Below are 229,745 nucleotides of genomic sequence, written 5' to 3' on the forward strand. Positions count from 1 at the left end.
GCGCCGACGGACTGGCCTCGGGCGAATTGCGCGAAGGTGAGGCATTCGGTCCGATTCTGGAATTCTTTGGCCAGAACCGCACGCGGCTTGGCCTGACTGGCATGGAGCCGGAGCCTTATCCTTCGGCCGAGGAATTGGCTGCCGACCGCGATCTGATGCATCGCGGTCTCGAATGGTGCGCCAGGCATGGCATTACGTCGATCCAGAACATGGATGGCAACCTCTACCAGCTTGAACTGCTTGCCGGCCTGGAGGCGGAAGGGCGGCTCATTTGCCGTACCAAAATCCCGTTCCATTTCAAGAACTTCATGGCACTGGCCATGCTTGAAAAAGCGTCGGGTATGGCCGCGACCTATAACTCCGAATGGCTGTCCTCGGGCATGGTCAAGGTGTTTTATGACGGCGTGCTCGATTCTTGGACTGCCGTGATGGTCGACGACTACGCCGACCGTCCCGGCTGGCGCGGCGAGCCATTGTTCACGCCCGAGCACTTCGTCGAGGTGGCAGTGGAGGCCGATCGCCGAGGCCTGCAGATCGCCGTCCATTCTATCGGCGACGGCGCAGTCCGCGCGGTGCTCGACGGCTATCAGGCGGCGCAGGAGAACAACGGCAAGCGGGACAGCCGTCACCGCGTCGAGCATATCGAGGTCATCACCCCGACGGATGTACCGCGGTTCGCCGAACTTGGCGTCATCGCTTCGATGCAACCGCCGCATCCGCCCGGCGCCTTGAATTTTCCGCTGGAGCCGACGATTTCGCGCATCGGTCGCGAAAGGTGGCCGCTTAGCTATGCCTGGCGCACACTGAAGGATGCTGGCGCCCGCGTCGTGTTCGCTTCCGACTGGCCGGTCTCGCCGGTTGACCCGATCCTGGGCATCCAAGCGGCGGTGATGCGCAAACCTTGGGCAGAGGGCCTGGCGGACCAGAGTTTCTCGCTGCATGAAGCGCTTGCCGGCTATACGGTCGAGGGCGCCTACAGCGAATTCATGGAACACCGCAAAGGCGTGCTGAAGCCGGGTTATCTGGCGGATCTGGTCGTTTTGTCGGCCGATATCGAGAGGACTGCCCCGGAAGCGTTACATACGGTGCGGCCGGTGACGACCATCTGTGGCGGCAAAATCACCTACCAAGCCTGACTGTGGCATGGGGCTTGCTAGCCCAAGATTGCTAACTGAACTGTGATTCAATGCCGGGCTTGCCAACCTGCCGGCCGTGTGGTCACATCCAACAGGGGACAAACTCCGCCAGCAAGAGCGGGGTCAACAGTGAGGCGTAATCGTGCCGGACAAACCGGATCGGAATGCGATTGAAGTAGTTAACGTCAGCAAAATTTTCGGATCGGGTGAGGGGCAGGTCGCTGCCCTCGACAAGGTCTCGGTATCGATCCGCGAGAATGAGTTCTTCACACTGCTGGGACCATCCGGCTGCGGAAAAACGACGTTGTTGCGGCTAATAGCCGGCTTTGATTTTCCGAGTGCCGGCGAAATCCTGCTCTACGGACAGGACATCGCGCCGCTGCCGCCGTTCAAGCGGCCAGTCAACACTGTCTTCCAGTCTTATGCGCTGTTTCCCCACATGACGGTGGCCGACAATATCGGCTTCGGCCTGGAAATGCTGGGCAAGCCGAAGGCGGAGATTGCGGCGCGCGTCGCCCAGATGCTGAAACTGGTCAAGATGGAAGCGCTGAGCAATCGCCGCACCAGTCAGATCTCCGGCGGGCAGCAACAGCGCGTGGCGCTGGCGCGGGCGCTCGCACCACAGCCGAAGGTGCTCTTGCTCGACGAGCCGCTCTCCGCGCTCGATTACAAGTTGCGCAAGGAAATGCAGATCGAGCTGAAGAGGCTGCAGCACGAGACCGGGATCACCTTCATCTTCGTCACCCACGACCAGGAAGAAGCGCTGACCATGTCGGACCGTATCGCCGTGATGTCGTCGGGCAAGATCCTGCAGGTCGGCGCGCCGCGCGACATCTACGACCGACCGGCTGAACGCTTTGTCGCCGACTTCATCGGCGAGACCAATTTCCTCGAGGGTACCGTGGTGTCGAAGAAATCGGGCGTCGCCACCGTGAAGCTCGCCTCCGGCGCAACCGTGGCGGCAGGGTTCCCGGAGAACTTCGATCCCTCTGACGCAGTCACGGTCGTGGTGCGGCCCGAGCATGCGGATCTGATCGCCGATGTGTCCAAGAGCACGGTCTCAGGAACCTTGGCGAATGTCGTCTATTTCGGAACCGACACGCACTACCACGTCAAGCTCGATGGCGGTGACAACTTCATCGTGCGTTACCAGAACAGCCGGTCCGGCGCAGTGACATTCGAGACGGGCGCCAAGGTAGGCATCGTGTTCGAGGACGACGGCGCGCGGATACTAAGGGATTGATGACGATGGCGCTTTCCCAAGCCGCGTTGTTCGAGGCCAAGGCCGAGAAGGCAAGCGCCAGGCGCAACCGCCTGCTTTCCTTGCCGGCGCTGATCGTAATCGGGATTTTCGGCGTGCTGCCGCTGCTGATCATCCTTGTCTATTCGTTTCTCCAGGCCGCGCCCTATGGCGGCGTGCAATGGAAGTTTTCGACGGACGCCTATCTTAACTTCCTGTTTCAGCAGGATATTTTCGACGACACGCTGCAGTTCACGCCGGATTTCCTGATCATCTATCTGCGCTCGTTTCTGTTCGCCGTGGTGACGACGGTCATCTGCCTGCTGCTGGGTTTTCCGACCGCCTACTTCATGGCCACGCGCACGCCGGCGCAGCGCAACTGGTGGGTGCTGCTGATCACCATCCCGTTCTGGTCGAACCTTCTGGTGCGCACGCTGGCCATCATGTTCATCATCCGCGACGAAGGTCTCATCAACAACCTGCTGATCGGGCTTGGCGTGATCGATAAGCCGATCACCATGCTTTACACCAACTTCGCTATCCAGCTCGGCCTGCTCTACTCGTTCCTGCCGTTCATGATCCTGCCGCTCTATGCCAGCTTGGAAAAACTGGATTTCCGGCTGGTCGAGGCGGCCAATGACCTCTACGCGACGCGCCGGCAAGTTCTTTGGCGGGTGATTATTCCGCTGTCGCTGCCCGGCATCATTGCCGGCTGTCTGCTCGTCTTCATCCCCGCGCTCGGGGCCTATGTGACGCCGCTTATCCTTGGCGGCGGCATCCATCTGATGATCGGCGATCTCATCGCGCAGCAATTCGGTTCCGGGCGCAACTGGCCGCTCGGCTGCGCCCAAGCGCTGATCCTGATGGCCGCGGTGCTGGTCGCCCTCTACTTCTATGTTCGCACCACGTCGGGGAAGATCCAGCATGGCTGATCCCCGCAACGTCGATATCAAGGACCAGCCCGGGTTCCGCACGATCGCCATCATCTGCGTTGCCGTGCTTTACGTCCCGATCCTGATCCTGATGATTTTTTCGTTCAACACGGGTTCGCTCGTCACCCATTGGGAGGGCGTCGGCCTGAGCTGGTACGGCACCGCACTGCTCAATGAGGAATTCCACAACGCCGCCGAGAACACGCTGATCATCTCGGTGAGCGCAACGATCGTTTCGACGATCTGCGCCACGCTGGCGGCGATCGGCATGACCCGGGTGAAGCCGTGGCGTGGCCTGCCGGCCGCCTTCATGGTCATCAACCTGCCGCTGATGGTTCCCGAGATCATCACGGCAGTGGCGACCTTGTCCTTCTTCGCCTTGATCGCCGGGGCCTTCGGTCTGAATTTCGGCATCGGCAATCTGATCCTCGCCCATAGTGTGTTCTGCATTCCCTTCGCCTACATGCCGATCCGGGCGCGTCTCGAGGACATGGATCTGACGCTCGAATACGCCGCCGCCGATCTCTACGCCACGCCGTGGCACGCGTTCCGGCGCATAACGCTGCCGTTGCTTGTTCCCGGCATCATGTCGGGTGCGGCACTCGCGTTCATCGTCTCCTTCGACGATTTCACCATCACGCAGCTCGTCGCCGGCCCCGGCCAGACGACCCTGCCTCTCTACATCTGGAACCAGATCAGGCGGCCGATGACGCCGGAGATCAATGCCATCTCCACCATCCTGCTGCTGGTCTCGATCCTGTTCGTCTCGGTATCGTTCCTGATCGCGCGCCGACGCGCCAAGTGAATCAATGGGAAGGCAAAGGAGAACAAAAAATGTCTAGGAAACTGATGGCTGCCGTTTCGACGGCCGTGCTGTTGTGGGCGGTGCCCGCGCTCGCCGACGGCGAGCTGCATATCTACAACTGGGGTGACTACACCAATCCCAAGCTGATCGAAAAGTTCGAGAAGCAGTACAACATCAAGGTTACGCTGGACGACTATGATTCCAACGAAACCATGCTGTCGAAGGTGCGCGCCGGCAATTCCGGTTACGACATCGTGGTGCCGTCTGATTACACGGTGAAGATCATGGTCGACGAAGGCCTGCTCGAAAAGACAGAGCCCAACGCGATGCCGAACGGCAAGAACATCGATCCGCGTTTTCTCGACATCTATTGGGACAGCGGCCGCCACTACACCGCGCCTTGGCAGTTTGGCACCACGGCGTTCGCGGTCAACACAGACAAGTTCAAGGGCAACATCGACACGCTGGCCATCCTCTTCGACCCGCCGGCGGAACTGAAGGGCCAGATCAATATGCTCGACGATGTCAACACCGTCATGCATGCGGCCGAGCGTTATGCCGGCGTGCCGCGCTGCGGTGCCGACAAGGCTAATCTGAAGAAGGTCAACGACATCCTGACGGCCGCCAAGCCGTCATGGAAGACCTTCAGCTACGACACCATCACAAAGATCACCTCCGGCGACGTGATCGTGACGGAGCAGTGGAATGGCGCGACCTATCGCTCGCGGCAGAAAATCCCGGCCATCAAATACGCCTATCCCAAGGAAGGCATCGAGGGCTGGATGGACAATGTCGCGGTGCTGAAGGGCGCCAAGAACCTCGACAATGCCAAGCTGTTCCAGGACTTTATCATGGCTCCGGAAAACGCCGCGCTGATCTCGGAATTCGCCGGTTACGACAACGGCATTGCCGGCAGCCACAAGTTCCTGCAGCCGGATTTCGCCAATTCGCCGGAACTAAATCCGCCGGCAGGCGCGCCGGCAGCGGAATTCGTTCCGCCCTGTCCGCCAGATGTGGTGGAAATTTACAACAAGATCTGGACCAATTTGCGCAAATAGGTTCGGTCTAAACTCCAGCGGAAGGGAGGCTTCGGCCTCCCTTCTTTGCGCCTACGGGGAGGGTTCCATGACGTCCTATCGCAACAGCGATCCGCGGCCGCCGATCATGCAAGGCTCGCCGCCCGCCATGCTGCCGCCGAGGCTCGACTGGGACAGGCCGCCTTGGAACCGCTGGGCTTTCCAGCACATACGGGAAATTCTGCCGACCGCCGAAGTCTGGCGCGGCGCTGGCCATCGCCACCGTCTCGAACGCGCCGAGGTCGATCTCGACGGGCTGGCGGTCGAGGACAGCGAGGGCAGGCCTTCGACACTCGCCGGTCTGCTCGACGAGACCTATACGGACGGCTTCCTGGTGCTCAAGGACGGCAGGATAGTCTATGAGCGCTATTTCAACGGCATGGACGAGCGCACGCTGCATCTGTCGCAGTCGATGGCCAAGTCGGTCACCGGCTCGGTGTTCGGCATATGGGCCGGGCGCGGCCTGATTGATCCGGTGAAGCCGGTGACAGACTACCTGCCGGAACTGAGCGCGACCGGCTGGGCCGGCGCCAGCGTCCAGCATGTGCTTGATATGACCACCGGCGTGCGGTTCTCGGAGGAATACACCGACCGCTATTCCGACATCGGCCAGGTCGATGTCGCCACCGGCTGGAAGCCGGTGCCACCGGGCAGCGATCCGGATTTCCGCTGGCCATCGCACATGTTCGAACTGATCCTGGGCTTGAAGGACACGGTTCGCCCCCATGGAGCCGCGTTCGAATATCGATCGATCGAGACGGACGTGCTCGCCTTCATCATGGAACGGGTGACGGGCAAGCGGCTGGCGCAGCTGGTTTCGGAGGAACTCTGGCAAAAGCTCGGGGCCGACGAAAGCGCCTGCTTCACCGTCGACAGCGCCGGCTATGCGCTAGCCGATGGCGGCTTCAACGCGACGCTGCGCGACTACGCCCGCTTTGGCCAGCTGATCCTCGACAATGGCGGCGGCATCGTGCCGGCGGACTGGATCGAGGCGACGCGTACCGGCAAGCATGGTCCGGATTTCTCCGCCAGCCTGCCCGAGGGCAGCTATCGCAACCAGTTCTGGATCGAGAATCCCAGCTCGCGGGCACTGATGTGCCGTGGCGTGTTCGGACAGTTGATCCACATCGACTGGAACACAGGAATGGTCGTGGTGAAGCTGTCGACCTGGCCGGATTTCAGCAACATGGCCTATTCCAGGGCAACGCTGAAGGCCGTGCACGCCATCGCCGCGGCGCTTGCCTGAGCTTCAAGACCAATGGACTGGGAGGAAACGCCATGACCGGCAAGACCGCGTTCGAGACCCGATACGGATTCCGCCGCAACGAGGTGCTGCTTAGCAATTGGCGTGTGAGCCCGTTCAATCGGTGGTCGTTCCAGAATCTCGGCGAACTGGTGCCGACCGCCCGTGTGGCGGCAGCGCCCGGCGCCGTGGAAGCCCGTCAGCGGGACATGGACGGCTTGCTCGGGGAAAAGGTCACGGTCGCGACCGCACCGGAGACGGTGGCTGAATTCCTCCTGCGTTCCAGTACCGACGCAGTGACGGTGATGAAGGGCGGCAAGATCACTGGCGACTGGTTCGCGCCGCATATGGAGTTTGGCGCGCGCCACATCATCTTCTCGATCAGCAAATCGGTGACCGCGATCATCGCCGGCATACTGGAAGGCGAGGGGGTGTTCGATCCGGAAGCGCCGGTGACGGACTATATCCCTGAAGCAGCCGGCTCGGCCTATGGCGATGCAAGCGTTCGGCATGTGCTCGACATGAGCGTCAGCCTCGACTTCGAGGAGGCCTATCTCGATCCGGAAAGCGCCTTCGCCCGATATCGCCGCGCGACGCTGTGGAATCCCGGCGGCGGCACCGAAAGCCTGCGTGAATTCATCCTGACCCTGCAGCGGCTTGCCGAGCCGCATGGCCAGACCTTCCGCTACCGTTCGCCCAATTCCGACCTGCTCGGGCTGCTGCTCGAGCGCGCCTCGGGCCAGCGCTTCACCGACCTCATGCGCGAGAAGCTATGGTTGCCGCTTGGCGCCGTCAGCGAGGCCTCTGTCGGCGTCGACATGGAAGGCACGGCACGCACCGCCGGCGGTATTTCGGTGACGCCGCGTGACCTGGCGCGCATCGGCGAGATGCTGCGGCAGGCCGGCACGGCCAATGGCCGCCGCATCGTGCCCGAGACCTGGGTGCGCGACACCACCAGCAGCGGCGGCAGTAATGAGGCCTGGCGGCGGGGCACGATGGCGCCGCTGTTTCCCAACGGGCGCTACCGCAACAAATGGTACCAGACAGGACACGAGAACGGCGCCTATTGCGGCATCGGCATCCATGGCCAGTGGCTTTATGTCGATCCTAGCACCGAAGTGGTGATCGCCAAGATGTCGTCGCAGCCGGAACCGGTCGACGATCCGCTGGATATCGAGATCGTTGCGTTCCTCGAGGCGCTGAGCCGGATGGTCTAAGGCGTGCTGATATTCAGGTGATGCCGGCCTGCGAACTGCGACTTTCCGCGCTTCCGGCGCTCAAGGACGGCATGTCCGCTGCGCTCGTCGCAAGAGAGCGACCCCGAAAGCCATCGTTCTCAGCTTGGCCTGACCTGAATCTCAACACACCTTGCGCCGTGCCTGAGCGCCCAAATCGAGGCGCTTTCCTGTGGACCTCCGCCGCCGTTGAAAACGCGGCGGTTGGCGGACCTGATGTCTGCGCTTATGGTCGCCGCTCTTTTCGACGAGAGTGGGAACGACATGGCATCCGACATCAAGCGCATCGCAACCATTATCGCGGCCGAAATCAAGGCGCGGCCGGAACAGGCGGCCGCGGCGATCGGACTGCTCGATGAGGGTGCGACGGTGCCGTTCGTGGCACGCTACCGCAAGGAAGTGACCGGCGGGCTGGATGATACGCAATTGCGCGACCTTGCCGAGCGTCTTGTGTATCTGCGCGAACTCGACGCGCGCCGCGACACCATCCTGGGCTCGATCCGCGAGCAGGGCAAGCTGACCGAAGAGCTTGAAACCAAGATCGCGGGCGCCGCGACCAAGGCGGAACTCGAGGACATATACCTGCCCTACAAGCCGAAGCGCCGTACCAAGGCCGAGATCGCCCGCGAGCGTGGATTGGGGCCGCTGGCCGAAGCCATTCTCAACAACCGTTCGCTGGTGCCCGCGGACGTCGCGCTCGCCTATGTTACCGCAGAGGTAGGCGATGCGAAGGCGGCGCTCGAGGGCGCGCGCGACATCCTGTCGGAGCAATTCGCCGAGAACGCCGACCTGTTCGGCAAGCTGCGCAGCTACATGAAGGAGCGCGCCTTCCTGCGCGCCAGGGTGGTCGAGGGCAAGCAGGAAGCCGGCGCGAAATTCTCCGACTATTTCGACCATGTCGAACGTTGGGCGACCGTGCCGAGCCACCGGGCGCTCGCCATGCTGCGCGGCCGCAACGAGGAGGTGCTGTCGCTCGACATCGAGGTGGATGCCGACGACACATCGTCGGTGAAGCCGGTCGAGCGGATGATCGCCAACGCCTACGCCATCGCTGCCAGCCTGCCCGGTGACCGCTGGCTGATGGAAGTGGCAGGCTGGACCTGGCGCATCAAACTGTCGCTGCACCTGACGCTCGACCTGATGCGCGACCTGCGCGAGCGGGCCGAGGAAGAAGCGATCCATGTCTTTGCCCGTAACCTCAAGGATTTGCTGCTGGCGGCTCCCGCCGGCTCGCGGCCGACGATGGGGCTCGATCCCGGCATCCGCACCGGCGTCAAGGTGGCGGTGGTCGATGGCACCGGCAAGCTGCTGGCGACGACGACGGTCTATCCGTTTCCGCCGAGGAACGATGTGCGTGGCACGCAGGCCGAACTTGCGGCGCTTATTCGCCAGCACAAGGTCGAGCTGATCTCGATCGGCAACGGCACCGGGAGCCGCGAGACGGAGAAGCTGGTCGCCGACATGCTGTCCGACATGCCTTCGGACGGCGGCCCGAAGCCGCTCAAGGTGATCGTCAGCGAGGCGGGAGCGTCGGTCTATTCGGCCTCGGCAACGGCTGCCGCCGAGTTTCCCGGCCTCGACGTGTCGCTGCGCGGCGCGGTGTCCATCGCGCGACGGCTGCAGGATCCGCTGGCCGAACTGGTCAAGATCGAACCGAAATCCATTGGCGTCGGACAGTATCAGCACGATGTCGATCAGTATCGGCTTGGTCGCTCACTGGAGGCTGTCGTGGAGGACGCCGTCAACGCGGTCGGCGTCGACCTCAACACCGCCTCGGCGCCGCTGCTGGCGCGGGTTTCGGGCCTCGGCGCGTCGCTCGCCGACGCCATCGTCGCCCATCGCGATTCGACCGGCCCGTTCGCCAGCCGCAAGGACCTGCTGAAGGTGGCACGGCTTGGACCGCGCGCGTTCGAGCAGTCCGCCGGTTTCCTGCGCATCGCCAATGGCAGCGAGCCGCTCGATGCCTCGTCGGTGCATCCGGAGGCCTATGGCGTGGCCAAGAAGATCGTCGCCGCCTGCGGCCGCGACGTGCGTTCGCTTTTGGGCGACAGTGCCGCGCTCAAGGCGCTCGACCCGCGCGTCTTCGTCGACGAACGTTTCGGCTTGCCGACGGTGCGCGACATTCTGGCGGAGCTGGAGAAGCCCGGCCGCGATCCGCGTCCCGGCTTCAAGACGGCGACCTTCGCCGATGGCATCGACGAGATCAAGGATTTGAAGCCAGGCATGCTGCTGGAAGGCACCGTCACCAATGTCGCCGCTTTCGGCGCCTTCGTCGATATAGGGGTGCACCAGGACGGGCTGGTGCATGTCTCACAGCTCGCCGACCGCTTCATCAAGGACGCGCATGAGGTGGTCAAGGCCGGCGACGTGGTCAAGGTGCGCGTCGTCAATGTCGACATCAAGCGCAAGCGCATCGCGCTCTCCATGCGCAGGGACGGTGGCGAAGGCGGCGCATCGAAGGGCGGGCCGCGCGACAATGGTGGCGGTAGGCCGGCGCCACGCGGGCCTACGCCGCAACGCCAGCCGGAGCGGCCGGCACAGCAAGGTGCGTTCGGCGCAGCGCTCGCGGACGCGCTGAAGCGAAAGTAGCTACCAAGCCAGAACAGCTGGCTCCTTCTCACGCTGGCCTAGCAGCCAGTCCCGGAAACTGGCAACCGGCGGATAGCCGCGCTTGTCGTGGGGAATGACGAGGTAATAGGCGCTGCGGCTCTGCATCGGCTGGCCGGGCGCGAGCACAAGCTGGCCGCGCTGCAGTTCGCCCTCGATGAGGATCTGCGGCAAGAGCGCCACGCCGAGCCCGGTCATGCAAGCCTGGGCGGCGGTGCCGAAATGCTCGAACTGCATGCCAGGCCCGGTCGGCGCGCTCAGGCCTTGATGCTCGAACCATTCGCTCCAGGCGCCTGGGCGCGTCGTCATGTGCAGCAGCGGCAAACGGCCGATATCGGCCGGCGTGGCGATGGCGCGGCCAGCGAGGAAGTCGGGTGACACCACCGGCGCCACCGTCTCGTGCACCAGAAGTGTCGAGTCGGCGTCCGGCCAGTCCGGCAGGCCGTAGTGGATGGCGGCATCCAACCGTTCGCGGGCGAAGTCGAAGCGCCCGACGCGGGTGACGAAATTGATGGTGATGTCGGGATTGTTCTCGACGAAATCGGGGATCATCGGCATCAGCCAACGTGTGCCGAAAGTCGGCAGAATGGCAAGATTCAGGATGCCACTATGCCGGTTGCTCATCAATCCAAGAGCTGCGTCACGCAACTGGCCAAGCGCCGAGCGTACCGCTTCGGCGTAGATTTCACCTGCCGTGGAGAGTCTTACATTGCGACTGTCGCGTTCGAACAGCGGCCGGCCGAACTGATCTTCCAAAAGCCTGATCTGGCGGCTGACCGCACCTTGGGTCAGGTCCAATTCCCGGGCGGCGGCGGTGAAGGAGCCAAGTCGCGCCACGGCCTCGAAGGCGGCAAGGGCGCTGATGTTGGGCAAAAGGCGGCGCTGGACACTCATGATCCATTCCTAACGCTCATTGATGGGTGAAGCAATTTCGTTTGATTTTTTCAGGCCACGAGCCGATAAGCCGGCTTCACCTGTCTCAAGGATCGAGAAGCCATGGCCGACAAGAATGCATTCGTGTGGGAAGACCCGTTCCTGATCGAGGACCAGCTTTCGGAGGACGAGCGCATGGTGCGCGATGGCGCTGCCGCCTTTGCCGCCGACAAGCTCGCGCCGCGTATCGAGGAAGCCTATCTCAACGAGACCTTCGACACGGCGATCTTCCGCGAGATGGGCGAGGCCGGCCTGCTCGGGATCAACATTCCGGAGGAGTTCGGTGGCCTCGCCGCCAGCTATGTCACCTACGGGCTGGTGGCGCGGGAAGTCGAACGCGTCGATTCCGGCTATCGCTCGATGATGTCGGTGCAGTCGTCGCTGGTGATGTACCCGATCTACGCCTATGGCTCGGACGAACAGCGCAGGAAGTATCTGCCCAAGCTCGCCAGCGGCGAGTGGATCGGCTGCTTCGGGCTGACCGAGCCGGATGCCGGCTCTGACCCCGGCGGCATGAAGACCCGCGCCGAAAAGACCGCCAGCGGCTACAAGCTCTCCGGCTCCAAGATGTGGATTTCCAATGCGCCGGTCGCCGACGTGTTCGTCGTATGGGCGAAGTTGAAGGGCGAGAACGGCAAGGACGAGATCCGCGGTTTCGTGCTGGAGAAAGGCATGAGAGGGCTGTCGGCGCCGAAGATCGGCGGCAAGCTGTCGCTGCGGGCGTCGATCACCGGCGAGGTGGTGATGGAAGGCGTCGAGGTCGGCGAGGACGCGCTGTTGCCCAACGCCAAGGGCCTTGGCGGACCGTTCGGTTGCCTCAACCGAGCCCGCTACGGCATCTCCTGGGGTTCCATGGGAGCGGCGGAAGACTGCTGGCATCGCGCTCGCCAGTATGGCCTTGACCGCAAGCAGTTCGGCAAGCCGCTGGCCGGCACCCAGCTCTACCAGAAGAAGCTCGCCGACATGCAGACCGAGATCGCTCTGGGGTTACAGGCTTCGTTGCGCGTCGGGCGCCTGCTCGATGAAGGCAAGATGGCGCCGGAAATGATCTCGATCGTCAAGCGCAACAATTGCGGCAAGGCGCTCGACATCGCCCGCCAGGCCCGCGACATGCATGGCGGCAACGGCATCCAGATTGGCTATCACGTCATGCGCCACGCGCAGAATCTGGAGACCGTCAACACCTACGAAGGCACGCATGACGTACACGCGCTGATCCTGGGGCGGGCGCAGACCGGAATACAGGCGTTCTTTTGAGTGACTTTAAGGCGGCAAAGGGTTCTTTAATTTAGGTGCACCGCAACATCCGCTTGGAGAATGGCGGCCAGATGTGTCAGGGTTCGGCTGATGAAACGCCGATCTCCGGGGCCCCATGGCAATTCTGGCAGCCGTCTACCACCTGACCCACTATAAATACGACCGGCCGGTGGTTCTCGGCCCCCAAATCATCAGGCTGCAGCCTGCACCGCATTCCCGCACCAAGGTGTTGAGCCATTCGCTGAAGGTGGAGCCGGCGAACCACTTCGTCAATCTGCAGCAGGATCCTTACGGCAACTTCCTCGCCCGTTTCGTCTTTCCCGAGCCGGTGACGGAGCTGAAGATCGAGGTCGACCTCGTCGCCGACATGACCGTCTACAATCCGTTCGACTTCTTTGTCGAACCGTCGGCCGAGGCGTTCCCGTTCGACTATCCCGAGGAGATCCGCGACGATCTCACTATCTACCGGACGCCGGAGCCGGCCGGGCCGCTGCTCCAGGCGTTTCTGAAAACCGTCGACCGCAGCGCGCCCAACACGGTCAATTTCCTCGTCGATCTCAATGCGCGCCTGCAGCGCGAGATCGCCTATATCGTGCGCATGGAGACCGGCGTGTTCTCGCCGGAGGAAACGCTGGCGGCCGCCAAGGGCTCGTGCCGCGATTCGAGCTGGCTCTTGGTGCAGATCCTGCGCCATCTCGGCATCGCCGCGCGCTTCGTCTCGGGCTATCTGATCCAGCTCAGGCCCGACCTTGTCGCGCTGGATGGGCCGGCCGGCACAGCGGTCGATTTCACCGACCTGCATGCCTGGTGCGAGGTCTATCTTCCTGGTGCCGGCTGGATCGGCTTCGACCCGACTTCGGGCCTGCTCACCGGCGAAAGCCATGTGCCGCTGGCCGCCACACCGCATTTCCGCAATGCCGCACCTATTTCCGGCATGGGGAGCTTCGCCAATGTCGAGTTCGGCTTCGAGATGCGGGTCGACCGCATCGCCGAGCATCCGCGCATCACCAAGCCTTTCTCCGACGAGAGCTGGCAGGCGCTCGACGCGCTCGGCAACAAGGTCGATGCCGCGCTCGCGGCCGGGGATGTGCGGCTGACCATGGGGGGCGAGCCGACCTTCGTCTCGATAGACGATTTCGAGGCCGCCGAATGGAACACCGCCGCCGTTGGGCCAACCAAGCGCGAAAAGGCCGACGCGCTGATCAGAAAACTGCGCGAACGTTTCGCGCCAGGTGGTTTCCTCCACTACGGCCAAGGCAAATGGTATCCCGGTGAAAGCCTGCCGCGCTGGACGTTTTCGCTCTTTTGGCGCGCCGACGGAGAGCCGGTGTGGAGCGACCCGTCGCTGATCGCGCGGGAAGATAGTTCGGCTGATATCGGGCCGAAACAAGCCGAAAGCCTGCTGACGGCGATCGCCGGCGAACTCGGCATCGACACGTCCATGGTCAGCGAAGCCTATGAGGATCCAGCCGAATGGCTGCTCAAGGAAGGCAAGCTGCCCGAGAATGTCGACCCGGCCAATTCGAAGCTCGAAGATCCGGAGGAACGCAGCCGCATGGCGAGAGTGTTCGAGCGCGGGCTGACCAAGCCGTCCGGCTATGTGCTGCCGGTGCAGCGCTGGAACAGCCAGGCGTCGGATCCGCGCTGGCGTTCGGAAAAATGGACGACGCGGCGCGGCCGTCTGTTCCTGGTGCCCGGCGATTCACCGGTCGGCTATCGCCTGCCGCTGGGCACGCTGCCTTATGTGCCGCCGGCGCAGTTCCCCTACATCGTGCCCGTCGATCCGTCACTGCCGCGTGACCCGCTGCCCGTGCGCGAAGCGATCTTGCCAGCGGCCGCTCCGGCGGAACTCGAAGGCGCCGACGAAATGGCCCGCCGCCAGCACGCAGCTTCGTTCACGGCGACGAGCGGCCAGCAGGATCGCGTCGAGCAGGAGATCACCGAGATTGGTGGCGCGGTGCGCACGGCACTTTCGGTCGAACCGCGCGACGGGCGGCTGTGCGTGTTCATGCCGCCGGTCGAGGCGCTCGAGGATTATCTCGAACTCGTCGCCGCCGCCGAGAACGCGGCAAAGGCGATTGGCGTTCCCGTGCACATCGAGGGCTACGGTCCGCCGCATGACCCGCGCCTCAACGTCATCCGCGTGGCACCCGATCCCGGCGTCATCGAGGTCAACATCCACCCAGCTTCCAACTGGCGAGATTGCGTGGCCACCACAACGGCAATCTACGAGGAAGCGCGGCAGACGCGGCTTGGCGCCGACAAGTTCATGATCGACGGCCGCCACACCGGTACCGGAGGCGGCAACCATGTCGTCGTCGGCGGCGCGACGCCCAATGACAGCCCGTTCCTGCGCCGGCCCGACCTGCTGAAGAGCCTGGTGCTGCAATGGCAGCGGCATCCCTCGCTGTCCTATCTGTTCTCCGGCCTGTTCATCGGCCCGACCAGCCAGGCGCCGCGCTTCGACGAGGCGCGGCACGATTCGCTCTACGAGCTCGAAATCGCGATGGCGCAGGTGCCGCATCCCGAACAAGGTGCCGCACCCTTGCCGTGGCTGGTCGACCGGTTGTTCCGCAACCTGTTGACCGATGTCACCGGCAATACGCATCGCTCGGAAATCTGCATCGACAAGCTGTTTTCCCCGGATGGTCCAACCGGCCGGCTTGGCCTTGTCGAATTCCGCGGATTCGAGATGCCGCCCAATGCGCGCATGTCCCTGGCGCAGCAATTGCTGGTGCGGGCCATCATTGCCCGCGCGTGGAAAACTCCGCTCGACGGGCGCTTCGCGCGTTGGGGCACCTCGCTCCATGACCGCTTCATGCTGCCGCATTATGTCTGGGCGGACTTTCTCGACGTGCTCGACGACCTCAAGCTCAATGGGTTCGAATTCCGGCCCGAATGGTTCGATGCCCAGCTCGAGTTCCGCTTTCCCTTCTGCGGGGAGGTGCAGCATGCCGGCATCAAGCTGGAACTGCGGCAGGCACTGGAACCGTGGCACGTGATGGGCGAGCAGGGCGCGATCGGCGGCACCGTGCGCTTCGTCGATTCCTCGGTCGAACGGCTGCAGGTCAGGACCGAAGGCCTCAATCCGGAGCGCCATGCGATCGTCTGCAACGGTCGTATCGTGCCGATGAGGGTTACCGACAACAGAGAGGTCGCGGTGGCTGGCGTGCGCTTCAAGGCCTGGCAGCCGGCCTCGGGCCTGCATCCGGCCCTTCCGGTCAACACGCCGCTGGTGTTCGATATCTATGACCGCTGGTCCGGCCGCGCGGTCGGCGGCTGCGTCTACCATGTCGCGCATCCCGGCGGGCGCAGCTACGACACTTTCCCGGTCAACGGCAACGAGGCGGAGGCACGGCGGCTCGCCCGCTTCGAACCGCGCGGCCACACACCCTCCGGCTATGTGTTGCGCGAGGAACAGCCGGCGGAAGATTTCCCGATGACCCTTGACCTCAGGCGTCCACCAAGACTGTGATCTGACATGGCAAAGGGGAATCACAAAAGGGTGCGCGGCAAGCCGCAGGCCCGTAGCCTGCTGGAGCACTACCAGCCGATCGACGGCGTCGTCGACGAGATGGTCGACGCGTCAGGTAATCCCCGTCCGGTCTGGAAGCATTTTGTCGAAGCGCTGGACGAACTCGGGGCCGAAAAGCTCGGCCAGCGCTTCGCCCGCGCCGACCAGTATCTGCGCGATGCGGGTGTCTACTACCGCGTCTACGACAAGGCGGGCGCCAACGAGCGGGAATGGCCGCTGGCGCATATCCCCGTGCTCATCGAGGACAGCGAGTGGCAGGCGGTCAGCGCCGGCTTGGTGCAGCGCGCCGAACTGTTCGAGGAAATTGTTGCCGATATCCACGGGCCGAACCGGCTGGTCGAAAAAGGCATCCTGCCAGCAGGACTGATCGCGGCGAGCCCTGAATATTTGCGGCCCCTGGTCGGCACCAGGCCGGCCGGAGGGCATTTCCTGCACTTCTGCGCCTTCGAACTCGGCCGCGGTCCGGACGGCCGCTGGTGGGTGCTGGGCGACCGCACCCAGGCGCCTTCGGGCGCCGGCTTCGCGCTGGAAAACCGGGTCGCCACCACGCGCGCTTTGTCCGACATCTATGGCGAGATGCATGTGCACCGGCTCGCCGGCTTCTTCCGACGCTTTCGCGATGCGCTGATCGGCATGGCAAAGGAGAGCGACGGCCGCGTCGCCATCCTGACGCCGGGGCCACTCAACGAGACCTATTACGAACACGCCTATATCGCCCGCTACCTCGGCATCATGCTGCTCGAAGGCGAGGACCTGACCGTTTCCGGCGGCAAGCTGATGGTGCGGACGGTGTCCGGTCTGATGCCGATCAGCGTGCTGTGGCGGCGGCTCGATGCCGCCTTCGCCGATCCGCTCGAGCTGCGCCCGGATTCGCAGATCGGTACGCCGGGCCTGGTCGAGGCGATCCGCCAAGGCACGGTGTCCACCGTCAATGCGCTGGGCTCGGGCCTGATGGAGACGCGCGCGCTGCTCGCCTTTCTGCCCAAGATCGCGCGCGAATTGTGGGGCGAGGAGCTGCTTTTGCCCAGTGTGGCGACATGGTGGTGCGGACAGGAGACGGAGCGCGCCCACGTGCTCGCCAATATCGACCGCATGGTGGTCGGCCCGGCGCTGTCGACAAGACTTGCCTTCGAAGATGACGGACAGACGAAGCTCGGCTCGGCTCTCTCGGTCGGTGAGCGGGCGGAACTGGTGGCGCGCATCGAACGCGACGGCAAGGCCTTCGTCGGCCAGGAGGCGGTGACGCTTTCGACGACGCCGGTCTATGTCGGCGGCTGGCTGGAACCGCGGCCGGCGAGCCTACGCGTCTACCTGGCGCGTACGCCCGAGGGCTGGACGGTGATGCCGGGCGGGTTTGCGCGCGTTGGCCTGTCGCTCGACCCAACGGCGATCGCCATGCAGCGCGGCGGCCAGGCGGCTGATGTCTGGGTGGTCAGCGACAGACCCGTGGAGCGCGAGACGCTGCTGCCGCAGGAGAGCGACAGCTTCAACCGTACCATGCCCGGCAGCCTGCCCAGCCGCGCGGCGGAAAACCTGACCTGGCTCGGCCGCTACATCGAACGCTCGGAAGACACGGTGCGTATCCTGCGCGCCTATCACGTGCGGCTCGCCGAAACGTCCGATCCGGACATGCCGCTGCTGGCCGATATCAGGGATTATCTCGAACCGTTCGGCATCGATGTCGAAACGGCAATCCCGCCAGGGCTCATCGGCACGCTCGACAGCGCGGTCTACAGCGCCGGCCAGATCCGCGATCGTTTCTCGCCGGATGGCTGGCTGGCGCTCAAGGATTTGTCAAAAACGATCCATCAGTTCGCCACCACCGTGGCGCCCGGCGACGATGCGACGCGGGCGATGACCGTGATCCTGCGCAAGCTGGCCGGATTCTCAGGCCTTTTGCATGAGAACATGTACCGCTTCGCTGGCTGGCGGTTCCTCGAGATCGGCCGGCGGCTGGAGCGCGGCATCCAGATCGCCAGCACGCTGGCCCGACTGACCAGCAGCAAGGCGCCGGACGGGGCGCTGGACATGATGCTGGAGATCGGCGACAGCGTGATGACCCATCGACGGCAATATCCGGTGCAGGCCGGCCGGCGCACGGTGATCGACCTCCTGGCGCTCGATCCACTCAATCCACGCTCCATCCTGTTCCAATTGGAACGGCTGAAAGCCGAGATAGGGCTATTGCCGGCGACCGGCGGCGAGGGGCACATGTCGGCGGCAGCCAAGGAAATCCTGCAGCTCAACACGTCCATCGCCATCAAGGAGCCGGCAGACATGACGGTGAAGGCGTTGAACGATCTCGCGGGCGAAATAGGCGGGCTCTACAGCAGCCTCGCCAAAGCCTATTTCGGCTAGAAAGAGATGGCCATGCTGTACGACATCAGGCTTCTGCTCCACTACGACTATGCTGCCGCGGCTGGTGGCGGACGCCATCAGGTGCGCGTGCTGCCGTCGACCATTGACGGTGTGCAGCGTGTCATCGCCGCTTCGCTTTCTTTTTCACCCGCACCCAACGAAAGGTCGGATTTTTCCGATTTCTTCGGCAACAATGTCACTTCGATCGCTTTTCGCGACGCCCATGACACGCTCGACATCAGGATGAGCGCGCGTGTGTCGGTGGCGCGGCCCGAGCCGGGGCTCGACGTGTCGCCGGATCTCGGCCGCCTTCGACAGGATCTGGCCGCCGTGCGGTCGCTTGCGCCTGCCTCGCCGCACCATTTCCTGGCCGCCAGCAGCCATGCGGGCATCGATGCGGCGATCACCGCATTCGCGCAAGACAGCATCGGAATCTCGGCCGCGGGGACGGCGATGAACCTGTGCAATCGCATCCATCGCGATTTCACATACGACGACGAGGCGACCACGGTGCGGACCCGGGCCAGCGACGCCTTCCAGCTGAAGCGGGGCGTCTGTCAGGATTTCTCGCACATCATGATCGCCGGCTTACGCGGGCTCGGCATTCCGGCCGGCTATGTCAGCGGCTTCCTGCGCACCATTCCGCCCAAAGGCAAGCCCCGGCTCGAAGGCGCGGATGCCATGCATGCCTGGGTCAAGGTCTGGTGCGGGCGTGATGCCGGCTGGCAGGAGTTCGATCCGACCAATGGCATGCGGGCCTCCAACGACCATATCACCGTTGGTTGCGGGCGCGACTATTCGGATGTGGCGCCCATCGTCGGCGTGCTGAAGACGACTGGCGGACAGGTCGGCGACCAGGCTGTCGACGTCATCCCGGTCGTGCTCGAAAAAGCGTGAAACGGGGCGCATTAACTTGCCCGGCGCTGCGAGTTCCCACAAGGATGGGGCAGACTTCTCAAAGATCGATACGGCCAGTAGAGCAGTTCACCGGTTCACGGAAAAGGCGAGCCGATCCAAGTCTTTGATTGCGCGCAATTCCGGCGGGAAAAGCCGTTTCACACTTTTCCTGTAAGTCCTTAGTCTGTATTCGTCTTAACGGAGAATAGTCTAGGCTGCCGCACAGGCATGAGGTTTGTCATTGAAAACCGTCAGCGTCGTCATACCCGCCTACAATGCGGCGGCAACGATCGCTAAAACGCTGGCGTCGCTTGGCGGAGAGGCCGGGTTTATCGGCGAGGTCCTGCTGGTCGACGACCAATCGACCGATGGCACGGCCGATGCGGCGCGGCAGGCCGCGGCGCAATCATCCCTGCCTTTGCGCGTGCTGCCCGCCAGTTGCCGCGACGCCGGCGGCGCCCGCAACCTGGCGCTCGACGAGGCAGCCCATCCGTGGGTCTACCTGATCGACGCCGACGACCTGCACCTGCAGGGCGGCTTAAGCTCCTTGCTGTCGCAGGCGGAAACCCAGCCCAAGGCCGACATGATCGTCGGCGCCTTCCGGCGCAGGGTGAACGGCCAGGACCGGCAGATCAAGGTGCCAAACGGCTATACCGCGGCCTGCCTCACCAACGCCTCGGCCTACGTGAAAGGGGATATACGCTCGGTGGCGGTGGGCAGCGTGCTGGCTTCCCGGCGTCTCATCGGCGAGACCCGGTTCCCCGTCGGGCTCGCCTTCGATGAGGACACGCTGTTCTGGGCGCGGCTGATGAGCAAGGCGTCGCTGGTCATGGTTCACCGCCCCGTCATGATCTACGAAGTTTCAGCGGAGCGCTCGGACGATCGCTTCACGGTCGACCCGGTGCGGCGCTTCCTGGACTGGCGCCGGGAGCTGCGTACGCTCACCGATTGCGGCATCCCGATTTCGGCACTGAAAGCCAGGGAGGGCCTCGTCGCGCTCAAGATCGCCCGTGTCCATTATGCGCGGGGCGACCTGGACATGGCCGCGCGCTTTCTCGCAATAGCCTCGGCGGCGCCGAAGCGGCGCTCGGAAGCTTGGCGATGCCTGCGCTACAAATTCAAGCTCGCGGCCCGCCGCCGGCTATCCCTTCCGCCGACACAGATGCAGCGCGCATTGTAGGCCTGACCGCCGCCACGGGGATTGCCTTCTTTCCAGACGGGTGTGGAACCGGCGGTCAACCCGCAGCTTATCTACGCATATTTCGTGTGGAGCTTACATGCTGCAGAGAACCGGATCGTCGCGCAGCCGATTGGCCGATGCTGATAGCGTAGCCAAGAATGGAGCACAGATTTCCGCCAGGGGTGCCGCGCTGACTTATGTCAGCGATGCCGAGCCCGGCATCCGTCGGCTGAAGGCAGGCAAGGGATTTGCTTACAAGGCAGCGGACGGGAAGGCGGTCTCCGGTGCCGACAGAGCGCGCATCGCGGCGATCGTCATTCCGCCGGCCTGGACCGATGTCTGGATTTCGCCCGATCCGAACGGGCATATCCAGGCGACCGGGAGGGATCAGCGGGGGCGCAAGCAGTATCGCTATCATCCGCAATGGGCCGAGGAGCGCGACGGCGCCAAATATTCGAGCTTGGTGGCTTTCGCCGAAAGCCTGCCAGACCTTCGGCGCAGGATCGACAGCGACCTGCGCCGTCACGGCCTGCCGCTCGAACGCGTCGCCGCCGCGGTGGTCTGGCTGCTCGACAACACGATGATCCGCGTCGGCAATGCAGCCTATGCTCGCGACAACAAGAGCTTCGGCCTGACGACATTGCGGGACCGGCATGTCGATATCAAGGGATCGAGCCTGCGCTTCGCCTTCAAGGGCAAGTCCGGCAAGGAATGGAGATTGAAGCTGGTTGACCGCCGGATCGCGGGGATTGTTCGGAGCGCGCAGGACCTGCCGGGCCAGAAACTGTTCCAGTATCTCGACGAGGACGGCAACAGACGCCCTGTCCGCTCCGATGACGTGAACCACTATATCCGCCAAGCGGTCGGCGACGCGTTCAGTTCGAAGCACTTCCGCACATGGGGCGGCACCATCCACGCCGCGTCCCTGTTTGCGCAGACGGAACTGCCTGAGAGCCAGGCACAGCAAAAACGGGTGATGAACAACCTCATCGACAAGGTGGCCGAACGGCTGGGCAATACGCGCGCGGTCTGCCGCAAATGCTATATCCATCCGCGGGTCTTCGAGGCATGGAGCGAAGGACGACTGCTTGCCGAAATGGCGGAAGCCAACAAGCGCAAGCGGTCCATCGAAGGCCTTGATGAGGAGGAAGCGCTCGTGTTGAGGTGGTTGAAAACGCAGGAGGACCGATCGGCGGCAATCAGCGGCCGCTGAATCCGAGACGTCTCGATTTTTTTATCGACGCCATGTCGGGATCGGCCCTACTGTTTCGTCCTTTGCTACAGAAAGGACCGCCCATGCTCTATGCCATCCTCTGCTACGCCTGCGAAGATGTCGTCTGTTCCTGGAGCAAGGAACAGGACGACAAGGTCATGGCCGACCTGCTCGGCGTTCAGGAGAAGTATGCCAACGCCGGCCGGCTTGGGCCCGTGGCGCGGCTTTTGCCGACAACGGCGGCAACGACGCTGCGGAAAGTGAAAGGTGAATCGCTGGTCATCGACGGGCCGTTCGCCGAGACCAAGGAACAGTTCCTCGGTTTCTACACGCTGGATTGCGCCGACCTCGACGAGGCCGTCGAATTCGCCCGCGAGCTCTCCGAGGTCAACCCAAGCGGCGGTTCCTACGAAATCCGCCCGGTATCGGTGTTCAATCCGACCAGGGTTCCGGCATGACCGAACTCACCTGGATAAGCTCCGCGATCAGCGCTGCCCGCCCACAGGCGATGGGCGCGCTGCTGCGCTATTTCCGCGATCTCGACACGGCGGAGGAAGCTTTCCAGGATGCCTGCCTCAAGGCGCTGAAGAACTGGCCGCAGAACGGGCCGCCTCGCGATCCGGCGGCCTGGTTGATATTCGTCGGCCGCAACAGCGGCATCGACGCGGTGCGCAAGCGTGCCAAGCAGGCGCCGATGCCGGAAGAGGACCAGGTTTCCGATCTGGAGGACGCCGAAAGCGACATCGCCGAGCGGCTGGACGGAGCGCATTATCGCGACGACATATTGCGGCTGCTGTTCATCTGCTGTCACCCTGATTTGCCCGCGACGCAGCAGATCGCGGTGGCGCTGCGCGTCGTCTCCGGCCTCACCGTCAAGCAGATCGCGCGCGCCTTCCTGGTCGGCGAGAGCGCGATGGAGCAGCGCATCACGCGCGCCAAGGCGCGCATCGCGGACGCCGGCGTCCCGTTCGAGACGCCGGGCGCGATCGAGCGCTCCGAGCGGCTCGCGGCGGTCGCGTCCATGGTCTACCTTATCTTCAACGAGGGCTATTCGACCAACAGCGGCGAGGCGCCGGCTCGCGCGCCATTGTGCGAGGAAGCGATCCGGCTTGCCCGGCTGCTGCTGCGGCTGTTCCAGACCGAGCCGGAGATCATGGGGCTGACGGCGCTGCTTCTGCTGCAGCACGCACGCGCACCGGCACGTTTTGACAGTGACGGCGAGATCGTGCTGCTCGAGGACCAGGATCGAAGCCTGTGGAGCCGCAAGATGATCGACGAAGGGCTGGCGCTCGTCGACAAGGCGCTGCGCCATCGCAAACCAGGTCCCTATCAAGTCCAGGCGGCGATCGCCGCGCTCCACGCGCGGGCCGAGAAAGCCGAGGACACCGACTGGGTGGAGATCGACCTGCTCTACGGCCTGCTCGAGCAGATGCAGCCGTCGCCGGTCATCACGCTCAACCGTGCGGTCGCGGTCGCCAAGGTGCGCGGACCGGAAGCGGCCCTGGCGATGATCGAGCCGCTCGAGCAGAGGCTTTCGGGCTATTTCCATTTCTTCGGCCTCAAGGGCGGGCTGTTGATGCAACTCGACCGGGGCGAGGAGGCACGCATTGCCTTCGACCGCGCCATCGCGCTCGCCAACACGGCGGCGGAAGCAGCCCATATCCGTATGCATATCGACCGTCTGATCAAGGACGGCGCCGTACGCACGCCGGCGAAAAAGGCAAACTGAGCCCCTACGCCCGTTCTGCTCAAGCGTCGCCTGGCTCAATCGTGCAGCCCGGGCTTGGACCATGGCGGGGTGGCGATTTCCCCCTGAAACAGGTAATGGCACGCCATGACAGCCCCTTCCAGCCGTGACGGCGCCGGAAGGCATGGCAAGGCGTTGAGCCGCGCCCTACGAGCGGCGGGATTCTGAAAGGGACAGAAATGACGATAGCGAAGGAAACGGCCGAGCTTCTGGCGAAACTGGGCGTGGCCAAGGAGGCGCTTGACGGCGGCGACCTGGTCGTGCGCAGCCCGGTGACGGGTGAGCGGATCGCGACGCTGAAGACGATCTCGCCGGCCGACGCGGCAAAGACCATCGATGCAGCCCACAAGGCGTTCCAGTCCTGGCGACTGGTGCCGGGTCCCAAGCGCGGCGAACTGGTGCGGCTGCTGGGCGAAGAACTGCGCACGCACAAGACCGAGCTTGGCCGGCTGGTGTCGATCGAGGTCGGCAAGATCCCGTCCGAAGGGCTCGGCGAAGTTCAGGAGATGATCGACATCTGCGATTTCGCCGTTGGTCTGTCCCGGCAATTGTACGGCCTGACCATCGCCACCGAGCGCCCGGGCCACCGCATGATGGAAACCTGGCATCCGCTTGGCGTCGTCGGTGTCATCTCCGCATTCAACTTCCCGGTCGCGGTGTGGTCGTGGAACGCAGCACTTGCGCTGGTTTGCGGCGATGCAGTGGTATGGAAGCCGTCGGAGAAGACGCCGCTGACCGCGCTTGCCTGCGAGGCGATCTTCAAGCGTGCGGTCAAGCGCTTCGGTACCGACGCACCGCAAGGCCTGGCACCGGTTCTGATCGGCGACCGTGCGGTCGGCGAAATCCTGGTCGACCATCCCAGGGTGCCGCTGGTTTCGGCCACCGGTTCGACGCGCATGGGCCGGGATGTCGGTCCGCGCCTGGCCAAGCGTTTCGCCCGCGCCGTGTTGGAACTGGGCGGCAACAATGCCGGCATCGTCTGCCCGACGGCCGATCTCGACATGGCGCTGCGCGCCATCGCTTTCGGCGCCATGGGCACCGCGGGCCAGCGCTGCACGACGCTGCGCCGCCTGTTCGTCCATGACAGCGTCTATGATGCCTTGGTGCCGCGGCTGAAGAAGGCTTATCAGAGTGTCTCGGTCGGCAATCCGCTGGAGACCTCGTCACTGGTCGGTCCGCTGATCGACAAGGCCGCCTTCGATGCCATGCAGAAGGCGCTGACGGAAGCGGCCGCGCATGGGGGCAAGGTGACTGGCGGCAGCCGAGTCGAGAACGGTCATCCCGATGCCTATTATGTGCACCCGGCACTAGTCGAAATGCCGAAGCAGGTTGCACCGGTGACGGAAGAGACCTTCGCGCCGATCCTCTATGTGATGAAGTATTCCGATTTCGACGCTGTGCTCGACGAGCACAATGCGGTCGGCGCCGGCCTGTCGTCGTCGATCTTCACCCGCGACCTGCAGGAATCCGAGCGCTTCCTCGGTGTCGACGGTTCGGATTGCGGCATTGCCAACGTCAATATCGGTACTTCCGGCGCCGAGATCGGGGGCGCTTTCGGTGGGGAAAAGGAAACCGGTGGCGGCCGCGAGAGCGGCTCCGATGCGTGGAAAGCCTATATGCGGCGCGCCACCAACACCGTGAATTATTCCAAGGCGCTGCCGCTTGCACAGGGCGTCTCGTTCGACATCGATTGAGAACGCCGGCCCGGTTCGGGTGTCTTTGCGCACCCGAACATCTTTCACATGGTGCCGAGATGCGCCGAAGAGGCGCAACCAGTCTGACCAGCGCCGCGCCCGCGCGATTCGACGCTTTAAATAAGCCTGTATCACCTTCACAAGTTGGGAGGTGGCGGGACTCGGCGGTCGGTGGAAAAACACGCTGCGAAGGCGCTGTCGACGACGGCCAGCTTGGCGGCCTGGACGATCATGTATTCGTCATAGAATCCGTGCGACACCCACATCACCGAATTGCCGCGCTGACCAAGCCAGCCAATGCTGCCGAGTTCCTCCGCCGTGCGCAGTTTACGGCCGAGATGGGTCCGCGACAGCTTGAGCCATTTGGCGAAGTCGCCGATCGAAACCACGCCGGTCGGAATTCGCTCCAGCCCGGCATGGTCAGGGTTGATGCCTGACATCAGCCAGTCCATGACGATGCCGCCATTGTTGAGCCAGATGAACAGGGAAAAGGTCTGGTTGGGTTCACGCACCGGCTTTGAGGCAAGCAAGCCGTCAGCCACCAGGGGCTGCAGCGTGGCAAGCATGTCGGGCCGCTCAAGAAACCTGGCCAGCCGGTTGCCGCCATCGATATGGTCGAGCGTGCGCAGATGGGCTGTAACCCAGCCGGTGAATCGCTCAATCGTCGCCGCCGTCGGTTGCAGGGGATGCGTGCGGCCGTCCCCACCAGCCACATACTCGGCGATGTTGTAGTGCAGCATCTCCTTGATGAAGGCGTCCGCCGTGTTGCGGCTGGCCACCGCGTTCTTGTGCACGACCTCGATGAAACGCGATACCGTCAGGTCCTTGCGGCGGTCGTTGGGGTCGCGCCTGAAGTGCATGGCAAGGCCGACATGGCCCAACAGCCAGCGTTGCTGCGTGGCAAAGATGGAAGCCAGTCGCGGGCTTTCCTCATAGATGCGGATCAGGGACTGCGACTGTTCCTGAACGTAGCGGTGCAAGGCTGGATGGCCGGCTATGTCTTGCAGATTCAGCACTGATCTCCCGATGCCTTGGATCAACTCGCATGGCGAGATTGCGTTCCCCATTTTCCAGTCTTCAACATCTATGTCCAGACGGATCAACTACGAAGAACAGGGCCAGCAGAGACACAGATCCACGGCAACGGTTATGCGTCTCGTTTGCTATGGCTTGAGAAGCCCTTCCCGAATTGTTAGCCGAACGGCGAGATCCAGCCGCAGCGTGGCGCAACGGTCGTCAAGGGCGTCTCCAGTTCTGGTCCATGGCGCCATCTTTCACTCGCATGAACCAATATGAGGGAACCCCGGCCAGGTCGAATTAGCTGTTGGACAGGTTGGAGCCCTTGCGGGTTTCGCCGATTTCGTAGGCCGTGCCACTTTGCCAGGTGGGACGGACGCCTTCACTCAGCCGCCTGCACCCGACCGGTTTTTATGATCGCGCGTATTTCCGACCGGCAGGAACCGCAATTGGTGCCTGCCTTCAGCTCGGCGCCGATGGCTTCGACGCTGGCGCAGCCGGCCGCCACTGCGGCCACGATCTGGTTGGCCCCGACGCTGAAGCACGAGCAAACGGTCGCGCCGGCATCGGGTCTATCGGCACCGGCGCGGCCAGCGACGATTCTGAAGCGTTCGCGCTGGCTGGCGTGAACCTCGCCGAGCTGCTCGGCGGCCCAGCCGCGCGACACCGCGACTGGACCGGGGGCGACGAACAAGGCGCCCGCCAGCTGCTCGCCTTGGAAAGCGGCGATGCGGTGCTGGCCGGCGTCGCGGTCGTGGTAGGCGAGCATTTCGGCATCCGCGGCATCGAAGAGCGAGCCGGCGAAGGCTGGCCAGTCGGCATCGTCATTGGCAAAGGCCAACTCGACCCGCCAGCCGCCCCGGCACCTGGCGATCGCCCAGTAGTCGGCGGCCATCGTCACGGGCCTTTTGCGTGTCACGGCAAAGCCAAAGGCCCCAGCGGTGAATTTCTCGATGCGGGCAGCGACATGCTTTAGCGCCGGCTGCCCCGACACGGCATCGGTAAGCGATGCCGTCAACGTGTCGAGGCGGCCCCTGGCGGCGAACTGGTCGGTCCAGTGCATCGGCGCGAACAGGCTGCCCGGGCGCTGGCGCGTGGTCACCAGCACGCGGACCAGCACCTCGCCGCGTGGAGTCCAAACGCGCGCGATGTCGGCGTCGCCAATGCCGTAACGCTGTGCATCCTCGGGATGGATTTCGACGAAGGGCTCGGCGATGTGCTGGGACAGGCGCGGGCTTTTGCCGGTACGCGTCATGGTGTGCCAGTGGTCGCGGATACGGCCGGTGTTGAGGACGAGCGGGAAGGCGGCGGTGATGCGGGTTTCGACGGTTGGGCGCAGAGCGATGAAGCGGGCCTTGCGGTCGGGCGTGTAGAAGTTGCCGTCGGCGAAGAAGCGGGTGGTGATTGGGGCGTGCCCAGATTGAGTATTCTTCCGCGGTTGAGGGTCAGCTTGAACGTCATTCTCTGACTGACGTCGAGCGTGACCACCCCTCTCGGCAGGCCGGAGGGGGGTGCCCGGGCTCGGCGCTGGCCAATGGAACGGAGCCAATCCTTCGTAATCCTCAACATCGATCGCAGCATAAGCGCCAATGTCGAAATCCCGCTCGCCGTCGTTCTCGAACCCCGACAGCGCGGCGTGCTCGGCAAAGATCCCCGCCGCGCTCTCACGCGCAAACGCCTCGCCAAAGCCCATCCGCCTTGCCACTTCCGCAATGATCCACCAGTCGGGCCGCGCCTCGCCGGGGGCCGGCAAGAACGCGCGCTGGCGCGAGATGCGGCGCTCGGAATTGGTGACCGTGCCGTCCTTCTCGCCCCAGGCAGTGGCCGGCAGCCGGACATGGGCGTGGCGGATTGTGTCGGTCTTGGCAAGAACGTCCGACACCACGACGAAGGGGCAGGCCTTGATCGCCGCCTCGACTGCACCTGCATCCGGCATGGAATCGACCGGGTTGGTGGCCATGATCCACATCGCCTTGATGCGCCCATCGGCCACCGCCTTGAACATCTCGACCGCCTTGAGGCCGGGCTTTCCGGCAATCGCCGGTGCCTTCCAGAAGCGCTGCACGCGTTCACGGTGCCCGGGGTTTTCGATCTCCATGTGGGCGGCGAGCATGTTGGCCATGCCGCCGACCTCGCGGCCGCCCATGGCGTTGGGCTGGCCGGTGACCGAGAACGGGCCGGCGCCCGGTTTTCCTATGCGACCGGTGGCGAGATGGCAGTTGATGATGGCATTGACCTTGTCGGTACCCTGGGACGACTGGTTGACGCCCTGGCTGTAGACGGTGACGGTCTTTTCGGTCCTGGCGAACAGGCTGTAGAAACGGCTAAGTTCGTCTTCGCTGAGGCCCGTGGCGGCAGCGACGCCGGCAAGATCGAGCGTCGAAGCGGCGAACAGGGCTTGTCCGAATCCGGCCGTATGCGCCGTGATATAGGCACGATCGAGCGCATTGTACTGGCCGAGCCAGGCGAGCAGGCCGGTGAACAGGGCGACGTCGCCATCCGGCGCGATCGCCAGATGCATGTCTGCGATGTCAGATGTCATGGTGCGGCGCGGATCAACGAGCACGATCTTCATCTCGGGTCGCTTTTCCCGGGCAGCCGCGATGCGCTGATAGAGCACGGGATGGCACCAGGCGAGATTGGACCCGACCAGCACGATCAGGTCGGCTAGTTCCAGATCCTCGTAGGTTCCCGGCACGGTGTCCGAACCAAACGCGCGGCGATGGCCGGCAACCGACGAAGCCATGCAGAGCCGCGAATTGGTGTCGATGTTGGCCGAGCCGATGAATCCCTTCATCAGCTTGTTGGCGAGATAGTAATCCTCGGTCAGCAACTGGCCGGAGACGTAGAAGGCGACCGCGTCGGGGCCATGTTCGGCGATGGTGTGCTGGAAGGTCGAGGCGACGAGGTCGAGCGCCTCGTTCCAGCCGGCGGGCCGGTCGTGGATTTGTGGATGGAGCAGCCGGCCGTCCAGGTCGATGGTCTCGGCCAGTGCGGAGCCCTTGGAACAGAGCCGGCCGAAATTCGCGGGATGATCGGGATCCCCACGGACAGATACCTGCCCGTCCGCGGCGATCTTCGCCAGCACGCCGCAGCCGACCCCACAATAGGGGCAAGTGGTCCTCACCTCGCGCGCTGCGTCAATCTCCATGGGTCAGGCCGCGCGGCTGGCCAGCGCTTCCAGCGCGATGAACAGGCGCTCGCCCTCCCGCTTCACGGGAATCGTGCGCACGGCGCCTTCGTCGGCGCCAAGCGCCTTGCCCGTCTCAAGCGAGATGACCCAATTGTGCAAGGGGCATGTCACGGCCGCGCCATGAACGATGCCCTGGCTCAGCGGTCCGCCTCTGTGCGGGCAGTGGTCCTCAATGGCGAAGATATCGTCGTCCGCTGTGCGGAAGACGGCGATCTTGCCTTGCGGAGTGACCACACAGCGCGCGCCGCGCCGGGGAATATCGGAGACGGTGCCGATAGATATCCAGTTCATAGCGCTGCCTTTGCTTGATAGGAACGCGCCCAGGGGGTGCCTCGCACCGACATCTCCATCACTCCGCCGCCTGCGCAAACCCGACCGAGGCCATCGGCCGAAACTCGTGCTTGTCCTTGCCGGACACGCGCTCGGACCATGGATCGACCTGGGCGAACTTCTGCGAAAAGATGAAGCGGTCGTAATAGGCCTTGCGCTTCTCACCATCGTCCATGATCTGACGCTTTATTTCGGCGATGCCGATGCGCTTGGCCCATTTGTAGATGCGTTCGAGATAGCGGCCCTGCTCGCGGTACATCTGCGTCAGCGCTACGATATGCTCCAACGCCTCGTCCTCGGTCCTGACCAGGCCGAGCACTTCCGTGCCCTTGATGTCGAGACCGGCGGCACCGGCGAAGTGGATCTCGTAGCCGCTATCGACGCAGATGACGCCGACATCCTTGCAGGTTGCCTCGGCGCAATTCCTCGGGCAGCCCGACACCGCCATCTTGACCTTGGCAGGCGTCCACGAGCCCCACATGAACTTCTCGATGCGGATGCCGAGGCCCGTCGAATCCTGCGTGCCGAAGCGGCACCAGTCCGAACCGACGCAGGTTTTCACCGTGCGCAGCCCCTTGGCATAGGCATGGCCGGAAACGAAGCCGGCCTGGCCGAGGTCGGCCCACACCGCCGGCAGGTCCTCCTTGCGGATGCCCAGCATGTCGATACGCTGACCGCCGGTGACCTTGACCATCGGAATCTCGAATTTGTCGACGACGTCGGCGATGGCTCGCAGTTCGGCCGCATTGGTGACGCCGCCCCACATGCGCGGCACCACCGAATAGGTGCCGTCCTTCTGGATGTTGGCGTGAACGCGCTCGTTGATGAAGCGCGACTGGTAATCGTCGGCATACTCGTCCGGCCAATCGCAGACGAGGTAGTAGTTAAGTGCCGGCCGGCATTTGGCGCAGCCGCAGGAAGTCTTCCACTCCAGCTCCTGCATGACCGCCGGAATGGTCTTCAGCCCCTTGGCCTTGATCAGCCTGCGCACGTCGTCATGGCCGAAAATGGTGCAGGAGCACATGGGCTGCACGGCGGCCGGGTTGTAGGTGTCGCCGAGGGTCAGCACCATCAGCTTTTCGACCAGCCCGGTGCAGGAGCCGCAAGACGCCGACGCCTTGGTGTGGGCGCGCACGTCGTCCAGCGAAGTCAGGCCCTTGGCCGTGATCGCGCCGGTGATCTTCCCCTTGCAGACGCCGTTGCAGCCGCAGATTTCCGCATCATCCGGCAAGGCTGCAACGGCCGCCATAGGGTCCAGCGGGGCACCCCCCTGGTAGGACTGGCCGAAGATCAACGTATCGCGCATCCGCGATATGTCGGTCTGTTTCTTCTTCAGGTCGTTGAACCAGGCGCCGTCCGATGTCTCGCCATAGAGCACGGTGCCGATGATGCGGTCATCCCTGAGCACCAGCCGCTTGTAGACGCCGGCCGAGGCGTCGCGCAGCACGATCTCCTGGCGGTCGTCGCCATCGGCGAAGTCGCCGAGCGAGAAGAGGTCGATGCCGGTGACTTTCAGCTTGGTCGGCGTGTCCATGTGGACGAAGGCGGCGGTCTCGTCGCCGGCAAGCTGATGAGCGGCGACACGCGCCATCTCATAGAGCGGTGCCACCAGCCCGTAGACCATGCCGCCCACCTCGGCGCATTCGCCGAGTGCGTAGATATCCGGGTCGTTGCTGCGCATGCCGGCATCGACGACGATGCCTCTGTTGACGGCAACGCCTGCATCCTTGGCAAGAGCGGCGTTCGGCCTGATGCCCACCGCCATGACGACCAGCGTCGCCGGGATGATTGTGCCGTCGGCGAGTTCCACCTGCTCGACCTTGCCATTGCCGGCGATTGCCTGCGTGTTGGCCTTGGTGATGACCTTGATGCCGCGTTGCTCCACCGCGCGCTGCAGGAGGTAGCCGGCGGCCGGATCGAGCTGGCGCTCCATCAGCGTCGGCATGACGTGCAGCACGGTGACATCCATGCCTTGCGCGTTAAGGCCGGCCGCCGCCTCCAATCCGAGCAGGCCGCCGCCGATGACGACGGCCTTGGCGCGCGACTGAGCGGCGAGTATCATCGCCTGAACGTCGTCCAGATCGCGATAGGTCAGCACGCCCGGCAGATTGTGGCCGGGCACCGGGATGATGAACGGCACCGAGCCGGTGGCGATGACAAGCTTGTCGTAAGGCTCGGTGACGCCGTGGTCGGAGGTGACGGTCTTCGCCTGCCGGTCGATGGCAATGATCTTGTGGCCCTTGTAGAGGGTGATGTCATTGGCGATGTACCAGCCGTCGCCGTGGATGATGATCTCCTCATAGGCCTTCTCGCCGGAGAGCACTGGCGACAGCATGATGCGGTCGTAATTGACCCTGGGCTCGGCGTTGAAGATGGTGACGGCGTAGCGGCCCGGCGCCTGTTCCAGCAGATGCTCCAGCATGCGCCCGGGCGCCATGCCATTGCCGATGATGACGAGTTTTTCGGTCATGGGGTTACTCCGCGGCTTCGACGAAGCGGTGGCGTTCGTAGAGGAACTTCAGCACCGCCTCGCGGCAACGCAGGAAGGTCCGGTCGGAGGCAAGTTCGATGCGTCGGCGCGGCCGCGCCAGAGGCACCGGCAGCACCTCGCCGATGGTCGCCGCCGGGCCGTTGGTCATCATGACGATGCGGTCGGACAGCAGCACCGCCTCGTCGACGTCATGGGTGATCATGATCGTCGTCGAACCCAGCCTGGAATGGATGTCCATCACCGCATCCTGCAGATGGGCGCGGGTCAAGGCGTCGAGCGCGCCGAACGGCTCATCGAGCAGCAGGATCTTGGGTTCCATGGCGAGCGCGCGAGCAATACCGACGCGCTGTTTCATGCCGCCGGAGATTTCCGCCGGCCGCTTGTCGCTCGCATGCGCCATCTGCACGAGGTCGAGATTGCGCATGATCCAGTCATGCCGCTCGGCCTTGCTCTTCGAGCGGCCGAAGACTTTCGACACCGCCAGATTGATGTTCTCGTAGACGGTCAGCCATGGCAGCAGCGAGTGGTTCTGGAACACCACGGCGCGCTCGGGGCCGGGGCTGTCGACCTCCTTGTCCTCCAGCAACACCGCGCCGGCGGAAACCTTGGTCAGGCCGGCGATCAGGTTGAGCAAGGTCGACTTGCCGCAACCGGAATGGCCGATGATGGAGACGAATTCGCCCTTGTCGATGGTCAGTCGGATGTCCCTCAGCACATCGCTGACCTGGCTGCCACGAGCGAAGTATTTGTCGATATGGTCGAGCTTGAGATAGGCGGTCATGGCGCTCTCCTCACTTTGCCGTCGTGCCGCGGGTGACAAAGGCGCCGACAGCCGCGACCAGGCGGTCGAGGCAGAAACCGGTGACGCCGATATAGGCGAGCGCGACGATGATGTCGGGCAGCCGTGACGAATTCCACGCGTCCCAGATGAAGAAGCCGATGCCGACGCCGCCGGTCAGCATCTCGGCCGCGACGATGGCGAGCCAGGACAGGCCGATGCCGATGCGCAGGCCGGTGAAGATGTAAGGCGCAGCGGCTGGAACCATGATCTTGATGAAGAATTCGAGCTGGTTCAGCCGCAGGATGCGGGCGACATTGCGATAGTCCTGCGGGATGTTGCGCACACCGACGGCGGTGTTGATGATGACCGGCCAGATCGAAGTGATGAAGATCACGAACAGAGCCGACGGGTTGGAGTCGCGGAAGGCGGCGAGCGACAGCGGCAGCCAGGCGAGCGGCGGCACGGTTCGCAGGATCTGGAAGACTGGATCGAGGCCGCGCATCGCCCAGATCGACTGGCCGACCAGCGCGCCGAGCGCCACACCGACGACCGCCGCCATGCCGAAGCCGATGGCGACGCGCTGCAGCGAGATCAGCACGCGCCAGGCAAGACCGATATCCTGCGGGCCGTTGTCGAAGAATGGATGCGCGATCAGGTCATAGGCCTCGTTCCACACCTGGCTCGGCGGCGGCAGGCTTGCCGTCGGCGACGAGCAGGCGACCTGCCAGACGACAAGCAGAAGGGCGATGACGATGGCGGGCGGGACGAGAGCGCTGGCCACCTTGGTGGCGACCCCCACCGGATCGATACGGCGCCGCGCTTTGGCGGTGAAGGCGACCACCTCGGCTGGCTTGGCCGGGAATGCTTTCACCTTGGTGTCCTCGACGGCTTGGATGGACATGTCCTTGGGATACTCCGTGGCGTGCTGGTGCGGTACTGAGCGACGAACGGCGCTGGCGCCGTTTGCGTTGGGTACAAACGGCCTGACTAAGCCGATGCCTTGATGGTCAGGCTGTCGAGATAGGCCGAGGGGTTGGCCGGATCGAAAGTCTTGCCATCGAAGAAGGTCTCGACGCCGCGCGAGGACGAGGCTGGGATGTCGCTCGCGGCGACACCGAGCTCCTTGGCCGCCTCGCGCCAGATATCCTCGCGGTTGACCCGGTCGACCAACGCCTTGATGTCGGTAGTCGGCGCGAACTTGCCCCAGCGGATGTTTTCGGCGAGGAACCAGCTGTCGTGGCTCTTGAACGGGTAGGAGACGCCGCCCTTCCAGAATTTCATGTAGAGGTCGGTGGCGGTGGCGACCCGGCCATTGCCGTAGTTGATGTCACCCTTGAGACGGCCGATGATGTCGGCGACGGGCACATTCATCCATTGACGCTTGCCGATGATGGTGGCCATCTCGTCCTTGTTTTCCTTGGTGTCGCACCATTGCTGTGCCGCCATCACCGCCATGACGATCGCCTTGGTGGCATTGGGGTATTTTTCGATGAAGGCGGCGCGCAGGCCGAGCGCCTTTTCCGGATGGCCCTTCCAGAGTTCGCCGGTCGTGGCGGCGGTGAAGCCGACGCCCTGATGGACAAGCTGTTCGTTCCACGGCTCGCCGACGCAGAACACGTCCATATTGCCCACCTTCATGTTGGCCACCATCTGCGGCGGCGGCACGACGATGGTCGAGACGTCCTTGTCCGGGTTGATGCCGCCGGCCGCCAGCCAGTAGCGCAGCCACAGATCATGGGTGCCGCCCGGGAAGGTCATGGCGGCCTTGACCTCCTTGCCTTCGGCCTTCTTGGCGGCAAAGGCGTCCTTCAGCTTGGCGGCATCGAGGCCGACGCCGGTGGCGGCATATTCCTGGGCGACCGAAATGCCCTGGCAGTCGTAGTTGAGACGGGCGACGATCGCCATCGGCAGCGGCTGGTTGTTCTGCGTCACCTTGCCGGTGTGCATGAGGTAAGGCATCGGAGTCAGGATGTGGGCGCCGTCGATGCCGTTGGCTTCGCCGCCGAGCATCAGATTGTCCCGCGTCGCGCCCCACGAGGCCTGTTTGAGGACCTCGACATCAGGCATGCCGAATTTCGCGAACAGGCCTTTCTCCTTGGCGATGATCAGGGGCGCGGCATCGGTCAGCGCAATGAAGCCGAGCTTGGCGCCGGTTACTTCGGGGCCCTTCCCTTCGGCATGAGCGCCAGCGGGAAACAATGTCTTCGCGGCGAGGAACAGTCCCGCCGTCAGCGCGCTGCTGGCCAGAAAATCGCGGCGGGTGAAATCCTTGAGGGACGTGCCAGTTCCGATCCGTTTCGTCATCGTCGTCTCCGGTTGGGCGCCTTGGAAGCGCCGTCGATTGCGTGTTCGGCCAAAAACAAAAAAGCCGCCGTCCAGGCCTTCGCGCATCCCTGGATTGCGCAGTGACCTGAGCGGCAGCTTTGCCTGTAGCGCCCGCCATTGGACGCCTGTTCAGTTGCCCGTGAAGGGCTTGTTTATTTCAAAGCAGGAACCGTGCCAGTTTACCTCTGGAAGAAAATTCCAAATGGATTCAAGATGATCGGAGCATTATGCGGCGACCCCATCCGTCGCGATTGAGGTCAAACATTGGTCAGCTCACCTTCCGGGCGCATAATTTTTGTGCAATGCACAAGCATGGCGCTGAAATGATCAGGCTTCCCCGAGAGCTGATTTTTGCCCCTCGATATAGGCGTCGATCTCGTCTGGATCGAAGATCTGGCCATCGAAGAAGCCGTCCGGTCCGAGCATGAGGCCGGCTCCTGTCGCGCCTACCGCGGTCGCGGCCTTGAGTGCGCCCTCGACCTTGGCATTGGCGCCGGGCAGCGCCACCCCGAGTGGCTTCAGTGCCGAGCGGTAGAGATCCGGCCGGTAGCAGTCGCGTGCAATGGCGAGATTGTCGGGCGTGTGCGCGACGTGGCCCCAGCGGACCATCTGCGTGTAGAACCATAGCGAATGGCTTTTCCAGGGAAAGTTGGCGGCCTTATCGAACGGCACGAAGAAATCGTCGATGTCCAGCTCCGCCCCGCCGCCCAGCCGAAGATGGCCGGTCAGGATCGGCATCTGCACGGCCGGTGGCAGCCCAAGGAAGCCACGCTGCGCCATCATCGCGGCCAATTCGTCGCGGTTCGCCGGATCCTGGCACCAGCGCGCCGAGTGATGCAATGCGCGCAAGAGGGCCGCCAGCGCCTCGGGGACCTGCTCGGCCCAAGCCTTGCGCACGCCAATCACCTTCTCCGGACTATTGCGCCATATCTGCGCCTTGACGGTGACGATATGGCCGGTGCCGGCCGCCACCGCGGCGCTGTTCCAGGGCTCGCCGACGCAATAGCCGTCGATGCGGCCGGCGGCCAGCGCGTCGGCCATGAACGGCGGCGGCACGATGACGATGTCGATCTCGCGCGATGGATCGACGCCGCAGGCAGCAAGCCAGTAGCGGAGTTCGTAATTGTGCCCGGAATGCGGATGCACGACGGCAAAACGCAGTGGGTCGCGGCCGGCATCGGCCCGCTCGCGGATGAAGGCGCCAAGTGCCGCGCCGGCACGGGCCGGATCGAGATCGGGTACGGCACCGTGCGCCGCCATACCGGTCCAGACGGCGTTGGAGACGGTCACGCAGTTGCCGCCGAGCCCCAGCGAAAAGGGCACGATGGTCTCGGAGGCGAGGGGGGTGAGGCCCAGATTACAGGCGAGCGGCATCGGTCCGAGCATGTGAGCGAGGTCGAAATGGCCGATGGCGATGCGGTCGCGGATGTTGGCCCAGGAGGTCTCGCGGTGCAGGGTGAGATCGATGCCTTCGCGCGCGGCAAAGCCCAGTTCGCCGGCCGCGACCAGCACGGCGCTATCGAAAAGCGGCATGAAGCCGGCGGTGATCTGGTGCTCGGCGCCCATGCTCATTCGTCCTCCGCCGGTCCGAGAAGCCCGGCGGCAGTCACCAGGCTTTGGGCAATGTCGCCGATCTTGCGGTTCTGGTTCATCGCGGTCTTGCGCAGCAGCGTGTAGGCGGCCTCTTCGGTCAGGCCGCGCGACTTCATCAAGATGCCCTTGGCGCGGTCGATCACCTTGCGGCTCTCGAGTTCGCTGCGCGCCTCTTCCAGTTCACGTGCCATTCGCGAGAAAGCGTTGAAGCGGCTCACCGCCATGTCGAGGATCGGCTTGACGCGCTCCTGCCTCAACCCGTCGACGACATAGGCCGAAACGCCGGCATCGACCGCGGCCTCGATCGAGGCCTGGTCCGAGCGGTCGACGAACATGGCGATCGGGCGCTTTACGGCCCGCGACAGCTGGAACATGTTTTCCAGCATGTCGCGGTTGGGATTTCCAAGGTCGATGACGATGACGTCGGGTTCGATCTCGGCAATGCGGCGCGCAATGCCCGAGACGTCATGGATGACGGTGACCCGCTCATGGCCGGCCTCGCGCAATCCGGCTTCGATTATCGAAGCGCGGATGCGGTTTTCGTCGATCACCAGGACGGCGAGGGAAGTTCGGACCATGCCCGCATTATGAGCAAGGCCGCAAATTTGTGCAATGCAGCATAGCCACCGACCTTAGAAGGTCGGGGGCTATGCCAGAATGCCTAGCGGCGAAAAGTATAGCCTGGCAGGAGACGCCGATCAGCCGCAGACGCGAACGTCTTCCACCACCCTGTGGTGGTGGCGCCAATGCACGACCGTCTCGATGTGGCAGCGGTGATAGCGGTGATAGCGGTGGTGACGCCGGTATTCACCGTCATACTGAACGCTCTGGTCGCCATCATACTCGTTGTCATAGCGGCGCTCGTGATGACGGCGCACGACAATTCCCGAATCGTCGTCCGAGGAATATTGGTTGCCGTCGTCGGACTGGATAGTCACACTGGCGGCCTGCGTGGGCGCAATCGCCGCGGCGGTCGCGGCAAACGCCAGCACCGAAGCCAAAATCAACTTTTTCATTCCATCCTCCTGGTTGTTCAACACACATAAACTCGCGGAAGAACCGGGTGTTCCGCTCACATCCACACGCTTTGCGACGCTGGCGACATCAAGCCGTTATCGGTCACATACTACAAGTGGACGAAGGCGGTCAGCGGCAGATGGTCGGAGGCCACGCGCGACAGCGGTGTGTCATGCGCTTCGACGGTCGCGATCATGCCGTGCCGGTTGGCCATGATCCGGTCGAGCGCCAGCAGCGGCAAATTGGAGGGAAAGGTAGGGACCGCAGGTGGCTGCGGGCCGAAGCTCGCGTGCAGCGTATTCAGCGCGGAGCGGTTGCCGAGCCGCCATTCGTTCAGGTCGCCGAGCAGGAGCGTCGGCTTCTCGTCGGGACTGTTCATGATATCCAGCACGACCTGGGCCTGCTGCGAGCGGGAGCGGCGCAGCAGGCCCAGATGGGCCGCGATGATGCGCAAGGACTGATTTCCGTCGAGATCGATTTCCGCGACCACCGCGCCGCGCGGTTCGAGACCCGGGAGCCTGATCTGATGCACGTCGCGAACGACGCCCCTTTTGAACAGCAGGACATTGCCGTGCCAGCCATGGCCTTTGCCCGTTGCGGAAATGGGCACCGGCACGAGGCCGGTTTCGAGTTCGAGACGGTGCAGGTCGAGAAGCCCGTCACGGTCGCCGAAACGATTGTCGGCCTCCTGCAGGGCGATGACGTCGGGGGCGATCTCGCGGATGACGCGGCTGGTACGGTCGGGATCGAACTTGCGGTCGACGCCGATGCATTTGTGGACGTTGTAGGAGGCGACTAGCGTCCCGGTGACGCCGTCCTTCTTCGCCGAGAAGGCGTTGGCCCTGCGCATCCGCCGGTCGCGAATGGACAGGAGCATGTTGGCCGGCAGGCTGCGCCCGTTCATTCGCATCGCGCGCCGATCGTCCTTGCTGTTCTCACCATGCACCTAGAAATAGAGTCTTTCGGCCGATGTTCCATGGTTGGCGACACGCTATCCGGTAAACACGTCGTTTTCTTAAAGACAGATTTTTTCCCAGAAATGGTTTTCCTAGAGATAGGGCGATCCCAGCCAGAGCATGCGATCGAAAAGCCGGATGATGAAGGGACGCGCCCGCAAGGAGGCCAGCGTGACTGGGACCGCCGTTTCGATCGCCGATCCGATCCGGGTCTCGATCTCGGTGGCAAAACCCGCGTCAAGGACCTCAAGATCGATCTCGAAGTTGAGCCGCAGCGACCGGGCGTCGAGGTTGGAGGACCCCACAAAGGCCCACACGCCGTCGATCGCAAGCAGCTTGGAATGGTCGAAGGGCCCTTCCGTGCGCCATATCCGGCAATAATTCTTCAGGATCTGGTCGAATTGCGCGGTCATGGCGCGGTCGACAAGGAAGAGGTTGTTCACCGCCGGCACCACGACATCGATCTCGACGCCGCGCCTGGCCGCGGTCATCAAGGCACTGATCAGTTCCCGGTCCGGCAGGAAATAGGGCGACATCAGCCGTATCGACTTGCGCGCGACCGAGAAGGCGCCGATCAGCAGTTTGTGGTTGGTTTCGTTGCTTGCATCCGGTCCGGACGCGACCGCGCGCACCAGCATCGGCTGGCCGGCGGGTGGCGAAACCGGTGTGATCCGCCAGGTATCGCCCTTCAGCGCCTCTTTGGTGGCAAAGCGCCAGTCTTCAGCGGCTACCGAGAAGAGATCGGCGACAACGGGGCCGGTGACCTGGAAATGCGTATCCCTGGCGCTTTTCGACCCGGCGAACTCCGCCGAAAAACCCTTGCGGATGTTCATGCCGCCGGTAAAGGCAACGGTGCCGTCGACCACCAGGATCTTGCGGTGGGTCCGCAGGTTGGCATAGGGCAAGCGCAGGCCCATGACGATGTTGCCGTTGAAGACGTCCGCCGTGATGTTGGCGCGGCGCAGGTGGCCCAGGATGCTGGGGACGGAGTAGCGGGCGCCAACGGCGTCGATCAGCACACGGACTGTGACGCCGCGCTGGACAGCGCCGGCCAGCGCTTCGACGAAAAGCAGGCCGACGGCGTCGTTGTCGAAAATATAGGTCTCGAGCAGAACGCTGCGCTCGGCCCCATCGATCGCCGCGCACATCGCCGGATAGGCCTCGCCGCCGCTTTCCAGCACCTCGATTGCATTTCCCGGGTTGAGCGTCCGCCGCGCCACCCTGTCGCCCAGCGTCCTAAGGCCGGTGAACCGCTGTCCATAGCGCTCGATGATCAACGCCTCTTCAAGGGCGACGTCGCGCTCATGCTTGGCCGACACCAGCCCATCGGCGAGCGGGCGCTGGGCGCTGATCGTGGCGCGGCGGATGCGATTGATGCCGGCCACGGCATAGATCAGCACGCCGACGATCGGCGACAGCACCATGATGCCGACCCAGCCGGTGGCGGCGCGGACGTCCTCCTTGGTCATGACAGCATGGGCAATGCCGATGGTCGCCATCACCACCGAGATGATCGCCAGTATTTGGGGCCAGTGAATCGCCAGGGTCTCGAACATTGCCGGGACTATCCAGCGAGCGCCCTCGGAAGGCAATGCAGCCGGCCAAATCCACGTCTCTGCAAGCGCGAGAACGGCCGGCGCACGGCTATTTGAGATGTTCTCGGAGCCCGCCGCCCGATAGATGGAGAAATGAAAGGCGTAGTTGGCGCGAGGGTGGGATTTGACGTCTCCCGCCGCGTTGGCCTGTTCGAGTGGCCGCCAGGTGCCGGCCAAGCTGCGCGATGCCGCGCTTTCCGGGCGACGGCGTCCTGCGCGGCAGCCTGTTCGCGATCACCGGTCTTGACATCAAGGGCATCGCCGAACCGCGGTTTGGCGGTTGATCGAAAAGCATCGGCGACGGCACCGGACCGTAACCAACCGTCACGAGGCGGCGCAGGGCAGGCCGCCGCTGATCGCGAGAGCCGCCAAGCGTGGCTCTTCCGCTGGTGGGAACGTTCGTTTCAGGATTGAGCCGTTGGCTCGATCAATCCGCGATAAATCCCACCTGAGAGAGCCCAGCCCGACCGCGCGGGAAAGCAGAGAGCCGGTGCGATCCGGCGTCGTCCCGTGCTGCTTTGGTCCTCGAGGGCTTCCTGTACTTTGGTGCCGCATCCATTGTATATCAGAGGGAATGAAATTAGCGATGTAACACTTCGATTGCTGGCGAGGGGGGCGCCGAATGATGACGTTCAACTTCGAGGGTCCACCAGTGGGCGACGGCGATGCGCCGGCCGATTGCCAGGACCAGTTGCTGCCTCTCGTCAATGAGATTGTCCAGGCTGCGGTGGCGGCCGGCTGGAACCGGGACGATGTTCTTCTGGCTTTCGTGGAACTCGCCTGGGATCTGTACGAGAACCCGCGCGGTGATCTGTAGCCATGGCTGCCATCACCGGCTCCGAGCGGCGGCTCCCATGCTCGACTTCGCCGGCAAGCTATGGATCATCGCAGGCTGCGCCAGGCACTTGCCATCACTGGTTGACGAGAATACAGAATCGCGCTCGACCGGGCGTGTCAGCACCCGATTGGCGAACTCCTGGATGGCGAAAACCTTGCGCCGAGCGAAAATGAAACGCTCGTCAACTCCCATTCATCGCCATTCTTTCTTTCTTGTCTCGAATAAAGGTTTTTCTTTGCGCGTGGAACTTCTTCCCAAGCGAAGGTGGCTGCGTTACGCTGTCTCCGGGCCGGGAAAGAGGATGAGGCGTCGTCGAGACGGCTGAGGCAGTGCGAATGAAAAATGCGGACGAGGCACGGGAAAGCGGCGTTTTCCGAGGCATCGATCGAGAGCGGACAACTCGATACGTCCTAAACATCATTCCTGAAAGTGCAGGTCCGCTCAGGGCCACAGCGCAAGAAAACGTGATTTGTTCCGTTCGCGGGCTCGGCTCCCAGACATTCCTTGCCAAGGAATACTCGGTAGGAATCGTGCTTGCGCCCATGCAGCCTGCGCATCGTTCGCCGTCCGGACGGACCGATCACAGGAACGGGCCCAACGAAGACGCAGGCCCGCATCGGGCAATCACGAATTGTTTTTGGGGGGAACGGGCAGGGAGGCCTCGGGTTGAACTTTGTCTGGGACTTATCAGGAGGCCGAAGAATGCCGGGCGATGATGGTTTCCCCGGGTCGGTTACCCGAATCAATGCGGCACGGCAGCCGGCGCTCACTGCAAAAGGCGGGCTTTCTCCCCGGGCCGCACGCAAGGTGCAGGATTTCCTGCACGAGAACTTCACCCGCAAGCTTGCGCTTGCCGAGATGGCTTCGGTGTGCGGGCTTTCGCCCTCTCATTTTGTGCGGGCGTTTGCCAGGACCTTCGGTGTGCCGCCGCATCAATACATTCTCGACCTGCGGCTGGACCTCGCCGAAAGGCTGCTTGCCGACAGCCGTATGACGATCGCCGACATCGCTCACTCCAGCGGATTTTCAAGCCAGAGCCATTTTACCACCGTGATGAAGAAATACCGGCAGGTGACCCCATTGCAGGCGCGGGTGCGGAAGCTTAACGCCAACAATAGATGAGGCGTCGCTCACATCTCTTCTTGATTACTTTGTTTTAAAGCATCAGCTAAAGTAACTAGCCGTTAACCTCCCCCGGGTTGCTCGGCTCTTTGCTGACAAGGCAGCAATTTCGTGAAATACGGCTGAGAGGAATCATGTCTTTCTGATGGCATTGGAATTGATTTTCGTGCCGGCCAGCGGAGGGACCCATGACCGACAATCGCATTTCGAGCGGCTCGCTTCCTGTTCGGCATCGCGCGGCGCACTTCGCCAGTCAGTGGATCGCGAACGCCGATCCCCGCTCTCGCTCGGCTCGCCGCCGCCTGATGGCGGTGCTGCGGATGGCCCATTGCGTGCTCGGCATGCGGCGCAAGCGCCTGGGGCTGGGAACGCTGGGCGTCGGCGGGATGCTCGGGGTGCAGCTTGCCGTGGTGGGGATCATGATCCCGCAATCAGCTTTCGCGCAGGTCGCCATTGGCAACGGTGTTGTGACCAACGTCGCGAACTGCACGACTCCCTCCGCAGGGGGGCAAAGCATTGCTATCGGTTGCGCTAGCACCGCTCCCGGCGCCGCCTCAACCGCCATAGGTTCTAACGCCCACGTGAATGGCAACAACGGCGTGGCGTTGGGCACCGCTATCACCGCTACCGGCGATGCTTCGATCGCGATCGGCTATTCGATGGGTGTCAATGGCCTCAACGCCATAGGCATCGGTGTCTTCGCGAACGCGACCGGTGTCAACGCGCTCGCGGTGGGCGGGAACGCCCGCGCGCTGGTGGACGGAGCGTCAGCCTTTGGTGTCAACAGCACCGCAAACGGCGCGAACGCCGTCGCTCTCGGTTCAACGGCCAGCGCTTCGGGTGGGGCCTCGGTGGCGATTGGGTTGTCGTCCAACGCTTCATCTTCAAATGGTGCGGCCATAGCCATGGGGGTCGGCGCCAAGGCAAACGCCGGAACTGGCGGCGGTTCTCCCGTTGCCATTGGCACGAATGCAAATGCGAGCGGCACCGCTCCTGTCGGCTTCACGTTCGAGGCCGTTGCGCTCGGCACAGCCGCGGCCTCGACGGGGGCATGGTCCGCCGCCGTAGGTTCGAGCGCGTCTGCAACGGCGACCGGAGCCAGCGCCTTCGGCACATCTGCCACGGCGTCGGCCAATCAGTCCACAGCGATTGGCAACGGAGCGGCCGCCTCGGCGACGGGGGCCGTATCCATGGGGTACCTCGCCAAAGCCAGCGCCGTTAATGCAATCGCCTTGGGCCAGGGCGCGGTCGCGAACCAGGTAAACGGTCTGGCTTTGGGTGAGGCCTCCACTGCCAAAGGTGTGAACAGCACAGCAATTGGCGGTGGGTCGGTCTCCAGCGGGCTTCAAGCGGTCTCTCTGGGCATCAACGCGAACGGGGGAGCCGACAACGCAGTTGCGATCGGAACAGCGGCCCAAGCCACCGGTACCTATGGCTTTGCAGGAGGTTGGTCCTCCGTCGCCAGTGCGGACAGTGCCACTGCCCTCGGCAAGTCAGCCGCTGCATCGGCGATTAACTCTGTCGCCGTCGGCTCCAGCACCGTTGCGTCGGGAGCCTTCGGCGTCGCCTTGGGCAACCAGGCACAGGCGCTCGCTGCCGGTGGTGGTGTTGCGGTAGGCTCGGGCGCAATCGTTGCCAGCACCGCGACCTCGGGCGTCGCCGTTGGCAACAACGCAAATTCCAGCGGCGTCAGTTCGGTTGCTACCGGCGCCGGTGCCAACTCCAGCGGCGATTATTCGGTCGCCACGGGTTCCGCAGCCAAGGCCACCGGTGCCCGTGCCTTCGCGGGCGGCCGTTCGGTCACGGCCGCAGGCGACGATTCCATCGCCATCGGCACGACTTCCGTCTCTTCAGGGGCAGCCTCGACGGCAGTTGGAGCGGGCGCGGTGGCACAAGACGTAAACGCGGTCGCCATGGGCACCGCCGCCAGCGCGATCACCGCCGATTCCGTCGCCATCGGCACGGGCGCGGTGGCCGACGGCGGCAAGGCGGTCGCCATCGGTGCCGGCAACGAAGCCTATGGTGACGGTGCGGTCGCCATCGGTGATCCCAGCTACGCCAGCGGCACGGGCGCCTTCACCGGCGGCGCGAACAACATCGCCAACAGCGACGGCACGGCGAGCGCCACCGCCGCCAACATGGCCGCTGGCGCGGTTGCCGTCGGCAACAACAACAAGGCCATTGGGCAAGGTTCGGTGGCGCTTGGCAACGGCTCGACGGCGGGCGCCGCCGGTCTCGCCGGCAATGTCGCGCTAGGCAATGGCGCGACGGCGGCGGCAAGCTCCGGCGACGTGGCGCTTGGCTCCGGCTCGGTGACCGCGGTGGCGGTCGGCACGCCTAATGCGGTCATCAACGGCACGACCTACGTCTTCCAGGGCACCACCCCAACTTCGACGGTCAGCGTCGGCGCACCCGGCGCCGAACGCACGCTCACCAACGTCGCCGCGGGGCGGATCAGCGCGCTCTCGACCGATGCGATCAACGGCTCGCAGCTCGCCGCAACCAACCAGGCCGTCGACGCCATCGGTGCCGCCATCACCAACATCAATGTCGGCGGCGGCATCAAATATTTCCATGCCAACTCGACCCTGGCGGACTCCCAGGCGCTGGGCACCGATTCCGTCGCGGTTGGCCCCAATGCGGTGGCCAACAATGCCGGCGATGTGGCGATCGGCCTGAATTCGACGTCTGGCGCTACCACCGCGACCGGCGGCGCGACCATCGGCGGCGTCAACTATGCCTTCGCCGGCGGCTCGCCGGCCGGCGCCTTCTCGGTCGGCTCGACCGGCGCCGAACGCCAGATCCAGAATGTCGCGGCTGGGCAGTTGAACGGCGGTTCGACCGATGCCGTCAACGGCTCGCAGCTCTTCGCCACCAACCAGCAGGTGACGCAGAACACCACCGACATCGCCAATATCGGCAGTGGCGTGACCAATCTCGGCAACATCATCGACAACATCGCCGGCGACACTTCGACCGCCTACACCGATGCCAATGGCATCGGCATCCGCTACGCCCGCACCAACGAGGCCGGGCTGGCGCAGACGGACTCCTTCGCACAAGGCGTCGGCTCCACCGCCGTCGGCTACGCGGCGACCGCAACCGGGGACAGCGCGCTGTCGCTTGGCCGCGGCACCCTGGCCAGCATCGACGACAGCGTGGCGCTCGGTTCCGGTTCGGTCTCGGATCGCGCGATCGCTCCCGCTTCCGGGCAGATCGCGGCCGGCCCATCGAACTTCATCCAGTACAACACCACCGACAAGACGCTGCTCGGCGCCGTGTCGGTCGGCACCAGCACTTCGTACCGCCAGATCACCAATGTCGCCGACGGCACGCAGGATCAGGATGCGGTGACGGTGCGCCAGCTCGCCGGCGCCATCGCTGCCGTGTCGGCCACCTCGACCAAATACTTCCATGCAAATTCGACGGCGGGCGATTCGCTTGCGGTGGGCGCGGAGTCGGTCGCGGTCGGCCCGACCACCGTCGTCAACGGCGACAATGGCGTTGGGATCGGCAATGGCGCTATCGTCGATCAGACGGCGCCCGGCGGAACGGCCATCGGCCAGAACGCCCATGTCATGCTGGCCGACGGTATCGCGCTCGGCACCGATTCTCTCGCGGCGGGCGTCCAATCGGTGGCACTCGGCGCTGGCGCGCAAAGCACCTTCGCCAACAGCGTGGCGCTGGGCGCCTCGTCCATCACGACGGTTGGCGCGCAGGCCGGCTATACGGCCTTTGCCCTGACCGCCGCGCAGACCTCGGCCGGCGAGGTGTCGTTCGGCGCCGCCGGGGCCGAACGCAAGCTCACCAATGTCGCGGCCGGCTCGGCCGATACCGACGGCGTCAACGTCTCGCAGCTGCGCGGCGTGTCGCAGAACGTGACCAATCTGTTCGGCGGCGGCACCACGGTCAATCCCGACGGCTCGATCACCGGCCCGACCTACAATATCCAGGGCAACAACTACTCGACCGTCTATGACGGCTTCACCGCCGTCGACAATGCGCTGACCACCATCAACAATGGCGGCGGCATCAAATACTTCCACGCCAATTCGACGCTGGCCGACAGCATCGCCGGCGGCACCGACGCGGTGGCGATCGGGCCGGAGAGCGTGGCGAGCGGCACCGACAGCCTGGCCGCTGGGCATGGCTCGACGGCTACCGGGCAGGGCGCGGTCGCGCTAGGCCAGGGCGCCAAGGCCAACAACACCAACGATGTGGCGCTCGGCTCTGGCTCGGTTTCGCAGACCGCCGTCGGCACCCCCAGCACCACAATCAACGGCAAGACCTACGCCTTTGCCGGCACGGCCCCGGTCGGCACCGTCAGCGTCGGCGATGCCGGCGCGGAGAGGACGATCACCAATGTCGCCGCCGGAAGCATTTCCTCCGGCAGTACCGACGCCATCAACGGTTCGCAGCTCTACGCCACCAACACGGCGATCGAAGACCTGACCAAAACGATCGGCGGCATCGGCGGCACCGTCCAAAACACCGTGCAATACGACACCGTCACCAATCCGGACGGATCGACGACCAAGACCAACAAGATCACGCTGCAGGGCGGCGATCCGAATGCGCCTGTCGTCATCTCTAATGTCGGCCCCGGTGTTGCCGGCACCGACGCGGTTAATGTCAACCAGCTGAACCTGAACCTGGCTCAGAGCAAGACCTATACCGACCAGGTGGCTGTCACGACGTTGCAACAGGCCAACACTTATACCGACCAGAAATTCAGCCAGCTCAATTCCGACATAAGCGGCATCAGGGACGAAGCACGGCAGGCGGCGGCAATCGGACTGGCGGCGGCCTCGCTGCGCTATGACGACCGCCCGGGCAAGCTGAGCGTGGCGGCCGGCGGTGGCTTCTGGCGGGACTCGAGCGCCTTTGCCTTCGGCGCCGGCTACACCAGCGAGGACGGCCGCATCCGTGGCAATGTGTCCGGCACGGCGGCGGGTGGAAATGTCGGTGTCGGCGCCGGGCTGAGCTTTACCTTGAACTGATGCGGGACCCGGGGCGGGAATGAACAGGCGAACCGGCCATGACAGGCCAGGCGCGAATCCGGGAAACCCGTTTGGTTTTCCCGGACTAGCCATGGCATTCCTGACCTGCTTGGCGCTTGCCGGCGGGCTGGCGCCGGCTGCCGCGCAGGCGGCTTCGCCCTATAGGGTCAAGCCGTCCGACGTGGTGGTGCCGCCGGGCGTGAAGCTCGGACAATACCAGCGCACCATCCGTCCCTTCGAGAACTGGACGCTGATCTGCGACGAGAACCTCAAGGCGCGCAAGAAGGTCTGCAACGTCTCGCAGGTGATCGAGGACGGGGCGGGCAAGATGGCGTTCAGCTGGTCGCTCGCCGCCACTCAGGACGGCAAACCCTACATGATCCTGCGCACCGCCCCAAACGCCAGGAGCGATGGGCTGGTATCGCTGAAGTTCGAGGGGCGCGCCGAATCCATCGACGTGCATTTGAACGGCTGCAACGAAATGGTCTGTGTCGGCATGCTGCCGGTGGGACCCCTGATGCGCCAGGAGATAGCGCAGAAGGCGACGCCGGCGATTTCCTATCCGACCGTCGATGGCCAGACCATTACCGTAACCGCAACGCTCAAGGGGCTGTCCGAGGCCCTTGCGCCAGTCAAATAACCGAGGCAGCACCGTGAGCCAGCAAGACCCGTTCATCTCCGCTACGCGCAGCAACCCGACCGTCGAACCGGACCGCAAGAGGACCGTCGAGCCGCCGCGGCGTTGGCCGCGCATCGTCGGATTGTCGCTGTTGGGGCTGATCATGATCGGCATCGGTTTTGCCGGCGCGAACTATGCCGCGATCGCCGGTCTGGTCGGCAGTCCGACGGCCGCACAGGCCGAGGTTGCCGCCGCTCCCGCGCTGCCGGACTCGCCCTTCCTCCAGCACGTGAAGCAGGCTGGCGTGCAGGCCTGCTCGACCGTCTTTCCGGTGCTCGGGCAGCTTTTGACGACCGGCACGAAGTATAGCGTCAAATCCCTGTGGAACGACCAGGCCGCCGACAAGCACGCTGTCCAGGCTTTTGTCGGCATGGACTATGCCACGGACCGTTACAGCGGGCCGGCCGCCGGCGTGGTCTTCGCTTCGCCAACCGCTTCGGGCTGCGAGGGGGCNGAGGGGGCGATGGTGCGGGTGGCGCCATTCGCCAGCCCGTGCGCGGACATTCCGTCGGTTCTTCCGCAGGGCAGCAAGATCACGGATCATCTCGGACAGGTCGAAGTGTACGAGCTTGGTGGCAACACGGGCGAAGCCCTTCTGCTGCCGACGGGCAACACATGCGTGGTGATTTCCATCGCATCGGCGGCCAAGTGAGAATGTCAGGCGAATGGGCGAGGCGCCCTGGAAAGGATTGCGGACCATGAAATCGCGACGGTTGACAGTCTTGTGCATGGCCTTGCTGTGGAGCGGACAGGTCGTCTCGGCCGATCTGGCGGAGCCGTCCGAGCCACCGCAGGAGGAGAAAGGCATCTGGGCGGCAATCGCCTACTCCCAAACCGATACCAAATACGGCTTCTTCTGGGGCGCCGACAAACGGCAGGAAGCGAAGGACATAGCGCAGAAATATTGCGAGAATGCTGGTGGAAAGGCCTGCAACGTCGTTACGGTGTTCCGCAATCACCGCCACTGGAAGGACGATGACAGGACCGGATTCCCCTACAAGCATTGCGGCGCGCTCGCCGTGGCCGAAAAGGTGGAGAATCGGTTCACCCCCTGGGGCGTCAACTCAGCCGAAACCCGCCGGGAAGCGGAGGATCTCGCCCTGCAAGCCTGCGAGGCAGGGGGGACCCAATGCAAGATCCGCGAATGGGTCTGTACGTGACGGTAAACACGGCCCTGGAAGCCGCAACTTCGGGGCACTTGCCCGGCACCCAAGAGAAGGCAGCATTCATTGGTTCGTAGACAGCTTTTCCTGAAGGCAGCCGTGATCTGCGCGTCTGCCTTCTCAGCTCCGGTGCCGGCCGTTTTTGCGCAACAGCAGCAGGCGTCGCTTCCAAATGGCGCATCGTCGCTCCAGGAAACCTATCAGGACTGGCAGCTGGCCTGCGGCATGCAGGACAATGCCCGGGTCTGCACGGTCACGCAGGACCAGACGCAGAAAAACGGCCAGAGGCTTCTGGCCGTGGAACTGCGCGTGGGGCAGAAGGGCGGGCTGATCGGAACCCTGCTGCTGCCCTTCGGCATCCTGTTCGAGCCCGGCGTGATGCCTCAGATCGACGACCAGCCGCCCGTCGGGCCGTTGAAGTTCAGGACCTGCCTGCCGAACGGCTGCGTGGCGCTGTTTCCGATCGACCGGGCGCTGATGCAGAAGCTCAAGGCGGGCAGCGAGCTGAAACTCGACGTCACCACCGCGGCCGACACCAAGCTGAGTTTTCCGGTGTCGCTGAAAGGCCTTGGCGCCGCCCTCGATCGCATGGTCGCGCTGAGCGCACGTTGACGAGAAGATGCTCAGCGGCCCGTCACCGACGATGGTGCCGGTACGCGACTGCCGGCCGATACCCAAGGTCCTGGTTCCCCGCAGGCGCTCAGCATCATACCGGAGCCTGATCCGATCGCGTCATTTCAAAAGATCCATTGCAGCGCGAGGCCGATAACGGACAGTCCCATTGCTGTTGTCGCGAGCCAGCCGAGCAAGCGCAGCCAGCCCTCAACGGGGAATTCGCCCATGATGTCGGAACGCCCGGTCATCAGCATCATGACGACCATTACGGGGACCGCGCATATGCCGTTGATGACGGCGCTCCAGTATAGCGCCTTGATGGGATCGATCGGCGTCAGCATGATCCCCATTCCCAGCGCTACCGCGGCGGCCAAGGTGGCATAGAATGCCATCGCTTGCTTCGGCTTGCGCTCCAGTCCCACTGGCCAGCGGCGCGCCTCGCCGACGGCGAAGGCGGCCGAGCCGGCGAGAACCGGCACGGCAAGAAGGCCAGTGCCGATAATCCCCATCGCAAAAATCACAAAGGCGAATTTGCCCGCGACCGGCTCCAGGGCCTTGGCTGCGTCGGTGGAGGAAGCGATATCGGTCACCCCCGCCTTATGCAGGGTGGCGGCCGTCGTGACGATGATCGCAAGGGCGATCAGGTTCGAAAAGGCCATGCCCACCAGGGTGTCGGCGCGAATGCGCTGGAACGCGCGCGGCGCCTGCCACGGCGCCCATTTCAGCGGCTTGGCCTTTGGGTCGATCTTCTCCTCTTCGACCTCTTGCGATGCTTGCCAGAAGAACAGGTAGGGAGAAATCGTGGTGCCGAGTATGGCCAGAAGCGTCGTGAAGAACGCCCGGCTCCATTCCACGTGAGGAACAAAGATTCCCTTGAACGCCTCGGCCCATGGAATATCAGCCAGAAACGCGGCCACCACGTAGGCAAAGAGGCTCAGCGTTGTCCATTTCAGGACCGTCACGTAGCGGCTGTAGTCGAGAAAGACGATGGCCAAAACGCATGCCACGCCAAACGCAACGACATAGAGCGAGCTTGGGCCGCCCACCAGCAATCGCAGTGCGTCAGCCATCGCGCTCAGGTCCGCCCCGATGTTGATCACGTTGGCGGCGAACAAAAGCAAGGCTACAAAATACATCAGCGGAGACGGGTAGTGCCGGGCGAGGTTGCCGGAAATACCTCGACCTGTCGTCCGGCCTATTCGCGCTGCTATCTCCTGGATCGCGACCATTAGCGGAAATGTGAAGACCATGGTCCAGCCGACATTGAAGCCCAGCTGGGCGCCCGCCTGACTGTAGGTGCCGATGCCCGAAGGATCGTCGTCCGAAGCGCCAGTGATGAAACCGGGCCCGATTGTGCGCAACAATCGCTGGAACGGCCCCTTTGCCCGAAGGTTACTCTGTTTCCCAGAGAATTCGGCGCTTATGTTGCTCATGCAGGTGCTCCAGAAACGGGGTCCCTTCCGTAATCCGCATGAAGCAAAATTCAACGATCGCCATTCGGTTCCGTTAGCAATCGCTGAAATGCCGTTGTGCCGTGTCGCCAGGTGGTTCTTGCTTTGCCGGCCATATGATATTTCTCAGGCGCGGGATCGCGCGAAGGTCTCGGCGATCGCGAGAACCGCAGCGTGTATAGGTCCGGCGGTGAGACTGGGCATGATCGAAGCGTCGACGACAAAAAGATTGTCGAGCGCCTTGAGCCGCAGATCCGCATCGACGACGGCGTCCGGGTCCTTGCCCGTCCTGCAAGTGCCACAGGGATGATGGTGCGTGATGGCCGACTGCGCGATGAAGTCGTCCATGTCAGCCGCACTGTTCAGGCTGCCTGGCAGGAGTTCGCGCTCGCGCCAGCCGGCGAGTTCATCCCGATGTCCGATCGTCCGGGCTGCCTCGAGCGCCTGGCGAAACAAGACGCGGTCCCGGCCGCTTTGCAAATATGCGGGGTTGATGATCAACCGATCATCGAGCTCCGGTCCGCTTATGCGCACGCTGCCGCGGCTCGCTGGATGGGTGATCCCGAACAGCAGCGTATATGCCGTACCGGCGGCAGGCGCCTGAAAGCTTTCGGAGACGATCGGCGCGACGCCGCAACCAACGACAATTTCGGGCTGACCGGTACCGGTGAACCCGTCGGCGCGCATATAGGCCATCGATTCCGAGTGCTGGAGCCGCGATGGAGGAACGGGCCTGCGGGCCGCATAAAGGTTGCCGGCGCCAAGCAGGTGATCCTGAAGGTTTCGACCGACTTGCGGCATATCGATCAGGCAGCCAACGCCGGCGGCATCGAGCATGTCGTGCGGACCGATGCCCGAGCGCATCAGCAAAGCGGGACTTTCCAGCGCGCCGGCGCAAAGCACAATTTGATCCGCGAGGATTTCGACGGGACCCTGTCGCCCCACGACTTCGAGACCGCGGACCCGATTGCTCGCCAGCTTAAGCCGCCGCACTCGCGTTGCCGTGAGGATGGTGAGGTTCTTGCGGCCTCTAACAGCCGGCGTGAGCCAGGCGTCCGCCACCGTAACCCGCCGCCCATCGCGAATGTTCAGGGAGTTCGGGGTGACGCCGATCATCTCTCCGCTGTTGTGACCTTCAAGACGCGGCAGGCCGAGCGAAGCGCCGGCTTCGACGAACGCGCGCGCGACCGGACTCACCTCGTCGGTCGGCAAATGGACGGGCATTGGTCCGCCCTTGCCGTAAAGGCCGTTACCGCCGAGCGGGTGATCCTCGATAGCCCGAAACACAGGCAGCAATTCATCCCAGCTCCATCTGTTATCGCCAGTCGCGTCGACCCATGCCTGGAAGTCCCGGGGATGACCGCGCATGTAGCCCATCGCGTGCAGGCAACTCGAACCGCCGATCACCCGCCCGCGCGCCCAGCGATGCACCCGGCCCGCGGTCCCAGCCTGCGGCTCCGTGCGATAGTCCCAATCGTAGCCGCGACCCTGAAGTGCCGGCCATGCGGCGGGGTTCCAGATATCGGGATCCGCCGCTTCTTCGCCTGCCTCGATCAGCAGAACGCGGCTGTCCGGCTTTTCGCTCAGTCGCGCTGCAAGCAATGCGCCCGCCGACCCGCCGCCGACGATGACGATATCGGCATCCCGTTCGCGCTCAAAACTCGCCCAGGTCATCATCACTCCAACTGACGCTTGCGTATTTGGATGGTCGGCAAGGGTGGCGCCTGACACGAGGTGGGCCCCCGTATCGAGCTGTTCGCGGACAGTCGTTCCGCGACCTCGTCAAAGGCTTCGGGTCTCAGGCGGAGCAACTGTCTTTCGCAAAACTCAAGTCGCGCTGTCCATGGACATCTTCGCTGCCGCTTTGGCCTTCAACAGGTGATTTTTGGAGGCTTTGCGGGCGGCCTTCTCGTCGCCGGCAGCGATGGATTCGTATATCTCCTTCATCTCCGCCAGGCTGCTCTGTGCCCTGCCATCCAATGACATCGATCGTCCGCGAAAGAAGCTGATCCTGGCCACCAGGCCCCGATGGACCTCCTCCAGGATCGGGTTGCCGCAATTGGCCAGTATGATCGAATAGAAGTCCGCGGCGGTCATGACCTGCGCCAGGCTGTCATTGCTGGACGCGGCCGCTTCGAATGCGGAAAGAGATTTCTCGAGTTCGCGCAACTGCTCCGGGGAAATTCTCGACGCGCATCGTCCCGCGGCCTCGACTTCCAGCAGCTCTCGAACCTCGTAGATGGCGGTTGCCACCTCCCACGTAAGCGACGGTATCGACGGCCCGCGGTTGGGGACGATTTCGATTAGGCGCTCGGCCTCGAGACTGCGCAAGGCCTCACGCAACGAAGGGCGACTGATTCCGAGTTGCGTGCACAGCTGACTTTCGATGAGGCGGCTTCCCGGCTGGAACAATCCGGAGAAGATGGCGAGCCGTAACTTGTCGACGGTCTCTCGTTGAACTGTTCGTGGGGAAATTCGCAAATTCAAATCTGGAGGCATCTCTAACGTCTCATCGGTTTGAGTCGCAATCTCCCAAGCAGCATACGTCACGCCGTGGGAAATAGCCAGATTGTCAAATCTGAAGATTGCAAGAATGTCAGACAATCGGCTTGACGTCCTTCTGGCTGTATGATCCTTTTGACCGAGACGGGCAGTGACGGTGAGGATCATGAACATTGCGGCGGAGATAGCTTGCGACGAATTTGGTTCGCGACGCATCGACACCGGCCGTATTGCCCTGAATGTGCGCGAGGCGGGCAGCGGCCCGTTGATGCTGTTGTTCCATGGTATTACCTCCAATTCCGCGGTCTTCACGCCGTTGATGGCTCGGCTTTTGGATCGCTTCACGACCGTGGCCGTCGACCAGAGGGGGCACGGCCTCAGCGACAAGCCGGAAGGCGGTTACGAGGCGAATGACTACGCCGACGACATTGCCGGCTTGATCCGTACCCTCGACCGGGGTCCTGCAATCCTCGTCGGACATTCGCTTGGCGCGAGAAACTCCGTCACGGCCGCCGTGCGACATCCAGATCTGGTGCGGTCGGTCATCGCAATCGACTTCACGCCCTACATCGAGACCGAAGCGTTGGATGCATTGGAAGCCCGGGTCAACGCGGGAAGCCAGCTTTTCGAGGATACCGAGGCCGTAGAAGCATATCTTGCCGGCCGTTATCCGAACATTCCCGGCGACGCCATCAGGATCCGAGCCGAGAGCGGCTATCATCGGGTCGACGGCGGGCTGCGGCCATTGGCGTCACCCGCGGCCATGGCCCAGACGGCCAAGGGCCTGCGATCAGACCTAGTGCCCGCCTATCGGGATGTGGCGAAGCCCGTCCTCATCGTTCGAGGCGAGGCGAGCAAATTGGTTTCGGCGGCGGCGCTGGCGAAAACAAGCCGGCTGCGGCCCGATCTGCCCGTGGTCGTCGTTCCGGGCGCCGACCATTACGTCAATGAGGTATCTCCCGAGATCACGCTGAAAGCGATCACGAATTTCATCGACGCCTGACGGCGCAGCATGCCGTCTTCTTGTACGCAGCATCAGGATAGAAAATGGCCAATGTAAATAAAACCCAGGGTAAGGCGCGCCGTGCCGAGGTCGCTGGCGGCGGCTTTGCCGGCCTGACGGCCGCCATCGCTCTGAGGCAGAAGGGTTGGGATGTCAGGCTGCACGAAAAGAGCTCGGAGCTGCGGGCATTCGGGGCGGGCATCTATCTCTGGCACAATGGTCTTCGCGTGCTCGAAGGACTGGGCGCCCTGGATGATGTTCTCCAAGGTTCGCACACGCCCCCGACCTACGAGACCTGGATGCATAACAAGTCGGTTTCCAAGGAGACGTTCAACGGTCTCCCTTGGCGCATCATGACCCGGAGCCACCTGCATGATGCCCTGGTCAACCGCGCCCGCGCGCTGGGCGTCGACATATCGGTCAACTCGGAAGCGGTCGCCGCCGATCCGGAAGGCCGCATGACGCTTCAGAGCGGAGAGGTCCTCGAAGCCGACCTGATCGTCGGTGCCGACGGCGTTGGCTCCAAGGTCAGGGACTCCATAGGTTTCAAGCAGGACCGATGGGTTTCCAAGGACGGCCTCATCCGGCTGATCGTGCCTCGCAAGAAGAAGGAACTCGGTCACGGCGAGTGGGACAACACAATAGACATGTGGAACTTCTGGCCGCGCGTTCAGCGGATACTCTACTCGCCCTGCAACGAGAATGAACTTTATCTCGGCCTCATGGCGCCAGCCGCCGATCCGCGGGGATCGCAGGTGCCGATCGACCTTGAGGTCTGGGTCGAGATGTTCCCTTTCCTGGAGCCGTGCCTGATCGAGGCGGCGAAGCTGAAAACCGCCAGGTACGACAAGTACGAAACGACCAAGCTTGACAGCTGGACAAGAGGCAAGGTCGCCCTGGTGGGAGATGCCGCCCATGCGATGTGTCCGGCTCTTGCCCAGGGCGCCGGTTGCGCGATGGTCAATGCCTTCAGCCTGTCGCAAGATTTGGAGACTGGCTCTTCGGTCGAGGACGCGCTCGTCGCGTGGGAAAAGCGCATTCGCCCGATCACCGATCGCTGCCAGGCCCTGTCCGGCGACTATGCGGCGAACCGCTCGCTCTCGAAGGGAAACATGTTCACGCCGGCGGCATTGGAAGCAGCCCGCTACGACCCGCTGCGCGGCGTCTTCTCATGGCCGCAGTAGCATCGGACGAGCCGCTCAACGAATTAATCGGCGCGCGCGCAAGCTGCGCTCCCTTCAGGAGACCAAGATGAACTATTCCAGTGAAGTCGAACGGGATTACGATGTCAGGGGTTGGTACGCCTCGGTCCAGGAAAGCCGGCATGATGGCGGCGAGCCTGGCGAGACTCTCGTCAAAGTCGCGACTGGCGTGGTCATCCGCAATCCGTTCGCCGGAAAGTTCGTCGCCGAACTGTCCGACCTTACCAATCCCAGTTCAGCCATCGGTCATGCGCTCGGCGAGCGGGCCGTGGCGCTGCTCGGCAACAGGCCGGTCGAAAGCTATGGCAAGGGTGGTATTGCTGGCACATCCGGCGAGCAGGAACATGTCGTGGCCTGCATCACCACGGTGTTCGGAGATCCGCTTCGCCAGCAAGTGGGCGGCGGCAAGGCCTGGATCTCGTCGGTCAGCAAGGTCGCCGCAGCCGGCACATCCATCGATATCCCGCTTGCCCATAAGGACGAGCTCTACATCCGTTCCCACTATGATGCTGTCACATTTTCCGTGCCGGATGGCCCGCGCCCCGATGAGCTTTTGATCTGCGTGGCCGTCGCATCGGGTCCGCGCGTTCATCAGCGCGTAGGGGGCAAATCCGTCGCCGACCTCAAGGCCGGTGTCTAGTTCGATCGAAATTGGCGAAGGACGAATTCCATGCCCCTGAACATCAAGGACCTCAAGATTACGTCGGCGGATTTCAAGCCGCTCGGGAAGTTGCGCGACGAGCATGCCGGCGACAAAGGTAATGTGTTGCCCAGGCTTACGGTCAGCGGCGTCCCCGCAGGCACGAAGGAACTCGCGGTCATCTGCCATGATCCCGACGCTCCCTTGCCCAACGGCTTCACGCATTGGGTCGTCTACGGCATCGATCCGTCGACGACCGATCTTTCGGACGCGCAGGAGAAATTTCGCGTCGGGCCAAACGGCGCCGGCGGCAAGCAGTATTACGGGCCCCAGCCGCCTGCAGGCCATGGAGAACATCACTATTACTTCTGGGTCTATGCCCTAGACACCAAGGTCGAAGGGACGCCTACCAGGGAGGAGTTCCTGCAGAAATATGCCGGAAACATCATCGAGCAAAATCGGATCGTCGGCCTCTACGAAAACAAGTGAAGTCCGCGGCACCGGCGACCGATAACAAGAATAAAAATGGTCGCCAGCGCCGCGCAATGGGAGAATTTGGAAATGAAAGACAACAGCCCAGCGCACCAGACGGTCTTCGAAGAGCTGGTCACGGCGACGAAGATCCTTCTGAACGAAGGCATCATGGATACGTTCGGGCATATCAGTGCCCGTGACCCCCAGGATCCCCAAAGCTTCTTCCTGGCGCAGAAGCTTGCACCGAGCCTGATAACCGTCGACGACATCCAGTGTTTCAATCTCGACGGCGAGACGTCGGACAATCGCCCGTCCTATCTTGAGCGCTACATTCACAGCGAGATCTACAAGGCGCGGCCCGACGTTCAGTGTGTGCTCCACACCCATTCTCCGGCTGTCCTGCCGTACTGCTTCGTCGATACGCCGCTTCGGCCGGTCACCCACATGGGAGCTTTCATCGGCGAGAAAGTCCCGGTCTACGAGATTCGCGACAAGAATGGCGACGAGACGGATCTCTTCGGCGGCAGCCCTGGGATTTGCGCTGATATCGCCGAAAGTCTCGGCAACCAGACAGTGGTGCTCATGGCGCGGCATGGCGTCGTCAATGTCGGCAACTCCGTGCGTGAGGTCGTCTTCCGGGCGTTTTATCTCGAGCAGGAAGCGGCAGCGCTCACGGCCGGCCTGCGGATCGGCAATGTCAAATATCTATCGCCGGGCGAGATAAAGACGGCAGGAAAACTCGTCGGCGCCCAGATCGATCGAGGATGGAATCACTGGTCGCAGCGTCTGAGAGAGGCCGGCCTGGCCTAGTGCCGGCCGCCTTGAGGAATACCTAGTCCATCCGGCCGTGGCCGGGATGGTCCAGGCTCGGCTTCAATAGTTCCCTGGCGCAGGAGCGCCGGACCAAGGCAATGAAACGCACCATGCCGCACACGGAAAGTTACGACTACATCATCGTTGGCGCCGGATCGGCCGGTTGCGTGCTCGCCAACCGGCTGAGCGCCGACCCCGGATGTTCGGTGCTGCTGCTCGAGGCCGGCGGCTGGGATCGCGACCCCATGATCCACATACCGCTTGGCTGGGGCAAGATCCTGACCGAGCGCCGCCACGACTGGATGTATTTCTGTGAACCGGAAGACAATGTCGGTGGACGCAGGGTCGAGTGCGCCCGCGGCAAGGTGATCGGCGGGTCTTCATCGACCAACGCCATGGCCTATGTGCGGGGAAATCGCGGCGACTACGACCGTTGGGCGGCCAGCGGGCTCCGTGATTGGTCATACGACATGGTCCTGCCCTATTTTCGCAAGCAGGAAAGCTGGGAAGGAGGCGCGAACCACTTTCGCGGCGGCACTGGCCCGGTCAGCACCCAGTTCTGCCGTTACAAGGACCCGCTGATCGACGCCTTTGCGCAAGCGAGCGTGCAGGCAGGATATCCACAGACGGACGACTACAATGGTGAGCGACAGGAAGGTTTCGGCCGCCTCCAGATGACGATCTCGAACGGTCGGCGCAGCTCGACCGCGTCCGCTTATCTGCGGCCGGCGCTGAAGCGGCCCAATTTGACTGTCCTGACCGGAGCGATGGCGACAAAGATCACGCTGGAGGGCACGCGCGCCGCCGGGGTGGTTGTGAAGCATGGCGGCGGCCAACGGTCGGTCGTCGCCCGCAAGGAAGTCCTGCTCTCGGGCGGCGTCGTCAACACGCCGCAACTTCTGATGCTGTCCGGCATAGGGGCGCCAGAGGAACTCGCGGCGCACGGTATCCAGACGCGGGTTAACCTGCCGGCTGTCGGCAAGAACCTGCAGGATCACGTCTCGGTCATCCTCATGTACCGGCGCCGCGGGCCGGTCGGCCCTTTCCTTCGCAACATGCGTGCCGATCGGATCGGGTTCGATTTCGCCAAGACCTACTTCACGGGACGAGGGTTCTCGGGAGATGTGCCAGGCGGGGTGGTCGCGTTCCTGAAAAGCGGCCCGGAGCGTCCGTTGCCGGATGTGCAACTGCTGTTCACGGCCGCCCCGCTCGCCGCGTGGCCGTATTTCGAGCCGTTCAAGGCGCCATTTCCGGACGGGTTCGCCACACGGATCGTGGCGACACAGCCTGAAAGCCGGGGCGCGGTGAAATTGGCCTCGGCCGATCCTCTCGCGGCGCCGTTGATCCACCAGAATTTCCTCGCCTCGCCGAAGGATTGGGAGTCGCTTCGGGCCGGCTTCCGAGTGGCGAGGGACCTCGCGTCGCAGCCCTCCATGCAGCCCTTCATCGAGGCGGAGTTTTTCCCTGGCCCGAAGTGCCAGAGCGACGACGAGATCGATGAGCATATCCGCAAGACCTCCATCACCGTGCATCACCCGGCGGGAACCTGCCGGATGGGCGCCGACGCGGCCTCGGTCGTCGATCCGCAATTGCGGCTTCGCGGCGTCGAGGGCCTGAGGGTGGTGGACGCTTCCGTCATGCCCGACCTGGTCTGCGGAAACATCAATGCGGCGGTGATCATGATCGCCGAGAAAGCGGCCGATCTCATCGCGGCATCAAAAGCAGCAACGCAAAGCAGGGCAGCATAATGATCCAGCGTATCGCCATCATCGGTCTGGGTACGATGGGGCCTGGCATGGCCGCTCGGCTCGCCAGGGGCGGCCTGCAGGTCGTCGCCTACGATGTTGCCCCGGGCGCGATCGAGCGCGCGGGGTCCATGCTGGGCGTGGCCGAGGGCGTTCTCGACGCCCTGGGTATCGCGGTGCCTCCGGCCGGCGCCGGAACGGTCCGCTTCACGGATGACATTGCAGACGCGGTATCGGGCGCCGACCTCGTCATCGAGAACGTTCCTGAAAACATTTCGATCAAGGCCGATGTCTATCGCACGATCGACAGCCTGATCGCATCGGACACGATCGTGGCGTCCGACACGTCGGGCATCCCGATCACCAAGCTGCAGGCGCACATCTCCCATCCCGAGCGGATGGTGGGCATGCACTGGTCGAACCCGCCGCATATCATCCCGATGATCGAGGTGATCGCCGGTGAAAAGACCGCGCCGCATATCGTGACGACGATTCGCGACCTGATCCGCTCGATCGGCCTCTTGCCGGTGGTGGTGAAGAAGGATGTTCCGGGCTTCGTCGAAAACCGCGTGCTCTATGCGCTGCTGCGCGAGGCGGTCGACCTTGTCGAGCGCGGTGTCATCGAGCCGGAAGATCTCGACACCTGCGTGTCCTGGGGCATCGGCTACAAGATCGCCGTGATCGGGCCGATGGCGCTGCTCGATATGGCGGGCCTCGATATCTACAAGTCCGTCTCGTCCTTCCTCAACGCCGATCTCTCCAATCGCGACGATGTCGCGCCGATGGTGTTGGAAAAGACGAACGCGTCGAAGCTCGGCATCAAGTCGGGGGAGGGCATGTTCTCCTACACGCCCGAGCAGACAAAGGCGCTGCAAGGCGAACGGGCGCGCAAGCTCGTCGCGGTGCGGCGCATCCTGGAGGGCCGGGAGTAGCCATGGCACATCGTGCTCACAAGGCCGGTCGGGCTGGGGCGCCGCATGGAGGGCCAAGCCATGCGTGTTGAAACCATTCGGGCAGCCGGCGGCCGGCCGGCCCATATACGTCACGACGACCTGATCTCCGCCAAAGGCGTTTCGGTTGTCATGGCCAGGCAATTGGTGCTTGAGAACATCGATCTTTCGGTACCGAAGGGCTCGTTTGTTTCTCTCATTGGGCCTTCCGGTTGTGGCAAGAGCACCTTGCTCAAGGTGCTGGCCGGACTTGTAACTCCGACAAGCGGCAGCGTTTCGATCGCCGGGCTTGCGCCGGTCGAGGCGGCGCGCAAGCGCATGATCGGCCTCGTCTTCCAGGACGCCAACCTTTTGCCGTGGAAGAACGCCGTCGACAACGCTTCCATGCTGCTCGGAATCGCCGACAAGTCGCTTTCGCGCGCGCAACTACGGGCGCGCGGCCAGGAGATGCTTGAGCTGGTGGGCCTGGGAGACAGCGCCCACAAGCGACCAAACGAATTGTCGGGCGGCATGCGCCAGCGCGTCGCGATCGCGCGGGCGCTGGCGCTCGATCCGGCGGTGCTGCTGATGGACGAACCGTTCGGCGCGCTCGACGCCATCACCCGCGACCAGATGGGTCAGTCGCTGCTGGAGATCTGGCAGCGCACCGGCAAGACCATCGTTCTTGTCACCCACTCCATCGACGAGGCCATTCACCTGTCTCGCCATGTTCATGTGCTGGGGATCAAGCCAGGCCGGATCACCGAAAGCCTCGACATTGGACTGCCCTATCCGCGCGATCTGTCGGTGACGGAAGATCCGGAGTTCGTCAGGCTGGTGGTTCAACTGCGCACGATGCTGCGCGCCAGCCACCAACCTGGAGGCGCGTCATGAGCGATCAACCCCTCACCCATCCCTCCGACTCGCGGCTTGCCTCCGGCTGGGTGGCCGCGACCGGGAGCTGGCTGCCGGCGGTCATACTTTTGCTGGCGACGATCGTCGTATGGGAGGCCGTGGTGCGGATTTTCGCTATCTCCGCCTTCATCATTCCCGCCCCGTCAGAGATCGCGCAATCGCTGGTCGCGCAATGGGCTACGCTGATGCAGGCGACACTGGTGACGGCAGGCGAGATCCTGTTCGGGTTCCTTGTCTCCGTCGTGGTCGGCGTCGCCATCGCGCTGGTCATCGTGCGCTTCGACTGGCTGGGGCGAGCGCTTTATCCGCTGGTGGTGCTGTTCCAGAACGTGCCGAAGGTGGCGCTCGCGCCGATCTTCATTCTCTGGTTCGGCTATGGGCTCGCGCCCAAGATCGGGCTGATCCTGGTCATCGCCTTCTTCCCGGTGACATTGTCGATGCTGGCGGGCATGCAGTCGGTCGACCGTTCGATGCTGTCGCTGATGAATTCGGTCGGCGCCAGCCCGACGCAGATCCTGTTCAGGATCCGCGTCCCGCATTCGCTGCCCAACCTGATGGCGGGAACCAAGATCGCGGCCACGCTGAGCGTGATCGGCGCCATTGTCGGCGAATTCGCCGGCGCCTCGGACGGCTTGGGCTACGTCATCCAGTTCGCCTCGACCCAACTCGACACCGCGCTGGTCTTCGCGGCGCTGCTGCTCGTCTCCGTGCTTGGCATCGCCTTCTACTACGCCGCCGAAATCCTCGAACGCATCGTGGTGCCATGGGCACCGAAATTCAGCCAGGCCTAGGCCTCTCGATCAACCATCGTCAATAAAAGGGAACAAAAATGCTGAGACGCTCACTTATCAAGGTAGCCACGCTCGCGGCCTTTGCCGGCGCGCTTGGCTTCTCGAACGCGGCGCTGGCGGCTGACAAGGTCACCGTCCAGCTCGATTGGGTGGTGCGCGGCAACCACGCCATGTTCTTCGTCGGCAAGGAAAAAGGCTTCTTCGCCAAGAACGACATCGACGTCGCCGAAATCCGCAAGGGTTCGGGCTCGCCGGATGCCATGCGGCTGGTGGGCAACGGGAACGCGGATTTCGGTTTCGGCGATCTTCCCACGCTCGCCGTGGCCCGCTCGCAGAGCGTTCCGGTGGTGGCGTTGGCCGCCGTCAACCAGCACTCGCCGCTGGCAATCATGTCGCTCGCCAAGACGGTTAAACTCACCAAGCCGGCCGATCTCAAGGGCCTGACCATCGGCATTCATCCAGCTGGCTCGACCTACATCTTCTTCAAGGGTTTCCTGGCGGCCAACGGCCTGACCGAAAAGGACATGACGCTGAACAGTGTCTCGCCGCCCTATGAAAGCTATCTGCTTCTCGGCCGGGTCCAGACGGTGGTCGGCTATGTCGACGCCGAGGTTCCCGAACTGGAGGCCAAGGCGGGTGGTCCCGGTTCGCTCAGCATCATGATGGGCGCCGACCATGGCTGGAAGGCTTATGGCTCCGGCCTGTTCACCTCGGAGACAATGATCAAGGACAAGCCGGACGTCGTTGCGCGTTTCGTCAAGGCTTATAGGGAAGCCTTCGACTATGTCGTCGCCCATCCGGAAGAAGCCGCCGAGATCACGGCAAAGGCTGCTCCAGGCTATGCCGACAAGAAAGATGTGCTGCTGGCGCAGATCAACGCCGATATCGCCTCCACCTTCACCAGCCCCGACACCAAGGACCATGGCCTCGGCTGGATGACGAAGACGCAGTGGGAGGAAACGCTGAAGACGCTCACCGACCAGGGCGTGCTCAAAGCGGCGCTGTCGGCCGACGGTGTCTTCACCGACAAGTTCCTGGCGAAGGAATAGGGCACGATGGCGCGGACCGACCGATCGATGAGCCCCTACCGGCATGCCAGGCTGTCCTGCTCCATGCCGCAGGACACCTCGCGCTCGCCTTTGGCGGCGTCTGTTCGGTCGAGCGCGATCTGCACGCGCGTGGCATATGCGCGACCCGCCAGGCCACACCACAGGCGCTCGACCGGCAGGTTTTCGCGCTTGTCGTTGAGAAGGGTGAAGGTGCCGCTCTTGGGATCGAACCAGAGTTCGAGGCGAGCGCTCATGCCCGGCTCTATCGTGGCGATCCCTTCTGAATACCAGTGGGCAAAATCGGCGTTGCAGGACACGCCTTCCTTGCCGGCATTCGAAATCGTCAACGGCACCATGTCGAGCCCATCGGTGCCCTTGCGGACGATCACCTGGTGCAACTCAACCGCGTTGGCAAGCGATGTGAAGGCCAACATCACGGGGAGAACGTAACGGATTTTCACTTTGCCTGAGCTCCATGGGTAGTTTTCTCAGGCAGTCTATCTCGCTCGTGCGCAATAACAATAAAAATATTGATTGGAAAGGCAAACAGAGAGGGTAACATGTTAAAGATCCTGAAGAGCAGCGTAAGTGCATTAATACTGTCTGGTATCTTGATGGGCGCCGCGCTTGCCGGTGAAGTCAAGTCGATCGCCATCCTCACGCCCGAAGAAGGCACCGACTATGGCTGGAACCAGCAAGGCATCGATGCTGCAAAAGCAGCCGGCAAGGCAGCCGGCGTCGAGGTGGTCGTGGCCCAGGGCCTCGGCTATGGCGATGTCCGTCCGACGCTGCGCGAACTCGCATCCGACGGCGCCAGCCTGCTGATCGCGCATGCCAGCGGCTACAACACCTCGGCGCCCGAGATCGCCAAGGAACTGAAGGTTCCGGTAGCGATCGTCGACACGCCGAACGGGTTGGAGAAAGGCCTCGTCGCCGACTACACGCTGAGCGGTCACCAGGGTGCCTATCTGGCCGGCCGTCTCGCCGCCAAGATGTCGCGCTCGAAGTCGGTCGGCATCGTCGTCTCTGGCGAACCGCCATCGTGGAACTCGCAGTCAGCGGCTTTCGCGCAAGGGGTGAAGGCGGAGAACCCGGACGTCAAGATCACCTATGCGGTGATCGGGCCGGCCGCCTACAGCGACGCGGCCGGCGGCAAGCGCGTCACCGAAAGCGTTATCGCCTCGGGCGCCGACATCATTTTCGGCCAGGGCAACGGCTCCAGCTTCGGCATGCTGCAGGCGGTGGAGACGACCAAGGCAGCGGATGGCGGCAAGGTCTATTTCATCGACGTCATCGGCGACAAGTCGCCAATCGACAAGGGCTTCCTGCTGTCGTCGGTGGTGTGGAACATCGAACCGGTCTACGCGGCGATGATCGCCGACCTGAAGGCCGACACGTTCGGTACCAAGCATTATTCGATCGGCCTCAAGGACGATTCCGTGCAGCTCCTGAAGACCGCCGCCATCCCCGACAAGGTCTGGAGCGAAATCCAGGCGCTGCGCGAGGACGTCATCTCCGGCAAGATCAAGGTCGAGCCAGTCTTTGACGCTGCCGCCGTCAGGGCGCTGATGACAAGCGTCGCCCAGTAGGGCGATCAGAAGTCGACTGCCGGAGGGGCGATCGGTCCGCCCCTCCGGACCATTCCCGTTTCCAGTGCTGGGCTTTCATGAGCAGTCGTTCTTCATCGTCCCTCGACAGCCGCGACATCGTCGCGCTTGAAGGCGTGACCAAACGCTTTCCCGGCATTATCGCCAACGACAGCATCGACCTGTCGATCCGCCCTGGCGAGGTGCATGTGCTGCTTGGTGAGAACGGCGCGGGAAAATCCACCTTGATCGGCATGCTGTCTGGCCTGCAGCAGCCGGACGAGGGGCGCATCCTTGTCGACGGCAAACCGACGCCGATCACGTCGCCGCGCCATGCGCTGGCGCTTGGCATCGGAACGGTGTTCCAGCACATGATGCTGGTGCCCACCCTGACGGTCGCCGAGAACCTGCTTCTTGGCGGGCCCTGGTGGCAGCGCCCCAGGACCGAAGAGCTTGCGGCCCGCGTCGCCGAGATCACCAGCAGCCTCGGCATCACGGTAAAACTGCATGCCAAGGTTTCGGAACTTTCGCTGGGTGAGCAGCAGCAGGTCGAAATCCTGCGCGCCATGGTGCGCAACAGCCGACTGCTGATCCTCGACGAATCCACCTCGATGCTGACGCCGAAGGGGATCGAGGAACTTGGCGCGCTGATGCGCCGCCTCGTCGAACAGGGTTTGGCTATCGTCTTCATCACCCATAAGCTCAAGGAGGCGGCCGCTTTCGGCGACCGCATCTCGGTTCTCAAGCTCGGCCGCAAGGTGGGCGAGATCCCGCCCGAGCGGTTTCGCGCACACGACGAGCAGGAGATCATTTCCGAGATCGTGGAGTTGATGTTCGGCAAGCAGGAGGACGATCCCGAAGCGGTCGAACGTCCGCCCCGCGCGGTCGATGCCAGTGCCGCGCCTCTGCTTCAGGTCGCGGATCTTACGGTCGCGCCGACCGACAATGCACCCGGCCTGTCGTCGATCTCCTTCGACATTCGCCCGGGCGAGATACTCGGCATCGCGGGAATTGATGGCAACGGCCAGAAACAACTGGCGGAAGCCTTGGCCGGTCAACGGGCGGCGACCAGCGGCTCGGTCCGGCTGGAGGGCATCGCCATCGAAGCGCTGAGTGTCGGCGAACGCCGCCAGCGCGGCCTTCGCTACCTGACCGACGACCGGCTGGGCGAGGGCACCGTCGGCACGTTCCCGGTCTCCATCAACTTCTTCCTCAAGCAGGTCGGGGCGGCGCCCTTCTGGCGCAGCGGCGTCGAGCAGCGCGCCGAGATCGACAGGCGTGCCGCCGAGCTCGTGCGCGAATACGATGTGCGCACGCCAAGCTTGAAGACGCCCGTTGCGCGGCTCTCCGGCGGCAATATCCAGAAGGTGCTGCTGGCGCGGGAACTGGCTGAAGGCGCGAAGGTGGTGATCTTCAACAAGCCGACCTATGGGCTCGATCTTGCCAACACACTGGCTTCGCGCCAGCGCATCCGCGACACGGCGGCGCGGGGCCTCGCCGTACTCTTGATCTCCACCGACCTCGAGGAACTGCTCAGCATGTGCGACCGTATCGCCGTCATTGCCAATGGCGCGCTGGTCGGCGCCGTGGCGAATGCCGACGACGTCCGTACCAGGGTCGGCCGCCTGATGATCGGACTTGCCGCATGAGCATCGACACAGCACCCACCGGCGGCGCTACCGCACTCGATGCCACAAGCGCCGCCGCCACGCGGCGAGACATAGTGCGCCGGCTGCTGATGACGCTTGGGCCGATCCTTGCCGCTCTCGTCATCGCCGGCTGCATCCTGCTTGCCGTCGGCGTCGACCCGCTCGCTTACTATGGCTACGTGCTGGAAAAAGGCCTGTTCTCGCCGCTCGGCATCCAGCAGACGCTGACGCGCATGGCGCCACTGCTGTTTCTCGCCGCCGGCCTGATCGTGGCCTTCCGTGCGGGCATGTGGAATCTCGGCGGGGACGGCCAGTTCCTGCTCGGCGCGGTCACGGCGGCGGCCAGTGCTCCGGTGCTGGTGCAGGTCATGCCAGCCTGGCTGGCGTTGTTCTGCGCGTTCCTGATCGCAATGGTGGTCGCCATGATCTGGTCGCTGGTGCCGGCGCTGCTGCGCGCCTATCAGGGTGTCAACGAGATCATCACCACGCTGATGATGACGTTCCTCGGCACGTCGCTCGCCAACGTGCTGGTCAAGCTGGTGTTTCGCGATCCCGGCACGACCGTGCCGCAGACCCGCACGCTGCCGGTGGAAGACCGGCTTCCGCGCCTGTTCGAAACCACCATTACCAGTGGCCTGCTGCTCGGCCTGGCGGCAATCATCATCGTGCACCTGGTGATGACGCGAACGGCATTTGGGCTGAAATTGCGGATCGTTGGCGCCAATCCGCGCGCCGCGGTTCATGCGGGGCTGGGCGTGCCCGGCCTGACGATTGCCGTCTTTGCCATTTCCGCCGGGCTCGCCGGCCTTGCCGGCGCCGTCGACATCATCGGCGTGCAAGGCAATGTTCGCGCCGACTGGAATCCGGCCTATGGGCTGGCGGTCATTCCGGCCGTGTTTCTCGCCCGCATGAACGGCTTTGCCGCGATTGGCTTCGTGTTTCTGCTTTCCGTGCTGTCGATCGGCGGCGAGAGCGCGGCGCGGCGGCTTGGCGTGCCCAATCACTTCACGCTGGTGCTGGTCTCCATCGTGCTGATCGTGCTCGCCTTGGCCGAATATGTCGATCACCGCTATCATCAGTCGAGAAAGGCTTAGGGCATGACCGGGCTCTTCAGCGAAGTCTTTCTCAGCGCATTGCTGTTTGGCGCCGTCACGGCCGCTATCCCGCTGCTGCTTGCCGGGCTTGGCGAGCAGATGTCGGAAAAGGCCGGCGTGCTCAACATCGGCATCGAGGGCATGATGCTGGCCGGCGCCTATCTCGGCTTCGTCGGCGCGTTCTATTCGGGATCGCTGTGGCTGGGCTTCCTCACTGGCGCTGCGGGTGGCATCGCGGTAGCGCTGATCATGGCGCTGCTTTGCGTGCGCATCGGGCTGAACCAGATCGTCATCGGCATCGCGCTGACGCTTGGTCTCGAAGGCCTGACGGCGCTGCTCCATCATTTCCAGTTCTCGCGCAGCTATCCCCGCCTGCCGGCGGCGGACGCAACCGTCATTCCGCTGCTGTCCGACATTCCGGTGATCGGCCCGGCCTTGTTCAGGCATCACCTGATCGTCTACCTGGCGGTCGCCCTGGTGTTCGCCATGAGCTACCTTTACCGCCGCACGCAGCTCGGTCTCAATCTGCAGGCAGCGGGCGACAAGCCGGCCGCCCTCGATGTCGCCGGCATCGACGTCATCAGGACACGCACCACCGCCGTGCTGACGACCGGCGCGCTGGCTGGGCTTGGCGGCGCCTATCTCGCCAATGTCGGAGCTGGCCTGTTCATTCCGTTCATCACCAACGGCGCCGGCTTCCTCGGCATCGTGCTGGCCATGCTGGCGCGGGGACGGCCGATCTGGGTGCTGTTCGGCGCTCTTCTGTTCGGCGTGTGCCTGTCGCTGACGACGGCCATGCAGGTGGCCGGCATCAACATACCGACCGATGTCATCCAGATGCTGCCCTTCCTGGCGGTGATGATCATGCTGGTGCTGTTCGGGCGGCGAGCCAGCCTGCCTGCGGCACTGGGCATTCCATACGAGCGCGGCGCGCGCTGAGAAAAACCAGACGCGCGGATGAACCCGCGCCGGAAAAAGGAGGCAACAATGTCGGATACCAAGGTCTACCTGCTCGACGGCGGCTCGCTTGTCCTCGACGGCTATCATGTGTTCTGGAACCGCGGCCCAGGCGGCGAAGTGCGCTTCCCTGTCTATTCGATCCTGATCGAGCATGCCGAGGGCCGCTTCCTCATCGATACCGGCTATGACTACGACCACGTCATGAAGGTGCTGCCCTTCGAGAAGCCGATCCAGGAAAAGCACCAGACCATTCCCGGCGCGCTGGCGCTGCTCGGGCTGGAGCCGAAGGACATTGACGTCGTCGTCAACTCGCACTTCCATTTCGACCATTGCGGCGGCAACAAGTATTTTCCGCATGCCAAGAAGATCTGCCACCGTTCGGAGGTGCCGCAGGCCTGCAATCCGCAGCCCTTCGAACATCTCGGCTATTCGGACCTCAGCTTCTCGGCCGAGGCCGCCGAAGCGCGCGGCGCGACCGCCCAGCTGCTGGAAGGCACGACACGCGCCAACTCAACTTTCGAGGGGATAGACGGCGACGTCGAGCTTGCCAAAGGGGTCAGGCTGATCTCGACCCCCGGCCACTCGATCGGTCATTACAGCCTTCTGGTCGAGTTTCCCAAGCGCAAGCCGATCATGTTCACGATCGACGCCGCCTACACGCAGAAGAGCCTGGAAACGCTTTGCCAGGCGGCCTTCCATATCGACCCGGTCGCGGGCGTCAATTCGATGCGCAGGGTGAAGAAACTTGCCGAGGATCACGGCGCCGAGCTGATGTACTCGCACGACATGGACAACTTCAAGACCTACAAAACCGGCACACAGTTCTACGGCTGATCGCCGCCAATCCCGGAGACCAAGACCATGCGCTATCCCGATCACGCGGATCCGGTCCTCACGCTGACGGCGGGGCCAGTCAATGCCTATGCCGAGGTGCTGCGGGGCCTCGGCCGCACGGTGCTCTACGACTATGACCCGGCCTTCCAGCTCTTCTACGAGAGGGTCGTCGACAAGGCTCAAAAAGCGATGCGGCTTTCCAACAAGCCGGTCATCCTGCACGGAGAGCCGGTGCTGGGTCTCGAGGCGGCGGCGGCGTCGCTGATCACATCGGACGACGTCGTGCTCAACCTTGCCTCGGGCGTCTACGGCAAGGGGTTCGGCTATTGGGCGAAGCGCTATTCACCGCATCTCCTCGAAATCGAAGTGCCCTACAATGAGGCGATCGACCCACAGGCGGTTGCCGCCATGCTGAAGGCGCATCCGGAAATCACTGTCGTCTCCGTCTGCCATCATGACACCCCGTCGGGCACGATCAACCCGATCGATGCCATCGGCGCGCTGGTGTCGGCGCATGGCGGCTACCTGATCGTCGATGCCGTCTCGTCTTTCGGTGGCATGAAGACGCATCCGGAGGACTGCAAGGCGGATATCTATGTGACCGGCCCGGGCAAATGTCTTGGCGCGCCGCCGGCGCTTACGATCATGGGCGTCAGCGACCGCGCCTGGGCCAAGATGAAGGCCAACAAGGCGGCGCCCCGGGCCTCGATGCTGAGCATCGTCGACTGGGAGAACGCCTGGTCGCGTGACAAGCCATTCCCCTTCACGCCCTCGGTGGCCGAAGTGAACGGCCTCGATGTGGCGCTCGATCTTTATCTCAACGAGGGGCCGGAAGCGGTTTGGGCGCGCCATGCACTGACGGCCAAGGCCATGCGGGCCGGCGTCGTCGCCATGGGCCTGTCGATCTGGGCCGCCAGCGATGCAATCGCCTCGCCGAGCACCACGGCCGTTCGCACACCCGATGGCGTCGACGAGAAAGCACTTCGCCAGGCAGCGCGCGCCCGCTACGGCGTGGTGTTTTCGTCGGGTCGCGGCGAAACTTTGGGGAAGCTTACACGCATCGGCCATATGGGCCCGACGGCACAGCCGATCTATGCGATCGCGGCGCTGACGGCGCTTGGCGGCGCCATGAACGCGGCTGGCCAGAAGCTTGCGGTCGGCAAGGGCATAGACGCGGCGCTGGCGGTGATCGACGCCGACGCCTGAACAGACATCAACAGACTACGCATCGAGGGAGAAATTTCATGACTGAACGGCTTGCGGGAAAGACGGCGCTGGTGACGGGGGCGGCACAGGGCATCGGCAAGGCGATCGCGGCGCGGCTGGCGGCCGACGGCGCGACTGTCATCGTCAGCGACATCAATGCCAAGGGCGCCAAGGCCGCGGCCGCCGAAATCGGCGGCAAGGCGAAGGCGATTGCAGCCGATATCGCCGATCCGGCCTCGGTGAAAGCGCTGTTTGGCGAGATACAGTCGCTCACCGGCGGCGTCGACATCGTGGTCAACAATGCCAGCATCGTGCCGTTCGTCGCCTGGGACGATGTCGACCTCGACCATTGGCGCAAGATCATCGACGTCAACCTGACGGGAACCTTCATCGTCACCCGCGCGGCGACCGACCAGATGCGGGCGGCGGGAAAGGCCGGACGCGTGATCAGCATCGCCTCCAACACCTTCTTCGCCGGCACGCCGAACATGGCGGCCTATGTCGCGGCCAAGGGAGGCGTCATCGGCTTCACCCGGGCGCTGGCCACCGAGCTTGGCAAGTACAACATCACGGCCAATGCGGTGACACCCGGCCTGATCGAGAGCGATGGCGTCAAGGCGAGCCCGCACAACGAGGCGTTCGGCTTCGTCGAGATGCTGCAGGCGATGAAGGGCAAGGGCCAGCCCGAACATATCGCCGATGTCGTGTCGTTCCTGGCCAGCGAGGACGCCCGCTGGATCACCGGCCAGACGTTGAATGTCGACGCCGGGATGATCAGGCACTAAGGGCAATCGTCAGATTTAGCGATGTTTCGGTAGCGAGATCGCGCTACCGCCCTTCCCACCCTCTTCGAACCGTCCGTTCCGGCTTCGCTGCTACCGCCTGAGCGCCCACAACCACGCCTGCGGCTGCACCAAAATGCTGGAAGCCGAAGGTGCTGTATCCTCGGTGACGGCGGTCGCGGGCACCGGCGATGTCACCGACACCGAGAGAGGCGACAAGCTCACGCGGCAGGCTGAGGACGATCGGGCTGGAGCCTTATGACTGCCTCAATCCGGGCCTGATGGACTACATCGCCACCTGGACGGCCAAGAAGTCGGCGCCCTGCCGGCCTAGAATGGCCGGCCATCGAAACGTCTGGCTTTTCGTTGGCCCCCAGCCTCCCGGCTAGGTCAGCGTGTCCCAAAGCCTTGCGTCTACCGGCGGCGTTATCAGGGTGCACCTCGATAACGCCGCCGGGACTGATTAGCGGCGCGCGGTTGCGAGCGATGCATCCGGCCGCTATGCCGGGCCGGGATCTCTTGACGAGAAGGCAGAGCTGATGAAAGTTGTTTCCACGTCCAAGTCGCATGGCGGCGTGCAAGGTGTTTATTCGCACGCTTCCGAAGCCTGCGCCTGCGACATGACCTTTGCCGTCTTCGTGCCGCCGCAGGCCAAGGATGGGCCGCTGCCGGTGCTTTGGTATCTGTCGGGCCTCACCTGCACTCATGCCAATGTCATGGACAAGGGCGAATACCGGGGCATGGCGGCCGAGCTCGGGCTGATCGTGGTCTGCCCGGACACAAGCCCACGCGGCGAGGGCGTGGCCGACGAAAAGGATAATTGGCAGTTCGGCTCGGGCGCCGGCTTCTATGTCGACGCGACGCAGCAGCCATTCGCCGGGAACTACCGGATGTACTCTTATATCGTCGACGAGCTGCCGGCCCTGATCGCCAGCCAGTTCCCCGCCGACATGGAGCGCCAGTCGATTTTTGGCCACTCCATGGGCGGGCATGGCGCGCTGACCATCGCGCTGAAGAACTCCGAGCACTTCAGAAGTTGCTCGGCGTTCGCGCCGATCGTTCAGCCGATGACGGCAGACTGGTCGCGACCGGCTCTGGAAAAATATCTCGGCAAGGACGAGAAATCCTGGCGCGCCTACGACGCAACAGCGCTGATCGAAGACGGGCACCGCTTCGGCGAATTCCTGGTCGATCAGGGCACCGCCGATGGCTTCCTCAAGGACGGCCTGCGGCCATGGCTTCTCGAAGACGTCTGCAAGAAGTCCGGCATCGCGCTCACCTTGCGCATGCAGGAAGGCTACGATCACTCCTATAATTTCATCTCGACCTTCATGGACGACCATTTGAAATGGCACGCCGCGCGCCTTGCCAAGTAGGAGCACGCCAGGGGCCATCACTCCGTCAGGATCGAGTTCGAGTCCGGCAAACCATACGCGGTGTCGGCCCTCCATCGGCTACGTCGCTGGACAGCCTGTAGCCTTTGTTAGCGCGCACGCCGCGCGGCGACATGCCGAACTGTTCGGATATCTGCCGCTGGGTGGCGAGGTGATGCGGTCGCTGGCGCGGGATCCGCAGGGCAAGAGCCTGAGCACGCCGATGCTGACACGGCGGCGCGGAAATTCGCCGCGAACTCGATCGTTAGGCGCTCAAACGGGTATGGCTGCGTGGATAACAAACCAAGCCACCTTCCGCCCAAGCTCATTAGATATCTGAGAACATTGTAGAAATTGGTGGCGGGAGAGGCGGCAGGTGCTTCAGCGGCCGGCTGCTGGCCAACGTTCGGCATAACCTTGGTCGGCCCGCGCTTTTCTGCCGAGGGGCGCGGGCTTCCGGGGTCGCAGGGCGCGCGCTCAAACCGAGCGCGGCAACTGGCGATCCTGGGCATGGATGGCCAGCACGTCTAGGCGCTTGAGCGCCTCACTCGGCTGATCTGACCAACCATGTCCTGATCTCTCGCGGCTTTGACAAAGGCTGCAAACGCGACGGATTGCCGGCAGGTTCCTGCCTGAGCCTCCTCCAGCAAACGCAGTGCCTGTCGATAAGAATGCAAGTGCTTGTTCTTCCATTCGCCATTCATTGCCGCTCTGGCTTCGGCCACCGACGAGATGGCCGTCGTCGTTTGGAGGTNCAAGTTCTTGTTCTTCCATTCGCCATTCATTGCCGCTCTGGCTTCGGCCACCGACGAGATGGCCGTCGTCGTTTGGAGGTTCATAAATGCAATCCGCACAGGCAGGAAAGCGCTCAATGTCAATCCTCCTTGACGGCGATAGGCCCTGCAAACTTTTCAGGCCGAGATTGGTTGCAGTAGCCGCTCTTTTTTGTTGCAGACCGGCTGTCGCTCGCCTCCGAGATGGTGATTGCCCACAGTTGACAGGCTGGCTCTCGCAAGGCGATTTGCCGCCGCCTTCGCTGTGAATCTCATTAAGAGTTTAGCGGTCGCCTTCACTGCTGATAAGCTGTGTTCCCAGTAAACACGGCTGTGTTGCACCCGAATTGCTCTCTGCATCGTTGCTAATGCACAGTCAACATTCCGACTGTCGAGGCAACGCAACAGGAGAGTATCATGAAGCCTTTCATGAAGACCTTCGCCAGAACTCTGGCTAGCAGTGCTTTCATTATTTCCTTGTCGCTTCCAGTGACCGCCGGCGGCCTAAGCGTCGGTGCAGGTGCTTCCGTGGGTGGTAGCGGCGGTGTGAATGCGGGTGTCGGAGCATCGGTTGGTGGCTCGGGCGGCGTCAACGCTGGTTTGGGTGCTTCAGTCGGCGGGGCGAGTGGCGTCAACGCTGGCGTTGGAGCATCGGTGGGCGGCAGCAATGGCATTGCTGCTGGCGCTGGCGCGACGGTGGGCGGCCCAAAGGTCTTAAAGGCCCGACTTGGCGCAACAGTGGGAGGTCCCACCACCCTGAGGGCTGGTGCAGGTGCGTCGGTTGGCGGCGCGAGTGGCGTCAGAGCCGGTCTTGGAGCATCGGTCGGTGGCAATAGTGGTGTCAGTGCCGGCGCGGGTGCCAACGTTGGCGGTGCTGGTGGCGTGACTGCCGGGCTCGGCGCAGATGTCGGCGGAACCAGCGGCATCGGCACCGGCATAGGCCTGGGGGTCGGTGGGGTCACCACTCCAAGCAATCCGTCCAATCCGTCGAACCCGAGCAACCCTTCCACTCCAACCACGCACCTGACAGCCGTCGTGGCTCAAATGTCGGATAGCAAGGTTGCTCGTATGAAAAAGCGCTGCGCTGACGTACTCAGCAGCGAAAGCACCTATGACCGCGACCTGCGCCAGCTCTGTCTGTTGATCGCTCGCCGATAGGCACACCACACGCAGGGCCTTATCAGCACTCTCCAAAGCCTTGCGAAGAGCCCGCTGCCGAAAGGTGGCGGGCTTTTTGTTTCGGGCGTGCTAACTAGGAACGCATGTCATGCGGATCGTTCTGTTCGCAATCGCGGTGCTGCTCTTCATGGCAAGCGGCTTTTGGTGGCGGTCGAACTCCTGATCGCTGGCGGTTGACAGACAGCGCAGACGCAAGGCATTTTCTCTCCCAGGAAAACGCGGGCAGCACCATTTGAAAAAGCAATACGAAAAGCCAGAACTGAAGAAGCCGGAGCGCTTGGGCAGCATCGCAGCAGCCCTGGTCATCCTATCCGGCCCGAGCGCGGTCTGACCCGATCGATAATGCAATCAATTAGGCCCGCTGGCTCCGGTCAGCGGGCTTTTTCACGTGCGGGAACATTGTCCCGTAGGAAGGTTAAACCATACGGTGGTCGATTCCCTCCGGGATGTAGCCACTCCATAAGGAGGCCCGTCGCCGGAGCGCGCGCGGCGGGCTTTCTTAATGCTGTTTCATCGCGGCGCACGCAACCCGGATTCATGGATAGCTAATTTAGCTGCGGAACATATATCAGAGACCAAGGTTCGGGAGCGGGCCGTCCCTCTCCAGCGGCCTTCCCAAGTCACCTGCCCGCTGGCCGAGCCAGCGGGCTTTTTCGGACGGGTCTCGTAGGCCAACCATTCTATTCGAAATCGTGGTGCTGCTGTTCTAGGCGAGCGGTTTTTGCCGCCTATCAGGCAACTGGAATATGGATGGACCAAGCCCTTGACGCTAGGCGCACGCCGCTGGCAGCGGTGCTGGAACAGGGCATAGGCGCTTCCCGAACGGGCGCGACAAACGAGAGACCGGGCTGGAGGGTCAACCCGCGCGATTGCTGTAAGTCTTCCTTACGGAGCGGCCCGCGGCCTCGACTACAGTTCGCATCCTGTTGCGCAGGGCGATATTGTCGGCCAGCATTTTTTCAGAGCGTTCGATTGCGAGCTCAGTCCGGCTAATGCGCTGTTCCAACGCCAATGTGTCGACTTTGTCGGGTTTCGTGCTGTTCATCATTAGGTGTTAACTCACTGCATACCGGTTCGTTCCGAGTTTCAGGCTGCGGCGACTCGCTTGCCGCCGAACTGGTGACGCAGTTTCATCGCGGCACAGTTTCGAGTGCACCGAATTGCATCCTATCCTCGGCCCGGGTCACCAACGCCCGGGCAGTCCCTTGATTCATCCCTAGGGACGCCCGCCGCTGCCGTGAATGGGGCGGCGGGCAATTTGCCGCAAAGGTCACGTCGTCAATCTCATTGCTCGGCGTCCAACCTCGCATTGACACGGAGAAGAACTTGAGATTTTCAGGTTGGGTGCCGGTCCGCGCGACACTGGGGACTAACCTCCCGTACTTTGTTATTTCCGCTTTGGGAATTCGATCACCTTCGCCTCAGGCTGCGGCTCCAGCGGCTCGTGCCCCGGCTCTTCATGCCAGATAACTTGCCGCAGATCGCGCATGTCGACCTTTTGACCGCAACTCGGGCAAGCATAGAAATGGTCTCGCTCATCCCGCACCGGGGCGCCGTGCAGTTTGCCGGGGAGTGGCGGGCCAAGGTCGGTGAGCTCATTCCGTTCCAAGAGGTCTAGGCGCTGATCGGGTCCGGCCAAGCTGTACTCGTATACGGCGGTTTGCTCTTCATGATCACCCAGAACCAATGGTCCTGCAGTGCCCTCGGCGAGACCCTTTGGCTCTGGCGTCGCTTCGGCGGCCTTCATGGGATCGTTCTCCACCACGATGCCCAATGACACGACCGTGTCGCCGTAGATCTCTTCCACCTGATACTTCGTCATTTGGGTGCTCAGCGACCCCTGAGGTTCTTCGCCTCACGTTCCAGCGTGTCGCGGTCGTTGCCGTACTTCGCGATCCATCCGAGAACGGCTGTGGAAGCGTGTGCAGGAGCGTGCCGGGCCGCCTCCGAAAGGGTTGAAGCGGCCCGGACGCAATGGGTGAAGTCGGGCCTTATCGGCCGTGTGAAGCACTTGCGCGGCGAGGAGGACCTACGCCATGCGTCAATGCAGGATTTTCGAGGATGGCGGTCGGTAAGGAGTATCGCGCCTGCGCACAGGCGAGCAAGCATGCGCCATATCGCGACGAACACTCACGCAAGGGATCACAAAAAGAAAAAGCCCCGGCGGTGTGCCGGGGCCATCTATCGTGCTTGCCGACGTACTAGAACTTGTAGTTCAGACCGACGCGAACGGTGTGGAAGGGGACTTTGACGTCAACACCACCCAAACCGCCGGGGTTGAACGTCTCTTTACCCAGGTCCGTGTAAAGATACTCAGACTTGAACGACCAATTGTTGGTGATGGCGTATTCAGCGCCCGCGCCAACGGTCCAGCCGACCCTGGTCTTGGACAAGTCGAGCCCAGGGGCAGAAATCTTTTCGTGACCGTAGGCCAAGCCGCCAGTGCCATAGACCATGAAACGATCGACGGGCGTGTAGCCAAGGCGAGCACGCACCGTGCCGAACCAGTCAACCTTTGTTTCGAGACCACCGGGGCCGCCGAAAGATAGGTCGGCCTTAATGTCGGAACCCTGGAAGTCGGCTTCGACGCCGTAGACGAATTGGCCAACCTGCCAGTTGTAACCGGCCTGAACGCCGCCCAGGAAGCCGCTCGCATCAATGTCGATCGAGCCAGGGGCGCCGCCAGAAGGAGCAAGATTAAACGTGCCAAAACCGCCGCCTGCGTTCACGCCGATGTAAGCGCCACTCCAGTCAAAAGAGGCAGCAACCGGTACAGGCTCCGAGACTATGGCATCGGCCGCATAAGCGCTGCCGGACACTACGGCCAGAATGGTGGTCGCAAGCAGAATGGTTTTCATGGAAAAGCCCCTTCGATCGAATGCAGTTAGCAGCCTAGTACCTTCCTTCAGAGGCGTAGCCAACCCGGATTCTGGTAGCGTTCGGCAAACAGTCCGGCGCGTTGCAGCTGCGCAACACTCTACAACTTGCAACTGCGCCAATCGCAACCCCCGCTAGGTCTGCCGCTATCCTCCTCACAGGTACCGCTCAACGTCTGCCTTGTGCTCGAAACAGAACCAGTGCTGTTCTTGACGCGGCCGGGCAAAGCCAAAGCCGGCATGCCTGCCGCATCCATCATGCTCGCAGCCATGACCGAGTACCCTGGCGCTCGCGCGGTGCCGCCGTTGTGCCTTCGGCAAGCTTTATCGGTTCGTCACTCATCCGCGGATAGACTCCACAGGACGGCTTGACGAACAAGGAATTTGTTCCTTTTCTGTTCTCATGGCGCACGATCCGATCGACACGCTGGGTAAGGCGGCCCGGCACAATATGCTTGTGAAAGTGGAATGCAACTGCGGCAATGTCCGCTACTGCGGATCAGCCGATCTCATGATGGTCTATGGCGGCGGCATCGATCCCATGAAGCTGAAATTCGACTGCAACCGGTGCAAGCCATCGATCAAGATCACGCTCCTCGAGGTCCATCCCGAGCACCTTCCCAAGAGGCTGATGATCCACAAGCCGATGAAGGTAGATGGCAAGATCACCTGGTACACCGAAAGGTTCCGGGGATGAGCGAGCGCCTGAAGGTTCGTCTCGCATATCAACGCGGCTGGNGATCACCTGGTACACCGAAAGGTTCCGGGGATGAGCGAGCGCCTGAAGGTTCGTCTCGCATATCAACGCGGCTGGCAGGTGGTCGACGGCAGCACCATCGTGGATACCTTCGAGACCAAGGAAGACGCGTTCCGCTACATGGTCGACCGCGGCGCTTGCGTGTGTCTGACTTGGCGGGGCACCGGGCCTTTTTATCGGAAACCGTCAGGGGAGAACATGTCAAAACACCTTGCTACGCTTTTAGCAAGGCAACGCTACGGTATGCTTAAATCAAGGCGGGACAGAACGGCAGCAAACCGGCCCAAACGCCGGAAAGGCCGGGCTTGTAGGGCAGGCGATGGTACAAAGCGGGACGGCCACAAGCGAATTTCAAGACCGGTGCCTTAACCGTTCGGCCCAACCGGGTCTGCTGCCGGCCTTTGCGCCTTCAAGGCCTCATCGGCTGCGAGTGTAGCTGACGTTGAAGCGGATCCAGCGCAGATGTCTGGATGATCCTGATGCACTGGTGCGAGCGACGGAGGGACCGGCCTTTCGGCCGATCAGGCCATTCGCGCAATCAACTCCTCGACGCCGGTCGATTGCGTTTCACATTGTTCCTCGCCACGCGTCGCGTTTCATGTCGCGTCGACTTGCCGAGAGTCGTAGGAAACCCTTGGAAATCAACGGTAACCGATTGCAACATGACGCCACATGAAAGCGGCCAGCTAAGAAGACCAGCGCTCTGTCAAATCGTTGGGTTCGTTGCAGAAAGTAATGGTAGCGGGAGAGGGACTTGAACCCCCGACCCCAGGATTATGATTCCCGTGCTCTAACCAACTGAGCTACCCCGCCAGGGCGGCGACAGACCCGAAAATCCGCCTTAAATCGAAAGGCATTTCGAGGCGTTCGCCAAGGTCGCGCGGATATAAGGTTGGGAGGGCGAGCCTGTCAAGCTTCGATGCATTCGACATCGGGGCTATTCTCGACGGGGAAAAGCTTTGCCGCACGAACAGCTGGTTGGCGCCGCCGGGGTTGAGTTCGACGGGGCACGTCGCTATGTCTCGGCCACGAGTTTTTAGAGTTTGAAACAGATGAAGCCGCGCATTGCAGTCCTCGGTTGCGGATACTGGGGCTCCAACCACATCCGCACCCTCAAGGCGCTCGGCGCATTGCACGCGGTTTCCGACACCAATCGAGCTCGCGCCGAAGGCTTCGCCAGCGAACAGGACTGCCTGGCGATCGAGCCGGACCAACTGTTCGTCCGCGATGACATCGACGCCATCATCATGGCCTTGCCGCCGCAGTTCCATGCCGATCTCGCCGTGCGCGCCGTCGAGAACGGCAAGGACGTGCTGGTGGAAAAGCCGATCGCGCTGACGGTGGCCGATGCCGAGCGTTCGGTTCAGGCGGCCAAGGACAATGGGCGCGTGTTCATGGTCGGCCATGTCCTGCGTTTCCATCCTGCCTTCGAGACGTTGAAAGGGCTGATCGACAAGGGCGAGCTCGGCGAGGTCCGCTACATCCATTCGCACCGGCTGGGGCTCGGCAAGTTCCATACCGAGAACGATGCGCTATGGGACCTGGCGCCGCACGATCTGTCGATGATCCTGGCCATCACTGGCACCGAGCCGATCGAGGTGCGCGGGGAGGGAGCGGCACTCCTCGACAATCTCAGCGATTTCGCGCATCTGCACATGCGCTTTCCCAACGGACTGCGCAGCCATCTTTTCACGTCGCGGCTCAACCCCTATCGCGAGCGGCGGCTGACCGTGGTCGGCACCAAGGCGATGGCGGTGTTCGACGATGTCGAGCCATGGGAGCGCAAGCTTGCGGTCTACCGCCACGCCGTGTGGCAGGACAGCGGCCAGTGGGCATTCACCACCAATGAGCCGTCCTATGTCGCGGTTGCCCAGGGCATGCCGCTGACGCGCGAGCTGGAGCACTTCATCCACTGTATCGAAACGCGTGCCGAACCGCGCACCAGCGGCGAGGAAGCGATCAGGGTGCTGCGCATCCTGACGGCTGGCACCGTCACCCACACCAAATCCACGGCCTGAGGGGGAAGGCTAGGTCGTACTCCTGGTACGTCGCACTCCTGGCACGGCGGGCCGGGGAGAGCTACTCGGCGGGAACTTGCGCCGGCTTCGCGGCCAGCCGGCTCAGCATCGCTTCGGCTTCGGCGCCGCGCTCGGAGCGCACGATGAAGCCGCCGCCGAAGACACGGGCCTCGTTGCCGTCGTCCGAATAGAGCACGCAGGCCTGTCCAGGCGCGATGCCGGATTCACCGTCGGCCAATTCGACCGAGGCCACACCTGCCTCGTGACGCAGCACGGCCGGCCGTGGCGGCCTGGTCGAGCGCACCTTGGCGAACAGCTCGATACCGCTGGCGGGCACATCGGCGAGGCCTCCGTCTCCCAGCCAGTTCATGTTGCGCAGATAGATCTTGTGCGTCTCCAGCGCCTCGCGCGGGCCGACCACGACACGGGCGCGCTCGGCGTCGAGATGGACGACATAGAGCGGTTCGCCGGACGCGATGCCGATGCCACGGCGCTGGCCGATCGTGTAGCGCAAAATGCCCTCGTGGCGACCGAGCACGCGGCCGTCGATATGAACGATGTCGCCCGGGTTAGCCGCGGTCGGCTTCAACTTGGCGATGATGTCGGAATATTTGCCCTGCGGCACGAAGCAGATGTCCTGGCTGTCCTGCTTGGCGGCGACCGTCAGCCCCATCTCCTCGGCGATGGCTCGAACCTGGGGCTTCGACAGGCCGCCGAGCGGAAAGCGCAGATAGTCGATCTGCGCCTGCGTGGTGGCGAACAGGAAGTAGCTTTGGTCGCGGTCGGCATCGACCGGCCGGTAAAGCGCCCGGTGGGCGCCATTGGCGCCGGAGCGGATGTAGTGGCCAGTGGCCAGCGCGTCGGCGCCGAGATCCTTGGCCGTGGCCAGGAGATCGGCGAACTTGACCGTCTGGTTGCAGGAAACGCAAGGAATGGGGGTTTCGCCGGCGACATAGCTCTCGGCGAAGGGATCGATGACCGCCTTGCGGAACCGCTCCTCGTAATCGAGCACATAATGGGGAATACCCAGCGTCTCGGAAACGCGGCGGGCATCGTCGATGTCCTGGCCGGCGCAGCATGAGCCGGCCCGATGCGTTGCCGCACCATGGTCGTAGAGCTGCAAGGTGACGCCGACGACATCGTAGCCCTCGCGCTTCAACAAGCCGGCGACCACCGATGAATCGACGCCGCCCGACATGGCGACGACGACGCGGGTCTCTTCGGGACGTCTGGGAAGGTCGAGACTGTTCATGGTGCTTTCATTTCGCGGCAGCTCAAATGCCAATGTCGAGAATATAGGTCAAGCTTTCATGCGGCGCCAGCTTGCAGGACGACACCGGCGTGGCGGACGCTGTGAGGGACACATTTCTCCCGGCTAAAACAGGGCTTCCGGCCGTATATTTCAAATGCCCGCTAAAAGACTAACGCGGCGTTCACGATCCTTACCTAGTCATTAGGGTCTGCTTAGGCAATTTTTAAAGCTGTGGCGGTAACGTGGCGGGGATTGGGTCTTTGAGTTTTTTGTAGAGAGTACGATGACCGATCTGGTTAGACCTAGAGTCAAATATGTTATCGGGCCTGACGGCAGCCCTCTCACGATTGCCGATCTGCCGCCGACGAACACGCGTCGCTGGGTTATCCGGCGCAAGGCGGAGGTGGTTGCAGCGGTGCGCGGCGGGCTTTTGAGCCTTGAAGAGGCATGCCAGCGCTACAAGCTGACCACGGAGGAATTCCTGTCCTGGCAGGCGTCGATCGACGAATATGGCCTTGCCGGGCTGCGCACGACGCGTATCCAGCAATACCGGCACTAGCCCGGTCTCACCACAAGCAAAGGGCGCGGCATGCCGCGCCCTTTGCTGTCAGTGTCGCCGCTCAGACCGTCAGCGCTACCTTGCCGATCGGCTTGGTGGCGAAAAAGGCGTGGGCGGCTCCCGCCTGGTCGAGCGGAAAGGTCCTGGCCACATGGACGACAAGCTTTTGCGCCTCGATCAAACGGGCGAGCGCCAGCAGGCCCTCGCGGTCGGGCACCGCCCACATGCGTTCGACCCTGATATTACGCGAGCTGGCGTCGGCGCGCGTGGCGGCGCGAAATCTATCCGGTCATTCCGCCACGCGTCCAATATGAACTGACCGAACTCGGCCATAACCTGGCCGGACTGCTTACCCAGATCAGATCATGGGCGGAGCAGCATGCGCCTGGTATCAGGGATGCCCGGGCAAGGGCGAGCGCCAGAAATGAGGAGGATTGGGCGGTCTAGGTCTTGCGTGCCAGCAACGCTTTCGCGGCGGCTTGCTGTTGCCGGTTCAGGCTGTCGCCCGACAGGGCTCGCTTGTGCGCCAGATAGCGCCGATGTCGGCCGACTCAGCCGATCATGGCGCTGCGGCCGCCTGTTTCGGCCTCGCGGACCTTGGTATCGCGTGATTCCAGCATCTCAGCCTTGGAAAGCTCCGCTTCAGCTTCGCCGAGTAATGATTCGGCGGCGCTTCGCTGCTGGGCGAGGTCGCCTTGCGAGTTCCTGAGATTGTCGCGGCGCAGGCGCGCCGCCTTGGCGAAGGTCGGATAGGCGAAATGATTGATATCCGTGATGCCGGCTTTCTTTTCCTCGGCGGTGATCTGAAGCTCCAATTCGACGGCCATGCGCTCGAACTCGGCGATCATCATGTCGAGCTGCAACAGCTGGCGCCGCTTCTCATTCACCTGAAATTGCTTCAGCCGAACGAGGTTTTCACGTGACTTCATGATTCGGTACTCCCGGAAACGCACATCCGCACATATCGTCCAAACCACCTGGAAAGGTCCAAGCGCTGCCCGTATCCACCGGCTTTCCCCGCACTATGGGAAACAAAACCCTAAAGTTTTTTGCCGACGGTAACCATTCGTTTACGGGCATTGTTAATCATACGGGTCAGGGCTTAAGGCCGGGTAAAAATTCCGGCCGCCGAAGCGAAGCCGCGTCGATGAGTCCCTGGAGTCACTTAGTCCAGGTAATTAATGTGCTGCATTAGGAATTTGGTCTGTGATTCGTTATTGGATTCAAGAGGGTGTAGAAAGGGGTTAAAAAATCTGATACCGTATTGGACGGGAAATTAGGTTTTGTTAACCATTCGATGGCAGCCTCTGCACAAGGCAACCACTGCTCCGGGACAGGACGGGTCGTGAAATGGTCCGGCGGCAGAAAAGGGGAATTAAATGCGTGTTCTGCTGATAGAAGATGACAGTGCAACCGCACAAAGCATCGAGCTGATGCTGAAATCGGAAAGTTTCAACGTCTATACGACAGACCTCGGCGAAGAGGGTGTCGATCTAGGCAAGCTGTACGACTACGACATCATCCTTCTCGATCTCAACCTGCCCGACATGTCCGGCTACGAGGTCCTGAGAACGCTTCGCCTCTCCAAGGTAAAGACGCCCATCCTCATCCTCTCCGGCATGGCCGGCATCGAGGACAAGGTACGCGGCCTAGGCTTCGGCGCTGACGACTACATGACCAAGCCGTTCCACAAGGACGAGCTGGTCGCGCGCATCCACGCCATCGTGCGCCGCTCGAAGGGACACGCCCAGTCGGTGATCACCACGGGCGACCTGGTGGTCAACCTCGATGCCAAGACCGTCGAAGTCGGCGGCCAGCGCGTGCACCTCACCGGCAAGGAATACCAGATGCTGGAGCTGCTCTCGCTGCGCAAGGGCACCACGCTCACCAAGGAGATGTTCCTGAACCATCTCTATGGCGGCATGGATGAGCCGGAATTGAAGATCATCGACGTTTTCATCTGCAAGCTGCGCAAGAAGCTCGACGCCGCGTCCGGGGGCCAGAACTACATCGAGACTGTCTGGGGTCGCGGCTATGTGCTGCGCGAACCGGAAGATATCCGCGTCAGCGCCTGAGCGCAGTCGGCAGCGCACTTCTAAAAAACCCGGCTTGGCCGGGTTTTTGTATTGTGGACCATCATTTGTTTTTGCGTGCCGACGACAGACCTCCGCGCGGTTTGCCTGGAACGGCTTCCGTTCAGGCAGCGATTTTCAAGGCGCGAAAACGTTCGAGCAGTTGCGGGCGATTGAAGGGCTTCAACAGATAGCCCTGGGCGCCGGCGCGCTTGGCTCGCATGATCGACGCGATATCGAGTTCGACCAGCGAGATCAGGATCTGTGGCCTGATCGGGCTCTCCATGGCGCGCACGCGCCGGATGAGGTCGACCGCCTGCACGTCCGGCAAGGCGCCGTCGATGACGATGATGTCGGGCATGTCGGCGGCGCACATCTCCAGTGCGTCAAGCCCGCTGGCCGCCTCGATGACAGTCATGTCGGAACCGCCCAGGATGCGTTTTGCAACCTTCCTGATGACGCTTGAATCGTCGACAAACATGCAGCGCTTCATTTCCGCGTCCTCTTTGCCGTTGGGCGATCCGGTCGTGCGGGGCATCTACGGCGCAGCCTAGACCGATCTGGTAAAGAAGCCGAAAAGCCGTTAGGTAAAATTTTTGCAAAGATGCCGTTCGGCGGGTTTTTCCTTGCGGATGTTTCGGTGTTGACGAGCGGGCAAAGGTCACCGCGCCGCGATTGCGTCGTCAATGAGTATTTCAGACTGAAATACTTTATTCGGTCGCGCTGCCGGCTCCGATTTTCAGGCCACTGAGAGGACGATTTCTTCAGGCGTAGCGTGGATCGAAATCGTCATGTTGGCCTCGCGGGCCAACAGCAGCGTGTAATAAGGTTGCACCGAATGCGCGTCGATCGGCTCTTCCGGCTTGTGGCCGGAATGCAGTTCGAGGAATTTCGGCGGAACACGCAGCATCGGACCGCTTGCGGAAAGCGAAAAACGCGGCTCGGTTTCGAGATTCTCAAGCGTCACGACCAGTTTGCCGCCGCGCGGAATGGCGGCATTGGCGACCAGCAGCAGGTTGAGCAGCAGCTTGACCTTGTTCTTGGGCAGCAGCGCGCGGGTTCCCTTCCAGACCAATTCCGGCTTTTCGTTCTTGAGGAAGGCAATGGCGACGGCCTCGGCATCTCCGGTGTCGATCATCATGCCCGCAGAGCCGGCCGCACCGAAGGCGATTCGGGCAAATTGCAAACGGGCCGAAGCGTTTTTTGCACTCTGACGGATGAGCCGCATGGCGTCTTCGTCGGCACCGCCCTCGTCGAGCAGTTCAAGCCCGTTGTTGATCGCGCCGACCGGCGAGATGATGTCGTGGCAGACCCGACTGCACAAAAGCGCCGCCAGGTCGGGAGCGGTAAGGGTGAACAGATCGGCCATCGGCGAAATCCCTGCAAAATCTTCAAGTTGACGGCCGAGCGGTCGATCTTCGCGCCTGCCCACACGAATCACGCTTCAACCCAAGGCTTTCTGAATACACAGCGCCCGCGCGTGCAGCAACAAATCCAAAATTGTCGTCGTGGCATATGGCGCGTTCACGCAGGCTGCGTGTCCCTCGAGCGGCCAGGAGCCTTCGAACCGCCATCTTCATGTGGGAATTTAATGGTTGAAAAAGGATTACGGCATAGTTTGCCCCTAACAGTCATCCTTAACGGCCGCCTAAAAAGAGCCGCACGGATGCGAGGCGTCGGCGAAAGTGCTTCATGACGGAGATTGGAAGCATGTTTTCCCGAATCTATGACCGGAGTTTTTTCCGTGTCCTCTCAATGGCGATCGCGCTCATGGGCGTTCTCGTCTTCTCGACATCGCCCCTGCGGGCGCAGGAGTACACCGCTCAGGAGATTGTCGATTCCGGCCACAAGTTCTTCGGCGCGACGTCGGGCGGGTTGGCCACCGTCGTGGAGAAGATTTTCGCCTCCTACGGTCTGCCCAATGGCTACCTGCTTGGGGAGGAGGGATCCGGTGCGCTGATCGGCGGCCTGACCTATGGGGAAGGTACGCTCTACACCAAGAATGCCGGCGATCACAAAGTGTTCTGGCAAGGCCCGTCGCTGGGCTGGGATTTCGGCGGCGAGGGGTCACGCGTGATGATGCTGGTCTACAATCTCGACGATGTCGGTAACCTTTATAATCGCTATGGCGGCGTCGCCGGATCGGCCTATGTGGTGGCGGGCGTCGGCTTCAACGTGCTGAAGAACAACAATGTGCTGCTGGTGCCGATCCGTACCGGCGTCGGCGCCCGGCTCGGCGTCAATCTGGGCTACCTGAAACTGACCGAGCGGGCGACCTGGAACCCGTTCTGATCCGGCCGACATGAGCGAGCCACGGACGGTTCGATCGGATTCCTCAACCTACGACCCGAATCGGCCGCGGCAAGCCCTTGCCGCGGTGCCGGATTTCCGCCATGCCAAGATGGCACGGTCCAGCCTTCCAAGTTGTCGTCGATAACGGGTAGTCCTTTGGTTCAGTCGGTCCTGTTCTTTGCCCTCGGCTTTCTCTGTGCCGGCTTTCTGGCGCTGATGGTGGCTCCCGCCGTCTGGCGGCGTGCCGTCGCCCTGACCCGCAGGCGCATCGAAGCCTCCATTCCGCTGACGCAAGCCGAGATTCAGGCCGACAAGGACCGGATCCGGGCCGAATACGCCATGACGACCCGGCGCCTCGAAATCAACGTCAAGACGTTGCGCGAGAAGGCGGCCGAACAACTCGTCGAGATCAATCGCGGCCGCGAGGCGCTGAAGGCGCTGGCGGTGGAGCGCACGGACAAGAACCACGCGCTCGCCGAACTCGGCGCCAAGAACGAAGCTCTTCGACAGCGCGAAGAGGAACTGCATGAGCTTTCGGAGCGGCTCAAGGAAACCGAACGAAAGCTGGAAAGGCGGGCGCTCGATCTCGAGAAGCTGGAGCACATGTATGACGACGCCAGTTTTGCCTCTAGCAGCCGCCAGATCGAACTCGTGGCCCGCGAATCCGAATTGCAGAAGCTTGCCAGCGACATCTCGCTGCTGCGCGGCCAGCGCAAGGAAGCGGATCGGCGCAGCCAGGAGATCGCGGCCGAAAGCAAGGCCGCGCGCGATGCCTTGAAGGCCGAGAAGAAAAGGGTCGCCGAGCTCGACAAGAAGGTCGAGCGGCTGCTGGCAGCGCTCGCTGACCGTGAGGACAAGCTTGATCGGCGAGAAAAGGAATTGGCGCGGTTGCGGGAAAAATCGAAAACCGAGGACGGCGCACCGGCCCTGCGGCTGGTCGGCAAGCCCGATGACCCGGGCCGGCACGAGGAGGCCGGCAGGCGCGACGACGTGGACCGGGCGATTGCCAAGCTTGACGGCGACCGCGAACGGCTGGAGGCCAGGCTGACGGCACTGGCGCGCGAGAACAAGCGCCTCAAGGCGGATCTCGGCGCCGCGGCATCGTCGGGTTTGACGAACGGCAATGGTGCCGCGCTCCGTGAGCAGATGAATGAGCTGGCGGCGGAGGTGGTCCACCTGACGGCCAAGCTCGAGGGGCCCGATTCACCAATCGCCAAGGTGCTCGCCGCACCCCAGGACAACCGCTCCACCGGCCACGACCGCAGCCTCGCCGATCGCGTGCGCGCCTTGCAGAAAGCAGAAGCCAACTGACGCGGTGCAGGCTGACGCGTTCGCCATGTCCTGGCTCACATGATCGTCAGCGCGAGAAATGATGCAGGGCAATGGCTGAGGCGGCAGCGACGTTCAAGCTGTCGAAGCCTTTCGACATGGTGATCCGCACCGTTTGCAAGCGGGCAAGCAGGCTTTCGGGCAGGCCTTCGCCTTCGGTGCCGAGATAGAGTGCCAGCCGCTCGCCGCGCCGTGCATCGCGTATGTCGATCCGGCCGCGCGGTGACAATGCGAACTGGTGATAACCCCGGCGGTCGAGCTCCGCGGTGAAGTCCGCGGTGTCCGTGAAGGACGCAAAAGGGATCTTGAGCGCGGCGCCGACCGAAACTCGGATCGCCTTGCGGTACAGCGGATCGCAGCATGTCCCGTCCATCAGCACCGCATCGGCCCCGAAAGCGGCGGCGTTGCGGAAGATCGAACCCATATTGTCGTGGTTGGCGATGCCGACAGGCACGACGATCAGGGCTTGAGCGGGCAAGGCATCCAGCAATGACCCGGGCGGATGCGGCGTCTCCTTGCGGCCGATGGCCAGGACGCCGCGATGCATGTGGAATCCGGCAATCGCGTCCATCACCCCACTGGCGACGACGTAGACCGGTAGGTCCGCTTGTGCCTTGCGCAGAACCTCTTCCACGCCGCCAAGCCTGTTTTCCAAGATCAGGACGGATTCCGCGCTGAAGCGGCTCGACGACAAAAGCAGGTCGAGCACCACTTTGCCTTCGGCGACGAAGCGGCCTTGCCGGCCCGCCAGATCGCGCTCGCGGATATCGAGATAGGCTGCGACACGCGGATCGCGTGGATCGTCGATGCGAATTGGGTCCATGTCCCGCTCAACAATCGAAAGCGTGGTTGGTGCGCCGGGAAAGACACACCAACCACGCTCCGGAAATCGTCAGCGAGGTAAATGGCTGCGGCAGCCCCCGGTCAAGTCCCGGCGCGGCGCAACCTCTGCGCCATTTGGGACAGATCCTCCTTACCGCCACCGAAAATGCCTTCCAGCATGGCAAGCAGTTCGCGTACAGCATCGGATTTGCAGGAATAGTAGATCATCTGGCGATCGCGGCGGGTATCCACGAGGTCGAGCGCCCGCAACTTGGCCAAGTGCTGCGAGAGGGCGGATTGGCTGAGCATCACCTTTTCGGCGATGGCGCCGACCGACATTTCGCCGTCGATCAGATAGCTCATGATCAACAACCGTTTTTCGTTGCCCATCAGCATCAGAAATTCGGCAGCTGATTCGGCGTTGGCGATTAGCTTTGTCGAGACCATTGATGCCCCATGCTTTTTGCTCATCGAGGCGCCATGGGGGCGATGGTGCCTGAATCCATAAATTCACTGTGAAGATGCTAACGAGTCAGCACCACACCTAAAGCCTAGAACATTTCTTTCAAATCTCAAGCGTTGCTTTTGATCAAATGCAATTTAAATCTCCCTTTGCGCCTAGGATGCCGCCCTGGCGGCCCTCGCCATTTCAACCAGAGCGGGACGCAATTCATTCGCGTCCACCAGTGGTTGCGGGAAGAACACTCGGCAAACATCGTTCCCAGACACCAGGTCCATGCCATCGGCATCCAACCCGGCGATGGTCCAGCCATCACCTGGCGCCTTGGCAAAGTGATGGGCGTAGTTGGCGATCGCGTCGAGATGGTCCGCATTCATGTGCTCGACAGCCGACTGTTCGCTCGCCGCGAGCTCTTCGACAATCGGCCCGGCGGTGACCAGATCGGACCGGTCGAGCAGATAAGCCCTGCCGAAGCCGCCATTGAGGCTGGCGCGCTGCGGGTCGAGGCGGAAGATCGAAAAGTCGCCGAGCCCGGCATAGAGACTCGCCTCGGGATTGCGGTTGAGATAGCGGCGCTCGGCGCGGGCATGCGCCTGCGAGCCGCGCTCCAGCCGCGATGCCTGGCAGACCAGCGTCAGCCGCGGATGTGCCAGCGGATCGCCTTTGCCGGGCTCCCCGAGCAGAAGGGAACAGCGCGGATCGGCAAGCAGGGCTGGCGTGTGCGCCGCGAGCATCGACACCAGGATGAGCGGTGCGCCGCCAATGTCGGTGGCGACGCCGACCCGGCTGGCCAGCGGCGCCCCGGTCCCCGGTTCCAGCACCGCCAGGGCGCCGAAACGGGCACTGCGCAGAAGCGTTTTCGCCAAGCGGATCGCCTCGGCGTCGGTCTCGCGGATGACATCCTTCTTTCGATCGTCCAAGTTCTCGCCCTGCCAAGTTGATTTCCTATTCCGCTTGTCAGCCGATGATGCCGGACTTGGCAAGGGGAGCCACCCGCGCAAACCGCTTCGCAGCTTGGGGCGACACGCCTTACCTCGGCGCCATGCGGATGGCGCCGTCGAGGCGGATGGTCTCGCCGTTCAGCATCTGGTTCTCGATGATGTGCAGGGCAAGCGCGGCATATTCGGATGGTTCGCCGAGCCGTGACGGGAAAGGCACGGCGGCGCCCAGCGAATCCTGCACGTCCTGCGGCATGCCGGCCATCATCGGCGTCTTGAAGATGCCGGGCGCGATGGTGCAGACCCGAATGCCGGAACGGGCGAGATCGCGCGCCACCGGCAGCGTCATGCCGACGACGCCGCCCTTCGAAGCCGAATAGGCCGCCTGGCCGATCTGGCCGTCATAGGCGGCGACCGAAGCGGTGTTGACGATGACGCCGCGCTCGCCGCCCCGTAGCGGCTCGAGTTTCGCGGCGCGGTCGGCGACCAGGCGGATCATGTTGAACGTGCCGATCAGATTGACCTCGATCACCCTGCGGTACTGGTCGAGCGGATGCGGTCCATCCTTGCCGATCGTCTTCACGCCGATGGCGATGCCGGCGCAATTGACCAGGATGCGCGGCTCGCCCAGCTTGGCGGCAACCTCGGCCAGGGCGGCGACGCCACTGTCGGCACTCGCGACATCGCACTGGACGGCGATGCCGCCGCTCTCGGCCGCGACCTTGGCCGCGCGCTCGATGCCAATGTCGAAGATGGCGACGCGGGCTCCCTTGGCGGCGAGCGCGCGTGCCGTTGCCTCGCCAAGGCCGGAGCCGCCGCCGGTCACGATTGCTATCTGGCCGCTGGGGTTCATGGCGTCATCCTTCCCGCGAGAATGGGCTTGCTATCAAATAGGACGGATCAGGCCCGGATCGACGGGCCAGGTCAAGCCATCGCCTAGACGTGCTCGGCGGCCCTGGCCTGGCTGGCGTGACCAACCTCGCCGGAAAGCCTGGCAACCGCGCCCGGCGTGATCTCGTGCGACAAAAGGCGGTCGAGGTCGACAGGCCTTGGCATCGAAATCTGACCACGGGGGATGCGCTTGAAGCCGAGCGGCCCGTAGTAAGGTTCGTCGCCAACCAGGATGACGGCCGGCGCGCCAGCCTTGCCGGCCGCCTCCAGCGCGATCGCTACCAGCCGGCGGCCGATGCCGAGGTTCTTGAAGGCGGGCCGTACCGCGAGTGGCCCAAGCATCAGCGCCCGGCCGGCCCCGGCCGCTATGCGCGTCATGCGCACAGAGGCGACGACGAGGTCGCCGTCGACCGCGACAAAGGACAGGGCGCGCTCATGGCCGCCGGCCTCGCGGATCTTGTAGGCGGCCAGCACGAAACGGCCGGGGCCGAAGGCCTCGTCGTTAATGGCTTCGATTTGAGGGTCATGCGCCGGGGTTTCCGGCAGGTATTTCACGTCGGCAAGGCTCATGGTCTTTGCGTTCCGGTAGAGGAGGAAAGATTGCTGCAAACGGCAGCATTCGCCAGTCAGCGCTTCATCAAGCGCGGGCGCCCTTTCGTCGTCGGTCAAACCGGATCAAGGCAAAGTCGAACATGCGGAGTGTCCGCTAGCATCAATTTTGCGCCGCCGCAATCGACCCGTTCGCCGGCACTACCGATTGACGATCTGTTCAGCCCTGGATGATTTCCGCCTTACCGTAGCGCGCCCTACATGACGGGAAACGCGAAAGGACAATTCATGGGATTGCTCGTCGATGGCAAATGGCAGGACCGCTGGTACGACACGAAGAACAGTGGCGGCAAGTTCGTGCGGGCGCAGTCGCAATGGCGCGACTGGATCACGCACGACGGCAAACCCGCCGAAGGCCGCAGCCGCGGCTTCAAGGCGGAGCCCGGCCGCTATCACCTTTACGTCTCACTCGCCTGTCCCTGGGCGCACCGGACGCTAATTTTTCGCGCACTGAAGAGGCTGGAAGGCATCATTTCCGTCTCGGTGGTTCACCATTTCATGGGTGCGAACGGTTGGACGTTTCTCGCCGAGGACGGCGCCACCGGCGACACGCTCTATGGTCTCGACTTTCTGCACCAGATTTACACCGAGGCCGATCCTGCCTATTCAGGCCGGGTGACGGTGCCGGTGCTGTGGGACAAGAAGGAACAGACGATCGTCTCCAACGAATCCTCCGAGATCATCCGGATGCTCAATTCGGCCTTCGACGAATGGGGCAACGCCAGCTTCGACTTCTACCCCGAGGCCCTGCGCGGCGAGATCGACGCGATCAACGCGCTGGTCTATCCCGCCGTCAACAATGGCGTCTATCGTGCCGGTTTTGCCACCACGCAAGCGGCCTATGAGGAGGCGTTCGGCGCGCTGTTTTCGGCGCTCGACACTCTGGAACATCGCCTTTCCAGGCAACGCTACCTGGTGGGTGATCGCATCACCGAGGCCGACTGGCGGCTGTTCACCACCCTGGTGCGCTTCGATCCGGTCTATGTCGGTCACTTCAAGTGCAACCTGCGCCGCATCGCCGATTATCCGAACCTCTCGAACTATCTGCGCGACCTCTATAGCGTGCCTGGCGTCGCCGGGACCGTGAACCTGCGCCACATCAAGGCGCATTATTACGGCAGCCACGAGACCATCAACCCGACCCGGATCGTGCCGGTCGGGCCGGCGCTCGACTATGGCGCGCCGCATGATCGGGCGCGTTTTGGAAGGGCTGCCGCCTGACTACCAATAGGGCGATGCCGGCACGTTTGCGAAAATTTCGGCGATCCGCCGCAGCGTTGCCGGCGTCGTGCCCTCCGGCAGGCGATCGAGCGGGAAAAAGCCGGCCTCGGCGATTTCATGGTCGGGCAGTTTCGGTGCGGTCTGGCTGAACTGTTCGACGAGATAGAAGCCGACATGGTCGCGCCGGCTGGCACGGCGGTTGAAATGCATCGATTTGAGAACGGGCGCGTCCGTGATCTGGATGTTGCCTTCCTCGTAAAGTTCGCGCGCCAGCGCCTCGGCCATCGTCTCGCCAACCTCGACGCCGCCGCCGGGAAGCTGCCAACCGGGCACATAGGTATGGCGGATGAGGAAGACGGAATTGGTGCCGGCATCGTGGATGAGGCCGCGCACACCGAGCGTCATCGGCCGCCGCAGCACGAAATAGAGGTGGAACAGCCAGGCCCTCAAACCCGCCCAGCCGGTCTGGCGGAAAGGAGCCTCCTCGTCGCTCGCCATCAGTAGCGAAACCTTGGGTGGAAAGGGGCGCGCACGTCGCCTATGAAGGAGGGATGTTCAGGCTCGCGCATATTTCCGATGTCCATCTGGGGCCGCTGCCCGATGTATCCTATCGCGATCTCGCCTCCAAGCGCGTGCTCGGCTACGTCAACTGGCAGCGCAACCGCCGCCGCCACATGCACGATGCCGTCATCGACGCCATCGTCGCCGATATCAAGGCGCAAAACCCCGACCATCTCGCCATCACCGGCGACCTCGTCAACCTCGCCCTCGACGGTGAGATCGAGATGGCCAAACACTGGCTCGAGACGCTGGGGCCACCGCATGACGTTTCGGTCGTGCCGGGAAACCATGATGCCTATGTGCCCGGCGCCTTCGACAAGGTCTGCCGGTCGTGGGCGGCGTGGATGAGCGGCGACGGTGTCAACACGCCGGTCGACCGCAATGCCTTCCCATATCTGCGCGTGCGCGGCAACATCGCGCTGATCGGGGTCTCGACGGCGCGCGCCACGGCGCCCTTCATGGCCAATGGTTTCTTCATGGAGGGGCAGGCGGCTCGGCTCGGCAAGATCCTCGAGAGCACGGCGAAGCAAGGGCTTTTCCGCGCGATCATGATCCATCATCCGCCATTACGGGGCGCCGTCTCCCAGCACAAGCGGCTGTTCGGCATCGCCCGCTTCCACAAAATCGTCCGTCGCCATGGCGCGGAGCTTGTGCTGCACGGCCATTCGCATCTGCCGTCGTTGTTCCAGATTGGGCTTCGCGGTGCAAAGATCCCGGTCGTCGGGGTCGCGGCCGCCGGCCAGGCGCCGGGCGGCAATCACCCGGCAGCACAGTACAATCTGTTCGACATCGACGGCGAAAAGGGTAACTGGCGTATCCACCTGACGCGACGCGGTCTGACCGGACCGTCGATACCGCCTTCCGATCTGCAGAGCCTGGAACTCGGGGTCGAGCCCGGCGAGGCTATGGCCGCCAGTTGAGAACCATGGCCGAGATGCGGTCCCACAGCAGCGCGGCCGACAACGCCAGACCAACCAGCGCGCCGGCGGCGACCAGCCCAAGCCCGGACAGGAAGGCCCACCAGCCCTTGCCTTGCGTCGATGCTCGCAGCGGTGGCTCGGCTTCCGCGACCTCGGCGCGTTTCAAACCGGCGACCGCCGGCTCGACGCCACCTTCCATCATCCTCTGGCGCTCGACGATGCGCTCGGCCACATAACGCGTCACGGAATCGGCGACCGGCTTCATCTCGGTCGACTCGGCAAGCACGACCCGGCCAATGCGTGTATCCTTGAGGAAACGGTAGGTGCGACGGTCGCGTCCCATCGCGACATGGCTGACGGCATCGATCCACAGGCGCGGCTGCAGCCCCGAGGAGACGACAAAGTCGAAATTGTCCATGTCGGCTGGAACGTCGGCAAAGATGGGCGCGAGGTCCGCGGCCAGCAGGTCCAGGCGCATGCGGTGCGCCTCGCGCATGTCGACAACGACATCGTCGCGGTCAGCGAAGGCATTCTTCACATCACGGATGGCATCGGACAGTTTCTTTGACGGATCGATCTTTTCGCCTGCGTCCTTCATCGGCGTGGCCTCGCGGGGTTTTGGTTAACAGGCAGTTAACACAGCCGAAGCCAAAATGCACTGGCGAGATCAAAATGGCAGGGCTCCCGCTCGGTGCCGCGCGGGACCTCTCAGCCGGTGGCGGCGAGTTTCGGGCGCAAGGGCCTGGCGCGGCGGTTCATGTTGCGCTGTATGATCATGGCGACCAGATCGGGCGCCTCCTCGATCAGCATATGGCCAGCCTCCAGCACGTGGTGCACGTGAAATCGCGCGGGCAGACCATCCATTTGGGTAACGGGTAGCATCGGGTCATCGCTCCCCCATACCACCGTCACCGGCATGGTCAGTGTGTCCAACCGGTCGCGCGGGATGACGCCCTGCCGGTCGTCGCTGGTCATGGCGGCAGCAATCTCGATCAGTTTCTCCACCTGGCCGGGTCGCCCGCGCATGTCGCGGAGGGCGTCCACGGTGTCATCGACAGGGCGCGTCAGCGGTCCCGACATCGCGCTTAGGCACGCCCGGATGTCGGAGGAATCCCTTGCGGCGGCAAAGCGGCGCAACAGCGGGCCGTTGATCTCGGGGCCGAAGCCGCCCGGCGCCAGAAGTGTTAGCGAGGCCACCCTCTCGGGTTCCGCCAGTGCCATCAGCGTCGCCACCGCGCCGCCCATCGAGTGGCCCACCAGATGAACGCGCTTCACCGATCGCGCGGTGAGATCGGCCAGGACGGCCCTTGCCGCCCCCTTGGCCGGGCCGGCGCCGGGCAGATCGAGCGACAGCCCGTGCCCCGGCAAATCATAAGCCAGTGTGCGCACCGCAGGCGACAGCGACGGGATCACTTCGTGCCAGACACCATGGCAGCCGCCAAAACCATGCAGCAAGGCGATGGCCTTCGAGCCAGTACCCTGTTCGGTGGCGTGAAGCGATGCGATCATGAAATGTGAAAGCTTATGACGGGACGGCAAGATGGGAATGCGGCTGGATTGCTCCTTGTCCACGATGGCCAGTAAAATTTTCGCGACGGCTGGCGGTTGCGAGCTCTCGACCTCGCGAAGTCGTCTGACAAAGGCGGCAAATCAGTCGAATCGGGGGTTTGCCACCTGCTTTCGGCGGGCAACAATTCGGTTGGTCCAAACAACCCGTTGGTGGGACGTCAGCTCGCGTTGCCGAGGCCCGCCGCGCGCAGGGCCCCAACCAGCCGCTCGGTCAGATCGGGCGGATATTTTCGTTCGACGAAGGTCGCGCGCGGATCGGCGGCGAATTTCGGAAATTTGGCGGTCAGCTCGTCGAGCAGCTTGCGCGCCAGATTGTCCCGGCCGGCGATCTTGGCGCCGATCAGCCGGGCGGCAAGATAGTGCGACTTGGTTGCGGTTGTTCTCAAAGAGGAACTGGCGATGGCGGCCTTGTTCGTGTCGCCAAGCATGAGTTCGCCGGCGAAAAGTCCGAAATCCCACCATGTCGGATGACCGCTGGAGGCGTCCACCGCCTGGGCCAGGATCGGCGTCCCCTCGGCATACCGGCCGGCGAAAATCAGCCCATAGCCGTAAGCGGCGGCCATGGCGAGATCGTAGGGATTGAGGTCATAGGCCTTGCGCATCCAGCGCAGCGCCTCGTCAGCGTTGCCAAGACGCGAGTTGATGTAGCCGTAGGAGCGATGCGCATAAGGACTGGTCGGTCCCATCTGCACGGCGCGATGGGCAAATGTCATCGCCTTCTCGATCGTGGCATCCGGCGGATAGGCGTAGTGGTCGTTCACGGCCTCCAGGTGCAGCGAGGCGAGTTCCGAATAGACCAGTGGTGACTTGGCGCCGCGTTCGGCGAGGGTTTCGAGGCAGCGATAGGCGGCTTCGTGGGTCCTGGCGTTCTGGTCGAGATAATATTTGTCGTTGAGCGTCAGGCATTGCGTGAGGACGGTCTGAATGCCGCTCTGTTCGAGATAGCTGTAGATTGTGCCGGAAGCGGGAAGAGTGGACGTCAAGATGCCGGCTATACGGTTCTCGACGGCGGCCGGTGCGCTGTCGGCGGCGGTCAGGTTGCGCGACAAAAGCACCCGTCCGGTCGCCACGCTCTGCAGTTCAATCGTGATTTCGCCCGTATCCGGCCCAGGCAGAATATCGAAGATGAAGCTCGTGGCATTGGTGGCCGGATCGGTTGTGGCGACCGCGTCGCGACCGATGAAATCGATCGTATCGAAACCGCTCAGGCCGGCGCGCAGCGATGCGGCGACACGGCTGGCATCCGTGCCACTGGCCTTGTCGGCGATGTAGACGAGCGGCAAGGCCTCGCTGGCGGGAGACGGCGCGACGCCGCCGGCCAGGCCCGCGGTCTCGAGCGTGGCCGCAAAGTCGCCGCCTGCCAGCAGCGCACCGCCGCCCTGACGCAGGATCAAAACACCAAGCATGGCGATGACGACAGCGATCGCCATCCAGAAGAATCGGAGGTGACGTGCCACCGACGGCGCCGGCGCGACAATCGGCGCCAATAAGGCAGGGGCCGGAGTGGCGCTCTCGGCAGTGCCGCGTTGCGCCGATGGAGCCGCCGCCGCTCCCGTCTGCGTGGCGAGTTCGGCCGTCTCCGGCAAGCGGATCGCGTTGAGCTCGTAGGCCGGGACGTAGCCGCCGCGCGGAATGGCTATGCGGACAGGCTCCGCAACACCTTCATTGGCGAAATATTGCTGCAGCAAGTCACGCAGCCGGCCGGCCTGAACCCGCACCACCGCATCAGTCGAAGGATCGAAATCGCCGTCCTTGCCGAAGACATCCATGGCGATGGAAAAGCCCTTGAGCCTGTCGGCTTCGCCTGCCTGTTCGCGCTCGACAAGATAGCGCAACAGCTTGCGTGCCCGCTCGGATCTTCCGAACGTTTCGCTGGCAAGCAGTCGCTCCAATGTTTCGCGCACTGCGGGGGCGGCAGGCGTGGCATGCTGCAAGTGTCGATCCTCTCGAAGTCGGCACAGGTTAAGGCGCTGATCATATAATGCCCGCACCGCCATACAAGTATACACCCATTATGCGATCGCCTACCCCACCGGATATTTTGCCGGTGGTTAATGAGCAGCGCGCGACAGGATGGCCAGGGACGCCGGAGCAATCCTTATCGAATCCCATGGATGCCAAGACCTTGTTCAGGCCCGAAAAATAGCGGCGCGAGAGCAATCCCGGCTCTCGCGCCGACGGCGAACTATCGCGCGTTGCGGCCGACGATACGATTGGCCGCTGACGTTACCGCTTCCAGAGAGGCAGCGACGATGTTGGTGTTGATGCCGGCGCCGAACAGCTTGCCGCCGGGATATTCCATCTCGACATAGGAGATGGCCGACGCATTCGAGCCGCGCTGCATCGAATGCTCGGAATAATCGAGCACCGACATCTCGACGCCGACATGGCGTGACAGCGCATCGACGAAGCCGTCGATCGGGCCGGTGCCGGTGCCCGATATCGTCACTTCCTTGCCGTGGTCGAGGATGACCGCCTCGACTACGCGCCGGCCCTTCACCTCGGTGGCCGGATAAGTGTGATGATCGAGGAATTTCAGGCGGGCGCCAGGCTGGTCGACATAGGTTTCGAGGAAGCGGTCATGAATACGCTTTGCCGGCACTTCCTTGCCTTCGGCGTCGGTGATCGCCTGGATAGCCTGGCTGAATTCGATCTGCAGGTTGCGCGGCAAATTGAGGCCGTAATCGGCCTGCAACACATAGGCAATACCGCCCTTGCCCGACTGCGAGTTGATGCGGATGATGGCCTCATAGCTGCGGCCGACATCGGCCGGATCGATTGGCAGGTATGGCACTTCCCAGTGCGGCGTGTTGGCCTTCTTCAAGGCCTTCATGCCCTTGTTGATGGCGTCCTGGTGCGAGCCGGAAAAAGCAGTGTAGACGAGTTCGCCGACGTAGGGGTGACGCTCGGGAATCTTCAGCTGGTTCGAATACTCGTAGACATCCTTCATCCGGTTGATGTCGGAGCAGTCGATGCCCGGATCGACGCCTTGCGTGTACATGTTGAGCGCCAAGGTGACGATGTCGACGTTGCCGGTGCGCTCGCCATTGCCGAACAGAGTGCCCTCGACCCGGTCGGCACCAGCCATCAGGCCGAGTTCGGTGGTGGCGATGCCGGTGCCACGATCATTGTGCGGATGCAGCGAGATGATCAGGTTTTCGCGGTTGTCGAGATTGCGGCACATCCACTCGATGCGGTCGGCATAGATATTGGGCGTCGACATCTCGACCGTCGACGGCAGGTTGATGATCAGCTTGTTGTCGGGCGTCGGCCTGACGATTTCGGTGACGGCGTTGCAGATCTCCAGAGCGACCTCGAGTTCGGTGCCGGTGAAGCTCTCCGGCGAATATTCGAAGCGATAGCCGCCGCCAGCCCTGGCAGCCATGTCGGTGATCATCTTGGCCGCGTCGGTCGCGATGCGCTTGATGCCGCCGACATCTTTCTCGAAGACGACGCGACGCTGCAACTCGCTGGTCGAGTTGTAGAAATGCACGATCGGGTTGGTGGCGCCCTTCAGCGCCTCGAAGGTGCGGCTGATCAGTTCGGGCCGGCACTGCACCAGCACCTGCAACGACACATCGGCCGGCACATTGCCTTGCTCGATGCACCAGCGCGCGAAGTCGAAATCGGTCTGCGAGGCGGACGGGAAGCCGATCTCGATTTCCTTGAAGCCCATGTCGAGCAGCAGGCCGAACATGCGCGCCTTGCGCTCGTGGCCCATAGGATCGATCAGCGCCTGGTTGCCGTCGCGCAAATCCACCGAGCACCACATCGGCGCCTTGTCGATCACCTTCGAGGGCCAGGTCCGGTCGGTGAGGCCGACGGTCGGGTAGGGCTGATATTTTCGGGCTGCGTCCGGCATGCCCCGGCCAATTTGCTTGCCGGTCGCGGCCTCGCTGGCGCGGATGTCTTCTCGTGCGTTCATCGTCGTTTCTCCCGGCGGCTGGCGGGTCCACCTTTCAGGCGGATGTGGAGCCAAGCGGCGCCTTTACCAGAATTTCGTTCGCTTGATATGATCTGCCAAGGAGCATGCGCTTGCGCGGCGGTTCGACCGCCGGGCGCTCCTTCAGCGAACCCGGCGATCGCCGATAAGGCCGAGAAGAAGCAGGGTCGAGGCAAGCGCGCGCACGGTCTCGCCGGCAAAGCCGGTCTGACGGGAAGCGGTGGTGGCGCGCATGTTCATGGCCGCTCTCATACAGGAGCGGCCCTTGGGAGGCAAGCGGTGCCGACCCTGTCGAACATCATCCCTGGCGCGGATGCTCTTCCCCGCGCGCCGCAAATGGGCCAGACTTGCGAACCGGCGGGTGTCGTCGGCAGGGGGCGTTCATGAATTTCGTGTTCTTCTCGCCGCATTTTCCCGCCAATGGCGCCGATTTCTGCGACCGGCTGAAGAAGGCCGGCGCGACCGTGCTCGGCATTGGCGATGCGCCCTATGATGCGCTCGACGGCAAGCTGAAGCAGGCGCTTTCGGAATACTACCGCGTTGCCGACATGGAGGATTACGAGCCGGTGTTCCGGGCGATAGGCCATTTCATCCAAAAATGGGGCCGCATCGATCGGTTCGAATCGCTCAACGAGCACTGGCTGGAACTGGAAGCCAACATCCGCACCGACTTCAACATCTACGGCACCAAGCTCGATTTCGTGAAGAATCTGAAGCGCAAGAGCCGCATGCGCGCCTTCTTCCGCAAGAGCGGGGTCGAGACGATCGCGCAGCGCAAATGCTCCGACCGGGCCGGCGCCATGACCTTCATCCGCCGCGTCGGCTACCCCGTGGTGGTGAAGCCGGATTCGGGCTCCGGCGCGTCGAACACGTTCAAGATCTCCAATGCGAAAGAGCTCGACCAGTTCTTCCGGGACAAGCCGGAGGACGTGACCTTCGTCATGGAGCAGTTCATCGAAGGGCTGGTGGTGACCTATGACGGATTGATCAACCGCGACGGCGAAGTGGTACTGGCGGCCAGCCATCGCTACGACCAGAGTGTCATGGACGTGGTCAACAAGGACCGCCACATGAGCTACACCTGCTTTCCCCGGATCAGGCCCGTCGTCGAGGAGGCGGGCCGCAAGATTCTGAAGGCGTTCGACGTGCGCGAACGCTTTTTCCATATCGAACTGTTCGAGACCAGGGACGACCGCATCATCGCGCTGGAGGTCAACATGCGGCCGCCCGGCGCCTGGATGACCGACGCGATCAACTACACCTTCGACATCGATGTCTACGCGGCATGGGCAGACATGGTGGTCAAGGATGCTGCCGGCGGCCCTTATGAGGGCAAGTATTTCACCGCCTATGCCAGCCGCAAGCGCCACATCGACTATTTGCACAGCCATGGGGACGTGCTAGCCGCCCACCGCGACAAGATCGTCCATCATCAGCCGATAGAAGAGGTTTTCAGCCGGGCCATGGGAAATTACGCCTACCAGATGCGCTCGAAGGATCAGGCTGATCTGCGCGAAGCGGTGGCCTATATCCACGCCGAAAAGGCTTGAGGCATGGACATTTCCTATCACAAGGTTTTCGCCCGTAATCTCGGCCGCGACATGGAGTACAAGCGCTACGGGCATGCCGGCCGGCCGGTCGTGGTGTTCCCGACCTCTCAGGGCCGGTTCTACCAGTTCGAGGATTCCGGCGGAGTGGGGGCGCTCGCCGAGTTCGTCGATACCGGCCGCATCCAGCTGTTCACCGTCGACGGCATCGATACAGAATCCTTCTTCGCCAGGGATGTCGATGCCGTGCATCGCATCGACCGGCACGAGGCCTATTTCCGCTATCTGCGCGAGGAGGCGCTGCCGGAATTTCTGGAAACCGCCGCGCAAGCCAATGGCGGACGGCGGCTGAAACCGCTCTTCTCGGGCTGTTCGATGGGCGGCTACCATTCCTCGAACTTCGTCTTCCGTTTTCCCGAGCTCGCCAGCGGCGTCATCTCGCTGTCGGGGGTCTATTCGGCCCGCGATTTTTTCGGCAAGGCGCTCGACGGGGACATCTTCTACAACTCGCCGCTGGATTATCTGCCAGGGATCGTCGACCCGAAACTGCTGGCGCGGCTGAAGGCGCTCAGGCTGATCTTCTGCTGCGGGCAGGGCGCATGGGAGGAGCGCATGCTGGTCGAGACGCGCCAGCTGGAACAGATCCTGCGCGACAAATCCATTCCGGCCTGGGTCGACTATTGGGGCGGCGACGTCAGCCATGACTGGCCGTGGTGGCACAAGCAGCTGGCTTATTTCTTCGGCCGCTGGCTGGATGACGATCTGATGCACAGGCTGGACTAAGGTGCATTGATATTCAGCTGGCCTGAGAATGGCTGACGCCTACCCTTCCTGGCAGGCCGGCAGCGGTTCGGTGTCGTGCTCCGCCGCCGATCCGCGGCGCAGGCCGAGAAAGACGACGAGGGCGGTGACGATGGTGATTGCCGCCAGCACGACCAGCAGCCTGTCGAACGCGGTTTCGTAGGCCTCGACCAGCACGACGGCGCCGGCCGCCGGCAAATGGTGCGCGGCTCCACCGACATTGCCGGTCACCAGCAATTGCGCCGCGCCGCCCGCGTCGCTGGAAGACGCAGCGCCTCGACCGGTGAGTTGCGCGGCGGTGAAGCCTGACAGCGTCGCCATGACGATGGCCAGCGCCACACCTTCGCAAGCGACACGGGTGGTGTTGAAGATGCCGACCGCCATCCCGGCCCGCTCCGTCGGCACGACGCTGACGGCGAGCCCGTCCATCAACCCCCAAGGCAAGGCGATGCCGACGCCGATCAGGGTCAGCGGCGCGACCAGCGCAACGTCAACCGGTGGCGTCAGGCTCAGCCAGACAAGGCCGGCCGCCGCGACGAGCAAGCCGACGCCGCAGATCGTGGCCGGAGCGATCCAGCGCGCCAGCTGGCCGGCGAGCAAGGGCAGGAACAGCAACGGCCCGGAGAGGCAGATCATCAATTGCCCGGCCTTGATCTCGCTCATCCCCTCGATGCCGATGAAGCGGATTGGTAAAAGTACGAGCAGGACGACGAAGCCATAGGCGGGCGCCGCCGCAAGAAACTGGACGCCGACAAAGCGAGGAAAGCGAAACAGGGTGAGATCGAGCATCGGCCGGCGCGCGCGCCTCTCGGCGACGACAAACAGCACAAAGCAAAGGACGGCGACGACGAGAAGCGTTGCCACCAGCGGATCGGCCCAGCGGCTCTGGGGCGCCTGGAGCACGCCATAGGTCAGCGAGGCCAGCGCGAAGGTGAACGTGGCGGCGCCCGCCCAGTCGAGGCCGGTCGCATCCGGATCACGCGATTCCCTGATGGTGCGCAGGCCGAGGGTTGCCGAGGCAGCCGCAAGTGCCATGACCAGAACAAAGATCGACCGCCAGCCGAAGGCGGAGATGAGCAGGCCGGAGGCGATCGGGCCGAAGGCCAGCCCGATGCCGAAACTGGTGCCGAGAAAGGAGAAGGCGCGCAGCCGCGATGGTCCCTCGAATTCCTGGGCAAGCGCGGAGGCGCCGCCGGCGAAGGCCAAGGCACTGCCGAGCCCTTGCGCGGCCCTGAAGATGTCGAACCAGGCGATGTCGGACGCCAGCATCGCGCCGAGCGAGGCGAGAATGTAGAGGGCGAGACCGACGAGGAAGATTCGCTTGCGGCCATGATTATCGGCGAGCGCTCCGGCTGCCATCAGGCTGGCGGCGAAGGTCAGCATAAAGGCGTTGGTCACCCAGTTGAGCGCGATCGGGCTGCCGCCGAGATCGGCCGCGATCCGGGAGAGCGCGACGGCCGGGCCGGTGAAGGTCAGAGGCATCGTCATAGCGGCAAGGCATACCGACAAGAGCACGAGCCATCTATCGGCCGGGCCGGTTATGGTCTTCAAGGTCATGGGTTTTCCCATCTGAGCGGTCCGCGCCGGCATGCGCGAAACCGCGGCGCCGATCATGCGGACCAAGATAGGTCAGAGACAGATCAGGAATAATACTATTAAATATCCTGATATAACGGACTGAAACGCTCGAATGGAGCAGCATGGTGGATCGCCTCAGCGGCCTTCTGGCTTTCGCCCGCACCGCCGAGTTCGGCAGCTTCGTCGCCGCCGGCCGGGCGCTCGGCATCTCTGCTTCGGCCGTCGGCAAAAGCGTCGCGCGGCTCGAACAGGAACTCGGCGTTCGGCTGCTGCAGCGCTCCACGCGGCGGATCGGACTGACGGAGGAGGGCAAGCTGTTCAACGAGCGCGTGCGGCGCATCCTCGACGACATCGACGATGCCGAGGCGATGCTGTCGCGGACAAGGGAGACGCCGCGTGGACGGTTGCGCGTCTCGACCCCGATCGTCACCTACCATCTTTTGCTGCCGGTGCTGTCGGAGTTCATGGCCCGCTATCCCGAGATCGAGCTCGATATCGATTTCAACGACCGGATCGTCGACGTCATCGAGGAAGGCATCGATGTCGCCATCCGCAGCGGCGAGCTGCCCGATTCACGATTGGTGTCAAGACCTATTGCGCCCTTCCGCATGCTGCTGTGCGCGGCACCCTCCTATCTCGAGCGCCATGGCACTCCCAGCGTGCCGGCGGATCTCATCAGGCATTTCGGCATAAACTTCCGCTATCTCAACAGCGGCAGGCTGCTGGGCTGGCCGTTCATTACCGGGAGCGCCCAACCGCTGATCCGTTCGATGCTGACCTGCAACAACATGGAAGCTTTGAAAGGCGCCACGATCGCCGGACTCGGCATCGCCTGCATGCCCGATTTCCTGGTGCGGGATGCGCTGCGCGAGGACCGGTTGCGCACCGTGCTTGACGATCATGTCGACGGCCGCGGCCAGTTCCGGATGCTATGGCCCTCCAATCGCCATCTGTCGCCAAAGGTGCGCGTCTTCGTCGACTTTCTTCCCGAACGCCTTGCAGCCGAGCGATAGCGGTGCCCTGGTGGCAGCCCTCATCCTTCCCTGATGCTTCTGGCTACCAGCCGGGCAATGCTCGGGCCGACAAGCAGCACGATCAGGAAGCGCGCCGACTGCAGTGCCATGACAAAGGAGATGTCTACGTTCCGCGCGGCGGCGGAGATGATGGCGACGCTGTCCATGCCGCCAGGGCTGGTCGCCAAATAGGCGGTCAGCGGGTCGACGCCGGCGAGCCGGCTGATGAGGAAGGCAAGGCCGCCGCAAAACGCGATCAGCGCGACGATCGAAGCGATGATCTGCGGCAAAGCGCGTGCCGCGTGGCGCAAGATCGGCCTGGTGAAGTTCAGGCCGATCGCCCAGCCGACCATCGCGTAACTGGCCGCCAGCAGCCATTGCGGCAATTGCATCGGCACCCCGAGGCCGAGATGGATGACTGTGCCGAAGATGAAGCTGCCGAGGAAGAAGGGCGAAGGCAGCCGGCAAAGCCTGCCCGCGAGGCCGCCGACGAGCGCCATGCCGATGGTGGCGGCGAAGGGTTGCGGATCGATCTCTGGGAACCAGACGACGGGCGGGACCTCGATGCCCGAGGTGTCGACCCACATCTTGGCGACGAGGGCTGCCGTCATCGAGACGAGGATGACGCGCAGATACTGCATGAAGGCGACAAGGCGCTGATCGGCGCCGAAGGCGCCGGCCATCAGCACCATGGCGGTGGCGGCCCCCGGCGAAGAGCCCCAGACGGCGGTGGTGCCCGGCAGGATGCGCCAGCGGCTGATCAGCCAGCCAAGCAGGCTTGAGGCCGCGACGGTGGCGATCACCACGCCGAGGAACAGCGGCCATTCCTTGTAGAAGACCGGAAAGATATCGGCCGAGATCGAAGCCGCGACGAGGCAGCCGACGACAGCCTGGGCGGCGCCGAACAGAAGCCGCGGCACACGCACCGTGGCGCCGTTGGTGCCCGCGACGATGGCCGCTAGCATCGGTCCGATCAGCAGCGCCGCCGGCAAAGCGGCGAGTTCCAGCGCGCCGGCGAAGAGCGCGGAGATGACCAGCAGGAAGAGCCACTGCCAAGGCTTGCTCAGCCGCTTCATGCGCTCGATGGCGGGGTGGTCGGAAGATGGCTGCTCGGCCTCGGAATCCATGTTCTGGTCTTAACCCCAGACGCGAAAAATGCGAACGCAAGTGCGCCTGAAAAGCATGTTTCCGCCTCGGGCGCCCGCCTTAGCCCGTTTTGGCTTCAGCCAAGCCGAAGCCGCCCACCGGATGCGTTTCCACCTGGAATTCGAAGCCGCCGATGAAGGGGCGTGCCTTGGCGATCGCCGCCTGGACTTCGGGAAGCTGCAGCGAGGCCTTGTGGCTTGCCTGATCGGTCCACACCTCGGTCACCCAGATCGCGTCGGCGTCGGCCGGGTCGGTGGCGATGATATAGCTCAGGCAGCCGGGCAGGGCGCCAGTGCTCTCACGCAGCACGGTCATGACAGCGTCGCGTTGGCCACGCGCCGCCCGCATCTTGCCGATCAGTCCATACATGTCCTCGTCTCCCCCTTGGTTGGCGCGAAAGGAGTGTGTCCAGTATGCCGGTCGCCGGTCAAGGCATCAACTGGCCGCCATTGACCTCGATCACCTGGCCGGTGACGTAGCCGCTCAACAGATCCGATGAGAGGAACAGATAGGCACCGACGCAATCTTGCGCCGTGCCGGCGCGGCCCTGCGGAATGGTGGCGACCATGCCCTTCATCTGCTCGTCGGTCGAATAGCGTTCGTGGAAGGGGGTGAGGATGGTGCCCGGCGCCACGGCGTTGACGCGGATGCCGAAGCCGATCAGTTCCTTGGCCATGCCGCGCGTCACGTTGGAGACGAAGGCCTTGGCCGAGCCGTAAAGGCCGGCGCCGCCGCCCGCCCCGTTGCGCGCGGCGATCGACGAGGTGTTGACGATGAAGCCGCCCTGTTTCTTCAGCCACGGGATCGCCTTGCGCGAGGCGGTCAGCACCGAGCGTGCGTTGAGGTCCATCACCGCGTCGTAGTGCGCCTCGGTCTGCTCGGCATAGGGCACGCGGCCAAGCATGCCGCCGGCATTGTTGACCAGCCCGTCGAGCCGGCCGAACTGCCGCGCGCTGTCCTCGACGACGCGTTCGACATCGGCGGGGAGAGAAAAGTCGCCTTGGACGAGGAAGACCTCGCCGCCGCCGCCGCGAATGGTCTGGCCGAGTTTCTCGGCGGCGTCGCGGCTGGAATTATAGTGCAGCGCCACCTTGCATTTCTGCTCGGCATAAGCGAGCGCGAGCGCCGCGCCGATGCCGGTCGAGGCGCCGGTGACCAGCACCGCCTTGCCGGCGAGATCGGGAATGACAAGACCAAGGGCTGTCTCTGACACTTCTGTTCCTCCGGGGGATTTCCGAGATTCTTGGCGGGTGTTGCCACCCTTGCATTCAAGTCAGTGCCGCTTCAAGGCCTGAGATAGACATGGCCCTGGCTTTGCAGTTCGGCGAGCTTGACGACTCCGCCCCTGTCGGCGGCATGGAAGCCGTCGAGCAAATCGGCGAGCGTGATATCCATGCCGTGCATGGTGTTGCCGCAGGCGTGCGGGTCGAGCCCTTGCTGGACAAGACCGGCAAAGCGCCCCGAAATCGCCGCCGATATGCCCTTCGACTTGAAGCCGGCAAGCGCCGGACCATGCACGACCAGCGCGATATCGACGTTGCCGCCGGTGCCCTCATAGTGGTTCTTGATGTTGCCGAGCACGAAATTGACCTTGTCGAGGTCGCTGAGGTGATAGGCGACCTTCAGCCTGGCAGGCTCGGTGGTTGCCGCCTGCACCGCCCGCAGGCCGAGAAGCGTCCCGGCTCCGGCGAGAGCCGCGTGGAACATGTCACGTCGGCGCATGGCGTGCCTCCTTGGCTTGCCGGCTCAGCGCGATTTGCGTGGCCGCGACCGCAATACTAGCATAAATTGACGTTACGTCTTGTCGATGCGGAGGGGGGCACATGGCGTCCAGGGAATGGAAGACGTTTGCCAGCGCCGGATTCGGCGCCGCACTGATTGTCGGACTTATGGGTTCTGCTTTTGCCGACAATATGCTCAAACTCACCGAACTCAGCCCCAACGGGGCCGACGCCTGTTTCGGCCGGGTCTATGACGCGGCGCACCTCAAGGCACATCCGAAGCAGAAGGTGACGCGGATTTTCTTCTACTACGGCCATGATCCGGTCAGCCGCCCGAATGAGGAACCGAACGCGAATTCCGATACTTCCTACAATGGATTCCTCACCACCACGGTGCGTGGCGCCAAGGCGCCGGAATGGGCCGGAGGCTGGTGCAATCACGAGTCCGAGGATGGCAAATCGGGCCCGATCCGTTGCGGCATGGACTGCGACCGTACCCTGGCGTCGCTGAAGGTCGACGGCAAGGGCCGGTTGATCCTGTCGGACCTGTCGTCCGATATCTACCTCGACGCCGGTTCGGAAGAAGAACTCGGCGCGGCTGAATACGACAGGCAGGCGCTTGGCAAGGAAGACGACAATTTCCGCCTCGATCCGATGCTGGCGGCGACCTGCAAGGCGGAATTCGCGCGCATCGATCCGATCGACCCGGCGCTCGGGCCGCCGCTGCGCGAGCGGCTGAAGCCCGACCAGGCCTTCTGCTACGGGCGCGACTATGACGCAGCGCATATGGGTTCGCATCCCGACCAACTGACGCAGTCGATCCGGGTGTTTCGAGGACCGGTGGAACTGGCGTCCTTCGCCTCGGCAGGCGACGACGCGAACTGGCCCGACGGCGCCGACATCGTGGTCTCGGTCACGACGCGGCAGAAGGGGGCCAAGGTCACGCAGACTTATTCGTGCCAGGGCGAGGCCGACCAGTGGCGTTGTGCCGCGAGTTCAAAGACGAGCAATTATTCCTGCGACATCGCGCAAAAGGAGATCTTCCTCAAGCGTGGTGCCAACGGCGCCATCACGCTTGCGAACCCCAACAGCAGCCTGGCGATCGTCGACCTGTGCTCGAAGGCCGCGGACGGCAAGACGACGTCCGACGACAAGGTCTATCGGCTGGAGCCAATGCCACAATCCGCCTGCGCGCCGTGAGCAGCGTTTCGTCTCCTCCCATGGCGGAGGAAGGAGCGAAGCGACGCAGCGCGGACCATGGGATCCATGCCGTGACTTCGAGGCGCTGCGACGGTGCAAAGTTCTGCTCCGCCAACTTCATGGCGATCCTTGGGTCTCCGCTACGGAGCTGCGCTCCTGCTTCGCCCAAGGATGACGAAGTCGTGAAACTCCGGTTAGCTCTTTGTTTTACGCACTTCCGGACGGAAAAACGCTCACGCTTTTCCTGGAGTTGCTCTCCAAGGTCGCGACAGTGACCCGCCTCAGGCGAACGGCACCGCGGTCGTGCCCTTGGGCAGCTTAGCTTCGTCGTCGGGCTCGACATGGATGGTCACCCGCACCGAGGGGAGTTCGGCCTTCAGCGCGTCTTCGATGCGATCGCAGATGACATGGCTGGCACCGACCGACATGTCGGCGTCGACGACCAGATGGAACTCGATGAAGGTGGCGCGGCCGGCGATGCGGGTCTTGAGATCGTGCACCTCCATGGCGCCCTTGCAATTGGCCGAGATGATGTCGCGGATGCGCATGTGCTCCGCCGTGTCGACGGCCCGGTCCATCAGGCCGTTCATCGACGAGCCGATCACATGCCAGCCCTGCCACAGGATGTTGAGCGCGACGATGACAGCCAATGCCGGGTCGAGGATCTGCCAGCCGGTCAGGATTGCTCCGACCAAGCCGCCGAAGACGCCGATCGAGGTCACCACATCGGTCATGATGTGATTGCCGTCGGCGACCAGCGCCGGCGATTTCTCGGCCCGGCCCGTGCGGATCAGCATCCAGGCCCAGAAGGCGTTGATGGCGGTGGCGACGCCGTTGACGGCAAGGCCTTTCCAAGGCTGTTCGAGCGGCGCCGGGGCCTGCCAGGAGCGCCAGACTTCGTTCAGAATCAAAAGCGCGGCGAGCACGATCAGCACGCCTTCCAGCACGGCGGAGAAATACTCGGCCTTGTGATGGCCGAAGGGGTGATCCTGGTCGGCCGGCTTGTGGCTGACCTGGATCGCCCAGAAAGCGGCAACCGACGCGATGACGTTGACGATCGATTCCAGCGCGTCCGAATAGAGCGCGACGGAACCGGTCACGTACCAGGCGGCGGCTTTCAGCGCGAGCACGACAAAAGCGACCACGATCGACCAGAAGGCAAGGTTGGCGACCTTGCGCTTCGCGGCCGCCCTGGCTGCGATCGCCATCGTGTTCTCGGCTTCGGCCATTGGCGTCAGGCTGCCTTTTCCTTGGCCTTTCGCGGCAAATGCGCGACGATGTTCTCGATGATGCGCATGCCGGCATTGTGGCCGAGCGTCATGATCGATTCCGGGTGGAACTGCACCGCGGCGATCGGCTCCTTGCGGTGCTCGAAGGCCATGATGACGCCGTCTTCCGTCTCGGCCGTAACCATGAAATCGTCGGGCAGGCGTACCGGATCGGCGAAGATCGAGTGGTAGCGGCCGACGGTGACTTCCTTGGGCAGGCCGGAGAAGATGATGCCCGGCTTCGAGACGCGGATACGCGATGGCTTGCCGTGCATGGGAATGTGCAACTGCCTGAGTTCTCCGCCATAGGCTTCCGCCAGTGCCTGCAGGCCGAGGCACACGCCGAAGATCGGCAGGTCGCGCGCGCGAGCCTTTTTGATGGTCGCCGCGCAGTCGAAGTCCTTCGGCGTGCCGGGTCCGGGTGACAGCACGACGAGGTCGGGCTTCAGCCGGTCGAAGACTTCCTCCGGCACCGGCGAGCGCACGGTCGAGACATTGGCGCCGGTCTGGCGGAAGTAGTTGGCCAGCGTGTGGACGAAGGAATCCTCGTGGTCGACCAAAAGAATGTTGACGCCGTCGCCGACGCGCGCCGTGGTGCGCTCGGTGCTGGTCGAATTGCCCGTCTTGGCGTCGCGGATCGCGGAGAGCATGGCGGATGCCTTCAGTTCGGTTTCAGCTTCTTCTTCCTCTGGAATGCTGTCGAAGAGCAATGTAGCGCCGGCACGTACCTCGGCGATGCCGTCCTTGATGCGGATGGTGCGCAAGGTAAGGCCGGTATTCATGTCGCCGTTGAAGTTGACCATGCCGATCGCGCCGCCATACCAGGCGCGCGGACTTTTCTCGTTCTGCTCGATGAAGCGCATGGCCCACAGTTTCGGCGCGCCGGTGACGGTGACCGCCCAGGCGTGCGAGAGAAACGCGTCGAAAGCGTCCATGCCTTCACGCAAGCGGCCCTCGATGTGGTCGACGGTGTGGATCAGGCGCGAATACATCTCGATCTGGCGGCGGCCGATGACGCGTACGGAGCCCGGCTCGCAGACCCTGGACTTGTCGTTGCGATCGACGTCCGAGCACATTGTGAGCTCGGATTCGTCCTTCTTCGAATTGAGCAGCTTCAGGATCTGCTCGCTATCGGAGATGGCGTCGTCGCCGCGTTTGATGGTGCCGGAGATCGGACAGGTCTCGACGCGGCGGCCGTTGACGCGCACGAACATCTCCGGCGACGCACCGATCAGGTATTCGTTCTCGCCCAGGTTGATGAAGAAGGAATAGGGCGACGGGTTGATGGACTTCAGCTTGCGCGAAATCTCGGAGGGCTGGGTCTCGCAACGCTCGTAGAACATCTGGCCGGGGACAACCTCGAAGAGGTCGCCACGCTTGAACGAGTCCATCGCGCGGCGCACCAGATTGGCATATTCGCCGGGCTCATGGTCACCGCGTGGCGGGATGCGGTCGGCGGTCTTGAACGGTTCGGCGATTTGGTCGCGTGGCAGGCCTTCGGTCGAAAAACCTTCGCCCGCATAGTCGTAGCGGTCGGTCCAGGCCTTGGCCGAGTAGTGGTCGACGACCAGGATCTCGTCGGGCAGGAACAACACCAGGTCGCGCTGGCTTTGCTTGCGCACGAGCGTGTGGTCGACCGGGTCGAACTGGAAGGCAAGGTCGTAGCCGAAGGCGCCGTAGAGGCCGAGATTGGCGTCTTCGGCCGTCTTGAACAGGGCGGTGATAGCGCGCAGCACGGTGAAGACGGAGGGAACGCGGCTGCGTTCCTCCTCGGTGAAGACCCTTCCAGGCTGGGCGACGTCGAGACGGATCAGCTTTTTCGAGGTCTCGGCGATCGTGACCTCGGTGAGGCCGCCCAATGTCCTGCCGATGACCGGCAACAGCGCCTCGCCACGGCTGTTCAGCGCCTCGATACGCATGGCGCGGCCGCGTGCCGAGATGACCAGCGGCGGATCGATGATGGCCGTATCCCAGCGCGTGTAGCGGCCAGGATATTCGTAGTTCGAGGAAAATACCGCGCCCCGGCGCGAGTTCAGCCCCTCGACATAAGCGTCGATCGCGCCTTCATAGGGGCGGTCGTGGCGCTCGCGGGTGATGGTGATGCCACCCGCCGTCACGAAGCTTTCAGCGCCGTTTTCCAGAACCTTCAACGTCATTGCCGTCTCCATCAGCTACTTGGGCAACGGACCCGGGAATGGCTTTAAAAAACAAATGGCCGCCCGGACATTCCGTTGCGGCCACCCACTATTTTCACGCGCACGCGTTCGAACAGGCCGCTGTCAGCAGGCCCACCACCAAATGGTCTTGATCGAACGCATGTTCATGGCGATTCCCTTAGCGGCGATTGGGCGGCCGCGCAACTGGATTCGACGCAGGCTCAATTCTCCAGCGTACCCGACCTTGCATCGGCGCTCTTGCTGTCGCCGACCAGTTTCAACAGGTCTTCGCCGGAGCGGATGATGCGGCGCGAGCGACGGGTCAGGATGATGCCGTCCTGCGGCGCGAACACTTCCGTGCGGCCATCAACTTCGCCTGGCGCGTGGACGATGGTGGCGAGCCGCGCGCCCCTGGTGACGCGGTCGCCGGGCTTGACGTAGTAGAGGACCGCACCGCCACGGGGCGCCGGCATCATGTCGATATTTTCCAGAGGTGCCGCGACGCCCTTGAAGGGGCCGGGCGCGGGCAGGTCGGTGTCGGATATCACGCCGCGCGCCGCCAGCAGCCGGTAAAGGCCTTCGGCGTCGGACTTGGCCAGCGCGCCGTCGACATCGAGAATGCCGCGATATTCGACAGTGGTGGCGACGCGCCTGTCGAACTTCGCCACATCGGCCGATGCGTTCTGGTAAGGCATGATCGAAGCGCCCTCGAAGGTGCCGTCGGTGTCCTCGCTCCACAGCACCACGGCCTCGACGCCCATGGCGGCGGCGCAATCAGCCATCTCAGGCCACAGGCTGGTGTGGACGTAGAGATAGGCAAGGCCCTCATCGTCGCAGTGCAGGTCGAGCACGATGTCATGGCCGAGCGAAAGCTGCACCAGGCGCGACTTCAGCTGCTGGTCGGCGCCACCAAAGGTGGCGTCCGGCAAGAGCTTGGCGTCGGGCGCGGCCAGCAGCGGAAAGCCGCGGTTGAAGTTGGTGCGGGTGCCCAGATGAAAGCGACCCTGGTGCTCGCCGAAATGGTATTGCGCGCGGCCGATCGGGTTGGCCCAGGGCACGATGGTGATGTTGCCCCTGATGCGACCCTCGGCCTCGGCCTTGTTCAGCATCGGCATCAATGCATCGATGGCGACGACGCCAGGCAATTCGCCGGCATGGAGCGCCGCCTGCAGGTAGGCCGAAGGCGCTGTCTTGTCGGCACCGGCCAAGCGGAGCACCGGGAATTCGTAGGAAACGCCGTCGCTGTCGCCGGCGATGCGTTCGATCGATTTCTGCATGACATTCTCCATGAATGCGAGAAGACATGCCCATTGGAAGGTGCCGATGTCGATTGGTCCAGCCCGCCGCGCTATGGGCGCAAGGGCCTATTCCGCGGCAGCGTGAAGCGGGACAGGCGCGCGCCTGTCCAGCGCCGCCGACACTACCGCAACGGCGACCGCCACCAGGGCTAGCACGGCGCCGACGAGCGGCAAATCGGCATAGGAAACGCCTGATGACAGCGCCACGCCGCCGATCCATGCGCCGCCGGCATTGCCGACATTGAAGGCGCCCTGATTGAGCGTGGCTGCAAGGTTCGGTCCCTCGGAAGCCGCCTCGACGACCCGGATCTGCAGAGGTGGCACGACGACGAAGATGAGCAGGCCCCAGAGAAAGACGATGCCGATGGCAATGCTGGCGATCGCCCCGAACTGCATGAAGCCGACGAACAGCAGGGCCATCAGCAGCAAGGTGGCGATCACTGTCGGCATCAGTTTCCAGTCGGCAAGCCTGCCGCCGATGATGTTGCCGATGGTCATGCCGGCGCCGAACAGCAAAAGCACCCAGGTGACGGCCGCGCTCGACAGACCCGACACGTCGGTGAGGTATGGCTTTATGTATGTGAAAACGGCGAACAGGCTGGCCGAGGTCAGCGCCGCGATCAGCATCGCCAGCCATACCTGCAGCTTGCCGAGCACGCGGACTTCGGCGCGCAGACCGCCGCCGCTCGGTTCCGTGACGTCGGACGGCACCAGCCACGCGATGGCCGCGACCGAGATCAGGCCGATGCCGACCACGGCCAGAAAGGTGGCGCGCCAGCCGAAGGCTTCGCCGAGTGCGGTGCCTGCGGGAACCCCGAGGATGTTGGCGAGCGTCAGGCCCGCGAACATCAGCGCGATGGCGCTGGCGCGCTTGTTGCGCGGCACAAGGCTTGCCGCGACGACCGAGCCGATGCCGAAGAAGGCGCCATGGCCGAAAGCGGTGAAGACGCGCGCGGCCATCAGCAGCCAGTAATTGGGCGCGATGGCACAGAAGAGGTTGCCGACGACGAACAGGGCCGCAAGTCCCACCAGCACGGGCTTGCGCGGCAGATGCGCGGTGGCCATGGCCACGACAGGCGCGCCGAAGACGACCCCCAGCGCATAGCCGGTGACCAGCAGGCCGGCGGCGGGGATCGTCACGCCGAGATCGGCGGCGACCTCGGGCAGCAGGCCCATGATGACGAATTCGGTGGTGCCGATGCAGAAGGACGNGAGTTCAGACGTGTGCTCTTCCGATCTAAGGCATGGGAGGTCCAGACTGAATCGGTTCAATTCCAGACTGCGCGAGGACCCCTGCCGGGGGCAACAGACATTGCCGCAATGCAGCAATGCAGAAAGCGTGGAGCGGACGCCAAGAGGCGGAGCAATGACGGCCGCCGCGGATGGGGCCGCCGGTCGAACCAGCCATCAGACGGGTTTTGGCGCGGTACCCATGCGGCGGTAGAGGAAGGCGTTTCCTCCACCGGGAGAGGCGGCAGCGTGGCGAGCCTCATCGATGAGTGCCGCCATACGATCATGAACCGGCGACTTCGCGCATGCGGGGTCCGCGGCGGCGGCATCTCCCGCGATCGCCATGGCCTGGCAGCGGCAACCGCCCCAGTCGATCTCGCGCCGGTCGCAGCCGCGGCAAGGTTCCTGCATCCAGTCCGTGCCGCGGAACGCATTGAATGACGGCGAATCTGTCCAGATTTCCGAAAGCGAGCGCTCGCCGAACCGCTCGAAACGGAGAGAGGAAATTGTCTGCGCGGCGTGGCACGGCAGGACCGTGCCATCGGGCGCCACCATGAAGGCGTCACGCGCCCACCCGCCCATGCACGGCTTCGGATAGTGGGCGAAATAGTCTGGCGTGACGAAATCGATGTTCATGATTCCCTTCAGCCGTTGGCTTGCCGCCTCGACGATGTCGGCCTGCCGGTCGACCGCCGACCGGTCGGGCATCAGCATGTCCCGGTTGGCCAACGCCCAGCCGCCATATTGTACGTTGGCAATTTCCAGCCGCTCCGCGCCCAGCGAAAGTGCCAGCTCGATGAGTTCCGGAACCTCCGCGATGTTGTGGCGATGGATCGGCGCGTTGATGGTCAGCGGTAGCCCTGCCGCCCGGGCGCGTCTTGCCGTTTCCAGTTTCTGTTCATGGCTGCCGCGGTGATGGCCGATGAGTTCCGTGGTCGCCGCTCGCGCGCCCTGAAAGCTCAGCTGCAGATGGTCGAGCCCTGCTTCGGCGAAAGCCTCGATGCGGCCGTCCGCGATGCCGACGCCGGCCGTGATCAGGTTAGTGTAGACATTGCGATCCGCCAGTCCGGCAATCAGCTGTTCGAGATCGCGGCGCAATGTCGGCTCGCCGCCGGACAAATGCACCTGCAACACGCCAAGATCCGCGGCTTGACCAAACAGGTCGAGCCAAGCCCGGGTGTCGAGCTCACGATTGGCTTTCAGCAATGCGAGCGGGTTGGAGCAATAGGGGCATTGCAGCGGGCAGCGATGGGTGAGTTCCGCCAGCATGCCGATCGGTGGAAGATGCGGCACGGTCATGACCTCACCAGCAGCCTGTCGGACCATTCCTGCAGGAAGGAGACGACGTCGCCGGCAATAGCCTCGGGACCAGCATCATATTCGGCGGAGAGGCCGGCGATGATCTGGGCGACCGTCGAGTTTCCGTCGCAGTGCCGCAAGATGTCGAGACTGATTTCGTTTGGCCAGAAGATCTTTTCGGGAGAAAGCACCGCAAAGGCCTGGCGTACGGGATCGTACTGGATGCGAACGTGCTTCGGCAGCGAAGGCACCGAATGCGGCGAGACGATCGTCCTTTCGCGCAACGCCGTCATTGCACGTGCTCCGGCCGGAAAGCGCCGGGCGGTATGTTGCCATCCTCGCCATAGGCATGCTGAAGCACGTCGAGCATCGTCCACAGGATGTCGCACTTGAACACCAGCGCGTCGATGGCAGCCTGCTGTCGCTCAGCCGTGTCGGCGTGGTCGAGCACATAGGCGAGGGCGAAATCGGCATCGCGCGACGCTTGTTTCGGGCGATGCTTGAAGTAGGCCAGCGTGTCTTCGGTGACGTAAACGTATCTGGCCAGCATCGCGGACATGCGCTCGCCGATGATGACGGGCGAGAACATTTCGGTCAGAGAGGACGCGACCGCTTCCAGCAAGGTCTTGTCGGTACAGAAGGTGAGATACGCACCGACGGCAAAACGCGTGGCTGGCAGCGCCAGCCTTTCGCTCTTCACACTGTCCGTATCGAGGCCGAGCGACGTTGCCAGGTGCAGCCAGCGCGCAATGCCGCCGCTCCAGCCATCGTCGCCGTCATGGTCCTCGATGCGCATTCGCCACGCGGCGCGAAACGCCGGGTCGGTTGCACGCGCCAGGATCATGGCGTCCTTGCGCGGCACCATCGCCTGGTAGCAATAGCGGTTGAGCGCCCACGCCTGCATTTCCGTCTTCGACAATGCCCCTTCGACCATCCTGTGGTGATAGGGATGCAGGTGATGGTAGCGCTCCACGCCGACCTGTCGCAAAACCGCTTCGAGATCGCCTTTGGAGAGGCCGTCCTTGGCCGCATCGCGGAAGGTGCTCAAAGTTCCAACTCCATGCCGTCATGGGCAACTTCCCAACCGGCTGCCCTGACCTCAGCGTGTTCAGCCGAGTTCTCGTCAAGAACCGGGTTGGTGTTGTTGATGTGAACGAAGACGCGGCGGGCAATGTTCGCGTTCGCCAGGCCGGCGATCGAGCCCGCATCCCCGGTGATCGCCAGATGACCCATGCGCGCCCCGGTCTTTTCACCGACGCCGGCGGCGATCATCTCGTCATCGGTGTAGACGGTGCCGTCGAACAAGAGGCAGTCGGCGCCCTCGACACGAGCGCGCAGCAGCGCATCGATCCGTGCGCAACCGGGGATGTAGAAAACCGACTTGCCTGTCGCCCCACTGATGCGAACGCCGATCGTGTCTCCTCTGTCGGAGCCGAAATTGGCCTCCGGACGGCTTTTGTCCTCGAGGTACAGTGCCACTTTGCCGGGGACTGGGAAATTCTCCACTGTCACGCCGGCCTCTCGCCCCTGCGCGTCGCAAATCTCCGTTTCGCCTGCTAGAGGCAGTGTCCGTCGCGGCACGATCTCGGGATCCAGAACGTTGAAAATCGAATTCGCCTCCAGCGTCGCCAATGCCTCCTTGGTCGCATAGAGGGCAAAGGGCTGTCGCTCGCGCAGGCTGAGCAAGCCCGCAATGTGGTCGACATCGGCGTTCGTCAGCACCACGGCGCGGATAGGGGTGCAGCGCACGGGTCCATCCGGCGGTGGCTGTAGCTCCGGTGTCTGCGCGATCTGCTGGCGAATGTCGGGCGAAGCGTTGAAAAGGATCCAACCCACCCCATCCGACGAGACCGCGAGGCTCGACTGGGTCCGAGGTCGCAGACCGCTTGATCGTGTCCGCGCGGCGCTGCTCAGTCGATAATTGCAGTTCCACTGCGGAAAACCGCCGCCCGCCGCCGATCCGATGATCTTCAAGCGCATGGCGCTTTCTGCTCCAAAGGCGCTTCACAACGAGCCACGCGGCATACGCTTGGCCCTGGCTTTCACCTGATCGACAAAGGTGCATGCCGGTGTCGCCAAGGGCATGCACCTTCGGGAACTACTTCTTGCGCGTAATTTCAGCCGGCAGATAGCGCGAAATCTCGAAGCTCGCGGCGACCTGGCACATTGTTGGCTTCGTCCAGTTCTTCTTCATCATGCTCTTCTCCTCTTACACCAGCCCGACGCAGGCCGATCCTTCAAGGGCTGAAACGATGTCGCTTCGTCTCAGTTCCGTTTGCTGCCGACACGATATCTTGAAGCCGGCCGAGGCCCCAGCGATAATCGCGTGATGACGACTGTGAAATCACGGTGCCTTCGGCAGGCATAGGCGAGGACTGAAGAGGCAGGAAGTCGGCTGACAGTCTCACGCCAGCGGCTTCAACTCCTGGGCGATGGTGGGCAGAAGCTCCGAGACGGTGGGATGGATGTGCACGGCGCGCGCCAGTGTGTCGACCGGCGCCTTGGCGTACATCAGGTCGAGCACGCAATGCACCGCCTCGTCACCGCCGGGACCGAGCACCGAGCAGCCGAGGATCTCCCTGGTGTCGGCATCGACGAGGATCTTCATGAATCCCTGCGTCTCGCCCTTCTCGATGGCGCGGCCGACACGGGTCATCGGCCGCTGGCCGACCAGGGCGCGACGTCCGGATTTCCTCACCGCCGTCTCGGTCATGCCGCAGCGGCCGAGCGGCGGATCGATGTAGAGCGCGTACGCCTCGATGCGGTCGCTGATCCTGCGCGTATCCTTGTCGAGCAGATTGGCGGCGACGATCTCATAGTCGTTGTAGGAGGTGTGGGTGAAGGCGCCCTTGCCGTTGCAGTCGCCCATCGCCCAGATGCCTGGCACGCTGGTGCGCAGCTGGTCATCGACGACAACCGCGCCGCGCCCGTCGACCTCGACGCCCGCCTTGTCGAGACCGAGATCGTCGGTATTGAGCGTTCGGCCCAGCGCCAACAGCACATGCGAGCCGACCGCGGGCGGCTGGCCCGCGGAGAAACTCACGGCAATGTCCCCACCCTGCTTGGCGAAGCCGATATCATCGGCGCCGACATGAACGGCGATCCCTTCGTTTTCAAGGATCGACATGATGGCTGTCGAGACGTCCTCGTCCTCGCGGCCGGTCAGGCGCGGGCTCTTTTCGATAACGGTGACTTCCGAGCCGAAGCGGCGGAACATCTGCGCGAATTCGAGCGAGATGTAGCTGCCGCCGACGACGATCAGGTGGCGCGGTAAAACGTCAAGATCCATCATCGACGAATTGGTCAGATAGTCGATGTCGTGGATGCCGGGCAGGTCCGGCACCGAAGCGCGGCCGCCGGTGTTGAGGAAGATCTTTTCGGCGGTCAACAGGTCGCCGCCGACACGCACCGTGTTGGCGGATTCGAAGCGCGCATGTCCTCGATAGAGCGTGCAGCGCTCCATTCCGGCGATCCAGGTTTCCAGATTGCCACGGGCGTCGTCGGTGACCTTGTCCTTGCGCGCCTTGATCCTGCTATAATCGACCCCGACGGGGCCCGGGAACGTCACGCCATAGTCGGCGGCGCGCCGCGCCAGATGCGCGGCATAAGCGCTGGCGACCATGGTCTTGGTCGGCATGCAGCCGGTGTTGACGCAGGTGCCGCCGACCAGCTTGCGCTCGATCAGCGCCACGCTCATGCCGGCGGCGGTCAGGCGGCCCGCCAGGGGCGATCCCGCCTGGCCAGCGCCGATGATGATGGCGTCGAAGGTCTTTGCGTTTATGGTCTTTGCGTTTAAGGTCTGGGCCGTCATACGACCGCCGCCACGATCAGCAAGCCGCCGATGATCGCCACCGCATCCTCGATGAAGGCCGCGGGCGGATCCTTACCGAAAACGGCCGCCAGCCGGCCTCGCGCTTCGGCACCACCCAGCGTGCCGATGACGGCGCCGATCGCTCCGGCGATCAGGCACACGATGGTGGCGCCGCTGGTCGCGCCGATCACCGCGCCGCTGAAGGCGCCGAGCAGGATCCGGGCGCCGAACTGCTGCGGCACTTTGCGGCTTGGCGTCGACGGCAGCTGGTCGGTGACCAGTTCGACGATGGCCAGGATGGTGAAGATGCCGACAGCCGCCCAATGGCTCATGAAGCTCGCCCAGGTGCCGGCAACCGGCAGCCAGCCGAGATAGGCGCCCCAGGCAACGGCGGCAGGTGCCGTCATGGCGCGCAGTCCGGCAATGACGCCGATCAGAAGTGCAAGAACGTAGAGCATGGTCGATCCCCCTCGAAGTCCGGTACAGCCTTGAAACGGCAAGCTACCATAGGCCGGATATTTGGCTAGGCCGCAGACTCACAAGCGCACAGCCACAGCGGATCGAGGCGAGTCAGTTGGCTGATGGAGCGTTGATCGCGAATTGCGCGGCGAAAGCCCTGATATAAGCGGGCCGAGCTTCTCCGCGCGCCACGTAGGCGGCCAGGTTTTTGTATTCGTCCAGAATGCCTGACATTCTCAGTCGCAGCAGCACTGACACCATCAACAGATCGCCGGCGCTGAACGCATCATCGAGCCAATCCGCGACGCCCAAATGAGCCGAGAGGCGGTCGAGCCGGGCGCGAACACGATCCTTTACCAACGGCAAGCGCGCCTCGCTCCAGGGCTTGTCGGCTTCGAAAATTCTTGCCGTGGTCAGTTCGAGGATCGGCGGCTCGATGGTGTTCAGCGCGGCAAACATCCACGTGATCGCTCGCGCGCGGGCGTCGCGCTCCTTCGGCAGCAGGCCCGCATGCTGCTCGGCAAGGTGAAAGACGATCGAGCCGGTCTCGAACAGCGAGAGAGAACCGTCCTCATAGGTGGGGATCTGGCCGAAAGGATGGATGGCCAGATGGTCAGGCGCCTTCATGCCGGCGAAGGAAACAAAACGGACCGCGTAAGGCTGCCCCACTTCTTCCAGCGCCCAGCGAACACGCGTATCGCGGGCCAGTCCCTTGCCGCCATCGGGCGATCGTTCAAATGCCGTGATGGTGATTGTCATCGCATTTGTTCCTTGCGTGGGCGAATTTCTTTCAGCTTCCTACCGAGGACGAATGAGCTTCCCGGAAATCGACATCGGTCTTGAACTATTTTCATTGCTGGAGCAGATCGCGAATGGCCGCCAATCAGCAAGGCCGCGTATCCTGGTTTATGGATTTGACGTTAGTCCTCGCCTTGGCGCTGTTCGCAATGATGTAAAAAACGAAGGCACTGCCATGGTTCAAAGCGAACGCGCTAAAATGGCTGATGGTGAATGGTATGCGTGCCTGGACGACGATCTTGGCGCGTTGCGCGGCGTGGCAGCGGATGCGGTGTTCGAGCACAATACGCTGCCGCTTCGTCAACGCGGGAACCTCGGGCCGGCCCTGCGGGCGCTGCTGGGCGGCGTGGGCGAGGGTGCCCGCATCGAGGCGCCGTTCCATTGCGCCTACGGCTTCAACATCTTTCTCGGCCCCGGCACCTTCCTCAATGCCGGCTGCATCATTCTTGACACCGCACCGGTGCGCCTCGGCAAGGGGACGCTGCTTGGCCCCAATGTGCAGATCTATTGCGCCGAGCACCATAAGGAGGCGGCAGGGCGGCAGGCGGGACTGGAGATCGCCAGGCCGGTCACGATCGGCGACAATGCCTGGATCGGCGGCAGCGCGGTCATCCTTGGCGGCGTCAGCATCGGCGAGGGCGCCATCGTCGGCGCCGGGGCGGTGGTGACGCACGACGTGGCGGCACACACGACCGTGGTCGGCAATCCGGCGCGGGTGGTCAGCCGGGGCTGAGCGCGCTTGCGTGCCCAATCGATTCAGCCGGCAGGCGCGCCCTGCGCTCGCCGACACCGGCCCGCCTGGAAAACTCGCGCCTGTATTGCACCGGCGATGTCCTTAGCCTCGCGGCGAAATGTTGGCGCAAGGATGTTGCGCTGCCGAAGCCGGCCTCGAAGGCGACCATGTCCACCGGCTTGTCCGTCGTCTCCAGCAGCCTCTGCGCCAGCGTGATGCGCTGGTCGGCCAGCCAGTCGCCGAAGCTGGTACCTGTCGTCTTCTGGAAACGGCGGGTAAAGGTGCGGCGGGTGAGACCGGCTGCGTCAGCGACGCTATCGAGACCGTGCGGTTCGTCGAGGGTCGCGCGCACCTTGTCGAGAGCCTGGGTAAAGCGGTCGGCGGCCGGGCTCGGCGCCACCGGGCGCTCGATGAACTGCGCCTGCCCGCCCTGCCGGTGCGGTGAAAGCACAATGTGCCGGGCGAGCCGCAGTGCCGCCTCGGCGCCATAGCGGGCGCGCACGATGTGCAGGCAGCAGTCGAGCCCCGCGGCGACGCCGGCGGAGGTGATGATGTCGCCGCCGTCGACGTAGAGCACGTCCGCATCGACCGAAATGTCGGGATGGAGAGCCTGTAGCTGATCCGTATAGGCCCAATGCGTGGTCGCCTTCCGTCCCGAAAGCAGGCCGGCGGCGGCGATGGCAAAGGTGCCGAGGCAGAGCCCCACGATCAGCGCGCCGCGCCGGTGGGCACGGCCGAGCGCATCCTCGAGCGGTTTGGCAAGAGGCGCTCCGAGATCCTTCCAACTCGGGATGATGACGATATCGGCGTCTTGGAGCGCGGCAAGCCCATGCGGGACCAGGACGCTCAATCCGGCGTCGGTCTGGATCAACCCTTCTTCCAGCCCGCAGACTCGGAAGTCGAAGCGCGGCAGGCCGAGCCTGGTGCGGTCGGCGCCGAACACCAGGCACGGGACGGAGAGATGGAACGGGCTGATGCCGTCGAAGGCGAGGACGGCGATGATGGGGGCGGTCATGAGGCGTTTCCAGTTTGTAAGAGGATTGTCCCAATTCTTTCGGATGATGTCAATCGGGCCACTGTCGGCGCCTAGGCCAGCAGGCTATTTTCGGCCCATCGCCTTCAAGCCTGAAAGGAAACATCATGTCTGCCCCAGCCAACACCGCGGCACGCCGCGCGCTGATCGTCGTCGACGTCCAGAATGACTATGACGGCGGTAACCTGGCCATCCAGCATCCGCCGTTCCGCGACAGCGTCGTCAACGTGACGCGCGCCATGGATGCCGCATCGGCAGCAGGCATCAAGGTCGTGGTCGTCAAGCAGATGGCGCCCGAGATGTCGCCGATCTTCGCCCTGGGCAGCCATGGAGGCGAACTGCATCCCGAGATCGCCAGGCGTGGCCGCAACCATTATGTCGAGAAGAATTTGCCGAGCGCGTTCACCGGCACCGACCTCGAGGACTGGTTGCGCGCCAACGCCATCGATACGATCGCGGTCGTCGGCTACATGACGCATAATTGCGACCTGTCGACCATCATCCATGCCGTGCACATGGGCTTCGCGGTCGAGTTCCTGTCCGACGCGACCGGTTCGGTGCCTTATGCCAACAGCGCCGGCTACGCCTCCGCGGAGGAGATCCATCGCGTGGTGAGCATTATCCTGCAGTCGCGCTTCGCCGCGGTGCTCAAGACCGCCGAATGGATCGACTGCCTGAAGACCGGCGCGCTGCCGGAACGCGACACGATCCATGCGTCCAACCAGCGGGCGCTGTCGCGCAGCGCCGCGTAGCACGATCCGCGCAAAGGGCGCCGCAGCGGTGCGGCGCCCTTCTTGTTTTGTCGAGATAAAAGATCAGAACAGGCCTTCGATCTGGCCGGCCTCGTTGAGGAAGATCTTTTCCGACGACGGCTTGCTCGGCAAGCCAGGCATGGTCATGACCTCGCCGCAGATGATGACGACGAAGCCGGCGCCGGCGGACAGCCTGACCTCGCGCACCGGCACGGTGTGGCCGGTCGGCGCGCCGCGCAGGTTCGGGTCGGTCGAGAACGAGTACTGTGTCTTGGCCATGCAGACCGGAAGGTTACCGTAACCGGCATCCTCCCAGGCCTTCAACTGGTCGCGCACCGATTTGTCGGCGATGGCTTCCGAGCCGCGATAGATGCGCTGAACGATAGTGTTGATTTTCTCGAACAGCGGCATGGAGTCGGGATAGAGCGGCGCGAACTGCGAGGCGCCGGATTCGGCGAGCGCCACCACCTTGTTGGCAAGCTCCTCGATGCCGGCGGAGCCGTTGGCCCAGTGCTTGCACAGGATCGCTTCCTCGCCCATCGAGGCGACATAGTCCTTGAGAGCCTGGATCTCGGCATCGGTGTCGGAATAGAAGTGATTGATGGCAACGACCGCCGGGACGCCGAACTGCCTGATGTTCTCGATGTGGCGCCCAAGGTTCGGGCAGCCCTTCCTGACGGCTTCGACATTCTCCTTGCCAAGGTCTTCCTTCTTGACGCCACCATTCATCTTCATGGCGCGCACGGTGGCCACGATAACGGTGGCGGCCGGCTTCAGTCCGGCCTTGCGGCACTTGATGTCGAAGAACTTTTCGGCACCCAGATCAGCACCAAAACCGGCTTCGGTGACGACGTAGTCGGCAAGCTTGAGCGCCGTCGTGGTGGCGACGACCGAATTGCAGCCATGCGCGATGTTGGCGAACGGGCCGCCATGCACGAAGGCCGGGTTGTTCTCCAGCGTCTGCACCAGATTGGGCTGCATGGCGTCCTTGAGCAGGACGGCCATGGCACCGTCGGCCTTGAGGTCGCGGGCATAGACCGCCGACTTGTCGCGGCGATAGGCGACGATGATGTCGCCGAGGCGCTTTTCCAGATCCTTCAGGTCGGTGGAGAGGCAGAGGATCGCCATCACTTCCGAGGCGACGGTGATGTCGAAGCCGGCTTCGCGCGGAAAGCCGTTGGCAACGCCGCCGAGCGAGCAGATGATCTCGCGCAGCGCCCGGTCGTTCATGTCCATGACGCGGCGCCACACCACGCGGCGGGTGTCGATGCCGAGTTCATTGCCCCAGTAGATGTGGTTGTCGATCAGGGCCGACAAAAGGTTGTGCGCCGTGGTGATGGCGTGGAAGTCGCCGGTGAAGTGGAGGTTCATGTCCTCCATCGGCACGACCTGCGCGTAACCGCCGCCGGCGGCACCGCCCTTGACGCCGAAATTCGGGCCGAGCGAAGCTTCACGGATGCAGACGATCGCCTTCTTGCCGATGCGGTTGAGGCCGTCACCGAGGCCGACGGTGGTGGTGGTCTTGCCCTCGCCGGCCGGAGTCGGGTTGATGGCGGTGACCAGGATCAGCCTGCCGTCCTTGTTGCCCTTCACCGACTTGATGAACTCGGCCGAAATCTTGGCCTTGTCGTGGCCGTAGGGCAGCAGATGTTCGGTCGGGATGCCGATCTTCTGGCCGATCTCCTGGATCTGCTTTTTCCTGGCGCCACGCGCGATCTCGATGTCGGACTTCACTTCGGCCATGACGGCGTTCCTCTGGATTGGACGGTGGAGGGGACGGGGTTGATCTTACTCGCAAGAAGGCTGGAGCCGGACGCGCGGGGCATCTAACCCTGTCGCAGCGGCGGCGTCAACTTTCATGCAACTATGTTTCCTATAGAGAAAATTCCTCTGCGGCGGGCCGACCTATCCCCGGTTCTTTATGGCTCCGCTTGCCGCGCCGTATAGAAGCCAGAGCAGGGGCGCTTCCGCCGTCTCAAAACAGCCGCACAATGCACGGAATGCGACAGACGCGACGACGCAAATCCGCCATCGCGAGTGTTGCTGTGGGCAGCGCTACTGCGTCAGCACGTTGCTGATTTCGACCATGTTCGAGCGCACCCGAAGCACGTAGAAGCCCATCGTCGTCAGATGGGTGGGCAGCAGCCAGCCGTCCTCGCGGCCATTGGCGATGATGAAGGGCTGGATGCGCAAGGCCGACACGAACTGCGCGTCCATCGTGTCCCACAGGCTCTGCAGGTGCTTTTCCTTGATGACGTCCTCGAAGTCGGCCTGGGCACCCTTCATCAGGCCGTAATAGGCATAGAGCTGGCCATAGGCGAACCAGTAGCGGTCGTCGGCGCGAGTATCGAACCAGCCATTGTTGTGGTTCTCGGCACGCTCCTTGAGGATGGCGGAGGTCGAGCCGATGTCACTGGCAATGCGATCGATATACTGCTTCAGATTGTCGGCGCGGGCATCGAAAGTGGCCTGGCAGGTGGCGAGCCGGGCATTGAACGAACGCAGCTTGCGCACGGCGTCGCGATAGTAGCTCGGCGTCGGTGTCTTCGGTCCAAACGGGCTCACGCCGAAATACCAGGTATACTCGTCGAACTGCAGATTGCCGCGCGCGTCCTGCAGGTCGGCATCGATCTGCGAGGTGGTGCGCACGCGGCCGAGATTGTCGGCAAGCTCGGTCGCCGTGCGTCGCACCGCCTGGTTGATGCCGCGCTGGAAAGAGGCCTTGTTGTCCATCCACGGGGTGTTGTCCCAGTCGATGCCGAACAGGCCGAGCTTGTAGAGGATCATCGACGAGATCCAGGCATTCTGGTTGACGTTGAAGTCAGTCAGGTCCGCCGCCACCTGGGCGATGCCGGAGTTGCCGCAAGTCTTGGCCGTGTCGGTGCCGGCGCCGGCGGACACCTGCTCACCGGCGGAAACGTTGCGCTTCTCGAACGTGTAGGTGTCGGGATAGTTCGGATTGAACTTGTTCCACCACTGGGTGGCGTAGAAGAAGTTGGCGTAAAGGCCGATCAGCACCAAAAGAGCCAGCCCGACCACGGCCTTCAGGATCCAGCCGCGTTGCGTGTACCAGCGGCCGGCCCACATGAAGGGCCACAGGATCACGCCGATCAGAAGGCCGATGCCGCGGCCGATCCACTGGAACAGCCTGACGAAGAAGTTCACGATCGGGTCGAGCATGGCTGTATCACCCCCTCGGCACGATGCCAAAAAGTTGCAGACTTTTTGGATAACATCATGCACCAAAACAACAAGTTAGAACGGAATGACGGTTCATATCGTTCTAGTCGGTCAGGCCGTAGAGGCGTGTGCGAAACGCCGCCTTTTCCTTCAAATATGTGGTTTTCAGAACGTCCACAACATGCGATCGCCAGGCGTCGCTGAAGCCGTCATAGTCCTTGTAGAAGCCGTCCTTGTTGAAGATATAGCGGGACACGAAGTCCGACGGCACGAAATCCGAGATCAGCCGGTTGGTCAGCCAGGCGTCGGGATGGTCAGGCTTGGCGCGGACCACCAGGAAGCGCTGTTGCGGGAAGACGTCCTCGATCTTGAGGTGGCCGAGCTGGGCAATCTCGCGCTTGGCGGCGTTGAGGAAGGGAAAATTGCCGTCCCTGGTGATCAGGTCGGCATGGCTCTGGATCCAGGTCTGCAGCCAGACCTTGTCGACATCGGTCAAATTGCGGTTCGGCTCGGCGTCGCGGATCAGCGCGCGCACCACCATTTCGGCGCGGTGCTCGAGATAGCCCGAGGTTTCGATCCAGGAGGCGCGCGGCAGTTCGATGCGGCCGGTGGCGGCGAGGAATTTGAACACCTTGTCGGCGTCCTTGATGGAGAGATAGCTCACCTGCCAGGGCCGCGAGCGGCGGAAACCGGGGGCGGCCGGATCGCTGATCACCGTCGTCATGTCGGGATCGACGAACACGTAGAGGCCGCCGAAATGGCTGGTCCAGTAGGCGTTGTGGCGGAAGATCACCTGGTCGGGCACCAGCGCGTTCTCTCTGATGTCGCCGCAGATCTTGGCAAGTTCCACCATGCGGGTCAGCATGGCATTGTCGCGCCAGGCGTCGGGCTCCTGCTTCAGCCGGTCGACGAGCTTGCCGAGTTCAGCAGCCTTGCCCAACACGTCCTCGGCCGACAGCACCTTGAACTCGACCTGGCTGATCGACAGCAGGTCCTCGATGTCGTTCACCTTGGGAACGGAATCCTCGATCTCGCCGTAGATCACGTCCTTGATGGTCAGCGCGTCTATGGCGCGCTGGTTCGTGGACATGAATTCGAACATCAACTGCGAGGTGTTCGAGAAGGCCGTGTGCACCACCGGCAGGTCTATCTGCGAAGGCGTCAGGATGATGAAGCGGCGGTTGACCTCGTTGGGATCGAGATAATCGTGGTCGCCGCATTCCTCCGCAACTTCAGGAGAAAAGCCGGTGCGGTCGATCTGGAAGCTCTTCAACTTTGTCGGCTTGAGACCGAAAGCCGTCAGCGCCTTGTTGTAGCGCTGGATGAGATGCGGCTCGTCGACCGTGAGCAGCCGCCCATAGATGAGCTCGTTGTCACGGAGAAGGTCGGGTTTGCGGACGGTCATGTCAAAGAATCCGAAAGGCTTTGCCTGACAAGGCGAAGCGCCAACGTTGACGTCCCCCTCTCCCCGTGAAGGACGGGGAGAGGGGGGCATCGACGTTGGAGCCACAGTTTTCGGCACCCGTGGGCAACGAAGCAAATTCACGCATTCCACAGACCCTTCTTCTTCATCTCCTCCATCTCACGCGCCGCGCGTTCGCGCAGCCTTGCGTCGCGCAGCAGCTTCTCCACCGTGGCATCGTCGGACTTGTCGGAATAGCGGAACTCGGAATCGGCGTAACGGTTGATCTCCTGCATGACCATGTCCATCGAGAACGGCCCGCGTAATTCCTCGATCATCGCTTTCTTGTCGTCGTAGCCCTTGTGCATGAAGGCTTCCGGCTTTTCGAACCAGTCGTCGGGAAGCTCGATGTCCATGGCACGCATCTTGATGGCGTCGGTGACGTTCTTGATGGNTTGATGGCGCGGCCGGTGAAGCGCGGCTCGGCATCCTTGATCAGGTGCAGGTAGGTGCCAATGTCGGCCATGGTCTTGGGCGCGCCATTTTCCTTCATATAGCGCTCGTAGACCCTCACCAGTCCGTCCTCCCGCGGCTTTTCATGCTCTTCATAGGCCTCGGTCACGGCGCGCTGGATCTCCTGCGCGGCGTAGAGCTCGTGCTTGCCCAGGGGGATTTCGTGATTCTTGCCGGCGAGCAGCACAAAAATGTCGATATAGTCGTCGCGGGTCTGCGGCCCGTCGACCAGCCAGCGGGCGCCGGCGCGCTGGCGCAGGGCATCGTCGACATTCTCGGGATAGTTGGAAAACATGCCGAACGAGCAATTGCCGCGCACCACGGTGGCAGCACCGGCGAAGGCGTCCATCAGCACGCCGGTGATCTCCTGCTGGCCGGCCGAGGCGCGATCGTCGGAACGGCGGGCGGCCACCTGGTCGATGTCGTCGATGGTACCGAAGCCGATGACGCGCGGGTTCAGGACATTGTTGATGAACTGGCGGCAGTTCTGGCCCGACTTGCCCTGGTAGGACGAAATCTGGTCGACGCCGAAATTTTCATAGGCAAAAGGGTAGCCGGCGACCTGGCAATAGCCGTTGACGAGGCCGGCGATCATCTGGATCAGCGTCGTCTTGCCGGTGCCGGGCGCGCCGTCGCCGATGAAGGTGAACAGGAAGCCGCCGAGCTCGACGAACGGGTTCAGTTCACGCTCGAAATCATAGGCCATCAGCATCTTGGCGAGCTTGACCGACTGGTATTTGGCGATGTGGTTGCCGACGACCTCTTCCGGCTTCTTGAAGGTCATCACCAGCGGCTTGGAGCGCTTGCCGGGCGCGACGTCGAAGCCGTCGAGGGTGAAGTCGTCGGCGTCGATGCGGATATGGGCGTTCTCGAATGGGCCGATGCCGTCGAAGCGGCTTTTGCGCGCCAAAAGCCCGTCGATGGCGACGCGGGCGAAGGCGCGCGACCTGGTCATTAGGTCGGTGTCGTCGGATGCGCCGGTAACCGCCTTGTCGAGACCGGCCAGGATCGACTTCACCGCATCCTGTGGCGTGTCGAAGAGAAAATCCGGCTCGGGGATGTCGTTGGGCGCCTCGCCATCGCTGTCGATGAGCTGGAACAGATAGGACACCAGGCTGAAGGCCGAGATGTAAGCCGAAGCCGACAGAAGCTTCTTGAAGGTGGACGCGTCCTCGCCCTCAAGTGGCGCGCGGACATTCCTGGCCTGAAGGCTTTCGAGATCGGAGCCTTCGGCGAAGACGTCCGATACCGCCAGCGCAATTGCCGTGCCGCGCCTGGCGCGAAACAAAAGCGTGTGCTGCGGGATGGTCAGCAACTGGTCGTCGGGATGAACGGCGCCGACCGTCTTCGACAGCTCGACCTCGCGGGTGCGGCGCACCGAACCGACCGAAACGGTGGAGACGAAGCGACGGTTGGTGCCGGCCAATGCCGTGCCGGATTCGCGTGATGGATCCTCCAGCACGACGATGCGGGTGATGAAGCTCTGCGCGGTGGCGCGGTGTTTTTCGACAGCCGCTTCCGGGATGGTGGTCAGGCCGGTGTCCATGAAGGGTGCTCCGTGGTGTGACGGTCAGACGTCTGAGATGACCTGCCCATTCGACAGGATGTGAACCTTGTAGCCGCCAAAGATCTTCTGTGCTTCGCCGGCGGCGTAAAGCGCCTGGTAGGCTTCGTGCGGGATCAGCGCGTGGTTTTCATAGCTCGACACGCCCTGGCGCGCGGCTTCCAGGTCGTCGGTGTTGATGAAGAATTCCTGCGTCGTCTTCTCGCTGGAGAACAGGCCCTTGCGGCCGGGCTTCTCGCCCTTGGAATAGACTTCCTGGATGGTCCAGGTCAAAAGCCAGGCATTTTCGGGCTTGCGCACCTTGGCCAGCACTTCCGTCACCGTCGAATTGTTGTCGGTGATGCCTGCCGAGTAGAAGGGGCCAAGTACCACCCGCCTCAGCTGCTTGGGGTGCAATGGCTCGAAATCCTTGTCGAGATTGACCGCGATGGTCGCCGGCGACAACGTATAGGCCGAATTCTTCTCGGTGAAATCGTCGAAGCGGTGGGCAAGCTCGGGGTTGAGCAGGCCGTCGACGGGCAGCGGAATGTCGACCTTGTCATTGAGCTTGCCGCTCCGGTCGACAAGCTGGCGGACCATGCTTTCCGAGGAATCCTCCACCGTCACCATGTAGACCAGCGGCAGGTTGGCGCTGCCGTCGAAGGTTGCCCAGTGGACGAGATAATAAGGCCGCGCCGTCTTCGGATTGACCGACACCTTGGCCGTCTGCGCCAGCGTGAACGGACCGAAGGTCTGCTCGCTCTTGACGTCTTCGAGATAGAGTCGCTCGGCCATCGATTTCTGCAGCGCCTCGGGGAACTCCTTGTGGCGCAGGATGAAGTCGGCCATCTCCTCACGCAGCTCGCCGGCCTGGGGGATGTTGGCGAGCCGCGCGTCGGCCTGCAGGCGGTCGTTTTCCAGTTCAAGCAGGTTCTGGAACACCGGGTAGCCGCTCTCGGCGCGCGAAATGCGGAATGTATCCATGAAGCCCAGCCGGTTGCGCCAGCAGGAAAAGGACTTGTCGAGCCGAGCGATGTACTCGGCAACGATCTTGGCGACGATGCCGTGCCGGTAAAGCGGCGAGCGGTCGTCGCGCATGAACACTTCAAGGCCGCTGAGCGCGGCCGTGATTGCCGAGAAATACCGGGCCGCGGCGTCGTTTTCGGGGGTCATGCTATCAGTCCTGGGATTGTCGCACGGGTGCGCGCGGCAATTATGACTGCACGTAGTTGGCCGAATTGTGCTTCTTCAGCACCTCGTCGAAGCGGCGGGCAAAGGCATCGTCGGCCAGCTTCTTGCGGCGCTGGATGTCGGCGCTGGCGACCATGTTCTTTTCGTGCATCTCCAAGAGATCGCCGATGTGCTTCTGCGAGGCGGCGCCGATGCCGGCCATGGTTTCCTCGGCCGTGTTGTCGACCTGGCTGCCCAGCGTGTTGATCTTGTGGGCAACGTCCTGCTGGGCGGCGGTCTTCAGCGAGTCCTCGAGCGCCTTGTAGAGCACGATGCGCTGTTCGGTATCGATGGTCAGCTTGTTGATCAGCGTCGACTGCGCGGCGATCTGGTTGTTGAGCGAATCGACGAAGGTCTGGAACATCGAGGTATAGCGCTCCAGCGTCTGGCTTTCGGCCAGCAGTTCCTGTTCCTTGGCCTGCTTTTCATTGTATTCGGTGGCGAGCTTGGAACGCTCGCCCTCGAGCTGCGTGCGGTCCTTCTGGCTGGTCGAGGCGGCGATCCTGTTTTCGATGTCGAGCAGCATCGGATTGAGCTCCTCGATGCGCTTCTGCACGGTTTCGAGGTTGGTCATGGTGGTCTTGCGGCGCTCGATCACCTGCGACAGGCTGGCCTCGGAGGTCTTGTAGCGCTGGTCGAGAATTTCCTTCTGCGCCTTCAATATGCCGACGATGGTATCGGACTTGGCCAGCAGCTCCTGCAGGTTGCCGGCGAGCGACATGTTGCGGACGCGGTCGGTGCGCATGCGCTGCTTGCGCTGCGCCGAAAAAACGCCGACGAAGTTTTCCCAGCCGGTATAGTTCTTCATGCTCTCGAACTCGGCGCCGAAGACGTTGGTGGCGTCCTCCAGCCCGATGATCAGGTCGGCGATGTTGCCTTCCATCACCTTCTGCTGTTTCAGTACATCCTCGATGCGGGCGTTCTCGATGTCGAAATTGGCGTCGCCGATCTTCTTGTCGGCGGTTGCGAGCGTGTCGAGCACGGTTCCGGATTGCTCGATCTTGGTGCGCATGTCCTGGACGACCTGCTTGGTCTTGGCAATTTCGGCATCGAAATTCTGCAATGTCGCCATAGGGGCCTCCCGCTTCGGCTTCCGCTCGCTGGTTGCGAACAGCGGCGAATATATGTGGGGTATCTGGGGATTGAAAGACGTGAAGACAGTGCACGACGCGAAAACAAATATCCGGCCGAACCCTTGAAAGCCAATGGAGCCGTGGTCATGGCGTGATCAACTGGCAGGCCGAACCTTGTTCAGCTGATTTTGAACTTTGATGCCGGCAAAGCAATCAGTCCACGCGGAAGCGAATGGCTCCTAACCCCGACAACAACTGGCCATTTGCAGCCCCACACGGCGGCGCAAGTCCGCCCGTCCGACGACGAACGGCGTCTGCTCAGGGTTTGGGGTCGGCCTTCAGATAGGCGATGACGTTGGCGATGTCGTCGTCATTGTTGAGGCCGCCAAAGGCCATCCTGTTGCCGGGCACCTTCAGCTTTGGCGATCTGAGGTATTCGGCAAGATTTGCCTCGTCCCAGACTAGACCGGCAGCCCCCGCGCTTTTCATGGCGTCCGAATAATGGCCGAGGAAGCTTTCGGCGGTTCCCGCCTTGCGGCCGACGACGCCCATCAGATGCGGGCCGACCTTGTCGCGGTCGGTCGCCGCCTCATGGCAGGCCATGCATCGGTTAAAAACATGTTTGCCCAGCACAGGGTCGCCCCCGGCCTGGGCGGTAACGGAGGTGGCAAGCAGAAGAAGGCTGGCGGACAAGACGGCTCGAAGCATGGCTGACCCCGGGAAGCTCTGACTGAGGACGGGAAAATAGGGCGCTGACCTTAACAAAGGCACCATAGAACGGCGCGACTGCAAGGGGTGGCAGCCGGCTACCAGACGCCGACGCCCCAGCGAGCCACTTCAGCGGCTGATAAAGCCGATGAAGTCGTCGGGGGCCGCGCGGCCCATTTCCTCTTCCCAATGCCGGCGGCAGAGCGAGACGTAGACATCCTTGCCGATCGCCACCTGTTCGCCCTGCCGGGCCACCTTGCCGTCGGGACCGAGGCGCACGACCATCGTCGCCTTGCGGCCGCAGCGGCAGATGGTGCGCACTTCGCGCAGATCGTCGGCGATCGCCAGCAGCGCGCGCGAGCCGGGAAACAGCTTGCCCTGAAAATCGGTGCGCAGGCCATAGCACATGACCGGGATGTTGAGCCGGTCGGCGATGCGGGCAAGCTGCCAGACCTGCTCCTCCTCCAGGAACTGCGCCTCGTCGACAAAGACGCAATGTACCGCCGTGTGCTGGTGATGCTCGGCGACGCGGGCGAACAGGTCGTCGCCGTCGCGGAACATCTCGGCTTCCGTTTCCAGACCGATNCTCGTCGACGAAGACGCAATGCACCGATGTATGCGCGTGGTGATCGGCGACGCGGGCGAACAGATCGTCACCGTCGCGGAACATGTCGGCTTCCGTCTCCAGGCCGATGCGCGACGAGATCAGGCCGGTATCGCCCTTGCGGTAATGGCCGGCGACGAACAGCATCGTGCCCATGCCGCGCTCGCGATAATTGTACGACGCCTGCAACAGCATGGTCGTCTTGCCGGCATTCATCGTCGCGTAGTGGAAGTAAAGCTTGGCCATGCCGCCCTTTTAAGCCGACTTGCCACGCCTCGGGGAGGGGCCGGCGCCGCATTCCCCTGAAAAAGCCGCCGTTGCCGAGCCAGATTGGGCTTGGGCTCGGCACGGAAAGCGTCAGCGGTGTCGCTGATGGGCCAGCCAGCGCCGTTGATCGTGATTGTCTTAGCGCTTGAAACCACTCCAGAATGGTGTTTGGCTGACGAAACAAGGCGGGCACAAAAAACGTAACTTCGCTTCGCCAAAGAATCGCAATGGGAGAATACAGATGTCGCGTATGAATTCCTTCGTCGCCGGCCTAGGCTTGGCGGCTTTCCTGTCCACGAGCGCCGCCTTCGCGGGCGATCCGGCAAGCTGCAAGGCGGTTCGCCTCTCCGATGTCGGCTGGACCGACATCCAGGCCACCACCGGGCTGGCCTCGGTGCTGCTCACCGCGCTCGGCTACGAGCCGCAGGTGATCCAGCTCTCGGTTCCGGTGACCTATGCGTCGCTGAAGAACAAGGACCTCGACGTCTTCCTCGGCAACTGGATGCCGTCGATGACCAATGACATCAAGGACTATACGGCCGACGGTTCGGTCGAGACCGTCAGCCAGAACCTGGCCGGCGCCGGTTACGGCATCGTCGTGCCGACCTATGTCGCGGATGCCGGCGTCAAGTCGCTGACCGACCTCGGCAAGTTCAAGGACAAGTTCAATGGCAAGATCTACGGCATCGAGGCCGGCAATGACGGCAATCGCATCATCCTCGACATGATCAAGAACCCGAAGGACAACCTCGACGGGTTCGAACTGGTCGAATCCTCGGAGGCCGGCATGCTGACGCAGGCCGAGCAGTCGATGAAGAGCAATGAGTGGATCGCCTTCCTCGGCTGGACGCCGCATCCGGTGATGGGCGCCATGAAGATCACCTATCTCGACGGCATGGGCGACAGCGGCTTCGGCGCGGCCACCGTCTCGACCAATGTGCGCAAGGGCTACATGACCGAGTGCCCGAATGTCGGCAAGTTCATCGCCAACCTGAAGTTCAATCTGGATATGGAAGGCCAGATGATGGACGCCATCCTGAAGGGCAGCGATGCCAACAAGGTCGCAACCGACTGGTTGAAGAAAAACCCGGATGCGGTCAAGCCCTGGATCGCCGGCGTGACCACCTTCGACGGCGGCGACGCGGCGGCGGCGGTCAAGACCGCGCTCGGAAGCTGAGCCGACTTTTGATTTCGGCGTGACCGAAACAGAGGGCAGCCTTTGTGGAAAAGGCTGCCCTTTTTCGTATCCTGTGACAAGATGACGTCGCGACAGTACGGGGCCGAAGGCAGAGCTCTGGCAAACGAGGGGTGAGATGGATCCGATTTCCAAGTTCATGGTCGATCACAAGATCCCGATCGGCGCCTGGGGAAAGGCGTTCTTCGGCTTCCTTACCGACAATTTCGACACGGTCTTCAGGGCTTTCTCGAATGGCCTCAATTTCCTGCTCGACGGGCTGGTCAACATTCTGCTGATGGTGCCGCCGGTGGTGCTCGCTTTGGTGATTGCCGTCATCGCCTTGCTGCTGCAGCGTTCGCGGCCGCTAGCCATCGGCGTTTTCCTCGGGCTGATCTTCATCATCAACCAGAACCTTTGGAAACAGACGGTGCAGACGCTGGTGCTGGTTGTCGCGGCGGCGGCGGCGGCGATGGCGATCGGCGTGCCGCTCGGCATCTGGGCCGCGCACAAGCCGAAGGTCTATCGCATCATGCTGCCGGTGCTCGATCTGATGCAGACGCTGCCGACCTTCGTCTACCTGATCCCGGTGCTGACGCTGTTCGGTCTTGGCAACGCGCCCGGCCTGATCGTCACCATCATCTTCGTCATCCCGACCGCGGTCCGGCTCACCCATCTCGGCGTCGTCTCGGTACCGAAGTCGATCATCGAGGCCGGCGAGGCCTTCGGCGCCACCAAGAGCCAGCTGTTGTGGAAGGTCGAGCTGCCCTCGGCGCTGCCCACCATCATGGCGGGTTTGACGCAGTCGATCATGCTGTCGCTGTCGATGGTGGTGTTCGCGGCCCTGATCGGCGCCGGCGGGCTCGGCACGGAAATCAACCGGGCGCTCGGTTCGCGCCGCATCGATCTGGGCCTTGAGGCCGGTCTCGCCATCGTCGTGCTCGCCATCGTGCTCGACCGGATGACCCGCATTGGCGTTGGAGGCAAGAAATGACCGTCGCCGTCGATTTCAGGAATGTCGATATCGTCTTCGGCGCCGACCAGGCCGGCTCGCTGGCGATGATCGACAACGGCGCCACCCGGGCCGAAATACTCGAGAAGACTGGCAATGTGCTCGGCTGCGCCGGCGCCAGCCTCACCGTGCATGAAGGCGAGATCTCGGTGCTGATGGGCCTGTCCGGTTCGGGCAAGTCGACGCTGCTTCGCGCGGTCAACCGGCTCAACGTGGTGTCGCGCGGCCAGGTGCTGGTCAAGGACGGTGACCGCACGGTCGATGTCGTCACCTGCGACGAGCCGACCTTGCGGCGGCTGCGGCAGAAGCAGGTGGCGATGGTGTTCCAGCAGTTCGGCCTGCTGCCATGGCGCACGGTGGAGGAGAATGTCGGCCTCGGCCTCGAACTCGCCGGGGTCCCGGATGCAGAGCGCAAGGAGCGGGTGCATCGCCAGCTCAAGCTGGTCAATCTCGACCAATGGTCGAACAAATACGCCCATGAGCTGTCGGGCGGCATGCAGCAGCGCGTCGGCCTGGCACGTGCCTTCGCCACCGAGGCGCCTATCCTGTTGATGGACGAGCCGTTCTCGGCCCTCGACCCGCTGATCCGCACCAAGCTGCAGGACGAACTCTTGCAGCTGCAGGCGGAATTGAAGAAGACCATCATCTTCGTCAGCCACGACCTCGAGGAGGCGCTGAAGATCGGCAGCCACATCACCATCATGGAGGGCGGCCGTATTGTCCAGACCGGCGCGCCGGAAGACATCGTGCTGCGCCCAGCCAACGACTATGTCCGCGACTTTATCGCCAATGTGAACCCGCTCTCGGTGCTGACCGCCTGGAACGTGATGCGCGACCGCCGCGATCTCGAACAGGGCAAGGACGGCTGGGTGTGGCTCGACCGGCGCAAGACGACGCGCTTCAAGATCGACGAGCACGGGCTGGTGGCGGCGGCCGAGCGCGATGGCAAGCCGGCCGTATGGGTGTCCTGCGCCGATGTCGAGAGCCAGCCGGAGGAGTTGGCGCAGGTGTTCTGGGCCAATCCCGGCACCTCGCTCAAGACCGTGATGCTGGCCATGCACCGGTCGCAGACCGCACCCGTGGCGCTGTTCGACGACCAGTCGCGCTTCGTCGGCGCGATCGGCATTCGCGATGTGCTGAGCGCGGTGCTGCGGCGCTGATGCATGTCGCCCAACCGTGACCTCGGTTTGGGAAGACATGCACAAAAACAAAGACTAAAGCGCGTCGCCTGATCTGCTTCGCCGCGCTTAGGCGGCTATGTCCTAAGCCGCCATCGGCAGGCGCAACTCCGTCAGCAGGCCGCCGTCCGGATGGTTGGACAGGCGCACTTCACCGCCCGCCGCGCGCGCGATGTTGCGGGCAATGGTCAGCCCAAGCCCGAGGCCGCCGGTCTGGCGGTTGCGGGACTGTTCGAGGCGGACGAAGGAGCCGAAGACGGCGTCGATCTGGGCCTGGGGAATGCCCGGCCCCTCGTCATGGATGGCGAGCGTGATCGTGCCGTCCAAGCGGCTGAGGCTGAGATGCGCCTGCTTGCCGTAGGTGACGGCATTCTGCACCAGATTGGTGACACAGCGCTTGAGCGCCACAGGCCGCGCCATGCAGATCAGGTCGCGCGGGCGGATGTCGTCATTGTCGAAGGACACCGTCTCGTAGCTGTCGGCGACCGATTCAACGAGCGACCAGAAATCGATCCGTTCGGCCTTCTCTTCCGTGACCTCGAATTTGGCGAAGTCTATCACCGAACTCGCGATGCTTTCGATGTCGGCGAGATCGTGGGCGAGGGCCTGGCGCGCCGGTGATCTGCGCAACAGCTCCAGGCGCAGCCGCATCCTGGTCATCGGCGTGCGCAGGTCGTGCGCGAGGGCCGCCGCCAGGTGCTCACGATCCTCGACATATTCGCGCAGCCTCCCCTGCATGGCGTTGATCGCCTTGGCGGCGGCGCGCACCTCGCGGCTGCCGCTCTCGGCGATCGGCGGGCTCTTGAGGTCGTTGCCGATCCGGTTGACGGCGGTTTCCATCATCCTGTAGGGCGCGGTCAGCCGGCGCAGCGACCAGATCGACATGATCACCACCAGCCCCGCGATCAGCGAATAGAGCGGCAGGCTATCGACGCTCAGGATCGGGCCCACGGGCGTGATCGGTTCGGTGAAATTCAGCCATTGGCCGTCGGCGAAGCGCAGCGAAGCCGTCAGCTTGTCGCTCTGGGCGAAATCGGCGGCCAGCACCAGAAGATCCCGCTCGACCTGGCCGATCTCGGGTCCCGGTGCCGCGCCGCCGGCATCGTCGGCTTCGCGCGTCGCCGGATCGCGCCGCACGCGCGCGTCGGTGATGCCGAACTTGGACAGTCGGCCGACGAGGATGTCTTCGAGTTCGGCCAGTTCGTCGTCGCCGGCGATCGAGGAGGTGACGGCGGGCGTGTCCGAGACGGTGAGCGCGTAGGTGGAGTTGAAAAGCCCGGTCGCCGTCGCCTTGCGCTCGTCCGGCGTGGCGTCGTGCATCAGCTGCACGAGCGAGAAGGCGCGGTCGTTGAGGCGGTAAAGGTCGACCACGTCATTGGCGGCGGCGCGGTCGCGCGATACGATATACAGCGTCGCGACCTGACTGATCAGCAGGCCGGCAATGACGATCAGCAGCACCCAGACAGGCAAGGTCTGCGGCAGGAAACGTCTCATTCGGAGGTCGTCTCGGGCAGGAACTGATAGCCGCCGCTCCGCACGGTGAGGATCAGTTTGGGCGTCTTGGGATCATCTTCCATCTTGCGCCGCAGCCTGGAGACAAGGATGTCGATGCTGCGATCGAAGGAATAGTCACTGTCGCCGCCGGAGAGTTCAATGAGCTGATCGCGGGTCAGCACGCGCTGGGCGCTCTTGACGAAGGTCTGCAGGAGGTTGAACTCGGCCATGGTCAGTTCGACCCTGACGTCGTCAGGCGCGGTCAGCCGCCGCCGCGAGCAGTCCATCGTCCAGCCGGCGAAGTGGTAAATCTGCTTGGTGGTGGCGCGCTTGGGCTCGGCGGCGCCATTGCGCCGCAGCACGGCGCGGATGCGAGCCAGCAATTCGCGCGGGTCGAAGGGTTTGGGCACATAGTCGTCGGCGCCCATCTCGAGCCCGACGACGCGGTCAGTCGTCTCGGTGACGGCGGTCAGCATGATGATCGGCGTCGAATACTGGGCGCGGATGTCGCGGCACAGTTCCAGCCCGCTCCTGCCGGGCAGCATCACGTCGAGCACGATCAGATCCACCTGCGTGCGGCGCAGGATGGTTTCCATCTCGGTGCCGTCGGCGGCAACCGAGGTGTGCAGGCCCCGCTTCTGGAAGAACTCCTGAAGCAGGTCGCGGATGCCCTTGTCGTCGTCGACGATGAGTATGTGTGTCTCGGATTTCACAGCTGCCCTGTCTGGTTTGCCGGCCACGCCATTCTTGGCTGGTGAGCCACACGATAGAATTCGGGCCGTATGTTGGCCAGTGCCTTGCTTTTCAAGGAAAAATGAATACCGCCTTCTCCACATGAAGCAACGGCCAGATTGGCGTGGCCTGGCCAGACACAATCCAGAAACAAAATTCTACAATCCGGAAAAACTCCTGAAAAGGTAGGCCGGCATAACGGTGCCGTGGCGGTCAGGTCATCGGCTGCGACGCTAGTCTCCGGGTTAACGGATAAACCGATGCCAAGATTGTCGATCAGTTCGTTGGGAGTTTTGCTGGGCCTTGGCCTGCTCACTGCCGCTGTCGGCCAATCCGATGCAAAGGCGCCGCTGACCCGGAGCGAACGGTGCGCCAATCTCAGCCACCAATTTGATGAAGCCCTCGAAACCCATGCCACGGCAACGCAGGTCACCGCGGCAAAGGCACTTCAGAGAAAGGGTAACCGGTACTGCGCCGCCAAGAAACAGGCGCAGGGCATCCGGATGCTCGCCAATGCTTTGAAGCTGCTTGGAGTGACACCGAACGACCCGGTCCAGTGACACTCAAAACGACCCGTACAAAAAAGGAAAACGAAGCCATGAAGAAATCCCTCCTGTCCGCCCTTGGTCTCGCCGTCGCTCTCGCCTTCTCGATGCCCGTTCTCGGCAACGCTGCCGCGACCACGACCGCTGCCCCGGCCGCTGCCACCACGACCACCGCTCCGGCTGCTGCCGCGACGACCACCGCTCCGGCCATGGCTGCTCCGAAGAAGGTCGCCAAGAAGACCGTCTGCAAGGTGACCAAGAAGCACAAGTGCCCGGTCAAGAAGGCCCCCGCGATGGCGGCTCCCGCGAAGGCGGCCCCCGCGAAGGCTGCTGCCAAGAAGCCCTGATCAGCTTCGAGGTTAGTTCTAGCAAGGCCGCCCCAGCCGCAAACCGGCTGGGGCGGCCTTCTGCCAAGGGCACTGTCGGTCGATGAGCTGACGCCGGCGGCTTCCAGCCACGTATCTCGATCGTGCTTAACCCGTTTGCAATGCCGGCCCTGTAGGACCAATCCGCATGAAGAAGCGGCTTTCGTCCATTTTTCGCTCCATGGTGATCGGCGGCCTGGTTGCCACCGGCGCCGCCAGGGTGCTGATTCTGCTCACCGCCAGCCCCGTGCCGGACCCTGCAAGCGGGCGCACCGAGCCTTCGCTGTTCGCACCGGCGATTTCCAGCAACTGGGATTACATCACGCCGGTGCAGGCCTGGCTTTTGATCGTGCTCGCCGGCGTGACGCTGATCTGTGTTGCCGGATGGCCGATCGCGGCATGGCTGGAACGCCGGGCCGATGCGGACGAAACGCGCCGCGTCTTCCGCCGTCAGGGCCGTTGAACCGCGACCGATAATTCCCCACATGATCCTGGAGGACCGGGCCCGCCGGCCGACGGTCCGTAAATGGACGATCACTGCCGCCCGCGGCAAAATGCGGACTTAAGCTGATCGCGAAAACAGTCGGTTCGAATGCCTGAAATCACCACAAAACCGCGCACCAAGGTCAAGCCGCGGACAGAGCGGCCGAAGCTCTACAAGGTCATCCTCGTCAATGACGATTTCACGCCGCGCGAATTCGTGGTGACGGTGCTGAAAGGCGAGTTCAAGCTGTCAGAGGACCAGGCGCACCGGGTCATGATCACCGCGCACCAGCGTGGCGTCTGCGTGGTCGCGGTCTTCACCAGGGATGTCGCCGAGACCAAGGCGACGCGGGCCACCGACGCCGGCAAGGCCAAGGGCTACCCACTGCTGTTCACGACGGAACCGGAGGAGTGAGGAGGGGCTCGTCATAGTCTTGGTTTCGACAATTGGCGAAACCATTCGCGACAGCGTCTTTCTCACCGTATACGGGGAGAAAGAAAGAGCGCACCGCTCTACCGTCCCTCGCGGTACCACATCGAACCCATCGCCAGGAGCAACAGGCCGAGGCCGAGGAAGCCGCCGAACAGCGGCACGCGCGACACGGCCTTGAGCACACTGTCGTCGGTGGTGCGCAGGCCGATCCAGTCGCTGCCCGACGCCTCGCCGGCCGAGCGCACCGGCACGATGGAAGGCAGCGTCACGTCGCTGGCCGTGGCGGACGCCAGCCGGCGCACGCTGCCGCCGGTGGCTTCCGCCGGCGCCTTCAGCCGCTCCTGCGTGGAGACGACGTCGGCGAATTCCGGAGCGTTGACCGGTCCGACATGGGCAAGCGCGGTGAGATCGCCATTGGCAACCTGGAAGAGGCCGATCTCGCTGGTCTGGACGCTGCCGAGGAAGACGCCGGGCTCGGACTTGTCGAGCTTGACGGTGAGCGTCTTGCCGGAGGGGGTGATGATCTGCGCCGGGCCCGGATCGTCGGCCATGGTTTGGCGGCGGATCTCCAGCACCATGCCGCGTCCTTCGGCGGTCAGCCGCTCTTCCTCGAGCTCCGGCTCCTTCATCAGCCAGTGGGCGATGCGCCGGTAGAGCTGGACATGCGGGCCACCGCCCTCGAAGCCGCGCGCCCACAGCCAGCCCTGGTCGGACAGAAGCATGCCGACGCGGCCTTCGCCCTTGCGGTCGAGCAAAAGCAGCGGCCGGTTATCGGCGCCCTTCATCACCACTTCGCCCTGCGGATTCTGCACGCCGATGGTGCGGAACCAGCGGCTCCAGTGCGGCGGCTCGGTGGCCGAACCGTCGAGGCCACGCGTCACCGGGTGACGCTGACCGAGTTCGGTGAGGCGGGGATAAAAGGCCTTGTCGACAACCTCGCCGGTCGGCATGGCCGGCAGCGCCGACATTAGCGGCGTGCGTGCGATCGAAGCCTCGCCGGCATATTCGGGACCGGCGGCGATCAGCAGCGCGCCGCCCTTTTCGACATATTCGGAGATGTAGTCGTAATAGAGGATCGGCAGCACGTCGCGGTGCTGGTAGCGGTCGAAGATAATCAGGTCGAAATCCTTGATCTTTTCGACGAACAGCTCGCGGGTCGGGAAGGCAATCAGCGACAATTCGTTGATCGGCGTGCCGTCCTGCTTCTCCGGCGGCCGCAGGATGGTGAAATGGACGAGATCGACCGAGGCGTCGGATTTCAACAGATTGCGCCAGGTGCGCTCGCCCGCGTGCGGTTCGCCCGAAACGAGCAGAACGCGCAGGTTCTCGCGGATGCCGTCGACCAGCGCGATGGCGCGGTTGTTGGTGTCGGTCAGTTCGCCCGGTTCGCGGTCGATGGCCAGTTCGACGATATTGCGCCCAGCACCCGGGATGGTCACCTGCAGCGGCATGGCCTGGCCGACCGTGGCATGCTCGACCGAAACCTGCTCGCCATTGACCGAGACGCGCACATCGACCGGTCCGGTCTCGTTTTCGGTCGAGATGACGCGATAGCTCATGTCGAGCGGCTTGCCGACAAGGCCGAAACGCGGCGCGTTCTCGAAACGTATGCGGCGGTCCTTCTCATGGTCGTTGCCGGTGATCAGGGCATGCAGCGGGGCGTTGAACTCGGGCGTGCCCGACGGCGTGTCATGCACCTCGCCGTCGGTGATCATGATAGCGCCGCCAATGCGCGAGGGCGGCACGTCGCGGAAGGCGCCTTCCAGCGCGCCGAACAGCCGCGTTTCCGTGCGCTCCTCGGCGGCGTCGGATTTGCCGGCCTCGACGACACGGACGTCGAACTGCTTGAAGCGGCCAAGACGCTGCTGCAGCCCGGCCACGGCCTCGTCGGTCTGCCTGGTGCGGTCGCCAATGTCCTGGCTCTGGCTGCGGTCGACGACCAGCGCGACGACGCTTCTCAGCGGCTCGCGCTCCTCGTTGAGGAATACGGGGTTGAAGAGGGCGGCGGCGAGCGCCAGCAGGGCAACCAGGCGCAGGACCGCGCCGCGCTGGCGAAACCACAGGCCGACGAGCGCCAGCAGCGCCAAGGGTACCAGCACCAGGGCCAGCAGCGGCCAGGATAGAAGCGGTTCGAAGGAGATCGACCAGTTCATGCTTCATCCCCTCCGTTGTGGAGAGAGTTGACCGCCGTGGGGGGCAAGAACGTCATCCTACTGCCCCAGCCGTTCGAGCAGGATGGGAACATGCACCTGATCGGATTTGTAGTTGCCGGTCAGCATGTACATCATGATGTTGACGCCGGCGCGCAGCGCGTAGACCCGCTGCATCGGATCGTTCGGTATGGTCGGCAGCAGCGGGTCGCCATTCTCGTCGACCGCCCAGGCACCGGCGAAATCGTTGGCGGTGATCATGATCGGCGATACGCCGTCGCCGGTGCGCACCGGCCGGTTGTCGGCATTGCTGGCATCGAGCGATGCCTCGACCCAGAGCGGGCTGCCGGCGAAGCGGCCGGGAAACTCGGGCAGGATGAAGAAGGATTTGGTCAGCACATGGTCCGACGGCACCGGCTCCAGTGGCGGCACGTTGAGGTTGCCGAGGATGTCGCGCAGCCGCTCGGTCGCCGGGCTGGTGGAATCGGCGCCGATGCCGTTGGCGAACTGGTCGCGGGTGTCGAACAGCACGGTGCCGCCCTGCTGCATATAGGCGTCGATGCGGGCGATCGCGGCCGGGCTCGGCATCGGTGCCGCCGGATCGACCGGCCAATAGATCAGGGGATAGAAGGACAGTTCGTCCTTCGAAATGTCGACGCCGGCCGGTGCGCCCGGTTCGAGTGCCGTCTTCTCGATAAGGAAGCGGGTCAGACCCTCGAGCCCGGCGCGGCTGATCGAATCGACACCCGGGACGCCGGTCAGCACATAGGCGATGCGGGTTTTTGAAATCGCCTCGATAGCAACCTGATCGCCCGGCTTGGCATCATCGGCGCGCGCGATATCGGCATGGCCGAACAATGCGCCAAGCGCGATCAGCACGGCGGCCGTGGTCGCGGCCGCACCGGCACGGCGCGGCCGGCGCGAAAACAGGCCGCCCATCCACAACACCGCCAGCGTGTCGAGCAGCATCAGCAACAGAGCCGCCGCGACCAGCGCGCCCTTCAGGTTGCGCGATTCATCGAAGGCGTACTGGACGGTGGTAACAGGCACCGTCACTTGCGGGCGCGCCAGCGGAGCGAAGGTGCTTGAGGCGTCGAGCAGATTGTGGGCGAAGACGCCGGTCTCCGAGCCATAGAGGCCAGGCGGGTTCTCGAAGGTGACCGGCAGTGGTCCCGCGCCCGGCACCAGCGGCCTTGCATCCGGTGTCGGCGGCACCAGCGAGCCGTCGGCCGCGATCATCCGATAGGGTGCCAGCGACGTCGCGGCGGCTTCGGCATTGGCGATCGCCGCGCCCTGGTTGCGCGACAATTGCACGATGCGGCGCAGCATCTCCACGAAGCTGCCCGAGATCGGCAGGTTCGACCACGTCGCCTCGGGCGTGACATGGAACAGCACCAGCGTGCCCTTGCCCTTCTTCAGCCCGGTCACCAGCGGCGTGCCGTCGGCAAGGGCCGCCCAGGTGCGCTCAACGATGTCGGGTGTCGGTTCGGCCAGCACCTGCCTGGTCACCGTGACCTCGGTCGGCGGCGCCAGGTCGGCGAAGGGGCCGGCCTTGGGAAATTCGGTGACTGGCTGCGGCGAGGTCCATGACAGCGCGCCGCCGAGCGAACGCTCGCCGGTGCGCAGGCGGACCGGCAGCAAATCGTCGTCATTGCCGGCGGCGGCCAGCCGCGAGCCGGCGAAACGCACGAGCGTGCCGCCATTGTCGACCCAGTCGACCAGTCTTTGCCGGACCTGTGCGGGAATGGTGCCGATATCGGCCATGACGATCATCGCCGGCTTCTGGTCGAGGATCTGCGGGATGGCGTCGGCGAGATCGGCGCTGGAGGGCTCGACCAGATCGGCGAAGGGCTGCAGCGCGCGCCTGATGTAGTAGAGCGGCGACAGAAGTGGCTGCGCCTGGTCGGCTTCGGCTTGCGACAACAGCCCGACGCGGCGGCGTTTGGAGCTTTCGTCGAGCACGCGCACGGCACCCGCATGCCGTTCGCCATCGAGCGCGATCGAGGCGAAGTCGTTGCGCAATTCGAACGGCACCGCCATGGTGCCGGTGGCCGTGGCTTCGCCCGGCGCGAAGGTCAGGGTCGCATCGGCGATGCGGCGGCCCTTGTCGTCGAATGCGCCGGCGGTGACCTGCGCCGGGGCGGGATCGCCGGGCGCGCGGATAGCGGTCAAACCAAAGCCATCAACCTGGTTTTCGGCTAATGTCAGGCCAGTCAGCGACAGCCGGTCGGCCACCGCCCAGACGATGCGGGCGGCATTCTTCGACAACAGCGTGTTGAAGGCGGCCTCGTCGCCCTTTGCCGCCAGGCCATCGGCCAGCACGGCGACGCTGGCGCCGGGCAAGGTTTCCAGCATGCCGGCGACGCGGGCATAGACGGCGGGCCGGTCGGTGGGGATCGGCCGCGGCTTGGCGGCGCGCAGCCGGTCGAGCGCGGCGGCGGCATCGAAGGGGCCGATCTCGGCATTGGGCTTTTCGGCGGTGAAGGCGACGACAACAGGCACGCCGTTCGAGCCGGCGTCGTTGATCAGCCGCTCGGCGGTGGCGACGCGCTTGTTCCAGTCGGCGGCGCTTGCCCAATCATTGTCGATGACCAGGGCAAGGGCGGCACCCTCGGCCGGCAGCTTTTCGCGCGGGTTGAACACCGGTTCGGCCAATGCCGCGACGACGAGGGCGGCCATCAGCAGCCTGAGCAGCGTCAGCCACCAGGGGCTGCGCCGCGGGGTTTCCTCACGCCTGAGCACACGGGCCAGGATCTTCAGCGGCGGGAACACCTCGGTCCGCGGCTTTGGCGGGGTGAGCCTCAGCAGCCACCAGATCACCGGCAGCGCCAGCAGGCCCCACAGCACCATGGGGGCGCCGAAGGAGAGCGGCAGCCAGCTCATGCGACCGCCTTTCCAGGCTGATCGCCCTTGGCGATCAGCCTGGGCTGATCGCCGGCAATCATCCCGGTATGCCCGCCATCGGCGGTCATCGCCATGTGCAGGCGCACCAACGCGTCGGACGCGAGCCGGTCGGTGTGGTTGACGGTAAAGCTCCAGCCAAGCCGCTTGCACCAGCCGGCCAGCTCCTGGCGGCGAGCGGTATAGAGCAGGCGGTATTCATCGGCCAACATCTCGGCGCGGCCGGCGGTCAGCTTGTCGCCGGTCTCGGGATCGGTGAACTCGGTGCGGCCGGCATAGGGGAAGGTTTCCTCGGCAGGGTCGGCGACTTCGATCAGATGGGCGCGCACGCCATGGCGGGCGAGCACGTCGAGCCAGGCCATGGTTTCCTCGACAGGGTCGAGGAAATCGCTGGCGATGACGATGTCGCAGAAGCGCCTGATGTCGGAGAGATCGGGTTTTGCCGGCAGTTCGCCGGCATGCATGAGCTGGGCGGCGATGCGCTCGGCGCCGTTGCGGGCGGTGAATGGATCGGTCAGATCAGGCCAGGCGATGCGTTCGCCGCTGCGTGACAAAAGCTCGGCCATGGCCAAGGCCAGCACCAGCGCGCGCGATTGCTTGGAAACGCCGGCTCCCGTCGATTTGTAGAGCATGGACGGCGAGGGGTCGGCCCACAGCCAGACGGTGTGGGCGGCTTCCCATTCGCGGTCGCGCACATAGGTGTGGTCGTCGCGGGCCGAGCGGCGCCAGTCGATGCGCGAGGCGTCGCCTTCGACATAGGGCCGGAACTGCCAGAAATTCTCGCCGATGCCGCGCTTGCGGCGGCCATGCCAGCCGGCGATCACGGTGTTGACGATACGGCGTGCCTCGACCAGCAGGTCGGGAACCAGCGAAGCCCGCAACCGGCCTCGGGCGAGCGCATCGCGCGTCGCTGCCGGGGCCTGGACTTCGCCGATAGGCGCCATCAAATGCCTTTCACAAGCTTTGCCACCACGTCGCGCACGCTGGTGCCCTCCGCGCGGGCGGCGAAGGTCAGCGCCATGCGATGCTGCAGCACCGGTTCGGCCAGCGCCCTGACATCGTCGACCGAGGGGGCCAGTCGTCCGTCGTAGAGCGCGCGGGCCCTGGTGCAAAGCATCAGGGCCTGGCTGGCGCGCGGGCCCGGCCCCCAGGCGACGTGCTTGTCTGTGTCGGCATTGCCCTGGCCCGGACGCGCCGAGCGCACCAAAGTGAGGATCGCCTCGACAACGCTTTCGGGTACCGGCATGCGGCGGATCAGCGTCTGGATCTCCTTCAGCCGCGCTGGCTGCAGCACGTTCTGGGCTTTCGCGTCCTCGACGCCGGTGGTTTCCAGCAGGATACGGCGCTCGGCCTCGATTTCGGGGTAGAGGATGTCGACCTGCATCAGGAAGCGGTCGAGTTGGGCTTCGGGCAGCGGGTAGGTGCCTTCCTGCTCCAGCGGGTTCTGCGTCGCAAGCACATGGAAGGGGGAAGGCAGGTCGTAGCGCGCGCCGGCAATGGTGACATGATATTCCTGCATCGCCTGCAGCAGCGCCGACTGCGTGCGGGGCGAGGCGCGGTTGATCTCGTCCGCCATCAGCAGCTGGGCGAAGATCGGCCCGGAAATGAAGCGGAACGAGCGCTTGCCGGTCTCGTCCTGCTCCATGACCTCGGAGCCGAGGATGTCGGACGGCATCAGGTCGGGCGTGAACTGGATGCGGCGCGAATCGAGCCCGAGCACGACGCCCAGCGTCTCCACCAGCTTGGTCTTGGCGAGGCCCGGCACACCGACCAGAAGCGCATGGCCGCCGGCCAGCAGCGCCACCAGCGTACGCTCGACGACGTTCTCCTGGCCAAAGATCACCCGGCCAACCCCGTCGCGGATCCTGGAGATGTCGGCAAGCGCCTTCTCGGCCTCGGCGACCATGTCCGTTTCGCTGATCGGGCTTTCCTTGACCATCACGCTCATGCCGCATCGATCCCTTCGGTTGGAAATGCCATGGTTTGGAAATGCTGGCCCGCACCATACCATAGGCTGCCGCGATTCGGCCTCGCGGGGCGCCTATGGTTGAACTTAAATCACAGACTTAGGCTGACAAGCGGAACAACAGTGACTATTTCGTGACGATGAGCGAACACCACGAACATCGCCAACAAAGCCTTACGCAGGCCACCGAGGCTCGGGGCCTCGAGGCGTTGATCTCGCGCGCGGCCCGCGCAGGCAAGGGCGCGGCGCCGGTCGAGCGCTGGAATCCCGACTTTTGCGGCGATCTCGACATGGAAATCAAGGCCGACGGCACCTGGTTTTACCTGGGCACGCCGATCGGCCGGATGCCGCTGGTGCAGCTTTTCTCCTCCGTGCTGCGCAAGGACGCCGACGGCAGGACCTATCTGGTGACGCCGGTAGAAAAAGTCGGCATCCGCGTCGCCGATGCGCCTTTCGTCGCCGTCGAGATCGATGTTTCGGGCGAAGGCGAGGATCAGGTCATCACCTTCCGCACCAATGTCGGCGACGTGATCGAGGCCGGACCGGAGCGGCCGCTGCGCTTCGTCGACGAGAACGGGACCGGCGGTTTGAAGCCCTATGTGCTGGTGCGCGGCAGGCTGGAGGCGCTTGTGGCGCGGCCGGTCATGTACGAGTTGGTCGGGCATGGCGAGGAGATCGAAATCGACGGCAGGACGATGTTTTCGGTGCGCTCCAAGAACGCCGTGTTTCCGATCATGCCGGCCGATCAGTTGAAGCGGTTGAGCGCATGATGGACCAGGTCTCTCCGGCGCCGTTTTCGTCGGCGGATTTTCGCGCGCGCTTTGCCGCGCAGCCGGAGGCGCATGCCGGGGGCGACTATGGCGATCACCGCTTCAATCCCGGCCATCCGCGCCTTAACCCTGGCAAGCCGCTGCGCAACGCTGCCGTGCTGGTCCCGGTGGTCGACCATGACGGCGAGGCGACGGTTCTGCTGACCAAACGGGCCGAAAAACTCCGCAATCATTCCGGGCAAGTGGCTTTCCCGGGCGGCACGATCGATGCGACCGACGCAAGCCCGGAGGCGGCGGCGCTGCGCGAGGCCTTCGAGGAGATCGGCCTTGGCAAGGATCGCATCGAGATCATCGGCCGGATGCCCGATTACGTCGCCGGCAGCGGCTATCGCATCGCGCCGGTGCTTGGCATCGTGCGGCCACATTTCCAGCTGACCCTGAACGCCGATGAGGTCGACGCCGCCTTTGAAGTGCCGCTGCGCTTCCTGATGGACGCGGCCAACCACAAGCGCGACAGCCGCATGTGGAACGATCTCGAATGGTTCTTCTATGACATGCCCTATGGCGACCGGCGCATCTGGGGTGTCACCGCCGGGATCATCCGTACGCTGTATGAAAGGCTCTATGCGTGAGTGTTTCGATCGCGGGCAGGGCGGACTGGCTCTTCGACAAGCATCTGCGGCGCCTGCTTGGCGCGCTCACCGAAGGCGGTGAAGAGGCGCGCATCGCCGGCGGCGCCGTACGCAACGTGCTGATGGGCCAGCCTGTCACCGACATCGACATAGCAACCTCTTGCCTGCCGCGGGAAACCATCCGCCGCGCCGAGGCGGAAGGGTTCAAGGCGGTGCCGACCGGTATCGAGCATGGCACCATCACCGTGGTTGCCGATGGTAAACCCTATGAAATCACCACCTTGCGCGCCGATGTCGAGACCGATGGCCGTCGCGCCAAGGTGTCGTTCGGGCGCGACTGGAAGCTCGACGCCGAGCGGCGCGACTTCACCATCAACGCGCTTTACGCGGAGGCCGATGGCCGCGTTGTCGACCTTGTCGGCGGCATCGCCGACATCGAGGCACACCGGCTGCGCTTCATCGGCGACCCGGAGGCGCGCATCCGCGAGGATTATCTGCGCATCCTGCGCTTTTTCCGCTTCTTCGCCTGGTATGGCGAAGGCCGGCCCGACGCCGAGGGGCTGAAGGCCTGCGCCCGGCTGAAGGAAGGCCTCGCCCAACTCTCGGCGGAGCGCATCTGGTCCGAACTGAAAAAGCTTTTGTCCGCACCCGATCCCTCGCGGGCGCTGCTCTGGATGCGGCAGGCTGGTGTCTTGACCGCCGCGCTGTCGGAAAGCGAGAAATGGGGCATCGATGCGATCCACGGATTGACCAGGGCCGAGAAGGACCTCGGCTGGGTAGTGGATCCGATGCTGCGGCTGGAGGCGATGGTGCCGCCGGATACGGCCCGCATGAAGGCGCTTGCGGAGCGGCTGAAATTCTCGACCGCTGAAGCGGATCGCCTGCGCCATTGGTCGATGGCAACGGCAGTCGAGCCGAAGACGACCGAGGGCGAATTGGCGAAGAGGCTCTATCGCGGTGACCGCCAAGGATTTGTCGACCGCCTGCGGCTTGCGCTTGCCGCGGCGCGGGTGCGGGCCGTAGAGGACAATGAAGCGCTGCTCGAAGCTGGCGGTTTTTCGCGCCTGCTTTCCTTTGTGCTCAAATGGAAAAAGCCCGAATTTCCCTTGCGAGGCGCCGATCTGACCGCGCTCGGCGCAACGCCAGGGCCGAAGCTCGGCGAAATCCTCAAGAACCTGGAAGCGGAATGGGTCGATGCGAGTTTTACGCCCGATCGCGACGCACTGATCAAGCGCGCCGCGGAGGCACTTGAAACGTAGGCCAGAACTGCTGGTCCTCGTCGCCGGTGTTGCCCGGCGGGCCGTGCCGCTACTTGATCGACAGCGGAGCGAGGGCACGCGAAAGGCTTGCCTCGCCCTTGCCATAGACGGAGGCGCTATAGTTGGCCAGCGTGTCGGTACGGGCCGTATTCAGTAACTGGTTGGTGATCTGAGTCGGCGTTGCCTTGGTGAACTTGCTGCCCACGATGGCAGCGTAGCCGGCAACGATCGGCGCGGCGAAAGAGGTGCCGTAAAGGCCGGTCTTGTCCCCGGTGACACCCACGACAAGGAAATGGCTCTGCACAGCCTGGTTGGAGCCGGCGATGTTGGAGTACCAGGCCATGCTGGCCTTGTTCGACGGCGTGCCGTTGCTGTTGAGCGCGCCGACGAAAATCGCGGATGCCTTTCCGACCAGGGCGAGGTCAAGGTAATCCTGCTGGCCGCTGGTGACGCCGCCCACGGCAACCGCGTCGTTGCCGGCAGCCTTCGAAACCACGGCCGTTCCCCTGGTGGCATAGGAGATGATGGAGGCTTCCTCGGCGCTCCATCCGATCTGGTTGGGGCTATAACCCGCGTTGGCGTACATGCCATAGCTCAGATTGAGCACGTTCAGGCCCGGCGACAGCGCGACCGATGAACTGGTGGAAAAGTCTTTCGATCTGATGGTTGCCAAGGGCGCAACCATGCTGGCTTCTTCGCGGGTCCATTCGCCGTGGCGCTGGGTCTGCGTGCCGATGCCGAAATTGCCGCTGAACTTCGATGTGCTGGAGAAATCGTCCACGATCGTGATGGTGACGCCTTGGCCCTTGTAACCCGCACGCCATGCGGCTCCGACATCCGGGCTCATCCAACTCTGCAAGGTCTGCAATGTGGCCGCCGGCAAGGTTGCGCTCAAGCATATGGAAGCGTTCGACTGACCGCCCCTGCAGAGCGCGGATAGCGGATCCGGACCGCCAGCTTCTTGAGCCGCCGCCATGGAAGCCGGCAGAATGGCGAGGGCCGTGGCGATACCGAACTTCCAACGTGCATTTGACATGATTTTACCCCGGTTCAAACAGAAGCTAGGATGGACGACCGCGAGTCTCCGAAGGCAACGCCACATCTCGTGCCTCGCCCTCGCGATCAGAAAGTAACACGGTAATTCAGCCAGAGATGCTGGCTCTCCGGTTTAGCGTTAACCAGAAATTTCAAGGTTTCCTCGGGCGCCATCTCGCCGGCGGCGAGCCGGCAATTGACGCCGTAGGTGCCCAGATCGCCATAATCGGCCTGGCAGGGCTTTTCGGTGAGCTTACCGCCGAAAGTAGTGGTGAACGACAGGGACAGTATGCTGTTCGCACTCGGATGTAGCTGTGTGAGGAAACCAAGCTTGAGGCTGGGCTCGATCCGATACTTCTCGCCTTGTTCCCCGGTGCCGAACCCCCAAAGGATACCGGTGTCCTCCGAGATCTGCGTCATTAGGTCCACATGCATGTCGACCCAGTTTGTTTGATACCACCGGTTGAACGATACCCGGCTTCCGGACTGCAACTCATATCCGCCGTCACTCAGGCCTCTTGCCTTGTCGCTGAGCGGCGAGCCTTGGTGGATGTCGATGAGCGATGTCGTCATTTCCTGGGCAATCGCCTGTGGCGCGCCGAGGAGCGCCCACGGCAGGAGCGCCGTTGCGCACAAACTCGCGCGATTGCCGGACTTTTCGCGCATCCGCGAAACACCTCGCCCTATCGAGTCCGGACCAGTGCCTGACGGCGACGGGCTTCTCTGGCAGCCCCTGTAGTCTGGATATCAATCTGACGATCGCACGGGTTCGGTTACCGCACAGTTTATTTAGCTGAAGCAAATATGATTTTTTGAGGCGCGGGCCGCATGTGTCGAAATAAGCCAGGTACGACGCGCGTTACCCGCGTGCCACCGCGGTTCTTTTGCTGATATCGACAGCCCGCGCGCGCGCGCCCTACGCCGCGTCGCGGGCCTTCTCAATTCGGGAGCGGATAGCCTCGATCATCGTCTCGCGGATGGTCGTTTCGCCATGTGTCTCGCGCATATGCTCGACGGCACGGCGCATCACTTCGGCCTCCTCACCGGCACGGGTATGCCACTCACAGCCGGGAACCAGCGACCCGCAGTGAAATTCCTTCATCGGATTTCTCCTTTTCCTCCGTGGAGCCTGCGAGGCCCCGGTACCTTTTTGGCCCATGATCCGACTTTTCCGATCATGGGCGGGGTGAAAACCATAACACAGATGGTGGGATATTGGTTGCGGTCAACGGTGAAAAGGCGGAGCAGCACTGCTCCGCCCTCTTACGCTAGCCCAGCGGGCAGGCCGTCACTTCACGATCTTGACTGCCTCGGCAACTTTGTCCTTGCCGCTCATGTCCCAAGAAATTCTGACCTTCTCGCCGACCTTCAGGCCAGGATCCTTGAAGGTTTGGGGAAGCGTAAAAGACGATCCATTGTCGAGAACCAGGCTCTTGGCCGTCGCATCGAAGCTCTTGACCGTTCCGGTGGTGTGCTTGACGGCGGCGAACGCCACCGAACCGGAAGCAAGAAGGGCAGCCGCGGCAGCGGAAACAATGATCTTTCTCATGCTGATATACTCCTGGGAAAGCGGCCATCCTTTGACGAAGATGATCCGCATCGTCTTCGGGCCGTCCGGTCGCGTCGAGTCGCGGTTCGCCTGTTCCGACGCAATTCCGAAGGGAAAACCGCATTTTCCTGGAATTGCCCTCAGGCAAACCACCGGCGCTTCCCGACCCGAATGCGACAAATAACCCAGTTTTTTCAGATGGATATTAGACGAAAAAGATATTCATTGTGTCACATTCCGCGCCCAGATTCGAACAATGGGACATCAATGCGGCCTCACATCGCGCTCACAATTTTTTTATGGCCAACGCACCTCGGGCGGCAGGCTGGACAGGATCGAGGCGACATTGCCGCCGGTCTTGAGCCCGAAGATGGTGCCGCGATCGTGAAGAAGGTTGAATTCGACATAGCGGCCGCGTCGAACGAGCTGTTCGTCGCGGTCGCCATCGGTCCAGTTCTCGTTGAAGTTGGCGCGCACCAGGTGACCGTAGACCACGAGAAAAGAACGCCCGACATCCTGGACGAAGTTGAAATTGGCATTCCAGCCACCCTTCTCTTCTTCCGGATGCAGGTAGTCGAAGAAGATGCCGCCTGTGCCGCGCGGCTCGTTGCGGTGCGGCAGGAAGAAGTACTCGTCGCACCAGGCCTTGAATGTCGGATAGTCGGCGACGGCGGCATTCTTTTCGCAAGCGAATTGCATGGCACGCTGGAAGGCTATCGTGTCGGGATCGTCCTGCGTGCGGCGGCGGTCGAGCACCGGCGTCAGGTCGGCGCCGCCGCCGAACCACTGGCGCGAGGTCACCACCATGCGGGTGTTCATATGCACGGCCGGAACGTTGGGGTTCCATGGGTGCGCGATCAGTGAAATGCCCGATGCCCAGAAGCGCGGGTCTTCCTCGGCGCCGGGCATCTGCTTCCTGAACTCGGGCGAGAACTCGCCATAAACGGTCGAAGTGTGGACGCCGACCTTCTCGAAGACGCGGCCGTGCATCATCGACATGGTGCCGCCGCCGCCCTTGCCGTGATCGCGCTCCCAGGGCGTCTTTTCGAAACGGCCCGGTGACCACGAAGCCAGCGGCCCGCCGAGATCCTGCTCGATATGCTCGAAAGCGCCACAGATGCGCTCGCGCAGCGCCTCGAACCAAAGCCGGGCCTTCATCTTCTTTTCTTCGATGTCGGCGGGCAGCCCCGCCGGTATTTCAGGTCGTTCCAAGTGCCGTCTCCGGTTGCGGGGCGGTGAGTCGACAAAAGACTCGTCTTTTCCGGGCGCGATCCCTAATCTCTTAAGGGACAGGGTCAAGTCACTTTGGTTTCGCGCATGATCCTTTCCGAACCCGATTCCGATTTCGGGGTCATGCGCCAGGTGCAAGGAGTTGGTTCGTGCGCACCCCGGCAAGACCGCCGCTGGATGGCCTGAAGAAAAGGCTCGATCAAAGCCGGGCCGAGCGCGCACGCATGCCGCGCGACGGCTTTTTGCGCGAGACCTTCGTCCTGCCGCGCTCGGACGCCCGTCTCAAGGCCAAGGAATGGTTCGAGCGCTTCCCCAAGCAGGCCTACTGGACCGAAATCGAAAGCTGGTTCGAACGCCCGGGCGATCTGATCGAGTTCACGATAAGGCGGCTGCCGGCTGCGGATTAGCGCTCGACCAACAGGCGCCTCGCGCCCGTTCCCTCCCTTGCCAGCCGATCCCCCTTATTGCGAAGCGGGCATTTGTCGATCGACATGCAGCCGCAGCCTATGCAGTCGGTCAGGCCGTCGCGCAGCTTCTTTAGCTGGCTGATTTTCTGATCGAGGCTATCGCGCCAAGCCGTTGAAAGCAGATTCCAATCCTCGCGCGTCGGCGTGCGGCCTTCAGGTAATGATTCAAGCGCGGCACCGATTTCCGCGAGCGAGATGCCGACCTCCTGCGCAATCCGGATTATGGCCACCCGGCGCAGCACGTCACGGCCGTAGCGCCGCTGGTTGCCTGCCGTGCGATGGCTGCGGATCAGACCGCGGGCCTCGTAGAAATGCAGTGCCGACACAGCCACGCCGCTGCGCGCGGCCACCTGGCCGACCGTCAATTCCGTTACCGGCGGCATTTTTGAACTTTCCGCTTGACCTCAAGTTAAGTTGAGCTTGTAGCCAAGAAAGCCTGACTGTGCAAACCAAGGAGAAGGCGGATGTGCGCCTGGGCAAAAATCACCGCGGACGGCGCTGCCGGCGATCCCCTATCGGAGTTGCCGGACGGCTTCGCCCGCCACCATGGCCACGGAAAGGGCGACGTTGATGCTGCGCGCGCCGGGCTGCATCGGGATGGTCAGGCGCGCATCCGCCGCTTGATGGACTGGATCCGGCACGCCCGCGGATTCGCGGCCGAACAGGAGGATGTCGCGCTTGGTGAAGCTAAAGTCGGTGTAGGGGGTCGCAGCCTTGGTCGACAGCAACACCAGCCGATCCGCGCGGGCCTTGCGCCACTCCTCGAAGGCGTGCCAGTCGACATGCCGGGTCAGGGCAGCCATTACGAGGTAGTCCATGCCGGCGCGCTTGAGCGCTTTGTCGGAGAGCGGAAAGCCGGCCGGCTCGATGATGTCGACGTCGAGGCCGAGGCAAGCGGCGAAGCGCAGGATTGTCCCGGTATTGCCGGCAATGTCAGGTTGGTAGAGCGCGATGCGGAGACCAGGGTTCACTTCCGCGTCCTTCTAATAAGTGGCAGATCGGCCACAGCAGCTTCCTGGTTTTGGAAATTCCTGGACCTGCGGGTGGCCATTTTTTGGAAGTCGGGTATACGAACAACATTGTCAACCCGAACCGATGGAGGGGTAATTCATGATGGCCATGTACATCCAGCGCCCCACCTGTGGGCTTATTTGCGCCCTGGCGGTTTCGGTACGACGTTTCTCCTGATCTTTTAGACACTTCCGCACCGATTTTCCGCCGAAACCATACCCTGGTCTTCGAAGGAATCTCGCGATGTTTTTCAAGCTGCCGAAGGGGCCGATGGCCCCGTCCCAACGCGTTCCGACTGATCCGCCGCCGATCCCGCGGCACGATGTCGATCATCCTTTTTATCTCTATTTCAACACGGAGGACGGACCGATGTTCGATCCCTATAGAATACCCGGCTCGAGGAGCCTGCATATTCACCGGCTGCCGACCTGGGCGCTGTTGATCGGCGACACCTATTCGTCGGCGGTTCATGCCGAAGTACGCCGGCGTCCACATCGCGGCATGCTGCCGGACGTTGATTTCTCGCGCGCGGTACCCGATCCGAGCCGTCCGTCGCTGGTGCGCCGGATCATCCGGCTGATCCGGCCGGGCGCGAAAAACCGGACCGGTGGCGTCGTGTCGTCAGGATCGACAAAGATGCCTGTCGGCGAAAAGCCGGCGAACTCCTATATAGCGCGAAGCAGGGCCGACGCTCCGGATGATTCCGGAGCGTCGGCCCCCGATGCCATGCGGTCCGAGGACTTCGTACAACNCGACGCTCCGGATGATTCCGGAGCGTCGGCCCTCGATGCCATGCGGTCCGAGGACTTCGTACACCGCCAAGCCGCGTAAGCGGAAAACAGATTTCACAGGCATGACCTATGTTGTTGTTTAGTTGGTTTGAAAGAAGGCTCGATCCGTTTCCGGTAGCGGAACCGGTCGAGCCGCCCAGGACGCTGGTTGCCTTCTGCCTGCATTATACGCGCGGGGCATGGCCCTATATTCTTGTCGATGCGGTGCTGGTCGCGGCCATCGCCATCGCGGAAGTGTGGATGTTCGGCTTCCTCGGCCGCATCGTCGACTGGCTGTCGGGGCAGAACCGCGAGACCTTCCTGCAGACGGAAGGCTGGAAGCTCGCCGGCATGGCCTTCATCGTATTGTTTGCGCTGCCCGGCACGGTTTGGCTGCATTCGCTGCTCAACCAGCAGACGCTGATGGGCAATTACCCCATGCGCATCCGCTGGCAGGTGCACCGCTACCTGCTCAAGCAATCGATGAGCTTCTACCAGGACGAGTTCGCCGGCCGCATCGCCACCAAGCTGATGCAGACCGCGCTTGCCGTGCGCGAATGCGTCATCAAGGTGATCGACGTCCTGAACTACGTCGTCGTCTATTTCCTCGGCATGCTGTTGATTGTCGGTTCGGCCGACTGGCGGCTGGCGGCGCCGCTTGGCGTCTGGATGGTCGGATATATCCTGTTGCTGCGCTTCTTCATCCCGCGACTGGGCAAGGTCGGGGAGGAGCAGGCGAATGCGCGCTCGACCATGACCGGCCGCGTCGTCGACAGCTACACCAACATCCAGACGGTCAAGCTGTTTTCCCATTCACGCCGCGAGGCCGCCTTCGCCAGGGAAGGCATGATGGGCTTCCTCGATACGGTCTACCGGTCGATGCGGCTGGTGACGTTGCTGTTCGGCTCGCTCTACATACTGAACGCGCTGCTGCTGTTCTCGGTCACCGCCATCTCGTTGTGGCTGTGGATGGGGCAAGTGGTGACGATCGGTGCGGTCGCCGTGGTCATCGGTCTGGTGCTCCGGATGTGGGGCATGTCGCAGTGGATCATGTGGGAAATGTCGAGCCTGTTCGAGAATATCGGCACGGTGCAGGACGGCATTGCCTCGATTTCGTTGCCGCGCCTTGTCGAGGACAGGCCGGATGCCAAGGAGATCATCGTTTCCAATGGCGATATCCGCTTCGAGGATATCCGCTTCCATTACGGCAAGCAGAAGGGCGTCATCGAAAACCTGTCGCTGGTGGTCAAGCCGGGCGAGAAGGTCGGCATTGTCGGCCGTTCGGGCGCCGGCAAGTCGACGCTGGTCAATCTCCTCCTGCGCTTCTACGACCTGGAAAGCGGCCGGATCCTGATCGACGGCCAGGAGATCGCCGGCGTGAAACAGGATTCGCTGCGCGCGCAGATCGGGATGGTCACGCAGGATACCTCGCTGCTGCATCGTTCGGTGCGCGAAAATATTCTCTATGGCCGGCCCGATGCCACCGACGAGATGCTGCTCGAGGCGGCGCGGCGGGCCGAGGCGATGGATTTCATATCAGGACTTTCGGACCATCATGGACGCAAGGGGTTCGACGCCTATGTGGGCGACCGCGGCGTCAAACTGTCCGGCGGTCAACGGCAACGCATCGCCATTGCTCGCGTTATGTTGAAGGACGCGCCCATACTTATCCTTGACGAGGCGACGTCGGCGCTCGATTCCGAGGCGGAAGCCGCCATCCAGGAGAACCTCTACAAGCTCATGCAAGGCAAGACCGTCATCGCCATCGCGCACCGGCTGTCGACCATCGCGGCGATGGACAGGCTCGTCGTGATGGACCAGGGTCGCGTCATCGAGGAGGGCTCGCACGAGGAACTGGTCGCCAGAGGCGGACTCTACGCGCAGCTCTGGCAGCGCCAGTCGGGTGGATTCCTGCTCGATGACGTCCCAGTCGAAGCCGCCAATGACACAATAGCAAAGGGGCAAGCCGCAGAATGATCGCCGCCGCATGATGACAGCCGTCTACCGCTGGTTCGAGACCTGGGTCTACCCGTTCAGGGAGCCGGCGAATCTTCGGCCACCGGCCAGCGTCACGGGCTTCCTCTGGCACTATGTTGGGCAAGCGAAGTTCGCCTTCTTCGCCATGCTGGTCATCGGCGGCATCGCACCGCTGGTCGAGGCCGGCCTGTTCTATTTCGTCGGACGGCTGGTCGATATTCTCGACCAATTGCCCGGCGAACGGAGCTGGCACGCGCTGTGGACCGCCGCCGGCCCCGAACTGGTGTTCATGGTCGCGGTGGTGCTGGTCATCCGCACGGTGGTCGTCGCCTTGTCGGCGCTGGTCGACGAACAGACGATCACGCCCGGCTTCTACAATCTGGTGCGCTGGCAGGCGCACCGGCACGTCTCGCGCCAGTCCTACGCCTTCTTCCAGAACGATTTTGCCGGCCGCATCGCGACGAAAGTCTGGCAGGCCGGGCAGGCGACGGGCGACCTGATGGAAAGCTTCATCGAGGTCGTCTGGTTCATGGTCGTCTATACCGTGACGACGCTGGCGCTGGTCGCCGGGCTTGACCTCAGGCTGGCGGCACTCGTGGTGGTCTGGATCACCGCCTTCGGCTTTCTGGCGAAACTCTATTTGCCGGCAATCCGCAAGCACGCCGAAGCGACGGCGGAGGCGGGCTCCATGATCAATGGCCGCATTGTCGATTCCTACTCCAACGTGCAGACGCTGAAACTGTTCGCGGCTGACGGCGACGATCGTTACATCAGGAACGGCTTCGACATCTATCTCGACGCATTGCGGCCCTTCACGCGAAGACTGACCGGCGTGCGCATGGCGCTGACGACGCTGTCGGGCATCATGATCTCGGCGATCGGCTGCTTTGCAGTTTATCTCTGGGTCGAGGGCTCGATCACGGTCGGGGCGGTCGCCTTCACGCTCAGCCTGGTGCTGCGGCTCAACATGCTGCTCGGCCGGCTGATGATGCAGATGAACAGTATCTTGCGGAATCTCGGCGTGCTGGAGAACTCCAAGGCGCTGATCTCGCAGCCGCTCGGCCTGACGGATGCACCGGACGCAAAGGAACTGGACGTGGCGGGCGGGCGCATCGACGTTAAAAATGTCGACTTCCACTACGGCAAGGGGTTTGGGGTGCTGAACGGCATCAACCTTGTCGTCAAGCCGGGCGAGAAGGTCGGGCTGGTCGGGCCTTCGGGCGCCGGCAAGACGACGCTGGCCAACCTTATCCTGCGCCTCTACGATCTCGAAAGCGGCCAGATCACCATCGACGGTCAGGACGTCTCAGGTGTAAGGCAGGATTCGCTGCGCGCCAATATCGGCGTCGTCAGCCAGGACACGGCCCTGTTCCACCGTTCGCTGCGCGACAACATCAAGCTCGGCATGCCCGACGCAACCAACGCGCAGGTCATCGCGGCGGCGAAAAAAGCCGAGGCCCACGAATTCATCTTGACCTTGCGCGACAATAGGGACCGCCAGGGCTACGAAGCCTTCGTCGGCGAGCGCGGCGTGAAACTGTCGGGCGGCCAGCGCCAGCGCGTGGCGATTGCCCGCGTCTTCCTCAAGGACGCGCCTATCCTGATCCTCGACGAGGCGACGTCGGCGCTCGATTCCGACATCGAGGCGGCGATCCAGGAGAATCTGACACGGCTGATGGAGAACAAGACCGTGATCGCGATAGCGCACCGGCTGTCGACGATCGCGGCACTTGACCGCCTGGTGGTGCTCGACGGCGGCCGCATCGTCGAGCAAGGCACGCATGACGAACTGGTGGCGCTAGACGGGCTCTATGCCCGGCTGTGGAAGCGCCAGTCCGGCGGCTTCCTCTATCACGATGAGAGCGTGCTGGAAGAGACGCGGCCGGCGGAGTAGGCGCATGGGTGGATCGGCAAAGATCGACTATGGGATCAAGCGGCTCCGGCCAGTCACGCCGGCTTTCGACATGCTGAAGGACGAGAGCCGGCTGGAAGGTTACTGGATGCTGGTGCGCCTGGGCGATGGCTGGGCAAGCGGCCGCAACAAGTTCCTGAAGCGGGGCGAGGCGCTGTTCGGAGCATGGCACGGCGCGGAGCTCGCCGGTGTCTGCGGGTTGAATATCGATCCCTATTTCGAGGGCAGGGACCACGGCCGGGTCCGCCACCTGTTCGTCAGCGGGCGTCACCGTCGCGCCGGCCTTGGCCGAACGCTGGTCGAGACCGTGATCGACCGAGCCCGCCGGTATTTCACCGTGTTGAACACCCGCGCGCCGCCGGAAGCTTTCGGTTTCTATGAACGGCTTGGTTTTCAGCGCGTGGAGGACGAAGAATTCGTCACCCATCGCATGGTGTTCGGGAAAGGGAACTGAAATGTCCTTGCGTCCGCCATCCCATCTTGCCGGCACGTCGGCTGCCGACGCGGCCTTCGACGCACTCGGCCATGAAGTACTGGCCGAGAAGGCGGCGGCGCTCGGCCGCGCCGGACAGCGCGTGGAAGAAACCTTGGCCCGGTTGCGCGACAACGGGGACGATGAGTTGCGCCACCGTCTGCTCAAGGATGCTGCCGTGGCCGTTCACGCCTATTTCATCCAGCGCGAACTGTGCGGCCTTCGCAAGCATGACGCCGTCATCCGGGAATACAATATTCCGAAAGCCGTGCTGGTCAGGCTCGGCGCCGCGTAATTCAGTTTTCAGGAATCACTCCAGCCACTCGGTGATGAAGCTGCCGTTTTCGTGAATATCGGTCGTTTCCAGCGGACCCGGACCGAGATTGGTGAATTTGTGCGGCGTGTTGGGCGGCACGATCAGGATCTGTCCCGCCGAAGCCTCGATTTCCTGGTCGCCGACCGTGAAGAGGCCGGTTCCCTGGCGGATGATGAAGATCTCCGCATAGGGATGGGCGTGCAGCGGCGGGCCGCCGCCGACGTCGGGCAAGTGATTGAAGATCAGGCAGGAGTTTGAGCCGTAGGCACCGCACTGCAGTTCGCCCTTCCAGTGGTCGGAACGAACAGCCCATTGCTCGCGATCGATGACGTGCGCCATGCGAAGGAGGATAGATCACACCGGCGCCCTGTGTCGAGGCAAGCTGGAGCCTGGGATTTTGCTGATATTTCCCGGTTGTTTAGCCGCCTGTTGCAGCCATTCGCCGTCCCGCCGGATACTAGGGGATTTTGTCCCCGCGACAATCTGCCCTTGTGCCTTCACCCGTCTGGACAAAAACGGGCTTCACGCATAAACCGAAGTCCAAATGCCGGAGGAATTCGCTAGCCTGTTCGCCATGCGCTGTCGGGTTGGCGTGATTGAGCGGGGAACAAGGCTCGGCCCCCGGCGCGGAAGAGGCGAAAGGATCAGGCACCCGTGAGCGCAACCGACATCCACGATCCCAATCGTCGAGATTTTCTCTATGTCGCCACCGGCATGGCCGCGGTGGTCGGCGCCGGTGCCGTGGCCTGGCCGTTCATCGACCAGATGCGCCCCGACGCCTCGACGCTGGCGCTCGCTTCGGTCGAGGTCGACGTCTCCTCGCTGACGCCTGGAAGCTCGCTGATCGTCAAGTGGCGCGGCAAGCCGGTCGTGGTGCGCAACCGCACCGAGAAGGAAATGAAAGACGGCGAGGCCGTCAGCCTCTCCGATCTCAAGGATCCGATCGCCCGCAACGCCAATTTGGCGTCCGATGCGCCGGCGACCGACGCCAACCGCACCACGCCCGGCAAGGAGGCCTGGATGGTCATGGTTCAGGTTTGCACCCATCTGGGCTGCATCCCGCTCGGCCAGGAAGGCGATTTCGGCGGCTGGTTCTGCCCGTGCCACGGCTCGCAATACGACACGGCCGGCCGCATCCGCAAAGGCCCGGCGCCCGAGAACATGGCGATTCCGGTATTCAAATTCATTTCCGACACCAAACTCCTTATCGGTTGAGGCAGGGGATATTTCGATGAGCGAGGGACACTCGACCTACACGCCGAAGACCGGTATCGAACGCTGGTTCGACGCCCGCATGCCGCTGCCCAGGATGGTCTATGACAGCTTCATCGCCTATCCGGTGCCGCGCAACCTGAACTATATGTGGACCTTCGGCGGCATCCTGGCGATCATGCTGGTGGCGCAGATCCTGACCGGCATCGTGCTGGCCATGCACTATACGGCCGACACCAATCTCGCCTTCGGTTCGGTCGAAAAGATCATGCGCGACGTGAATTCCGGATGGCTGCTGCGCTACATGCACGCCAACGGCGCCTCGTTCTTCTTCATCGCCGTCTACCTGCACATCTTCCGCGGTCTTTATTACGGCTCCTACAAGGCGCCGCGCGAGCTGCTGTGGATCCTCGGCTGCATCATCTACCTGCTGATGATGGCGACCGGTTTCATGGGCTATGTGCTGCCATGGGGGCAGATGAGCTTCTGGGGCGCCACTGTCATCACCGGCTTCTTCAGCGCCATTCCGCTGGTTGGCGACTGGATCCAGCAGCTCCTGCTCGGAGGCTTCGCCGTCGACAATCCGACGCTGAACCGCTTCTTCGCGCTGCATTACCTGCTGCCGTTCATGATTGCAGGCGTCGTCGTGCTGCATGTCTGGGCGCTGCACGTCGTCGGCCAGTCGAACCCTACCGGCATCGAGGTCAAGTCGAAGACAGATACCGTGGCCTTCACGCCCTACGCGACCATCAAGGACGCGTTCGGCATGATCGTATTCCTGTTCGTCTTCGCCTACTTCGTCTTCTACCTGCCGAACTATCTCGGCCATCCGGACAACTACACGGTCGCCAACCCGCTTAAGACGCCGGCCCATATCGTCCCGGAATGGTACTTCCTGCCGTTCTACGCGATCCTGCGCGCCATCACCTTCAACATCGGGCCGATCAATTCCAAGCTCGGCGGCGTGCTGTGCATGTTCGGCGCCATCGTCATGCTGTTCCTGGTGCCGTGGCTCGACACCTCCAAGGTGCGCTCGGCGGTCTACCGGCCCTGGTACAAGCTGTTTTTCTGGCTGTTCGTGGCCGATGCCATCCTGCTGGGCTGGCTGGGCTCGCAGCCGGCGGAAGGCAGCTATGTGTTCATGGCGCAGATGGCGACGCTGTTCTACTTCGCCTTCTTCCTGATCGCGCTGCCGGTGCTCGGCTTGATCGAGACACCCCGCAGGCTGCCGAACTCGATCACTGAGGCGGTGCTCGAAAAGAACAAGGGTGGCAGCGGGCATCCGGCGGGCGCCACGGCAGCACCTGAGACCAAGGGCTGAGCGGTAGAGAATCTAAGGGGATTTGGCATGAAAAAGATTCTCACCTCGCTTGCGCTGATCGGCCTCGTGGCCGCCTGCACCGGAGTTGCAGGCACGTGGGCGTTCGCGGCCGAAGAGGCGCATAACGCGGCGGCGCCGACGCATTTCCCGATCAACGAGCCGAAGGAAATAAGCTGGAGCTTCACCGGCCCGTTCGGCACCTATGACAAGGCGCAGCTGCAGCGCGGGCTGAAGGTCTACAAGGAAGTCTGCTCGGCCTGCCATTCGATGAACCTGGTGGCGTTCCGCACGCTTTCGGACCTCGGCTACAGCGACGCGCAGATCAAGACGCTGTCAGCCGAATACACGATCCATGACGGCCCCAACGATGCCGGCGACATGTTCGACCGTCCCGGCAAGCCGTCCGACCATTTCCCGGCACCATTCGCCAATGAGGAAGCCGCCGCTGCCTCCAATGGTGGTGCGGCGCCGCCGGATATGTCGTTGCTGGCCAAGGCGCGCGGCGTCGAGCGCGGCTTCCCGCAGTTCGTTTTCGATATCTTCACCCAGTATGATGCGGGTGGTCCCGACTACATCCATTCGCTCTTGACCGGCTACGACCAGACGCCGCCCGCCGGCATGGTCATCCCCGAAGGCACGCACTACAACCCGTACTTCATGTCCGGCGTGTCGCTGAAGATGCCCAAGCCGCTCTCCGACGGCCAGGTCACCTATGACGACGGTTCGCCGCAGACCATCGACCAGTATTCCCGCGACGTGGCTGCCTTCCTGACATGGGCTGCCGAGCCGCACATGGAAGACCGCAAGAAGATGGGCTTCCGCGTGCTGGTGTTCCTGCTTCTGTTCGGCGCCCTGGTCTACCTAACCAAGCGCAAGGTGTGGGAAGCCGTCGCGCACTAAGCGATGCCGCATTCTGGAATTCGCAAAAGGGCGCCGCGAGGTGCCCTTTCTGCTTTTTGAGTGGATTGCGCCCTCCACGTCGCGGCGGTGTCACATGGCCGTCACCACACATCGCGATCCTGCGGCGCTCTCATCAAAGGATCACGCCCATGAAAAGATACGCATCGCTTGCGGCAGGCCTGCTGCTGCTCGTCGTTGGTTCCACGGCCCGCGCCGAAGACGCAAAACCATTCATCACGAACAAGGATGTCGACCTGACGATGATCCTGCCGCCGCCGCCGGCCAATGATTCGGCTGAGACCAAGGCCGAGCTTGGCGAGGTGCTGACCGTGCAGGTCACGCGCACGCCCGAGATGGAAGCCCGCGCCATCGCCGACGCCGAGGAAAACGTCTGGCGTTTCGCCGATGTCATGGGACCGAATTTCAACAAGGACAAGCTGCCGAAATTCTGCGCCTTCTTCGATCGCGTGGTGGAGACCGAAGGCGCCGTCGTCGATCCGGCCAAGGATGTCTGGAAGCGCCCGCGTCCGCACCAGCTCAGCGATCTCGTCAAGCCGGTGGTCAAGCTGTCGAGCTCCGGTTCCTGGCCGTCCGGCCATGCGACCGTCGGCACGATGATGGGCATCATCCTGTCCGACATGGTTCCGGAAAGGCGTGCTGAGATCATGGCGCGCGCGGCCGAGTTCGGCCACAACCGCATCGTCGGCGGTATACACTATCCGTCCGACGTCGAGATGGGCAAGATTTCCGGCAGCGTCATCGCCGCCGGCCTGCTCAACCGGGATGACTTCAAGGCCGAATACGACGTGGCCAGGGCGGAGCTTCGTTCCGATCTCGGCATGTAGCGTTCCGCGGGAAATCGGCTGTAACGGAAGGGGCGCTCGATGCGCCCCTTTTTCATGCGGACTGCCTCCGCTGGGCGCGCGAGCCGCAATTAGCCCGTTGGCATGGGGGCACCGGATTGATATTCGACGCCTGAACGGCGGCGAGGCCCGTCCCGATACAGTGTTTGGAATTCTATGATGCGGCTGCAGGACTGTCATAACTTTTCCGATTTCCGCCGCATGGCGCAGCGCCGCCTGCCGGGGCCGATCTTCAATTATATCGACGGCGCGGCGGACGATGAAGTCACCTATCGCCGCAACACGGAAGCCTTCGAGCGTTGCGACCTGGTCCCGAACGTCCTGCGGGGCGTGAGCGAGGTCGACATGTCGGTGACGGTGATGGGCCAGAAGCTGGCGATGCCGTTCTATTGCTCGCCGACCGCCTTGCAGCGACTGTTTCACCATCAGGGCGAGCGGGCCGTCGCCAAGGCGGCGGCCAAATATGGCACCATGTTCGGCGTCTCCTCGCTCGGCACCGTCAGCCTCGAGGAGGCGCGGGCAATCAGCAGCAGCCCTCAAGTCTACCAGTTCTATTTCCATCGCGATCGTGGTCTCAACCGGGCGATGATGCAACGCGCCAGGGATATCGGCGTCGAGGTGATGATGCTGACCGTCGACAGCATCACGGGCGGCAACCGCGAGCGTGACAAGCGCACCGGCTTTGCCATCCCCTTCAAGCTCAACCTTGCCGGGATGATGCAGTTCGCACTCAAGCCGGCCTGGGCGATCAACTACTTTACCCATGAGGGGTTCAAGCTGCCGCAGCTCGACGAGCATGTCGACATGGGTGGCGGCACCATGTCGATCAGCCGCTACTTCACCGAGATGCTCGATCCGTCGATGACATGGGACGACGTCGCCGAGATGGTCAAGCTGTGGCCGGGGCCGTTCTGCCTCAAGGGCATCATGTCGGTGGAAGATGCCAAACGCGCCGTCGAGATCGGCTGCAAGGGCATCATCCTGTCGAACCATGGCGGGCGCCAACTGGATGGCTCGCGGGCGGCCTTCGACCAGCTTGCCGAGATCGTCGATGCCGTCGGCGATCGGATCGACGTGGTCATGGATGGCGGCGTGCAGCGTGGCACGCATGTGCTGAAGGCGCTGTCGCTCGGCGCCAAGGCGGTCGGTGTCGGGCGCTACTACCTGTTCCCGCTGGCGGCGGCCGGACAGGCGGGCGTCGAACGGGCACTTGAACAGATGCGCATCGAGATCGAACGCGGCATGAAGCTGATGGGCTGCACCTCGATAGAACAATTGACGCGCCAAAATCTCCGTTTCAGATAGTCTTCTGGGAAGCTGGCCGATGTCCGGCCATCGACAAGGCAGTTGGTCTGGCTCTTCGCGGCAAGACAGCAGACGCAAGCGTGGAGCGCAAACCATGAAATCCTCTCTCGAAGACACGCTGCTGGCATCGATCCGTACCATCCCGGACTATCCCAAGCCCGGCATCCTGTTTCGCGACATCACCACGCTGCTCGGCAATGCGCGCGCCTTCCGACGCGCCATCGACGAGCTCGTGCATCCCTATGCCGGGCAGAAGATCGACAAGATCGCCGGCATCGAAGCGCGCGGCTTCATCCTGGGCGGCGCCGTCGCCCACCAGCTCTCGGCCGGATTCGTGCCGATCCGCAAGAAGGGCAAGCTGCCTTATGAGACCGTGCGCGTCGCCTACAGCCTGGAATACGGGTTGGACGAGATGGAGATGCACAAGGACGGCGTCGCGCCCGGCGAGAAGGTGATCCTGGTCGACGATCTGATCGCCACCGGCGGCACGGCGGAGGCGGCGGTCAAGCTGCTGCGCCAGATCGGCGCCGACATTCTCGCCGCCTGTTTCGTCATCGACCTGCCGGATTTGGGCGGGCGCGCCAAGCTCGAAGCGCTCGGCGTGCCGGTGCGAACGCTGATCGGGTTCGAGGGGGTTTGAGACCGGTTTGCCGAAGCAAATTGAAAGGTCCAGTGGACCTTTCAAAGGGCTCGAACGCCCGGAGCGATGGCGAAGAGCCGGGAGGCAACGCGAGAACACCATCGCCGGCGCCGCCCCTCATCCGCCCTTCGGGCACCTTCTCCCCGTAAACGGGGAGAAGGAAGAAACCTACTCCACCTTCACCAGCACCGCGCTTTCGAACTCCAGCACCTTGCCGCCGGTCGAATCGGTGGCCTCGCAGAGCAGCGCCAGCAACCGCCAGCCGGGGCGGGACGCGACGGGGCGATGGGACAGCGCCGTGCGCGTGAAGGTGATGGTTTGCCCGGCAAAGACGGGCTTCAGCCACTTCAGGTTTTTGAATCCGGGCGAGGGGCCGAATTCGGGCACCGGGCCATCCCAGCCTTCGGCGTCCAGGCGGGTTTCCAGGTTCAGCTTCATCCAGGTGGCGGCGGTATGCCAGCCGGAGGCGCAGAGGCCGCCGAGCACGCTCTTCTTCGCGGCCTCTTCGTCGATGTGAAAGATCTGCGGGTCGTATTTGCGGGCGAACGCCTTGATCGCCTCGGGCTCGAATCTGTGCGAGCCCAGCGTCACCGTGGTGCCGATGCGGAAGAATTCATCCAGTGTCATGGGAAGTTCCCCCCGACATCGCGCGTCAGGAACATGACTGAGTTCTCGAGCTCGAAGACGCTTTCGCCGCGTTGGTTGACCAGTTCGCTGCGCATGGTCACGAAGCCGAGTTGCGGCTTCGATTTCGACAAGCGCCTGGCCACAACCACCAGACTGCCCCGCAGCGTATCACCGGCGAGCACCGGCTTCTTCCATTTGACCTGATCGACTCCTGGTGCGCCCTGGCAGGTGGAGTCCAGCAGGAAGGCATCGCACAGCATGCGCATGAACATGGCGCAGGTGTGCCAGCCCGAGGCCGACAGGCCGCCCAGGATGCTGGCCTTGCCGGCCGCCTCGTCGAGGTGCATCGGCTGGGCGTCGAACTCGCTGGCGAACTCGATGATTTCGGCCGCGCTCACCTGTTTGGTGCCGAGATCGAACGAGGCACCCTCGACGAAGTCCTCATAGGCCCATGTCTTGCCGGTCATGGTCTGGCATCCCTGCAGAACGCGCGATCCGCATGGATCGGCGAACCCGGATGCAGGGAGCGCGCGATTTGGTCAAGTCCTTTCTGGTGAGCCAGCCGGCGCGATCGGGCCCGCGGCGGCCGTAGGGGCCAGCCGCGGCGCCTCCGATCGCCTAACGGGCGTTCGGCAGGATCTGGTGCAGGACGATCGCCCAGACGGCGCCGAAGGCGATGGATGAGCCCAGAATGTACTGCACGATATCGGGCAGCGTCTTGACGAAATCCGGCGGTACCAGCGTGGCGAACAGCGCCATCAGGATGGGCAGGCCGATGACCAGCATGTTGCGTTCGGTCAGCGGCGTCGCGCGCACCACCCGAAAACCGTTCATGGCGATGATGACGCACAGCACACCGAAGACGCCGCCGATGACCGGCCCGGGGATTGAGGCGATGACCGCCGAAAGCTTGCCGACCAGCCCGAACAGCACCAGGAAGATGCCGGCCGCTCCAAAGGCGGCACGGCTGGCGATGCCGGTGATGGCGATGATACCAGCGTTCGACGAATAGCCGGTGACCGGCGTGCTGCACAGCAGCGCGCTGATCAGACAGCCAAAGCCTTCGCCCGTGGCGCCGGCAGTTTTCGTGTCGGATACGAATTCGACGCGCTGCTGATCGACACCAAAGCGAGCGCCTCGAACATCCATGTCAACGCCGCCAACGATGCGCTCGACGACGTCTTTCAGAAGATCGTGCTCAATGCGGTACGGTCCAATATTGCCAAGGTGTGGGTGAATGGTCGGATGGTGGCCGGTAGCTGAACCGGCTTGTGGCCGCACAGAGAGAGCGAACTTCACGGCACCGTGGACAGCGCGATTTCCGTCACATCAGGTGTTGAATTTGAACAGCATGACGTCGCCGTCCTGGACGACGTACTCCTTGCCTTCGTCGCGTGCCTTGCCGGCTTCCTTGGCGGCCACTTCGCCGCCGAGCGTGACGAAATCGTTGTAGGCGATGGTCTGGGCGCGGATGAAGCCGCGCTCGAAATCGGTGTGGATGACGCCGGCGGCCTGCGGGGCCTTGTCGCCCTTGTGGATGGTCCAGGCGCGCGTTTCCTTCGGACCGGCGGTGAAATAGGTGATCAGATGCAACAGGTCGTAGCCGGCGCGGATGACCTTGTTGAGGCCCGGCTCGTCTAACCCAAGCGAGGACAGGAATTCCATCTCTTCCTCGTCCGAGAGCTGGGCGACTTCGGCCTCGATCGCGGCCGAGATCACCACTATGCCGGCGCCTTGCGCGGTGGCCATCTTTTCCACCGCGTTGGTGTGCTCGTTGCCGGTCGCGGCATCGGCCTCGGCGACGTTGCAGACATAGAGCACGGGATGCGAGGTCAGGAGGTTCAGCCCCTGAAGGATGCGCAGGTCCTCCGCCGAAATGCCCTTGAGCAGGATGCGGGTCGGGCGGCCCTCCTGCAGCAGCTCGAGCGCGGCCTCCATCATCGGCAGTACGGTCGTCGCTTCCTTGTCCTTGCTGGCGGCGCGCTTGCGGAACTGGACGATGCGGCGCTCGAGGCTGTCGAGGTCGGCGAGCATCAGCTCGGTCTCGACCGTCTCGGCGTCGGCGACGGGGTCGATGCGGCCCTCGACATGGGTGATGTCGTCATCCTCGAAGCAGCGCAGCACATGCACGATGGCGTCGACCTCGCGGATGTTGGCGAGGAACTGGTTGCCCAGGCCTTCGCCCTTGGAGGCGCCGCGCACCAGGCCGGCGATGTCGACGAAGGAGATCCGGGTCGGGATAATCTCCTTCGACTTGGCGATTTCGGCGATCTTCCGCAGGCGCGGATCGGGCACCGCCACCTCGCCGGTGTTCGGTTCGATGGTGCAGAAGGGATAGTTGGCGGCCTGCGCGGCGGCCGTCCTCGTCAGCGCGTTGAAGAGCGTCGACTTGCCGACGTTGGGCAAGCCAACGATGCCGCATTTGAAACCCATTTTATCAAGTCCTCGGGAAAAGCGAAATTTGATGAGGCTATGGGCGATAGGGGTTGGGAACGTCAAGCCCCGTGACGCCGCATGAGGCTACGCCTCAGTCCTTGTTGCCGAAGAGTTTCTTCAGCATGGCGGCCATCGGGCCGCTTTCCGGCAGCTTGGCGACCGGCTGCTGAGGGCGGGCCTGGCGGACATGACTTTGTTGTTTTGGGCTTTGCTGTTTCGGGCTCGACTGCTTCCGCGCCGGGTTTTCCGGTTCTGCGCCCGTCTTGCCCTGGACGGCGAGGGCGGCCTTGTTCATGAAACCGGATTCGTCGCCCTTGACGAGCATAGCCGCATTGTCGGCGATCGCGTCGAGCAGCGGGTCGAGCCAGTCGCGGTCGGCCTTGGCGAAATCGCCCAGCACATGATGCTGGACCATTTCCTTGACGCCGGGATGGCCGACGCCGATGCGCACGCGGCGATACGCATTGCCGACATGGCCGTCGATCGAGCGGATGCCGTTATGGCCGCCGGCCCCACCGCCGGTCTTGATGCGCAGCTTGCCTTCGGCAAGGTCGATCTCGTCATAGAAGACGGTGAGGGCGGAAAGATCGAGCTTGTAGAAGCGCAGCGCTTCGCCGACCGACTGGCCGGACAGGTTCATGAAGGTCCGCGGCTTGATCAGGATGATCTTTTCGCCACCGAGCGTGCCTTCGGAAACCAGGCCCTGGAACTTCTTCGACCAGGGCGAAAAGGAATGGCGGCGGGCGATAGCGTCCGCCGCCATGAAGCCGACATTGTGTCGGTTTTCAGCGTATTTCGCGCCCGGATTGCCGAGGCCGGCAAAGACAAGCGCTGTCTTTTCTGGCATCGTCGCCTCCGGGCGTGAAAAGAGTTACTTCTCTTCGGCGGCGGGAGCCGCTTCGGGAGCCGCGGCCTCAGCTGTCTCTTCCGTCTCCGGCTTCATCGCCGACGAACCGGCAACGGTCGCGATGGTGAAGTCGCGGTCGGAGATGACCGGCTTGACGCCGGCCGGCAACTTGACCGCCGAGATGTGGATCGAATCGCCGATGTCGGCGCCGGTGAGATCGACGGTGATGAATTCCGGGATCGCATTGGCCGGGCAGTGGAACTCGACTTCGTGACGCACGATGTTGAGCACGCCGCCGCGCTTGATACCGGGCGACTTGTCTTCATTGATGAAGTGCACGGGAACATCGACGTTGACTTCGGTGTCCTTGCCGATGCGCAAGAAGTCGACATGGACAGGGAAATCCTTGACCGGGTCGAGCTGGAAGTCCTTCGGCAGGACCTGGATCTTCTTGCCGTCGACATCGATCGTGGCGATCGTGGTCAGGAACCCGCCGCCATGGATCTTGTAGTAGATGTCCTTGTAGGTGAGCGCGATCGCCAGGGGAGGCTGTCTGTCACCATAAATTACCGCAGGCACTTTACCGTTGCGGCGAACTGCACGGGCGGACCCCTTACCGACCTGTTCGCGCGCTTCGGCCTTGAGCTCGTAAGTATCGTGGCTCATGGCTTTTCCTTTTCGCGTGTTATGGAGCGCCTACGGTTGGCAATGTGCCAGGCCGTAAACGTCGAAAGCCGCCAGACCTCGATGTCCGAATGCCGGAAACCGCAGCGAGCGGATCTTTGTTCGGGACCACAAGGGGAAGGCAGCCTTCCGCCGCGTTGCCTCCAAGGGTGTCTACGCGGGTGGCGGCTCTATAGCGGAAGGCGGGCAGGCGTGCAAGCGGCGGTGGGAAGCTACCGGTCGCCGCTCAACGCATCGCGCAACGCCTGGACCTGCCGGTTCAGCCTGTCCAGTTCGGCCAGCGTCATGCCCGAGCGTTCGACCAGGGTCTCGTTCAAGCAGTTGCACTGGACGAGCAGCTTGCGGCCGGCCGGTGTCAGGTCGACCTGGACCTGCCGCTCGTCGGTCTGGCTGCGCTGGCGGGTAACCAGGCCGGCCTGCTCCATCCGCTTTACCAGCGGCGTGACCGTGCTCGATTCCAGGGCGAGCCTGTGCGCGATCGTGCCGATAGACATGCCGTCGGCCTCGCCCAGCGCGTTGAGTACGAGATATTGCGGATAGGTGATCCCCATCTTGTCCAACATCGGCTTGTAGGTGCGATTGATTGCCATGCTGGTGGCGTAGAGCGTGAAGCAGAGCTGATTGTCCAGCGGGAGAGGCACGGTGGATTCCTTTGCCGATTAAGTGCTCGCATTATGTACCACGAAAAAAAATATCGCGATACATATTTCTATGGACAAGAACCTCGATCTGGGTTAACGACATTGATATCGCGATATTGTTTATCGCGACAGAAATCAGATGGAGATTGAGATGACCTCGCAGACCAAACCAGGCTCAGGCAGCGGCACGATCACCACCAAGGACGGCACGCAGATATATTACAAGGACTGGGGAACCGGTCAGCCCATTGTGTTCCATCACGGCTGGCCGCTGAGCAGCGATGACTGGGATGCGCAGATGCTGTTCTTCCTGGGCCAAGGCTACCGCGTCATCGCCCATGACCGTCGCGGCCACGGCCGTTCGACGCAGACGGATATCGGCAACGAGATGGACACCTATGCAGCCGATGTGGCTGAACTTGTCGCCCATCTCGACCTCAGCGACGCCATCCATGTCGGCCATTCGACGGGTGGCGGCGAGGTGGCGCGCTATGTCGCCCAGTATGGGGCGGGCGGCCGTGTCGCCAAGGCAGCGTTGCTCGGCGCGGTGCCGCCGATCATGCTAAAGACCCCAGCCAATCCCGGCGGCCTGCCGATCGAGGTCTTCGACGGGTTCCGCTCGGGCGTGGCCGCCAACCGCGCGCAGCTTTACGTGGATGTTCCCGCTGGCCCGTTCTACGGGTTCAACCGTCCGGGCGCCGTGGTCTCGCAGGGCGTTATCGACAACTGGTACCGCCAGGGCATGATGGGCGGCACCAAGGCGCATTACGACTGCATCAAGGCCTTCTCGGAGACCGACTTCACCGAAGATCTCAAGACGATCGACGTGCCGGTGCTGGTCATGCATGGCGACGACGACCAGATCGTTCCCATTGCTGACTCGGCGCTGCTGAGCATCAAGCTGCTCAAGAAGGGCGAGCTCAAGGTCTATAAAGGCTTTCCGCACGGCATGGCCACGACCCACGCCGACATCATCAACGCCGACCTTCTGGCCTTCTTCAAGGCCTGAAGCCCTCCCACCGGAATGGCAAAAGACACCCGCCATATGGCGGGTGCCTTTTGCCGGGATACAGATGATTCAAGCGGCGGCCTGCGCCTTGCGCGCGTCCCTCATGTTGGGCAGGAACACCGTCAGCAGCCCCAGGAACGGCAGGTACGAGCAGATCTGGAAGACGAAGTCGATGCCTTTCATGTCGGCGACGACACCAAGCACCGCGGCCGCGATGCCGCCCACTCCGAAGGCGAAACCGAAGAAGATGCCGGCGATCGTGCCGACGCGGCCCGGCACCAGTTCCTGCGCGAAGACGACGATGTTGGAGAAGGCCGACGAGAGGATGAGGCCGATCAGCACGGTCAGCACCATCGTCCATTCCATATTGGCGTAAGGCAGCGCCAGCGTGAAGGGCAGGACGCCGACGATCGAAAACCAGATCATCGCCTTTTGTCCATAGCGGTCGCCGAACGGACCGCCGAGCAGGATGCCCAACGCCGAAGAGCCGAGGAATAGGAACAGCATGACCTGCGACATCTGCACCGAAACGCCGAACTTATGGATGGAATAGAAGGTGTAGTAGCTGGCCAGGCTGGCGATGTAGGCGTTCTTGGTCAGCACCAGCAAGGTCAGTACCGCCAGGGCCCACATCACCTTGCGGCGTGGGAAGGGCGACACGAAGCTTGCCGCCTTGCGATTGCCTTGCGCGGCGCGCAGGCGGCTGTACCAGCCACCGACCTGCCACAGGATGACGATGCCGATCAGCGAGCCGACGGCGAACCAGGCGATGCTGGTCTGGCCGAAGGGCACGACGATGAAGGCNCCGAACCGATGCCGATCAGCGATGCGCCGATCAGCAGCAGGTAGTAGTGCCCGGCATAAGCCAGCACGACCAGGCCGATCAGCGAGGATGCCATGCCCCAGGGCAGCGAGTAAGGCATCGGCCGCTTGTCGGTGACCGCGCCGATGATCGGCTGCAGCAGGGATGCCGTTACCTGGAAGGTGAAGGTCAACAGCCCGATCTGCCAGAAGTCGAGGCCGTAATTGTCTTTCAGAAGCGGATAGATGGCCGATAGCAGCGACTGCATGATGTCGTTGATGGAGTGGCAGAGGCTCACCGCCAGGATGACGGTGAAGGCCGTCGCCTGGGCTGACGCGTGACTGGCGGTCGCAGGCGGCGCGACCCTGGTGGCTGTCGTATCGGTCAAGATAGGCTCCGTAGTCTTTTTGGCGGGTCGTTCCCACAGGCGACGTGGCGGGCGCTTCCCGCAGGCAGCCTTATAGTCCGGTTGCCAGGCGACTTCTTTCGTGGTTTGGTCCAATAGTTTCGCAAGTGGGCCATACCGAATGCCAAAAACCAGGGAAATTTTCGGCGCCGGCCACACCGACCTCGAGCAATTGCACGGGCTGCGCTGGCAGTGGCTCGAGCAGGCGGTCGGGCCGGCGGTGGTGTTGCCGACCGAATATCCGGATGGCTACCACGTGCCTCACCACCACCACAGCCGCAGCCAGTTGCTGCATGCGCTGGTCGGCGTCGTGCTGGTGACGACGCGGCATGGGCGCTGGATGGTGCCGCCGGACCATGCGATGTGGATTCCGGCCGGCATCGAACATTCCGTCGAGATGCTCGGCGACGTCTCGATGCGCTCGGTCTATGTCATGCCGAAGGCGATTCCAGGCTTGCCGGAGGGCATGCGCGTCGTCGGCGTCACCGACCTGATGCACAGTCTTATCGTGGAATCCGAGAAGCTGCCGCAAGGCGGCGAACTGGAAGGGCGCGGTGGCCTGATCATGAACCTGCTCCTGCACGAGATCCCGCAATTGCCGGAGCGGCCGCTCGGCCTGCCGTTCCCGTCGGATCCCAAACTGGCGGCGCTCTGCCGGCGTTTCGTCGCCGCACCCTCACCGCATGCGACGATCGATGAATGGGCCGATACCGTCGGCATGAGCCGGCGCTCCTTCACGCGCGCCTTCCAGCGGCAGACCGGCCTGTCCCTGTCGACATGGCGCCAGCAGGCCTGCCTGTTCGCGGCGCTGCCGAGGCTCGCCGATGGCGAGNGAGCCGATCACGCGGGTGGCGCTCGATCTCGGCTATGACAGCGTGCCGGCCTTCATCACGATGTTCAAGCGCATGCTCGGCTCCTCGCCGCGCGGCTATATGCGCGGCGCGCGTGATGCCGGCGAAGGCATGCGCCGAGCCCCGGCCCGGTTGGAGGCGCCGACGCCATCGGCCGTGCCGCGGGAGTAGCCCGGCCGCAGGGGTAACTGGATTTCAGTCGAACAGGCTCGAGACCGATTCCTCGGTCGCTGTGCGCGAAATGGCTTCGCCCATCAGGTCGGCGATCGAAATGACGCGGATGTTGGGCGCGTCGAGCACGCCTTGCGTGGGCTGGATGGAATCGGTGATCACCAGTTCCTGCAGCTTCGAGCTGCTGATGCGAGCGACCGCGCCGCCCGACAGCACGCCGTGGGTGATATAGGCGGTGACGCTGGTCGCGCCGTTGGCCAGCAGCGCGTCGGCGGCGTTGCACAGCGTGCCGCCGGAATCGACGATGTCGTCGATCAAAAGACAATCCTTGCCGGCGACCGCGCCGATGATGTTCATGACTTCCGATTCGCCGGGACGCTCACGGCGCTTATCGACAATGGCGAGTTGCGCGTCGAAGCGCTTGGCAAGCGCACGCGCACGCACCACGCCACCAATATCGGGCGACACGACGACGACATTGCCGAGTTGCTTGTACTTCGCCTTGACGTCGCGGGCCATCACCGGCACCGAGAACAGATTGTCGGTGGGGATGTCGAAAAAGCCCTGGATCTGGCCGGCATGGAGATCCAGCGTCAAAACCCGGTCGACACCTGCACGGGTGATCATGTTGGCGACCAGCTTGGCAGAAATCGGCGTGCGCCCGGAAGCGCGGCGATCCTGCCTGGCGTAGCCGAAATAGGGAATAACCGCCGTGATGCGCTTGGCCGATGAGCGCATGAAGGCGTCGATCATGATGAGCAGTTCCATCAAGTGATCGTTGGTCGGGAACGAGGTCGACTGCAGGATGAACACATCCTCGCCGCGCACATTTTCCTGGATCTCGACGAAGATTTCCTGGTCGGCGAAGCGCCTGACACTGGCCTTGCCCAGCGGGACGTTGAGATAGCGGGCGACCGCTTCGGCCAGCACCCTGTTGGAATTGCCCGCGAAGAGTTTCATGCACCGTTCCTGGTGGAGGACGGAGAGGCCTGACGGACTCTCCCGCACCTTTTAACCGGGCTTTTAGCGGCCCGCGCGGCTATTGCAAGCGCCGACATCGTGAATCCGCCGGCTAAGCCTAAGAAAGCTGTTCGCCATCACCGGCTGGCAACACCTCAGCTCCCCTTGCCGCTGAGAAAGGCCGCAAATTGATCGATCGTCTGGTCGGCGATCGCCCGCATGGTGGCTGGCGAGACCGACTTCCAGCTGTCGGCGCCCGCGCTGTCGCCGGAACCGGCGGAAGGCGCTTTCATCTGGCCGTTGATGCGGTGCAGCCGGTTGCCGGAGGGGTCGTAGACATCCCAGACATAGATGACCGTGGTGTCCTTGCCCTCCGTCATCGCCGAGAAGTAGCCCTTGAGCACATGGGTCGCGGTCTGGTCCTGGCTGCCGGCCAGCGTGATGCCGCGCTGCCTGGCGCGTGTCTGCAGTTCCGCCGTCAGCGGCGTGGCGGCTTCCACCGAAGCGCCGACGATCGGCGCGATCTGCAGTCGGGTCTTCGACAGGATGGCGGCGGCCTGGGCCGAAGTGACGGGCGCGGGCGCACCCGCTGTCGTGGTGGCCGTCGCGGCCGTGGATGGCGCCGGGGCGGGAACGGTGGCAGCAGCGCTGCCTTGCGTGGCCGGTGCGGGCTGCGCCGATGCGGCCGGCGGGGTGATGGCGGAAGGTTCGAGGACGTCCTTTGCGTTGGTGCAGGCGGTCAAAGCCAATGCCACAAGCAATGACACGGTCGTCACATGCGATCGTCTCATTTGCCTTCTAACTCCTTGGCGAAGAACGCCTCCATTATGGATTCACTGCACGATCAAGTCGAGATCATGGCGGGACAGCGGCTTCGGCTGGGATTCGGTGGTCAGGTAGGTGCGGCCAAGCGTCATTGCCGTCTCGGTCTCGGAGTCCATGATGATCATGTGGGCAAACAGCGTCATGTTCGGCGCGATCGGCTCGGGATTGCCCTGGTAGAACATCGGCATGTCCATCCAGGACGGCGTGAAGCGGGCGCCGACCGAATAGCCGCAGGCGTTCAGCCGGTGCTTGGTCAGCCCGTGCGCTTCCATGGTGCGGGCGTGGGCATCGAACACGTCGCCGAAGGTGTTTGCGGGCGTCATCGCCTTTTCGACGGCCAGAAGTGCCGCGCGTGCGGCGTCGAACAGTTCCTGATGACGCTTGGAGACCTTGCCGGTCAGCACCGTGCGCATCATCGGCGCATGATAGTGATGGAAGACGCCGGCCCATTCGAGCGTCAACTGGTCGTTCTTGGTGAGCTTGCGGCGGCCGGCCTTGTAGCGGCACAGCAGCGCATCGACGCCGGAGCCGATGATGAATTCGTTGGCCGGATAGTCGCCGCCGCCGGCGAAGACCGCGCCCTGCATGGCGGCCAGGATCAGCGCCTCGTCGCCGCCCTGCTTGATCAACGGCAGGGCCGCGTCCAGCGCGTCGTCGGAGAGATTGGCCGCCTTTTCAGCCTTGGCGACCTCGGCCGGGCTCTTGAACAGGCGCAGCCTCCCGACGATGCCGGAGGCATCGGCGATCTGGCCGAAGGTCTGCAACTGCTCGTCCAGGCGGCGGCCATTATAGGCGGTCAGGCCGTGAGTGTCGTATTCGACCCCGATGCGGGCGCCGAGCAGGTCGAGTTCGTTGAGCAGGTTGCGCAGGTCGACCGCGGGATTGGCGCCGTCGCGGTCGGTCCACAGCACGATGTTGTCGATGATCGAGGTTTGGCGCGCCTGGCGCAGATCGGCCGAACGGGTCAGCAGCACCATCGAGCCGTCGGCCTTGACCACCAGGCACTGGAAGAAGCAGAAGCCGAACGTGTCGTAGCCGGTGAGCCAGTACATGCTTTCCTGGGCGAACAGCAGGATGGCGTCGAGCTTCTTCTCGGCCATCTCGATCATCAGCCGGTCGCGCCGCGCGTCGAATTCGGATCGTTCAAAATGCAGCGCCATTATACCTTCTCCAAAACGATTGCCGAAACCTGCCGGCCATAATCGGGCTCCCCGCGGTGCGTGGTGCGCCGGTAGGAGTAAAACAGATCTTCCTCGGCATAGGTGCAGCGGCCAAGGCCATCGGCCGTCACGCCGGCCCTGGCCAGCCTGTCGATCGTGTAGCGGTTGAGGTCGAACATGGCGTGGCCGGCATGGGCCGAAGGTACGAAATAACCGATATTTTCCGCATCGGCCCCGACGAAGCGGGCGACGAATTCGGGCCCGACCTCGTAATTTGCGGGACCAATCGAAGGGCCAAGCACGGCGACGATGTTTTCGCGCCGGGCGCCGAGGCTCTCCATGGCGGCAATGGTGTTTTCGAGCACGCCGGTGAAAGCGCCTTTCCAGCCGGCATGCGCCGCGCCGATGATGCGCGCGCCGGCATCCGCGAACAGAACCGGACCGCAATCGGCGGTCGAGGCGCCGATGGCAATGCCCGGCCGGTCCGTGACAATGGCGTCGGCCTTCGGCCGCTCGCCGGCAAAGGGTTCCCTGGCGACAATGACGTCGGGCGAATGGACCTGCCAGGCGGTCAGCAGATGATTTGCGGGCACCCCCATCCAGGCGGCGACACGGGCGCGGTTCTCGGTCACCAGAGCCTGGTCGTCATCCGACCCGGTGCCGATGTTGAGGCCGCGGTAGATGCCCGCGGAGACGCCGCCGATGCGGGTGAAATAGCCGTGGCGGATGCCTTGTGCCTGCGCCTTGTCCAGCAGCGGCGACCGAACGGGATCCGGTTTGGTCTGATTGAGCATGCGGGCGTTGTTGTCCGTGTGGGCGGTTTCGTCAAGGAAAAGCGCCGGCAGTCCGGCGGCTCTTTTACCGGACGGGAGATTGGGAGGGGTAGCGACGAAAAGTCAATCCGCCGTGGCGAAGGGCCTGACGGGGACGGCGCGTGGGACGACGGCGAGGACCTTGAAGAGTTCGCCCATCGCTTGCGGCCCGGCGAGCCGTTCGACGGCATCCGATATCTTGTCGCGTGCCGCCTGGCCGGCATCGGCGCCCAGCTGGCCGGCGCGCTCCAGAATGCCCATGCCGAGCAGGAAATTGCCCTGCGTCGACAGATGGGCATCGAAACCATGCGCGCGCGCAATCGCTGCAAGAGCGGCGAAATCGACATGGGAGGTAAGGTCGGCCTCGCCAGGATTGGCCAGCACACCTTCGTGATTGTGCCGGCGCAGGGCCTGCAGCGTGTCGCCGACACCGGGCCGCAGATGGCCGTAGTCGAGGAATAGCCCGGCGCCGCCATGAGCGGCCATGCGCTCGGCGATCGCCGCCATCAGGGCGGTGCGGGCAGGTGCGATTTCGACGATCGCGCCTTGCGGCGCGTCGGCCGCATCCCTGGGCAGCAGCGTCGGGTCGACCGAGCCGGCGCCGGCGAAGAAGCAAAGATTGGCCGCGTCGTCCAGGCCGACCATGCGCTCGCGCCACTCGGCGCCGGCGCGGACGAACTGGCGGATGGGCAGGGCATCGAACAATTCGTTGCCGACGATCAACAGCGGTTGACGGGGCAGGGTCTCGATCGTTTCATGCCAGCCTATCACGAAGGGTGTCGCTCCAAGCGTCTGCTTCTGGATATCGGTCAAGCGCGGACTGCTCTCGATCATGGCGAAGACGGCGCCATTGGCCAAGGCCGGATCGAGCCGCGACAGAGTGCGCAGCATGTCCTTCATCAAAGTGCCACGGCCGGGGCCGATCTCGGCGACAGTGACCGGCATCGGCCGGCCGATCGCTGCCCAAGCCTGGTAAAGCCAGACGGCGACGAGCTCGCCGAACATCTGGCTGATCTCCGGTGCGGTGATAAAATCGCCGGCCGCGCCGAACGGCTCGCGTGTCGTGTAATAGCCATCGCGCGGATCGAACAGGCACAGCGCCATGTATTCGTTGACGGGCATCGGACCCACCGCCTCGATCAGCTTGACGATACGAGCCTTCAGCCGCGTCATGTCGCCCGCGGCTGCGCTTGCGTCACCGGCTTGGCCGTCGCCATCGCCCAGATGCCGGCCAGCACCATCGGCGTCGACAGGATCATGCCCATGGTCAGCCAGTTGGTGCCGAGGAGATAGCCGAGCTGCTGGTCGGGCTCGCGGAAGAACTCCACGAAAATTCGTGACAGGCCGTAGCCGCAGATGAAGGCGCCGCCGACAAAGCGCGGTGTCTTCAGCTTGAAGCGCGAATGGGTAAGAATGCGCAGCACGACAAACAGCACCAGCCCTTCGAGCAAAGCCTCGTAGAGCTGGCTCGGATGGCGGGTGAACGGACCGCCATTGGGGAATTCGATCGCCCAGGGCACATCGGTGGGCCGCCCCCAGAGCTCGGAGTTGATGAAGTTGGCGACGCGCACGAGACCGAGACCGACCGGCACGCCAGCTGCCACGACATCGAACAGCGACCATGTGCGGATACCGCGCTTTATGGAAAACAGCGTCATGGCGAGGATGACGCCGAGCAGGCCGCCATGGAAGGACATGCCGCCTTGCCAGACAGCGAAGATGTCGAGCGGATGGGCGATGTAGCGCGCCAGGTCGTAGAACAGGACATAACCGGTGCGGCCGCCCAGAACCACGCCAATGGCCGCCCAGACGATGAAATCGTCGAGATCCTCAGGCTTCATCGGCAGGACGCCGTCGGGCCAGAGTTTAGGATTGGCGGAGAGCCGCTTGGCATACCACCAGGCAAACAGGATGCCGACGATGTAACCGATGCCGTACCAGTGCACCGCCAGCGGCCCGATCTGGACGAGGATCGGGTTGATATTGGGAAAAGGCAGCGAAGCCAGCGGCAGCAGGAAATATTCGTTCAACGGGGAGCTCTCGGTTGCGATCGGCGCGGACCATGCGGCAGGGTTTTGGCAGGGTCAAGGCAAGCTCACGGCAAGGTCACGGACGTCAATGGTCCGGGAACAGATTAGGGTCCGGGAACAGATTCGCTTCCAGCTCCGTCGCCGGGGTGGGCGTGCTCATCCCCTGGGCTTGGCGGCCACCACTTCGCGCAAGGCGTCGTTGATCCTGTCTTGCCANCCGGGGTGGGCGTGCTCATCCCCTGGGCTTGGCGGCCACCACTTCGCGCAAGGCGTCGTTGATCCTGTCTTGCCAGCCAGGACCATCTTCCTGGAAATGATCAAGCACGGCCCGGTCGATCCTGATCGAGACAAGCTCGCGGACATTCGGGGCGGTGGAGGGTTCGCGAGGCGGGGTCGCTGCCGGTTTCTTGATCGGCTTGAACACAGCTTCGGCGGCTTCCATCGGATTTGTCGGTCTGCGCGGGGGCGTTGCCATTGCTTATCCTGATTGAAACGTGCCTGAAGGGAGACGAGGGCCTTACAATAGGCGACTTGCCACCATCAAGTACAGCTTCGGAGCCGTTGGAGAGGCTCCTGCAGGACCCGCGCCCATCATGCGGGCGGTGCGCCATAGCAACGCGGAGGCCGCATCGGGCCCCAACGTTCTTGCATTCGTCGCGCCACGTCACTAATTCAAATCAAGCAAGCGAGGATTTGCCATGTCGACCGGACCGAACCGCATTCTCGACGAATTCGCCAAGCTGATGACCGATGCCGCCGGTGCCGCTCAAGGTGTGCGGCGCGAGGTGGAGACGGCCTTCAAGGGCCAGGCGGAACGCATCCTCAACTCCATGGATGTCGTGCAGCGCGAGGAGTTCGAGGCCGCGCGCGAGATGGCCGCCAAGGCGAGGGAAGAAAACGGCAGGCTCGCCTCGCGCATCGAGACGCTCGAGGCCAGGATCGCCGAGCTGACCGGTCAGGCCACACCCGCGGCTCCGGCGAAGCCCAAGCCGAAAAAATAATTCGTTAAACTTTTCCACAAAGCACCAGCCTGAAAATCGCTTTGCCGTGAATCGCTTACCGGCATTGCGTGACTCTTTGTGACAGGCACCTTTCCACATGCGAATGACGCAGTGCGAAAAATTGGGCTGTTCACGCGACTCCCGATCAATAGACTGAATTTGTTGCATGATTCGGAGCAGGGTTGTGCAACCGGGCGGTGGGGTTCGGTCTGGGGTCTTTGCGTTGATAAGTCCCGGCCGTCCGAGTTCTAGACAAGATTGTTCGTCGTGTGTGCCCCGCGGAGCGTGTGGCGCTCCCCCTGAACACAGGAAGCATTCCATGGAACTTCTCGAACTCGAATTTTCACGCGAAATCCATCCGGTGGATGTGATTGAGCAGGTGGCCCACAACAATGACTGGTCCTTCGAACGGGCCGGCGACGACGAAATCTCGATCTCGGTTGCCGGCAGCTGGACCGACTATCACGTCTCCTTCTCTTGGATGGAGGATTTCGAAGCGCTGCACCTTGCCTGCGCCTTCGATATCAAGGTGCCGGAAGCCCGCACGCTGGAAGTGATGCGGCTGTTGTCGCTGATCAACGAACAGATGCTCTTCGGCCATTTCGACCTCTGGGAGCAAGAAGGCGCGATCATGTTCCGCCAGTCGCTGCTGCTCGCCGGCGGGGTCGAACCATCGAGCCAGCAGGTCGAAGTGCTGTTGTCCTCGGCGCTGGAAGCCTGCGAGTGCTATTTCCAGGCTTTCCAATTCGTCGTCTGGTCGGGAACCTCGGCCAAGGACGCGCTGGCCGGCGTGCTGTTCGAGACCTTCGGCAACGCCTGAGCAGAAGCGTTCGACATGAGCTCAAACAACGAGCGCAAGCCTGAAATCAGCTTCGCCGATTTCGATCGTGTCGACATCCGTGCCGGCACGATCGTCGAGGCCGAACCGTTTCCGGAGGCGCGCAAGCCGGCCTTCAAGCTGAAGATCGATTTTGGGCCTGGGATCGGAGTGAAAAAGTCCTCGGCGCAGATCACCAAATATTATACGCCCGAGACCTTGATCGGCCGCCAGGTGTTCGCGGTGGTCAATTTTCCGCCGCGCCAAATCGGGCCGTTCATGTCGGAAGTGCTGACGCTCGGCTTTCCCGATGAAGAGGGCGCCGTGGTGTTGGGCGCCATCGAACGCAAGGTGCCGGATGGCGGCAGGCTATTCTAGGCGTTCCGAGGCCAAACAGAATACCGCCTCGTTCCTTGGCGCTGCCGCCGGCCTATCGGATCAAGCCGCCAGCTTGCGCGTCGTTCCCAGTGCTTCCTCGACCGCGTCGAGGAACATTTCCGCGCAGGCCTTCCAGCTGTAGCGCATGGCACGCTCGCGGGCCTGGTCGCGGCTGACGTCGAGCGCGGCAAGCGCGGCCTCGCGCAAATCGGTGGAAACAGCACCGCCGACACCATCACCAACGATGTCGATGGGTCCGGTTACCGGATAGGCGGCGACCGGCGTGCCACTGGCCAGCGCCTCGATGATGACATTACCGAAAGTGTCGGTGCGGCTGGGGAAGACGAAGACATCGGCAGAGGCATAGATTTCGGCCAGTTCGTCATTGGGGCGATGGCCGAGGAAATGCGCCTTCGGATATTTCGCCTTCAGCTTGGCAAGCTCGGGCCCTTCACCGACGATCACCTTGCTGCCGGGCAGGTCGAGGTCAAGGAAGGCCGGCAGGTTCTTTTCGATGGCGACGCGGCCGACACACAGGAAGACCGGGCCGGGGAAGCCAAGGTCCTTGCGCTTGTCGGGCCGGAAATGCTCGGTGTCGACGCCGCGCGTCCAGGGCCTCAGCTTGTTGAAGCCGCGCGCCGTGAGATCGTCGGCGAGCGACTGGGTGGCGACCAGCGTGCCTTGGCCCGAATTGTGGAAATCGCGCAGCCAGCGATAGGCCCAGCTCTCCGGCACCGGCAGGCGGGCGCTGAGATATTCGGGAAAGCGGGTGTGGTAGCTGGTGGTGAACGGCCGGCCGGCATTGCGGCAATGGCGCCGCGCCATGATGCCTAGCGGTCCCTCGGTGACGATGTGGATGTGGTCGGCCTTGTAGCCGTCGATCAGGCGCGCGACATGGCCGGGCGTGGTCAGCGCCAGGCGGATGTCGGGGTAGGTCGGCAAGGGCAGGGTGCGAAAGATGTTGGGGGTCAGGAATTCGACCGCGACGTCGAAGGATTTCAGGGTCTCGGTGAGCCGCTCCAGCGTGTGAACGACGCCGTTAACCTGCGGGCGCCAGGCGTCGGTGACCATCACTATGCGCATGGCGGCCCTTTGCTCCGGAGGTCGGCGGTTGCCTTGAAACGATGCCGGAACGGCGACCATGCGGCCGCCCTCGCTTCGCTCCAGCGCACCCTGACGGGCACGGGGTGGAAGTGAGGCGGCAAGGACGAATCAAGTGCGGTCGCGCGCTTCATGCGCGCTCTTGACCATGGTTTCATGACGGGCGGATGAAGCAGACCGTGATCCCAAAAAGTCGAAAGCGGTTTTCAGGCAAGATCATGCCAAATAGAAATCAGGCCGGAACCTTGATCACCGCGCGCAGGCCACCCATCGGACTGTTGTCGAGCGTGATGTCGCCGCCATGGCTGCGGGCGATGTCGCGGGCGATCGACAGGCCGAGCCCGGTGCCGCTGGCGTCGAGGTTTCGCGCCTCGTCGAGCCGCACGAAGGGCTTGAACACGTCTTCGCGCCTGTCGGCCGGAATGCCTGGCCCATCATCGTCGATGGTGACCAGAAGCGAGCCGCGGCCATGGTCGGCGGTGACCTCGACGGTGCGGGCATAGCGGAAGGCATTGCCGATAACGTTGGACAGCAGCCGCGCAAAGGCGTTCGGCCTGACATGCACGGTCGGATCGCCGAAAAGCGTCGTCGACAGTCTGCATTTGCGCAAGTTCGCTTCTTCGCCAAGCTTCTGAAAATAGGCTTCGAGATCGAAACGTCCCGGGTCCTCCGAGGCCTCGCCCTTGGCAAAGGCTAGATAGCCTTCCAGCATCGACTGCATGTCCTCGATGTCCTGGTCGAGAGCCGCCTTGGTCTCGGCCTTGCCGCCGGCCAGCGCCAGCTGCAGCTTGAAGCGGGTGAGGATGGTCCTGAGATCATGGCTGACACCGGTCAGCATGGCCGTGCGCTGCTCGATTTGGCGCTCGATGCGCTCGCGCATCTGGATGAAGGCAAAGCCGGCGCGGCGAACCTCTTCGGCCCCCCGCGGGCGGAAATCGCGCGGCATCGGCCGCCCCTTGCCGAAGCTTTCGGCTGCCTCGGCAAGCGCCAGGATCGGCCGGATCTGGTTGCGCAGGAAGGGGATGGCGATCATCAGGAGCACCAGCGAGGTGCCGACCATCCAGATGAGGAAAATGTGGGTGTTGGAGGCATAGGCCTGGCTGCGGCGCACGAAGACGCGCAGCACCTTGTTCTCGAGCTGGACGCGCACTTCGATGATGTTGGAATTGCCGACAGTGTCGATCCAGAACGGGCGGTTGATCTGCCGGGTAATCTCGGCGGAGAGAACATCGTCGAGGATCGAGAAGAACGGCTTTGGACCGGGCGGCGGCAGCGGATCGGGCGGCAGAAGATCGACCTTCAGCTGCATGCGATCCTGCGCGGTGCGGATGATGTTGGCGTAGTCGGCGTCGTGCGGGTAAGTCTCGATCAGGTCGATGATGGCGGCGATGTCGCGCACCGTGGCCTGCGACAGGCGTTGCGTCACGGTTGCCCAGTGGCGCTCCATGAAATCGAAGGCGACGACCGACTGCAAAAGGATCATCGGCGCGATGACGATGATCAGCGAGCGCGCATAGAGGCGCTTGGGCATGTAAAGCGAAACGAGGCGCCAGAACCGGTTCCAGATGCGCGGCACCGCCTTGAGCGACCGTGTGGCGCGTGCACTCAAGCCGTCATTGTCCGGCTGTTCCAGTTCCGTGGTCGCCATTGGCTCTTTTCATCTCGGCGGTATTGGATCAGGACGACGTTTGGCTGAATCGTCATCCTGATCCAACTCTTTGTTGGAGCATGATCTTTTCCGAAACCGGTTCCCACTTTTCGGGATCATGCATTTGGGCCGCCGGCATTCTATTCCACGCTGAGCCGTTCTGGAACAGCCGCTTGAGTTCAACTGGTTAGGCTGTCAAACGTGTGCTCATCGCTCGTTGATAACAAAGGCTCTATCCCTAAATTGTCAAACCGCGGGAGCGTATGCCTTTGGGCGCGGCGCCGCTTCGTTTGGTAGGTATTTGACCTCATATAAGCCATTCTATCAAACTCACTAGGGCTGAGTTGGCTCCCCGACGGTGACGTTCGGCACCGCGTAAAGTGTGGCGAGGCCGGCAGGACGCTTGGCGCCGTCCAGGGCCATGCAGGACGAACCGCGGGCGACCACCATGGGGAGTGACGATCATACAGTCCAGTCCATTTAGCTCGCGCACAAGACCGCTGAGCATTTTGCTCGTTACCTTTGGGCGGCAAGCCTCGAGAGGCTACCCAGCAACATTATTCTGTCCTTGCCGATCATCAGCACGCCGCTGTCAGGGGCCAGCAGCGCGGAGAACGGCAACATGGCCGCGCCGATCGGTGACGCCTCAGGGCCGAATTGTCCCGACACGATTTCCGGCGCCACGATGCCGAGGGCGCTAGTCCGGTTAAACTGGGTCTGCACCCTCGCCAGTAGCTCGAGATGGATAGGCCGCGGCAGGATGCTGTCGAGAACGATCGCCTCGATGTCGATGACGGAGGTGATGGCGATGATCGCCTCAACCAGCGCGTTGGCGCAATCTTCGACCCATTCGAACAACGGCTCGCGCGCCCCAGGCGGCAGCGGATCCAGTTCCCGCACGCGATTGATCTCGATGCCGCGAGACTTGAGATGATTGACCAGCACATAGATGGAGGCGCGGTGCAGCAGACTCTGGTAGCGCGCCGGCTTGGCCGCCACCGAATCGAGGCCTGAAGGAGAGACCGGCAACGGGCCAAGCGCAGCCGTGTTGCCATGCGGGCCGGTATGGACCTTGCCGCCTTGCACAAGCCCGCCGCCTACGAAAGTGTCGATCGAGATATGCATGAAGTCGCGGAACCGCGCGCCGGCCCCCTGGATGAGTTCGGCCAACGCTGCCGACGACGCGTCGTTTTCCACGAAGACTGGCGTCTTGGGCCTCGAGGCGAAGAATGTCGTCAGGTCGATTGCCTCCCACCGGCTGCCAAGGTCGTCGGGAAAGCCTAGCTCCTCGCTCCAGCCGCCGAGGAAATAAGGCGAAGCGATTCCGACGCCGACAATGCTGGCATCGCCAAGCCCGGCGACCACCTTGTCGAAACTGGCAAGCGACATATTTCCGGCTCTGAGCACCAGATCCGGATCCGGAAGCCGGTATTCGTGCGACTCGCGCGCGCGGACCTCGCCGGCAAAGTCGACAAGCACGGCCTCCAGCGCACGCCGGCCGATCTTGATGCCGACGCTGTAGATGCGCTCCGGCGTAAGCCTGTAGAGTGTGGAAGGAGAACCGCGCTGTCCGAACCTTTTTCCCACTTGCTTTACGAAACCAGACGACTCCAACCCGTCGACAATGGTTGCCACAGCGGCCGGTGTCAGGTTTGCCGCGCGCGCCAAGTCAGACTTGGAAGCCTCCTTCAGTCGGCGAATGGCATCAAGCACGAATCGCTCGTTGTAATGCCGAACCTTGACGGAATTACTGCCTTTTCCAGACAAAACCGACGCCTCCATTCATCTCTTGCGAAGCCACTCTGGCCGCCTGCAGCTCCCAATCTGCTGCGATCGTGGCACCCCATCCGCACCCGTGCGCAACGCGACAGTGCCTCCCAGGGCAACGGAAGTCAATTTTCTGGTTGCGGGCGTGGCGCATTTAATATAGCAAATTGAAAAAATAACAGCTGCTGGGGAGGAGAGGTGCTGCACTCAGGCATACATGGCCAAGCCGATGCTACGGCAAATGGGAACGTGGCTGTCCCCATCGCCCTGGTTCAGGCGACAAAGGCCTTTGGTGGCACGATCGCCCTCAAGGATGCGTCCTTCGAATTGCGCTCCGGCGAGGTGCTGGCATTGCTTGGCGAAAACGGCGCCGGCAAGAGCACGTGCGTGAAGCTGCTGGCCGGTGTGCATGCCCCAACCGGCGGCCATGTCGAGATCGATGGCAAGCCTGTTGTTCTGCATTCGCCACAGGACGCCCAGGCTGCCGGCATCGCGGTTATGCACCAGCATCCCGGCCTGTTCCCCGATCTACCGGTCGCGGAAAACATTTATCTCGGCCACATGCCGCGCGACCGTTTTGGTGGCATCGACAACGCCGCCATGATAGCCGGCGCGCGCAAGGTGTTGGCGACGGTCGGTCTCGACGTGCCGGCCGAAATGCGGTTAGGCGCGCTGCGCACCTCCGAGCAGCAATTGGTCGAGATCGCCCGCGCGCTATCGCTCGACGCGCGCGTGCTGATCATGGACGAGCCCACGGCGGCCCTATCGCAGCGCGAAGTCGAGCGGCTGTTCACTGTCGTTGCCGATCTCAGGCTGCACGGCGTGGCGATGATGTTCGTAGGTCACCGCATGGACGAAATCTTCCGCATCGCCGACCGCATCGCGGTGCTGCGGGACGGACGCCTTATCGGCGTCAAGCCGAAGGCTGAGCTTGGTCGCGCCGCGGCCATCAGCATGATGGTCGGCCGCGAAGTGACCGACCTCTACCCGGAACGAAACCACGCCACCGGCGCATTGGTGCTGGAGGCGAGGGGGCTTTCGCGCGCCGGCGGCTTCTCCAACATTGATTTGAAGCTCCGCGCCGGGGAGGTGCTTGGACTTGGCGGCCTTGTGGGCAGCGGGCGAACCGAGATCGCGCGCGTGTTGTTCGGCATCGACCAGCCTGACGCTGGCGAAATCCTGATCGACGACCTAGTCGTGCGCTTCGCCTCGGCGCGTGACGCCATGGATGCGCACATCGCCTATGTCTCGGAAGACCGTATGGGCCAGAGCTTGGTGATGGATTTCTCGATCCTCGACAATGCGGTGCTGCCGGTCCTCGACAAGGCCGCGCCGGCCGGTTTTTACGGCACGGATCGTGCGATCGATCTGGTTGCGGACTGGCTGAAACGCATGAAGCTGCGCTTCTCCAGTTACGGGCAGCCGGTCAAGGAATTGTCCGGTGGGAACCAGCAGAAGGTGGTGCTGGCCAAATGGCTGCGCACCGAGCCGCGCGTACTCATCCTCGACGAGCCGACGCAAGGCATCGATGTTGGCACCAAGGCGGAAGTGCATGCCATGATCGCCGCCCTTGCCGCACAAGGCATGGCGATCCTCCTGATTTCTTCCGAGATGCCCGAACTGATCGGCATGTGCGACCGCATCGTCGTCCTGCGCGAAGGTCACCAAACGGCCGAATTCGCACGCGGCGAAGCCACCCAGAAAAGGGTGCTGGAAGCGGCGACGAAGACCAGCGAGCGCGTCGATCCGGCAGCGCAGGCTGAGCGTGCCGCCTTCAAGGATAAGAGAAAAGGAACGCTCGATTTCCTGAAGCGGCGAGAGTTCGGGCTGCTCGCCGCGATGCTAGCGGTCGCCATTCCGGTCACCATCATCAACCCGCGCATGGTAAGCGCGGCAAACCTGACCGCCGTGTCGATGGACGCGGCACTGCTGGTCGTCGCCGCACTCGCCCAGATGCTGGTGCTGATTACCCGCAATATCGACCTTTCGATCGCCGCGGTGATCGGTCTTTCCGCCTATATGGCCGCCAGCATGGTTCAGGCCTATCCCGGGCTCGACATCGGCATCGGCCTGGTGACCGCATGCGCGGTCGGCGGCATCGCCGGTCTGATCAACGGCCTTGTCGTCACCCGGGGAAGGATCCCGGCCATCGTCGTCACGCTGGCCTCGATGTCGATCTTTCGCGGGTTCAACTCGATCTGGGCGGCCGGCGACCAGGTCAGTGCGGACGAGGTCACGCAGGCCTGGCTCGACATGACCGGCCTGAAGATCGCCGGCGTGCCGCTGATCGTCGTCATCGCTATTCTCATCTTATGCGCTGGCTACGTCCTGCTCTATCGCACTTCCGTCGGGCGCGAACTGTTTGCTACCGGCTCCAACCCCGACGGCGCGCGGCTCATCGGCATCCCGGTCGACCGCCGCATCCTGCTTGCCTTTGGCATGGCGGGCTTGCTCGGTGGCCTTTGCGGGGCGCTGTGGGCCTCCCGCTATGCCACCATCGATGCCCGCGTCGCGCTTGGCTTCGAACTCACCGTGATCGCTTCGGCGGTGGTCGGCGGGGTCGCCATCCGCGGTGGTTCGGGCACACTGCTCGGCATCATCCTCGGCGCGCTCACCCTTTTGGTCATCAAGAACGGGCTGACCCTTGTGCGCGTCGACCCGCTGTGGCTGCAAGGCGTCTACGGGCTGGTGATCCTGGTCGCCATCGGCATCGATACCTTCATCGTGCGGCGCGCGGAGCAGGCAAGACAGGCAAGGGCGCGATGAACAAGTTCCTGCGCTCGATCGATTTCTGGGACCTGCTGCTGGCGACCTCTTGTCTGGCCGCCTTCCTCTACGCGGCGATCTTCGTGCCGAATTTCGTCTCTGGCTTCAATCTCTCGCAGCTGGCGGCGAGTGCCTCGGAAAAGGCGTTGCTGATCCTGCCGATGACGCTGCTCATCATCATCCGCGAGATCGACCTGTCGATTGCCTCGGTGCTGGCGCTGACGTCCGTGGTGTTCGGCCTGCTCGTCCAAGCGGGCGTGCCTACGCTGGCGGCAATCCCGCTGACGCTCTTGGCCGGCGGCCTGCTCGGCGCCTTCAACGGCTATCTGGTCTCGGGCCTGGGACTGCAGTCGCTGGTGGTGACGCTCGGCACCATGGCGCTCTATCGCGGTATTGGCTACATCCTGCTCGGCACCGGTTCGGTCAACATACTGCCGCCAGCCGTCGTCGATTTCGGGATCAACAACCTGCCGGGCACTGAGATACCGTGGACCATCGTGCCTTTCCTGGTGCTGGCGCCAGTGTTTGCCGTCATCCTTCAGAAGACGCCGAGCGGCAAGCGCATCCATGCGCTCGGCGGCAGCCCCGAAGTGGCGCGCTATTCCGGCATCAACACGCGCCGGATGATCCTGAATCTATTCATCGTCTCGGGCGTCGTCGCGGCCATCGCCGGCATCGTCTATACCGCGCGGCTCTCCAACGCCCGCGCCAACAACGCGCTCGGCATGGAACTCGACGTCATCACCATCGTGCTGCTCGGCGGCGTGAGCGTGTTTGGCGGCAAGGGCCGCCTGACCGGTGTCATGCTGGCACTGCTCCTGATCGCCGTGATCCGAAACGTGCTGGCGCTCAACCAGGTCGGCGGCGACGCGCAGGGTATGATCATCGGCCTGCTTCTGATCGGCTCGCTGCTGGTCGGCAATTACTGGCGCTCCGCACAGGAGAGGCTCAGCAGATCGCGCGTCTTGCGCGAGACCAAGGGGTGATCTCGAGCCCCTTCCTTCAAGCCCGATGTTTTTGACGGAGGAGTCACAATGAAAGCGTTTAGATTAGCCCTGATCGCATCCGCGGTTCTGCTCGCGCCGGCCTCGCTGGCCTTCAGCCAGGAATGCGCCAAGGAACCCGTGACGGTCGGCTTCCTGCCCAAGCTCGACACAGACCCCTACTTCAAGGTGGCCTTTGGAGGCGCCGAAGAGGCGGCGAAGGAAATTGGCGGCACTGCTACCCAGGTCGCCCCATCGCAGGCGACGGCCGAGGCGCAGATCGAATTCATCAACAGCCTCGTGTCGCAGAAGGTCGGGGTCATCGCAATTGCCGGCAACGACGCGAATGCCGTTGCGCCTGCTCTGAAGCGCGCCGTTCAGCAGGGCGTCAGGGTGATCTCGTATGACTCCGACGTGGCGGCCGATGCCCGCGCGGTATTCGTGAACCAGGTGAAGGGCGACAGTCTCGCCGAGATGATGCTGGAAAGTGCATTCGATCTCAGCGGCGGTGAAGGCGAATTCGCAATCCTATCGTCGACACCCACGGCGACCAACCAGAACGCCTGGATCGACTTCATCAAAGCGAAGATGGCGGCCGAGCCGAAGTTCGCCAAGATGAAGTTGGTGCAGGTCGCCTATGGCGAAGAGAGCGAACAGGTCAACCAGCAACAGGCGTTGGCGTTGGTCCAGGCGTTTCCGGATCTCAAGGTGATCATCGTTCCGGCAGGCATTGGCCTTCCGGCGGCCGCGCGTGCACTCGAGGAAGCCGGCATGATCGGCAAGGTCAAGCTGACCGGTCTCGCGCCGGCCACTCTGATCTCGAAGTACATCAAGGACGGCGCCGCACAGGATATCTGGTGGAATGTCACCGATCTTGGCTATCTTGCCTATCAAGCAGCCCAGGCGCTTGCACAATGCAAGATCACCGGCAAGGAAGGTGAGAAGTTCACGGCAGGCAGGCTCGGCGAATACACGATCGGGGCCAGCGGCGAATTGATCCTTGGGCCGGCGAAAATCGTGACCCCTGAAAACCTGGCCGAGTTCAAGTTCTGATCCTCCAGGTCTAGACACAGCGGGCGCCGGCTGAAACCGGCGCCCGTTTTCCCAACTTCTTGATCGAACAGTGTGGGGACGGCAATGAAACTGTTGCTTGCAAGTGAACCTTCGTAGCGACGACGTCGGCCGCCGTTCGCGGCGACGCGCTGGCAAGTGCGACCTCGACCAATGGCGCAACGGCCTTCAACGCCGCGCTGGCCGCCGAGGGCATCACCGTGCCTCAACGCCTCCATCCTGCAGTCGTCCCACCCGATCTTCGCCGGCGTGGAGGGGCCGTTGCGGCCCATCCTGGGCATGAACAAGCTGGATTTCAGGAACGACGGTTCATCCCGTCTGCTTGCGACCTGCACTATCGGGGGCTCGGACTGGCCGCTGCTCGCGGTTCGCAACCACGGTCGCGCCCGCACGCTCGCCTGGGCGACCGACATCGGGCCGCATTGGCTGTCGCAGGATTTTCTCGGTGGCCGGTCTGCGGCAAACTGATGGCGAACATGGTGCGGTGGCTCGCCGGCATCGAGTAAGCAGGACGAATACCTGGGTCAACTCCGTTGCCGGTTCTCGCTGTAGAACTAGCTATTCCACGCTGAGCCGATACCCAATACCGCGCACGGTCTGCAGCCAGACTGGATTGGACGGATCGCGCTCGATCTTGCGGCGCAGCCGGTTGATCTGGACGTCGATGGTGCGCTCGCCGACTTCCGAATCATCGCCGACCAGTTCGTGGCGGGGGATGGTTTCGCCGGCGCGCGCTGCGAAGATCGCCAGGATCTCCTGTTCGCGGTCGGTCAGCTTCAGCGCCTCGCCGCCGCGCTTCAGTTCGCGCCTGGCGATCTGGAAGGTGTAGGGGCCGAACACCAGCTGCTCGACCTTGGGCGTCGCCGCCGGGCCGCCCCGGCGCAGGATGTTGTTGATACGCAGGATCAGCTCGCGCGGGTCGAAGGGTTTTGGCAGGTAGTCGTCGGCGCCGGCTTCGAGCCCCGAGATGCGGCTGTCGGTTTCCGACAAGGCCGTCAGCATCAGGATCGGCACGTTCTTCTCGGCGCGCAGAGCCTTGGTGAGATCGACGCCGCTTTCTCCCGGCATCATCACGTCGAGCACGAGCAGGTCGAAATCGAGGCCGGCGAGCTTGCGGCGGGCCTCGCCGGCATTGCCGGCGACGGTGACGCGAAAGCCGTTTTCGGTCAGATACTGCTTCAGAAGATTGCGAATGCGGGTGTCGTCGTCGACCACGAGCAGATGCGGTGCGTCGTCATCCGGTGCGGCCGCGGTGTCGACCCTCTCAGTGCTCTCCATGGCTTTTCCCTGACATTTTTGCGGACCCAACGTCGATCTGAGCTCTCAGTTCCGGATTGACCATCGCTTCGAGGAAGCGTTCCACCAAGGTCCGTTCGGTGGCGCCGGAATCTTCCAATGCAGCACGGATGCGGCGTGACTGTGGCCGCGCCAGCGCCAGCGCCAGCGCCCGGCCCTTGGCCGTCGGATAGAGTTCGCGCTGGCGACGGTCGCGCGGGCCTTGCAATTGCACGACGTGATCGGTGTCGATCAATTGCTTCAGCACACGCGCCAGGCTCTGCTTGGTTATCTTCAGCACGTCGAGCAGTTCGGCGACGGTCAGGCCCGGCCGGCGGTTGACGAAGTGCAGCACGCGGTGGTGGGCGCGGCCGAAGCCGTAGTCGGCCAGGATCTGATCGGGATCGGAGGTGAAGTCGCGATAGGCGAAGAAGAAGAGTTCGATGAGGGCGAAGTCGATGCCGTCCTCGCTGGTGATCGCGGTCCTGATCGGTTTTCCGGCAGCTGGGCTTTTATCCGTCATCATTTCTCCATGGGAACGGGAGATTATGTCAGTACTATTGACGTAATTTCCCTGCAATGGTAATTTTTGACAAGCTTTTGAGCGGATTGCGAACGAAAAGGCGAGGCAGGCCGGTTTTTCCGGAACTTCCTGAGTTTGCCAGGGCGCGAATATCCGCTTACGCTTCCAGACACCGGCCGGCGTCTCCAACCACATGGCGCTGCCAAAAAAGAACACGCAACGACACTAGGATATGCGGGTCGCGACCCGCGGGAGGTTACCATGGCATCCGTTCCCTTCGATCAACTGGACGGCTTCATCTGGATGAATGGCGAGATCGTCCCGTGGGGGGACGCCAAGATTCATGTGCTGACCCACGGCCTGCATTACGCCAGCGCGGTCTTCGAGGGTGAGCGCGCCTATGGCGGCGAGATCTTCAAGCTCAACGAGCATACGGAACGCCTGCATGAATCGGCGCGCCTGCTCGGCTTCAAGATTCCCTATTCGGTGGCCGAGCTCAACGACGCGTCGACCACGCTCCTGAAGAAGCAGGGCTTCCAGGACGCCTATGTCAGGCCGATCGCCTGGCGCGGCAGCGAGCAGATGGGTGTTTCGGCGCAAAACAACCGCATCAACGTCGCCATCGCCATCTGGCAATGGCCGAGCTATTTCGACCCGGCGCAGAAGCTGAAGGGCATCCGTCTCGATGTGGCGGAATGGCGCCGGCCCGATCCGCGCACGGCGCCGTCGCGGTCTAAGGCCGCCGGCCTCTACATGATCTGCACCATGTCCAAGCATGCCGCCGAGGCCAAGGGCTTTGCCGACGCCATGATGCTCGACTGGCGGGGCCAGGTCGCCGAAGCAACCGGCGCCAACATCTTTTTCGTCAAGGACGGCAAGATCCACACTCCCAAGCCCGATTGCTTCCTCGACGGCATTACCCGCCGCACGGTCATCGGTCTCGCCAGGGATCGCGGCCTGGAGATCATCGAACGCGCCATCCTGCCGGAAGAATTGGAAGGGTTCGAGCAGTGCTTCCTGACCGGAACGGCAGCGGAAGTAACTCCGGTTTCGGAGATCGGCCCTTACCGATTCGAAGTCGGCGAGATCGCCAAGAATCTCATGAACGACTATTCTATCGCCGTTCAACCCAAGCATGCTATCGCCGCAGAATAACGATAGTCACAGCTTTTCGTGCAAGCAGGGGCGGTTTTCGGGCCGCCCCTTTTATTTCAGCGTTTCTGCATTTGACTTTCATCCAATTCGGCGTCTCATCATGGTGTCGGCCCGGGAGGCTGGCAGCTATGGAGGGACTAATCATATGGACATGAACACGCTTCTTCCGATCATTATTCAGATTATTACAGGCATTATTGGTGGTCAGGCGGTCAGTGTGGCGATCAAGACGGCGGCAATGGGCCAGCTTACCAAGATCCTGGGCGGAGCCATCGGCGGTGTCGGCGGCGCGGCGATCCTCGGCAGCCTGCTTGGCGGCGGTACGATCAGTCCTGACGCGGCCGCGGCGGCGACCAGCGGCCTGGGCAGCGCGCTCAACCTGCAGAACATCCTCGGTGGCGCCGGCGGTGGCGCGATCCTGACCGGCATTCTCGGCGCGGTCATGGGCGCCATGAAGAAATAAGCCCGCCGATCTCGGGCTTCGCAGAATGGGCGGCTTCGGCCGCCCATTCTTTTGGAGACGCACTGTTTGGCCTTCGGCTGTGGACGGTTTTGACCGATGCCTCTACATGATCGCTGACACAGCGAAAGGACGATCATGGGTCAGCTCAATGCCGGCATCGTGCCGGTCACACCGTTCCAGCAGAACTGCACCATCCTGTTCGACATGGACGACAAGCATGGCGTCGTCGTGGATCCGGGTGGCGACATCGACAAGGTGCTGGCAACGTTGAAGGACAACGCGATCACGGCGGAGGCGATCTGGATCACGCACGGCCATATCGATCATGCCGGCGGCGCCATGGAACTGAAGGAAGCACTCGGCGTCGAGATCATCGGCCCGCATGAAGCCGACAAGATGCTGCTCGACAATCTGGAAAACCAGGGCAGGCGCTACGGCATCGGCGGTGTGCGAAACTGCGTGCCCGACCGGTTCCTCACCGAGGGCGAGACGGTGTCGTTCGGCGGCCATGTGTTCGAGGTGCTGCATTGCCCCGGCCACGCGCCGGGCCATGTCGTCTATTATAACCGCGCCGCCAAATTCGCCCATGTCGGCGACGTTTTGTTTCGCGGTTCGGTCGGCCGCACCGATCTGCCGGGCGGCGACCATGCGGCCCTCATCGCCTCGATCAAGGACAAGCTGTTGCCGCTCGGCGACGACATCGGGTTCATCTGCGGCCATGGCCCCGGCGGGCGTTTTGGCGAGGAACGGCGAACCAATCCGTTTTTGACCTGAATGAGACAGGGACCGCTGCCGGAAGCCCAACTAGCTCACAACAAAAAAGCGCTGGCCTTGCGGTCAGCGCTTTTTTGTTTGGGGCAGGGAAGCTCAGTTGGCGGTGCAGAAATGCTGTTCACCATCGCTGCCGGTGAAGGTGCCGGTACGGGAATTGAAGGTGCGGTAGCGGTCCGAGCAGTACTCGTACCAGCCGCGCGTCCACGGCTCGGCGTAACGGTCGGCATAGACCACCTGCGGTTCCGCGTAGTAGCGGCGGACCGGGGCAGGGCGCACCCGCACCTCACGATCGTAGTAACCGTCATCGTAATAGCGGTCGGAATCGGGTGGTGGCCTGTCATTGGCCAATGCGCCACCGATCAATGCGCCGGCGGCAAGGCCGAGAACGCCGGCTGCTACAGCGTCGCCATTGCCATGGCCATGGCCGTGATGGTGCCAACGGCGCCAGTCATCGGCATTGGCCGCCGAAAAGGTCCCCAGCGTGGTGGCGACCACGGCTGCGGACAGCACGGCTGTCTTGAAAATGCGGTTCATCTTGGTCTCCTTCGTACCGGACCGTGCAGTTTCTTGCAGGGGATGCAGTCCGGCTTTACCGATGACTAATATGGGACCGTGGCTGAACGGGGGCTGAACGAAAATTTGGCCGCACGCATTCTTTGACGCCCTCAAAACCGCACCTTCGGCGCGGACCTGACTGCCGGAGCCGGTCCGAAGCCGGCTCAGCCGACCGACAGGTTGACGGCCTTGGGTCCCTTGCCGCGCTTGTCCGGCTCGGTGTCGAATGTCACTTTCTGCCCATCTTCGAGACCGGGGAGACCCGACGCCTGCACGGCCGAAATATGGACGAAGACATCCTTCGCGCCATCATCCGGTGTGATGAAGCCGAAGCCTTTGGCATGGTTGAAGAATTTGACGGTGCCGGTCTGCGGCATGGGAAGCTCCTTTGATCCCATAAATTCCAGTCTCGGGCCGGCAAATGCCCGAATGGAAATTTGTCCTTTATTTTAGCGCTATCGGCAAGAGAAAGTTTTGCAGGCACTTAAAGCACGTCGCTTTAAGTGCTTGTTATGATGCGCGTCATTGGCCCGGACCTGGGATGAACTTCCGGATGAGATGAGTCTATGCTGCGCGGCGGACATGCAAAAGGCGCGGCGAAAACCGCCGCGCCTTTCAAAAATCCGTCTGCCTGCCCAGGTCCTGGTCAAGCTCCTCGTTGGCCCATCCGCCTGGGATGTGCGCGCCGATCGCTCAGGCTGCGCGCAGGTTGACCGCCTTCGGGCCCTTGCCCATGCGGTCCGGCTCGACGTCGAAAGTGACCTTCTGGCCATCGACGAGCGTGCGCAGGCCCGAAGCCTCGATCGCTGAAATGTGGACGAACACGTCCTTGGCGCCGCCGTCGGGCGTGATGAAACCGAAGCCTTTGGTCGCATTGAAGAATTTAACGGTGCCGGTCTGGGCCATTGGGGAAACTCCTTCACCCGTTCAGTCTTGGTGGTCCTGCCCGCCACCTGGCGTCGAGGGCAGTTCCTGGTGGTTGCTTTCGGCAGTCATGCATTGGCGCATGGTCAAACCCCCCGCCGAAAAACGGGGCCGTCAGAGATTCACAGTATCGGGGAAAGGTCGTCCAAAACGTTCCGCTCTCCGGGTCGCAAATGCCCGAACACAGAATTTATCGCACGGAAACGTGAAGGTTGCAAGATAGCGCCGCGGGTCGCCGCCCTTGGCGCATCCCGACGCAAAAATCGGCCGATCAAAGCGGCGACCGGCCGCAAATAGGCTTCGTTGGCGGAGGGGTCATCGGCCCACAGCGCCGGTCATGGATGGGCCAGATACGACGATTGCCGGCGATGCGGCCGAGGCCTACCGGTTCGGGTGTCGTTCTCCTACAGAAGCCGCAAACAAGGGTTGCAATTGGCAGTGGAATGACGAGGGTCACGCCGTGGGCGACTGATCTAAATCTTGTTTTGGTCGATATAATTACCAACGTACCGCCACGCGGGCTTGGGTGGTACGGACCGGTACGCGGATCAAGTGAGAGACGATCTTGAGGTTCTTGCGGCGATCTTTTCACGGCAGGTTTTTGCCATCCTTTTCCTGTAGGCAATTCTTGCCGCCTGCACGGTGGTCGTCGATGGACGGACCTGGGCCGCGACCGCCTCCGCCGCCCTGAACCGCAATTCTGCACCAAATACGAACCGATCTGCAGCCCGGCGCGGCGGAGATCGCCAGACCTTCGCCAATGCCTGTCTGGCCGATCGGGCGGGTTACCGCGTCGTGCGTGACGGGTCCTGTCGCGGTGGCGGCGGCGGTGATGGCGAGCAGACGTTCTGCAACCGTGAATACGCGCCGGTGTGCGCCCGCCGGCATGGCGAGATGCGCACCATTCCCAATGCCTGCGAGGCGCGTGCCTCGGACTATCGCGTCGTCGGCGAGGGGCCGTGCTGAGATTCTGCCCTCTCCCGCGAGGGGGGAAGGCAAGGCGGCTCATTATTTTTCCACGCCAATATAAGCTCTGCTCTTGAGCAGGCCGGCCAGATGAGCAGCGTTTGAGGCCGCCATTTCGATGGCCTCGGTAACCTTGTCGGGGTTTTTCGGCAGGTCGACGTAATTGACGTCTTGCATGGCTTCACCGACCCAGTAGACGCCGCCATTGGCGGGGATGGTGAAGCCGACATCGTTCAGCGCCTGGAAGCACTCCGCGTGGCAGTGATGCGCGCCGTCCTCGTTGCCGACGATCGCCACCAGGGCCACCTTGCCGGCGGCCGGCATGCGGCCCTTGTCGTCGGTCTCCTCGAGAAAGGCGTCCATCCGCTCCAAGACGCGCTTGGCGACGCTCGATGGCTGGCCCAACCAGATCGGCAAGCCGAGAATGAAGATATCTGCGGCGAGGATCTTTTCGCGCAGGCCGGGCCAGTCGTCGCCTTTGCCCATGTCGGAGAGCACGCCGGGCTTGATGTCATGATCGAGCGCGCGCACGACCTTGCCTTCCACGCCATGCGGCTTGAGCGCCGCCAGCAGATCGGCGATGATCTTGTCGGTGGACGATTTTTCCTTGTCGCCGGAAGCTTTCAGCGAACAGTTGAGGGCAAAGGCGGTGAGGGACATCGCGAAACTCCTGCATCTGGGTGTGCAGGCTCAACGCCGCGAGGCGTTTGCGGTTGCGCGGCGTGTCGGCTGGCCTCCGCTCAGCTGGCCGGATTGTCGGCCATTCGAGATTGTCTTCCGTGGTGACCCGCTCGTGGGTCTCTTGGTCGCTGCGGATGCGATATTGCGGGGAACCGTCCTTGACCGGCAGCCTGCTCTTGATCTCGAACAGTTCCACGGTCTTGTTGACCAAGCCGGTCCTGCTTTTCATCCGCACGGTCTGACCGATGGCGAAGAGATGCGAGGGGGTATCGGTGCGCGGTCGCGCATTCTGTTGAAAACGGATCATGCTGCATTCTCCCGGTCGCGCACCAGCGCGGTTTCGAGGTCCAGGTGGTCGATGGCGACAAGCTGGCTGGTGAGCGGGTTGTTCACCGCCTTTGCCGGCAGGTGGATGAAGGTGGCGACGCGGCGCCAGGCAAGCCGCGACATGCCCTCGATCAACTCCTCGTCGTGATCGATGTCGTAGTCGCCGGCCGGCAGTTGTCCTTCCAGGCCACCGAGCACGAATGGCGCGGTGAAATGGGCGATGGAACGGGTGGTGCGGTCCGGCATTGTCCTGGCCTTGATATCCCGCCTCGCGGCGTCACGTGAACAGCGCCCTGAGCGCAAAAAAGGCGGGGACACGACGACTGTAATCCACGCGCATCCGGTACTAACAATTGGAATGAGATTGGCGGATCGAGAACCTCCGACACCGCGAGATGACAAATGTGGCCCAAACCATATTTCCTATGTAGCTCAATTCGGCGCTCTATTCAAGAATAAGATCCGAACTCCTCGCTTCGATCAGAAAAATAGATGGATATAATTTTTGGAATAAATCTGCTATGGCTGCAGATATCTTCGAAAATTTCTTGGAGGCGTGCCGAGTTTTTCCTCGGCGTCTATACTTTTATTTTTTCTGAAAGGGATAAAGCCATGGATTCAGTCAGAACTTCGAAAGGGAAGAGCGTGGCGATCAATCCGATCGTCAGGCCAATCGCCACGTACGCCATTGGCGCTGCCGGAAAGCCGATGGCCGTCCAGTCGGCGCGGCTGACCATCAGAAGCGACGAGGCGGCAAGGCGAACGATCTCCGATACCGATGGAACTGTGAGGCGGGCCAGGCAGGTTGCCGAGACCAATCGCCTGATTTGATCGCTTTCGCCGCGACGTGAGGCGCAGAATCAAGCAAAGCCTTGAACCTGTAACGCCGATGGCCTAGATCGCGGCAGGCGCACGAACACGGTAGGTGTCCCATCAACAGAGATCAGAGAAGAGCGGCGGGTGCGGGAACCAAGCCTGGCACGGCTAAGTCTGGCGGGGGAGGACAGCCGCCGCTGGGCCTCGACCAGTATGTGCAGCAGGCATTGCAAATGCACCAGGCTGGGCGCCGGCAGGAAGCCGAGGCGATCTACCGCCAGGTGCTGACGCGTCAGCCCAAACACGCGGCCGCGGCGCATTTCCTGGGGTTGCTGCTGCACCAGACTGGGCGCAGCGAAGAAGGCATGGATTTCCTCGAACAGTCGGTTCAGCTGCAGCCGACCAATCCCGACTTCCTCAACAATCTCGGCACGGTGATGCGCGATCTGGGCCGTGTCGCGGCGGCGATCGATTTCTTCCGCGGCGCGGTGGACCTGCGGCCGGAGCAGCTCGCGGCGCGCGACAATCTCGGCTCATCGCTGAAGCAGATCGGCCGGTTCGACGAGGCCGAGGACATCTATCGCGGCACGGTGCAGCGCAATCCATTCCACGTGCGCGCCCGTATCGGGCTTGCCGAAACCCTGCAGGAAGCCGGACGCCTCGACGAGGCGCTGGCTGTCTTCCAGGAGGCACTGACCATCCGGCCTAGGGATGCCGACCTGCTGCACGGACTGGGTGTCGGGCTGATGGAAAAGGGCAAGCTCGACGAGGCGACCGACCTGTTCCGGCAGGCGGTGGCGATCCAGCCCGGCATGGCCCGCGCGTGGCTGATGCTGACGCAAGTCAAGCGCCAGAAGGAGCGCGATGTTGAAATGGCCGGCATGGAGGCGCAGCACGCCAAGGCGCCTCAGGACAGCCTGGCACGCATGCAGCTGTCGTTTGGCCTCGGCAAGGCCAATGACGATCTCAAGGACTATGACAGAGCCTTCGGCTATTTCGCCGAGGGCAATGCCATCCGCCGCAAGGGCATCGACTACGACCCGGTGAAGACGCGCGCCGAGTTCGAGGCAATGAAGACAGTGTTCGATGCCGGCTTCTTCGAAAAGCACAGGCCGAGCCCGATTGCCGACGACGCGCCGATCTTCGTCGTCGGCATGCCGCGTTCGGGTACGACGCTGGTCGAACAGATCATCGCCAGTCACCCCCAGGTCTTTGGCGCGGGCGAGCTCAGCATCCTGAAGACGGCGGTCGGCAAGCAGTTCCCGTCGAACATGCCGGGCGGCTTCCCGTGGGGCGTGGCCGACACGGACGATAGGGATTTCGCCGAGGCGGGGCAGGCCTATCTGGACATGCTGCATGCCCGCTATCCGCATATGCGCCACGTCACCGACAAGATGCCGGGCAACTTCCTGCTTGTCGGCTTCATCCACATGATGCTGCCGAAGGCCAGGATCATCCATTGCGCCCGCGATGCGGCGGCGACATGCCTGTCGATCTACAAGGTGCATTTCCGCGGCGACAGCCACCGCTATGGCTATGACCTCGGTGAGCTCGCCGATTTCCACAATCTCTACACCGACATCATGGCGCATTGGCACAAGGTGCTGCCCGGCGTCGTGCACGATGTGCGCTACGAGGATTTCGTCGCCGACCAGGATGGGCAGAGCCGGGCGCTGATCGACTATCTCGGCCTGCCATGGCACGATGCCGTGCTGTCGTTCCACCAGACCGACAGGCCGGTGCGCACGGCGTCGGCCGCGCAGGTGCGCCAGCCCATGTACCAGGGATCGGTCGATCTGTGGAAGCGCTATGGCGACCGGCTGAAACCACTGCTGGATAAGCTCGGATAGGCCAATATCGCGGTAAGGCCGGCCTGCGAACGGCGGTTTCCCGCGCTTCCGGTACTCACGTATTCAAATGTACGCTCGGTTCCGGACCCCGGGGTCGAGCTGTCTCAAAGTTCCAGGAAGGGCTGGAAGCCGCCGAAGATCATGCGCTTGCCGTCGAACGGCATCGTGGCCATATCGCGCTGCAGACGAGGGTCGGCCATCACCTTGGCCATTACCGCATCGCGATCTTGCCTGGATTTGTATACGGCCCAGGAGAAAACGACGATCTCATCGTCCTTGGCCTGAACGGCACGCGGAAACGAGGTCAGCTCGCCATAGGGTACGTCGTCGCCGATGCATTCGACATAGGCGAGCGCGCCGTGTTCCATCCATATGGGGCCTGCGAGGTTGGCGAGCTTTTTATAGTCATCGAGATTTGCCTTCGGCACGGCAAGCACGAAGCCATCGACATACGACATGGTGGTCTCCTCTTTGCTGAATTCGAACGCCGGGTCAGCGGGGAAAAGACCCGGCGCGGTTTGGCGCATCCCCTCGGCGACGGGGCGCGCTCGCTAAAGCCTATTCCGTCGGTGCGTTCATTGCCCAGGCGACGCCGAAGGGGTCCTTCACCTGGCCCCAGCGGTCGCCCCAGAACATCACCTGCAGCGGCGTGACGGCCTCGCAGCCGGCGTCGACGGCGCGCTTCCACCAAGCGTCGATATCATCCTTGCCGAGATGGAGCTGCAGCGTATAGCCCTGCGCCGCCTGGTGCGGATGGCCGTGTTCCGGATAGGCGTCGCCCAGCATCAGTGTCGAGCCGTTGATATAGAGATGGATATGCATGGTGCGGCCTTTTTCATCCGCCGGGTAGGCAAAGACTTCCTCGGCCCCGAAAGCCTTCTTGTAGAACTCGGCCGCCTTGATGGCACCGTCGACCTCAAGATAGGGGGTCAATCCGCCAAGCACTTTTGGCCGGGGTGGGGTCTGGTCGGTCATTGCATGTTCCTCTTCACGTTTGTTTGGTCTTGCGGACCATAGGACGGATGAGATGACGGCAATCCTACAGGACGTTGAAAATTTTTCGGCTGGCCCGGTTCATCGGGCGACAGGCCAGCTTTTGAGGGCTTCGCACTGGCGGCGGGCCATGGTCATATGACCTTGGCCGAGGACGTTGCGGCGCGGCGGCTGTCGCGGGCGTCGAAGATTTCCGGAAAGCCGATATCCTTGCGCAGTTCGGCCGGCAGCGACAGCAGGATGCGTTCGCTGCGGTGACGGGCGCGCGCGGCGGCATACCGGGTTGCGATGCGACCGATGGATGACAGGACGGACATGGTGACTTCTCCCTTGGGTTGGCGCCGGCATCATCGTGTCGGCATCCCAAGGACGAGGCAGCAACGGGCGATCCGACAGATTGCCCGGAGAATTTTTTGTCGGCGTTTAGATCTCGTTCAGGCGCAGCCGAGGAGAACCTATGCGACCTTGAGCGTGGGAATGGCCGAAACATCGACCTCACGCTCGGCGTGCCAGGCATCGAAAGCCGCCTGCATCCGAAGCCAGATCGCGGCGCAGTCGCCGAACAGCTTCCCAAGTCGAGCGGCCACTGCCGGGGACACCGGCTTTAAGAGCCTGTAAGCAAATAAGTTACAGGCATGCCGATCGCCCGCCGCTCAGCCGGTTCCCTCAGCCACCTCGCGGAAGAAGCTTTCCGGATCCTCGACTTCGGTCAGCTTCCCCTTCTCGATCAGCCAGAAGCGGTTGCCGATGCCGCGGATGAAGGAGCGGTCGTGCGAGGCGAGCAGACAGCTAGCCTGCTGCTTCAGCAACTCCTCCTCCAGCGCTTCCTGGCCATCTATGTCGAGATGGTTGGTGGGCTCGTCGAGCAGATAGAAATTGGGATTCGCGAGCCTGAGCGCCAGCATCATCAGCCGTGCCTTCTGGCCGCCCGACAGCACACCGATCTTTTTCTCCTGCATCTCGATGACCACGCCGGCGCCGGCGAGCAGCGAGCGGGCGCGCTGTTCGCCGACATCGTAACGGCGCGAGACCATCGCCAGCGGCGTGTCATCGCCGCTGATGCCCGACAGTGCCTGGTCGCTGAAGCCGAGCACCGTCGACGGCGTCACCTTCACATTGCGCACCGTGTCCGGTTCGAGGATGGCGTTGCGGATCAAGGTGACGAAGCGCGACTTGCCGACGCCGTTGCGGCCGAGCAGCACGATACGGTCGCCCTGGCAGATGTGGCGCTTGCCGGTCCTGAACAGCAGCGTGCCGTCGGGCGTTTCGACCGCCGCGTCGTCGAGCGTGATCAGCACCTTGGCGTGGGTGCCGCGATTGGCGAGTTTGATCGCGCCCGCCGATTTCTCGCGGTGCGCCGGATAGGCGGCCTCTTCCAATTTTTCCGCGCGCTGGTTGAGTTGCTTGGTCTTGACCGTCAGCAGGTCGCTGCCGGAATTGATGCCGATATTGTTGAGCTTGGCCGCCTGCCGGCGCAATTGCTGAGCCACCTTCATGTCGCGCTGGAACTTCCGTTCGGTCGACGCGTCAACCTCGTCCAGCGCCTCCCTGGCGCGGGAATAGGGAAGGGAAAACGCCGGCGACTGTTCCGGGCGCAGGAACAGCGTCCGGTTGGTGGTGGCGTCGAGGAAGGCGCGGTCATGGCTGGCGATGATGACAGGCATCTCTCGCGGCAGCGCGTTGAGCCAGGTTTCCAACTGGCTGATCCTGGCGAGGTCGAGATGGTTGGTCGGCTCGTCGAGCAAAAGCACGTCGGGATCGGTGACCCATACGCGGGCGATCAGCGCCAGCCGCTGCCAGCCGCCGCTCAGTGCCTGCATTTTTCGCCCGCGCATCGGCTCGGGCACGTCAAGGGAATCGAGAGCCACATCGACGCGCCACATCTCGCTGTCGGCCTGTTCGGGCGGTAACGCCTCGGCCACAACCTCGTGGAAAGTGCGGCCAAGCAGGGCAGAGGCTACGGATTGCTGGACATGGCCGACACGCAGACCGCGCGTGCGGGTGATGTCGCCGGTTGTCGGCTCCAGTTCGCCGGTCAGGCATTTGAGCAAGGTCGACTTGCCGCGGCCGTTGGCGGCGACGATGCCGAGCCGGTCGCCGTTGGCGATGGTGAGGTCGAGATTGGAAAAGAGCGGCGCACTCATGGTGACGCCGAGGGATTTGAGGCTGATCAGGGCCATTTTGATTTCGCTTTTTTGGTTGGCGCATGATCCTTTCCGAAACATCCGGCTTTCGGGGTCATGCGCTCTTGCCGGAAACAACTCCGGGTGCACTTTGACGGTGCGCGTGCCGGCCATCAGGCCAGGCGTTGCATACCACGAAGGGCAGACCAAAAAATCGAAGCGGGAAAAAACCCGGACCGTCCCTGGTCAGCCCTGCAAGCTGGCTCGCAGGGCAGAAATCGGGCCACGCTGACGATGGTGACGAAAAAACGTAAACACGTGAGCCCTCCTTTCGAGACGTTCGAGTGTGACGACTGGCTACACCAAAGGCGAGGCTGATGGCAAGGCCGCCGCTTTCAGGCTGCGCGGGAAGGGGTCCAGCACCAGTATGCAGCCGCCGATGATTGCCACCGCGCCGAAGCCCTGGATCAAGGTCAGCGACTCGCCGAGCACAATCGTTCCGGCCAGCACCGCGATCGTGGTCACAGCGAATTCGACGCTGATGGTCCTGGTCGCTCCGATGCTGGCCACCAGCCGGAAATACACGACATAGGTCAATGCGCTCATCACGCAGGCCAGTATGGCCAGGTAGAGGAAGTCGACAGAGCGCGGCATGGCCGGCACCGGCACGGCGAGCAGCAGCGGCAGCGTCATCAGGCCGCCGAACAGGAACGCGGCGCTGGTGAGTTCCAGCGAGCGGGCCGAGCGCAAATGGCGATTGGCGTAGTTGCTGCCGAATGCCGCCGAGAAGGAACTGAACAGCGAGGCGGCACAGCCGATCGCAAAGGATGCGGTGACCGGAACGGCGGGGAAACCGACCAGGACGATGATGCCGGCAGCGCCGAGCAGCAGTCCGGCAAGGCCGCGAACTGCGATGCGCTCAAGCCCCCAGAGCTGGCCGATGATCATCGAGAACAGCGGGATGGCGGCAACCAGGATGGCCGCCATCGCCGTGCCGATGCGGGGCGTGGCATAGGACAGGCCGATCAGCTGCGCCGCCACCGTCGTCGCGCCGACCATGGCGAAGTGCCACCAGCCGGCGCTGAAATCCAGCCGTCGCCGCGTCACGGCGGCAAGCAGAAAGAGCGTGATGCCGGCGATCAGCGCGCGCAAGGTGACCGCGCCGACCCAGCCAAAGGCATGCACCACCTTGAGCAGCACCAGGAACGACAGTCCCCAGGTGACAGCCAGGAAGACGTAGGCGGCGATGTCTCTGGGTTTCATGGGAGCTGGCTGATGGTTTCGGAGCGGAAGAGCAGAATTGCAAGGCCCGTATAGGTTCGTCCCACGACTGGCAAGGTGGCAAGAAGAGCTGATCTATAATGGAGGGACAGAGGGGGCGCGAAGGATTGCTACCGTCCCGGTCTGCCCGTCTTCCCCGGCCGGCGCTTTTCTCGGCGGGCGTCTCCTTGGTCCTCGTAGGAGCCGATACCGGAGCGCTGACGGACGATAGGCTTGTTGGCATCGCCGCGATCCTTCGCGCCCCCCTCTGTCCTGCCGGCCCCCACTTGGGGAGAGGTTGGCTGTGGCTTCGCCGGCACTTTTCCCTCTACCGGTTTTTCGGTCCGCCGCACCGTCATCTCGTCGAGCGAATTCTTCTTGAACAACGGCTTGGTGGCGTCGCCGGGAATGCCGAAATCGGAGCCGTGCGCTTCTTCCGCCGACTGCTTCTTGAACAGCGACCGCGACACCGCGCCTGACGGCGTCGGCATGTCGGTACCAGGGCCCATATCGTCCAGTGACGGCTTGGCGAACAGCGGCTTCTTCACCGGCACGGCGCGGTCGGCGCCCATCTCGTCGAGATCGGGCTTGCGGAACAGGTTGGGCCTGGCGGCCTTGGCCGCCTCTTCGGCCGCGCGTGCCTGGTCGAGCCTGCGGAACCGTTCCTGTTCCTCCAATGTCCGATGCTTGGCCACGCCCTTGTTGTGCTTGCCCTTTTCGCGGCCTGACGCGGGACTTTGGCCTTCCACTTCGCGCGCCAGCGGATCGTCGGAGATCGACAATTCCATCTCGTGCAGCCGCTTGATCTCGTCGCGGATGCGGGCCGCCTTCTCGAAGTCGAGATTGGCGGCGGCGTCGCGCATCTGCTTGTCCAGCGCGTCGAGATGGGCCTTGAAATTGTTGCCCATCATGGCGCCGGCGCTGTCGGTGAACCGCGAGATGTCGGCGCGGACATGGTCCTTCTCGTAGACCGAGTCGAGAATATCGGAGATGCGCGACTTGACCGATTCCGGCGTGATGCCGTTGGCGGCGTTCCACTCCATCTGCTTCTCGCGGCGCCGGTTGGTCTCGGCCATCGCCCGCTCCATGGAACCGGTGACCTGGTCCGCGTAGAGGATGACCTTGCCGTCGACATTGCGGGCGGCACGGCCGATGGTCTGGATCAGCGACGTTTCCGAACGCAGGAAACCTTCCTTGTCGGCGTCGAGAATGGCGACGAAGCCGCATTCGGGAATGTCGAGGCCTTCGCGCAAAAGGTTGATGCCGACCAGCACGTCGAAGGCGCCGAGGCGCAGGTCGCGCAGGATCTCGATGCGCTCCAGCGTGTCGATGTCGGAGTGCATGTAACGCACGCGCACGCCCTGCTCGTGCAGGTATTCGGTCAGATCCTCGGCCATGCGCTTGGTCAGCACCGTCACCAGCGTGCGATATCCCGCCTTGGTGGTGTCGCGGATCTCACCGACGACGTCGTCGACCTGGCTCTTGGCCGGGCGCACCTCGACCGGCGGATCGATCAGGCCGGTCGGGCGGATGACCTGTTCGGCGAAGACGCCGCCGGCCTGTTCCATCTCCCAGCCGCCCGGCGTCGCCGAAACGGCAACCGAGAGCGGCCGCATGGCGTCCCATTCCTCGAAGCGCAGCGGCCGGTTGTCCATGCAGGAGGGCAGGCGGAAGCCATATTCGGCCAGCGTCGCCTTGCGCCGGAAGTCGCCGCGATACATGCCGCCGATCTGCGGCACGGTGACGTGGCTCTCGTCGATGAAGACCAGCGCGTTGTCGGGAATGTACTCGAACAGCGTCGGCGGCGGATCGCCGGGTTGGCGACCGGTGAGGTAGCGCGAATAGTTCTCGATGCCGGCGCAGGAGCCGGTGGCTTCCAGCATTTCGAGGTCGAAGCGGCAACGCTGCTCCAGCCGTTGCGCCTCGAGCAGGCGGCCGGCGCGCTCGAGTTCCACCAGCCGGTGCTTGAGCTCTTCCTTGATTGACTTGATCGCCTGGTTGAGCGTCGGGCGTGGCGTCACATAGTGCGAGTTGGCGTAGATCTTGACGCTCTTCAGCTCGCCGGTCTTCTGGCCGGTCAACGGGTCGAACTCGGTGATCGCCTCGATCTCGTCGCCGAACATCGAGATGCGCCAGGCGCGGTCCTCAAGGTGGGCCGGGAAGATCTCGATCGTGTCGCCGCGCACGCGGAACGAGCCGCGCACGAAATTGATGTCCTGGCGCTTGTACTGCTGGGCAACGAGGTCGGCGAGCAAAGCGCGCTGGTCGAGCCGGTCGCCGATCTGCATCTGGAAGGTCATCGCCGTGTAGGTCTCGACCGAACCGNCGCGTCGCCGAATGGCGCATGCGGTCGATCTGCTCGTTGATCGAGGATTCCTTCTCGATAAAGGTGTCGGTGCGCGGAACATAGGCTTCCGGCTGGTAATAGTCGTAATAGGAGACAAAATACTCCACCGCGTTGTCGGGGAAGAATTTCTTGAACTCGGAATAGAGCTGCGCGGCCAGCGTCTTGTTGGGCGCCAGGATCAGAGCGGGGCGCTGCGTCTCCTCGATCACCTTGGCCATGGTGAAGGTTTTTCCGGAGCCGGTGACGCCGAGCAGCACCTGGGTGCGGTCGTTGTTGTCGACGCCTTCGACCAGATCCTTGATGGCGGTCGGCTGGTCGCCTGCGGGCTCGAAGTCCGACACCATCTTGATGGCGATGCCGCCTTCGGATTTTTCCGGCCGGGCAGGGCGGTGCGGCGTCCACAGCACGCCGTCCTTGTGCAACGGATTGCCGGATTCGATCAGCGCCGAGAGAGCGGCCACCGTGGCGGTGACGCCACTGGACGACATCGTCTCGGCTTCTTCCAGCGAGATGTCGAGCCCGGCGACCGGATTGAGGCCGGCGGCAGTGCGTTCGCGGGCCGACGCGGCCCCGCCCATCGAGGTGCCGCGCGCGGTGCGGCCCGGCGCGGCGGAGCGCTCGGGAATCTTCTTCGGCGACTTGGCGCCGCCGCCTTTGCCCGCGGCGCGTCCTTCCCGTTCAGCCTCCTGCTCGATCTGCTCGGCCCAATCGGAGATCGAGCCGGTCAGCGGCGTGCCCGACAATTCGGCCTGCGGCATCTCGGCGAAGCCGCCCTTTTGCAGCGGTTCCGAGGCGTCGAGGAAATCGGTCAGCGGGCTGCGCCGCTTCGGCGCGGCGCGGTCCTCATCCGCCGTCGGCGGCGTTCTTTTATCTGGGGATTTGGCCATGTCCCGAATATGGGATTTCTCGGCCAAAATGGAAAGAGCGCGATGAGGACGGGCCGACGGCCGCGTCAGGCTCCTGACAGAAGGCTGTCAGGAGGTGGCGGAGGGTTTCGCCTTATCTCAAGCGCCGCTTCCGTTCGACGCGACCCGGGTCGCCGATCCGTTCAGGCGATCCACCACGACGAGGCGGTTGACCTTGCCCTTCTTGAAGGCGGCGAGGAAGCGGGCATAGTCCCTGAAGACCACGCAGCCATTGGATTCGGCGCGACCGCCGCGCAGCATGTAGGTGTGCGCGAGCAGGCCGTTGCGGTTGTACTTGTTGCCGCCGCTCGTCGGGGTCAGGCGGATGGCCTCGACGCCGTGGAAGCGAGATTCGCGCAGCGACAGATTGTAGGTGTTGGGCGGCGTCGGGCCACGATCCTTGACATGGACATAGCGCGGCTGGTCGACCATTGCGCCGAGGCCGGAATGCGCCTCGAGCCGTTGGCCGTCGGGCATGTAGACGGTCTTGGCGCTGATGTCGTAGACGGCGACGCCATGGCCGGCGCCGCTTCCGGCGCTCGGGCCGTTGAACAGGTTCCTGAACGCCTGGCCGAGGCCGCCCGAAGGCGTATCCGGCTTGGCATAGGCCAGCACGTCGCCACCATCATGGGTCCGGCCTTGCCGGGCCGGCTGCTGCCTGGCTTGCAGGACGGGCTTCGGCTGGAGCGCCGGCTTCTGCTCCAAGGCCCTGGGCTGTGTGGCCGGCTTGTCCTCTTCCACGGCCCGGGGCTGCCGAGGCGCGTCATATTGCGGGCGGCGGGTCGGCAGCGGCACGTCGTCGGTGAGCGCATCCGGCAGCGAAGCGGCGTCGCCCGGCTGTTCCTGCTGGGTCTCGACCGGCGCAACCGCGACATCGGGCGAGGATTCGGTCATCGGCAGCGGCGAGGCGAAGGCTTCGTCCTCGACCGGCATCGACTCGACCAGGGCAAGCGCCAGCTGCGCGTTATCGGGCGTTTCCGACTGAGCAAAGCCCATCGGCGCCGGCGCGGTCTGCACGACGGAACCCGTTTCGGCGCGGGCGAAGCGTTCCGCCGCCGGAGCCGGCATGTCGTTGGACAGGCTGGCCATGACCTGGACGGACGGCACGAGGGATGCCTCGGTGACCCGTGGAGCGGCGCTGGAAATCACGGGATGTGTGCTGGCCGCGGTCGCCGGTTTGCCCGCGCCGGCGAAGGCAGCGGCAAGCTTTGTCGGCGACAGCGACGCTTCCATCAGTTCGAAGCGCTGCTGCGATTTCGACTTCGCCGGGGTTGGCTTGGCCTGCGCCACCAGGCGCCCGGATTTCTCCGCCTTGGAGGTTATCGAGGCAAGCTTGAAGCAACTGGCACCGCACTGTACGGCATGGTCGTGCAGCGCCTGTGAGCCGCCATGGGCATTGGCCGTCATGAAGGGCGCGGAAGAGCTGAGGAAATGCTGCTTCAGCGGATCGGCGAGAGCGAGCGTGCCCGGCATGGACAGCGTCTGCGGCAGGCCGGCAGACGTTACCGAAAGCGAGGCGCCGACAGAACTAAGGCCGGCCATGGTGCCGATCAGCCATAGGCCGACGGCGGCGCTGACGCCCGGCACCGCGATCCAGCGGACAACCCGTTCAGGGGTGAAGGATGAGGCACGTGGCGCTTCGAAGGCGGTCTCGCCGCTGCAACGCCTGTCCCCGACAATTTTACGACTCAACAACGCCATGCAACCAATCTTGCTCCAATCGGCTCCCACGTCTGCGGCCGTGATAGCCGCGACGACCATTCTGTGAGTGATCCCAGGTGGTCCCCGACGCGTTTGCCGCGCCTGTCGTTAGTTGCCGATTGCTTCAAAATATGGACAAAGTTGGTTAACCAATCCCTCTCAAAACCAATCGAGAGACGTGGACTTTGTGCCGAAAAAGGCTCGTCCACGACCATGCACGCGGTATTGCAGCCCTTCCAAGGCTTTTTTGCTGCATGTTTTTATCTGCCGAGTCAAGCAGAACAGTCTTTGCCAACCACGCAAAAAGACGGTTCGGCGCTTCCGGGACAGTGAGGCACGCCAAATGCCTGTCGGCCGAGCCGCCCGGGTGCCAACAGATATTGTTGCCGTCCTGCCACAATTCTTCGGCCAAAAAGGGTCGGCTCTCGGGGCTCATAGCAGGGGTTGTGGTGGGCTCCTACGGCTCCAACGCCGATGTCCACGGTTCCCTACTTTCGGATACGTCGGAGTTCGGCCGACGCGTAGCGTCCGCACCGCTCAGTTGAACCACAGCGCGAACGTCAAAAACCCGCCGCCGCCGAACTGGCGCTGGATCTGGTCGAAATCCTCGCTGGTCAGGATCTTGCCGGTTTCGAGGTAAGGCGCGATTCCGGGGCCGGTGATCGAGAGTACGAGGTCGAAGGGTTTCGGCTCGTCGAAGAAGCGCTTCATGTTGATGCCTTTGCCGGTGATGCGGAAGTGCGGCAGCAGCGCGCGGCCTTCGAGCAAGTCCTCGGCCATCGCCAGGGTGGCGAGCCAGGCCCGGACCTGTTCCTCGCCGACCTGGAGGCCGGTGAGCGGGTTCTCGCCCTTTTGCTGTGGGCCGGGCAGCCATTCGCGGTCATTGTCGGTCTCGGCCCGGATCGCCTTCCAGTCCTCGCGCGACAGCCGGATCATTTCGAGCAGCTCCTGGCGCGCCGCCTTGCGGCGTTCCGGCTCGACAACCGGCCAGTTGATCATGTGCACCATCGAGATGAAATCGGCGATGCGCCATTCCGAGGAGAAGATGCTCGAGCCCATCTCGCTTGGCGGCGGCACGAGGATGTCCTGCAACGCCAGCTTGGCGCGCGGAAACAGCATGTGGAACGAGCCATCGAACGTGCCCTTGAAATCATGCGCCAGCCAGAAATCGGCCTGCGCCATCAGGAATTCCGCATAGCCTTGCAGCCAATAGCCGTCGGCGCGGTCGAAGCGGAACGTGAGCGCGGGGGCACCACCGTCGGGCGCCATGCCCCCGCGCGACAGCGCCACCATGATCGCCGCCATGCTTTCATCGGGCGCGATCGTGCCGTCTTCGTTGAGATCGATGCCGACATGGGTGAGGTCGATGATCATGCCGATAGCGGCATCGGCCGGCACCGAACCAAGGGTGGTGGCGGACTTTGCGAGCCGGTCACGGAAGGCGACCAGTATGGCGCGGAACTCTTCATAGGTCAGCGGCTCGGGATTGGGGTTCGCCGGTACCGGCAACTGCATCAGCGGCAGCATGAAGGATTGCGGGCTCTCGAACCCATGGCGATGCAGGCCGCTGGCCAGCAGTTCCAGCGCGGTGAAGAACTCGCCGGCGCCTGCGGCATAGGCTGACGCTGGATCATTCGGCGCGGCCGCTTCCAAGGTAGACAGCGCGCCGTCGCGCGCGGCCACGGTCCTTGCCTCGAACAAAGCCGTTGCCGCTTCGGGCATGGCCGCCGATGCGGAGGACAGCGGCACGACCAGAATGAAAGCCGATGCCAGCAGGCTTGCTATTCGTGTCATCTTTTCCCTCCCATCTGTCGCCGGCGACCATACACAGATTTACGACGCCGCGCCTGTCGATGCCGGCACGCCGTCCACATCGTTGCATGATTGTCGCCGGGCACGCTTCAACCGGTCCGGCGGACGGTCTACAGAAGGCCAATGATGAGGCGTGTCGTGTCGAACTATCCGCTCTCCTACAAACTGTCCTGGCTACCGCGGTTCTTGAAACCGTCGCTCGAGGGCGACGTCAACGGGTTCGCGCCGGCATCGGGGACGCTGATGGAGCCGCCACCGAGACAGACGATGCGGCTGGCCTTCATCGGCGACATCTCGGCGGTAGCCAACCGGAGCGCGCCGGACTGCGATCCGGCGATCAAGGCGCTGCTGGGCACGGCCGACCTGGTGATCGGCAATTGCGAAAGCCCTGTCGTCGACAGGCCGAGCGCCGTGCTGGGGACAAAGCTCGGTACGCATCATGCGATGAGCGAACGCTTTCTGGCCGAGGCACTCGCGGCGGTCGGCATCGGGCGCGAAAAATTGGTCCTGTCGCTAGCCAACAATCATGTGTTCGACCAGGGAGTCGCCGGTTTCGACGCGACGGTCGCGGCGTTGAAGCGGCTCGGCATCGGCACCATCGGCCTCGCCGCCAAGGGACCGGTCGAACGCTTCGCTGCCGGGCCGCTCGCTCTCGGCTTCGCCGCTTTCACGCTCTGGCGCAACGCCGACGAGCGCCTGTTTGCCGGCCGCGTCTCGATGGAAGGCGATCCGGCGCGCTGGCCGCGCGAGACGAGTGCTGGGCTCGATCTCCTCTGTGCCGTGCCGCACTGGGATTGGGAGTTCCGGCATTTTCCGCGTGCTGCAACACGGGCGCTGGCTCGGCGGCTGGCCGGGCAGGGCGTCGGTGTGATCGCCGGCCATCACGCCCATGTCGTGCAGCCGGTGGAGCGGATCGGCGGGGCGGTGGTTGCCTATGGGCTCGGCGATTTCCTCGGCACCGCCTTTGCCCGCCAGCCATGGCCGGGGCGGATCGGCGGGATTTTCATCGTTGACGTCAGCGCCGATCCGCAAACGCGCGGGACTGTTGCGTCTTACTGGTTCTATCCGTTTGTCCGCCTGCGTGCGGGAGACCACGAGCGTCTGGTGCCGGTAGAAGCATTGGACGTGCCCATGCGGCAAAAAATCGAGGGCCGGCTGGGAGCGGTTTTCCCTTCTTCCCTTGTGGACGTGTGGCCCTGACTGGCGACAGGCCCGACGGGCGGAAACGAGCATGCGTTGGCGACTTTCCCGCAAAAACGGATATCATGCCGCAATACTGGCGGCGGGGGATGGCGATGGAAACAGCGGATTTCATGCCGGACGCGGCTGCTATCGCAGCCATCAAGAAAGACATCGAGATCCACGAAGCGAAAAGGGCCTCGGTGGCACGCGCGGCCAAGTGGCGCGTACCCTTGTTCGTTGGCCTGGTGGTCGTCTTCGTGGCGCTCATTGCCTGGCTGTTCAACAAGGTCGCCGATCCCAACGAGCAATGGTTCTCGACGCCGCACGTGTTTCTTTACGTTATCGGCTTCGCGGTGGCGATCGTGCTCTATTTCCGGGCGATCAGGCCGGCGGCGAGGCTGCAGCAATCGTTTCGCCAGACGCTGATGCCGATCATCTTTGGCTTCATTGGGGATATGCGCTACCAGCATGACGTGACGCCGCATTCCTTCGACCGACTGCCGCGCGAGACCGTCGGCGGTTTCACCATGAGCCGCTTCGACGATATCATCTCCGGACGCTATGACGGATTTGCGTTTGAACTGTACGAAGCCGACCTATGGGACGGGGGCGCCACCAAGAACAAGGCCACCACGTTCAAGGGCGTCGTCGTAGCCTTCGAAACCATCGAGCCGTTTCCAGGAATATTGGTCGCCGCGCGACGTGCAAGTGGCGTGATCGGCTTTTTCCGCGGCATGTTCGGGGCCAAGATGCAGGAACTGCCGTCCGGCGTGCCGGAGCTCGACGACGCCTACGAGTTTCGCACCAACAATGTCGAGGCGGCCCGGCCGCTGGTGACCGGCCGCCTGGCGCAAGCGCTGAAATGGCTCGGCGAAGCCTGGCCGGACGAACCCGCGCGTGTCGCGCTCAACGGCAGCGACGGTTTTCTGCTCCTGCCGCAACCGAAGAACTTCTTCGAACTGCCTGATATTTCGGTGCCGCTCGACTATGCCAGCCATGTCGCACCGATGATTTCGGACCTGGGTGCGATGCTGGCGACCGCGGCACTCGTGCGCAAGATCGGCGCGAAGGACGAAGCTTAGCTGGCGGCGTCGTCAGCAGTCGAAGCCGTACACGTCGCGCATATAGTCGACCTACATCACGCAGACGGCGGAGGCAGGGGCTTCGGACAAGGCCAGGAACTCGTCGAGGCTGGCAAGGGCCTTTGCATCGCCTCCGTCATCTCGGGATCGCTGGAGCAAAGATCAGCGTCTTGTCATCGCCCGGTTCGGCGCTTGCGCGCCAGCCAGGCTGGGTTGTCGCCAGCATCGGGGACAGCGTGGTCCGGACGGCCATTTTCGTGGAAGTCCCCTTTTATGACAACGCGCGACACCAATTCGCGTTCGCTTGGAGTTTGCAACCTGAGCGCCAGATTCGTGTTTGCCGGGTAGGAGGATCGCGCCGGCTCGCGACATAAAACGTGTATCGATGAAAAAATCGAAGTCCTGTTTCGTGATGCGGCCGGGAAGGGATTGCGGCGGCCACGTGATCGCCGATGGCGCCGGCCGCAATTCGGCAAACGACTCTTTTTGCGCGGGGAAGAGCCTTCCATAAGGGCGCGTAAGCTGTCGACATCGGCGGCTAGGAGGCTATTGTGTCGGAATTAAGCCGATGATTTCCTTGCGAAAATACATCCAACGTGATTTGCGGACAGTGCTCTTTCCGCTCCAGTCTCCGGCCGTTCGGTGCTGCCCTCTCCCAAGCGGTACCGGAAAACCGAAACAGCACGGAGTGCTATCCATGAAGAAGACCCTCGCAACCACCGCCGCTCTGCTCGCCTTCCTAGGCACGGCCTATGCCGCGACCGTTCAGGGCACAATCCAGGCGGTCGATCCGACAACCAAGTCGGTCACCCTCGACGACGGCAAGATCTACCAGCTCTCGCCCGATGCGTCGGTCGGGAAACTGAAGGTCGGCGCCAAGGTGGCGGTGACCGTCGACGACAAGACCGGCATGGTGACGTCGATCAAGAAGGCCTCGTAGAGACTGCCGATCGGACTCTGAGACCCTGCTCCAATCTGGCCGGTTCCTTGGGGAACCGGCCATTTTCATTAGCTTGGACACTTACCGCAAGGCGACGACGGTGGCGGAACGCCGTTGCGGCAGCGACGCTATGGTTTTCGCCAAAAGGCCGCGCTATTCCTTGGCTGCCGGGGAATCTGCATGGCCGAGGAACAAAAGGGATTTCGCCTGTCGCGGCGGCTGCTGCTGGGCGCGGCCGTCTTCGGCGGCGCCGTGCTGTGGGGCGGCGCCACCGTGGCGAGGCTTGCGCGCGGCCCGTCAGGGCCGAAGAACACCGGACGTATCGCCGATGTAGACGGCATCGCGCTGCCGCTGAAGCCGATCGCGAGCCCGCCCGCCTTCGATCCGTCGCTGCCCTGGCTGGCCAAAGGCGGTGACATCAATGATGCCAGCGGCCTGTCGAGGACGCCGGTCTATGGCGTCGTCGAGGTCAGCGAGGACGAGCATATCGCCAAGGCGCTCGCCTTCGCGCGCGCCAACGGGCTGAAAGTGTCGCTGGCGGCCATCCGCCATTCAATGGGCGGGCATGCTTTCGACGACAATGCGCTGGTTCTGGATCTGAGAAAGTTCAACAAGGTTACGGTGGACGCTGCGGCCAAAACCATGACCTTGCAGCCGGGCGCGTGCTGGCACGACATCCAGACCATGCTGCATCCGCGCTTCGCGGTGAAGGCGATGCAGTCCACCGACATTTTTTCGGTCGGCGGTTCGCTGTCGGTGAACGCGCATGGCATGGACCATCAGGCGGGCTCGGTGGCCGGCTCCATCCGGTCGATGCGGGTGATGCTGGCAGACGGGTCGGTGACCATCTGCTCGCCAACCGAAAACATCGAGCTGTTCCGACATGTCGTCGGCGGCTACGGTCTGTTCGGCGTGGTGCTGGAGGCGACGCTCGATATCGTCGACAATGCCGTCTACCGCACCTCGCGCGAGATCATCAAATCCGACGATTTCCCGAAATTCTTCGCCGAGGTGCTGGAGCCGAACAAGGACATCGGCCTGTTCTACGGGCATCTGTCGACGGCGCCGGGTAATTTCCTCGAGGACATGATCGTCTACCGTTACGATAAGGTGGCTGAGCAGCCGCCGGCCGACCAGCCGGCGCTCGGCGAACCCGATGGCGTTGGCCTGAAGCGGGTGATCATGAACATGGCCAAATGGGGCAGCGCGTTCCAGGAACTGAAATGGTTCACCGAAAAGACGCTGGAGCCGAAATTCGAAAGCTGCACGGTGCCGCGTAGCTCGGCGCTTGCCCAGGGTGAGGCCTGTCTCGTCACCCGCAACAACCCGATGCACGATTCGGTGCCATATCTGTTCAACGACCTCATGGGCGAGACCGACATACTGCACGAATATTTTATTCCTCGCGCGAGCTATAATCCATTCGTCGCGGAAGCGCGCGAAATCCTGCGCAACCAGGACCTGCCGGTGCTCAACGCCTCGGTGCGGATCGTCCACAAGGAGGACGTGGCGCTGACCTATGCGCCGGAGCCGGCCTATTCGCTGGTGCTCTATATCAACCAGCCGGCCGACGCCGATGGCAATGCCAAGATGCGGGCGCTGACGCGCGCGCTGATCGACGTGACGATCAACCATGGCGGGCGGTTCTTCCTGCCCTACCAACTGCACTATACGGCCAAGGAATTGCTGGCGTCCTATCCCGAACTTCCGGCCTTCCTAACGGCAAAGCGGCACTACGACCCGGCGGAATTGTTTTCCTCGACCTTCTACCGGGCCATCAAGGCGCTGAGCGGGGTTGACGCTAGGAGACGTATCAGCGGCGGCACTCACCCTCATCGCGCTGTGCGCTGGACCGGCGGGCGCCGAGGGACCTCAAGGCTTTGACCATCGACGGGGCGGTCAATATCGATCCCGGCGAGAGCGCCGACGTGACGCTGCCCGGCGGCAAGAAGAGCAAGGTGACGCTCGAACGCAACGATTTCGCCACCTTTTCGGGCGGCAGTTTCTCCTTCAACCATCCAAGCACCATGTCGGCGACCAAGACCGATCTTGGCGAAACATCACGCAATATCTGATGGCTTCGGCGCTGGGCACGATCGTCGTGGTGCAGGAATACGGCAAGATCAACCCGGTGGCGCTCAACCAGTTGATGCTGCAGGAGATGACCAGGGAATCGGTGCAGGCCGGCGCCGAACTGACGCAGCAGCCGACGACACGCAAGCTTCCCGACGGCAAGGAACTGACCGGCATCCGCGCCGAGGTGAAGACGCACACCGATACCGCGTATTTCGAGATCGTCGGCTACGGCCTCGCGGATCAGGGGCTGTTGTTCATCACGCGCGTCGGCAGCGAGGACCAGGGCACCGAACAGCCGTTGATCGACAAGTTCTGGAGAGCCTGAAGGTAAAAGATGTAGCGGCGGGGTAGTGTCTCAGGTTTGATTTCGGCTGTGGGTTGAAGACGCCCCGCTCCATTGACATATTCTCAAGAACGAATTGCTCAGCATTGGTGAGCTATGAAGCGAATGGCCAAACCGGACCCACAGATAGATGAGTAGCTCCCAAATGGAGAAATATGTCTGGGCCTCGATCTTATATTATGTCGTGGTTGCAGTTGGATTTGTGATTTCTATCGCAATCAGCATGTTTGGATTTTTTTGGGGCCTCTTTGCGCTGTTCGGATATTTGGCGCTGATCATGTCTCTCAACGCATGGCGACTGAGACGGCATCCGCGAAGCATGTATCAAGTCGAATTGACCAAACGGAGAGTGGGCTGCTTATCACCGCTGGATAGAACCGGCCAGCGGCCGAGACGCTAGCGCGATTACAGCCCGGTCGGCATCAGGCCGGCCAGCCAGTTCACGGAGCGTTTTGCCGCGTCGGCGGTTGCCGAAGCGGCGCGGCCGAGATCGGTCTTGACCACGGCGTAGCCGTTCTTCGTGCGATAGAGCACGCCGGTTCCGCCATCGACCACCTGTTCATAGGCGACGGGCCGGGCAGCGGCCGCGTCCAAGGCCGTCGTCGGCGATCCGACAGGGACGCTCGGCCGATGGCTGAGCTCCGGCGGCAGCGGGCTTTCCGTCCTGACGGTCCGGCTGGCGGGCTTCAGTTCCGGGCCCGACGCGATCGCGGCCAGTTGCGAGGAGGTCGACGAGCCTTTGGCGCGGCAGATGCCGGACACCAGCGGATAGTTGAAATTGCGCTTGTGCAGGATCTGGCTTTTCATCGCGGCTTCGCACTCGGCAATGGTCGACCATTTGGCCGGCGTCTCGCCGATATATTCGCACAGCTTGGCGTCGCAGTCGCAGCCGACGATGGTCATGGCGACAAGGGCGGTCTTGATCACGGGTCTCGTCCCTTCGAGATACCCCCCGGCAGCCCATTCAGGATACTGCCTCATTCCATCGCGCGCGAACAAGGCTGGATTTGGCCGCGATTATGGAATGAGCGTGGCAAGTCTCCGATCTCGGCCGAGCGTGGCCGAAAGGTCTCAATAATCGTAGACGTGTTCGAGCCTGGCGCCGGCCTTGATCAGCGACGGCAGCACCAGATGCAGCTTGCGCACGGCCACGACCATACCGGTGCGGCGTGTCGAGGGATCCGCGGGAAGCGGATAGCTGAACAGGATGCGCATGCCTTCGGGAATGGCGATGGAATCGGTCGACAGCACCGTGACCATGATCTCGTCATTGCCGCCGATCTCGACAAAGGAGACACCCTTGTCGATCAGCCGCGGGATCATGTCGGTGAACACCTGGTAGCGCTTGGTGACGAAGACGGTGCCGTCCACGCCATAATCGCGTTCCAGCAAGGTGTCGGGCTCGTTGCGGGTGGCTTCGCCGACCGGCCCCTTGGCCCAGACATGGACGTTGAGGACGGCCGGGTCGGCGGTCGCCGCAAGCGCCTTGGTGATCAGGTCGGCATAGCCTTGCTTGATGGTGTCGGCGAGACCGAAGGCCAGCTTGCGTTCGCTGGTGCGGATGGAACTGTCACCAGGCGCCGGCTGCACCGCGAACAGCCCGGCGCGCTTCTCGGCATAGGGGAACTGGTACCACGGCACCTGGTCGAGGAAAGAGGCATACTCCGCGGCCACCTTGGCCTGGTAGATGTCGGCCGCCGTACGCTTGGCCGACGTCGCCTCGGTGATGCGACCGACCGTGTTCTCATAGGTCCATTGCAGGGTATGCTCGATCGAATGGCTGGTGCCGATGATGACCAGCATCTGGTGGTTGGCGTAGTTGAACTTGTAGGGAGAGCTGGCGCGGATCACCGTGGCATAGTCTTGCCAGAAGCGGCCGACATAGGACCAATAGGGAAAGCCGCTCGGCTGGTCCTTGGCGACGAAACCGGCATATTCGCGCGCGGCGTAGACGATCGCCCATTCCGGGTAGGTGAGAAAGGTCGACTCCTCCGGCCGCTGGTAGCCGGGGATTTCGGCGCGCACTTTGTCGGCCAGTGCCTTGGGCGGCGCGCCGTCGGCAATGCCGGGCAGCGGCGTCCTGTCGAGCGCCGGCGTCGTCAGAAAGCCATAGGCGAGGCCGGCGATCGGGATCAGGATGACGATCACGACCAGCCAGAGGATCGCCTTGATGATGCGCTTTATCAAGCGGAACAGGACCATGACCCGTCAGGCCGTGGCGAAGTGGTCGTAGATGCGCTTCGACAGCCAGAAGCCGATATAGACGGCGATGCCGCCAATGACGATGTGCGGCAGGTTGGCGAAGAAGCGGGCAGGGAATTCGATGTCGTTGAGGGAGCGGAAGCCGTTGATGAAGATACCGGCATCGAGGCAGCCGGAGCCGGTGATCAGCCCGAGCACGCCGTCGAACAGGTAGACCGAGCCGAACAGCTTGAAATAGAACACCGACTGGCGATGCGAGATGAAGGCGGCGGCCAGCGCCCAGACGCCGGAGAAGGCGTGCAGCAGGTCGTCGTACCATTGCAATGAGAACAGGCCGAACAGATTGCCATTGGCGTCGTTGAAGGCCGGAATGTAACCGATGGCCACGACGCCGAAGAACAGGAACGCGTAGGCGACGGCAAGCTTCTGGATCAGCGTCATAAAGTATCCCCCTTCAATCAGGCTGTTTGGAAACTCTGCTCCGGCAGCCATCTGATGGCGTTTTCCGCACTTCCGCGTTCTACTGCGTCGCAGTAGACCTTAGCTCACGGACCCATATGTCCGCTGCGCTCCGGTTCTCGAAACCACCACCATATGACTCGCCACAGCGAATTCGAAACAGTCTTAGAGCACGTCACCGAACGGACTCTGAAAGGCGATACTAACCGATTTTAGCGCACGGTGAAGCGGCGCCCGCAACTTCGCCGGGAAAGAACGTTGAGGGAATTAAAAGACAGTCGGCGCCGGGATTTCTCCCAGCGCCTCCCTGTCAGATCAGGACACGGTCGCGGCAGCAACTTCCGTAAAGTCGTCGCGCCATGCCGGCCTTGATTTTGACGGTCCTGCCAGAAGCCACCCGAGAGCAGCATCCGTTCCAGACCACGCCGGTCTTGGCCCTGGCGGGCTTTGCCCTGCGTGCCATCGAAGGTTTTTGCCGTCCTTCATGGCAGCATCGGTCCGCCGTCGGCGTTGGCACGCTTTCCGCGGCCCCGTAGGTCTCGGCTTCCGTCCCTTGAACAAGCAAGCCTGCTCTCGTTTCGGGCCGTACGGGCCTCAGGAAATCCGCCTTTCACTTCGCCTTTCGGCTTGATGATCGGTAGCCGCCTGAGATGGGTTGAACTTACGCCGGGTAAGGGGTTTGGGGAATGGCCGGACCCCTGTGGATAGCGGGATTATCGGGGACCAATGCCAGAAGCCAGGGAAGTTCAAGCGCGAACGCCTTGGACAGCCTGCCCCGCGCTTTTTGGCATTCATGGCCGAACGCGCCCTTGCTCCGCCGCCCGGTACGAGTTTGAATGCCGGCAAAGGATCGGGCATCCATGTCCGGCGCCGGGGAGGGCGAAACTTGAAGGTCGGGGTGGTGCTCAATCCGATTGCTGGTGGCGGCCGGCTGAAACGGCATTGGCCTGACGTCGCCGCCGCGCTGAAAAAGCACTTCGGCGATTTCGAACTGCGCGAGACGCAGGCCGAAGGCGACGCCGAGCGGCTGGCGCTCGATCTCGCGGCAAACGGCTTCGACCTGGTGATCGCGGCCGGCGGCGACGGCACGGCGAGCGAGGTGGCCGACGGCTTGCTCCAGGCCCGAGAGGAGGGCGGCAGGACAACCGAGCTCGGCCTCCTGCCTTGCGGCACCGGCATCGATTTCGCGCGCGGCCTCGGCCTGCCGAAAGAGATCGGCGCGACGCTGAAACGGATTGCCGAGGCGAAGGCCAGGGCGGTGGATGCCGGCCGCATCTGCTATATCGACGACCATGGCGCGCTGGCCAGCCGCCACTTCATCAACATCGCCAGCCTTGGCTTGTCGGGCGCCACCGACCGCGCCGTCAATGCCGACAAGCGCAAGGGCAGGATGTCGGCCAAGGCGCTGTTCCTGTGGCGCACCGTGGTCGAGTTCATCCGCTACCGCTTCCAGGACGTGCGGATCACCGTCGATGACGGCACGCCGGTCGAGGCGCGCATGGCGCTGGTGGCGGTGGCCAACGGCAAATTCTTCGGCGGCGGCATGATGATCGCGCCCGATGCGGAACTGACCGATGGACAGTTCGACATCGTCATCCTGCGCGCGGCGGGCAAGCTGAAGCTGATCTGGGACATCCGCCTTCTCTATGGCGGGCGGCACCGCAATCATCCAGCGATTACCATCCTGCGCGGCAGGAAAGTGGTAGTCGAACCGCTCGGCGACGTCGAGAAGAATGGCGCGCTGGTCGACATAGACGGCGAGTCGCCCGGACGCATACCCGCGACCTTCGAGATCCTGCCTGGTGCGTTGATGGTGAGATATTGAATCAAGGCGTTGAGGGTCTGGTTCAAGTCTTTCCGGAACTGAATCCGGTTATCTATTCAAGTGGAGGAAACTGCGTAGTCTTCGGATCACCGATCGACTTCCAGCCTGGCCGGAAAACCCGGCGCGCGCAGGTCGGTGCCGACGGTATCCTCAAGCAATTTAACGATCTGGGTCGACCAGGCGTCGCCGCCATAAGCCGCCTTGCCCTGCTCGAAAATCGCATTGACGCGTGACGCCAGATCGAGCGGCACGCCGGATTGTTCGGCCATGGTCAGCGCGAAGCCAAGGTCCTTCAGCGCCAGGTCCATGGTGAAGCCGATATCGTAGGAGCCGTTCAGCACCAGTTGGCTTTCGGTCTCGTGGACGAAGCTGTTGCCTGAAGACGCGACGATGGCGTGGTAGGATTGCGCAAGGTCGAGCCCGCCTTGCTTGGCCAGCATCAGCGCCTCGCCGGCGGCGACCAGATGGATGAAGGCCAGCATGTTGGTGATGACCTTGATTACCGCCGCGGAGCCGATCGGGCCCATCAGGAACGACTTGGCGCACATCGCTTCGATGGCCGGACGGTGACGCTCGTAGAGGGTGGCGTGACCGCCGACCAGCGCGGTGATCTTGCCGACGGCCGCCAGATGCACACCGCCGGTGACCGGGCATTCCAACGTCTCGATCCCCTTGGCCGAAGCGAGGGCGGCCAGCCGCAAAATCTCGTCACGGCCGTTGGTCGACATCTCGATCCATATGCCGCCCCTGGGCAGCCCTTCCAGCAATCCGCCCGGGCCGGCCAGCACCGCCTCGCTGACTTTTGGCGAAGGCAGGCACGTGATGGCATTGCCGGCCCGCGCCGCGGCTTCGGCCGGTTTGTTGGCGGCCGTCGCGCCGAGCGCGACAAGGCGCTCGACGGCTGCGGGGTCGCGGTCGACGACGGTGACGGCAAAGCCGTTGCGGATCAGGCTGGCGGCAAGGTTGCCGCCGAGATGGCCAAGGCCAATGAAGGCGTAGCTCTCGCTCACGGCATCAGCGGCGTCTGCATCATCTGCAGATGCAGGTCCTTGCCGGTGTAGGGATGGGCGTCGCAGACCGCCTCGTTGAGCTCGACGCCGAGGCCCGGCTCCTTCGACGGGATGACATTGCCGTCCTGCCACTCGATCTTCTTCTTCAACAGCGTGGCGTGGAAACCGTCCCACTGCTTCAGCGATTCGAGGATGAGGAAGTTGGGCAGCGTCACCGCGAGCTGGATGTTGGCGGCGCCGACAATCGGCCCGCAATAGCAATGCGGCGCGACCTGGATGTGATAGGCCTCGGCCATTGCCGCGATCTTCTTGGTTTCCAGAATGCCGCCGGAGCGGCCGAGGTCCGGCTGCAGGATGGTGGCGGCGCGGTTCTCGATGACACGGGCAAATTCGGATTTGGTCGTCAGCCGCTCGCCGGTGGCGATCGGGATCGAGGTCGCGCGGGCGACCTGCGCCATCACTTCGGGCATGTCGGGCGGCACCGGCTCCTCGAACCACAGCGGATCATAGGGCTCGATGGCGCGCGCCATGCGCAGCGCGCCCGATGCGGTGAACTGGCCGTGCGTGCCGAACAGGATATCGGCGCGGATACCGACCGCCTCGCGGATGGCCTTGATCATGCGGGTGGAGACATCGATATCGACGAGGCGCGGCTGGTGGCCGTCGAAGGCGGTGTAGGGGCCGGCCGGGTCGAGCTTGACGGCATTGAATCCCTGCTCGACATATTCGAGCGCGCAGGCCGCCGCCATCTCCGGGTCGTTGTAAACATTCCTGCCGTCCGGCGCGTCCTCGGAATGGACGCTGCCGGTGTGCGGATAGAGATAGGTGTAGGAGCGAAGCGTCTCGTGCACCTGGCCGCCGAGCAGCTTGTAGACCGGCTTGTTGGCCTCCTTGCCGATGATGTCCCAGCAGGCCATTTCGAGTGCGGAAAAACAACCCATGCCGGTCACGTCGGGGCGCTGGGTGAAACCGGAGGAATAGGCGCGGCGGAAGAAGTTCTCGATGTCGTGCGGATCGTGGCCGATCAGATAGCGCTCGGCCATGTCCTCGACGAGCTTGGCCGTGACATGGGCGGAGAAGGTGGCGTTGTAGGCTTCGCCATAACCGACCACGCCGCCATCGGTGGTGAGCTTGACGAAGATGAAATACTTGCCGCCAATGCCGGGTGGCGGGTTGCCGACAACCCATGTCTTGACGTCGGTGATCTTCATGTGTGGTCCTCCAGAACCAGTTCGGCGCCCTTCCACCCGGTCATAACCGAGGCGGCGTTGGTGTTGCCGGTGATGTTGTCGGGAAAGATCGAGGCGTCGATGATGCGCAAGCCTTCGAGCCCGTGCACCTTAAGGCGCGGATCGACGACGGCGCGCGAGGGGTCGGGTCCCATGCGGCAGGTCGAAACCGGGTGATAGACGGTGCCGGAGCGTTTCCTGAAATCGGTGATCAGGTCGGCGTCGGACCGGATCGACGGGCCGGGCAGCACCTCTTCGGCGATGATCTCGGCCATGGCGGGCATCGAGGCGATCTTGCGCACGAACTTCACCGCGTCGAGCATCTCGGTCACGTCCGCATTGGTGGAATAGGCGTTGGCGACGATCCTGGGATAGTCGAGCGGATTGCTGGAGCGGATCATGATCTGGCCCCGGCTCGATGGCCGGCAGTTGGACAGGCCGATGGAGAAGCCCGGCCACGGGTCCGGCGTCAGGATCGGACGCTCGCCGTTCTTCGGGATGAGGGTCGAGAAGGCCTGGAAGTAGAGCTGCATGTTGGGCCGGGAGAAGGCCGGATCGGTGCGGAAGAAGCCGCCGCCATGGTTCATCGACAGCGACAGCGGGCCGGAGCGGGTCAGGATATATTGCATGCCGACCAACAGCTTGCCCCACCAGGGACGCAGGATCTGGTTGAGCGTCGGCAGCTTGCCCTTGAAGGTGTAGTTGATGCCGACATGGTCCTGCAGATTGGCGCCGACATTCTCGTTGCCGTGCACGACCGGGATGCCCAAGCCTTTGAGCAGCGCCGCCGGGCCTACCCCGGAGAGCTGCATGATCTGCGGCGAGTTGATCGAGCCCGCGGACAGGATGATTTCGCGGCCGGCGCGGGCCGTCTTGGTCTGGCCGTTCTGCAAATACTCGATGCCGACGGCGCGCTTGCCTTCGAACAGGATGCGGCTTGCCAGCGCGTTGGTCTCCACACGCACATTGGCGCGCTTCATCGCCGGGCGCAGGAAGGCACGGGCGGCCGACATGCGGCGACCGTTCTTGGTCGAGATCTGGTAGATGCCGACGCCTTCCTGGGCAGCACCATTGAAATCGGGGTTGAGCGGCAGGCCGGCCTGCTGGCCGGCGGTGAGATAGCGCTTCGTCAGCGGGTGGACGGCATCAGTTGTGTCGCTGATATGCAGGGGACCGCCGCTGCCGCGCCATGCGTCGGCACCGGCTTCATTGTCCTCGAGCGCCTTGAAGGCCGGCAACAGATCGTCATAGCCCCAGCCGGGATTGCCGGCGGCGCGCCAGTCATCGAAGTCCTCGCGGGCGCCGCGGATCCAGACCATGGCGTTGATCGAGCTCGACCCGCCAAGCAGCTTGCCGCGTGGCCAGTGGTCGACATTGCCGCCGAGGCCGGGATCCGGCTCGGTCTTGTAGTTCCAGTTCACCGCGGGATCGAAGAAGGTCTTGCCATAGCCGAGCGGCATCTGCACGTAGAAACGCCGGTCGCTGCCGCCGGCTTCCAGCACCAGCACCGAGAAGCGGCCCGAGGCCGACAATTTGTCGGCCAGAACCGAGCCGGCCGAGCCGGAGCCGACGATGATGAAGTCATGGGTCTGCATGATGAAAATGGCGGCTCCGGAAATCTGGCGCAGCCTAGACGCCATGGGTTCGCCGCGTCGCCGCGCCTTCCGGCATCGGTTGTGAAAAAAGCGACTGGTATCCCGGGCCGCTTTCGGGGAATGCCGACAATCGCACTTGATATGCATGGGGTCGACGGACTATGCGGTGATCTTACTTGGCGCATGATTTTGTCGAAGAATCTGCAACTTTTTGGAATCATGCTCTGCCCACTCTGCGCAAGGCAGGAGAACCCATGCGTGTCCTGTCGGATGCTTTCAT

General features: G+C 63.3%; 210 protein-coding genes, 1 tRNA gene and 9 pseudogenes (2 of these 220 only partly in view). 106 read left to right on the top strand and 114 right to left on the bottom strand.

Going from position 1 to position 229,745, the window contains the following annotated elements:
* From X739_RS156640 to X739_RS156605, 8 genes are all read left to right on the top strand, one after another.
* Window positions 1–1,136, top strand: partial view of an amidohydrolase gene (locus tag X739_RS156640; protein WP_023793958.1) — the 3' portion only. 538 nt of this gene lie to the left of the window's left edge; 1,136 of the gene's 1,674 nt are visible here — the last part of the coding sequence; its start codon lies beyond the left edge, outside the window; its stop codon occupies window positions 1,134–1,136.
* 142 nt (window positions 1,137–1,278) lie between these two features.
* Window positions 1,279–2,379 carry an ABC transporter ATP-binding protein gene (locus X739_RS156635; RefSeq protein WP_023770431.1) on the top strand — a complete coding sequence of 367 codons (1,101 nt, stop codon included), beginning with the start codon at window positions 1,279–1,281 and terminating at the stop codon, window positions 2,377–2,379.
* Entirely contained in the window at window positions 2,379–3,308 is a 930-nt protein-coding gene (locus tag X739_RS156630; RefSeq protein WP_023770430.1) for an ABC transporter permease, read from the top strand. Before X739_RS156635 ends, X739_RS156630 begins: the two co-directional genes overlap by 1 nt.
* Window positions 3,301–4,113, top strand: a complete 813-nt coding sequence (locus X739_RS156625) for an ABC transporter permease (RefSeq protein ID WP_023770429.1) — start codon at window positions 3,301–3,303, stop codon at window positions 4,111–4,113. Before X739_RS156630 ends, X739_RS156625 begins: the two co-directional genes overlap by 8 nt.
* A 29-nt stretch (window positions 4,114–4,142) precedes the next feature.
* Window positions 4,143–5,171, top strand: coding sequence for an extracellular solute-binding protein (locus X739_RS156620; protein WP_023770428.1), 1,029 nt, complete (start codon window positions 4,143–4,145; stop codon window positions 5,169–5,171).
* Window positions 5,172–5,238: 67 nt separating this feature from the next.
* Window positions 5,239–6,435: a serine hydrolase gene (locus X739_RS156615; protein ID WP_023793962.1), complete on the top strand. Its 1,197-nt coding sequence runs from the start codon at window positions 5,239–5,241 to the stop codon at window positions 6,433–6,435.
* 32 nt (window positions 6,436–6,467) lie between these two features.
* The gene (locus X739_RS156610; protein WP_023793964.1) at window positions 6,468–7,649 is read left to right on the top strand and encodes a serine hydrolase; all 1,182 of its coding nucleotides are present in this window, start codon (window positions 6,468–6,470) and stop codon (window positions 7,647–7,649) included.
* A gap of 282 nt (window positions 7,650–7,931) precedes the next feature.
* Window positions 7,932–10,256 (top strand): Tex family protein, encoded by a 2,325-nt coding sequence (locus tag X739_RS156605; RefSeq protein WP_023793966.1) that lies wholly within the window; start codon window positions 7,932–7,934, stop codon window positions 10,254–10,256.
* Here the strand turns inward: X739_RS156605 and X739_RS156600 are convergent, their stop codons facing one another.
* Window positions 10,257–11,168 carry a LysR family transcriptional regulator gene (locus tag X739_RS156600; RefSeq protein ID WP_023793968.1) on the bottom strand — a complete coding sequence of 304 codons (912 nt, stop codon included), beginning with the start codon at window positions 11,166–11,168 and terminating at the stop codon, window positions 10,257–10,259.
* A 102-nt stretch (window positions 11,169–11,270) separates the two neighbouring features.
* Here X739_RS156600 and X739_RS156595 point away from each other — a divergent pair, with 102 nt between their 5' ends.
* From X739_RS156595 to X739_RS156555, 9 genes are all read left to right on the top strand, one after another.
* Window positions 11,271–12,464, top strand: coding sequence for an acyl-CoA dehydrogenase (locus tag X739_RS156595; RefSeq protein WP_023781335.1), 1,194 nt, complete (start codon window positions 11,271–11,273; stop codon window positions 12,462–12,464).
* Window positions 12,465–12,579: 115 nt separating this feature from the next.
* Window positions 12,580–15,939 carry a transglutaminase family protein gene (locus X739_RS156590; RefSeq protein ID WP_023793971.1) on the top strand — a complete coding sequence of 1,120 codons (3,360 nt, stop codon included), beginning with the start codon at window positions 12,580–12,582 and terminating at the stop codon, window positions 15,937–15,939.
* Between the two features lie 6 nt (window positions 15,940–15,945).
* Entirely contained in the window at window positions 15,946–18,357 is a 2,412-nt protein-coding gene (locus tag X739_RS156585) for a circularly permuted type 2 ATP-grasp protein (protein WP_023770422.1), read from the top strand.
* A gap of 12 nt (window positions 18,358–18,369) precedes the next feature.
* The gene (locus tag X739_RS156580) at window positions 18,370–19,254 is read left to right on the top strand and encodes a transglutaminase family protein (RefSeq protein ID WP_023770421.1); all 885 of its coding nucleotides are present in this window, start codon (window positions 18,370–18,372) and stop codon (window positions 19,252–19,254) included.
* 241 nt (window positions 19,255–19,495) lie between these two features.
* Window positions 19,496–20,434 (top strand): glycosyltransferase family A protein, encoded by a 939-nt coding sequence (locus tag X739_RS156575; protein ID WP_023770420.1) that lies wholly within the window; start codon window positions 19,496–19,498, stop codon window positions 20,432–20,434.
* Window positions 20,435–20,531: 97 nt separating this feature from the next.
* On the top strand, window positions 20,532–21,647 hold the full coding sequence (locus tag X739_RS156570; RefSeq protein ID WP_023793974.1) for a DNA topoisomerase IB: 1,116 nt from the start codon (window positions 20,532–20,534) through the stop codon (window positions 21,645–21,647).
* Window positions 21,648–21,730: 83 nt separating this feature from the next.
* On the top strand, window positions 21,731–22,105 hold the full coding sequence (locus X739_RS156565; protein WP_023770418.1) for a YciI family protein: 375 nt from the start codon (window positions 21,731–21,733) through the stop codon (window positions 22,103–22,105).
* Window positions 22,102–23,376 (top strand): RNA polymerase sigma factor, encoded by a 1,275-nt coding sequence (locus X739_RS156560; protein ID WP_023793977.1) that lies wholly within the window; start codon window positions 22,102–22,104, stop codon window positions 23,374–23,376. Before X739_RS156565 ends, X739_RS156560 begins: the two co-directional genes overlap by 4 nt.
* A 197-nt stretch (window positions 23,377–23,573) precedes the next feature.
* The gene (locus X739_RS156555; protein ID WP_023770416.1) at window positions 23,574–25,088 is read left to right on the top strand and encodes an aldehyde dehydrogenase family protein; all 1,515 of its coding nucleotides are present in this window, start codon (window positions 23,574–23,576) and stop codon (window positions 25,086–25,088) included.
* Window positions 25,089–25,225: 137 nt separating this feature from the next.
* On the opposite strand, the gene X739_RS156550 is transcribed toward X739_RS156555, so the two are convergent.
* The 12 genes from X739_RS156550 to X739_RS156495 all read right to left on the bottom strand — a co-directional run bounded on the left by X739_RS156550 (window position 25,226) and on the right by X739_RS156495 (window position 40,347).
* The gene (locus X739_RS156550) at window positions 25,226–26,155 is read right to left on the bottom strand and encodes a hypothetical protein (RefSeq protein WP_023770415.1); all 930 of its coding nucleotides are present in this window, start codon (window positions 26,153–26,155) and stop codon (window positions 25,226–25,228) included.
* 332 nt (window positions 26,156–26,487) lie between these two features.
* On the bottom strand, window positions 26,488–29,256 hold the full coding sequence (locus X739_RS156545; RefSeq protein WP_023793980.1) for a nitrate reductase: 2,769 nt from the start codon (window positions 29,254–29,256) through the stop codon (window positions 26,488–26,490).
* A gap of 3 nt (window positions 29,257–29,259) precedes the next feature.
* Window positions 29,260–29,589, bottom strand: coding sequence for a nitrite reductase small subunit NirD (nirD, locus tag X739_RS156540; RefSeq protein WP_023770413.1), 330 nt, complete (start codon window positions 29,587–29,589; stop codon window positions 29,260–29,262).
* Window positions 29,590–29,647: 58 nt separating this feature from the next.
* Window positions 29,648–32,098, bottom strand: coding sequence for a nitrite reductase large subunit NirB (gene nirB, locus X739_RS156535; protein WP_023793983.1), 2,451 nt, complete (start codon window positions 32,096–32,098; stop codon window positions 29,648–29,650).
* Between the two features lie 4 nt (window positions 32,099–32,102).
* Window positions 32,103–32,900 (bottom strand): ABC transporter ATP-binding protein, encoded by a 798-nt coding sequence (locus X739_RS156530; RefSeq protein WP_023770412.1) that lies wholly within the window; start codon window positions 32,898–32,900, stop codon window positions 32,103–32,105.
* Between the two features lie 10 nt (window positions 32,901–32,910).
* Window positions 32,911–33,801 (bottom strand): nitrate ABC transporter permease, encoded by an 891-nt coding sequence (gene ntrB, locus X739_RS156525; protein ID WP_023770411.1) that lies wholly within the window; start codon window positions 33,799–33,801, stop codon window positions 32,911–32,913.
* Window positions 33,802–33,887: 86 nt separating this feature from the next.
* The gene (locus X739_RS156520) at window positions 33,888–35,204 is read right to left on the bottom strand and encodes a CmpA/NrtA family ABC transporter substrate-binding protein (RefSeq protein ID WP_023770410.1); all 1,317 of its coding nucleotides are present in this window, start codon (window positions 35,202–35,204) and stop codon (window positions 33,888–33,890) included.
* A gap of 348 nt (window positions 35,205–35,552) precedes the next feature.
* Window positions 35,553–36,791 carry a CmpA/NrtA family ABC transporter substrate-binding protein gene (locus tag X739_RS156515; RefSeq protein WP_031251982.1) on the bottom strand — a complete coding sequence of 413 codons (1,239 nt, stop codon included), beginning with the start codon at window positions 36,789–36,791 and terminating at the stop codon, window positions 35,553–35,555.
* Between the two features lie 2 nt (window positions 36,792–36,793).
* The gene (locus tag X739_RS156510; RefSeq protein WP_023770408.1) at window positions 36,794–37,396 is read right to left on the bottom strand and encodes an ANTAR domain-containing response regulator; all 603 of its coding nucleotides are present in this window, start codon (window positions 37,394–37,396) and stop codon (window positions 36,794–36,796) included.
* Window positions 37,397–37,516: 120 nt separating this feature from the next.
* The gene (locus X739_RS156505; protein ID WP_023770407.1) at window positions 37,517–37,834 is read right to left on the bottom strand and encodes a hypothetical protein; all 318 of its coding nucleotides are present in this window, start codon (window positions 37,832–37,834) and stop codon (window positions 37,517–37,519) included.
* A gap of 110 nt (window positions 37,835–37,944) precedes the next feature.
* On the bottom strand, window positions 37,945–38,745 hold the full coding sequence (locus tag X739_RS156500) for an endonuclease/exonuclease/phosphatase family protein (RefSeq protein ID WP_023770406.1): 801 nt from the start codon (window positions 38,743–38,745) through the stop codon (window positions 37,945–37,947).
* A gap of 138 nt (window positions 38,746–38,883) precedes the next feature.
* Entirely contained in the window at window positions 38,884–40,347 is a 1,464-nt protein-coding gene (locus X739_RS156495) for a phosphatidylserine/phosphatidylglycerophosphate/cardiolipin synthase family protein (protein WP_023793991.1), read from the bottom strand.
* 661 nt (window positions 40,348–41,008) lie between these two features.
* Here X739_RS156495 and X739_RS156490 point away from each other — a divergent pair.
* From X739_RS156490 to X739_RS156455, 8 genes are all read left to right on the top strand, one after another.
* Entirely contained in the window at window positions 41,009–41,203 is a 195-nt protein-coding gene (locus X739_RS156490) for a hypothetical protein (RefSeq protein ID WP_023770403.1), read from the top strand.
* Between the two features lie 37 nt (window positions 41,204–41,240).
* Complete coding sequence (locus tag X739_RS1000000169200) at window positions 41,241–41,549, top strand: hypothetical protein (protein ID WP_156939831.1); 309 nt, start codon at window positions 41,241–41,243, stop codon at window positions 41,547–41,549.
* Window positions 41,550–41,890: 341 nt separating this feature from the next.
* On the top strand, window positions 41,891–42,346 hold the full coding sequence (locus tag X739_RS156480; protein WP_245273803.1) for an AraC family transcriptional regulator: 456 nt from the start codon (window positions 41,891–41,893) through the stop codon (window positions 42,344–42,346).
* Between the two features lie 188 nt (window positions 42,347–42,534).
* Window positions 42,535–47,346 carry a YadA-like family protein gene (locus tag X739_RS156475; protein WP_023770400.1) on the top strand — a complete coding sequence of 1,604 codons (4,812 nt, stop codon included), beginning with the start codon at window positions 42,535–42,537 and terminating at the stop codon, window positions 47,344–47,346.
* A gap of 91 nt (window positions 47,347–47,437) precedes the next feature.
* The gene (locus tag X739_RS156470) at window positions 47,438–47,986 is read left to right on the top strand and encodes an invasion associated locus B family protein (RefSeq protein WP_023770399.1); all 549 of its coding nucleotides are present in this window, start codon (window positions 47,438–47,440) and stop codon (window positions 47,984–47,986) included.
* Between the two features lie 13 nt (window positions 47,987–47,999).
* The gene (locus tag X739_RS156465) at window positions 48,000–48,677 is read left to right on the top strand and encodes a hypothetical protein (RefSeq protein WP_023793995.1); all 678 of its coding nucleotides are present in this window, start codon (window positions 48,000–48,002) and stop codon (window positions 48,675–48,677) included.
* Window positions 48,678–48,723: 46 nt separating this feature from the next.
* Complete coding sequence (locus X739_RS156460) at window positions 48,724–49,185, top strand: DUF4189 domain-containing protein (protein WP_023770397.1); 462 nt, start codon at window positions 48,724–48,726, stop codon at window positions 49,183–49,185.
* Between the two features lie 69 nt (window positions 49,186–49,254).
* Window positions 49,255–49,800 (top strand): invasion associated locus B family protein, encoded by a 546-nt coding sequence (locus tag X739_RS156455; protein ID WP_023770396.1) that lies wholly within the window; start codon window positions 49,255–49,257, stop codon window positions 49,798–49,800.
* 125 nt (window positions 49,801–49,925) lie between these two features.
* Here the strand turns inward: X739_RS156455 and X739_RS156450 are convergent, their stop codons facing one another.
* The 3 genes from X739_RS156450 to X739_RS156440 all read right to left on the bottom strand — a co-directional run bounded on the left by X739_RS156450 (window position 49,926) and on the right by X739_RS156440 (window position 53,924).
* Window positions 49,926–51,236: an Nramp family divalent metal transporter gene (locus X739_RS156450; RefSeq protein ID WP_023793998.1), complete on the bottom strand. Its 1,311-nt coding sequence runs from the start codon at window positions 51,234–51,236 to the stop codon at window positions 49,926–49,928.
* A gap of 144 nt (window positions 51,237–51,380) precedes the next feature.
* Window positions 51,381–52,928: a GMC family oxidoreductase gene (locus X739_RS156445; RefSeq protein WP_023794001.1), complete on the bottom strand. Its 1,548-nt coding sequence runs from the start codon at window positions 52,926–52,928 to the stop codon at window positions 51,381–51,383.
* A 153-nt stretch (window positions 52,929–53,081) separates the two neighbouring features.
* Window positions 53,082–53,924, bottom strand: a complete 843-nt coding sequence (locus X739_RS156440; RefSeq protein ID WP_245273804.1) for a GntR family transcriptional regulator — start codon at window positions 53,922–53,924, stop codon at window positions 53,082–53,084.
* Between X739_RS156440 and X739_RS156435 the strand changes: the two genes are divergently transcribed.
* From X739_RS156435 to X739_RS156390, 10 genes are all read left to right on the top strand, one after another.
* On the top strand, window positions 53,923–54,759 hold the full coding sequence (locus X739_RS156435; protein ID WP_023770392.1) for an alpha/beta hydrolase: 837 nt from the start codon (window positions 53,923–53,925) through the stop codon (window positions 54,757–54,759). The genes X739_RS156440 and X739_RS156435 overlap by 2 nt on opposite strands.
* A 44-nt stretch (window positions 54,760–54,803) precedes the next feature.
* Window positions 54,804–55,943 (top strand): NAD(P)/FAD-dependent oxidoreductase, encoded by a 1,140-nt coding sequence (locus tag X739_RS156430; RefSeq protein ID WP_023781358.1) that lies wholly within the window; start codon window positions 54,804–54,806, stop codon window positions 55,941–55,943.
* A gap of 67 nt (window positions 55,944–56,010) precedes the next feature.
* Complete coding sequence (locus X739_RS156425; protein ID WP_023770390.1) at window positions 56,011–56,601, top strand: amino acid synthesis family protein; 591 nt, start codon at window positions 56,011–56,013, stop codon at window positions 56,599–56,601.
* Window positions 56,602–56,631: 30 nt separating this feature from the next.
* Window positions 56,632–57,090 carry a YbhB/YbcL family Raf kinase inhibitor-like protein gene (locus X739_RS156420; RefSeq protein ID WP_015315976.1) on the top strand — a complete coding sequence of 153 codons (459 nt, stop codon included), beginning with the start codon at window positions 56,632–56,634 and terminating at the stop codon, window positions 57,088–57,090.
* Between the two features lie 72 nt (window positions 57,091–57,162).
* Window positions 57,163–57,885: a class II aldolase/adducin family protein gene (locus X739_RS156415; protein ID WP_023781359.1), complete on the top strand. Its 723-nt coding sequence runs from the start codon at window positions 57,163–57,165 to the stop codon at window positions 57,883–57,885.
* A 113-nt stretch (window positions 57,886–57,998) separates the two neighbouring features.
* Window positions 57,999–59,636, top strand: a complete 1,638-nt coding sequence (locus X739_RS156410) for a choline dehydrogenase (protein ID WP_023794006.1) — start codon at window positions 57,999–58,001, stop codon at window positions 59,634–59,636.
* Complete coding sequence (gene fhmpcd1, locus X739_RS156405) at window positions 59,636–60,565, top strand: 5-formyl-3-hydroxy-2-methylpyridine 4-carboxylate 5-dehydrogenase (RefSeq protein ID WP_023770386.1); 930 nt, start codon at window positions 59,636–59,638, stop codon at window positions 60,563–60,565. Before X739_RS156410 ends, fhmpcd1 begins: the two co-directional genes overlap by 1 nt.
* Window positions 60,566–60,625: 60 nt before the next feature.
* Window positions 60,626–61,456: an ABC transporter ATP-binding protein gene (locus tag X739_RS156400; protein ID WP_023781362.1), complete on the top strand. Its 831-nt coding sequence runs from the start codon at window positions 60,626–60,628 to the stop codon at window positions 61,454–61,456.
* Complete coding sequence (locus X739_RS156395; RefSeq protein ID WP_023794009.1) at window positions 61,453–62,268, top strand: ABC transporter permease; 816 nt, start codon at window positions 61,453–61,455, stop codon at window positions 62,266–62,268. Before X739_RS156400 ends, X739_RS156395 begins: the two co-directional genes overlap by 4 nt.
* A gap of 38 nt (window positions 62,269–62,306) precedes the next feature.
* Window positions 62,307–63,317, top strand: coding sequence for an ABC transporter substrate-binding protein (locus X739_RS156390; protein ID WP_023794012.1), 1,011 nt, complete (start codon window positions 62,307–62,309; stop codon window positions 63,315–63,317).
* 35 nt (window positions 63,318–63,352) lie between these two features.
* On the opposite strand, the gene X739_RS156385 is transcribed toward X739_RS156390, so the two are convergent.
* Entirely contained in the window at window positions 63,353–63,778 is a 426-nt protein-coding gene (locus X739_RS156385; protein WP_023794014.1) for a hypothetical protein, read from the bottom strand.
* A 99-nt stretch (window positions 63,779–63,877) separates the two neighbouring features.
* Here X739_RS156385 and X739_RS156380 point away from each other — a divergent pair, with 99 nt between their 5' ends.
* The 9 genes and pseudogenes from X739_RS156380 to fghA all read left to right on the top strand — a co-directional run bounded on the left by X739_RS156380 (window position 63,878) and on the right by fghA (window position 72,804).
* A complete protein-coding gene (locus tag X739_RS156380) occupies window positions 63,878–64,906 on the top strand; it encodes a BMP family protein (protein ID WP_031251983.1) in 1,029 nt (342 codons plus the stop codon).
* 77 nt (window positions 64,907–64,983) lie between these two features.
* Entirely contained in the window at window positions 64,984–66,552 is a 1,569-nt protein-coding gene (locus X739_RS156375; RefSeq protein ID WP_023770380.1) for an ABC transporter ATP-binding protein, read from the top strand.
* Window positions 66,549–67,646, top strand: a complete 1,098-nt coding sequence (locus tag X739_RS156370) for an ABC transporter permease (RefSeq protein WP_023770379.1) — start codon at window positions 66,549–66,551, stop codon at window positions 67,644–67,646. Before X739_RS156375 ends, X739_RS156370 begins: the two co-directional genes overlap by 4 nt.
* Window positions 67,647–67,649: 3 nt before the next feature.
* Window positions 67,650–68,585: an ABC transporter permease gene (locus X739_RS156365; protein WP_023770378.1), complete on the top strand. Its 936-nt coding sequence runs from the start codon at window positions 67,650–67,652 to the stop codon at window positions 68,583–68,585.
* Between the two features lie 48 nt (window positions 68,586–68,633).
* On the top strand, window positions 68,634–69,440 hold the full coding sequence (locus X739_RS156360; RefSeq protein WP_023770377.1) for a 4-pyridoxolactonase: 807 nt from the start codon (window positions 68,634–68,636) through the stop codon (window positions 69,438–69,440).
* A 27-nt stretch (window positions 69,441–69,467) separates the two neighbouring features.
* Entirely contained in the window at window positions 69,468–70,646 is a 1,179-nt protein-coding gene (locus tag X739_RS156355; protein WP_023770376.1) for an alanine--glyoxylate aminotransferase family protein, read from the top strand.
* Window positions 70,647–70,684: 38 nt separating this feature from the next.
* The gene (locus X739_RS156350; protein ID WP_023770375.1) at window positions 70,685–71,431 is read left to right on the top strand and encodes an SDR family NAD(P)-dependent oxidoreductase; all 747 of its coding nucleotides are present in this window, start codon (window positions 70,685–70,687) and stop codon (window positions 71,429–71,431) included.
* Between the two features lie 103 nt (window positions 71,432–71,534).
* Window positions 71,535–71,817: pseudogene (locus X739_RS1000000170325) on the top strand (hypothetical protein); the annotation flags it as partial.
* 150 nt (window positions 71,818–71,967) lie between these two features.
* On the top strand, window positions 71,968–72,804 hold the full coding sequence (gene fghA / locus X739_RS156345) for an S-formylglutathione hydrolase (protein ID WP_023781367.1): 837 nt from the start codon (window positions 71,968–71,970) through the stop codon (window positions 72,802–72,804).
* 524 nt (window positions 72,805–73,328) lie between these two features.
* On the opposite strand, the gene X739_RS1000000167770 is transcribed toward fghA, so the two are convergent.
* Window positions 73,329–73,673, bottom strand: coding sequence for a DUF982 domain-containing protein (locus X739_RS1000000167770; RefSeq protein WP_156939833.1), 345 nt, complete (start codon window positions 73,671–73,673; stop codon window positions 73,329–73,331).
* 318 nt (window positions 73,674–73,991) lie between these two features.
* Between X739_RS1000000167770 and X739_RS1000000167775 the strand changes: the two genes are divergently transcribed.
* Window positions 73,992–74,732, top strand: coding sequence for a hypothetical protein (locus tag X739_RS1000000167775; RefSeq protein ID WP_084056166.1), 741 nt, complete (start codon window positions 73,992–73,994; stop codon window positions 74,730–74,732).
* A 1,408-nt stretch (window positions 74,733–76,140) separates the two neighbouring features.
* Here X739_RS1000000167775 and X739_RS1000000170330 read toward each other — a convergent pair.
* A complete protein-coding gene (locus X739_RS1000000170330; RefSeq protein WP_023770371.1) occupies window positions 76,141–76,575 on the bottom strand; it encodes a hypothetical protein in 435 nt (144 codons plus the stop codon).
* 379 nt (window positions 76,576–76,954) lie between these two features.
* Window positions 76,955–77,611 carry an outer membrane protein gene (locus tag X739_RS156330; RefSeq protein ID WP_023794026.1) on the bottom strand — a complete coding sequence of 219 codons (657 nt, stop codon included), beginning with the start codon at window positions 77,609–77,611 and terminating at the stop codon, window positions 76,955–76,957.
* Between the two features lie 469 nt (window positions 77,612–78,080).
* Here X739_RS156330 and X739_RS156325 point away from each other — a divergent pair, with 469 nt between their 5' ends.
* Window positions 78,081–78,326 carry a hypothetical protein gene (locus X739_RS156325; RefSeq protein WP_245273805.1) on the top strand — a complete coding sequence of 82 codons (246 nt, stop codon included), beginning with the start codon at window positions 78,081–78,083 and terminating at the stop codon, window positions 78,324–78,326.
* Window positions 78,327–79,122: 796 nt separating this feature from the next.
* Here X739_RS156325 and X739_RS156320 read toward each other — a convergent pair.
* A tRNA-Met gene (locus X739_RS156320) sits at window positions 79,123–79,199 on the bottom strand.
* A 239-nt stretch (window positions 79,200–79,438) separates the two neighbouring features.
* On the opposite strand from X739_RS156320, the gene X739_RS156315 reads away from it, so the two are divergent.
* Window positions 79,439–80,404 (top strand): Gfo/Idh/MocA family oxidoreductase, encoded by a 966-nt coding sequence (locus X739_RS156315; RefSeq protein ID WP_023770367.1) that lies wholly within the window; start codon window positions 79,439–79,441, stop codon window positions 80,402–80,404.
* Between the two features lie 61 nt (window positions 80,405–80,465).
* Here X739_RS156315 and mnmA read toward each other — a convergent pair whose 3' ends face one another.
* Complete coding sequence (mnmA, locus tag X739_RS156310) at window positions 80,466–81,656, bottom strand: tRNA 2-thiouridine(34) synthase MnmA (protein WP_023770366.1); 1,191 nt, start codon at window positions 81,654–81,656, stop codon at window positions 80,466–80,468.
* A 283-nt stretch (window positions 81,657–81,939) separates the two neighbouring features.
* Here mnmA and X739_RS156305 point away from each other — a divergent pair, with 283 nt between their 5' ends.
* Window positions 81,940–82,215 carry a DUF1153 domain-containing protein gene (locus X739_RS156305; protein ID WP_006203587.1) on the top strand — a complete coding sequence of 92 codons (276 nt, stop codon included), beginning with the start codon at window positions 81,940–81,942 and terminating at the stop codon, window positions 82,213–82,215.
* 61 nt (window positions 82,216–82,276) lie between these two features.
* Here the strand turns inward: X739_RS156305 and X739_RS1000000167785 are convergent.
* Window positions 82,277–82,471: pseudogene (locus X739_RS1000000167785) on the bottom strand (zinc-binding dehydrogenase); the annotation flags it as partial.
* A gap of 59 nt (window positions 82,472–82,530) precedes the next feature.
* Here X739_RS1000000167785 and X739_RS1000000167790 point away from each other — a divergent pair.
* A complete protein-coding gene (locus tag X739_RS1000000167790; RefSeq protein ID WP_245273825.1) occupies window positions 82,531–82,662 on the top strand; it encodes a hypothetical protein in 132 nt (43 codons plus the stop codon).
* 104 nt (window positions 82,663–82,766) lie between these two features.
* Here X739_RS1000000167790 and X739_RS156300 read toward each other — a convergent pair whose 3' ends face one another.
* Window positions 82,767–83,144: a flagellar export protein FliJ gene (locus X739_RS156300; RefSeq protein WP_023770364.1), complete on the bottom strand. Its 378-nt coding sequence runs from the start codon at window positions 83,142–83,144 to the stop codon at window positions 82,767–82,769.
* Window positions 83,145–83,594: 450 nt separating this feature from the next.
* Between X739_RS156300 and ctrA the strand changes: the two genes are divergently transcribed.
* Complete coding sequence (gene ctrA / locus X739_RS156295) at window positions 83,595–84,290, top strand: cell cycle two-component system response regulator CtrA (protein WP_006203583.1); 696 nt, start codon at window positions 83,595–83,597, stop codon at window positions 84,288–84,290.
* Between the two features lie 121 nt (window positions 84,291–84,411).
* Here ctrA and X739_RS156290 read toward each other — a convergent pair whose 3' ends face one another.
* Window positions 84,412–84,780 (bottom strand): response regulator, encoded by a 369-nt coding sequence (locus X739_RS156290; RefSeq protein ID WP_023770363.1) that lies wholly within the window; start codon window positions 84,778–84,780, stop codon window positions 84,412–84,414.
* A 246-nt stretch (window positions 84,781–85,026) separates the two neighbouring features.
* Entirely contained in the window at window positions 85,027–85,656 is a 630-nt protein-coding gene (locus tag X739_RS156285) for a histidine phosphotransferase family protein (RefSeq protein WP_023770362.1), read from the bottom strand.
* Between the two features lie 386 nt (window positions 85,657–86,042).
* Between X739_RS156285 and X739_RS156280 the strand changes: the two genes are divergently transcribed.
* Together X739_RS156280 and X739_RS156275 are read left to right on the top strand one after the other, a co-directional pair.
* Window positions 86,043–86,579, top strand: a complete 537-nt coding sequence (locus X739_RS156280) for an EipA family protein (protein ID WP_224530344.1) — start codon at window positions 86,043–86,045, stop codon at window positions 86,577–86,579.
* Between the two features lie 156 nt (window positions 86,580–86,735).
* Entirely contained in the window at window positions 86,736–87,890 is a 1,155-nt protein-coding gene (locus X739_RS156275) for a hypothetical protein (protein WP_023770360.1), read from the top strand.
* 46 nt (window positions 87,891–87,936) lie between these two features.
* On the opposite strand, the gene X739_RS156270 is transcribed toward X739_RS156275, so the two are convergent.
* The 5 genes from X739_RS156270 to X739_RS0133970 all read right to left on the bottom strand — a co-directional run bounded on the left by X739_RS156270 (window position 87,937) and on the right by X739_RS0133970 (window position 91,589).
* On the bottom strand, window positions 87,937–88,731 hold the full coding sequence (locus tag X739_RS156270; RefSeq protein ID WP_023794032.1) for an RNA methyltransferase: 795 nt from the start codon (window positions 88,729–88,731) through the stop codon (window positions 87,937–87,939).
* Window positions 88,732–88,832: 101 nt separating this feature from the next.
* Window positions 88,833–89,177, bottom strand: a complete 345-nt coding sequence (locus tag X739_RS156265; RefSeq protein WP_015316000.1) for a metalloregulator ArsR/SmtB family transcription factor — start codon at window positions 89,175–89,177, stop codon at window positions 88,833–88,835.
* A 171-nt stretch (window positions 89,178–89,348) separates the two neighbouring features.
* Window positions 89,349–90,110 carry a HugZ family protein gene (locus X739_RS156260; protein ID WP_023770359.1) on the bottom strand — a complete coding sequence of 254 codons (762 nt, stop codon included), beginning with the start codon at window positions 90,108–90,110 and terminating at the stop codon, window positions 89,349–89,351.
* A 109-nt stretch (window positions 90,111–90,219) separates the two neighbouring features.
* Complete coding sequence (locus X739_RS156255) at window positions 90,220–90,981, bottom strand: 3-hydroxyacyl-CoA dehydrogenase (protein ID WP_023770358.1); 762 nt, start codon at window positions 90,979–90,981, stop codon at window positions 90,220–90,222.
* Between the two features lie 83 nt (window positions 90,982–91,064).
* Window positions 91,065–91,589, bottom strand: a complete 525-nt coding sequence (locus tag X739_RS0133970; protein ID WP_031240082.1) for an N-acetyltransferase — start codon at window positions 91,587–91,589, stop codon at window positions 91,065–91,067.
* A 267-nt stretch (window positions 91,590–91,856) separates the two neighbouring features.
* Between X739_RS0133970 and X739_RS156250 the strand changes: the two genes are divergently transcribed.
* A complete protein-coding gene (locus X739_RS156250; RefSeq protein ID WP_023770357.1) occupies window positions 91,857–92,849 on the top strand; it encodes a glutathione S-transferase family protein in 993 nt (330 codons plus the stop codon).
* Here X739_RS156250 and X739_RS156245 read toward each other — a convergent pair whose 3' ends face one another.
* Window positions 92,850–93,347, bottom strand: a complete 498-nt coding sequence (locus tag X739_RS156245; protein ID WP_023770356.1) for an NUDIX domain-containing protein — start codon at window positions 93,345–93,347, stop codon at window positions 92,850–92,852. It lies immediately after the preceding gene.
* A 53-nt stretch (window positions 93,348–93,400) separates the two neighbouring features.
* Here X739_RS156245 and X739_RS156240 point away from each other — a divergent pair, with 53 nt between their 5' ends.
* Complete coding sequence (locus X739_RS156240; RefSeq protein WP_023770355.1) at window positions 93,401–94,330, top strand: metallophosphoesterase; 930 nt, start codon at window positions 93,401–93,403, stop codon at window positions 94,328–94,330.
* On the opposite strand, the gene X739_RS156235 is transcribed toward X739_RS156240, so the two are convergent.
* The 4 genes from X739_RS156235 to leuA all read right to left on the bottom strand — a co-directional run bounded on the left by X739_RS156235 (window position 94,314) and on the right by leuA (window position 99,824).
* The gene (locus X739_RS156235; RefSeq protein ID WP_023770354.1) at window positions 94,314–94,928 is read right to left on the bottom strand and encodes a hypothetical protein; all 615 of its coding nucleotides are present in this window, start codon (window positions 94,926–94,928) and stop codon (window positions 94,314–94,316) included. The two genes, X739_RS156240 and X739_RS156235, sit on opposite strands and share 17 nt — an antisense overlap.
* A 110-nt stretch (window positions 94,929–95,038) precedes the next feature.
* Window positions 95,039–95,839, bottom strand: coding sequence for an alpha/beta fold hydrolase (locus X739_RS156230; RefSeq protein WP_023770353.1), 801 nt, complete (start codon window positions 95,837–95,839; stop codon window positions 95,039–95,041).
* Window positions 95,840–96,057: 218 nt separating this feature from the next.
* Window positions 96,058–97,833: a hypothetical protein gene (locus tag X739_RS156225; RefSeq protein ID WP_023770352.1), complete on the bottom strand. Its 1,776-nt coding sequence runs from the start codon at window positions 97,831–97,833 to the stop codon at window positions 96,058–96,060.
* A 251-nt stretch (window positions 97,834–98,084) separates the two neighbouring features.
* A complete protein-coding gene (leuA, locus tag X739_RS156220) occupies window positions 98,085–99,824 on the bottom strand; it encodes a 2-isopropylmalate synthase (protein ID WP_031247659.1) in 1,740 nt (579 codons plus the stop codon).
* Window positions 99,825–100,225: 401 nt separating this feature from the next.
* Between leuA and X739_RS156215 the strand changes: the two genes are divergently transcribed.
* A complete protein-coding gene (locus X739_RS156215; RefSeq protein WP_023770349.1) occupies window positions 100,226–101,392 on the top strand; it encodes an ATP-grasp domain-containing protein in 1,167 nt (388 codons plus the stop codon).
* A gap of 3 nt (window positions 101,393–101,395) precedes the next feature.
* The gene (locus X739_RS156210; RefSeq protein ID WP_023770348.1) at window positions 101,396–102,172 is read left to right on the top strand and encodes an alpha/beta hydrolase-fold protein; all 777 of its coding nucleotides are present in this window, start codon (window positions 101,396–101,398) and stop codon (window positions 102,170–102,172) included.
* Between the two features lie 39 nt (window positions 102,173–102,211).
* On the opposite strand, the gene X739_RS156205 is transcribed toward X739_RS156210, so the two are convergent.
* Window positions 102,212–103,747 carry an MFS transporter gene (locus X739_RS156205; RefSeq protein ID WP_023770347.1) on the bottom strand — a complete coding sequence of 512 codons (1,536 nt, stop codon included), beginning with the start codon at window positions 103,745–103,747 and terminating at the stop codon, window positions 102,212–102,214.
* 146 nt (window positions 103,748–103,893) lie between these two features.
* Between X739_RS156205 and X739_RS156200 the strand changes: the two genes are divergently transcribed.
* Window positions 103,894–104,781: a LysR family transcriptional regulator gene (locus X739_RS156200; protein ID WP_023770346.1), complete on the top strand. Its 888-nt coding sequence runs from the start codon at window positions 103,894–103,896 to the stop codon at window positions 104,779–104,781.
* A gap of 20 nt (window positions 104,782–104,801) precedes the next feature.
* Here the strand turns inward: X739_RS156200 and X739_RS156195 are convergent, their stop codons facing one another.
* The 4 genes from X739_RS156195 to X739_RS156180 form a co-directional block, all read right to left on the bottom strand.
* Window positions 104,802–105,908: an AbrB family transcriptional regulator gene (locus X739_RS156195; protein WP_023794040.1), complete on the bottom strand. Its 1,107-nt coding sequence runs from the start codon at window positions 105,906–105,908 to the stop codon at window positions 104,802–104,804.
* A gap of 79 nt (window positions 105,909–105,987) precedes the next feature.
* Window positions 105,988–106,296 carry a putative quinol monooxygenase gene (locus X739_RS156190; protein WP_023770344.1) on the bottom strand — a complete coding sequence of 103 codons (309 nt, stop codon included), beginning with the start codon at window positions 106,294–106,296 and terminating at the stop codon, window positions 105,988–105,990.
* 58 nt (window positions 106,297–106,354) lie between these two features.
* On the bottom strand, window positions 106,355–107,140 hold the full coding sequence (locus tag X739_RS156185) for an SDR family oxidoreductase (protein ID WP_023781387.1): 786 nt from the start codon (window positions 107,138–107,140) through the stop codon (window positions 106,355–106,357).
* Window positions 107,141–107,211: 71 nt separating this feature from the next.
* Entirely contained in the window at window positions 107,212–107,649 is a 438-nt protein-coding gene (locus tag X739_RS156180) for a DsrE family protein (protein WP_023794043.1), read from the bottom strand.
* Between the two features lie 101 nt (window positions 107,650–107,750).
* Between X739_RS156180 and X739_RS156175 the strand changes: the two genes are divergently transcribed.
* On the top strand, window positions 107,751–108,848 hold the full coding sequence (locus tag X739_RS156175) for a hypothetical protein (RefSeq protein ID WP_023794045.1): 1,098 nt from the start codon (window positions 107,751–107,753) through the stop codon (window positions 108,846–108,848).
* 281 nt (window positions 108,849–109,129) lie between these two features.
* Here the strand turns inward: X739_RS156175 and X739_RS156170 are convergent, their stop codons facing one another.
* From X739_RS156170 to X739_RS156125, 10 genes are all read right to left on the bottom strand, one after another.
* The gene (locus tag X739_RS156170; protein WP_023794047.1) at window positions 109,130–110,077 is read right to left on the bottom strand and encodes a cation diffusion facilitator family transporter; all 948 of its coding nucleotides are present in this window, start codon (window positions 110,075–110,077) and stop codon (window positions 109,130–109,132) included.
* A 5-nt stretch (window positions 110,078–110,082) separates the two neighbouring features.
* Entirely contained in the window at window positions 110,083–112,272 is a 2,190-nt protein-coding gene (locus X739_RS156165; RefSeq protein ID WP_023770339.1) for an anthranilate synthase, read from the bottom strand.
* A gap of 221 nt (window positions 112,273–112,493) precedes the next feature.
* A complete protein-coding gene (locus X739_RS156160; protein WP_023794050.1) occupies window positions 112,494–113,549 on the bottom strand; it encodes a succinylglutamate desuccinylase/aspartoacylase family protein in 1,056 nt (351 codons plus the stop codon).
* Between the two features lie 1,428 nt (window positions 113,550–114,977).
* Window positions 114,978–116,099 (bottom strand): pyrroloquinoline quinone biosynthesis protein PqqE, encoded by a 1,122-nt coding sequence (gene pqqE / locus X739_RS19810; RefSeq protein WP_023770336.1) that lies wholly within the window; start codon window positions 116,097–116,099, stop codon window positions 114,978–114,980.
* The gene (gene pqqD, locus X739_RS156150; protein WP_023770335.1) at window positions 116,096–116,392 is read right to left on the bottom strand and encodes a pyrroloquinoline quinone biosynthesis peptide chaperone PqqD; all 297 of its coding nucleotides are present in this window, start codon (window positions 116,390–116,392) and stop codon (window positions 116,096–116,098) included. The genes pqqE and pqqD overlap by 4 nt, the downstream gene beginning before the upstream one ends.
* Window positions 116,389–117,147, bottom strand: a complete 759-nt coding sequence (pqqC, locus tag X739_RS156145) for a pyrroloquinoline-quinone synthase PqqC (protein WP_023770334.1) — start codon at window positions 117,145–117,147, stop codon at window positions 116,389–116,391. The genes pqqD and pqqC overlap by 4 nt, the downstream gene beginning before the upstream one ends.
* Window positions 117,144–118,079, bottom strand: coding sequence for a pyrroloquinoline quinone biosynthesis protein PqqB (gene pqqB, locus X739_RS156140; RefSeq protein WP_023770333.1), 936 nt, complete (start codon window positions 118,077–118,079; stop codon window positions 117,144–117,146). The genes pqqC and pqqB overlap by 4 nt, the downstream gene beginning before the upstream one ends.
* A 424-nt stretch (window positions 118,080–118,503) precedes the next feature.
* Complete coding sequence (locus X739_RS156135; protein ID WP_023794056.1) at window positions 118,504–119,880, bottom strand: FAD-containing oxidoreductase; 1,377 nt, start codon at window positions 119,878–119,880, stop codon at window positions 118,504–118,506.
* Window positions 119,881–119,906: 26 nt separating this feature from the next.
* Complete coding sequence (locus tag X739_RS156130; RefSeq protein WP_023794059.1) at window positions 119,907–120,368, bottom strand: membrane protein; 462 nt, start codon at window positions 120,366–120,368, stop codon at window positions 119,907–119,909.
* Window positions 120,369–120,480: 112 nt separating this feature from the next.
* Window positions 120,481–121,128, bottom strand: coding sequence for a glutathione S-transferase family protein (locus X739_RS156125; protein ID WP_023770329.1), 648 nt, complete (start codon window positions 121,126–121,128; stop codon window positions 120,481–120,483).
* A gap of 214 nt (window positions 121,129–121,342) precedes the next feature.
* Between X739_RS156125 and X739_RS156120 the strand changes: the two genes are divergently transcribed.
* Entirely contained in the window at window positions 121,343–121,900 is a 558-nt protein-coding gene (locus tag X739_RS156120) for a sugar O-acetyltransferase (protein ID WP_023794061.1), read from the top strand.
* Here X739_RS156120 and X739_RS156115 read toward each other — a convergent pair.
* Complete coding sequence (locus X739_RS156115; RefSeq protein ID WP_023770327.1) at window positions 121,887–122,915, bottom strand: helix-turn-helix domain-containing protein; 1,029 nt, start codon at window positions 122,913–122,915, stop codon at window positions 121,887–121,889. The two genes, X739_RS156120 and X739_RS156115, sit on opposite strands and share 14 nt — an antisense overlap.
* Before the next feature lie 125 nt (window positions 122,916–123,040).
* On the opposite strand from X739_RS156115, the gene X739_RS156110 reads away from it, so the two are divergent.
* Window positions 123,041–123,685, top strand: coding sequence for a cysteine hydrolase family protein (locus X739_RS156110; RefSeq protein ID WP_023770326.1), 645 nt, complete (start codon window positions 123,041–123,043; stop codon window positions 123,683–123,685).
* Between the two features lie 63 nt (window positions 123,686–123,748).
* Here X739_RS156110 and X739_RS156105 read toward each other — a convergent pair whose 3' ends face one another.
* The 8 genes and pseudogenes from X739_RS156105 to X739_RS0133985 form a co-directional block, all read right to left on the bottom strand.
* The gene (locus X739_RS156105; protein WP_023794064.1) at window positions 123,749–125,428 is read right to left on the bottom strand and encodes a formate--tetrahydrofolate ligase; all 1,680 of its coding nucleotides are present in this window, start codon (window positions 125,426–125,428) and stop codon (window positions 123,749–123,751) included.
* 312 nt (window positions 125,429–125,740) lie between these two features.
* Window positions 125,741–126,865 (bottom strand): DUF2333 family protein, encoded by a 1,125-nt coding sequence (locus X739_RS156100; protein WP_023770324.1) that lies wholly within the window; start codon window positions 126,863–126,865, stop codon window positions 125,741–125,743.
* A 103-nt stretch (window positions 126,866–126,968) separates the two neighbouring features.
* Window positions 126,969–128,270 carry a DUF6638 family protein gene (locus tag X739_RS156095; RefSeq protein ID WP_023794066.1) on the bottom strand — a complete coding sequence of 434 codons (1,302 nt, stop codon included), beginning with the start codon at window positions 128,268–128,270 and terminating at the stop codon, window positions 126,969–126,971.
* 137 nt (window positions 128,271–128,407) lie between these two features.
* A pseudogene (locus X739_RS01000000165920) lies at window positions 128,408–130,326 on the bottom strand (ATP-binding protein).
* 24 nt (window positions 130,327–130,350) lie between these two features.
* Window positions 130,351–131,496 carry a hypothetical protein gene (locus X739_RS156090; RefSeq protein WP_023794068.1) on the bottom strand — a complete coding sequence of 382 codons (1,146 nt, stop codon included), beginning with the start codon at window positions 131,494–131,496 and terminating at the stop codon, window positions 130,351–130,353.
* A gap of 40 nt (window positions 131,497–131,536) precedes the next feature.
* Window positions 131,537–132,625 carry a hypothetical protein gene (locus tag X739_RS156085; RefSeq protein WP_023781403.1) on the bottom strand — a complete coding sequence of 363 codons (1,089 nt, stop codon included), beginning with the start codon at window positions 132,623–132,625 and terminating at the stop codon, window positions 131,537–131,539.
* Between the two features lie 319 nt (window positions 132,626–132,944).
* Complete coding sequence (locus tag X739_RS156080; protein ID WP_023770321.1) at window positions 132,945–133,334, bottom strand: cytochrome c family protein; 390 nt, start codon at window positions 133,332–133,334, stop codon at window positions 132,945–132,947.
* A gap of 129 nt (window positions 133,335–133,463) precedes the next feature.
* Window positions 133,464–133,928: pseudogene (locus X739_RS0133985) on the bottom strand (thymidine kinase); the annotation flags it as partial.
* Between the two features lie 22 nt (window positions 133,929–133,950).
* On the opposite strand from X739_RS0133985, the gene X739_RS1000000170335 reads away from it, so the two are divergent.
* The 4 genes from X739_RS1000000170335 (at window position 133,951) to choV (ending at window position 137,551) form a co-directional block, all read left to right on the top strand.
* Window positions 133,951–134,244, top strand: coding sequence for a hypothetical protein (locus tag X739_RS1000000170335; protein ID WP_031251988.1), 294 nt, complete (start codon window positions 133,951–133,953; stop codon window positions 134,242–134,244).
* Window positions 134,245–134,446: 202 nt separating this feature from the next.
* Window positions 134,447–135,382, top strand: a complete 936-nt coding sequence (locus X739_RS156075) for a choline ABC transporter substrate-binding protein (RefSeq protein WP_023781406.1) — start codon at window positions 134,447–134,449, stop codon at window positions 135,380–135,382.
* A 136-nt stretch (window positions 135,383–135,518) separates the two neighbouring features.
* Window positions 135,519–136,373, top strand: a complete 855-nt coding sequence (gene choW / locus X739_RS156070; RefSeq protein WP_023794072.1) for a choline ABC transporter permease subunit — start codon at window positions 135,519–135,521, stop codon at window positions 136,371–136,373.
* Window positions 136,370–137,551, top strand: coding sequence for a choline ABC transporter ATP-binding protein (gene choV, locus X739_RS156065; protein ID WP_023770318.1), 1,182 nt, complete (start codon window positions 136,370–136,372; stop codon window positions 137,549–137,551). The genes choW and choV overlap by 4 nt, the downstream gene beginning before the upstream one ends.
* 102 nt (window positions 137,552–137,653) lie before the next feature.
* Here the strand turns inward: choV and X739_RS156060 are convergent, their stop codons facing one another.
* Window positions 137,654–139,063: an ATP-binding protein gene (locus X739_RS156060; protein WP_023794075.1), complete on the bottom strand. Its 1,410-nt coding sequence runs from the start codon at window positions 139,061–139,063 to the stop codon at window positions 137,654–137,656.
* Window positions 139,060–139,776 (bottom strand): response regulator transcription factor, encoded by a 717-nt coding sequence (locus tag X739_RS156055; protein WP_023770316.1) that lies wholly within the window; start codon window positions 139,774–139,776, stop codon window positions 139,060–139,062. The genes X739_RS156060 and X739_RS156055 overlap by 4 nt, the downstream gene beginning before the upstream one ends.
* Window positions 139,777–140,055: 279 nt before the next feature.
* Here X739_RS156055 and X739_RS156050 point away from each other — a divergent pair, with 279 nt between their 5' ends.
* The 4 genes from X739_RS156050 (at window position 140,056) to clpS (ending at window position 141,603) form a co-directional block, all read left to right on the top strand.
* On the top strand, window positions 140,056–140,355 hold the full coding sequence (locus X739_RS156050) for a hypothetical protein (protein WP_023781409.1): 300 nt from the start codon (window positions 140,056–140,058) through the stop codon (window positions 140,353–140,355).
* Window positions 140,356–140,393: 38 nt separating this feature from the next.
* Window positions 140,394–140,687, top strand: a complete 294-nt coding sequence (locus X739_RS156045; RefSeq protein WP_023770314.1) for a hypothetical protein — start codon at window positions 140,394–140,396, stop codon at window positions 140,685–140,687.
* A gap of 166 nt (window positions 140,688–140,853) precedes the next feature.
* Window positions 140,854–141,168, top strand: coding sequence for a hypothetical protein (locus X739_RS156040; RefSeq protein ID WP_023781411.1), 315 nt, complete (start codon window positions 140,854–140,856; stop codon window positions 141,166–141,168).
* A 129-nt stretch (window positions 141,169–141,297) separates the two neighbouring features.
* Complete coding sequence (clpS, locus tag X739_RS156035) at window positions 141,298–141,603, top strand: ATP-dependent Clp protease adapter ClpS (protein WP_023770312.1); 306 nt, start codon at window positions 141,298–141,300, stop codon at window positions 141,601–141,603.
* 98 nt (window positions 141,604–141,701) lie between these two features.
* On the opposite strand, the gene X739_RS156030 is transcribed toward clpS, so the two are convergent.
* Genes X739_RS156030 through X739_RS156015 form a run of 4 tightly spaced genes read right to left on the bottom strand, consistent with a single transcriptional unit; the run spans window position 141,702 to window position 148,620 of the window.
* Window positions 141,702–143,774 carry a membrane protein gene (locus X739_RS156030; protein ID WP_023781412.1) on the bottom strand — a complete coding sequence of 691 codons (2,073 nt, stop codon included), beginning with the start codon at window positions 143,772–143,774 and terminating at the stop codon, window positions 141,702–141,704.
* Window positions 143,775–143,831: 57 nt separating this feature from the next.
* Complete coding sequence (locus X739_RS156025) at window positions 143,832–146,654, bottom strand: DUF4159 domain-containing protein (RefSeq protein WP_023794080.1); 2,823 nt, start codon at window positions 146,652–146,654, stop codon at window positions 143,832–143,834.
* Window positions 146,651–147,616 carry a DUF58 domain-containing protein gene (locus tag X739_RS156020; RefSeq protein ID WP_023794082.1) on the bottom strand — a complete coding sequence of 322 codons (966 nt, stop codon included), beginning with the start codon at window positions 147,614–147,616 and terminating at the stop codon, window positions 146,651–146,653. The genes X739_RS156025 and X739_RS156020 overlap by 4 nt, the downstream gene beginning before the upstream one ends.
* Entirely contained in the window at window positions 147,616–148,620 is a 1,005-nt protein-coding gene (locus tag X739_RS156015) for a MoxR family ATPase (RefSeq protein WP_023770308.1), read from the bottom strand. The genes X739_RS156020 and X739_RS156015 overlap by 1 nt, the downstream gene beginning before the upstream one ends.
* A gap of 158 nt (window positions 148,621–148,778) precedes the next feature.
* Here X739_RS156015 and X739_RS156010 point away from each other — a divergent pair, with 158 nt between their 5' ends.
* Genes X739_RS156010 through X739_RS156000 form a run of 3 tightly spaced genes read left to right on the top strand, consistent with a single transcriptional unit; the run spans window position 148,779 to window position 151,299 of the window.
* Window positions 148,779–149,408, top strand: coding sequence for a DUF1285 domain-containing protein (locus tag X739_RS156010; protein ID WP_023770307.1), 630 nt, complete (start codon window positions 148,779–148,781; stop codon window positions 149,406–149,408).
* Window positions 149,408–150,040: a CoA pyrophosphatase gene (locus X739_RS156005; RefSeq protein ID WP_023794085.1), complete on the top strand. Its 633-nt coding sequence runs from the start codon at window positions 149,408–149,410 to the stop codon at window positions 150,038–150,040. The genes X739_RS156010 and X739_RS156005 overlap by 1 nt, the downstream gene beginning before the upstream one ends.
* Window positions 150,037–151,299, top strand: coding sequence for a CCA tRNA nucleotidyltransferase (locus X739_RS156000; protein WP_023794087.1), 1,263 nt, complete (start codon window positions 150,037–150,039; stop codon window positions 151,297–151,299). Before X739_RS156005 ends, X739_RS156000 begins: the two co-directional genes overlap by 4 nt.
* A 49-nt stretch (window positions 151,300–151,348) precedes the next feature.
* On the opposite strand, the gene X739_RS1000000167800 is transcribed toward X739_RS156000, so the two are convergent.
* From X739_RS1000000167800 to hemF, 5 genes are all read right to left on the bottom strand, one after another.
* Window positions 151,349–152,335: a S8 family serine peptidase gene (locus tag X739_RS1000000167800; RefSeq protein WP_023794089.1), complete on the bottom strand. Its 987-nt coding sequence runs from the start codon at window positions 152,333–152,335 to the stop codon at window positions 151,349–151,351.
* Between the two features lie 86 nt (window positions 152,336–152,421).
* Complete coding sequence (locus X739_RS155995; protein ID WP_031240092.1) at window positions 152,422–153,000, bottom strand: hypothetical protein; 579 nt, start codon at window positions 152,998–153,000, stop codon at window positions 152,422–152,424.
* A 250-nt stretch (window positions 153,001–153,250) separates the two neighbouring features.
* Window positions 153,251–153,436, bottom strand: coding sequence for a DUF1059 domain-containing protein (locus tag X739_RS155990; protein WP_023770302.1), 186 nt, complete (start codon window positions 153,434–153,436; stop codon window positions 153,251–153,253).
* Between the two features lie 186 nt (window positions 153,437–153,622).
* Window positions 153,623–153,883 (bottom strand): DUF1344 domain-containing protein, encoded by a 261-nt coding sequence (locus tag X739_RS155985; protein ID WP_023770301.1) that lies wholly within the window; start codon window positions 153,881–153,883, stop codon window positions 153,623–153,625.
* 297 nt (window positions 153,884–154,180) lie between these two features.
* Complete coding sequence (hemF, locus tag X739_RS155980) at window positions 154,181–155,095, bottom strand: oxygen-dependent coproporphyrinogen oxidase (protein ID WP_023770300.1); 915 nt, start codon at window positions 155,093–155,095, stop codon at window positions 154,181–154,183.
* A gap of 167 nt (window positions 155,096–155,262) precedes the next feature.
* Here hemF and X739_RS155975 point away from each other — a divergent pair, with 167 nt between their 5' ends.
* A complete protein-coding gene (locus tag X739_RS155975) occupies window positions 155,263–155,520 on the top strand; it encodes a hypothetical protein (RefSeq protein WP_023770299.1) in 258 nt (85 codons plus the stop codon).
* Here the strand turns inward: X739_RS155975 and soxR are convergent.
* Window positions 155,517–155,963 (bottom strand): redox-sensitive transcriptional activator SoxR, encoded by a 447-nt coding sequence (soxR, locus tag X739_RS155970; protein ID WP_023770298.1) that lies wholly within the window; start codon window positions 155,961–155,963, stop codon window positions 155,517–155,519. The genes X739_RS155975 and soxR overlap by 4 nt on opposite strands.
* A 129-nt stretch (window positions 155,964–156,092) precedes the next feature.
* Window positions 156,093–156,551: a tRNA (cytidine(34)-2'-O)-methyltransferase gene (locus tag X739_RS155965; RefSeq protein ID WP_023770297.1), complete on the bottom strand. Its 459-nt coding sequence runs from the start codon at window positions 156,549–156,551 to the stop codon at window positions 156,093–156,095.
* Window positions 156,552–156,834: 283 nt separating this feature from the next.
* On the opposite strand from X739_RS155965, the gene X739_RS0134000 reads away from it, so the two are divergent.
* From X739_RS0134000 to X739_RS155945, 5 genes are read left to right on the top strand one after another with little or no spacing between them, the layout of a single operon-like run.
* Complete coding sequence (locus X739_RS0134000) at window positions 156,835–157,422, top strand: hypothetical protein (protein WP_031251990.1); 588 nt, start codon at window positions 156,835–156,837, stop codon at window positions 157,420–157,422.
* A gap of 29 nt (window positions 157,423–157,451) precedes the next feature.
* Window positions 157,452–159,338: an ABC transporter ATP-binding protein gene (locus X739_RS155960; RefSeq protein ID WP_031247651.1), complete on the top strand. Its 1,887-nt coding sequence runs from the start codon at window positions 157,452–157,454 to the stop codon at window positions 159,336–159,338.
* A 10-nt stretch (window positions 159,339–159,348) separates the two neighbouring features.
* Window positions 159,349–161,232 carry an ABC transporter ATP-binding protein gene (locus tag X739_RS155955; protein WP_023781422.1) on the top strand — a complete coding sequence of 628 codons (1,884 nt, stop codon included), beginning with the start codon at window positions 159,349–159,351 and terminating at the stop codon, window positions 161,230–161,232.
* 4 nt (window positions 161,233–161,236) lie between these two features.
* On the top strand, window positions 161,237–161,704 hold the full coding sequence (locus X739_RS155950; RefSeq protein ID WP_023770294.1) for a GNAT family N-acetyltransferase: 468 nt from the start codon (window positions 161,237–161,239) through the stop codon (window positions 161,702–161,704).
* A 1-nt stretch (window position 161,705) separates the two neighbouring features.
* Window positions 161,706–162,017 (top strand): DUF6665 family protein, encoded by a 312-nt coding sequence (locus X739_RS155945; protein WP_023770293.1) that lies wholly within the window; start codon window positions 161,706–161,708, stop codon window positions 162,015–162,017.
* A gap of 15 nt (window positions 162,018–162,032) precedes the next feature.
* Here X739_RS155945 and X739_RS155940 read toward each other — a convergent pair whose 3' ends face one another.
* Complete coding sequence (locus X739_RS155940) at window positions 162,033–162,377, bottom strand: cupin domain-containing protein (RefSeq protein ID WP_023770292.1); 345 nt, start codon at window positions 162,375–162,377, stop codon at window positions 162,033–162,035.
* 315 nt (window positions 162,378–162,692) lie between these two features.
* Between X739_RS155940 and petA the strand changes: the two genes are divergently transcribed.
* From petA to X739_RS155910, 6 genes are all read left to right on the top strand, one after another.
* On the top strand, window positions 162,693–163,253 hold the full coding sequence (gene petA, locus X739_RS155935; RefSeq protein ID WP_023770291.1) for a ubiquinol-cytochrome c reductase iron-sulfur subunit: 561 nt from the start codon (window positions 162,693–162,695) through the stop codon (window positions 163,251–163,253).
* A 16-nt stretch (window positions 163,254–163,269) separates the two neighbouring features.
* Entirely contained in the window at window positions 163,270–164,571 is a 1,302-nt protein-coding gene (locus X739_RS155930) for a cytochrome b N-terminal domain-containing protein (protein WP_015316074.1), read from the top strand.
* A gap of 27 nt (window positions 164,572–164,598) precedes the next feature.
* The gene (locus X739_RS155925) at window positions 164,599–165,471 is read left to right on the top strand and encodes a cytochrome c1 (RefSeq protein ID WP_023770290.1); all 873 of its coding nucleotides are present in this window, start codon (window positions 164,599–164,601) and stop codon (window positions 165,469–165,471) included.
* A gap of 149 nt (window positions 165,472–165,620) precedes the next feature.
* Complete coding sequence (locus X739_RS155920; RefSeq protein ID WP_023794100.1) at window positions 165,621–166,316, top strand: phosphatase PAP2 family protein; 696 nt, start codon at window positions 165,621–165,623, stop codon at window positions 166,314–166,316.
* A gap of 177 nt (window positions 166,317–166,493) precedes the next feature.
* Window positions 166,494–167,639, top strand: coding sequence for an alpha-hydroxy acid oxidase (locus X739_RS155915; protein WP_023770288.1), 1,146 nt, complete (start codon window positions 166,494–166,496; stop codon window positions 167,637–167,639).
* Between the two features lie 94 nt (window positions 167,640–167,733).
* On the top strand, window positions 167,734–168,279 hold the full coding sequence (locus X739_RS155910) for an adenine phosphoribosyltransferase (RefSeq protein ID WP_023770287.1): 546 nt from the start codon (window positions 167,734–167,736) through the stop codon (window positions 168,277–168,279).
* Window positions 168,280–168,447: 168 nt separating this feature from the next.
* Here X739_RS155910 and X739_RS155905 read toward each other — a convergent pair whose 3' ends face one another.
* The 7 genes from X739_RS155905 to X739_RS155880 all read right to left on the bottom strand — a co-directional run bounded on the left by X739_RS155905 (window position 168,448) and on the right by X739_RS155880 (window position 173,514).
* Complete coding sequence (locus X739_RS155905) at window positions 168,448–168,906, bottom strand: MaoC family dehydratase (RefSeq protein WP_023770286.1); 459 nt, start codon at window positions 168,904–168,906, stop codon at window positions 168,448–168,450.
* Entirely contained in the window at window positions 168,903–169,373 is a 471-nt protein-coding gene (locus X739_RS155900) for a MaoC family dehydratase (RefSeq protein WP_023770285.1), read from the bottom strand. The genes X739_RS155905 and X739_RS155900 overlap by 4 nt, the downstream gene beginning before the upstream one ends.
* Window positions 169,374–169,524: 151 nt before the next feature.
* Window positions 169,525–170,055: a solute carrier family 23 protein gene (locus tag X739_RS01000000165930; protein WP_023770284.1), complete on the bottom strand. Its 531-nt coding sequence runs from the start codon at window positions 170,053–170,055 to the stop codon at window positions 169,525–169,527.
* A 180-nt stretch (window positions 170,056–170,235) separates the two neighbouring features.
* Complete coding sequence (ychF, locus tag X739_RS155895; RefSeq protein ID WP_023794106.1) at window positions 170,236–171,339, bottom strand: redox-regulated ATPase YchF; 1,104 nt, start codon at window positions 171,337–171,339, stop codon at window positions 170,236–170,238.
* A gap of 94 nt (window positions 171,340–171,433) precedes the next feature.
* Entirely contained in the window at window positions 171,434–172,189 is a 756-nt protein-coding gene (gene pth / locus X739_RS155890; RefSeq protein ID WP_023770283.1) for an aminoacyl-tRNA hydrolase, read from the bottom strand.
* Between the two features lie 24 nt (window positions 172,190–172,213).
* Window positions 172,214–172,855, bottom strand: coding sequence for a 50S ribosomal protein L25/general stress protein Ctc (locus X739_RS155885; RefSeq protein WP_023770282.1), 642 nt, complete (start codon window positions 172,853–172,855; stop codon window positions 172,214–172,216).
* Between the two features lie 230 nt (window positions 172,856–173,085).
* The gene (locus tag X739_RS155880; protein ID WP_023770281.1) at window positions 173,086–173,514 is read right to left on the bottom strand and encodes a MarR family transcriptional regulator; all 429 of its coding nucleotides are present in this window, start codon (window positions 173,512–173,514) and stop codon (window positions 173,086–173,088) included.
* Between the two features lie 151 nt (window positions 173,515–173,665).
* On the opposite strand from X739_RS155880, the gene X739_RS155875 reads away from it, so the two are divergent.
* Window positions 173,666–174,523, top strand: coding sequence for an alpha/beta hydrolase (locus X739_RS155875; RefSeq protein WP_023770280.1), 858 nt, complete (start codon window positions 173,666–173,668; stop codon window positions 174,521–174,523).
* A gap of 69 nt (window positions 174,524–174,592) precedes the next feature.
* Here X739_RS155875 and X739_RS01000000165935 read toward each other — a convergent pair.
* Window positions 174,593–175,572: pseudogene (locus tag X739_RS01000000165935) on the bottom strand (MFS transporter).
* Window positions 175,573–175,852: 280 nt separating this feature from the next.
* On the opposite strand from X739_RS01000000165935, the pseudogene X739_RS01000000165940 reads away from it, so the two are divergent.
* A pseudogene (locus tag X739_RS01000000165940) lies at window positions 175,853–176,753 on the top strand (helix-turn-helix transcriptional regulator).
* Window positions 176,754–176,777: 24 nt separating this feature from the next.
* Here X739_RS01000000165940 and X739_RS155870 read toward each other — a convergent pair.
* The 7 genes from X739_RS155870 to X739_RS155840 all read right to left on the bottom strand — a co-directional run bounded on the left by X739_RS155870 (window position 176,778) and on the right by X739_RS155840 (window position 183,015).
* On the bottom strand, window positions 176,778–177,713 hold the full coding sequence (locus tag X739_RS155870) for a ribose-phosphate pyrophosphokinase (protein WP_023770279.1): 936 nt from the start codon (window positions 177,711–177,713) through the stop codon (window positions 176,778–176,780).
* 155 nt (window positions 177,714–177,868) lie between these two features.
* Window positions 177,869–178,504 (bottom strand): hypothetical protein, encoded by a 636-nt coding sequence (locus X739_RS155865; protein WP_023770278.1) that lies wholly within the window; start codon window positions 178,502–178,504, stop codon window positions 177,869–177,871.
* A 42-nt stretch (window positions 178,505–178,546) separates the two neighbouring features.
* On the bottom strand, window positions 178,547–179,698 hold the full coding sequence (locus X739_RS155860) for a Xaa-Pro peptidase family protein (protein WP_023770277.1): 1,152 nt from the start codon (window positions 179,696–179,698) through the stop codon (window positions 178,547–178,549).
* Window positions 179,698–180,492, bottom strand: a complete 795-nt coding sequence (pgeF, locus tag X739_RS155855) for a peptidoglycan editing factor PgeF (RefSeq protein ID WP_023781432.1) — start codon at window positions 180,490–180,492, stop codon at window positions 179,698–179,700. The genes X739_RS155860 and pgeF overlap by 1 nt, the downstream gene beginning before the upstream one ends.
* Before the next feature lie 102 nt (window positions 180,493–180,594).
* Complete coding sequence (locus X739_RS155850) at window positions 180,595–181,683, bottom strand: class I SAM-dependent methyltransferase (protein ID WP_023770275.1); 1,089 nt, start codon at window positions 181,681–181,683, stop codon at window positions 180,595–180,597.
* The gene (gene lgt, locus X739_RS155845; protein WP_023794112.1) at window positions 181,680–182,540 is read right to left on the bottom strand and encodes a prolipoprotein diacylglyceryl transferase; all 861 of its coding nucleotides are present in this window, start codon (window positions 182,538–182,540) and stop codon (window positions 181,680–181,682) included. The genes X739_RS155850 and lgt overlap by 4 nt, the downstream gene beginning before the upstream one ends.
* Window positions 182,541–182,772: 232 nt before the next feature.
* Complete coding sequence (locus X739_RS155840) at window positions 182,773–183,015, bottom strand: BrnA antitoxin family protein (protein ID WP_023770273.1); 243 nt, start codon at window positions 183,013–183,015, stop codon at window positions 182,773–182,775.
* Window positions 183,016–183,238: 223 nt separating this feature from the next.
* Here X739_RS155840 and X739_RS155835 point away from each other — a divergent pair, with 223 nt between their 5' ends.
* The 3 genes from X739_RS155835 (at window position 183,239) to X739_RS155825 (ending at window position 184,736) form a co-directional block, all read left to right on the top strand.
* Complete coding sequence (locus tag X739_RS155835; protein ID WP_015316097.1) at window positions 183,239–183,541, top strand: accessory factor UbiK family protein; 303 nt, start codon at window positions 183,239–183,241, stop codon at window positions 183,539–183,541.
* A gap of 319 nt (window positions 183,542–183,860) precedes the next feature.
* The gene (locus tag X739_RS155830) at window positions 183,861–184,361 is read left to right on the top strand and encodes a YbjN domain-containing protein (protein WP_015316098.1); all 501 of its coding nucleotides are present in this window, start codon (window positions 183,861–183,863) and stop codon (window positions 184,359–184,361) included.
* Between the two features lie 15 nt (window positions 184,362–184,376).
* Window positions 184,377–184,736: a tRNA-binding protein gene (locus X739_RS155825; protein ID WP_023781437.1), complete on the top strand. Its 360-nt coding sequence runs from the start codon at window positions 184,377–184,379 to the stop codon at window positions 184,734–184,736.
* Between the two features lie 60 nt (window positions 184,737–184,796).
* On the opposite strand, the gene X739_RS155820 is transcribed toward X739_RS155825, so the two are convergent.
* From X739_RS155820 to X739_RS155810, 3 genes are all read right to left on the bottom strand, one after another.
* Window positions 184,797–185,819: a glycosyltransferase family 1 protein gene (locus tag X739_RS155820; protein WP_023781438.1), complete on the bottom strand. Its 1,023-nt coding sequence runs from the start codon at window positions 185,817–185,819 to the stop codon at window positions 184,797–184,799.
* Between the two features lie 250 nt (window positions 185,820–186,069).
* The gene (locus X739_RS155815; RefSeq protein WP_023781439.1) at window positions 186,070–187,485 is read right to left on the bottom strand and encodes an ATP-binding protein; all 1,416 of its coding nucleotides are present in this window, start codon (window positions 187,483–187,485) and stop codon (window positions 186,070–186,072) included.
* Between the two features lie 516 nt (window positions 187,486–188,001).
* The gene (locus tag X739_RS155810) at window positions 188,002–189,072 is read right to left on the bottom strand and encodes an ROK family protein (protein WP_245273806.1); all 1,071 of its coding nucleotides are present in this window, start codon (window positions 189,070–189,072) and stop codon (window positions 188,002–188,004) included.
* Between the two features lie 429 nt (window positions 189,073–189,501).
* Between X739_RS155810 and X739_RS155805 the strand changes: the two genes are divergently transcribed.
* The 4 genes from X739_RS155805 to X739_RS01000000165945 all read left to right on the top strand — a co-directional run bounded on the left by X739_RS155805 (window position 189,502) and on the right by X739_RS01000000165945 (window position 194,540).
* Window positions 189,502–192,018, top strand: coding sequence for an ATP-binding cassette domain-containing protein (locus tag X739_RS155805; protein WP_032924151.1), 2,517 nt, complete (start codon window positions 189,502–189,504; stop codon window positions 192,016–192,018).
* A complete protein-coding gene (locus X739_RS155800) occupies window positions 192,015–193,004 on the top strand; it encodes an ABC transporter permease (protein WP_023781442.1) in 990 nt (329 codons plus the stop codon). Before X739_RS155805 ends, X739_RS155800 begins: the two co-directional genes overlap by 4 nt.
* 48 nt (window positions 193,005–193,052) lie before the next feature.
* A complete protein-coding gene (locus X739_RS155795; protein WP_023770267.1) occupies window positions 193,053–194,054 on the top strand; it encodes a rhamnose ABC transporter substrate-binding protein in 1,002 nt (333 codons plus the stop codon).
* A 171-nt stretch (window positions 194,055–194,225) separates the two neighbouring features.
* On the top strand, window positions 194,226–194,540 hold the full coding sequence (locus tag X739_RS01000000165945; protein WP_023794120.1) for a glutamine amidotransferase: 315 nt from the start codon (window positions 194,226–194,228) through the stop codon (window positions 194,538–194,540).
* Window positions 194,541–194,630: 90 nt separating this feature from the next.
* Here the strand turns inward: X739_RS01000000165945 and X739_RS155790 are convergent, their stop codons facing one another.
* Entirely contained in the window at window positions 194,631–195,350 is a 720-nt protein-coding gene (locus X739_RS155790; RefSeq protein ID WP_023770265.1) for a response regulator transcription factor, read from the bottom strand.
* A complete protein-coding gene (locus tag X739_RS155785; protein WP_023770264.1) occupies window positions 195,337–195,870 on the bottom strand; it encodes a MarR family transcriptional regulator in 534 nt (177 codons plus the stop codon). Before X739_RS155785 ends, X739_RS155790 begins: the two co-directional genes overlap by 14 nt.
* Before the next feature lie 261 nt (window positions 195,871–196,131).
* Between X739_RS155785 and X739_RS155780 the strand changes: the two genes are divergently transcribed.
* The 3 genes from X739_RS155780 to X739_RS155770 all read left to right on the top strand — a co-directional run bounded on the left by X739_RS155780 (window position 196,132) and on the right by X739_RS155770 (window position 198,262).
* Window positions 196,132–197,025 (top strand): branched-chain amino acid aminotransferase, encoded by an 894-nt coding sequence (locus X739_RS155780; RefSeq protein WP_023781444.1) that lies wholly within the window; start codon window positions 196,132–196,134, stop codon window positions 197,023–197,025.
* 145 nt (window positions 197,026–197,170) lie between these two features.
* A complete protein-coding gene (locus X739_RS155775) occupies window positions 197,171–197,488 on the top strand; it encodes a hypothetical protein (protein WP_023770262.1) in 318 nt (105 codons plus the stop codon).
* Between the two features lie 135 nt (window positions 197,489–197,623).
* A complete protein-coding gene (locus X739_RS155770) occupies window positions 197,624–198,262 on the top strand; it encodes an MBL fold metallo-hydrolase (RefSeq protein ID WP_023770261.1) in 639 nt (212 codons plus the stop codon).
* 93 nt (window positions 198,263–198,355) lie between these two features.
* Here the strand turns inward: X739_RS155770 and X739_RS155765 are convergent, their stop codons facing one another.
* From X739_RS155765 to X739_RS155755, 3 genes are all read right to left on the bottom strand, one after another.
* On the bottom strand, window positions 198,356–198,796 hold the full coding sequence (locus tag X739_RS155765) for a BA14K family protein (RefSeq protein WP_023770260.1): 441 nt from the start codon (window positions 198,794–198,796) through the stop codon (window positions 198,356–198,358).
* Window positions 198,797–198,981: 185 nt separating this feature from the next.
* Entirely contained in the window at window positions 198,982–199,194 is a 213-nt protein-coding gene (locus X739_RS155760; protein ID WP_008877668.1) for a cold-shock protein, read from the bottom strand.
* Between the two features lie 316 nt (window positions 199,195–199,510).
* Window positions 199,511–199,723, bottom strand: a complete 213-nt coding sequence (locus tag X739_RS155755) for a cold-shock protein (RefSeq protein WP_006202520.1) — start codon at window positions 199,721–199,723, stop codon at window positions 199,511–199,513.
* A gap of 642 nt (window positions 199,724–200,365) precedes the next feature.
* Here X739_RS155755 and X739_RS01000000165950 point away from each other — a divergent pair.
* A pseudogene (locus X739_RS01000000165950) lies at window positions 200,366–200,707 on the top strand (Kazal-type serine protease inhibitor domain-containing protein).
* 42 nt (window positions 200,708–200,749) lie between these two features.
* On the opposite strand, the gene X739_RS155750 reads toward X739_RS01000000165950, so the two are convergent.
* Together X739_RS155750 and X739_RS155745 are read right to left on the bottom strand one after the other, a co-directional pair.
* Window positions 200,750–201,367, bottom strand: a complete 618-nt coding sequence (locus tag X739_RS155750; RefSeq protein WP_023770259.1) for an NAD(P)H-dependent oxidoreductase — start codon at window positions 201,365–201,367, stop codon at window positions 200,750–200,752.
* A gap of 324 nt (window positions 201,368–201,691) precedes the next feature.
* Entirely contained in the window at window positions 201,692–201,961 is a 270-nt protein-coding gene (locus X739_RS155745; protein WP_023770258.1) for a hypothetical protein, read from the bottom strand.
* Window positions 201,962–202,207: 246 nt separating this feature from the next.
* Between X739_RS155745 and X739_RS1000000170340 the strand changes: the two genes are divergently transcribed.
* Together X739_RS1000000170340 and X739_RS155735 are read left to right on the top strand one after the other, a co-directional pair.
* Complete coding sequence (locus X739_RS1000000170340; protein ID WP_245273808.1) at window positions 202,208–202,546, top strand: hypothetical protein; 339 nt, start codon at window positions 202,208–202,210, stop codon at window positions 202,544–202,546.
* 218 nt (window positions 202,547–202,764) lie between these two features.
* Window positions 202,765–204,381, top strand: a complete 1,617-nt coding sequence (locus X739_RS155735) for a sulfotransferase (RefSeq protein WP_245273809.1) — start codon at window positions 202,765–202,767, stop codon at window positions 204,379–204,381.
* 104 nt (window positions 204,382–204,485) lie between these two features.
* Here the strand turns inward: X739_RS155735 and X739_RS155730 are convergent, their stop codons facing one another.
* The 9 genes and pseudogenes from X739_RS155730 to X739_RS155700 all read right to left on the bottom strand — a co-directional run bounded on the left by X739_RS155730 (window position 204,486) and on the right by X739_RS155700 (window position 215,504).
* On the bottom strand, window positions 204,486–204,839 hold the full coding sequence (locus tag X739_RS155730) for a DUF1428 domain-containing protein (protein WP_023770255.1): 354 nt from the start codon (window positions 204,837–204,839) through the stop codon (window positions 204,486–204,488).
* A gap of 100 nt (window positions 204,840–204,939) precedes the next feature.
* Window positions 204,940–205,356: a glyoxalase/bleomycin resistance/extradiol dioxygenase family protein gene (locus X739_RS155725; protein WP_023770254.1), complete on the bottom strand. Its 417-nt coding sequence runs from the start codon at window positions 205,354–205,356 to the stop codon at window positions 204,940–204,942.
* 152 nt (window positions 205,357–205,508) lie between these two features.
* Window positions 205,509–205,691: a hypothetical protein gene (locus tag X739_RS155720; RefSeq protein WP_023770253.1), complete on the bottom strand. Its 183-nt coding sequence runs from the start codon at window positions 205,689–205,691 to the stop codon at window positions 205,509–205,511.
* A gap of 138 nt (window positions 205,692–205,829) precedes the next feature.
* Window positions 205,830–205,979 (bottom strand): annotated as a pseudogene (locus X739_RS1000000169215) (addiction module antidote protein, HigA family); the annotation flags it as partial.
* 48 nt (window positions 205,980–206,027) lie between these two features.
* The gene (locus X739_RS155715; RefSeq protein WP_023794127.1) at window positions 206,028–207,554 is read right to left on the bottom strand and encodes an ABC-F family ATP-binding cassette domain-containing protein; all 1,527 of its coding nucleotides are present in this window, start codon (window positions 207,552–207,554) and stop codon (window positions 206,028–206,030) included.
* Between the two features lie 300 nt (window positions 207,555–207,854).
* Window positions 207,855–208,760 carry a DMT family transporter gene (locus X739_RS155710; RefSeq protein WP_023770250.1) on the bottom strand — a complete coding sequence of 302 codons (906 nt, stop codon included), beginning with the start codon at window positions 208,758–208,760 and terminating at the stop codon, window positions 207,855–207,857.
* A gap of 128 nt (window positions 208,761–208,888) precedes the next feature.
* Window positions 208,889–211,991 (bottom strand): annotated as a pseudogene (uvrB, locus tag X739_RS01000000165955) (excinuclease ABC subunit UvrB).
* Between the two features lie 117 nt (window positions 211,992–212,108).
* Complete coding sequence (locus X739_RS155705; RefSeq protein ID WP_032921957.1) at window positions 212,109–213,710, bottom strand: DUF2778 domain-containing protein; 1,602 nt, start codon at window positions 213,708–213,710, stop codon at window positions 212,109–212,111.
* 537 nt (window positions 213,711–214,247) lie between these two features.
* Complete coding sequence (locus tag X739_RS155700) at window positions 214,248–215,504, bottom strand: hypothetical protein (RefSeq protein ID WP_023781452.1); 1,257 nt, start codon at window positions 215,502–215,504, stop codon at window positions 214,248–214,250.
* 144 nt (window positions 215,505–215,648) lie between these two features.
* Between X739_RS155700 and X739_RS155695 the strand changes: the two genes are divergently transcribed.
* The 6 genes from X739_RS155695 (at window position 215,649) to X739_RS1000000170350 (ending at window position 221,127) form a co-directional block, all read left to right on the top strand.
* On the top strand, window positions 215,649–216,722 hold the full coding sequence (locus X739_RS155695; RefSeq protein ID WP_198026136.1) for a CapA family protein: 1,074 nt from the start codon (window positions 215,649–215,651) through the stop codon (window positions 216,720–216,722).
* A gap of 95 nt (window positions 216,723–216,817) precedes the next feature.
* Complete coding sequence (locus tag X739_RS155690; RefSeq protein ID WP_023794130.1) at window positions 216,818–217,786, top strand: DUF3137 domain-containing protein; 969 nt, start codon at window positions 216,818–216,820, stop codon at window positions 217,784–217,786.
* A gap of 697 nt (window positions 217,787–218,483) precedes the next feature.
* The gene (locus tag X739_RS155685; RefSeq protein WP_015316128.1) at window positions 218,484–218,726 is read left to right on the top strand and encodes a DUF1344 domain-containing protein; all 243 of its coding nucleotides are present in this window, start codon (window positions 218,484–218,486) and stop codon (window positions 218,724–218,726) included.
* Between the two features lie 180 nt (window positions 218,727–218,906).
* Window positions 218,907–220,610: an FAD-binding oxidoreductase gene (locus X739_RS0134045; RefSeq protein ID WP_245273810.1), complete on the top strand. Its 1,704-nt coding sequence runs from the start codon at window positions 218,907–218,909 to the stop codon at window positions 220,608–220,610.
* On the top strand, window positions 220,607–220,801 hold the full coding sequence (locus X739_RS1000000170345; protein ID WP_245273811.1) for a hypothetical protein: 195 nt from the start codon (window positions 220,607–220,609) through the stop codon (window positions 220,799–220,801). Before X739_RS0134045 ends, X739_RS1000000170345 begins: the two co-directional genes overlap by 4 nt.
* A complete protein-coding gene (locus X739_RS1000000170350) occupies window positions 220,801–221,127 on the top strand; it encodes a hypothetical protein (RefSeq protein WP_245273812.1) in 327 nt (108 codons plus the stop codon). Before X739_RS1000000170345 ends, X739_RS1000000170350 begins: the two co-directional genes overlap by 1 nt.
* Before the next feature lie 423 nt (window positions 221,128–221,550).
* On the opposite strand, the gene X739_RS155680 is transcribed toward X739_RS1000000170350, so the two are convergent.
* The 3 genes from X739_RS155680 to X739_RS155670 form a co-directional block, all read right to left on the bottom strand.
* Entirely contained in the window at window positions 221,551–222,072 is a 522-nt protein-coding gene (locus tag X739_RS155680) for a hypothetical protein (RefSeq protein ID WP_023794133.1), read from the bottom strand.
* A gap of 144 nt (window positions 222,073–222,216) precedes the next feature.
* Window positions 222,217–223,347, bottom strand: coding sequence for a hypothetical protein (locus X739_RS155675; protein WP_023794135.1), 1,131 nt, complete (start codon window positions 223,345–223,347; stop codon window positions 222,217–222,219).
* A 6-nt stretch (window positions 223,348–223,353) separates the two neighbouring features.
* The gene (locus X739_RS155670; protein WP_023781458.1) at window positions 223,354–223,788 is read right to left on the bottom strand and encodes a hypothetical protein; all 435 of its coding nucleotides are present in this window, start codon (window positions 223,786–223,788) and stop codon (window positions 223,354–223,356) included.
* 904 nt (window positions 223,789–224,692) lie between these two features.
* Between X739_RS155670 and X739_RS155665 the strand changes: the two genes are divergently transcribed.
* Window positions 224,693–225,631 (top strand): diacylglycerol kinase family protein, encoded by a 939-nt coding sequence (locus X739_RS155665; protein WP_023770237.1) that lies wholly within the window; start codon window positions 224,693–224,695, stop codon window positions 225,629–225,631.
* Window positions 225,632–225,717: 86 nt separating this feature from the next.
* On the opposite strand, the gene X739_RS155660 is transcribed toward X739_RS155665, so the two are convergent.
* Genes X739_RS155660 through X739_RS155650 form a run of 3 tightly spaced genes read right to left on the bottom strand, consistent with a single transcriptional unit; the run spans window position 225,718 to window position 229,465 of the window.
* On the bottom strand, window positions 225,718–226,641 hold the full coding sequence (locus X739_RS155660; protein ID WP_023770236.1) for an NAD(P)-dependent oxidoreductase: 924 nt from the start codon (window positions 226,639–226,641) through the stop codon (window positions 225,718–225,720).
* Window positions 226,638–227,852 (bottom strand): mandelate racemase/muconate lactonizing enzyme family protein, encoded by a 1,215-nt coding sequence (locus tag X739_RS155655; RefSeq protein WP_023770235.1) that lies wholly within the window; start codon window positions 227,850–227,852, stop codon window positions 226,638–226,640. Before X739_RS155655 ends, X739_RS155660 begins: the two co-directional genes overlap by 4 nt.
* Window positions 227,849–229,465: a GMC family oxidoreductase N-terminal domain-containing protein gene (locus X739_RS155650; protein WP_023794139.1), complete on the bottom strand. Its 1,617-nt coding sequence runs from the start codon at window positions 229,463–229,465 to the stop codon at window positions 227,849–227,851. The genes X739_RS155655 and X739_RS155650 overlap by 4 nt, the downstream gene beginning before the upstream one ends.
* A 254-nt stretch (window positions 229,466–229,719) precedes the next feature.
* On the opposite strand from X739_RS155650, the gene X739_RS155645 reads away from it, so the two are divergent.
* A protein-coding gene (locus X739_RS155645; protein WP_023794141.1) for a phosphoribosylaminoimidazolesuccinocarboxamide synthase crosses the window boundary here: on the top strand, window positions 229,720–229,745 show its start. It continues 916 nt past the right edge of the window; 26 of the gene's 942 nt are visible here — the first part of the coding sequence; its start codon is at window positions 229,720–229,722; its stop codon lies beyond the right edge, outside the window.

It is taken from the genome of Mesorhizobium sp. LNHC209A00 (assembly GCF_000502915.1).
Taxonomy (GTDB): domain Bacteria; phylum Pseudomonadota; class Alphaproteobacteria; order Rhizobiales; family Rhizobiaceae; genus Mesorhizobium.

Coding starts and splice junctions, on each gene's coding strand:
- X739_RS156630 (WP_023770430.1), top strand. CDS start 2,379: ATGACGATGGCGCTTTCCCAAGCCGCGTTGTTCGAGGCCAAGGCCGAG.
- X739_RS156625 (WP_023770429.1), top strand. CDS start 3,301: ATGGCTGATCCCCGCAACGTCGATATCAAGGACCAGCCCGGGTTCCGC.
- X739_RS156620 (WP_023770428.1), top strand. CDS start 4,143: ATGTCTAGGAAACTGATGGCTGCCGTTTCGACGGCCGTGCTGTTGTGG.
- X739_RS156615 (WP_023793962.1), top strand. CDS start 5,239: ATGACGTCCTATCGCAACAGCGATCCGCGGCCGCCGATCATGCAAGGC.
- X739_RS156610 (WP_023793964.1), top strand. CDS start 6,468: ATGACCGGCAAGACCGCGTTCGAGACCCGATACGGATTCCGCCGCAAC.
- X739_RS156605 (WP_023793966.1), top strand. CDS start 7,932: ATGGCATCCGACATCAAGCGCATCGCAACCATTATCGCGGCCGAAATC.
- X739_RS156600 (WP_023793968.1), bottom strand. CDS start 11,168: ATGAGTGTCCAGCGCCGCCTTTTGCCCAACATCAGCGCCCTTGCCGCC.
- X739_RS156595 (WP_023781335.1), top strand. CDS start 11,271: ATGGCCGACAAGAATGCATTCGTGTGGGAAGACCCGTTCCTGATCGAG.
- X739_RS156590 (WP_023793971.1), top strand. CDS start 12,580: ATGGCAATTCTGGCAGCCGTCTACCACCTGACCCACTATAAATACGAC.
- X739_RS156585 (WP_023770422.1), top strand. CDS start 15,946: ATGGCAAAGGGGAATCACAAAAGGGTGCGCGGCAAGCCGCAGGCCCGT.
- X739_RS156580 (WP_023770421.1), top strand. CDS start 18,370: ATGCTGTACGACATCAGGCTTCTGCTCCACTACGACTATGCTGCCGCG.
- X739_RS156570 (WP_023793974.1), top strand. CDS start 20,532: ATGCTGCAGAGAACCGGATCGTCGCGCAGCCGATTGGCCGATGCTGAT.
- X739_RS156565 (WP_023770418.1), top strand. CDS start 21,731: ATGCTCTATGCCATCCTCTGCTACGCCTGCGAAGATGTCGTCTGTTCC.
- X739_RS156560 (WP_023793977.1), top strand. CDS start 22,102: ATGACCGAACTCACCTGGATAAGCTCCGCGATCAGCGCTGCCCGCCCA.
- X739_RS156555 (WP_023770416.1), top strand. CDS start 23,574: ATGACGATAGCGAAGGAAACGGCCGAGCTTCTGGCGAAACTGGGCGTG.
- X739_RS156550 (WP_023770415.1), bottom strand. CDS start 26,155: ATGGGGAACGCAATCTCGCCATGCGAGTTGATCCAAGGCATCGGGAGA.
- X739_RS156545 (WP_023793980.1), bottom strand. CDS start 29,256: ATGGAGATTGACGCAGCGCGCGAGGTGAGGACCACTTGCCCCTATTGT.
- nirD (WP_023770413.1), bottom strand. CDS start 29,589: ATGAACTGGATATCTATCGGCACCGTCTCCGATATTCCCCGGCGCGGC.
- nirB (WP_023793983.1), bottom strand. CDS start 32,098: ATGACCGAAAAACTCGTCATCATCGGCAATGGCATGGCGCCCGGGCGC.
- X739_RS156530 (WP_023770412.1), bottom strand. CDS start 32,900: ATGACCGCCTATCTCAAGCTCGACCATATCGACAAATACTTCGCTCGT.
- ntrB (WP_023770411.1), bottom strand. CDS start 33,801: ATGTCCATCCAAGCCGTCGAGGACACCAAGGTGAAAGCATTCCCGGCC.
- X739_RS156520 (WP_023770410.1), bottom strand. CDS start 35,204: ATGACGAAACGGATCGGAACTGGCACGTCCCTCAAGGATTTCACCCGC.
- X739_RS156515 (WP_031251982.1), bottom strand. CDS start 36,791: ATGGGCGCCGAGCACCAGATCACCGCCGGCTTCATGCCGCTTTTCGAT.
- X739_RS156510 (WP_023770408.1), bottom strand. CDS start 37,396: ATGGTCCGAACTTCCCTCGCCGTCCTGGTGATCGACGAAAACCGCATC.
- X739_RS156505 (WP_023770407.1), bottom strand. CDS start 37,834: ATGAAAAAGTTGATTTTGGCTTCGGTGCTGGCGTTTGCCGCGACCGCC.
- X739_RS156500 (WP_023770406.1), bottom strand. CDS start 38,745: ATGCGAATGAACGGGCGCAGCCTGCCGGCCAACATGCTCCTGTCCATT.
- X739_RS156495 (WP_023793991.1), bottom strand. CDS start 40,347: ATGTTCGAGACCCTGGCGATTCACTGGCCCCAAATACTGGCGATCATC.
- X739_RS156490 (WP_023770403.1), top strand. CDS start 41,009: ATGATGACGTTCAACTTCGAGGGTCCACCAGTGGGCGACGGCGATGCG.
- X739_RS1000000169200 (WP_156939831.1), top strand. CDS start 41,241: ATGCTCGACTTCGCCGGCAAGCTATGGATCATCGCAGGCTGCGCCAGG.
- X739_RS156475 (WP_023770400.1), top strand. CDS start 42,535: ATGACCGACAATCGCATTTCGAGCGGCTCGCTTCCTGTTCGGCATCGC.
- X739_RS156470 (WP_023770399.1), top strand. CDS start 47,438: ATGGCATTCCTGACCTGCTTGGCGCTTGCCGGCGGGCTGGCGCCGGCT.
- X739_RS156460 (WP_023770397.1), top strand. CDS start 48,724: ATGAAATCGCGACGGTTGACAGTCTTGTGCATGGCCTTGCTGTGGAGC.
- X739_RS156450 (WP_023793998.1), bottom strand. CDS start 51,236: ATGAGCAACATAAGCGCCGAATTCTCTGGGAAACAGAGTAACCTTCGG.
- X739_RS156445 (WP_023794001.1), bottom strand. CDS start 52,928: ATGACCTGGGCGAGTTTTGAGCGCGAACGGGATGCCGATATCGTCATC.
- X739_RS156435 (WP_023770392.1), top strand. CDS start 53,923: ATGAACATTGCGGCGGAGATAGCTTGCGACGAATTTGGTTCGCGACGC.
- X739_RS156440 (WP_245273804.1), bottom strand. CDS start 53,924: ATGATCCTCACCGTCACTGCCCGTCTCGGTCAAAAGGATCATACAGCC.
- X739_RS156430 (WP_023781358.1), top strand. CDS start 54,804: ATGGCCAATGTAAATAAAACCCAGGGTAAGGCGCGCCGTGCCGAGGTC.
- X739_RS156425 (WP_023770390.1), top strand. CDS start 56,011: ATGAACTATTCCAGTGAAGTCGAACGGGATTACGATGTCAGGGGTTGG.
- X739_RS156420 (WP_015315976.1), top strand. CDS start 56,632: ATGCCCCTGAACATCAAGGACCTCAAGATTACGTCGGCGGATTTCAAG.
- X739_RS156415 (WP_023781359.1), top strand. CDS start 57,163: ATGAAAGACAACAGCCCAGCGCACCAGACGGTCTTCGAAGAGCTGGTC.
- X739_RS156410 (WP_023794006.1), top strand. CDS start 57,999: ATGCCGCACACGGAAAGTTACGACTACATCATCGTTGGCGCCGGATCG.
- fhmpcd1 (WP_023770386.1), top strand. CDS start 59,636: ATGATCCAGCGTATCGCCATCATCGGTCTGGGTACGATGGGGCCTGGC.
- X739_RS156400 (WP_023781362.1), top strand. CDS start 60,626: ATGCGTGTTGAAACCATTCGGGCAGCCGGCGGCCGGCCGGCCCATATA.
- X739_RS156395 (WP_023794009.1), top strand. CDS start 61,453: ATGAGCGATCAACCCCTCACCCATCCCTCCGACTCGCGGCTTGCCTCC.
- X739_RS156390 (WP_023794012.1), top strand. CDS start 62,307: ATGCTGAGACGCTCACTTATCAAGGTAGCCACGCTCGCGGCCTTTGCC.
- X739_RS156380 (WP_031251983.1), top strand. CDS start 63,878: ATGTTAAAGATCCTGAAGAGCAGCGTAAGTGCATTAATACTGTCTGGT.
- X739_RS156375 (WP_023770380.1), top strand. CDS start 64,984: ATGAGCAGTCGTTCTTCATCGTCCCTCGACAGCCGCGACATCGTCGCG.
- X739_RS156370 (WP_023770379.1), top strand. CDS start 66,549: ATGAGCATCGACACAGCACCCACCGGCGGCGCTACCGCACTCGATGCC.
- X739_RS156365 (WP_023770378.1), top strand. CDS start 67,650: ATGACCGGGCTCTTCAGCGAAGTCTTTCTCAGCGCATTGCTGTTTGGC.
- X739_RS156360 (WP_023770377.1), top strand. CDS start 68,634: ATGTCGGATACCAAGGTCTACCTGCTCGACGGCGGCTCGCTTGTCCTC.
- X739_RS156355 (WP_023770376.1), top strand. CDS start 69,468: ATGCGCTATCCCGATCACGCGGATCCGGTCCTCACGCTGACGGCGGGG.
- X739_RS156350 (WP_023770375.1), top strand. CDS start 70,685: ATGACTGAACGGCTTGCGGGAAAGACGGCGCTGGTGACGGGGGCGGCA.
- fghA (WP_023781367.1), top strand. CDS start 71,968: ATGAAAGTTGTTTCCACGTCCAAGTCGCATGGCGGCGTGCAAGGTGTT.
- X739_RS1000000167775 (WP_084056166.1), top strand. CDS start 73,992: ATGAAGCCTTTCATGAAGACCTTCGCCAGAACTCTGGCTAGCAGTGCT.
- X739_RS1000000170330 (WP_023770371.1), bottom strand. CDS start 76,575: ATGACGAAGTATCAGGTGGAAGAGATCTACGGCGACACGGTCGTGTCA.
- X739_RS156330 (WP_023794026.1), bottom strand. CDS start 77,611: ATGAAAACCATTCTGCTTGCGACCACCATTCTGGCCGTAGTGTCCGGC.
- X739_RS156325 (WP_245273805.1), top strand. CDS start 78,081: ATGCTTGTGAAAGTGGAATGCAACTGCGGCAATGTCCGCTACTGCGGA.
- X739_RS156315 (WP_023770367.1), top strand. CDS start 79,439: ATGAAGCCGCGCATTGCAGTCCTCGGTTGCGGATACTGGGGCTCCAAC.
- mnmA (WP_023770366.1), bottom strand. CDS start 81,656: ATGAACAGTCTCGACCTTCCCAGACGTCCCGAAGAGACCCGCGTCGTC.
- X739_RS156305 (WP_006203587.1), top strand. CDS start 81,940: ATGACCGATCTGGTTAGACCTAGAGTCAAATATGTTATCGGGCCTGAC.
- X739_RS156300 (WP_023770364.1), bottom strand. CDS start 83,144: ATGAAGTCACGTGAAAACCTCGTTCGGCTGAAGCAATTTCAGGTGAAT.
- ctrA (WP_006203583.1), top strand. CDS start 83,595: ATGCGTGTTCTGCTGATAGAAGATGACAGTGCAACCGCACAAAGCATC.
- X739_RS156290 (WP_023770363.1), bottom strand. CDS start 84,780: ATGAAGCGCTGCATGTTTGTCGACGATTCAAGCGTCATCAGGAAGGTT.
- X739_RS156285 (WP_023770362.1), bottom strand. CDS start 85,656: ATGGCCGATCTGTTCACCCTTACCGCTCCCGACCTGGCGGCGCTTTTG.
- X739_RS156280 (WP_224530344.1), top strand. CDS start 86,043: ATGGCGATCGCGCTCATGGGCGTTCTCGTCTTCTCGACATCGCCCCTG.
- X739_RS156270 (WP_023794032.1), bottom strand. CDS start 88,731: ATGGACCCAATTCGCATCGACGATCCACGCGATCCGCGTGTCGCAGCC.
- X739_RS156265 (WP_015316000.1), bottom strand. CDS start 89,177: ATGGTCTCGACAAAGCTAATCGCCAACGCCGAATCAGCTGCCGAATTT.
- X739_RS156255 (WP_023770358.1), bottom strand. CDS start 90,981: ATGAACCCCAGCGGCCAGATAGCAATCGTGACCGGCGGCGGCTCCGGC.
- X739_RS0133970 (WP_031240082.1), bottom strand. CDS start 91,589: ATGAGCCTTGCCGACGTGAAATACCTGCCGGAAACCCCGGCGCATGAC.
- X739_RS156250 (WP_023770357.1), top strand. CDS start 91,857: ATGGGATTGCTCGTCGATGGCAAATGGCAGGACCGCTGGTACGACACG.
- X739_RS156245 (WP_023770356.1), bottom strand. CDS start 93,347: ATGGCGAGCGACGAGGAGGCTCCTTTCCGCCAGACCGGCTGGGCGGGT.
- X739_RS156240 (WP_023770355.1), top strand. CDS start 93,401: ATGTTCAGGCTCGCGCATATTTCCGATGTCCATCTGGGGCCGCTGCCC.
- X739_RS156235 (WP_023770354.1), bottom strand. CDS start 94,928: ATGAAGGACGCAGGCGAAAAGATCGATCCGTCAAAGAAACTGTCCGAT.
- X739_RS156230 (WP_023770353.1), bottom strand. CDS start 95,839: ATGATCGCATCGCTTCACGCCACCGAACAGGGTACTGGCTCGAAGGCC.
- leuA (WP_031247659.1), bottom strand. CDS start 99,824: ATGAACGCACGAGAAGACATCCGCGCCAGCGAGGCCGCGACCGGCAAG.
- X739_RS156215 (WP_023770349.1), top strand. CDS start 100,226: ATGAATTTCGTGTTCTTCTCGCCGCATTTTCCCGCCAATGGCGCCGAT.
- X739_RS156210 (WP_023770348.1), top strand. CDS start 101,396: ATGGACATTTCCTATCACAAGGTTTTCGCCCGTAATCTCGGCCGCGAC.
- X739_RS156205 (WP_023770347.1), bottom strand. CDS start 103,747: ATGACCTTGAAGACCATAACCGGCCCGGCCGATAGATGGCTCGTGCTC.
- X739_RS156195 (WP_023794040.1), bottom strand. CDS start 105,908: ATGGATTCCGAGGCCGAGCAGCCATCTTCCGACCACCCCGCCATCGAG.
- X739_RS156190 (WP_023770344.1), bottom strand. CDS start 106,296: ATGTATGGACTGATCGGCAAGATGCGGGCGGCGCGTGGCCAACGCGAC.
- X739_RS156180 (WP_023794043.1), bottom strand. CDS start 107,649: ATGCGCCGACGTGACATGTTCCACGCGGCTCTCGCCGGAGCCGGGACG.
- X739_RS156175 (WP_023794045.1), top strand. CDS start 107,751: ATGGCGTCCAGGGAATGGAAGACGTTTGCCAGCGCCGGATTCGGCGCC.
- X739_RS156170 (WP_023794047.1), bottom strand. CDS start 110,077: ATGGCCGAAGCCGAGAACACGATGGCGATCGCAGCCAGGGCGGCCGCG.
- X739_RS156165 (WP_023770339.1), bottom strand. CDS start 112,272: ATGACGTTGAAGGTTCTGGAAAACGGCGCTGAAAGCTTCGTGACGGCG.
- X739_RS156160 (WP_023794050.1), bottom strand. CDS start 113,549: ATGCAGAAATCGATCGAACGCATCGCCGGCGACAGCGACGGCGTTTCC.
- pqqE (WP_023770336.1), bottom strand. CDS start 116,099: ATGACCGTGCCGCATCTTCCACCGATCGGCATGCTGGCGGAACTCACC.
- pqqD (WP_023770335.1), bottom strand. CDS start 116,392: ATGACGGCGTTGCGCGAAAGGACGATCGTCTCGCCGCATTCGGTGCCT.
- pqqB (WP_023770333.1), bottom strand. CDS start 118,079: ATGCGCTTGAAGATCATCGGATCGGCGGCGGGCGGCGGTTTTCCGCAG.
- X739_RS156130 (WP_023794059.1), bottom strand. CDS start 120,368: ATGCTCTACGTTCTTGCACTTCTGATCGGCGTCATTGCCGGACTGCGC.
- X739_RS156125 (WP_023770329.1), bottom strand. CDS start 121,128: ATGACAATCACCATCACGGCATTTGAACGATCGCCCGATGGCGGCAAG.
- X739_RS156120 (WP_023794061.1), top strand. CDS start 121,343: ATGGTTCAAAGCGAACGCGCTAAAATGGCTGATGGTGAATGGTATGCG.
- X739_RS156115 (WP_023770327.1), bottom strand. CDS start 122,915: ATGACCGCCCCCATCATCGCCGTCCTCGCCTTCGACGGCATCAGCCCG.
- X739_RS156110 (WP_023770326.1), top strand. CDS start 123,041: ATGTCTGCCCCAGCCAACACCGCGGCACGCCGCGCGCTGATCGTCGTC.
- X739_RS156105 (WP_023794064.1), bottom strand. CDS start 125,428: ATGGCCGAAGTGAAGTCCGACATCGAGATCGCGCGTGGCGCCAGGAAA.
- X739_RS156100 (WP_023770324.1), bottom strand. CDS start 126,865: ATGCTCGACCCGATCGTGAACTTCTTCGTCAGGCTGTTCCAGTGGATC.
- X739_RS156095 (WP_023794066.1), bottom strand. CDS start 128,270: ATGACCGTCCGCAAACCCGACCTTCTCCGTGACAACGAGCTCATCTAT.
- X739_RS156090 (WP_023794068.1), bottom strand. CDS start 131,496: ATGACCCCCGAAAACGACGCCGCGGCCCGGTATTTCTCGGCAATCACG.
- X739_RS156085 (WP_023781403.1), bottom strand. CDS start 132,625: ATGGCGACATTGCAGAATTTCGATGCCGAAATTGCCAAGACCAAGCAG.
- X739_RS156080 (WP_023770321.1), bottom strand. CDS start 133,334: ATGCTTCGAGCCGTCTTGTCCGCCAGCCTTCTTCTGCTTGCCACCTCC.
- X739_RS1000000170335 (WP_031251988.1), top strand. CDS start 133,951: ATGCGCGTGGTGATCGGCGACGCGGGCGAACAGATCGTCACCGTCGCG.
- X739_RS156075 (WP_023781406.1), top strand. CDS start 134,447: ATGTCGCGTATGAATTCCTTCGTCGCCGGCCTAGGCTTGGCGGCTTTC.
- choW (WP_023794072.1), top strand. CDS start 135,519: ATGGATCCGATTTCCAAGTTCATGGTCGATCACAAGATCCCGATCGGC.
- choV (WP_023770318.1), top strand. CDS start 136,370: ATGACCGTCGCCGTCGATTTCAGGAATGTCGATATCGTCTTCGGCGCC.
- X739_RS156060 (WP_023794075.1), bottom strand. CDS start 139,063: ATGAGACGTTTCCTGCCGCAGACCTTGCCTGTCTGGGTGCTGCTGATC.
- X739_RS156050 (WP_023781409.1), top strand. CDS start 140,056: ATGCCAAGATTGTCGATCAGTTCGTTGGGAGTTTTGCTGGGCCTTGGC.
- X739_RS156045 (WP_023770314.1), top strand. CDS start 140,394: ATGAAGAAATCCCTCCTGTCCGCCCTTGGTCTCGCCGTCGCTCTCGCC.
- X739_RS156040 (WP_023781411.1), top strand. CDS start 140,854: ATGAAGAAGCGGCTTTCGTCCATTTTTCGCTCCATGGTGATCGGCGGC.
- clpS (WP_023770312.1), top strand. CDS start 141,298: ATGCCTGAAATCACCACAAAACCGCGCACCAAGGTCAAGCCGCGGACA.
- X739_RS156030 (WP_023781412.1), bottom strand. CDS start 143,774: ATGAACTGGTCGATCTCCTTCGAACCGCTTCTATCCTGGCCGCTGCTG.
- X739_RS156025 (WP_023794080.1), bottom strand. CDS start 146,654: ATGAGCTGGCTGCCGCTCTCCTTCGGCGCCCCCATGGTGCTGTGGGGC.
- X739_RS156020 (WP_023794082.1), bottom strand. CDS start 147,616: ATGGCGCCTATCGGCGAAGTCCAGGCCCCGGCAGCGACGCGCGATGCG.
- X739_RS156015 (WP_023770308.1), bottom strand. CDS start 148,620: ATGAGCGTGATGGTCAAGGAAAGCCCGATCAGCGAAACGGACATGGTC.
- X739_RS156010 (WP_023770307.1), top strand. CDS start 148,779: ATGAGCGAACACCACGAACATCGCCAACAAAGCCTTACGCAGGCCACC.
- X739_RS156005 (WP_023794085.1), top strand. CDS start 149,408: ATGGACCAGGTCTCTCCGGCGCCGTTTTCGTCGGCGGATTTTCGCGCG.
- X739_RS1000000167800 (WP_023794089.1), bottom strand. CDS start 152,335: ATGTCAAATGCACGTTGGAAGTTCGGTATCGCCACGGCCCTCGCCATT.
- X739_RS155995 (WP_031240092.1), bottom strand. CDS start 153,000: ATGCGCGAAAAGTCCGGCAATCGCGCGAGTTTGTGCGCAACGGCGCTC.
- X739_RS155990 (WP_023770302.1), bottom strand. CDS start 153,436: ATGAAGGAATTTCACTGCGGGTCGCTGGTTCCCGGCTGTGAGTGGCAT.
- X739_RS155985 (WP_023770301.1), bottom strand. CDS start 153,883: ATGAGAAAGATCATTGTTTCCGCTGCCGCGGCTGCCCTTCTTGCTTCC.
- soxR (WP_023770298.1), bottom strand. CDS start 155,963: ATGCCGCCGGTAACGGAATTGACGGTCGGCCAGGTGGCCGCGCGCAGC.
- X739_RS155960 (WP_031247651.1), top strand. CDS start 157,452: ATGTTGTTGTTTAGTTGGTTTGAAAGAAGGCTCGATCCGTTTCCGGTA.
- X739_RS155955 (WP_023781422.1), top strand. CDS start 159,349: ATGATGACAGCCGTCTACCGCTGGTTCGAGACCTGGGTCTACCCGTTC.
- X739_RS155950 (WP_023770294.1), top strand. CDS start 161,237: ATGGGTGGATCGGCAAAGATCGACTATGGGATCAAGCGGCTCCGGCCA.
- X739_RS155945 (WP_023770293.1), top strand. CDS start 161,706: ATGTCCTTGCGTCCGCCATCCCATCTTGCCGGCACGTCGGCTGCCGAC.
- X739_RS155940 (WP_023770292.1), bottom strand. CDS start 162,377: ATGGCGCACGTCATCGATCGCGAGCAATGGGCTGTTCGTTCCGACCAC.
- X739_RS155930 (WP_015316074.1), top strand. CDS start 163,270: ATGAGCGAGGGACACTCGACCTACACGCCGAAGACCGGTATCGAACGC.
- X739_RS155925 (WP_023770290.1), top strand. CDS start 164,599: ATGAAAAAGATTCTCACCTCGCTTGCGCTGATCGGCCTCGTGGCCGCC.
- X739_RS155920 (WP_023794100.1), top strand. CDS start 165,621: ATGAAAAGATACGCATCGCTTGCGGCAGGCCTGCTGCTGCTCGTCGTT.
- X739_RS155915 (WP_023770288.1), top strand. CDS start 166,494: ATGCGGCTGCAGGACTGTCATAACTTTTCCGATTTCCGCCGCATGGCG.
- X739_RS155910 (WP_023770287.1), top strand. CDS start 167,734: ATGAAATCCTCTCTCGAAGACACGCTGCTGGCATCGATCCGTACCATC.
- X739_RS155905 (WP_023770286.1), bottom strand. CDS start 168,906: ATGACACTGGATGAATTCTTCCGCATCGGCACCACGGTGACGCTGGGC.
- X739_RS155900 (WP_023770285.1), bottom strand. CDS start 169,373: ATGACCGGCAAGACATGGGCCTATGAGGACTTCGTCGAGGGTGCCTCG.
- X739_RS01000000165930 (WP_023770284.1), bottom strand. CDS start 170,055: ATGGATGTTCGAGGCGCTCGCTTTGGTGTCGATCAGCAGCGCGTCGAA.
- ychF (WP_023794106.1), bottom strand. CDS start 171,339: ATGGGTTTCAAATGCGGCATCGTTGGCTTGCCCAACGTCGGCAAGTCG.
- pth (WP_023770283.1), bottom strand. CDS start 172,189: ATGCCAGAAAAGACAGCGCTTGTCTTTGCCGGCCTCGGCAATCCGGGC.
- X739_RS155885 (WP_023770282.1), bottom strand. CDS start 172,855: ATGAGCCACGATACTTACGAGCTCAAGGCCGAAGCGCGCGAACAGGTC.
- X739_RS155875 (WP_023770280.1), top strand. CDS start 173,666: ATGACCTCGCAGACCAAACCAGGCTCAGGCAGCGGCACGATCACCACC.
- X739_RS155870 (WP_023770279.1), bottom strand. CDS start 177,713: ATGAAACTCTTCGCGGGCAATTCCAACAGGGTGCTGGCCGAAGCGGTC.
- X739_RS155865 (WP_023770278.1), bottom strand. CDS start 178,504: ATGAGACGATCGCATGTGACGACCGTGTCATTGCTTGTGGCATTGGCT.
- X739_RS155860 (WP_023770277.1), bottom strand. CDS start 179,698: ATGGCGCTGCATTTTGAACGATCCGAATTCGACGCGCGGCGCGACCGG.
- pgeF (WP_023781432.1), bottom strand. CDS start 180,492: ATGCTCAATCAGACCAAACCGGATCCCGTTCGGTCGCCGCTGCTGGAC.
- X739_RS155850 (WP_023770275.1), bottom strand. CDS start 181,683: ATGACGCGGCTGAAGGCTCGTATCGTCAAGCTGATCGAGGCGGTGGGT.
- X739_RS155840 (WP_023770273.1), bottom strand. CDS start 183,015: ATGGCAACGCCCCCGCGCAGACCGACAAATCCGATGGAAGCCGCCGAA.
- X739_RS155835 (WP_015316097.1), top strand. CDS start 183,239: ATGTCGACCGGACCGAACCGCATTCTCGACGAATTCGCCAAGCTGATG.
- X739_RS155830 (WP_015316098.1), top strand. CDS start 183,861: ATGGAACTTCTCGAACTCGAATTTTCACGCGAAATCCATCCGGTGGAT.
- X739_RS155825 (WP_023781437.1), top strand. CDS start 184,377: ATGAGCTCAAACAACGAGCGCAAGCCTGAAATCAGCTTCGCCGATTTC.
- X739_RS155820 (WP_023781438.1), bottom strand. CDS start 185,819: ATGCGCATAGTGATGGTCACCGACGCCTGGCGCCCGCAGGTTAACGGC.
- X739_RS155815 (WP_023781439.1), bottom strand. CDS start 187,485: ATGGCGACCACGGAACTGGAACAGCCGGACAATGACGGCTTGAGTGCA.
- X739_RS155800 (WP_023781442.1), top strand. CDS start 192,015: ATGAACAAGTTCCTGCGCTCGATCGATTTCTGGGACCTGCTGCTGGCG.
- X739_RS155795 (WP_023770267.1), top strand. CDS start 193,053: ATGAAAGCGTTTAGATTAGCCCTGATCGCATCCGCGGTTCTGCTCGCG.
- X739_RS01000000165945 (WP_023794120.1), top strand. CDS start 194,226: ATGGCGCAACGGCCTTCAACGCCGCGCTGGCCGCCGAGGGCATCACCG.
- X739_RS155790 (WP_023770265.1), bottom strand. CDS start 195,350: ATGGAGAGCACTGAGAGGGTCGACACCGCGGCCGCACCGGATGACGAC.
- X739_RS155785 (WP_023770264.1), bottom strand. CDS start 195,870: ATGACGGATAAAAGCCCAGCTGCCGGAAAACCGATCAGGACCGCGATC.
- X739_RS155780 (WP_023781444.1), top strand. CDS start 196,132: ATGGCATCCGTTCCCTTCGATCAACTGGACGGCTTCATCTGGATGAAT.
- X739_RS155775 (WP_023770262.1), top strand. CDS start 197,171: ATGGACATGAACACGCTTCTTCCGATCATTATTCAGATTATTACAGGC.
- X739_RS155770 (WP_023770261.1), top strand. CDS start 197,624: ATGGGTCAGCTCAATGCCGGCATCGTGCCGGTCACACCGTTCCAGCAG.
- X739_RS155765 (WP_023770260.1), bottom strand. CDS start 198,796: ATGAACCGCATTTTCAAGACAGCCGTGCTGTCCGCAGCCGTGGTCGCC.
- X739_RS155760 (WP_008877668.1), bottom strand. CDS start 199,194: ATGCCGCAGACCGGCACCGTCAAATTCTTCAACCATGCCAAAGGCTTC.
- X739_RS155755 (WP_006202520.1), bottom strand. CDS start 199,723: ATGGCCCAGACCGGCACCGTTAAATTCTTCAATGCGACCAAAGGCTTC.
- X739_RS155750 (WP_023770259.1), bottom strand. CDS start 201,367: ATGTCCCTCACCGCCTTTGCCCTCAACTGTTCGCTGAAAGCTTCCGGC.
- X739_RS155745 (WP_023770258.1), bottom strand. CDS start 201,961: ATGCCGGACCGCACCACCCGTTCCATCGCCCATTTCACCGCGCCATTC.
- X739_RS1000000170340 (WP_245273808.1), top strand. CDS start 202,208: ATGGATATAATTTTTGGAATAAATCTGCTATGGCTGCAGATATCTTCG.
- X739_RS155735 (WP_245273809.1), top strand. CDS start 202,765: ATGCACCAGGCTGGGCGCCGGCAGGAAGCCGAGGCGATCTACCGCCAG.
- X739_RS155730 (WP_023770255.1), bottom strand. CDS start 204,839: ATGTCGTATGTCGATGGCTTCGTGCTTGCCGTGCCGAAGGCAAATCTC.
- X739_RS155725 (WP_023770254.1), bottom strand. CDS start 205,356: ATGACCGACCAGACCCCACCCCGGCCAAAAGTGCTTGGCGGATTGACC.
- X739_RS155720 (WP_023770253.1), bottom strand. CDS start 205,691: ATGTCCGTCCTGTCATCCATCGGTCGCATCGCAACCCGGTATGCCGCC.
- X739_RS155715 (WP_023794127.1), bottom strand. CDS start 207,554: ATGGCCCTGATCAGCCTCAAATCCCTCGGCGTCACCATGAGTGCGCCG.
- X739_RS155710 (WP_023770250.1), bottom strand. CDS start 208,760: ATGAAACCCAGAGACATCGCCGCCTACGTCTTCCTGGCTGTCACCTGG.
- X739_RS155705 (WP_032921957.1), bottom strand. CDS start 213,710: ATGGCGTTGTTGAGTCGTAAAATTGTCGGGGACAGGCGTTGCAGCGGC.
- X739_RS155700 (WP_023781452.1), bottom strand. CDS start 215,504: ATGACACGAATAGCAAGCCTGCTGGCATCGGCTTTCATTCTGGTCGTG.
- X739_RS155695 (WP_198026136.1), top strand. CDS start 215,649: ATGAGGCGTGTCGTGTCGAACTATCCGCTCTCCTACAAACTGTCCTGG.
- X739_RS155690 (WP_023794130.1), top strand. CDS start 216,818: ATGGAAACAGCGGATTTCATGCCGGACGCGGCTGCTATCGCAGCCATC.
- X739_RS155685 (WP_015316128.1), top strand. CDS start 218,484: ATGAAGAAGACCCTCGCAACCACCGCCGCTCTGCTCGCCTTCCTAGGC.
- X739_RS0134045 (WP_245273810.1), top strand. CDS start 218,907: ATGGCCGAGGAACAAAAGGGATTTCGCCTGTCGCGGCGGCTGCTGCTG.
- X739_RS1000000170350 (WP_245273812.1), top strand. CDS start 220,801: ATGGCTTCGGCGCTGGGCACGATCGTCGTGGTGCAGGAATACGGCAAG.
- X739_RS155675 (WP_023794135.1), bottom strand. CDS start 223,347: ATGGTCCTGTTCCGCTTGATAAAGCGCATCATCAAGGCGATCCTCTGG.
- X739_RS155670 (WP_023781458.1), bottom strand. CDS start 223,788: ATGACGCTGATCCAGAAGCTTGCCGTCGCCTACGCGTTCCTGTTCTTC.
- X739_RS155655 (WP_023770235.1), bottom strand. CDS start 227,852: ATGAAGATCACCGACGTCAAGACATGGGTTGTCGGCAACCCGCCACCC.
- X739_RS155650 (WP_023794139.1), bottom strand. CDS start 229,465: ATGCAGACCCATGACTTCATCATCGTCGGCTCCGGCTCGGCCGGCTCG.